Source organism: Andreesenia angusta (genome assembly GCF_001855385.1).
Classification (GTDB): domain Bacteria; phylum Bacillota; class Clostridia; order Tissierellales; family Gottschalkiaceae; genus Andreesenia; species Andreesenia angusta.
In genome coordinates, this window is the sequence record NZ_MKIE01000002.1 from 57,672 (window position 1) to 285,084 (window position 227,413).

At 44.2% G+C, this 227,413-nt stretch carries 257 protein-coding genes, 1 pseudogene and 1 other annotated feature (2 of these 259 only partly in view); of the genes and pseudogenes, 149 read left to right on the top strand and 109 right to left on the bottom strand.

Annotation, left to right across the window (positions count from 1 at the left end):
• The 12 genes from EUAN_RS02415 to EUAN_RS02470 all read left to right on the top strand — a co-directional run.
• On the top strand, positions 1-2,574 hold the 3' portion of the coding sequence (locus EUAN_RS02415; RefSeq protein ID WP_071061353.1) for a phosphoribosylformylglycinamidine synthase. The gene continues 1,191 nt to the left of window position 1, outside the view; only the last 2,574 of its 3,765 coding nucleotides appear in the window; the start codon falls outside the window, past its left edge; its stop codon occupies positions 2,572-2,574.
• Positions 2,575-2,585: 11 nt separating this feature from the next.
• Positions 2,586-3,074 carry a 5-(carboxyamino)imidazole ribonucleotide mutase gene (gene purE, locus EUAN_RS02420; protein ID WP_071061355.1) on the top strand — a complete coding sequence of 163 codons (489 nt, stop codon included), beginning with the start codon at positions 2,586-2,588 and terminating at the stop codon, positions 3,072-3,074.
• 13 nt (positions 3,075-3,087) lie between these two features.
• On the top strand, positions 3,088-3,789 hold the full coding sequence (gene purC, locus EUAN_RS02425) for a phosphoribosylaminoimidazolesuccinocarboxamide synthase (RefSeq protein WP_071061357.1): 702 nt from the start codon (positions 3,088-3,090) through the stop codon (positions 3,787-3,789).
• 14 nt (positions 3,790-3,803) lie between these two features.
• On the top strand, positions 3,804-5,222 hold the full coding sequence (gene purF, locus EUAN_RS02430; RefSeq protein ID WP_071061359.1) for an amidophosphoribosyltransferase: 1,419 nt from the start codon (positions 3,804-3,806) through the stop codon (positions 5,220-5,222).
• A complete protein-coding gene (gene purM / locus EUAN_RS02435; RefSeq protein WP_342669838.1) occupies positions 5,209-6,282 on the top strand; it encodes a phosphoribosylformylglycinamidine cyclo-ligase in 1,074 nt (357 codons plus the stop codon). The genes purF and purM overlap by 14 nt, the downstream gene beginning before the upstream one ends.
• Positions 6,270-6,881: a phosphoribosylglycinamide formyltransferase gene (purN, locus tag EUAN_RS02440; RefSeq protein ID WP_071061361.1), complete on the top strand. Its 612-nt coding sequence runs from the start codon at positions 6,270-6,272 to the stop codon at positions 6,879-6,881. The genes purM and purN overlap by 13 nt, the downstream gene beginning before the upstream one ends.
• 28 nt (positions 6,882-6,909) lie before the next feature.
• A complete protein-coding gene (purD, locus tag EUAN_RS02445) occupies positions 6,910-8,157 on the top strand; it encodes a phosphoribosylamine--glycine ligase (protein WP_071061362.1) in 1,248 nt (415 codons plus the stop codon).
• Between the two features lie 191 nt (positions 8,158-8,348).
• Positions 8,349-9,044 (top strand): DUF5058 family protein, encoded by a 696-nt coding sequence (locus EUAN_RS02450; RefSeq protein WP_071061364.1) that lies wholly within the window; start codon positions 8,349-8,351, stop codon positions 9,042-9,044.
• Between the two features lie 28 nt (positions 9,045-9,072).
• Positions 9,073-9,771: a hypothetical protein gene (locus EUAN_RS02455; RefSeq protein WP_071061366.1), complete on the top strand. Its 699-nt coding sequence runs from the start codon at positions 9,073-9,075 to the stop codon at positions 9,769-9,771.
• Between the two features lie 64 nt (positions 9,772-9,835).
• A complete protein-coding gene (locus tag EUAN_RS02460; protein ID WP_071061368.1) occupies positions 9,836-11,002 on the top strand; it encodes an amidohydrolase in 1,167 nt (388 codons plus the stop codon).
• 172 nt (positions 11,003-11,174) lie between these two features.
• Positions 11,175-12,800: a PucR family transcriptional regulator gene (locus EUAN_RS02465; protein ID WP_071061370.1), complete on the top strand. Its 1,626-nt coding sequence runs from the start codon at positions 11,175-11,177 to the stop codon at positions 12,798-12,800.
• Between the two features lie 23 nt (positions 12,801-12,823).
• The gene (locus tag EUAN_RS02470) at positions 12,824-13,234 is read left to right on the top strand and encodes a YkvA family protein (RefSeq protein WP_211266259.1); all 411 of its coding nucleotides are present in this window, start codon (positions 12,824-12,826) and stop codon (positions 13,232-13,234) included.
• On the opposite strand, the gene EUAN_RS02475 is transcribed toward EUAN_RS02470, so the two are convergent.
• Positions 13,185-14,186, bottom strand: coding sequence for a lysylphosphatidylglycerol synthase transmembrane domain-containing protein (locus EUAN_RS02475; RefSeq protein ID WP_071061374.1), 1,002 nt, complete (start codon positions 14,184-14,186; stop codon positions 13,185-13,187). The genes EUAN_RS02470 and EUAN_RS02475 overlap by 50 nt on opposite strands.
• 20 nt (positions 14,187-14,206) lie before the next feature.
• Positions 14,207-14,734, bottom strand: coding sequence for a hypothetical protein (locus tag EUAN_RS02480; protein WP_071061376.1), 528 nt, complete (start codon positions 14,732-14,734; stop codon positions 14,207-14,209).
• Between the two features lie 162 nt (positions 14,735-14,896).
• On the opposite strand from EUAN_RS02480, the gene EUAN_RS02485 reads away from it, so the two are divergent.
• The 4 genes from EUAN_RS02485 to EUAN_RS02495 all read left to right on the top strand — a co-directional run bounded on the left by EUAN_RS02485 (position 14,897) and on the right by EUAN_RS02495 (position 16,849).
• On the top strand, positions 14,897-15,571 hold the full coding sequence (locus tag EUAN_RS02485; RefSeq protein WP_211266260.1) for a CDGSH iron-sulfur domain-containing protein: 675 nt from the start codon (positions 14,897-14,899) through the stop codon (positions 15,569-15,571).
• Positions 15,572-15,596: 25 nt separating this feature from the next.
• Complete coding sequence (locus EUAN_RS12560; RefSeq protein ID WP_169817319.1) at positions 15,597-15,734, top strand: hypothetical protein; 138 nt, start codon at positions 15,597-15,599, stop codon at positions 15,732-15,734.
• 127 nt (positions 15,735-15,861) lie between these two features.
• Complete coding sequence (locus EUAN_RS02490) at positions 15,862-16,278, top strand: Fur family transcriptional regulator (protein ID WP_071061380.1); 417 nt, start codon at positions 15,862-15,864, stop codon at positions 16,276-16,278.
• 25 nt (positions 16,279-16,303) lie between these two features.
• Positions 16,304-16,849 carry an NADH peroxidase gene (locus EUAN_RS02495; protein ID WP_071061382.1) on the top strand — a complete coding sequence of 182 codons (546 nt, stop codon included), beginning with the start codon at positions 16,304-16,306 and terminating at the stop codon, positions 16,847-16,849.
• A 67-nt stretch (positions 16,850-16,916) separates the two neighbouring features.
• Here the strand turns inward: EUAN_RS02495 and EUAN_RS02500 are convergent, their stop codons facing one another.
• Positions 16,917-17,879: a BMP family protein gene (locus EUAN_RS02500; RefSeq protein WP_169817320.1), complete on the bottom strand. Its 963-nt coding sequence runs from the start codon at positions 17,877-17,879 to the stop codon at positions 16,917-16,919.
• A 178-nt stretch (positions 17,880-18,057) separates the two neighbouring features.
• Between EUAN_RS02500 and EUAN_RS02505 the strand changes: the two genes are divergently transcribed.
• The 19 genes from EUAN_RS02505 (at position 18,058) to EUAN_RS02590 (ending at position 31,778) form a co-directional block, all read left to right on the top strand.
• On the top strand, positions 18,058-18,237 hold the full coding sequence (locus EUAN_RS02505; RefSeq protein WP_071061386.1) for an SHOCT domain-containing protein: 180 nt from the start codon (positions 18,058-18,060) through the stop codon (positions 18,235-18,237).
• A 21-nt stretch (positions 18,238-18,258) separates the two neighbouring features.
• Positions 18,259-18,510 (top strand): SHOCT domain-containing protein, encoded by a 252-nt coding sequence (locus EUAN_RS02510; protein WP_071061388.1) that lies wholly within the window; start codon positions 18,259-18,261, stop codon positions 18,508-18,510.
• Between the two features lie 34 nt (positions 18,511-18,544).
• Entirely contained in the window at positions 18,545-19,231 is a 687-nt protein-coding gene (locus tag EUAN_RS02515) for a response regulator transcription factor (protein WP_071061390.1), read from the top strand.
• Positions 19,228-20,631, top strand: a complete 1,404-nt coding sequence (locus EUAN_RS02520) for a sensor histidine kinase (protein ID WP_071061392.1) — start codon at positions 19,228-19,230, stop codon at positions 20,629-20,631. Before EUAN_RS02515 ends, EUAN_RS02520 begins: the two co-directional genes overlap by 4 nt.
• Positions 20,603-20,734, top strand: coding sequence for an LDCC motif putative metal-binding protein (locus EUAN_RS12920; protein WP_281182073.1), 132 nt, complete (start codon positions 20,603-20,605; stop codon positions 20,732-20,734). Before EUAN_RS02520 ends, EUAN_RS12920 begins: the two co-directional genes overlap by 29 nt.
• A 103-nt stretch (positions 20,735-20,837) precedes the next feature.
• Positions 20,838-22,115 (top strand): signal recognition particle-docking protein FtsY, encoded by a 1,278-nt coding sequence (gene ftsY, locus EUAN_RS02525; protein ID WP_071061395.1) that lies wholly within the window; start codon positions 20,838-20,840, stop codon positions 22,113-22,115.
• 81 nt (positions 22,116-22,196) lie between these two features.
• Complete coding sequence (ylxM, locus tag EUAN_RS02530) at positions 22,197-22,559, top strand: YlxM family DNA-binding protein (RefSeq protein ID WP_084655673.1); 363 nt, start codon at positions 22,197-22,199, stop codon at positions 22,557-22,559.
• 16 nt (positions 22,560-22,575) lie between these two features.
• Positions 22,576-23,919 carry a signal recognition particle protein gene (ffh, locus tag EUAN_RS02535; protein ID WP_071061397.1) on the top strand — a complete coding sequence of 448 codons (1,344 nt, stop codon included), beginning with the start codon at positions 22,576-22,578 and terminating at the stop codon, positions 23,917-23,919.
• Positions 23,920-23,958: 39 nt separating this feature from the next.
• Positions 23,959-24,228, top strand: coding sequence for a 30S ribosomal protein S16 (gene rpsP / locus EUAN_RS02540; protein WP_071061399.1), 270 nt, complete (start codon positions 23,959-23,961; stop codon positions 24,226-24,228).
• A gap of 18 nt (positions 24,229-24,246) precedes the next feature.
• Positions 24,247-24,474 (top strand): KH domain-containing protein, encoded by a 228-nt coding sequence (locus EUAN_RS02545; RefSeq protein ID WP_071061400.1) that lies wholly within the window; start codon positions 24,247-24,249, stop codon positions 24,472-24,474.
• Between the two features lie 63 nt (positions 24,475-24,537).
• Complete coding sequence (rimM, locus tag EUAN_RS02550; protein WP_071061401.1) at positions 24,538-25,032, top strand: ribosome maturation factor RimM; 495 nt, start codon at positions 24,538-24,540, stop codon at positions 25,030-25,032.
• Positions 25,029-25,760: a tRNA (guanosine(37)-N1)-methyltransferase TrmD gene (gene trmD / locus EUAN_RS02555; protein WP_071061403.1), complete on the top strand. Its 732-nt coding sequence runs from the start codon at positions 25,029-25,031 to the stop codon at positions 25,758-25,760. Before rimM ends, trmD begins: the two co-directional genes overlap by 4 nt.
• A gap of 91 nt (positions 25,761-25,851) precedes the next feature.
• On the top strand, positions 25,852-26,193 hold the full coding sequence (gene rplS / locus EUAN_RS02560; protein WP_071061405.1) for a 50S ribosomal protein L19: 342 nt from the start codon (positions 25,852-25,854) through the stop codon (positions 26,191-26,193).
• 74 nt (positions 26,194-26,267) lie between these two features.
• Positions 26,268-27,125, top strand: coding sequence for a ribosome biogenesis GTPase YlqF (gene ylqF, locus EUAN_RS02565; protein WP_071062103.1), 858 nt, complete (start codon positions 26,268-26,270; stop codon positions 27,123-27,125).
• Between the two features lie 4 nt (positions 27,126-27,129).
• Complete coding sequence (locus EUAN_RS02570) at positions 27,130-27,744, top strand: ribonuclease HII (protein ID WP_071062105.1); 615 nt, start codon at positions 27,130-27,132, stop codon at positions 27,742-27,744.
• Positions 27,745-27,771: 27 nt separating this feature from the next.
• Positions 27,772-29,352: a DEAD/DEAH box helicase gene (locus tag EUAN_RS02575; protein WP_071061407.1), complete on the top strand. Its 1,581-nt coding sequence runs from the start codon at positions 27,772-27,774 to the stop codon at positions 29,350-29,352.
• A 109-nt stretch (positions 29,353-29,461) separates the two neighbouring features.
• On the top strand, positions 29,462-31,144 hold the full coding sequence (locus EUAN_RS02580; protein WP_071061409.1) for a hypothetical protein: 1,683 nt from the start codon (positions 29,462-29,464) through the stop codon (positions 31,142-31,144).
• 5 nt (positions 31,145-31,149) lie between these two features.
• A complete protein-coding gene (locus tag EUAN_RS02585; RefSeq protein ID WP_071061411.1) occupies positions 31,150-31,431 on the top strand; it encodes an EscU/YscU/HrcU family type III secretion system export apparatus switch protein in 282 nt (93 codons plus the stop codon).
• Positions 31,425-31,778, top strand: coding sequence for a YraN family protein (locus EUAN_RS02590; protein WP_071061412.1), 354 nt, complete (start codon positions 31,425-31,427; stop codon positions 31,776-31,778). Before EUAN_RS02585 ends, EUAN_RS02590 begins: the two co-directional genes overlap by 7 nt.
• A gap of 35 nt (positions 31,779-31,813) precedes the next feature.
• On the opposite strand, the gene EUAN_RS02595 is transcribed toward EUAN_RS02590, so the two are convergent.
• Positions 31,814-32,329, bottom strand: a complete 516-nt coding sequence (locus tag EUAN_RS02595; protein WP_071061414.1) for a peptidylprolyl isomerase — start codon at positions 32,327-32,329, stop codon at positions 31,814-31,816.
• A gap of 66 nt (positions 32,330-32,395) precedes the next feature.
• On the bottom strand, positions 32,396-32,548 hold the full coding sequence (locus tag EUAN_RS12150) for a CDIF630_02480 family spore surface protein (protein ID WP_084655674.1): 153 nt from the start codon (positions 32,546-32,548) through the stop codon (positions 32,396-32,398).
• 124 nt (positions 32,549-32,672) lie between these two features.
• Between EUAN_RS12150 and EUAN_RS02600 the strand changes: the two genes are divergently transcribed.
• The 64 genes and pseudogenes from EUAN_RS02600 (at position 32,673) to pnp (ending at position 93,480) form a co-directional block, all read left to right on the top strand.
• A complete protein-coding gene (locus EUAN_RS02600; RefSeq protein WP_071061416.1) occupies positions 32,673-34,181 on the top strand; it encodes a YifB family Mg chelatase-like AAA ATPase in 1,509 nt (502 codons plus the stop codon).
• Positions 34,178-35,272, top strand: a complete 1,095-nt coding sequence (gene dprA / locus EUAN_RS02605; protein ID WP_084655675.1) for a DNA-processing protein DprA — start codon at positions 34,178-34,180, stop codon at positions 35,270-35,272. The genes EUAN_RS02600 and dprA overlap by 4 nt, the downstream gene beginning before the upstream one ends.
• Positions 35,273-35,373: 101 nt before the next feature.
• Positions 35,374-37,452, top strand: a complete 2,079-nt coding sequence (gene topA / locus EUAN_RS02610; RefSeq protein ID WP_071061419.1) for a type I DNA topoisomerase — start codon at positions 35,374-35,376, stop codon at positions 37,450-37,452.
• 247 nt (positions 37,453-37,699) lie between these two features.
• Positions 37,700-38,104, top strand: coding sequence for a flagellar basal body rod protein FlgB (gene flgB, locus EUAN_RS02615; RefSeq protein WP_071061421.1), 405 nt, complete (start codon positions 37,700-37,702; stop codon positions 38,102-38,104).
• Position 38,105: 1 nt separating this feature from the next.
• Positions 38,106-38,546, top strand: coding sequence for a flagellar basal body rod protein FlgC (flgC, locus tag EUAN_RS02620; RefSeq protein WP_071061423.1), 441 nt, complete (start codon positions 38,106-38,108; stop codon positions 38,544-38,546).
• 13 nt (positions 38,547-38,559) lie between these two features.
• Positions 38,560-38,868 carry a flagellar hook-basal body complex protein FliE gene (gene fliE / locus EUAN_RS02625; protein WP_211266262.1) on the top strand — a complete coding sequence of 103 codons (309 nt, stop codon included), beginning with the start codon at positions 38,560-38,562 and terminating at the stop codon, positions 38,866-38,868.
• 25 nt (positions 38,869-38,893) lie between these two features.
• Positions 38,894-40,456: a flagellar basal-body MS-ring/collar protein FliF gene (gene fliF, locus EUAN_RS02630; protein WP_071061425.1), complete on the top strand. Its 1,563-nt coding sequence runs from the start codon at positions 38,894-38,896 to the stop codon at positions 40,454-40,456.
• 10 nt (positions 40,457-40,466) lie between these two features.
• Entirely contained in the window at positions 40,467-41,477 is a 1,011-nt protein-coding gene (gene fliG, locus EUAN_RS02635; protein ID WP_071061427.1) for a flagellar motor switch protein FliG, read from the top strand.
• Positions 41,470-42,237 (top strand): FliH/SctL family protein, encoded by a 768-nt coding sequence (locus tag EUAN_RS02640; protein WP_071061429.1) that lies wholly within the window; start codon positions 41,470-41,472, stop codon positions 42,235-42,237. Before fliG ends, EUAN_RS02640 begins: the two co-directional genes overlap by 8 nt.
• A gap of 3 nt (positions 42,238-42,240) precedes the next feature.
• Entirely contained in the window at positions 42,241-43,554 is a 1,314-nt protein-coding gene (fliI, locus tag EUAN_RS02645) for a flagellar protein export ATPase FliI (RefSeq protein WP_071061431.1), read from the top strand.
• A gap of 21 nt (positions 43,555-43,575) precedes the next feature.
• Entirely contained in the window at positions 43,576-44,028 is a 453-nt protein-coding gene (gene fliJ / locus EUAN_RS02650) for a flagellar export protein FliJ (RefSeq protein ID WP_169817321.1), read from the top strand.
• A gap of 1 nt (position 44,029) precedes the next feature.
• A complete protein-coding gene (locus tag EUAN_RS02655) occupies positions 44,030-45,280 on the top strand; it encodes a hypothetical protein (protein WP_071061434.1) in 1,251 nt (416 codons plus the stop codon).
• 110 nt (positions 45,281-45,390) lie between these two features.
• Positions 45,391-46,052 (top strand): annotated as a pseudogene (locus EUAN_RS02660) (IS607 family transposase).
• Positions 45,991-47,169 (top strand): RNA-guided endonuclease InsQ/TnpB family protein, encoded by a 1,179-nt coding sequence (locus tag EUAN_RS02665; protein ID WP_071061438.1) that lies wholly within the window; start codon positions 45,991-45,993, stop codon positions 47,167-47,169. Before EUAN_RS02660 ends, EUAN_RS02665 begins: the two are co-directional and overlap by 62 nt.
• A 168-nt stretch (positions 47,170-47,337) precedes the next feature.
• Positions 47,338-48,789, top strand: a complete 1,452-nt coding sequence (locus EUAN_RS02670) for a flagellar hook-length control protein FliK (protein ID WP_071061440.1) — start codon at positions 47,338-47,340, stop codon at positions 48,787-48,789.
• A gap of 10 nt (positions 48,790-48,799) precedes the next feature.
• Entirely contained in the window at positions 48,800-49,186 is a 387-nt protein-coding gene (locus EUAN_RS02675) for a flagellar hook capping FlgD N-terminal domain-containing protein (protein WP_084655677.1), read from the top strand.
• The gene (locus tag EUAN_RS02680; RefSeq protein WP_071061442.1) at positions 49,176-49,556 is read left to right on the top strand and encodes a TIGR02530 family flagellar biosynthesis protein; all 381 of its coding nucleotides are present in this window, start codon (positions 49,176-49,178) and stop codon (positions 49,554-49,556) included. The genes EUAN_RS02675 and EUAN_RS02680 overlap by 11 nt, the downstream gene beginning before the upstream one ends.
• A 71-nt stretch (positions 49,557-49,627) precedes the next feature.
• Positions 49,628-50,989, top strand: a complete 1,362-nt coding sequence (locus EUAN_RS02685; protein WP_071061444.1) for a flagellar hook protein FlgE — start codon at positions 49,628-49,630, stop codon at positions 50,987-50,989.
• A 57-nt stretch (positions 50,990-51,046) separates the two neighbouring features.
• Positions 51,047-51,241 (top strand): flagellar FlbD family protein, encoded by a 195-nt coding sequence (locus tag EUAN_RS02690; RefSeq protein WP_071061446.1) that lies wholly within the window; start codon positions 51,047-51,049, stop codon positions 51,239-51,241.
• Positions 51,242-51,262: 21 nt separating this feature from the next.
• A complete protein-coding gene (locus tag EUAN_RS02695) occupies positions 51,263-52,042 on the top strand; it encodes a motility protein A (protein WP_071061447.1) in 780 nt (259 codons plus the stop codon).
• A 2-nt stretch (positions 52,043-52,044) separates the two neighbouring features.
• Positions 52,045-52,779: a flagellar motor protein MotB gene (locus EUAN_RS02700; RefSeq protein WP_071061449.1), complete on the top strand. Its 735-nt coding sequence runs from the start codon at positions 52,045-52,047 to the stop codon at positions 52,777-52,779.
• Positions 52,780-52,797: 18 nt separating this feature from the next.
• A complete protein-coding gene (locus EUAN_RS02705; RefSeq protein WP_071061450.1) occupies positions 52,798-53,226 on the top strand; it encodes a flagellar basal body-associated FliL family protein in 429 nt (142 codons plus the stop codon).
• Between the two features lie 13 nt (positions 53,227-53,239).
• Positions 53,240-54,235 carry a flagellar motor switch protein FliM gene (gene fliM, locus EUAN_RS02710; RefSeq protein ID WP_071061452.1) on the top strand — a complete coding sequence of 332 codons (996 nt, stop codon included), beginning with the start codon at positions 53,240-53,242 and terminating at the stop codon, positions 54,233-54,235.
• Positions 54,228-55,439 carry a flagellar motor switch phosphatase FliY gene (fliY, locus tag EUAN_RS02715; protein WP_071061454.1) on the top strand — a complete coding sequence of 404 codons (1,212 nt, stop codon included), beginning with the start codon at positions 54,228-54,230 and terminating at the stop codon, positions 55,437-55,439. Before fliM ends, fliY begins: the two co-directional genes overlap by 8 nt.
• A gap of 28 nt (positions 55,440-55,467) precedes the next feature.
• A complete protein-coding gene (locus EUAN_RS02720; RefSeq protein ID WP_071061456.1) occupies positions 55,468-55,830 on the top strand; it encodes a response regulator in 363 nt (120 codons plus the stop codon).
• A 7-nt stretch (positions 55,831-55,837) separates the two neighbouring features.
• The gene (locus EUAN_RS02725; protein WP_071061458.1) at positions 55,838-56,323 is read left to right on the top strand and encodes a FliO/MopB family protein; all 486 of its coding nucleotides are present in this window, start codon (positions 55,838-55,840) and stop codon (positions 56,321-56,323) included.
• Positions 56,313-57,098 carry a flagellar type III secretion system pore protein FliP gene (gene fliP / locus EUAN_RS02730; protein WP_245674428.1) on the top strand — a complete coding sequence of 262 codons (786 nt, stop codon included), beginning with the start codon at positions 56,313-56,315 and terminating at the stop codon, positions 57,096-57,098. The genes EUAN_RS02725 and fliP overlap by 11 nt, the downstream gene beginning before the upstream one ends.
• A 13-nt stretch (positions 57,099-57,111) precedes the next feature.
• Positions 57,112-57,381: a flagellar biosynthesis protein FliQ gene (fliQ, locus tag EUAN_RS02735; protein ID WP_071061461.1), complete on the top strand. Its 270-nt coding sequence runs from the start codon at positions 57,112-57,114 to the stop codon at positions 57,379-57,381.
• 7 nt (positions 57,382-57,388) lie between these two features.
• On the top strand, positions 57,389-58,174 hold the full coding sequence (gene fliR / locus EUAN_RS02740) for a flagellar biosynthetic protein FliR (protein ID WP_071061463.1): 786 nt from the start codon (positions 57,389-57,391) through the stop codon (positions 58,172-58,174).
• Between the two features lie 8 nt (positions 58,175-58,182).
• Positions 58,183-59,283 carry a flagellar biosynthesis protein FlhB gene (flhB, locus tag EUAN_RS02745; RefSeq protein ID WP_084655707.1) on the top strand — a complete coding sequence of 367 codons (1,101 nt, stop codon included), beginning with the start codon at positions 58,183-58,185 and terminating at the stop codon, positions 59,281-59,283.
• A complete protein-coding gene (gene flhA / locus EUAN_RS02750) occupies positions 59,280-61,313 on the top strand; it encodes a flagellar biosynthesis protein FlhA (protein ID WP_071061471.1) in 2,034 nt (677 codons plus the stop codon). Before flhB ends, flhA begins: the two co-directional genes overlap by 4 nt.
• Positions 61,313-62,491 (top strand): flagellar biosynthesis GTPase FlhF, encoded by a 1,179-nt coding sequence (gene flhF, locus EUAN_RS02755; RefSeq protein ID WP_071061473.1) that lies wholly within the window; start codon positions 61,313-61,315, stop codon positions 62,489-62,491. The genes flhA and flhF overlap by 1 nt, the downstream gene beginning before the upstream one ends.
• The gene (locus EUAN_RS02760) at positions 62,484-63,269 is read left to right on the top strand and encodes a nucleotide-binding protein (protein WP_071061474.1); all 786 of its coding nucleotides are present in this window, start codon (positions 62,484-62,486) and stop codon (positions 63,267-63,269) included. The genes flhF and EUAN_RS02760 overlap by 8 nt, the downstream gene beginning before the upstream one ends.
• Before the next feature lie 35 nt (positions 63,270-63,304).
• The gene (locus EUAN_RS02765) at positions 63,305-65,365 is read left to right on the top strand and encodes a chemotaxis protein CheA (protein ID WP_071061476.1); all 2,061 of its coding nucleotides are present in this window, start codon (positions 63,305-63,307) and stop codon (positions 65,363-65,365) included.
• 12 nt (positions 65,366-65,377) lie between these two features.
• Positions 65,378-65,866, top strand: a complete 489-nt coding sequence (locus EUAN_RS02770; protein WP_245674429.1) for a chemotaxis protein CheW — start codon at positions 65,378-65,380, stop codon at positions 65,864-65,866.
• Between the two features lie 12 nt (positions 65,867-65,878).
• On the top strand, positions 65,879-66,493 hold the full coding sequence (locus EUAN_RS02775; protein WP_071061477.1) for a chemotaxis protein CheC: 615 nt from the start codon (positions 65,879-65,881) through the stop codon (positions 66,491-66,493).
• Positions 66,493-66,975, top strand: coding sequence for a chemotaxis protein CheD (locus EUAN_RS02780; protein WP_071061479.1), 483 nt, complete (start codon positions 66,493-66,495; stop codon positions 66,973-66,975). Before EUAN_RS02775 ends, EUAN_RS02780 begins: the two co-directional genes overlap by 1 nt.
• A 36-nt stretch (positions 66,976-67,011) precedes the next feature.
• Positions 67,012-67,752, top strand: a complete 741-nt coding sequence (locus tag EUAN_RS02785) for a FliA/WhiG family RNA polymerase sigma factor (protein ID WP_071061481.1) — start codon at positions 67,012-67,014, stop codon at positions 67,750-67,752.
• Positions 67,753-67,775: 23 nt separating this feature from the next.
• Entirely contained in the window at positions 67,776-69,572 is a 1,797-nt protein-coding gene (locus EUAN_RS02790; protein ID WP_071061483.1) for a flagellar assembly protein A, read from the top strand.
• Between the two features lie 11 nt (positions 69,573-69,583).
• Complete coding sequence (locus EUAN_RS02795) at positions 69,584-69,931, top strand: hypothetical protein (RefSeq protein WP_071061485.1); 348 nt, start codon at positions 69,584-69,586, stop codon at positions 69,929-69,931.
• Between the two features lie 10 nt (positions 69,932-69,941).
• Positions 69,942-70,328: a DUF6115 domain-containing protein gene (locus EUAN_RS02800; protein ID WP_071061487.1), complete on the top strand. Its 387-nt coding sequence runs from the start codon at positions 69,942-69,944 to the stop codon at positions 70,326-70,328.
• Positions 70,329-70,466: 138 nt separating this feature from the next.
• Positions 70,467-71,186, top strand: a complete 720-nt coding sequence (gene rpsB, locus EUAN_RS02805) for a 30S ribosomal protein S2 (protein WP_071061489.1) — start codon at positions 70,467-70,469, stop codon at positions 71,184-71,186.
• Between the two features lie 108 nt (positions 71,187-71,294).
• Positions 71,295-71,942 carry a translation elongation factor Ts gene (gene tsf / locus EUAN_RS02810; protein ID WP_071061491.1) on the top strand — a complete coding sequence of 216 codons (648 nt, stop codon included), beginning with the start codon at positions 71,295-71,297 and terminating at the stop codon, positions 71,940-71,942.
• An 82-nt stretch (positions 71,943-72,024) separates the two neighbouring features.
• Positions 72,025-72,741, top strand: coding sequence for a UMP kinase (gene pyrH / locus EUAN_RS02815; RefSeq protein WP_071061493.1), 717 nt, complete (start codon positions 72,025-72,027; stop codon positions 72,739-72,741).
• Positions 72,742-72,743: 2 nt separating this feature from the next.
• Positions 72,744-73,301, top strand: coding sequence for a ribosome recycling factor (gene frr / locus EUAN_RS02820; protein ID WP_071061495.1), 558 nt, complete (start codon positions 72,744-72,746; stop codon positions 73,299-73,301).
• A 1-nt stretch (position 73,302) separates the two neighbouring features.
• A complete protein-coding gene (locus EUAN_RS02825) occupies positions 73,303-73,500 on the top strand; it encodes a hypothetical protein (protein ID WP_071061497.1) in 198 nt (65 codons plus the stop codon).
• Between the two features lie 48 nt (positions 73,501-73,548).
• Positions 73,549-74,277 carry an undecaprenyl pyrophosphate synthase gene (locus EUAN_RS02830; RefSeq protein ID WP_245674430.1) on the top strand — a complete coding sequence of 243 codons (729 nt, stop codon included), beginning with the start codon at positions 73,549-73,551 and terminating at the stop codon, positions 74,275-74,277.
• Positions 74,278-74,281: 4 nt separating this feature from the next.
• Positions 74,282-75,058, top strand: a complete 777-nt coding sequence (locus EUAN_RS02835; RefSeq protein WP_071061501.1) for a phosphatidate cytidylyltransferase — start codon at positions 74,282-74,284, stop codon at positions 75,056-75,058.
• 85 nt (positions 75,059-75,143) lie between these two features.
• Entirely contained in the window at positions 75,144-76,295 is a 1,152-nt protein-coding gene (locus EUAN_RS02840) for a 1-deoxy-D-xylulose-5-phosphate reductoisomerase (RefSeq protein ID WP_071061503.1), read from the top strand.
• An 11-nt stretch (positions 76,296-76,306) separates the two neighbouring features.
• Complete coding sequence (gene rseP / locus EUAN_RS02845) at positions 76,307-77,314, top strand: RIP metalloprotease RseP (RefSeq protein WP_071061505.1); 1,008 nt, start codon at positions 76,307-76,309, stop codon at positions 77,312-77,314.
• 12 nt (positions 77,315-77,326) lie between these two features.
• Positions 77,327-78,373 carry a flavodoxin-dependent (E)-4-hydroxy-3-methylbut-2-enyl-diphosphate synthase gene (gene ispG / locus EUAN_RS02850; protein WP_071061507.1) on the top strand — a complete coding sequence of 349 codons (1,047 nt, stop codon included), beginning with the start codon at positions 77,327-77,329 and terminating at the stop codon, positions 78,371-78,373.
• A gap of 18 nt (positions 78,374-78,391) precedes the next feature.
• Positions 78,392-79,069 (top strand): MgtC/SapB family protein, encoded by a 678-nt coding sequence (locus EUAN_RS02855; protein WP_071061509.1) that lies wholly within the window; start codon positions 78,392-78,394, stop codon positions 79,067-79,069.
• A gap of 8 nt (positions 79,070-79,077) precedes the next feature.
• Positions 79,078-83,400: a PolC-type DNA polymerase III gene (locus tag EUAN_RS02860; protein ID WP_071061511.1), complete on the top strand. Its 4,323-nt coding sequence runs from the start codon at positions 79,078-79,080 to the stop codon at positions 83,398-83,400.
• A 123-nt stretch (positions 83,401-83,523) separates the two neighbouring features.
• Entirely contained in the window at positions 83,524-83,988 is a 465-nt protein-coding gene (gene rimP, locus EUAN_RS02865; protein WP_071061513.1) for a ribosome maturation factor RimP, read from the top strand.
• A 20-nt stretch (positions 83,989-84,008) separates the two neighbouring features.
• On the top strand, positions 84,009-85,106 hold the full coding sequence (nusA, locus tag EUAN_RS02870) for a transcription termination factor NusA (protein ID WP_071061515.1): 1,098 nt from the start codon (positions 84,009-84,011) through the stop codon (positions 85,104-85,106).
• Positions 85,107-85,120: 14 nt separating this feature from the next.
• Positions 85,121-85,390, top strand: a complete 270-nt coding sequence (rnpM, locus tag EUAN_RS02875; protein ID WP_071061517.1) for an RNase P modulator RnpM — start codon at positions 85,121-85,123, stop codon at positions 85,388-85,390.
• Positions 85,380-85,685, top strand: coding sequence for a L7Ae/L30e/S12e/Gadd45 family ribosomal protein (locus EUAN_RS02880; protein WP_169817322.1), 306 nt, complete (start codon positions 85,380-85,382; stop codon positions 85,683-85,685). Before rnpM ends, EUAN_RS02880 begins: the two co-directional genes overlap by 11 nt.
• 30 nt (positions 85,686-85,715) lie before the next feature.
• A complete protein-coding gene (gene infB / locus EUAN_RS02885) occupies positions 85,716-87,779 on the top strand; it encodes a translation initiation factor IF-2 (protein ID WP_071061521.1) in 2,064 nt (687 codons plus the stop codon).
• A gap of 16 nt (positions 87,780-87,795) precedes the next feature.
• A complete protein-coding gene (gene rbfA, locus EUAN_RS02890; RefSeq protein ID WP_071061523.1) occupies positions 87,796-88,143 on the top strand; it encodes a 30S ribosome-binding factor RbfA in 348 nt (115 codons plus the stop codon).
• Between the two features lie 21 nt (positions 88,144-88,164).
• On the top strand, positions 88,165-89,118 hold the full coding sequence (locus EUAN_RS02895; RefSeq protein WP_169817323.1) for a DHH family phosphoesterase: 954 nt from the start codon (positions 88,165-88,167) through the stop codon (positions 89,116-89,118).
• A 1-nt stretch (position 89,119) separates the two neighbouring features.
• Complete coding sequence (gene truB / locus EUAN_RS02900) at positions 89,120-90,016, top strand: tRNA pseudouridine(55) synthase TruB (protein ID WP_071061527.1); 897 nt, start codon at positions 89,120-89,122, stop codon at positions 90,014-90,016.
• 5 nt (positions 90,017-90,021) lie between these two features.
• On the top strand, positions 90,022-90,930 hold the full coding sequence (locus EUAN_RS02905) for a bifunctional riboflavin kinase/FAD synthetase (protein WP_071061529.1): 909 nt from the start codon (positions 90,022-90,024) through the stop codon (positions 90,928-90,930).
• Positions 90,931-91,050: 120 nt separating this feature from the next.
• The gene (rpsO, locus tag EUAN_RS02910; protein WP_071061531.1) at positions 91,051-91,320 is read left to right on the top strand and encodes a 30S ribosomal protein S15; all 270 of its coding nucleotides are present in this window, start codon (positions 91,051-91,053) and stop codon (positions 91,318-91,320) included.
• 60 nt (positions 91,321-91,380) lie between these two features.
• Positions 91,381-93,480 carry a polyribonucleotide nucleotidyltransferase gene (pnp, locus tag EUAN_RS02915; RefSeq protein WP_071061533.1) on the top strand — a complete coding sequence of 700 codons (2,100 nt, stop codon included), beginning with the start codon at positions 91,381-91,383 and terminating at the stop codon, positions 93,478-93,480.
• A gap of 60 nt (positions 93,481-93,540) precedes the next feature.
• Here pnp and EUAN_RS02920 read toward each other — a convergent pair whose 3' ends face one another.
• Positions 93,541-94,680: a THUMP domain-containing class I SAM-dependent RNA methyltransferase gene (locus tag EUAN_RS02920; protein WP_071061535.1), complete on the bottom strand. Its 1,140-nt coding sequence runs from the start codon at positions 94,678-94,680 to the stop codon at positions 93,541-93,543.
• Between the two features lie 115 nt (positions 94,681-94,795).
• On the opposite strand from EUAN_RS02920, the gene EUAN_RS02925 reads away from it, so the two are divergent.
• The 12 genes from EUAN_RS02925 (at position 94,796) to EUAN_RS02980 (ending at position 107,908) form a co-directional block, all read left to right on the top strand.
• Positions 94,796-97,012 carry a DNA translocase FtsK gene (locus tag EUAN_RS02925; protein ID WP_425388409.1) on the top strand — a complete coding sequence of 739 codons (2,217 nt, stop codon included), beginning with the start codon at positions 94,796-94,798 and terminating at the stop codon, positions 97,010-97,012.
• 27 nt (positions 97,013-97,039) lie between these two features.
• Entirely contained in the window at positions 97,040-98,377 is a 1,338-nt protein-coding gene (gene rimO, locus EUAN_RS02930) for a 30S ribosomal protein S12 methylthiotransferase RimO (RefSeq protein WP_071061537.1), read from the top strand.
• A complete protein-coding gene (gene pgsA, locus EUAN_RS02935; RefSeq protein ID WP_071061540.1) occupies positions 98,364-98,903 on the top strand; it encodes a CDP-diacylglycerol--glycerol-3-phosphate 3-phosphatidyltransferase in 540 nt (179 codons plus the stop codon). Before rimO ends, pgsA begins: the two co-directional genes overlap by 14 nt.
• A 20-nt stretch (positions 98,904-98,923) precedes the next feature.
• Positions 98,924-100,159, top strand: a complete 1,236-nt coding sequence (locus tag EUAN_RS02940; protein ID WP_071061542.1) for a competence/damage-inducible protein A — start codon at positions 98,924-98,926, stop codon at positions 100,157-100,159.
• Positions 100,160-100,262: 103 nt separating this feature from the next.
• Positions 100,263-101,339, top strand: coding sequence for a recombinase RecA (gene recA / locus EUAN_RS02945; protein WP_211266264.1), 1,077 nt, complete (start codon positions 100,263-100,265; stop codon positions 101,337-101,339).
• Between the two features lie 131 nt (positions 101,340-101,470).
• Positions 101,471-103,012 carry a ribonuclease Y gene (gene rny / locus EUAN_RS02950; protein ID WP_071061547.1) on the top strand — a complete coding sequence of 514 codons (1,542 nt, stop codon included), beginning with the start codon at positions 101,471-101,473 and terminating at the stop codon, positions 103,010-103,012.
• 149 nt (positions 103,013-103,161) lie between these two features.
• The gene (locus tag EUAN_RS02955) at positions 103,162-103,422 is read left to right on the top strand and encodes a stage V sporulation protein S (RefSeq protein ID WP_071061549.1); all 261 of its coding nucleotides are present in this window, start codon (positions 103,162-103,164) and stop codon (positions 103,420-103,422) included.
• Positions 103,423-103,561: 139 nt separating this feature from the next.
• Complete coding sequence (locus EUAN_RS02960) at positions 103,562-104,410, top strand: PHP domain-containing protein (RefSeq protein ID WP_071061551.1); 849 nt, start codon at positions 103,562-103,564, stop codon at positions 104,408-104,410.
• Entirely contained in the window at positions 104,403-104,780 is a 378-nt protein-coding gene (locus EUAN_RS02965) for a PadR family transcriptional regulator (protein WP_071061553.1), read from the top strand. Before EUAN_RS02960 ends, EUAN_RS02965 begins: the two co-directional genes overlap by 8 nt.
• An 18-nt stretch (positions 104,781-104,798) precedes the next feature.
• Complete coding sequence (locus tag EUAN_RS02970; protein WP_071061555.1) at positions 104,799-105,989, top strand: pyridoxal phosphate-dependent aminotransferase; 1,191 nt, start codon at positions 104,799-104,801, stop codon at positions 105,987-105,989.
• Positions 105,990-106,010: 21 nt separating this feature from the next.
• A complete protein-coding gene (gene purB, locus EUAN_RS02975) occupies positions 106,011-107,444 on the top strand; it encodes an adenylosuccinate lyase (RefSeq protein WP_211266265.1) in 1,434 nt (477 codons plus the stop codon).
• A gap of 20 nt (positions 107,445-107,464) precedes the next feature.
• Complete coding sequence (locus EUAN_RS02980; protein ID WP_071061560.1) at positions 107,465-107,908, top strand: S-ribosylhomocysteine lyase; 444 nt, start codon at positions 107,465-107,467, stop codon at positions 107,906-107,908.
• 51 nt (positions 107,909-107,959) lie between these two features.
• Here the strand turns inward: EUAN_RS02980 and EUAN_RS02985 are convergent, their stop codons facing one another.
• Entirely contained in the window at positions 107,960-108,652 is a 693-nt protein-coding gene (locus EUAN_RS02985) for a 5'-methylthioadenosine/adenosylhomocysteine nucleosidase (protein ID WP_071061563.1), read from the bottom strand.
• 182 nt (positions 108,653-108,834) lie between these two features.
• On the opposite strand from EUAN_RS02985, the gene EUAN_RS02990 reads away from it, so the two are divergent.
• From EUAN_RS02990 to EUAN_RS03025, 8 genes are all read left to right on the top strand, one after another.
• Positions 108,835-110,412 (top strand): phytoene desaturase family protein, encoded by a 1,578-nt coding sequence (locus EUAN_RS02990; protein ID WP_071061566.1) that lies wholly within the window; start codon positions 108,835-108,837, stop codon positions 110,410-110,412.
• Between the two features lie 13 nt (positions 110,413-110,425).
• Positions 110,426-111,535, top strand: a complete 1,110-nt coding sequence (locus tag EUAN_RS02995; RefSeq protein WP_071061567.1) for a glycosyltransferase family 2 protein — start codon at positions 110,426-110,428, stop codon at positions 111,533-111,535.
• Between the two features lie 4 nt (positions 111,536-111,539).
• Positions 111,540-112,046: a glycosyl-4,4'-diaponeurosporenoate acyltransferase CrtO family protein gene (locus tag EUAN_RS03000; RefSeq protein WP_071061569.1), complete on the top strand. Its 507-nt coding sequence runs from the start codon at positions 111,540-111,542 to the stop codon at positions 112,044-112,046.
• An 18-nt stretch (positions 112,047-112,064) separates the two neighbouring features.
• Entirely contained in the window at positions 112,065-112,763 is a 699-nt protein-coding gene (locus EUAN_RS03005; protein WP_071061571.1) for an alpha/beta fold hydrolase, read from the top strand.
• Between the two features lie 197 nt (positions 112,764-112,960).
• Positions 112,961-113,254 carry a hypothetical protein gene (locus tag EUAN_RS03010; RefSeq protein ID WP_071061573.1) on the top strand — a complete coding sequence of 98 codons (294 nt, stop codon included), beginning with the start codon at positions 112,961-112,963 and terminating at the stop codon, positions 113,252-113,254.
• Positions 113,255-113,271: 17 nt separating this feature from the next.
• A complete protein-coding gene (locus EUAN_RS03015) occupies positions 113,272-114,033 on the top strand; it encodes a putative ABC transporter permease (protein WP_071061575.1) in 762 nt (253 codons plus the stop codon).
• Positions 114,034-114,051: 18 nt separating this feature from the next.
• Positions 114,052-115,131 carry an amidohydrolase family protein gene (locus EUAN_RS03020; protein ID WP_071061578.1) on the top strand — a complete coding sequence of 360 codons (1,080 nt, stop codon included), beginning with the start codon at positions 114,052-114,054 and terminating at the stop codon, positions 115,129-115,131.
• 64 nt (positions 115,132-115,195) lie between these two features.
• Positions 115,196-115,540: a hypothetical protein gene (locus EUAN_RS03025; RefSeq protein WP_211266266.1), complete on the top strand. Its 345-nt coding sequence runs from the start codon at positions 115,196-115,198 to the stop codon at positions 115,538-115,540.
• A gap of 194 nt (positions 115,541-115,734) precedes the next feature.
• Here the strand turns inward: EUAN_RS03025 and EUAN_RS03030 are convergent, their stop codons facing one another.
• Positions 115,735-116,229, bottom strand: coding sequence for a dihydrofolate reductase (locus tag EUAN_RS03030; RefSeq protein ID WP_071061579.1), 495 nt, complete (start codon positions 116,227-116,229; stop codon positions 115,735-115,737).
• A gap of 65 nt (positions 116,230-116,294) precedes the next feature.
• Positions 116,295-117,704 (bottom strand): L,D-transpeptidase family protein, encoded by a 1,410-nt coding sequence (locus tag EUAN_RS03035; protein WP_084655684.1) that lies wholly within the window; start codon positions 117,702-117,704, stop codon positions 116,295-116,297.
• A gap of 167 nt (positions 117,705-117,871) precedes the next feature.
• On the opposite strand from EUAN_RS03035, the gene rnhC reads away from it, so the two are divergent.
• The 14 genes from rnhC (at position 117,872) to EUAN_RS03105 (ending at position 129,026) form a co-directional block, all read left to right on the top strand.
• A complete protein-coding gene (rnhC, locus tag EUAN_RS03040) occupies positions 117,872-118,807 on the top strand; it encodes a ribonuclease HIII (RefSeq protein WP_084655685.1) in 936 nt (311 codons plus the stop codon).
• Positions 118,808-118,820: 13 nt separating this feature from the next.
• Positions 118,821-119,891, top strand: a complete 1,071-nt coding sequence (locus tag EUAN_RS03045) for a ComEC/Rec2 family competence protein (RefSeq protein WP_071061581.1) — start codon at positions 118,821-118,823, stop codon at positions 119,889-119,891.
• A gap of 10 nt (positions 119,892-119,901) precedes the next feature.
• Complete coding sequence (locus tag EUAN_RS03050) at positions 119,902-120,108, top strand: DUF3006 domain-containing protein (protein ID WP_071061583.1); 207 nt, start codon at positions 119,902-119,904, stop codon at positions 120,106-120,108.
• 105 nt (positions 120,109-120,213) lie between these two features.
• Positions 120,214-120,993: a transporter substrate-binding domain-containing protein gene (locus tag EUAN_RS03055; RefSeq protein WP_071061586.1), complete on the top strand. Its 780-nt coding sequence runs from the start codon at positions 120,214-120,216 to the stop codon at positions 120,991-120,993.
• 56 nt (positions 120,994-121,049) lie between these two features.
• Positions 121,050-121,694, top strand: coding sequence for an amino acid ABC transporter permease (locus EUAN_RS03060; RefSeq protein ID WP_071061589.1), 645 nt, complete (start codon positions 121,050-121,052; stop codon positions 121,692-121,694).
• On the top strand, positions 121,678-122,403 hold the full coding sequence (locus EUAN_RS03065; protein WP_071061592.1) for an amino acid ABC transporter ATP-binding protein: 726 nt from the start codon (positions 121,678-121,680) through the stop codon (positions 122,401-122,403). The genes EUAN_RS03060 and EUAN_RS03065 overlap by 17 nt, the downstream gene beginning before the upstream one ends.
• Before the next feature lie 51 nt (positions 122,404-122,454).
• Positions 122,455-122,706, top strand: a binding site (T-box leader).
• A gap of 46 nt (positions 122,707-122,752) precedes the next feature.
• On the top strand, positions 122,753-123,763 hold the full coding sequence (gene asnA / locus EUAN_RS03070) for an aspartate--ammonia ligase (RefSeq protein WP_071061594.1): 1,011 nt from the start codon (positions 122,753-122,755) through the stop codon (positions 123,761-123,763).
• A 15-nt stretch (positions 123,764-123,778) separates the two neighbouring features.
• Positions 123,779-124,228 carry an endolytic transglycosylase MltG gene (locus EUAN_RS03075; RefSeq protein ID WP_071061597.1) on the top strand — a complete coding sequence of 150 codons (450 nt, stop codon included), beginning with the start codon at positions 123,779-123,781 and terminating at the stop codon, positions 124,226-124,228.
• Positions 124,218-124,904 (top strand): TIGR01906 family membrane protein, encoded by a 687-nt coding sequence (locus tag EUAN_RS03080; protein WP_071061600.1) that lies wholly within the window; start codon positions 124,218-124,220, stop codon positions 124,902-124,904. The genes EUAN_RS03075 and EUAN_RS03080 overlap by 11 nt, the downstream gene beginning before the upstream one ends.
• A gap of 60 nt (positions 124,905-124,964) precedes the next feature.
• Complete coding sequence (locus EUAN_RS03085) at positions 124,965-125,549, top strand: flavodoxin family protein (RefSeq protein ID WP_071061602.1); 585 nt, start codon at positions 124,965-124,967, stop codon at positions 125,547-125,549.
• Positions 125,550-125,592: 43 nt separating this feature from the next.
• Positions 125,593-126,165 (top strand): phosphate propanoyltransferase, encoded by a 573-nt coding sequence (gene pduL, locus EUAN_RS03090; protein ID WP_071061604.1) that lies wholly within the window; start codon positions 125,593-125,595, stop codon positions 126,163-126,165.
• A gap of 13 nt (positions 126,166-126,178) precedes the next feature.
• The gene (deoC, locus tag EUAN_RS03095; RefSeq protein ID WP_071061606.1) at positions 126,179-126,856 is read left to right on the top strand and encodes a deoxyribose-phosphate aldolase; all 678 of its coding nucleotides are present in this window, start codon (positions 126,179-126,181) and stop codon (positions 126,854-126,856) included.
• A 107-nt stretch (positions 126,857-126,963) separates the two neighbouring features.
• Positions 126,964-127,884, top strand: coding sequence for a chemotaxis protein (locus EUAN_RS03100; RefSeq protein ID WP_071061609.1), 921 nt, complete (start codon positions 126,964-126,966; stop codon positions 127,882-127,884).
• Between the two features lie 188 nt (positions 127,885-128,072).
• Complete coding sequence (locus EUAN_RS03105) at positions 128,073-129,026, top strand: tyrosine recombinase XerC (protein ID WP_071062121.1); 954 nt, start codon at positions 128,073-128,075, stop codon at positions 129,024-129,026.
• A 27-nt stretch (positions 129,027-129,053) separates the two neighbouring features.
• On the opposite strand, the gene EUAN_RS03110 is transcribed toward EUAN_RS03105, so the two are convergent.
• From EUAN_RS03110 to EUAN_RS03120, 3 genes are all read right to left on the bottom strand, one after another.
• A complete protein-coding gene (locus tag EUAN_RS03110) occupies positions 129,054-129,536 on the bottom strand; it encodes an immunoglobulin domain-containing protein (protein WP_071061611.1) in 483 nt (160 codons plus the stop codon).
• 13 nt (positions 129,537-129,549) lie between these two features.
• Positions 129,550-129,837, bottom strand: a complete 288-nt coding sequence (locus EUAN_RS03115) for a hypothetical protein (RefSeq protein ID WP_071061613.1) — start codon at positions 129,835-129,837, stop codon at positions 129,550-129,552.
• 147 nt (positions 129,838-129,984) lie between these two features.
• The gene (locus EUAN_RS03120) at positions 129,985-131,964 is read right to left on the bottom strand and encodes an elongation factor G (RefSeq protein WP_071061616.1); all 1,980 of its coding nucleotides are present in this window, start codon (positions 131,962-131,964) and stop codon (positions 129,985-129,987) included.
• A 165-nt stretch (positions 131,965-132,129) separates the two neighbouring features.
• Between EUAN_RS03120 and EUAN_RS03125 the strand changes: the two genes are divergently transcribed.
• Complete coding sequence (locus EUAN_RS03125) at positions 132,130-133,155, top strand: 3-deoxy-7-phosphoheptulonate synthase (protein WP_071061618.1); 1,026 nt, start codon at positions 132,130-132,132, stop codon at positions 133,153-133,155.
• Positions 133,156-133,227: 72 nt separating this feature from the next.
• Here the strand turns inward: EUAN_RS03125 and lexA are convergent, their stop codons facing one another.
• From lexA to mutS, 6 genes are all read right to left on the bottom strand, one after another.
• A complete protein-coding gene (lexA, locus tag EUAN_RS03130) occupies positions 133,228-133,845 on the bottom strand; it encodes a transcriptional repressor LexA (protein WP_071061621.1) in 618 nt (205 codons plus the stop codon).
• 71 nt (positions 133,846-133,916) lie between these two features.
• Entirely contained in the window at positions 133,917-135,215 is a 1,299-nt protein-coding gene (locus tag EUAN_RS03135; RefSeq protein ID WP_071061623.1) for a methionine gamma-lyase family protein, read from the bottom strand.
• Positions 135,216-135,234: 19 nt separating this feature from the next.
• Positions 135,235-135,453, bottom strand: a complete 219-nt coding sequence (gene hfq, locus EUAN_RS03140; RefSeq protein ID WP_071061626.1) for an RNA chaperone Hfq — start codon at positions 135,451-135,453, stop codon at positions 135,235-135,237.
• 2 nt (positions 135,454-135,455) lie between these two features.
• Positions 135,456-136,397: a tRNA (adenosine(37)-N6)-dimethylallyltransferase MiaA gene (gene miaA / locus EUAN_RS03145; RefSeq protein WP_071061627.1), complete on the bottom strand. Its 942-nt coding sequence runs from the start codon at positions 136,395-136,397 to the stop codon at positions 135,456-135,458.
• 11 nt (positions 136,398-136,408) lie between these two features.
• Positions 136,409-138,232 carry a DNA mismatch repair endonuclease MutL gene (gene mutL / locus EUAN_RS03150; RefSeq protein WP_071061630.1) on the bottom strand — a complete coding sequence of 608 codons (1,824 nt, stop codon included), beginning with the start codon at positions 138,230-138,232 and terminating at the stop codon, positions 136,409-136,411.
• Between the two features lie 4 nt (positions 138,233-138,236).
• Complete coding sequence (gene mutS / locus EUAN_RS03155) at positions 138,237-140,912, bottom strand: DNA mismatch repair protein MutS (protein WP_097678046.1); 2,676 nt, start codon at positions 140,910-140,912, stop codon at positions 138,237-138,239.
• A 223-nt stretch (positions 140,913-141,135) separates the two neighbouring features.
• Between mutS and EUAN_RS03160 the strand changes: the two genes are divergently transcribed.
• On the top strand, positions 141,136-142,002 hold the full coding sequence (locus EUAN_RS03160) for a pirin family protein (protein WP_245674432.1): 867 nt from the start codon (positions 141,136-141,138) through the stop codon (positions 142,000-142,002).
• Here the strand turns inward: EUAN_RS03160 and EUAN_RS03165 are convergent.
• The 5 genes from EUAN_RS03165 to EUAN_RS03185 all read right to left on the bottom strand — a co-directional run bounded on the left by EUAN_RS03165 (position 141,989) and on the right by EUAN_RS03185 (position 148,013).
• Entirely contained in the window at positions 141,989-142,912 is a 924-nt protein-coding gene (locus tag EUAN_RS03165) for an ROK family protein (RefSeq protein WP_071061634.1), read from the bottom strand. The genes EUAN_RS03160 and EUAN_RS03165 overlap by 14 nt on opposite strands.
• A gap of 4 nt (positions 142,913-142,916) precedes the next feature.
• Positions 142,917-144,398 (bottom strand): 4-alpha-glucanotransferase, encoded by a 1,482-nt coding sequence (gene malQ, locus EUAN_RS03170; RefSeq protein WP_071061636.1) that lies wholly within the window; start codon positions 144,396-144,398, stop codon positions 142,917-142,919.
• Positions 144,399-144,491: 93 nt separating this feature from the next.
• Positions 144,492-145,679, bottom strand: coding sequence for an anaerobic nitric oxide reductase flavorubredoxin (locus EUAN_RS03175; protein ID WP_071061639.1), 1,188 nt, complete (start codon positions 145,677-145,679; stop codon positions 144,492-144,494).
• An 85-nt stretch (positions 145,680-145,764) separates the two neighbouring features.
• Positions 145,765-146,598, bottom strand: coding sequence for a DUF188 domain-containing protein (locus EUAN_RS03180; protein WP_071061641.1), 834 nt, complete (start codon positions 146,596-146,598; stop codon positions 145,765-145,767).
• A gap of 143 nt (positions 146,599-146,741) precedes the next feature.
• Positions 146,742-148,013 (bottom strand): DEAD/DEAH box helicase, encoded by a 1,272-nt coding sequence (locus EUAN_RS03185; protein ID WP_071061643.1) that lies wholly within the window; start codon positions 148,011-148,013, stop codon positions 146,742-146,744.
• Positions 148,014-148,292: 279 nt separating this feature from the next.
• On the opposite strand from EUAN_RS03185, the gene EUAN_RS03190 reads away from it, so the two are divergent.
• From EUAN_RS03190 to EUAN_RS12755, 4 genes are read left to right on the top strand one after another with little or no spacing between them, the layout of a single operon-like run.
• Positions 148,293-149,234 carry a putative selenate ABC transporter substrate-binding protein gene (locus EUAN_RS03190; protein ID WP_245674433.1) on the top strand — a complete coding sequence of 314 codons (942 nt, stop codon included), beginning with the start codon at positions 148,293-148,295 and terminating at the stop codon, positions 149,232-149,234.
• 7 nt (positions 149,235-149,241) lie between these two features.
• Positions 149,242-149,985: a phosphonate ABC transporter ATP-binding protein gene (locus tag EUAN_RS03195; protein ID WP_071061645.1), complete on the top strand. Its 744-nt coding sequence runs from the start codon at positions 149,242-149,244 to the stop codon at positions 149,983-149,985.
• A complete protein-coding gene (locus tag EUAN_RS12750; protein ID WP_071061648.1) occupies positions 149,985-150,746 on the top strand; it encodes a PhnE/PtxC family ABC transporter permease in 762 nt (253 codons plus the stop codon). Before EUAN_RS03195 ends, EUAN_RS12750 begins: the two co-directional genes overlap by 1 nt.
• Positions 150,746-151,579 carry a PhnE/PtxC family ABC transporter permease gene (locus tag EUAN_RS12755; protein WP_071061651.1) on the top strand — a complete coding sequence of 278 codons (834 nt, stop codon included), beginning with the start codon at positions 150,746-150,748 and terminating at the stop codon, positions 151,577-151,579. The genes EUAN_RS12750 and EUAN_RS12755 overlap by 1 nt, the downstream gene beginning before the upstream one ends.
• A gap of 110 nt (positions 151,580-151,689) precedes the next feature.
• Here EUAN_RS12755 and EUAN_RS12925 read toward each other — a convergent pair whose 3' ends face one another.
• The 12 genes from EUAN_RS12925 to EUAN_RS03260 form a co-directional block, all read right to left on the bottom strand.
• Positions 151,690-151,824: a hypothetical protein gene (locus tag EUAN_RS12925; RefSeq protein ID WP_281182075.1), complete on the bottom strand. Its 135-nt coding sequence runs from the start codon at positions 151,822-151,824 to the stop codon at positions 151,690-151,692.
• 105 nt (positions 151,825-151,929) lie between these two features.
• Complete coding sequence (locus EUAN_RS03210; protein WP_342669839.1) at positions 151,930-153,795, bottom strand: ASKHA domain-containing protein; 1,866 nt, start codon at positions 153,793-153,795, stop codon at positions 151,930-151,932.
• A complete protein-coding gene (locus EUAN_RS03215) occupies positions 153,723-154,739 on the bottom strand; it encodes a uroporphyrinogen decarboxylase family protein (RefSeq protein ID WP_071061657.1) in 1,017 nt (338 codons plus the stop codon). The genes EUAN_RS03210 and EUAN_RS03215 overlap by 73 nt, the downstream gene beginning before the upstream one ends.
• A gap of 15 nt (positions 154,740-154,754) precedes the next feature.
• Positions 154,755-155,411: a corrinoid protein gene (locus EUAN_RS03220; protein WP_071061659.1), complete on the bottom strand. Its 657-nt coding sequence runs from the start codon at positions 155,409-155,411 to the stop codon at positions 154,755-154,757.
• A gap of 29 nt (positions 155,412-155,440) precedes the next feature.
• Positions 155,441-156,511, bottom strand: a complete 1,071-nt coding sequence (locus EUAN_RS03225) for a uroporphyrinogen decarboxylase family protein (RefSeq protein WP_071061662.1) — start codon at positions 156,509-156,511, stop codon at positions 155,441-155,443.
• A gap of 62 nt (positions 156,512-156,573) precedes the next feature.
• On the bottom strand, positions 156,574-157,443 hold the full coding sequence (locus EUAN_RS03230; RefSeq protein ID WP_071061664.1) for a uroporphyrinogen decarboxylase family protein: 870 nt from the start codon (positions 157,441-157,443) through the stop codon (positions 156,574-156,576).
• Between the two features lie 16 nt (positions 157,444-157,459).
• Positions 157,460-158,371, bottom strand: coding sequence for a GTP-binding protein (locus EUAN_RS03235; RefSeq protein ID WP_071061666.1), 912 nt, complete (start codon positions 158,369-158,371; stop codon positions 157,460-157,462).
• 121 nt (positions 158,372-158,492) lie between these two features.
• Positions 158,493-159,425 carry an ABC transporter substrate-binding protein gene (locus EUAN_RS03240; RefSeq protein ID WP_071061668.1) on the bottom strand — a complete coding sequence of 311 codons (933 nt, stop codon included), beginning with the start codon at positions 159,423-159,425 and terminating at the stop codon, positions 158,493-158,495.
• A 16-nt stretch (positions 159,426-159,441) separates the two neighbouring features.
• Positions 159,442-160,068: an ABC transporter permease gene (locus EUAN_RS03245; RefSeq protein WP_071061671.1), complete on the bottom strand. Its 627-nt coding sequence runs from the start codon at positions 160,066-160,068 to the stop codon at positions 159,442-159,444.
• Between the two features lie 4 nt (positions 160,069-160,072).
• The gene (locus EUAN_RS03250) at positions 160,073-161,038 is read right to left on the bottom strand and encodes an ABC transporter ATP-binding protein (RefSeq protein ID WP_071061674.1); all 966 of its coding nucleotides are present in this window, start codon (positions 161,036-161,038) and stop codon (positions 160,073-160,075) included.
• Positions 161,039-161,047: 9 nt separating this feature from the next.
• On the bottom strand, positions 161,048-161,680 hold the full coding sequence (locus tag EUAN_RS03255) for an ABC transporter permease (RefSeq protein WP_071061676.1): 633 nt from the start codon (positions 161,678-161,680) through the stop codon (positions 161,048-161,050).
• Positions 161,681-161,693: 13 nt separating this feature from the next.
• The gene (locus EUAN_RS03260) at positions 161,694-162,467 is read right to left on the bottom strand and encodes a DUF169 domain-containing protein (RefSeq protein WP_211266267.1); all 774 of its coding nucleotides are present in this window, start codon (positions 162,465-162,467) and stop codon (positions 161,694-161,696) included.
• Positions 162,468-162,708: 241 nt separating this feature from the next.
• Between EUAN_RS03260 and EUAN_RS03265 the strand changes: the two genes are divergently transcribed.
• The 3 genes from EUAN_RS03265 to EUAN_RS03275 all read left to right on the top strand — a co-directional run bounded on the left by EUAN_RS03265 (position 162,709) and on the right by EUAN_RS03275 (position 166,880).
• The gene (locus tag EUAN_RS03265) at positions 162,709-163,767 is read left to right on the top strand and encodes a uroporphyrinogen decarboxylase family protein (RefSeq protein ID WP_071061682.1); all 1,059 of its coding nucleotides are present in this window, start codon (positions 162,709-162,711) and stop codon (positions 163,765-163,767) included.
• 222 nt (positions 163,768-163,989) lie between these two features.
• A complete protein-coding gene (locus EUAN_RS03270; protein ID WP_071061684.1) occupies positions 163,990-165,594 on the top strand; it encodes an NAD(P)/FAD-dependent oxidoreductase in 1,605 nt (534 codons plus the stop codon).
• On the top strand, positions 165,591-166,880 hold the full coding sequence (locus EUAN_RS03275; protein WP_071061686.1) for a chloride channel protein: 1,290 nt from the start codon (positions 165,591-165,593) through the stop codon (positions 166,878-166,880). The genes EUAN_RS03270 and EUAN_RS03275 overlap by 4 nt, the downstream gene beginning before the upstream one ends.
• 14 nt (positions 166,881-166,894) lie before the next feature.
• Here the strand turns inward: EUAN_RS03275 and EUAN_RS03280 are convergent, their stop codons facing one another.
• From EUAN_RS03280 to EUAN_RS12585, 55 genes are all read right to left on the bottom strand, one after another.
• Entirely contained in the window at positions 166,895-167,560 is a 666-nt protein-coding gene (locus EUAN_RS03280; protein WP_071061690.1) for a P-II family nitrogen regulator, read from the bottom strand.
• Complete coding sequence (locus EUAN_RS03285) at positions 167,553-168,995, bottom strand: DUF1538 domain-containing protein (protein WP_211266268.1); 1,443 nt, start codon at positions 168,993-168,995, stop codon at positions 167,553-167,555. The genes EUAN_RS03280 and EUAN_RS03285 overlap by 8 nt, the downstream gene beginning before the upstream one ends.
• 76 nt (positions 168,996-169,071) lie before the next feature.
• The gene (locus tag EUAN_RS03290; RefSeq protein WP_071061696.1) at positions 169,072-169,383 is read right to left on the bottom strand and encodes a YlbF/YmcA family competence regulator; all 312 of its coding nucleotides are present in this window, start codon (positions 169,381-169,383) and stop codon (positions 169,072-169,074) included.
• Between the two features lies 1 nt (position 169,384).
• Entirely contained in the window at positions 169,385-170,803 is a 1,419-nt protein-coding gene (gene miaB / locus EUAN_RS03295) for a tRNA (N6-isopentenyl adenosine(37)-C2)-methylthiotransferase MiaB (RefSeq protein ID WP_071061698.1), read from the bottom strand.
• A gap of 139 nt (positions 170,804-170,942) precedes the next feature.
• Positions 170,943-171,782 carry an N-acetylmuramoyl-L-alanine amidase family protein gene (locus tag EUAN_RS03300; protein WP_071061700.1) on the bottom strand — a complete coding sequence of 280 codons (840 nt, stop codon included), beginning with the start codon at positions 171,780-171,782 and terminating at the stop codon, positions 170,943-170,945.
• A gap of 13 nt (positions 171,783-171,795) precedes the next feature.
• On the bottom strand, positions 171,796-171,993 hold the full coding sequence (locus EUAN_RS03305) for a holin (RefSeq protein ID WP_071061702.1): 198 nt from the start codon (positions 171,991-171,993) through the stop codon (positions 171,796-171,798).
• On the bottom strand, positions 171,983-172,333 hold the full coding sequence (locus EUAN_RS03310) for a hypothetical protein (protein WP_071061704.1): 351 nt from the start codon (positions 172,331-172,333) through the stop codon (positions 171,983-171,985). The genes EUAN_RS03305 and EUAN_RS03310 overlap by 11 nt, the downstream gene beginning before the upstream one ends.
• Before the next feature lie 12 nt (positions 172,334-172,345).
• A complete protein-coding gene (locus EUAN_RS03315) occupies positions 172,346-173,293 on the bottom strand; it encodes a hypothetical protein (protein WP_071061705.1) in 948 nt (315 codons plus the stop codon).
• Complete coding sequence (locus EUAN_RS03320) at positions 173,286-173,489, bottom strand: hypothetical protein (protein WP_071061707.1); 204 nt, start codon at positions 173,487-173,489, stop codon at positions 173,286-173,288. Before EUAN_RS03320 ends, EUAN_RS03315 begins: the two co-directional genes overlap by 8 nt.
• Positions 173,479-173,619 carry an XkdX family protein gene (locus EUAN_RS12160; protein ID WP_084655689.1) on the bottom strand — a complete coding sequence of 47 codons (141 nt, stop codon included), beginning with the start codon at positions 173,617-173,619 and terminating at the stop codon, positions 173,479-173,481. Before EUAN_RS12160 ends, EUAN_RS03320 begins: the two co-directional genes overlap by 11 nt.
• Position 173,620: 1 nt before the next feature.
• A complete protein-coding gene (locus EUAN_RS12565; RefSeq protein ID WP_169817325.1) occupies positions 173,621-173,797 on the bottom strand; it encodes a hypothetical protein in 177 nt (58 codons plus the stop codon).
• 13 nt (positions 173,798-173,810) lie between these two features.
• The gene (locus tag EUAN_RS03325; RefSeq protein WP_071061709.1) at positions 173,811-175,142 is read right to left on the bottom strand and encodes a DUF6273 domain-containing protein; all 1,332 of its coding nucleotides are present in this window, start codon (positions 175,140-175,142) and stop codon (positions 173,811-173,813) included.
• Positions 175,143-175,144: 2 nt separating this feature from the next.
• On the bottom strand, positions 175,145-176,401 hold the full coding sequence (locus EUAN_RS03330; protein WP_169817326.1) for a reverse transcriptase/maturase family protein: 1,257 nt from the start codon (positions 176,399-176,401) through the stop codon (positions 175,145-175,147).
• A complete protein-coding gene (locus EUAN_RS13115) occupies positions 176,373-176,489 on the bottom strand; it encodes a DUF6273 domain-containing protein (RefSeq protein ID WP_483756997.1) in 117 nt (38 codons plus the stop codon). The genes EUAN_RS03330 and EUAN_RS13115 overlap by 29 nt, the downstream gene beginning before the upstream one ends.
• Positions 176,490-176,498: 9 nt before the next feature.
• On the bottom strand, positions 176,499-176,849 hold the full coding sequence (locus EUAN_RS03335) for a four helix bundle protein (RefSeq protein WP_071061711.1): 351 nt from the start codon (positions 176,847-176,849) through the stop codon (positions 176,499-176,501).
• 1 nt (position 176,850) lies between these two features.
• Entirely contained in the window at positions 176,851-177,834 is a 984-nt protein-coding gene (locus EUAN_RS03340) for a phage tail-collar fiber domain-containing protein (protein ID WP_071061713.1), read from the bottom strand.
• A 12-nt stretch (positions 177,835-177,846) separates the two neighbouring features.
• Positions 177,847-178,449 (bottom strand): putative phage tail protein, encoded by a 603-nt coding sequence (locus EUAN_RS03345; protein WP_071061715.1) that lies wholly within the window; start codon positions 178,447-178,449, stop codon positions 177,847-177,849.
• The gene (locus EUAN_RS03350; RefSeq protein ID WP_071061717.1) at positions 178,439-179,539 is read right to left on the bottom strand and encodes a baseplate J/gp47 family protein; all 1,101 of its coding nucleotides are present in this window, start codon (positions 179,537-179,539) and stop codon (positions 178,439-178,441) included. Before EUAN_RS03350 ends, EUAN_RS03345 begins: the two co-directional genes overlap by 11 nt.
• Positions 179,540-179,986, bottom strand: a complete 447-nt coding sequence (locus tag EUAN_RS03355) for a DUF2634 domain-containing protein (RefSeq protein WP_071061719.1) — start codon at positions 179,984-179,986, stop codon at positions 179,540-179,542. It abuts the gene before it with no gap.
• Positions 179,987-180,373 (bottom strand): DUF2577 family protein, encoded by a 387-nt coding sequence (locus tag EUAN_RS03360; RefSeq protein ID WP_245674440.1) that lies wholly within the window; start codon positions 180,371-180,373, stop codon positions 179,987-179,989.
• A 10-nt stretch (positions 180,374-180,383) separates the two neighbouring features.
• Complete coding sequence (locus tag EUAN_RS03365) at positions 180,384-181,382, bottom strand: XkdQ/YqbQ family protein (RefSeq protein WP_071061722.1); 999 nt, start codon at positions 181,380-181,382, stop codon at positions 180,384-180,386.
• Positions 181,382-181,852, bottom strand: coding sequence for a hypothetical protein (locus EUAN_RS03370; RefSeq protein WP_084655691.1), 471 nt, complete (start codon positions 181,850-181,852; stop codon positions 181,382-181,384). The genes EUAN_RS03365 and EUAN_RS03370 overlap by 1 nt, the downstream gene beginning before the upstream one ends.
• Before the next feature lie 60 nt (positions 181,853-181,912).
• Positions 181,913-184,450 (bottom strand): phage tail tape measure protein, encoded by a 2,538-nt coding sequence (locus EUAN_RS03375; protein WP_071061724.1) that lies wholly within the window; start codon positions 184,448-184,450, stop codon positions 181,913-181,915.
• Between the two features lie 8 nt (positions 184,451-184,458).
• The gene (locus EUAN_RS12570) at positions 184,459-184,605 is read right to left on the bottom strand and encodes a hypothetical protein (RefSeq protein WP_169817327.1); all 147 of its coding nucleotides are present in this window, start codon (positions 184,603-184,605) and stop codon (positions 184,459-184,461) included.
• 20 nt (positions 184,606-184,625) lie between these two features.
• A complete protein-coding gene (locus EUAN_RS03380) occupies positions 184,626-185,027 on the bottom strand; it encodes a hypothetical protein (RefSeq protein WP_071061725.1) in 402 nt (133 codons plus the stop codon).
• Positions 185,028-185,116: 89 nt separating this feature from the next.
• A complete protein-coding gene (locus EUAN_RS03385) occupies positions 185,117-185,536 on the bottom strand; it encodes a phage tail tube protein (RefSeq protein WP_071061727.1) in 420 nt (139 codons plus the stop codon).
• A gap of 16 nt (positions 185,537-185,552) precedes the next feature.
• Positions 185,553-186,674 carry a phage tail sheath C-terminal domain-containing protein gene (locus EUAN_RS03390; RefSeq protein ID WP_071061729.1) on the bottom strand — a complete coding sequence of 374 codons (1,122 nt, stop codon included), beginning with the start codon at positions 186,672-186,674 and terminating at the stop codon, positions 185,553-185,555.
• A gap of 16 nt (positions 186,675-186,690) precedes the next feature.
• On the bottom strand, positions 186,691-187,164 hold the full coding sequence (locus EUAN_RS03395; protein WP_169817328.1) for a phage tail terminator family protein: 474 nt from the start codon (positions 187,162-187,164) through the stop codon (positions 186,691-186,693).
• Positions 187,130-187,558, bottom strand: coding sequence for an HK97 gp10 family phage protein (locus EUAN_RS03400; protein WP_071061733.1), 429 nt, complete (start codon positions 187,556-187,558; stop codon positions 187,130-187,132). The genes EUAN_RS03395 and EUAN_RS03400 overlap by 35 nt, the downstream gene beginning before the upstream one ends.
• 10 nt (positions 187,559-187,568) lie before the next feature.
• Complete coding sequence (locus EUAN_RS03405) at positions 187,569-187,898, bottom strand: head-tail adaptor protein (protein WP_071061735.1); 330 nt, start codon at positions 187,896-187,898, stop codon at positions 187,569-187,571.
• 11 nt (positions 187,899-187,909) lie between these two features.
• On the bottom strand, positions 187,910-188,197 hold the full coding sequence (locus EUAN_RS03410) for a head-tail connector protein (RefSeq protein WP_071061736.1): 288 nt from the start codon (positions 188,195-188,197) through the stop codon (positions 187,910-187,912).
• Between the two features lie 3 nt (positions 188,198-188,200).
• Positions 188,201-188,350 carry a hypothetical protein gene (locus EUAN_RS12575; RefSeq protein WP_169817329.1) on the bottom strand — a complete coding sequence of 50 codons (150 nt, stop codon included), beginning with the start codon at positions 188,348-188,350 and terminating at the stop codon, positions 188,201-188,203.
• 21 nt (positions 188,351-188,371) lie between these two features.
• Positions 188,372-189,529, bottom strand: a complete 1,158-nt coding sequence (locus EUAN_RS03415; protein WP_071061738.1) for a phage major capsid protein — start codon at positions 189,527-189,529, stop codon at positions 188,372-188,374.
• 1 nt (position 189,530) lies between these two features.
• A complete protein-coding gene (locus EUAN_RS03420; protein WP_071061739.1) occupies positions 189,531-190,259 on the bottom strand; it encodes an HK97 family phage prohead protease in 729 nt (242 codons plus the stop codon).
• Entirely contained in the window at positions 190,222-191,481 is a 1,260-nt protein-coding gene (locus EUAN_RS03425) for a phage portal protein (protein ID WP_211266269.1), read from the bottom strand. Before EUAN_RS03425 ends, EUAN_RS03420 begins: the two co-directional genes overlap by 38 nt.
• 12 nt (positions 191,482-191,493) lie before the next feature.
• Entirely contained in the window at positions 191,494-193,176 is a 1,683-nt protein-coding gene (locus tag EUAN_RS03430) for a terminase large subunit (RefSeq protein ID WP_071061741.1), read from the bottom strand.
• Complete coding sequence (locus EUAN_RS03435; protein WP_071061743.1) at positions 193,173-193,628, bottom strand: P27 family phage terminase small subunit; 456 nt, start codon at positions 193,626-193,628, stop codon at positions 193,173-193,175. Before EUAN_RS03435 ends, EUAN_RS03430 begins: the two co-directional genes overlap by 4 nt.
• 133 nt (positions 193,629-193,761) lie before the next feature.
• Positions 193,762-194,151, bottom strand: coding sequence for an HNH endonuclease (locus EUAN_RS03440; RefSeq protein WP_071061745.1), 390 nt, complete (start codon positions 194,149-194,151; stop codon positions 193,762-193,764).
• A gap of 164 nt (positions 194,152-194,315) precedes the next feature.
• The gene (locus tag EUAN_RS03445) at positions 194,316-194,732 is read right to left on the bottom strand and encodes a hypothetical protein (protein WP_071061747.1); all 417 of its coding nucleotides are present in this window, start codon (positions 194,730-194,732) and stop codon (positions 194,316-194,318) included.
• On the bottom strand, positions 194,722-195,759 hold the full coding sequence (locus EUAN_RS03450; RefSeq protein WP_071061749.1) for a ParB/RepB/Spo0J family partition protein: 1,038 nt from the start codon (positions 195,757-195,759) through the stop codon (positions 194,722-194,724). The genes EUAN_RS03445 and EUAN_RS03450 overlap by 11 nt, the downstream gene beginning before the upstream one ends.
• A 44-nt stretch (positions 195,760-195,803) precedes the next feature.
• Complete coding sequence (locus EUAN_RS03455) at positions 195,804-196,568, bottom strand: ParA family protein (RefSeq protein ID WP_071061751.1); 765 nt, start codon at positions 196,566-196,568, stop codon at positions 195,804-195,806.
• Positions 196,565-196,831 carry a hypothetical protein gene (locus tag EUAN_RS03460; protein WP_071061754.1) on the bottom strand — a complete coding sequence of 89 codons (267 nt, stop codon included), beginning with the start codon at positions 196,829-196,831 and terminating at the stop codon, positions 196,565-196,567. The genes EUAN_RS03455 and EUAN_RS03460 overlap by 4 nt, the downstream gene beginning before the upstream one ends.
• 12 nt (positions 196,832-196,843) lie before the next feature.
• Positions 196,844-197,071, bottom strand: coding sequence for a hypothetical protein (locus tag EUAN_RS03465; RefSeq protein WP_071061756.1), 228 nt, complete (start codon positions 197,069-197,071; stop codon positions 196,844-196,846).
• 18 nt (positions 197,072-197,089) lie between these two features.
• Positions 197,090-197,419 (bottom strand): nucleoside triphosphate pyrophosphohydrolase family protein, encoded by a 330-nt coding sequence (locus EUAN_RS03470; protein WP_071061758.1) that lies wholly within the window; start codon positions 197,417-197,419, stop codon positions 197,090-197,092.
• Positions 197,419-197,721 carry a hypothetical protein gene (locus EUAN_RS03475; RefSeq protein WP_071061760.1) on the bottom strand — a complete coding sequence of 101 codons (303 nt, stop codon included), beginning with the start codon at positions 197,719-197,721 and terminating at the stop codon, positions 197,419-197,421. Before EUAN_RS03475 ends, EUAN_RS03470 begins: the two co-directional genes overlap by 1 nt.
• A 1-nt stretch (position 197,722) precedes the next feature.
• Positions 197,723-198,283 carry a YopX family protein gene (locus EUAN_RS03480; protein ID WP_071061762.1) on the bottom strand — a complete coding sequence of 187 codons (561 nt, stop codon included), beginning with the start codon at positions 198,281-198,283 and terminating at the stop codon, positions 197,723-197,725.
• A gap of 90 nt (positions 198,284-198,373) precedes the next feature.
• The gene (locus EUAN_RS03485; RefSeq protein WP_071061763.1) at positions 198,374-198,616 is read right to left on the bottom strand and encodes a hypothetical protein; all 243 of its coding nucleotides are present in this window, start codon (positions 198,614-198,616) and stop codon (positions 198,374-198,376) included.
• Positions 198,617-198,618: 2 nt separating this feature from the next.
• The gene (locus EUAN_RS03490) at positions 198,619-198,969 is read right to left on the bottom strand and encodes a hypothetical protein (protein ID WP_071061765.1); all 351 of its coding nucleotides are present in this window, start codon (positions 198,967-198,969) and stop codon (positions 198,619-198,621) included.
• A 66-nt stretch (positions 198,970-199,035) separates the two neighbouring features.
• Entirely contained in the window at positions 199,036-199,338 is a 303-nt protein-coding gene (locus EUAN_RS03495) for a hypothetical protein (protein WP_071061767.1), read from the bottom strand.
• Between the two features lie 12 nt (positions 199,339-199,350).
• A complete protein-coding gene (locus EUAN_RS03500) occupies positions 199,351-199,848 on the bottom strand; it encodes a Holliday junction resolvase RecU (protein ID WP_071061769.1) in 498 nt (165 codons plus the stop codon).
• Complete coding sequence (locus EUAN_RS03505; RefSeq protein WP_071061771.1) at positions 199,845-200,027, bottom strand: hypothetical protein; 183 nt, start codon at positions 200,025-200,027, stop codon at positions 199,845-199,847. Before EUAN_RS03505 ends, EUAN_RS03500 begins: the two co-directional genes overlap by 4 nt.
• Positions 200,028-200,040: 13 nt before the next feature.
• Entirely contained in the window at positions 200,041-201,000 is a 960-nt protein-coding gene (locus tag EUAN_RS03510) for a helix-turn-helix domain-containing protein (RefSeq protein ID WP_071061773.1), read from the bottom strand.
• A gap of 15 nt (positions 201,001-201,015) precedes the next feature.
• Positions 201,016-201,768, bottom strand: a complete 753-nt coding sequence (locus EUAN_RS03515; protein WP_071061775.1) for a rolling circle replication-associated protein — start codon at positions 201,766-201,768, stop codon at positions 201,016-201,018.
• Positions 201,769-202,150: 382 nt separating this feature from the next.
• Positions 202,151-202,306, bottom strand: coding sequence for a hypothetical protein (locus EUAN_RS12580; protein WP_169817330.1), 156 nt, complete (start codon positions 202,304-202,306; stop codon positions 202,151-202,153).
• 15 nt (positions 202,307-202,321) lie between these two features.
• Positions 202,322-202,480, bottom strand: a complete 159-nt coding sequence (locus EUAN_RS12585) for a hypothetical protein (protein WP_169817331.1) — start codon at positions 202,478-202,480, stop codon at positions 202,322-202,324.
• A 140-nt stretch (positions 202,481-202,620) separates the two neighbouring features.
• Between EUAN_RS12585 and EUAN_RS03520 the strand changes: the two genes are divergently transcribed.
• Positions 202,621-203,118, top strand: a complete 498-nt coding sequence (locus EUAN_RS03520; RefSeq protein WP_211266270.1) for a helix-turn-helix domain-containing protein — start codon at positions 202,621-202,623, stop codon at positions 203,116-203,118.
• Positions 203,119-203,183: 65 nt separating this feature from the next.
• On the opposite strand, the gene EUAN_RS03525 is transcribed toward EUAN_RS03520, so the two are convergent.
• Positions 203,184-203,852, bottom strand: coding sequence for an Rv1352/Rv1906c domain-containing protein (locus EUAN_RS03525; protein ID WP_071061777.1), 669 nt, complete (start codon positions 203,850-203,852; stop codon positions 203,184-203,186).
• Positions 203,853-204,093: 241 nt separating this feature from the next.
• Between EUAN_RS03525 and EUAN_RS03530 the strand changes: the two genes are divergently transcribed.
• Positions 204,094-205,791, top strand: a complete 1,698-nt coding sequence (locus tag EUAN_RS03530) for a recombinase family protein (RefSeq protein ID WP_071061779.1) — start codon at positions 204,094-204,096, stop codon at positions 205,789-205,791.
• A 62-nt stretch (positions 205,792-205,853) separates the two neighbouring features.
• Here the strand turns inward: EUAN_RS03530 and EUAN_RS12590 are convergent, their stop codons facing one another.
• The gene (locus EUAN_RS12590) at positions 205,854-206,000 is read right to left on the bottom strand and encodes a hypothetical protein (RefSeq protein WP_169817332.1); all 147 of its coding nucleotides are present in this window, start codon (positions 205,998-206,000) and stop codon (positions 205,854-205,856) included.
• Positions 206,001-206,163: 163 nt separating this feature from the next.
• On the opposite strand from EUAN_RS12590, the gene EUAN_RS03535 reads away from it, so the two are divergent.
• Genes EUAN_RS03535 through EUAN_RS03545 form a run of 3 tightly spaced genes read left to right on the top strand, consistent with a single transcriptional unit; the run spans position 206,164 to position 207,654 of the window.
• Complete coding sequence (locus EUAN_RS03535) at positions 206,164-206,550, top strand: hypothetical protein (protein WP_071061781.1); 387 nt, start codon at positions 206,164-206,166, stop codon at positions 206,548-206,550.
• 24 nt (positions 206,551-206,574) lie between these two features.
• On the top strand, positions 206,575-207,111 hold the full coding sequence (locus tag EUAN_RS03540; RefSeq protein ID WP_071061782.1) for a dihydrofolate reductase family protein: 537 nt from the start codon (positions 206,575-206,577) through the stop codon (positions 207,109-207,111).
• A gap of 54 nt (positions 207,112-207,165) precedes the next feature.
• Positions 207,166-207,654 carry a hypothetical protein gene (locus tag EUAN_RS03545; RefSeq protein WP_071061784.1) on the top strand — a complete coding sequence of 163 codons (489 nt, stop codon included), beginning with the start codon at positions 207,166-207,168 and terminating at the stop codon, positions 207,652-207,654.
• Between the two features lie 77 nt (positions 207,655-207,731).
• On the opposite strand, the gene EUAN_RS03550 is transcribed toward EUAN_RS03545, so the two are convergent.
• From EUAN_RS03550 to EUAN_RS03575, 6 genes are all read right to left on the bottom strand, one after another.
• The gene (locus EUAN_RS03550) at positions 207,732-208,589 is read right to left on the bottom strand and encodes a 2-oxoacid:ferredoxin oxidoreductase subunit beta (protein ID WP_071061786.1); all 858 of its coding nucleotides are present in this window, start codon (positions 208,587-208,589) and stop codon (positions 207,732-207,734) included.
• The gene (locus tag EUAN_RS03555; RefSeq protein WP_071061788.1) at positions 208,589-210,271 is read right to left on the bottom strand and encodes a 2-oxoacid:acceptor oxidoreductase subunit alpha; all 1,683 of its coding nucleotides are present in this window, start codon (positions 210,269-210,271) and stop codon (positions 208,589-208,591) included. The genes EUAN_RS03550 and EUAN_RS03555 overlap by 1 nt, the downstream gene beginning before the upstream one ends.
• Before the next feature lie 146 nt (positions 210,272-210,417).
• Complete coding sequence (gene katG / locus EUAN_RS03560; protein ID WP_071061790.1) at positions 210,418-212,616, bottom strand: catalase/peroxidase HPI; 2,199 nt, start codon at positions 212,614-212,616, stop codon at positions 210,418-210,420.
• A gap of 63 nt (positions 212,617-212,679) precedes the next feature.
• Positions 212,680-214,656 carry a transketolase gene (tkt, locus tag EUAN_RS03565; RefSeq protein ID WP_211266271.1) on the bottom strand — a complete coding sequence of 659 codons (1,977 nt, stop codon included), beginning with the start codon at positions 214,654-214,656 and terminating at the stop codon, positions 212,680-212,682.
• A gap of 121 nt (positions 214,657-214,777) precedes the next feature.
• On the bottom strand, positions 214,778-215,092 hold the full coding sequence (locus tag EUAN_RS03570; protein WP_071061793.1) for a hypothetical protein: 315 nt from the start codon (positions 215,090-215,092) through the stop codon (positions 214,778-214,780).
• A gap of 19 nt (positions 215,093-215,111) precedes the next feature.
• Entirely contained in the window at positions 215,112-215,444 is a 333-nt protein-coding gene (locus EUAN_RS03575; protein WP_071061795.1) for a hypothetical protein, read from the bottom strand.
• Positions 215,445-215,636: 192 nt separating this feature from the next.
• On the opposite strand from EUAN_RS03575, the gene EUAN_RS03580 reads away from it, so the two are divergent.
• Complete coding sequence (locus EUAN_RS03580) at positions 215,637-215,882, top strand: hypothetical protein (RefSeq protein ID WP_071061798.1); 246 nt, start codon at positions 215,637-215,639, stop codon at positions 215,880-215,882.
• A gap of 64 nt (positions 215,883-215,946) precedes the next feature.
• Positions 215,947-217,140 carry a pyridoxal phosphate-dependent aminotransferase gene (locus EUAN_RS03585; protein ID WP_071061801.1) on the top strand — a complete coding sequence of 398 codons (1,194 nt, stop codon included), beginning with the start codon at positions 215,947-215,949 and terminating at the stop codon, positions 217,138-217,140.
• 139 nt (positions 217,141-217,279) lie between these two features.
• On the opposite strand, the gene EUAN_RS03590 is transcribed toward EUAN_RS03585, so the two are convergent.
• From EUAN_RS03590 to EUAN_RS03640, 11 genes are all read right to left on the bottom strand, one after another.
• The gene (locus tag EUAN_RS03590; RefSeq protein ID WP_071061803.1) at positions 217,280-217,501 is read right to left on the bottom strand and encodes a YdbC family protein; all 222 of its coding nucleotides are present in this window, start codon (positions 217,499-217,501) and stop codon (positions 217,280-217,282) included.
• An 11-nt stretch (positions 217,502-217,512) separates the two neighbouring features.
• Positions 217,513-218,949, bottom strand: a complete 1,437-nt coding sequence (gene pdxR, locus EUAN_RS03595) for a MocR-like pyridoxine biosynthesis transcription factor PdxR (protein WP_071061806.1) — start codon at positions 218,947-218,949, stop codon at positions 217,513-217,515.
• Between the two features lie 21 nt (positions 218,950-218,970).
• Positions 218,971-219,975, bottom strand: a complete 1,005-nt coding sequence (locus EUAN_RS03600; RefSeq protein ID WP_071061808.1) for a M42 family metallopeptidase — start codon at positions 219,973-219,975, stop codon at positions 218,971-218,973.
• Positions 219,965-220,951, bottom strand: a complete 987-nt coding sequence (locus EUAN_RS03605) for a M42 family metallopeptidase (protein ID WP_071061810.1) — start codon at positions 220,949-220,951, stop codon at positions 219,965-219,967. Before EUAN_RS03605 ends, EUAN_RS03600 begins: the two co-directional genes overlap by 11 nt.
• On the bottom strand, positions 220,942-221,856 hold the full coding sequence (locus tag EUAN_RS03610) for a zinc-binding metallopeptidase family protein (protein WP_425388412.1): 915 nt from the start codon (positions 221,854-221,856) through the stop codon (positions 220,942-220,944). Before EUAN_RS03610 ends, EUAN_RS03605 begins: the two co-directional genes overlap by 10 nt.
• Before the next feature lie 195 nt (positions 221,857-222,051).
• On the bottom strand, positions 222,052-222,825 hold the full coding sequence (locus tag EUAN_RS03615) for a CheR family methyltransferase (RefSeq protein ID WP_071061814.1): 774 nt from the start codon (positions 222,823-222,825) through the stop codon (positions 222,052-222,054).
• Positions 222,826-222,841: 16 nt separating this feature from the next.
• Complete coding sequence (locus tag EUAN_RS03620; RefSeq protein ID WP_245674434.1) at positions 222,842-224,875, bottom strand: bifunctional 4-hydroxy-3-methylbut-2-enyl diphosphate reductase/30S ribosomal protein S1; 2,034 nt, start codon at positions 224,873-224,875, stop codon at positions 222,842-222,844.
• Positions 224,875-225,453, bottom strand: a complete 579-nt coding sequence (locus EUAN_RS03625) for a lysophospholipid acyltransferase family protein (RefSeq protein WP_071061818.1) — start codon at positions 225,451-225,453, stop codon at positions 224,875-224,877. The genes EUAN_RS03620 and EUAN_RS03625 overlap by 1 nt, the downstream gene beginning before the upstream one ends.
• Position 225,454: 1 nt before the next feature.
• Positions 225,455-226,105 carry a (d)CMP kinase gene (cmk, locus tag EUAN_RS03630; RefSeq protein ID WP_071061820.1) on the bottom strand — a complete coding sequence of 217 codons (651 nt, stop codon included), beginning with the start codon at positions 226,103-226,105 and terminating at the stop codon, positions 225,455-225,457.
• 17 nt (positions 226,106-226,122) lie between these two features.
• The gene (locus EUAN_RS03635) at positions 226,123-227,343 is read right to left on the bottom strand and encodes a BaiN/RdsA family NAD(P)/FAD-dependent oxidoreductase (protein WP_071061823.1); all 1,221 of its coding nucleotides are present in this window, start codon (positions 227,341-227,343) and stop codon (positions 226,123-226,125) included.
• Positions 227,344-227,352: 9 nt separating this feature from the next.
• Positions 227,353-227,413, bottom strand: the 3' end of a protein-coding gene (locus EUAN_RS03640) for a histidine phosphatase family protein (RefSeq protein ID WP_071061825.1). 548 nt of this gene lie beyond the right edge of the window; 61 of the gene's 609 nt are visible here — the last part of the coding sequence; the start codon falls outside the window, past its right edge; the stop codon is at positions 227,353-227,355.

Here is a 227,413-nt window from a genome sequence, read left to right on the forward strand (position 1 = left end):
TCCTATGGAAACCAGATAGGACTTGCCACAGGAAAGGTTTCGGAGGTGTACGACTCCGGATTTGTAGCCAAGAGGATGGAGATAGGAGCCGTTATAGCGGCAGCTCCAAGAGAGAATGTCCTGAGGCTAGATCCAAAAGCGGGAGACGTGGTGCTTCTAGTCGGAGGGGCGACAGGAAGAGATGGATGTGGAGGCGCGACAGGCTCGTCCAAGCAGCATACTGAGGAGTCCATTTCATCCTCCGGAGCAGAGGTTCAAAAGGGGAACGCCCCAGAGGAGAGAAAGATACAGAGGCTTTTCAGGATGCCTGAGGCGGCCAAGATGATAAAGAAGTGCAACGACTTTGGAGCCGGAGGGGTTTCTGTGGCAATAGGGGAGCTTGCACCTAGCATAGATATATATTTAAACAAGGTTCCAAAAAAGTACGACGGACTAGACGGCACCGAGATAGCCATAAGCGAGTCGCAAGAGCGTATGGCCGTAGTTGTGGAGTCTGAAGATGTGGAAGAGTTTAGGAGGCTTGCACGTCTTGAGAATCTAGAGGCGGTGCATGTGGCGGATATAACAGACACGGGAAGGCTCAGGATGGACTGGAACGGAGAGTGGATACTCGACATAGAGAGGGGTTTTCTAGACAGCAACGGAGCTAAAAAGGAGTCAAGAGCGAGAATAGAGTCGCCAGAAGAAAGTGGGTACTTTAAGCTGAATATGGACAGCACCAAGAGTTTAAAAGAACTTTGGCTTGAAAATTTAAGTGATCTAAACGTGGCCGACCAAAAGGGTCTTACGGAGATGTTCGACAGCAGCGTTGGAGCTTCGAGCGTGCTGATGCCGTACGGCGGTCTCTACGAGGACACTCCCACGGAGGGGATGGCGGCAAAGCTTCCCGTACTATACGGGGACACCAGCACGGCGACAATTATGGCCCACGGATACAATCCGAATATAGGGAGGTGGAGCCCTTTCCATGGAGGACTGTACTCAGTGCTGGAGTCGTTGGCCAAAATTGTCTCTATGGGCGGAAGCCACAAGAAGGCCAGGCTGACGCTTCAGGAGTACTTTGAGAAGCTAGGTGACGACCCTGAAAGATGGGGCAAGCCAGTGGCAAGCCTTCTGGGAGCGCTTCAGGCGCAGAAGATGCTGAGAATTCCTGCGATAGGCGGAAAAGACAGCATGTCGGGGACATTCGAGAATTTGAGCGTTCCTCCTACTCTTGTGTCTTTTGCGGTGGCAGTCGCAGATGTGAAAGATATAATCTCGCCAGAGCTCAAGCGAATAGACAGCAAGCTGGTGTTTCTGAAAGTGGATGTAGACGGAAGTCACATTCCGGACTTAAGTTCGGTAGACAGGACATACACTAAAGTGACAGAGCTAATAAGAGGCGGAAAGATAATCTCGGCCCATACAGTTGGGCACGGAGGAATAGCTGCCGCAGTCTCCAAGATGGCCTTTGGAAACAGAGTGGGAGTCAGAATAGAGGATGAAAACAGTGTTGAAGAGCTTTTCTATCCGTACTACGGAGGGATAGTGGCAGAGGTCGCAAGAGACTTTGACATAGATAGCGAGCTTCAAGGCTTGAATTTCAAAAAGATAGGAGATACATGTGGTGAGAGGGAGATATCCTTTAAGGGAGAGAGCATTTCACTCTCTGAAGCACTGGAGTCTTGGAGAGAGCCACTAAAGCAGGTTTTCCCCTACGAAAGCGGTGAAAGAGAGAAGGCCACGGAGGTCTGCTACGACAGAGGACCTTCCAGATTCTCCGCCACCATAAAGACTGCAAAGCCCAAAGTGCTGGTGCCATGCTTTCCGGGTACAAACTCGGAATACGACACCGCCAGGGCCTTTATGGAAGCGGGTGGAGATGCGGAGATATTCGTATTCAGGAACCTAAGCCCAAGAGACATAGAACAGTCTGTAGAGCAGTTGGCCAAGAAGATAAGCGAGTCCCAGATAATTGCAATCCCTGGGGGATTTAGCGCAGGGGACGAGCCGGACGGCTCCGGGAAGTTTATAGCCACTGTCTTCAGAAACGAAATTATAGCGGAGAGCGTCATGGAGCTTTTAAACCGCAGGGACGGGCTTATGCTGGGAATCTGCAATGGGTTCCAGGCGCTTGTGAAGCTTGGGCTTTTGCCTTACGGCGAGATAAGAGAGCTGGAGCAGAACAGCCCTACGCTTACCTTTAACGGGATAGGAAAGCATGTGGCCAAGATGGCCAGGACAAAAGTCGTCTCTAATCTGTCGACTTGGATGGCGCTAGAGGAAGTCGGAAGGGCCCATAGCATAGCCATATCGCATGGCGAAGGCAGGTTTGTGGCCGACGGCGACGTGCTTGAAACTCTGGTGTCAAACGGGCAGATAGCCACCCAGTATGTAGACGAAGAGGGGAATGTATGTAGCGGGAATTGCAACCCGAACGGCTCTAAGATGGCTATAGAGGGAATCACAAGCCCAGACGGAAGGGTGTTTGGAAAGATGGGGCATAGCGAAAGGTACAGCAGGAATGCTTTCAAGAATATAATCGGCAACAAGGAGCAGAGGATATTTGAAGCTGGAATAAAATACTTTAAATAGGCGGTGTAAATATGAAGATAGCTATTGTAATGGGAAGCGACTCGGATTTCGGGATAGTTAAAAAAGGGAGCGAGATACTCAAGCGTTTCGGGGTGGATGTGCATTTAAGGGTAATTTCGGCACATAGAACTCCTCACAAGGCGATTGAGTTTGCAGAGAATGCAGAAAAAGAGGGCTACGAGATAATAATAGGGGCTGCTGGAAAGGCTGCGCATCTTCCAGGTGTGCTGGCGGGGGTGACGTTGCTGCCTGTGATAGGGCTTCCTATAAAGTCTTCCACCATGGACGGGCTGGATTCGCTTCTGTCCATAGTGCAGATGCCAAAGGGAGTGCCTGTCGCCACTGTTGCAATAGACGGCGCTGAAAATGCGGCGCTGCTTGCAGTGGAGATGCTCTCGATAAAGTACTGTGAATTGAGAGCCAAGCTAAAGGAGTACAGGGCCGAGATGGCGTTAGAGGTGGAGAAGAAGGACAAGGCTATTCAAGATATAAATAGATAATGGGGGGATTAAATTGAAAATACTAGAAATGCTCTACGAGGGAAAGGCTAAGAAAGTTTACAAGACAGAGGATCCTAAGAAATATCTGGTGGAGTACAAAGACGACGCCACAGCTTTTAACGGGGCGAAGAAGGGGACCATCTCGCAGAAGGGGATTATAAACAACAAGATGTCCTCTCTGCTCTTTAAGATGCTGGAGGAAAAAGGCATAAAGAACCACTTTGAAGGGCTTGTAAGCGACAGGGAGATGCTTGTAAAGGCCGTGGAGATACTGCCTATAGAGGTGATAATGAGAAACGTGGCAGCAGGCTCACTTTCCAAGAAGCTGGGAATAGAAGAGGGCACTGCTTTAAAGACTCCTATACTGGAGTTCTGCTACAAAGACGATTCCCTTGGGGACCCTATGATAAACGACTACCATATAGCGGCTATGGAGCTTGCAAGCGAAGAGCAACTTGAAACTATAAAGGGATATGCATTTAAGATAAACGAAATGCTCCAAGAGTTTTTTAAGGAAAAAGGAATAAAACTTATAGACTTCAAGCTGGAGTTCGGGCTATACGAAGGGGAAGTTATACTTGCAGACGAGATATCACCTGATACATGCAGGCTTTGGGACATGAGCACAGGCGAGAAGCTGGACAAGGACAGGTTCAGAAACGACCTTGGAGGAATAGAGGAGTCTTACAACGAAGTTCTAAAGAGAATACAGTGATCGGAGGGATGGCGATGCATCGAAATTCGGATTGGGACAAGCTAAGCGAAGAGTGCGGAATCTTTGGCATCTACGGTGCAGGATACGAGAACATATCAAGCTCCATATACTACGGCCTTACAGCATTGCAGCACAGAGGGCAGGAGAGCGCGGGAATAGCGGCCGAGAGAGACGGCAAGATGAGGTTTCACAAGAAGATGGGGCTTGTGAGAGAGGTCTTCGACGAAAGCATACTGGATAAGATGGAAGGCGATGTGGCCATAGGACATGTGAGATACTCCACAAGCGGCGAAAGCTACGAGATAAACGCCCAGCCGCTTGTAGTGAACTACAGGAAGCAGTCGATTGCGCTGGCGCATAACGGCAATCTGATAAACGCCAAGTCACTGAGAGAGGAGCTTGAGGAGAAGGGCTCGATATTTCAGACTTCCACAGACAGCGAGGTCATAGCCTACCTTATGGCCAGAAACTACAGGATGGGCTTGAAGGAGGCGGTCAAAGCGACAGCTGGACAGATAGAGGGCGCTTTCGCTCTTCTGATAATCTGCGAAGGGAAGCTTATAGGTGTGAGGGACCCGAACGGGCTAAGACCGCTCTCTGTAGGAGTTATGGAAGGCGGGGAGTATGTGCTGTCATCGGAGAGCTGCGCATTCGACCTTGTAGGGGCGAGATTCCTGAGGGATGTGTTACCAGGCGAGATGGTCATAATAGATGAAAACGGACTGGAGTCAGTCGTATACGACAAGAGAGATACAAAGTCCCTCTGCTCTTTTGAATTTGTCTACTTTGCAAGGCCTGACAGCGTCATAGACGGAAAGAGCGTCTATATGAGCAGGATAGAAGCAGGGAGAATACTTGCAAAAGAGCATCCGGCAGTGGCGGACATAGTAATGGCTGTTCCAGACTCGGGCTCGGTCGCGGCGCTAGGGTACTCCCAGGAGTCAGGCATACCCTATGCCCAGGGGCTTATAAAGAACAAATACCTTGGAAGGACCTTTATACAGCCGAATCAAAAGCTGAGAGAGCAAGCTGTAAAGCTCAAGCTGAGCGTAGTGAAAGAAGTGGTGAAGGGCAGGAGCGTGGTGCTTGTAGACGACTCGATAGTGAGGGGGACTACGAGCGCCAGGATAGTGGCGATGCTGAAAGACGCCGGAGCCAGAGAGATTCACTTCAGGGTGAGTTCTCCGCCGGTGACCCACTCTTGCTACTTCGGCATAGACACTCCAGACGAGAGACAGCTAGTGGGAGCCGTACACAGCTTGGAGAGCGTGAAAGAGATTATAGGGGTAGATAGCCTTGGATATATAAGTCCAGGTGGGCTTATGGAGTCCATAGGTATGGACAGAAGCGGCCTCTGCGGGGCATGCTTCTCTGGAAACTACCCTATGGAGGTTCCGAGCTCAGGGGGGGAATTCCTGTTTGAAAAAAACTAGAGAGAGGGGTGGCTTTATGGTAAAGGAAAAGCTTAGCTACAGAGATTCCGGCGTGGATATAGAAGAAGGTGCTAGAGCGGTCGAGATGATGAAATCTCATGTGAAGTCGACTTACAGCGAGGACGTGCTTTGCGACATAGGCGGGTTCGGAGGGCTTTTCAGCCTGAACCTCAAGGGGATAGAAAACCCTGTGCTTGTCTCTGGGACAGACGGAGTCGGGACAAAGCTCAAGCTGGCCTTTATGGCGGAAAAGCACGACACGGTGGGCATAGACCTTGTGGGAATGTGTGTAAACGACATACTCTGCCAGGGCGCTAGGCCGCTTTTCTTTTTAGACTATCTGGCTACAGGCAAGCTTGAAGCTGGTAAGGTTTCGGAGATAGTTGGCGGAATAGCAGATGGATGCAACCAGGCAGGCATGGCTCTTATAGGCGGAGAGACAGCGGAGATGCCAGGGTTCTATACTGAAGGGGAGTACGACTTGGCTGGGTTCGCCGTTGGAATAGTGGACAGAGACAAGATAGTTGACGGAAGGGATATAGTTGACGGAGACGTGCTGATAGGGCTGCCTTCAAGCGGGATACACAGCAACGGCTACTCTCTTGTGAGAGAGATATTTTTAAACAGAGGCAACTGCGACTTAAACGAATACAGTGAAAGTCTCGGCGGGACACTTGGGGAAGTGCTGCTTAGGCCTACTAGGATCTACGTAAAACCTGTTTTAGATGTGCTGGATAAGTTTAAAGTCAAGGGGATGGTGCATGTTACAGGGGGAGGATTTTACGAAAACATCCCGAGAGTGCTGCCGGAAAACATGGGAGCAGAGATAACACTTGGAAGCTGGGATGTGCCTGAGATATTCGGTGAAGTGAAGAGAATGGGGAATATAAACGAAGACGAGATGTACAGGACTTTCAACATGGGAATAGGCTATATACTGTTTGTGGAGCCTGGCATAAAGAAGGCCGTAATAGAAAGCCTTGAGGATATGGGGGAGTGTTCGTACGAGATAGGGAAAGTAAGAGCGGGAATAGACGGGGTGAAGTTATGTCAGGGCTAAGGATAGCTGTGATGGCCTCGGGAAACGGCAGCAATCTTCAGGCACTTATAGATGCAGGGAAAAGCGGAAATCTAGGTGGTTGCGTAGAGCTCGTTATATCAGGCTCTATAGAATCACACGCACTCCTGAGGGCTGAGAAAAGCGACATAGACTCACTCTATGTCAGAAGCATGGTAAGAGACGGAGGAACGGTACTAGAGGAGCTTAAAAAGAAAAAGATAGGACTTGTAGTGCTGGCGGGGTATATGGACATCCTTGGGAGTGATTTTGTGGAGGCATACAGGGGCAGGATTATAAATATACATCCGTCCTTGATACCTAGTTTTTCGGGGATGGGATATTACGGACAGAAAGTTCATAGCGCTGTGATTGAAAGGGGAGTCAAGCTGACGGGAGCTACAGTCCACTTTGTGGACGAAGGGGCAGATACAGGACCCATAATAATTCAAAAGCCTGTGACAGTTGAGGATAAAGACACCCCAGAGACTATAGGAAAAAAGGTGCTAGAAGTCGAACACGAGATAATAGTGGAGGCGGTGAGACTTTACTGCAAAGGAAAACTGGACTTGTCAAAGGGAAGAGTGGAAATACTCAGCTGATAGAAAGCGTAGAGAGGAAGTGGTTGATTTGAAACTGCTAGTAGTGGGAAGTGGGGCGAGAGAGCATGCCTTGGTCTGGAAATTGTCTAGGAGCGCTCACGTGGAGAGCATATACTGCGCTCCGGGAAACCCAGGCATAGCCGAGATTGCGGAGACAGTGGACATAGAGGCTACTGACATAGATGGGCTTTTAAACTTTGCCAAGGCAAGAGAGATAGATCTTGTCGTTGTAGGGCCGGAGCAGCCCCTTGTGATGGGAATTTCAGACCGCTTTAAGTCAGAGGGGATAAAACTGTTCGGGCCGGACAAGAGATGCAGCAGGCTAGAGGGTAGCAAGACTTTTTCAAAAGCTTTTATGAAAAAATACGGAGTGCCTACTGCAAGATATGAGGAATACAATAACTTGGAAGAGGCCATATTTGGGCTTAAGAATTTCGACCTTCCCGTAGTGATAAAAGCTGACGGGCTGGCCGCTGGCAAAGGCGTAGTTGTAGCCGAGAACAGGCAGAAGGCCGCAGAAGCACTTAGAGATATGATGGAGAGCGGAAGGTTCGGGTATGCTGGCAAAAGCGTAGTAGTGGAGGAGTTTCTAGATGGGGTGGAAGCTTCTCTGCTCTGCTTTGTGGACGGCTCAACCATAGTGACTATGGAAAGCGCCAGAGACTACAAAAAAGCTTTTGATGGAGACACTGGACCCAATACAGGCGGTATGGGAGCATGCTCTCCAAACTCTGCATACGAAGGAGATGTTGCAAAGTCTGTGGAGGAAAAAGTGCTTAAGCCAATAGTCGAAGGACTTATTGCTGAAAATATGGACTACAGAGGAGTGCTCTTCATAGGGCTTATGATATGCAAGGGCGGACCAAAGGTGCTTGAGTTCAACGTCAGGTTTGGAGACCCCGAAACCCAGGCTCTGATGCCTAGACTAGAAACAGATCTTGTAGAGGTACTAGACGCAGTAGTCGAAGGCAAGTTAAAAGAGATAGATCTAGAGTGGTCGGAGAAATGCACAGCATGTATTGTGCTTTCATCAGATGGATACCCAGAGCTATACGAGACAGGCAAAGAGATAACGGGGCTTAAAGATGTCGAAGATACGCTTGTGTTTCAAGGCGGGACGAAGCTTGAAGACGGCAAGCTTCTGACCAACGGAGGCCGCGTGCTGAGCGTTGTATCTTGCGGAGATACGATTGAAGATGCAAGAAGAAGCGCATACAAAGGTGCAGAGAAGATAAAATTCGAGGGGAAAAGACATAGAGGTGACATAGGACTATAGATACTATACAGTATACAAAAAACAGGCCGAGAGAGCTAATTCTCTCGGTTCTTTGATTGGGAAAATGTTTTCATAGGGAAGGCCCAATTAGAAAAGTTTTCACATTGTACGGGGATAAGTGCAATGGTAATATTAAATTAATCAATAGATATATCTAGAAATTAACAAACAATTTAGAGGAGGAAATAAAAATGGATTACATGCAGATGGCAAACAGTATTCCCATGTGGATAGCGTCAGGACTGGCAGTGTTTTTGGTAGTGATTCAAGCAGCACTATTTGTAAAAAAGTCATACAACACAGGTAAAGAAATGGGGATTACAGAACATCAGATGAAGTCGGCAATGAGAAGCAGCTTTATAACTTCGATAGGGCCTTCGCTAGTCATACTGACAGGAGTTCTAGCCCTTCTAGTTACAGTTGGAGGCCCGATGGCCTGGATGAGACTTTCGTTTATAGGCTCTGTTATGTTCGAGCTTATGGCAGTTGGAGCAGGGACAGAGGCGGTTGGAGTTAAGCTTGGAGTTGATCCAGTTACAAATGTGGCGTTCGCAAGCGCAGTTTGGACTATGATACTTGGATCTATAGGATGGATAGTTGTGGCAACTCTCGGAGCGGACAAGATGGACAAGCTTCAAAGCAAAGTGTCTAGTAAGGACCCAGGGATAATAAAGGCTATATCCATAGCTGCAATGCTTGGAGCTTTCGGATCTATGGTTTCGGGACACCTTATAGCGATGAACAGAAACACAGTGGCGGCACTGGCAGGTGGACTTATAATGGCGGTTGTAACAATGTTCTCGGAAAAAGATGGATTCAAGTGGCTAAAGGAATGGGGATTTGCAGTAGCTCTCTTCGGAGGAATGCTTGTGGCGGCACTTGTTTAATAGATTTAAAAATGAGGAGGAAAATAAAATGAGCAACAGAGACGTATATAGCAAAGAATACCTGCCTTATATAATAAGATGGGGCAAGATACTGGGACTTTTGGCGATACTGCTTTCTTTTGGACCGGCGATAGTGCTTGCAGTTGGATATGGAGTGATGCCTCCAGTGAGCGCCATGGTGACAGGTTTTGTGACAATGGCCTCGGCAGTCGGCGTAATGTGGTTTATAGAGCCGGTTTCTTACTTCCCTATAATAGGTGTAGCTGGAACTTACATGGCTTTTATATCTGGAAACATATCCAACCTTAGAATTCCGGCTGCGGCGATAGCCCAGAAGACTGCCGGAGTAGAGCCAGGAACAGACGAGGGAAGTATAATATCCACTCTTGGAATGGGAGTGTCGGTGATAATAAACATAATCATACTTGCAGTGGGAGTTTTTGCAGGAGCTGCACTACTTGAGAATCTTCCAAAGGGAGCAGTTGATGCTCTGAATTATCTTCTACCGTCACTTTTCGGGGCGATATTCGTGCAGTTTGCGCTTATGAAGAAAAAGATAGCGCCATTTGCACTGGCAATAGCACTAGCGCTCTCACTTGCGCTTAACGCAGGGGTGTTCAGCTTCCTGCCAGGAATACCTAGCTATATAGTTACTTTGGGATCTGTATTTGGAACTATAGCCATAGGTGTAAGTTTCTATAAAAAAGAGAAACAAATCAAGTCTTAAATCAGGCTGCCAAGAGGCCCTGTTTGACGGCTGATAAAAATGATAATCAAAAGGAGTGCTTGTAATGTCTAATATGCTTGAAAAAGCGAAACAAATAGAGGAATATGTAATCAGCTTCAGAAGGGACCTTCACAGACACCCTGAGCTGAGCAACAAGGAATTCAGGACCCAAGAGAGAATAATGGAAGAGCTTGACAAGCTAGGAGTACCTTACGAAAAAGTGGGAACAACTTCGCTTATAGCCAATATAAAGGGTGGTAAGCCAGGCAAAACAGTAGCTCTGAGGGGAGATATGGATGCCCTCCCTATAATAGAAGAGACGGAGATAGACTTCAAGTCCGAAAACCAAGGGGTGATGCACGGATGCGGACACGATGCCCACGCTGCGATGCTTCTAGGGGCTGCCAAGCTTCTTTCAGAGATGAAGGACGAATTAGCTGGAGAAGTGAGACTGTTTTTCCAAGAGGGAGAGGAGAATTTCTCTGGAGCCAAGATGATAATAGAAGCAGGAGGAATGGAAGGCGTGGACGCTTGCTTTGGAATGCACCTTATGCCAGGGCTTGAGACAGGATATGTGGACATAACCCCAGGTTACAGGATGGCGGGCTGTGACAATATGTACGTCAGGTTTGAGGGCGTTTCAGGACATGGTTCGGCTCCACACCTTGCAAAGGATACAATCCATCCGGCGTCAACTTTCGTTACAGACCTTCAGGGGATAGTGGCGAAAAACGTAGATGCAAGACACCCTATAGTTATTTCGGTAGGGAAGTTCGACGGAGGAACCAGGGCTAATGTAGTCGCTAAGTACACGCAGCTAGATATCTCTATGAGGTCATTCACTCCGGAGTCAAGGGAAGCGGCAATAGAGGGAATAAAGAGACATGCCAAGGCAATAGCTGAGGCCTATGAAATAAAGTCGGAAGTCATTCTAGAGGAAAGCGCAATAAGCCTTTACAATGACGAAGAAATAGTGGAGATTGCAAGCCAGAGCGCTATTGAAGTGTTTGGCGAAGGCAAAAATATAGCCTTAGACAAGTTTATGGGTTCTGAGGACATGGCCTACTACTTTGAGCATGCCAAAGGAGCGTATGCAATGCTTGGCTACAGAAACGAGTCAAAAGAGGCCATATACTATCCGCACCACGAGAAGTACAAGATAGACGAAGACGCGCTGAAGTATGGAACGGCACTTCATGTACAGTTTGCAATAGATTTTTTAAGTAGATAAAATTGTCCCCAATAGTTTGTTCAGAGAGAAAGTTTTCCCAGAGCAGGCCGCTTGCCGAAATATACAAGCCCTGCTTCACGGAAGACTTCTTTTTGTTCGCAGACAGACATAGATAAAGAGCTTATCTTTATGATATTATATAGAAATAGACTAAATGTAGAGGTGACAGACGATGGGGATAACAGTTCGGGAGATGCTTGAACTTGAATATTTTAAAGACTTCAAAGTAATAGCAGGGCATAGAGGTATAGACAGGCAGATACAAGGTGTGGCCGTGCTAGATGCACCTGACGGCTTCAAATGGACCAAAGGCAAGGAGCTTGTAATATCTTCAGGGTATATATTCAGTCAGCAGCCTGAGACACTTGAAAAGTACGCATTGGAAGGTCCGATAGACAGAATAGCAGGACTTGGAATAAAAGTTGACAGGTACATGAAGGAAATTCCCAAAGTCGTAATAGAGGCTTTTGAGAAAAAAGGAACTCCGCTTATATGGATACCTAATGAACCAGCATGGATGGATGTAGTAAATCAGCTGAATGTACTTGTGATGAACAATAGTATAAAGAGGTTTAAAATAGGGGCTATAAACCCAATGAACTACTCTAACTTGACTTACGAGTCGAGGAAGATAGACAAGATACTTTCACATATAGAGGACGAGATGGGATTTCCGGCCATGGTCTACGACTTGACTTCAGACAAGCACTATTACAGCTCGTCTAGATTCAACGAAATTTCAGAGGGCATAGAGACAAGCGAATTCTGGAGTCCAGGGCTTGAACACACTGTAGAGGTGCTCTGCGACAACTTGAACATAGTCAGGTACAAAGTCAAGAGCGAGAGCTACAGTCAGCCTTACAGCTGGATAACAGTTCCAATAACAGTAGGGGATGAGAAAAAAGCCTACTTTGTAATAGTAGAGGCTGACGACACAATGGACTACTTTGACCAGTTTGTGCTCAGAATAGGTTTTCTGCTGCTACAGTCGCTCTACGAGCAGATGCTTGTAGCCCAGAGCATAAAGGACCTAGGAGTAGAGAAGTTTGTTTCGGATATAATCTCTAAGAACTTAGAAGGCGAGGAGCAGATATCCAAAAGAGCGGCGGAAGTAGGGTTAGATACCAGCAAAGAGAGCATTATAGTGGCGGTAAGGCAAAGAGGTGGCGATGTAAATCTCTCTAGCTACAGAGACGAAATTCAGTCTGTGGCAGTGAATACAATCAGAAAAATAGGGGGAAGAGCAGTGATTACGCTAGATGGCGTCTGTGTGCTCATATTCCCTCTAGATGAGAAGTCCACAGCGGAAAAGGGGCTAGAGCAGATATTTAACGGCTTAGAGGAGTTCGAGTCGAGATTTAAAAAGAAAGAAGCAAGTGCCGACTTTGTATTCGGGGTTTCAGATATACCGGACAGGATCACGAATATAAGAAGAAACTACGAGCGTGCAGTGCAGTCTGTCAAGATGGGATGCATAATATACCCAGACAGAAAGCGGATAAGCTACTCTGAGCTAGGGCTGTTTGCTTGGATGGACGTAAAAGAGGACGAGCTAGATATAATGCTCAAAAGCATAGACAGGCTTATAGAATCGGATACAGACGGAGAACTTCTAGACACGCTCAGAGTGTATTTAGAGTGCCAGATGAACTACAGCTTGACTTCCAAGAAGATATTTGTGCATATAAATACAGTCAGAAAGAGAGTGGCCAGAATAAGTGAGCTTATAAGTTTCGACTTAGATGAGCCCACAAATAGGCTTAAGCTTGAAATGGTACTTAAGTTTTTACAGAGGTGATTTGTATGGAAGGAGACTTCGAGATGGAAGAGTTGAGGAAGAGTGAAGAATACGTCAGAGGTGGCATATGGAGCAAGTTGAAGAGAACGGCTTCCAAGGTTCCATTTGTAGCCGATGCTGTAGCGCTCTATTTCTGTGCGCTAGATACAAAGACGCCTATTCATGCGAAAGTCACGGCACTTTCGGCACTTGCTTACTTTATAACGCCTGTGGATGGAGTGATGGACGCTGTACCATTGCTTGGGTATGGAGATGACGCCGGAGCCATAGCGCTTGCACTGTCTGCACTTGGAAAGCATATCACAGATGAGCATAGGCAAAAAACCGAAGAATGGCTCAGCGGAGCGGAGCTGAAAAAAGCGCAGACTCTAAGTCTGCGCTTTTTTACTCTGTGGAAGACCCCGGCCTCACTCCGATTTTCCTTAAACCGATGAATATGAATCCGACTAGAAATGGGAATATCCAGCTTGAAAACCTATATGTTATAAATGCAGAGCCCACTACTCCAATGTCAGCCACCTTTCCAAACAGCAGGAAAAAAGTAAACTCCAAAGGGCCAACGCCGGACGGGGCCGGTATGACCCCGGCAAGCATATTGCACATGGCCATAAGGGCGATCAAGCTCCAGACGCTTAAGCTGCTCGATCTATATAAGATCATAGCGGGGATTAGATACCAGCAAGTCAGCTTGAACACGTTGGAAGTCAGCAGGATTACAAGCCTTTTTCTATCCTTCAGCAGAAGTGAGCCCGCCTCTTGAAGTGTGGCTATGCTTTTCTTGGCCTCGTCTATCTTGGCGCCATGCTTTTCGAACTTTGCTGCAATACTGTCTAAAAATAGAATCAAAAGGCTTGCAAGCTTTTTTGAAGTGCTGGCCGAAATCAGGAATGTAGCCACCAAGGCTGTTAAGAGGGTTCCTACGGCTATAAACTTGGCATAGGGCTTGATTGCGGAGCTTAAGCTCTCGGAGAATGCAATAAAGGAAACAGCTCCGTAGACAGCTATCGTTATCTTCTGGAAGGCGTACTGCACCAGCCCAACGCCAGTGGCCTTGGAAGCAGGGACTCCGCTTTTGCTGAGGTAGTATACTTCGGAAATACCTGTACCTGTACCGAGAGTGGTAAATCTGTAGAAGGCGCAGTAGTACGCGCACTCTAGTCCTTGTCTGTAGCTGAAGCTGGGCACGTATTTATTGGCCAGAGACTGTATTATCTTGCCCTCAAAGACAAAGAAGCCTGTTCCCAGCGCCAAGCTTATCAAAAGCGCACTAAAAGGCAGTTTTTTAATCTCGTCCAGTATATTTTCAAGTACGTCCCAGTAGTAGACTGATGCAAAGAGGAAAAGGGCTACAAGAAGAGGCCATTTTATTTTTCTCAAGATTTTCATCGCGCTTCATCTCCCGTAAATTATTGCTGGTCTTCAGAGCCCTTTCTGATCACTCTGTACTCGCCTGTATCGGTGTTTAGATCGTATATGTTGAAGTTGGTGTCCAAGTCAAAGCCTTCGCAGTGAGAGGCGAAGTTTATGGACGCTGATCCCTCTGCGCCACTGACTATTCTGTGAAAAACATGGCGCGGCCATACAAGAATAGCTCCTCCGTCGTAGAGCAGTTTGCCGTTTAGATGGATCACGTGGGGAGTGATTTTAAAGCACTCGACTTTACCGTGCGCCACACTGTAGAGCTCTATAAACCTAGTTCCAAACAGCACCATAAGGTGATCCTCTTGGTAGAGGTGCATATACCAAGGCCGGTCCACAGTGCCCACAGAACTGGGTGAATGGGCGGAGCCTTGGTGCAGCACACGGTCTATGGCGTCTATGCCAGGAATTACTTCCATGGGGAATGCGTCGAACAGGACTCCTGGGGTCTTTCTGAAGATATCCAGACTGTATACTCTGTAGAGCCCAGGTACTTCAGCTATTAAGTTGCTCATAAAAAACACTCCTTTCAAATGGTGACTTCTATATATAATACCCTGTTTGACTATGTGTAATCTAAGGCTCTGACTTTGGGACGCAGTGCAAAAGAAGCTGACTTTCCGACGCAAAAAGTGGTATACTGAAATCATGTAAAAGTTAAGTTGTGGAGGGATTTCATGTCTGAAAAAACTATAAAAATACTCAAAAATGGACCGTACATAGTGTCGGGAGATATACCTATTTCAGAGAGGATAATAACACCGGTCGGAAAGGGATATGTGCTTAAAGATGGACAGAAGTTCAAAGCAGGTGCAGTTTACAGCCTTTGCAGATGTGGGAATTCTAAAAATGCCCCGTACTGCGATGGGTCCCATGGGGACTTCGACGGAGAAGAGACCGCTTCCAGGGAGAAATTCAAGGAAAGGGTGGACTTGTGCGAAGGCCAGGAGATAGACATGCTAGACGACCATAGGTGCGCACTAGCTAGGTTCTGCCACAGGGACACGGGCAGCGCCTGGGAGCTTGTAAAAAAGTCAGACGACCCGGAACTTAAGGAAGAGGCTATAAAAGCCGCTGTAGAGTGCCCAGCGGGGAGGCTTGTTGTATTCGACAAGCAGGGAAACGAGATAGAGCCTGACTATAGCCCGGAAATAGAGGTGCTTCAAGATCCAGAGAAGGGAGTCAGCGGACCGCTTGCCATAAAGGGAAATATCCCTGTTGTGTCGTCTGATGGACACGTATACGAAATCAGAAACAGGGTGACGCTATGCAGATGTGGCAGCTCTAAAAACAAGCCTTTCTGCGATGGAAGACATATAAGAGCCAAGTTCAAGGACGGACTTATAGATTAATGACTGCCGGAAAGGGGATATGTACATGGAAAAGATAGTGCTTATAAGCGATGGAAGACTTGAAGAAGTTAACGGCTTGCTAGAGGAAGGATGGAGCGTCAAGATTATAGAGTCCACTAGCAGCGAAGGCTACAGGTCGGCATATGTAGTGCTTGAAAAGTAAATTTAAAGCGAAAACCAGAGAAATCTGGTTTTTATTTATTTTTTGTATTGACAATATTCTAAAAAGGTATATAATATTAATTGTAATCATTACAAAAGTGAACTGATTACATAAAGGAGACGAGAAGATGGAAAGCATAAAAGATTATTTGAGTTCAAATAATATAAGGCCATCCTATCCTAGACTTAAGATCTTTGAGTATTTAGACTCAAAGAGAAATCACCCTACAGTAGACGAAATATATACAGCACTGCACCGAGAAATCCCTACTCTTTCAAAGACTACAGTTTACAACACACTGAAACTCTTTGTGTCAGAGGGAATAGCTAGAGTCATAACGATAGAAGATGGAGAGGCGAGATATGATTCCGACATGTCTGTACATGGACATTTCAAATGCACATCTTGTGGAGATATCTACGACTTTTCAGTAGATATTCCTGATAAAAGAGTAAAGGGGCTTGAAAACTTCGAAGTGGAGGGCAGAGAGTTCTACTATTTTGGGAAATGCAGCAATTGCCTACAATTAAATAAAAATAAATAATATAGATTTGAAAGGAGAATGCATTATGACTAAATTTGTATGTAAAGTATGCGGTTATGTTCACGAAGGAGACTCAGCACCAGAGGAGTGTCCAATCTGTAAAGTTGGAGCAGATCAGTTTGACGTTTCAAGCGGAGACGAAGGGTTTGCAGATGAGCATGTAATAGGGATAGCTAAAGATGTAGACGAGAGAATCCTAGAGGGACTTAGACAGAACTTCGTGGGAGAGTGTACAGAAGTTGGAATGTACCTTGCCATGAGCAGACAGGCAGACAGAGAAGGATACCCTGAGGTTGCAGACGCTTTCAGAAGATATGCGCTAGAGGAAGCAGATCACGCAGCGAGATTTGCTGAGCTTCTAGGAGAGGTGGTTACAAACTCTACTAAGAAGAACCTTCAACTTAGAGCAGATGCGGAGCACGGAGCATGTGCAGGAAAGAAAGAACTTGCTACGCTTGCAAAGCAGCTTAACCTAGACGCTGTTCACGACACAGTACACGAGATGGCTAAAGACGAAGCTAGACACGGAGCAGGATTTAGAGGACTTCTGAACAGACATTTCGGAGCATAGAGTTGAATATAGAAAGCCCCCTGATTGCTTAAAAGAGCAACTCAGGGGGCTTTTGCATTGAAGTGGATTACTTGAGCTCTCCAGTAGATAAGTCGAACTCTTTACCACCGTATTCCTTTGGAACATCGATTCCGCCTTCTACAAAGAGCTTGGTGAAATCAGTTATCTTTTCTTTAACGCCTTCAGGCACGTTGACTCCCATGCTGAGTCTTACGACTTCAGGATGGTCCAGCCCAATCTCTACAGTGTCGTTTGCCTTCCACTTGTTGAAGTTCAGGTCACTTGCGGCCTTGAAAAGCGCCACGCTTGAGTCTGCTACGGCTGAAGCTATAAAGCTGTCGTCTTCAAGAGTCCAGTCGTACACATTTCCTATATTGTAGACCTTTTTTTCAGAAGACTTGACTGCATCTACAACTCCAGACCTTCCTGAGTTCAGCACAGAGTAGATGATGTCGGCTCCATGCTCTATTATTGACTCAGCAGCACTCTTGTTTATTTCAGGATCGTCCAGATTGCCAGTAAAGCAGCTTAAAAGCTCGGCATCTGGATTGACAGCTTTCAACCCATCGTAGAAAGCGGCTCTTTCAAGTAAAAGTGACTTAGGCCTTACTCCGGCTATATGCCCGATTTTGTTGGATTTTGTCATAAGCCCTGCCAAGGCGCCTGCAAGCCAAGTGGAGTCTTGCTGCCTCACTAAGTAGCTAGACACGTTTGAGCTCTTCACATGACCTTGGATTACAGTGAACTTTATATTGGGGAATTCGATAGATACGCTCTCCACAGGGACATCGCACTGTCCACCGTGGGCTATTATCATGTCAGGGTTTTCGCTGGCAAGTTCTCTAAGCGCATTTGCAAGGGCGTTGTCATCGGCTGTCTCTGTCACTCCAGATATATACTTCACTTCGATAGGGAGCATCTCGGCTATCTTCATATACCCGTTGTACCCGGCTTGCATAAAACCTTTGTCAGATATATTTCCAGGAATTAGAACAGATATTTTTAATTTTTGTTTTTCAGAATTATTCATCGTCTTCGTCATCTCCTTGTTGAAATAATTGATTTTCATATAGTAGGTTATACCCTGTTAAAGCAAAGTGTATTCAACAAGATTTATTTTCCGAGCTTTAATTGTTCTGTGGTCATAATTGTGCCACAGTTTAGGAACACAATATAGTTGTAGAGGTACATAATGTGGAGGTGAGATTATGATGTTCATACTGGCTATAGGAATAGCAGGCTTGATATACTACGTTTTTAGAGAAAACAGCAGAGGGGAATACAGGGGAGATAAGAAAAGCCCTGAAGAGATACTGCGAGAAAAGCTTGCAAGAGGAGAGATAGACGAAGAGACATATGAAAGGCGCATGGAGATTATCAAAAAATAGAGTTTGAAAGGAGTGGAGATCATGATGCTTAATCGTTTTGGAAGAGGAGGATTCGGAGACTATGGATGCCCGTTTGTAGATTCATTTGGCAGAGGAGGGTACTTCATGATGGCTGGAGTCGTGGTGCTCGTCATAGCCTTGGTGGCAGTACTCGTCTTGCTGGACAGGAGAAGGAAGCTAGAAGACAATGCTTTGGAGATACTCAAAGAGCGCCTTGCAAATGGAGAGATAAACGAAGAAGAGTATGAGAGAAAAAGAAAACTACTGAAGTAAGATATGGTATAATTCAAAAAAAGGAGGCGAGGAGATGGCTTTTGAAGTCTTGGTGGTGGAAGATCAAAAGGATATAAGCGGTATAGTCGAAAAGTATTTAGAAAAATCAGGCTATATCGTAACTGTAGCTGAAAATGGATTCAAAGCGCTGGAGATATTTGGAGAAAAGCCGTTTCGGCTCGTCATACTGGATGTCATGATGCCGGGTATAGATGGATTTGAGGTTTTATCGGAACTGCGAAAATTTTCTAATATACCGGTTCTAATGCTAACTGCAAAAGAGAGTGAAGTAGACAGGATAAAGGGATTTGACCTGGGGGCTGACGACTACGTTGTAAAGCCTTTCAGCCCTAGGGAACTTGTAAGACGTGTAGACGCCATAATCAGAAGGACATATGGGCAAAACGAAGAAAAACGCTTGAAAGCAGGGGAGATAGAGATATACCTAGACAGCATGAGGGCTTTCATAGGCGGCAAAGAGATAGAACTGACTACAGCCGAGTTCAGCATACTATTCGTCTTTATGGAGAATGAAAACGTAGTGCTTTCAAGAGAGCAGATAATACAGAAATCATTTGGGCATAGCTATGAAGGCATGGACAGAAATATAGACAGCTATATAAAGCGGCTTAGACAGAAAATTGAGGACAATCCAAGGAGCCCTGAGTACATAGTCACAAAGTATGGGGCAGGATATCTCTTCAGGAGAAAAGAGGTATGAAGATCAGGAAGATATGGCTTTTGGCACTGGCTGCCACTGCAAGTGTTTCGGTGGGCATAAACGTATTCGTACTGGGATCTCTTACAGAGCGGTACTTTTCAGACTACCTATCTGAAAGCTACAAGGAGCATACGGAGCAGATAGCCGACTACACTAGGCAGGCCTTGCTGAGTGACGAGATATCCTACAGCAAGATGTCGATAGAGCTAGAGACACATTTGGACGACCCTATAACCAGAATCAAGGTGTATAGCCCAGAGGGAGAGCTACTTGTGGATGTCAAAGACGACTACCATCTAGACATGGGCGTGGGAAGTCATATGATGGACAGGATGATGGAAAAATTTCAAGAGAAAGTGGATAGCTACTACATAAAGCAAGGTGACGAAATAGTAGGGATAGTGAACGTGACAAAGTATAGCTCGGAGGAAAACAGCATAGTAGCTGCCAGGTTCAAGTCCTCTCTTTTCCGGAACAGCCTCTTGTCAGCGGCTATATCTGGATGTGCATCTTTAGCGCTTGGGCTTGCGATAAGCAGAAAGATGAGCACAGAGCTGAAAGATACAGAAGAGCTGGCTGAAAGCATACAGCTTGGAGAATTCGGAAGTGCTACGAAGTCTTATATAGACGAGGTGGATAGCATTAGAAGAATACTTGCGGAACTAGGCATAAGGCTTAAGCTTAGGCAGAAGAGCAGAAAAGAGCTTATAGATCAGCTTGTTCATCAGGCTAGGACACCTCTGACTGTGCTGAAGTCGCATCTGGAGGCTATAGAGGACGGAGTGGTCCCCCCAGATGAAGAGGAGATTAGGATTTGTCAAAACCAGATAGAGAATCTGACTGCAATAATATCCAATATAAGTAGAATGATAGATGCAAGCAAGGAGACGGCAGAGGTTGAAGTTGAGGAGTTTGAAGTCGGAGATATGCTTAGGCAGATAGTTACAGGCCTTAGGGCTCAGTTTGAAAAGAAGAGGATATCGCTTGAGCTGGAGAGTTCAGACCAGATTTTAGCCAGAACCGATAAATACAAAGTCAGCCAGGCCATATACAACATAATGACTAACGCATATAAATATACAGAGCCAGAGGGGAAAGTGACTGTAAGCTATTCGACTGGCGAAGGCATGTTCAAAGTTGAGATAGAGGACACCGGAATAGGCATAGAGTCAGGAGATCTGGAAAAAGTGTTTGAGCCTTACTACAGAAGTGGTGTAGTCCAGGGAATGGGTGGAGAGGGAATTGGCCTTCACATTGCGAGAGAAAACTTAAATCTAGTGGGCGGAAGCATCTGGGTAGAGTCGAAGTTTGGCGAAGGGAGCAAGTTCACGGTATCGGTTCCTTTGGAGATCGGGTTCGGAGGTGATATATATGATGAAAAGACTATCAGAGAAATTTAAAAAGTTTCTAGACACAATAGCTGCTCAGAACGAGACAGTATATGGAAGCTCAAAGATGGACTGCTGTGAGCTCAACAAGAGCTCGAAGAGATCAATCAAGTGAGGCCGCTTACGCAAGCGGTCTTTTTAAATGCGAATTTTTTTCAAAACACCTCAGTTTCGTGGTAGAATGTATACTGTAAATACATAGAATGGGAGGGTTTGCTTTGTTTAAAAAACTGTTTGGATTTGGTAAAAAGAAAGAGGAGATAGAGCAGCTAGTCGAGGAAGGCAAGAAGGAAATAGAGGAAAGCGCCGAGAAGACTGCCGAAGAGATCTCTGAAAAGACCGAGGTGCTGAGAGAAGAGATCGAAAGAGAGGTAGAAGAGGCCGAGAAGAGAATCGAGCATTTAGACGAATATGCAAAGGCCCAGATTGAGACTAGCGAGAAACTTGAGGAGATTGGACACGAGATAGAGGAAGAGCTAGAAGAGCTGGAGAGCGAAGTCGAAACCGAGCTGCACGAGATAGAGGAGAAGCTTGCCGAAGACGTGGAGCTAGAGGAGACGGAAGAAGAGATAGAAGCCCCTAAGGGGATTTTCGGAAGGCTTAAGGCCGGACTTTTAAAGACTAGAAGAGGCATAACAGAGAAGATAGACGGGGTACTGAAGTCCTACAGAAAGATAGACGAGGAGCTGTTCGAAGACCTGGAGGAAGTGCTTATAATGGCCGACATTGGCGTAGACACAAGCCTCAAGATAATAGAGAATGTAAAAGACAAGGTGAGAGAGAGAAAGATAACGGAAGTAGACGACATAAAAGGCCTTATAAAAGAAGAGATGAAATCGATACTGAAAGGCGGAGAAAACAGCAAGCTCGACTTTTCCAAATCGCCTAGCATAGTGCTAGTGGTAGGGGTGAACGGCGCTGGAAAGACGACTACTATAGGAAAGCTTTCTTCAAGGCTTAAAAACGAAGGCAAGAAAGTGCTTATAGCGGCAGGCGACACTTTCAGGGCTGCGGCCATAGAGCAGCTACAGGAGTGGTCAAACAGGTCTGGAGTAGACATAATAGCCCACAGCGAAGGAGCTGACCCTGCGGCTGTTATATTCGACGGCATACAGTCTGCAAAAGCCAAAGGCATAGACGTGTTGATATGTGACACGGCTGGAAGGCTTCACAACAAGGTCAACCTTATGAACGAGCTAAACAAGATATTCAGGATTGTGGAGAGGGAGTTCCCGGAGGCTAAGAAAGAGGTGCTGCTTGTGGTGGATGCCACTACGGGACAGAACGCAGTCCAGCAGGCCAAGGTGTTCAAAGAGGCTTGCGACATAACGGGCATAGTGCTCACTAAGCTTGACGGAACTGCAAAAGGTGGAGTTGTGCTTGCTGTGCAGTCCGAGATAAACGTGCCAGTAAAGCTCGTAGGCGTGGGAGAGAAGCTTGAAGACCTTCAGGACTTCGACCCTGACGAGTTTGTAGACGCCATATTCGAGGGCTAAAATTATAGTTGACAAAGAGCCTCAAACGATGTAGAATAACAACTGTCAAGTAAATAACTTTACAGATGAGAGTTGATAAAATTGTTTGAAAAGATGGTTGAAATCGGAGATTTGTTTGACTTTTACGGCAATCTCTTAAGCGACAAGCAGAGAACAGTGACAGAGCTTTACTACGTGCAGGACTTCTCGCTCAGCGAGATAGGGGAAAACCTGGGGATAAGCAGACAGGGAGCGCACGACACTCTTAAGAGGGCCGAAGCTAATCTGTACGGCTACGAAGAGCGACTTGGGCTTGTAGAGAAGTTTGAGCTAAACAAGACAAGGCTTAAAAAAATAGTCGAGCTTATAGACTCCATAGAGGCTAAAACTGAAAGCCTCGACATAGAGGGAATAAAATCAGACATTGGTTCTGTAAAAGAGATATACTCAGATATACTAGATTAGGCCAGGAGGGATACGAATGGTATTTGAAGGATTGGCTAGCAAGCTTCAGGACACTCTCGACAAGCTGAAAAGCAAGGGGAGGCTGACTGAAAAAGACGTAGACACAGCCATGAGAGAAGTTAAAATGGCCCTTCTTGAAGCGGACGTAAACTTCAGAGTCGTAAAAGACTTTATAAAGAAAGTAAAAGAGAGAGCCATAGGCCAGGATGTAATGGGAAGCCTTACGCCTGCGCAACAGGTTATAAAGATAGTGAATGAAGAGCTGACAGAGCTTATGGGAAAAGAGGAGAGCAAGATAAACTTCGCCTCTAGCCCGCCGACTGTAATCATGATGTGCGGACTCCAGGGAGCTGGAAAGACCACTACTTCCGGAAAACTGGGAGGGCTTTTCAAGAAGAAAGGCAAGAGGCCGCTTCTTGTGGCATGTGATGTGTACAGACCTGCCGCCATAAAGCAGCTTGAGGTGGTTGGAGAGAAGCTTGACATACCGGTCTTCAGCATGGGGGACAAGGTGGACCCTGTAAACATAGCCAAGGCTGGTGTAGAGCATGGAAAGAAGAACGGCAACGACCTTATAATAATAGACACAGCCGGAAGACTTCACATAGATGACGAGCTTATGGACGAGCTTGGAAATATAAAGTCAGAAGTTCAGCCTCAGGAGATACTGCTTGTGGTGGACTCGATGACTGGGCAGGACGCAGTTTCCGTGGCAGAGACTTTCGATGAGAAGCTAGACGTAAACGGCGTAGTGCTTACAAAGCTTGATGGAGACGCCAGAGGTGGTGCTGCTCTTTCTATAAAGGCTGTAACAGGCAAGCCTATAAAGTTCATAGGTATGGGCGAGAAGCTGGACCAGCTGGAGGTCTTCTATCCAGAGAGGATGTCTTCAAGGATACTTGGCATGGGAGACGTGCTGAGCCTTATAGAGAAGGCGCAGGAGACTTTCGACGCGGACAAGGCCAAAGAGCTTGAGCAGAAAATAAAGTCTCAGGAGTTCGACTTTGAGGACTTCTTAGGACAGCTTCAGCAGATGAAGAACATGGGGCCGCTTACAGACCTCTTGGGGATGATTCCAGGCATGAACTCCAAGCAGATGAAGAATCTCAATGTAGACGAGAGAGAATTCGTAAAGATAGAGGCTATAATCCAGTCTATGACAAGAAAGGAAAGGCAGAATCCTGACCTTATAGACGGAAGCAGGAGAAAGCGTATAGCCAAGGGAAGTGGAAGCAATATTCAGGATGTGAACAAGCTTCTAAAGCAGTTCAAGGAAACCAAGAAGATGATGAAGAAGTTTGGGGATCTTGAGAAGACTATGAAGAAAAAAGGGAAGCTGGGCCTTCCGTTTTTCAAATAAATAAAACAAATAAAGAGGATTTTCAGAGGAGGAAATTAAATGTCAGTAAAGATAAGATTAACAAGAATGGGTCAAAAGAAGAAGCCTTATTACAGAATAGTTGTAGCGGATTCTCGTTCGCCAAGAGACGGTAGAATAATAGAGGCTATAGGAAGCTACAACCCAGTTTCAGAGCCAAAAGAGTTCAAGATAGAAGCAGACAAGGCTGTAAAGTGGATGCTTACAGGAGCGAAGCCTACAGACACTGTAAACAAGCTTTTCAAAGACAATGGAGTTCTTGAGCAGTTCGAAGCAGCTAAAAAAGCGTAACTTCTAGGAGTGAATAATATGGGTGAATTAGTCAGTATGTTGGCAAAGTCCCTAGTGGACAATCCTGATCAAGTCGAGGTTAAGACTGTAGAGGATGGCCAGTCTGTAAAGATAGAACTGAAAGTTGCCCCAGATGACATGGGAAAAGTCATAGGAAAGCAAGGCAAGATTGCTAAGGCCATCAGGACGGTAGTCAAGGCCGCTGCGATAAAAGAGAACAAGAAAGTCACAGTAGATATAGTTTAGGAAAAGGGATTAGTTTAGCTAGTCCTTTTTCTAATTAAGGCGAAATATTAGCGAGGTATATATATGGAATACTTACAAGTTGGAAAGATATCGAATGTTCATGGCTTGAATGGAGAAGTCAAGGTTATACCGCTTACGGACGATATAAAGCGATTCGGAGAGCTTGAGGGAGTATATATGGGAATGGACAAGGACTATTTTGAAATAGATAAAGTCAGCTACCAGAAGGGTCAGGCGATTATAAAGTTCAAGGGGATATCCAGCCTTGTAGAGGCTGAAGACAAGATAAACTCATTTTTATGGGTCAAGACAGAAGAGGCCAAAAGGCCGGAAGGGGCCTACTTCCTCTTCGAGATAATAGGGCTTGAAGTCTACGATGTCTCCGGAAACTACGTGGGCAAGGTGAAAGACGTGCTCCAGCCGGGTGCAAACGACGTCTATGTTGTGAAAAACGGCGAGAGCGAATACCTCATCCCTGGAATAAAAGAGATAGTCGTAAACATAGACCTTGATGAAAAGAAGATGACTATAGACCCTCTAGAGGGCATGATAGAATGAAAATAGACATACTCACCCTTTTTCCGAATATGTTTCCGCCTGTGCTGAACGAGAGTATAATAGGTAGGGCGTGCGAAAACAACATAGTGGAGCTAAACTATGTGGACATAAGGGACTTTTCGAACAACAAGCACAACAAGGTGGACGACTACTCCTACGGCGGAGGGATGGGCATGCTGATGAAGCCGGAGCCCATATACGACGCCATAGAGAGTGTAAAGACTGAGAATGCGAGGGTTATATACCTGAGCCCCAAGGGAAGAGTCTACAATCAGCAGCTTGCACTGGAGCTTTCAAAGGAAGATCATCTTGTGCTCCTCTGCGGACACTACGAGGGCATAGACAGCAGGATAGTAGAACACTATGTGACAGACGAAATCTCCATAGGGGATTATGTGCTCACGGGCGGAGAGCTTGGAGCCATGGTGGTGGCCGACTCTGTAGTCAGACTTCTGCCAGGCGTGCTGAGCGACGAAGAGTCATTTGTCATAGAGTCCCACTACGACGGGCTGCTGGAGTACCCTCAGTATACAAGGCCCAGGGAGTTTAGAGGTCACGAGGTCCCTGAGGTGCTTCTCTCCGGGAACCATAAGAAGATAGAGGAGTGGAGACATTACGAATCGCTCAAGATCACTTACTCAAACAGGCCGGACATGATAGAAGGCAGAGAGCTTTCGAAAACTGAAAAAAAGATGCTGGAAAACATAAAAAAAGAATTGAAAAAGTAAAACAGAGATGATATAATATTAAAGGCAAGACGGACGGTCCTCTGTCGGGAAAACCCGGCAAGAACGGCTATGAAGAAGGGAGGGGAAACCCATGGATATAATCAAAATGCTAGAGCAAGAGCAAATGAGATCAGAACTTACACCTTTCAACGTAGGAGACACTGTAAAGGTTCACTACAGAGTTGTAGAGGGTACTAGAGAGAGAATTCAGATATTCGAAGGAACTGTACTTAAAAAGCAGAATGGCGGATTGAGAAGCACTTTCACTGTAAGAAGAATAGCTTCAGGAGTTGGAGTTGAGAGAACTTTCTCGCTACACTCTCCAAAGATAGAGAAGCTTGAAGTAGTAAGAAAAGGTAAGGTAAGAAGAGCTAAGCTTAACTACCTAAGAGACAGAGTAGGAAAAGCAGCCAAAGTTAAAGAGAAGATGTAATCTATAGGGACTGTGCGCAACAGTCCCTATATTTGTATGGAAGCTAGAGAGGAAGAAGAGATTTGGTAAAAGATATGGATCACATAAACTGGTATCCTGGTCATATGAAAAAGACCAAGGACCTCTTGAGGGACAGTTTAAAGCTTATAGATATAGTGGTAGAGCTTCTGGACTCGAGGATTCCAAGAAGCAGCAAGAATCCAGATATAGACACGATCATAAACAACAAGCCAAAGCTGGTGCTTATGAACAAGTCCGACCTCGGGAACGAAGAGGGGAATAGAATCTGGAAAAAACATCTAGAGAATGAAAATACAAAGGTTATGTTTGTAAATGCGCACAGTCCGAAAGATGGGGCTCGTATAACCAAGGAGATCCAGAGCATCCTCAAAGACAAGATAGAGGAGCGAAAGGCCAAAGGCATAAAGAACGTAACAGTGAGGGCCATGATAGTTGGAATCCCCAATGTGGGGAAGTCCACGCTTATAAACTCGCTTTCGGGACGTAAAGGCGCCAAAACTGGAAACAGGCCTGGAGTCACAAAGGGAAAGCAGTGGATAAAGCTCAAGGGCAATATAGAGCTATTGGACACGCCAGGTATACTCTGGCCTAAGTTTGAAGACCAGGAAGTGGCAATGAACCTTGGGTTCACTGGAGCTATAAAAGACGAGGTGCTGGACATAGAGACACTGGCCTTGAGACTTATAGAGAGACTTATCTCTATAGACTCTGCGGTGCTTGAAGACAGATATGGGATTGAAATCTCAGAAGGTCAGTCGCCGCTTGGTGTCATGGACACAATAGCCCTTGCAAGAGGTGCTGTTGCAAGAAACAAGGAAATCGACTACACTAGGGTTGCAAACATGGTGCTAGACGAATTTAGAAAAGGCGTGCTTGGGAGGATAACTCTTGAGCTTCCAGAGAGGGAGTGATGCCTTGAGAGAACTGGAATCAAAGCTGAGAAGTGAGGGCTATAGATATATAGCCTGCGTAGATGAAGTGGGAAGAGGCTGCCTTGCAGGTGATGTGGTAGCCGCTGCTGTGATAATGCCAGAAGATGGCTTTATAGAAGGTGTAAAGGATTCAAAGAAGCTTTCTCCTAAAAAGAGAGAACAGCTATACTCTGAAATACTCAAAACTGCAATAGGCGTTGGGATAGGAAGAATCGACGCAGACACCATAGACGAAATCAATATAAGGCAAGCTACGCTTATGGCCATGAAGATGGCTGTAGAGAACATAGTAGACAGAGAGGGAAGCATAATAACCCCTGAGTATATACTTGTAGACGCCGAGACTATAGATACCGACATACCACAGCAGGCCATAATAAAAGGAGATGCAACTGTTTACGGAATAGCTGCAGCTTCCATAGTAGGTAAAGTCTACAGAGATAGGCTCTGCGAAGAGTGGGGGAAGCTCTACCCTGAGTACCGATTTGAGAAGCATAAAGCTTACGGTACGAAAGAACATAGAGAGCTTATACAAGAACATGGTGCCAGCGAGATTCACAGAAAGAGCTTTTTGAAAAAAATTTTGGGAGTAGAGTAGAGCGTTTTATTTTAAGGAGGAAACTAAATGGAAAAAGTTAAATTTACGGAACTAGGATTAGGTGAAGAAGTACTAAGAGCGATAGAGGATATGGGATTTGAAAACCCTTCAGATATACAGAGAGATGCTATACCTGTGCTTATGGAAGGTCACGACCTTATAGGACAGGCCCAGACGGGAACTGGAAAGACGCTTGCGTTTGGAGCGCCTATACTAAGCGGAATGGAAAAGACTAGAGGGCAGATAAAAGCTATAATGCTTACGCCTACTAGAGAGCTTGCAATACAGGTAAGCGAAGAGCTTAAGAGAATCTCCAAGTACAAGGGAATCAAGACAACTGCTGTATACGGTGGTAGCTCTATACAGGACCAGATAAGAGCTATAAAGTCTAATACAGACATAGTTGTCGGAACTCCAGGAAGAGTGCTTGACCTTATAAGAAGAAGAGTCATAAGACTTGAAAATATAGAGTATCTAGTGCTTGACGAGGCCGACGAGATGCTGAACATGGGATTCCTAGACGATATAGAGGAGATAGTTAGAAACTGTAACGAAGACAGACAGACTCTTCTTTTCTCGGCTACAATGCCAGACAGAATAAAGGCGCTAGCTAGAAACTACATGAAGCCAGACCTTAAGCATGTCAAGATAGCTAAGAAGTCTATAACTACTGCGTCTGTTGAGCAGTTCTACTTTGAGACAAAGGCTAGAAACAGATTCGAGACGCTTTGTAGGATACTTGACTTCTATGCGCCTACTTCGTCTATAATCTTCTGCAATACAAAGAAGGAAGTTGACGAAATAGTTGCGAATCTTCAGAAAAAAGGCTACAGCGTAGAGGGAATGCACGGAGATATGACTCAGGGATTCAGGATGAGAACTCTTGAGAACTTCAGAGAGGGAACTATAAAAGTACTTGTGGCTACAGACGTAGCGGCAAGGGGAATAGACGTAAGCCACGTAACTCACGTTATAAACTACGGACTTCCTTTCGAGACAGACTCTTATGTGCATAGAATAGGAAGAACTGGAAGAGCGAACAGAGAGGGAACTGCCTACACTATAGTGACTTCAAAGGACAAGCCTAAGCTAAAGCAGATCCAGAGAGTGCTTAAGTGTGTCATAGACAGAAAAGACATACCTAAGATAGAGGAGATATTCAAGGCCAAGAGCGAGCTTGTAATAAAGACTATAAGAGAAGAACTGGACAAGAAAGAGTACGAAGGATTTATAGAGATGGCCAAAGAGCTTACAGAGACAGACAGCGCTCTTGACATAATAGCTGTTCTCTTAAGCATGAAGTACAAAGAAGAGACGAGCTACGAGATGGACGACGACAGCATAGAGGGAACTGACTACATGAAGTCGGAGGAAGCTAGAATCTTTATAAACATAGGGAAGAAAGACGGAATCACCAAGAGAAAGCTGATAAGCTTCCTAGTGGATGAAGGGCATATGAAAGAGAACGCCATAAAGAACATAACTATACTGGACAAATTCTCTTTCTTCAACCTGAAGTCGAAAGATGTGGAGAGACTGTTCAAGAGATGCCAAGGCAGAAAGTTCTGCAAGAGAGCTGTGAATATGGAGATAGCTAAAGGTAAGTAAAGAACAGAATATAGAAGAAAAAAATCAATAAAAGCAATTTTATTGATTTTTTTTTATGTCTTAAGGGATGGATAGAAGAGTTCGATAATAGTCTTAGGTGGTGATTAGCTTGAGAATTAATATACCTATGGTCAGGAGCAACGAGTTTTCTGACCGAAACATGTTTGCGAAGCTGAAGCCAGGAGACAAGATAAGGGGCAAGGTGCTTGAAATAAAGGGTGACCTTGTGAGGCTGGAGCTGAGAAGCGGAGAAGTGGTGTACGGAAAGTCAGAGATTCCGCTTGATTTTTCCAATGAAAAGTTTATGAGTTTTATAGTTAAAGAGATGGGAGACAATATCCTGAGCCTTGTGCCGGACTACGACAGCATAGAGCTAAACGACAACTACACCATAAAGAACGAGCGCCTTATAATGAACAAGGTATTAGAGTTCCTGGGCCTTGAAAAAAGCGACGAGAATATAGAGCTTGTAAAGAACATGGTCAAGTTCAATATGCCTCTGGACTCTGACACGGTGCAGGAGAGCCTTAAATACATGGACAAGATCATATCTCTTCTGAATATAGAGCCGAGCGAGGATGCGTATGTGCTGAGCAAGAACATAGACCATATGAAGGAGGACCTTGCGAACTTCTTTAAGCTTCCAAAGGATGAGGCCGAGGCGAAGGCTCCGAGCGCTTCGGCAGAGGCTGGAGATTTTGAAGAACTTGAGTTCAAGGAGATAAACTACAGCAGAGACAAGCTGGCCTTGTCCTCAAAAGCTGAAGAGACAGCAGTAGGAAAGGAAGCTTCAAAAGGAGATGCGGCCTTGAAAGGGACAGTAGTTCAAGAGGGCGCAGATATCCCTGAGAAAGCCAATATTGAAAGGCTTAAAAGCCTAATAGACGCATTGGACAGGGACATAAAGCAGAAGATAGAGGGCGGTTCTCCGGAGCTGGAGGTGGCGGAAAAAGAAAGGCTTCAGATGGAAAAATCGCTCTACAAGAACGTCACAGATGAAGTGAAATCCGAGCTTCAAAAGCTCTTTCCAGAGGGCAAGCTCACGGAAAAAGACATACAGAAGCTAGTCTTTCTGAACAGGGCTGAAGTCAAGGTATCGATAGAGAACCTTAAAAGCCTTGAGAGTATTTTAAAGGGCGAGAGCATATCGGGCGAACTTGAAAGCATCTTGGAGTCTGCCGTATCGGAGAAGCTCATACTGCCAGAGGACAAGCTAAAGCTTCAGAATATGGCTGAAAAGATAGTCTCAAAGCTTGGAGAGAAGGACATAGAAACCATAAAGGAGTACAAGGAGAATATAAACGAGATATTGAAAGAGGTTTCAGAAAAGCTTTCCCAAGAAAGTCCCAAAAGCGAGCAACTGTCTAAACAGATTGGGAGCCTTGGGGAAAAGCTGGACATGTACAACAAGATAAATGAGAAGTCCATGTTTATGTTCATCCCTCTGAACGTGGAGAGAGACGAAGTGAAAGACAAGCTCTACTTTATGAGCAAACGAAGACACGGTGCTCAGTCGGAAACGATAAGGGCCTATATATCGCTTCAGACCGAGAATTTAGACAGGGTCAGCGCTGTATGCGACTACAAGTACGGGAGGCTGGACATTTCATTTAGGGTGGGAAAAGAGAAGGTAGAGCTTTTTTCCAGCACAAAAGACGTGCTTAAAACGGCGCTTTCTTCAGTTGGCTATTCAGACGTAAATATAAATATAAAAGAGGACATACAGGAAGACATCTTGGATATGATGTCTGACGAGAGCAGCATAAACTATATGATAAATGTAAAGGTGTGATTGTCTTGGCGTTAGAGAAGAACGAAGCGGAAAAGCTGGCGGTGGCCCTCAAGTACGACAAGGAGTCTGGGGAGGCTCCTAAAGTCGTGGCGAAAGGCCGCGGAGAAGTGGCGAAGAACATAGTCGAAAAAGGCAAGGAGTCTGGGGTGGAGTCTATAGAAAACCCCATTTTGGCAAAGGACCTTATGATGCTCGAACTCCAGGAAGAGATACCGGAAGCGCTGTACCAGGCGGTTGCAGAGGTCATGGCATATATATACAGACTGGACTCGGAGTCAAAATGGTAGATAGGAAAGCTATAGGAGACATAGGAGAACAGCTGGCTGTGGAGCACCTAGAAAAGCGGGGACATAAGATAAGAAACAGAAACTACAGAAACAGAACTGGAGAGATAGACGTAGTCAGTTCATACGGCGTGTATATAGTCTTTACGGAGGTGAAAGCAAGATCTGGCCTTATATACGGAAGGCCTGGCGAGTCTGTAGACTATAGAAAGATTAAGAAGATAAGGCGAGTTGCTGAGGGCTATCTTCAGCGCAAGAACATATGGGATTTACAGCCTAGGTTTGACGTAATAGAGGTGCTGTTTAAAGGCGGAGAAACTGAGATAAACCATATAGAGAATGCATTCTAATATAAAAAAATCATAGTCCGAAGACTATGATTTTTTTAGTACTTTTCTACCTCTTCAACTTCGTAGCCGTTTAGCTCTACAGTTACAGACTCCATAATTACATCTTCAAGAGGCTTGTCTGCAGGGTCTGTCTTGGAGTCAGCTATGCTGTCCACGACTTCAAGCCCTTCCACTATCTTTCCGAAGGCTGCATACATGCCGTCTAGATGTGGAGAGTCCTTGTGCATAAGGAAGAACTGGCTTCCACCAGAGTTTGGATCCATAGCTCTGGCCATAGATATAACTCCTCTTTCGTGCTTAAGCTCGTTCTTCACTCCGTTTGACTTAAACTCGCCTCTGATCGAGTATCCAGGTCCGCCTATCCCTATTCCCTCAGGGCAACCTCCCTGTATCATAAATCCCTTAATGACTCTGTGAAAAGTTAGACCGTTGTAGAATCCTTCGCTCACTAGGTTTATAAAGTTGCTAGCTGACTGAGGTGCGTACTCAGGCATAAGCTCTATCACTATATTGCCTTTGTCTTTGACTTTCATCGTAACTACTGGGTTCATATAAAATACCTCCATATCATCTTTTATAGACCTCTATTATACCATAGCCAGCGAATTGGAATTGTACTATTTTTTGTTTTCTTCAACCCAGTCTTTTGCCACCTCTACATTCTCCTCTGCTGGAATCGGCACATCGGTCTTCTCTTTTTTCTTATCTACGTCGGCCCAGGCTGCATTTCTGTTGCTCTCTTTTACTGTTTTTTTCTTGCACTTGTCCATTTTAATCCCCCCTGTAAATATTTCGTATACATAATATATCTCCCCAAAAGAGGATTTTAAACAAAAAACTTAAATATTTATAGTAGAGAAGCAAAATAAAAATAAAGAGAAGAGAGGCGGTTTTATGCTTTCAAAGGTAAGGACATGTGTGCTTAACGGCATAGAAGGTGTAGATGTGGAGGTGGAGACCGATATATCGATTGGGCTTCCGAACTTCAACATAGTGGGGCTTGCCGACACGTCTATAAGAGAGTCTAAAGACAGGGTGAGGGCGGCCATAAAAAACAGCGGCTATCAGTTCCCTATAAGCAGGATAACTACGAATTTAGCGCCGGCCAACGTCAGGAAAGAGGGGTCGCATCTAGACCTTCCCATAGCTCTCGGGATAATGAAGTCGACTGGGGAGATTCGAGGGGAGATTTCGGAAATGGCTTTTATAGGGGAACTGTCGCTAGACGGGAAATTGAAGCGGATAGACGGGGCGCTTCCTGCCGTGCTCTACCTTAAGAAGTCTGGAGTCAGGAGAGTGGTAGTACCGGAGGAAAACAAAAGAGAAGCTGGGGTGGTCAGGGGAATCGAAGTCATAGCCCCAGAGAGTCTAGGAGAGCTTGTGGGGTATTTAAACGGAGAGAGTGACATAGATCCCTATACCTGCGAATTAGCTCGGCCAAGGAGCTTGTTAGGGCTTGACTACAGCGAAGTAAAGGGCCAGCTTGCGGCCAAGAGAGCTATAGAGATAGCTGCTGCCGGATTCCACAATATGATCATGATAGGGCCTAGGGGGTCTGGAAAGACAATGCTTGCAAAGCGCATACCTTCAATTATGCCGGAGCCCACTTTTGAGGAGTGTCTTGAGATGACAAATATATACAGCGTTTCAGGCTTGCTGGGTGAGAGTTGCTTGATATCTGAAAGGCCTTTTCGGTCTCCACATCACACCGTGTCTTCCGCTGCGCTATCTGGGGGAGGGATAAATCCAAAGCCTGGAGAGCTGTCTCTTGCCCACAAGGGAGTGCTCTTTTTAGACGAACTTCCGGAATTCAAGAAGCCTTCCATAGAAGTGCTGAGGCAGCCTCTAGAGGACAGAGAGATAAATATCTCAAGGGTGAACGGAAAGACCAAGTATCCCTGCGACATAATGCTTGTAGCGGCCATGAATCCCTGCCCTTGTGGAAACTATGGCACCACGAAAAACTGTAGCTGTTCGCAGTTTCAGGTGGACCGGTATATATCGAGAATAAGCGGGCCGGTGTTAGACAGGCTGGACATCCATGTAGAAGTCGGAAGGCTTGAGTACGAAGAGCTAGAGGGAGAGATGGTGTCTGAAAGCTCGGAAAGAATCAAGAAAAGAGTTGAAAGAGCCAGAGAAATCCAAAAAGAGAGACAGGGAGAAGGCGTATACAACTCGCGCTTTTCGACAGATCAGGTGAAAAGATACTGCGCGCTTGACTCCGAGACCAAGAAGATAATGAAAGAAGCGTTTAAGGCCATGGGACTTAGCGCAAGGTCCTACGACAAGATAATAAAGATCTCAAGGACGATTGCGGATCTGGCAGAGGAAGAAAATATAAAGAGGGACCATGTGCTGGAAGCTGTGCAGTACAGAAGTCTGGAGAGGAAGTACTGGAGATGAAGGAAAGGGATATACTTATATGGCTTAACGGGCTTGCTGGGATAAACAACAGGTATATGGAGAAGCTGGACTCTGAAATTGAGGACATTACCTCTCTCTGGCATATGGACAGGGCAGAGGTGGAGGCGATAGAGGGGATAGGGAAGACTCTGAAGCGCAGCATGGCGAGTTGCCGAGACATCGAGAGCTACAGAGAGATGCTTGAAAACACGAAAAAGCAGGGGATAGATATACTGACTATAAGAGATGTGGGATATCCGAAAAGCCTCAGGGAGATTCCGGATGCGCCCAGGGTCCTGTATATAAAAGGAGAGCTCAAGCCTGAAGATGAACTGGCCATCTCTGTAGTCGGGCCTAGAAAGGCCAGCCAGTACGGACTTTGGGCGGCAGAGACACTCGCCAGAGAGCTCTCTGTTCGAGGCATAACGGTGGTAAGCGGAATGGCTCTAGGAGTAGATGCGGCTGCACATATGGCCGCACTGGACAGTGGAGGGAGGACTGTGGCGGTGCTTGGAACGGGGGTGGACGTAGTATATCCTTCCAAGAACAGGCATCTGTACGAGAGGATAATCCAAAACGGCGCTGTAATATCTGAGTTTCCGCCTGGAACTAAGGGGCTTCCCTACAGGTTTCCGCAGAGAAACAGGATAGTCAGCGGGCTTTCTGTGGGGACTATAATAGTAGAGGCTGGGGAGAAGAGTGGGACGCTGACCACCGCCCAGCACTGCCTAGACCAGGGCAGAGAGGTGTTCGCAGTTCCAGGGAATATAAACAGCGTCTACAGCAAAGGCACAAATTCTCTGATACAGGACGGGGCCAAGCTTGTGATGGATATAGACGATATCCTTTCAGAGGTTAAGGATCTTGAGGGTTTAAGTCTTGGAGTCAGAGCAGAAGAGATGGAGTCGTTGAGCTCTCTAGAAAAAAGAGTCCTGGGTGTCATGGTAGAGCCTATGGGAGCGGAACTCATTTCGATTGCACTTGGGGAACCGCTACCCGATGTAATGGGAATACTGACTGTGCTTGAAATAAAAGGAAAAGTAAAGCGCTGGAAAGGAGGCGTATTCTGCAGAGTGAAAATAATTTCTTAAAACAGTAGTAATTAGTGTGAATTTATGTTAAGTTTTAAAAGAAACGGTTTGAGACGCAGCAATGCTTTAAACTCCGTATACAAAAAGATGGAGGTGGTTGTATGGCCAAGTCTTTAGTTATAGTAGAGTCTCCAGCTAAGGCAAAGACCATATCCAAGTTTCTAGGGCGTAACTACAAAGTTAAGGCCTCGGTGGGACACGTTAGGGATCTCCCGAAGAGCAAGCTTGGAATTGACATAGAGGAAAACTTCGAGCCAAACTATATAACTATAAGGGGGAAAGGCCCTGTTATAAAGGAGCTTAAGTCGGAGGCCAAGAAGGCTGATAAAGTGTATTTGGCTACTGACCCCGACAGAGAGGGAGAAGCCATTTCGTGGCATCTTTCATATATACTCGGTCTAGATGAAGACAAAGACATAAGGATAGAGTTCAACGAGATAACGAAAGACGCTGTAAAAAACGCAATAAAGAACCCCAGGAAGATAAACAGGAACTTGGTAGATGCCCAACAGGCGAGAAGGGTGCTGGACAGGCTTGTTGGATACAAGATAAGCCCGCTGCTCTGGAAAAAGGTCAAGAAGGGGCTCAGTGCCGGAAGGGTTCAGTCTATAGCTACAAAGATCATATGCGACAGGGAGAAGGAGATCGACGATTTCGACCCTAAAGAGTACTGGAGCATAGACGCTGAATTTATAAAAGACAGAAAGAAGTTCAGTGGCAGTTTTTACGGAGTAGAGGAGTCGGGCAAGGAAAAGAAGCTTGAAATTCCGAACGAAGAAGAAGCGAGCAAGATAATGGAAGTGCTGAAGCGGGAGAAGTACAATGTAAAGTCCATAAAGAAGGGAAAGCGAAAGAGAAATCCTTATGCGCCCTATACTACTAGTAGCCTCCAACAGGACGCCTCCAAGAAAATAAACTTTTCTACAAAGAAGACCATGATAGTTGCACAGCAGCTATATGAAGGGGTCGACATAAAGGGAGAGGGCAGCGTAGGACTTGTGACGTATATAAGAACCGACTCGACTAGGGTGTCTAGCGAGGCGAAAGAGAAGGTGTCTGAGTACATCCTCGAGAAATACGGTCAGGAGTACCTCGGTCAAGGAACTGTAAGCAAGAAAAGCAAAGGCGGACAGGACGCCCACGAAGCAATAAGGCCTACATATGTAGACAAGGACCCAGAGACTATAAAGGAATCGCTGAGTAAAGAGCAGTACAAGCTCTACAAGATGATATGGGACAGGTTTGTGGCAAGCCAGATGACTCCGGCTGAATTCGAGACTTTGAACATATCTATAAAGGCAGGAGACTACATCTTCAGGGCCAGCGGATCAAGGATCCTGTTTGACGGATTCCTAAAGCTCTACAAGCTAGACGACACAAAAGACGTCATATTGCCAGAGCTTGAGGAAGGGGAGGAGCTGAAGCTTCAAAAGCTAGACCCGAAGCAGCACTTCACACAGCCTCCGCCTAGGTACTCTGAGGCCACACTTGTAAAGACGCTAGAGGAGCTTGGGATAGGAAGACCGAGTACGTATGCGCCGACTATAAGCACCATACTCGCTAGAGGGTATGTGGCACTTGAGAAAAAGGCATTTATGCCTACAGAGCTAGGTCTCATAGTGACAGAGCTGCTAGAGCAGTACTTCAAGGACATACTCGACCAGGAGTTCACAGCCAATCTAGAGGGCAATCTTGACAAGATAGAGCTGGGAGAGAAGGATTGGAAAGACATAGTCTCTGATTTCTATGGAAGCTTCAGGAAAGAGCTTGAAATAGCGGAAGAAGAGATGAAAAACGTAGAGATAAAGGATGAAGTTACAGACATAATCTGCGAGAAATGCGGAAGGAACATGGTGATAAAGATGGGAAGGTACGGAAAATTTCTGGCCTGCCCTGGATACCCGGAATGTCAAAATGCGAAACCGCTTATTTCAGATATAGGGATAGAATGCCCTAAGTGCGAAGACGGCAAGATAGCCGAGAGAAGGAGCAAGAAAGGCAGGGTATTCTACGGATGCACAAACTACCCTGAATGCGATTTCGTCTCTTGGGACAAGCCTATAGATAGAAAATGCCCTGAATGCGGAGAGATACTTCTGGAAAAGGCGACCAAGAAAAAGAAAAAAATAATCTGTAGCAACTCTGAATGTAATTATTCGGAAGAGCATAGCCTGGACTAGTCAAGGCAAATAAACTCAGGATATGTTTGCATAAATATCCTGAGTTTATTCAATAAAGAGACTATATGGCAAGGATTAAAAGGACAATAGTCCCAATTAATGGGTGGATTGAATGAAAAAAAATGAAACTCTTCTCAAATATATAAAAATAGATTAATATATAAGGTGTGGGTTTATAATTAATAGTACATAAAAGCTTTTTATAGCTATTTTTTGGGCAAATAATGAAAGCGGGAGGAAGCGTGGAATGAATATATATGGGAATGCAGACTTGCTGACAGCGGCGATGAACGGGTCTATGTTGAAGGAAAAGGCTCTCAGTCAAAACTTGGCAAACATAAATACGCCTGACTACAAGAGGAAAGACGTGAAATTCCAGACAGAACTGAGCCGAGCGGTCTTTGGAGATGGAAAGCTTGAGCTAGCTGCGACAGATGAAAATCACATAACTAGAAGCGGAGGGCTTTCAAGCTACAATCCGAAGATAGAGAGCATGAGCAATATTTCAGCTAGAAGAGACGGAAATGGAACCACTGTAGACGTCGAGATGGCTGAAAAGGCTAAGAATGCCATAATTTACAATGCCCTAGTTGGGCAGGTTTCAAGAAAATTCAATTCTCTCAAATCGGTTATAGCAGAAGGAGCGAAGTAAAATGAGCATATTCAGTTCTATAAATATAAGTGCATCTGGACTCAACTCTGAGAGGACCAGGATGGATACGATATCTAAAAACATAGCTAATGCCAACACTACAAGGACAAGCGCAGGTACGCCTTACAGAAGGCAGCTGGCTGTGTTCCAGGAGGATGGAGATGTGTCTTTCGACTCTATTCTCTCTAAAGCCAAGGAGAGCACGGAATCAAGCGGAGGGGTTAAGATTACGGGGATAGTTGAAGACCAAAGCGAGTTCAAACTAGTCTACGACCCGGGTCACCCTGACGCCAGAGAAGACGGCTACGTGGAGATGCCAAACGTAGATATAGTCAGAGAGATGGTAGACATGATAACTGCCACAAGGGCGTATGAAGCGAATCTTACATCTATAAACACGGCCAAGAGCATGGCCATGAAAGCCATAGACATAGGAAAGTAGAAAGCGGGGATAAATGATGAATATAAACGGAATCAGCAGTATATCGGGAAACGAGATGTTCAAAATAGATAAAGCAGGGTTTGAAGAGGCGCAAGAAAGCGAAGTCTCATTCCAGGACTTTCTAAAGCAGTCTATAAAGGAAGTGAACGAACTTCAAGTAGATGCAGAGAACAAGAACATAATGCTTGCAACTGGTAAAATAGAGAATATACACGATGTCACCATAGCTTCGGAAAAAGCGAAAGTGGCGTTAGACCTTACTCTAGCTGTCAGAACCAAAGTAGTTGACGCCTACAGAGAAATAATGAGAATGCAAGTATAGACAAAGCTAGAGGTGAGGTGATTCGGTGGGTGATTTAATAGAGAAAATAAAAAATCAGCTGAATAGCTTTTGGAGCGGGACAGAAAAAAAGAGAAAAGTACTTATAATATCGGGACTGGCTGTGATTTTGATAGCCATTTCCTCGGCTATATTCTTCCTCACTAGGACTGAATATGTGGTTTTATATGATAATCTGTCTCTAAAAGAAGCCGGAGCTATTACAGCAAGTTTAGACGAGCAGGGGATCCTCTGGAAAGAGGGCAAAGACGGCACGGAGCTATCGGTTCCGGCCAATATGAAAGACAAGGCCAAGATAAACTTGGCGGTGGAAGGACTTCCAGAGGAAAGGTATGATTTCGATCAGGCTTTTCAGGACATGGACTGGACAACTACGGAGTATGACAAGAAGCAGAAACTGAAGTATGCGCTTGAAAACTCGCTTTCAAAGGACATAGCTTCTATGGACGGGATAGAGAAGGCCGAGGTCAGGCTGACTATTCCAGAGGAGAGCGGGTATGTAATAAAGAACGATAGCAAGCCTACAGGCTCTGTATACCTGACTATAGACAAGAAGTCGGGCATAAAGGCCGATGCCATAAGCGGAATACAGCATCTAGTGGCGAATGCGGTCAACGGCATGAACGCCATGGACGTATCTATAGTTGGAAACGACGGACAGCTCTTGAGCGAGCAGAGCAAGGACGGCGAGTCGGTGGACATGTCGGACCAGGTAACTGCGCAGCAAGCTATACAGGAGAAGCTGGACAATAGCATAAGGGGCTTCCTAGAGAACGCTTTCGGACGTGGCAAAGTAGACGTCAGGACAAGCGTGAAGATGAACTTCGACTCGGAAGTTGAAAATATAACTGAGTACGAATCTCCTTTCGAAGGCGGAGAAGAAGGTATAGCCAGAAGCGTAGAGGAGATGGAAGAAAACTCCAGCAATACGACTGAAGGAGAGGTTCCAGGAGTGGAGCCAAACGCCGAAGACCAGCCTGCAGATTTTGTAGAGGTGGAAGGCCAGAATCAGGAGTACAGCAAAAATGAAAAAGTCACAAACTACGAGATAAACGAAAGAAACAGGCAGATAAAGAAAGAGCCGGGCCAGATTGAGTCGGTGACGGTGGCTGTGCTTATAGATGAAAAGACTATAGGCGACGGGCTTACAGACGACAAGCGAGAGGAGATTTCAAACCTCATCTATGCAGCTACAGGCATAAAGACAGAGCAGGTTGAAGTTAGCGCTATGGCCTTTGGAGACTCTTCAGAGGGCGAAGAATCAGCTGAGGAAGAGGCAGCAGGCGTGCCTATATGGGTGTTTGCGCTTATAGGAGCAGGGGTGCTTGCAATAGGCCTTATAGCTTTCATTCTCTACAGAAGAAAGAAGAAGAGAGAAGAGGAGCTTGCGCTTGAAGAGGCCAAGAGGCTTGAGCTTGAAGCCATGGTCGATGAAACTATGGAGTACATGGAAGACGACATAGAGTTTGGAGTAGAGAAGTCAAGGCAGAAAGATCAGATTGCCAAGTTCATAGATCAGAAGCCGGAGATAATAGCCCAGCTTTTAAGAACTTGGATAAACGAAGAATAGAGGTGGAACAATGCCTGTAAAAACAGAGGAACTTAGTGGAAAAGAGAAGACAGCAGTCCTGCTCATAACGCTTGGGTCGCAGAAGTCTGCGGAGATATTCAAGCACTTGAGCGAGGAGGAAATAGAAGAGCTGACACTTGAGATAGCGAATATGAGGATGGTTTCGCCGGAAGTGAAAGAAGAGGTTCTAAACGAGTTCTACGAGATATGCATGGCTCAAGAGTATATATCAGAGGGCGGGGTAGGATACGCCAGAGACATACTCGAGCAGGCTGTGGGTGGAGACAAGGCCATAGACATAATAAACAAGCTTACAGCGTCCCTCCAGGTGAGGCCGTTTGAGTTTGCAAGAAAAGTGGACCCGAACCAGCTGCTGAACTACATGCAGGGAGAGCATCCGCAGACTATAGCGCTGGTGCTTTCCTACCTGAGCTCGTCTCAGTCGGCCCAGATACTCTCTAAGCTTTCGCCGGACAAGCAGTCTGAAGTGGCTAGAAGGATAGCCAAGATGGACAGGACTTCGCCGGAGGTTATAAAGGAAGTCGAGAGCATCTTGGAGAACAAGTTCTCTAATCTCGTTTCGCAGGACTACACAAGTGCCGGCGGAATAGACGCAGTTGTAGAGATACTGAATGCAATAGACAGGGGAACAGAGAAGTTCATAATGGAAGAGCTAGAGGACTCGGATGCAGAGCTGAGCGAAGAGATCAAGAAGAGAATGTTTGTGTTCGAGGACATAATAAACCTGGACACAAGGTCTATACAGAGGTTTATAAGAGAGATAGACAACGCTCTCTGGTCGGTAGCGCTGAAAGGAGCCTCCGACGATGTGAAGGAAGCCATATTCGGGAATATGTCGAAGCGTCTAGTGGAGATGATAAAAGAGGATATGGAGTTTGCCGGGCCTGTTAGAGTCAAGGACATAGAAGAGGCTCAACAGAAAGTTGTAAATGTGATAAGAAAGCTAGAGGAAGAAGGAGAGATCGTTACCCCTAGGGGAGGAGATGAGATGATTGTCTAAGATTATCAGATCTTCTGACGTTATAACCATAAACGACTACAGCAGTCATTACAGAAAGGCCGACTCCATAGTCGAAAAGTCTATGGAGGAAGCTGAAGCCATAATAAGAGACGCAAACGAACAGAGTATAGAGATTCTAGAGAAGGCCAAAACAGAGGCCGAGAATCTCGTTTCGAATGCTGTCTCTGAGGCTGAAAGAGCTGCCGCAGAGATGTTTGAGTCGAGCAGAGAGAGAGGCTATGCAGAGGGCCACAGCGAAGGCTACGAAAAAGGCTATGCAGAGGGCCACAGTGAAGGCTATGAAAAATCCTACACAGAAACCACGGAGAGCAGGAAGGCCATACTGGATGAAGCAAACGAAATAAAGAAGAGCTACCTAGAGGAGAGAACCCGCAGCTTGGAAGCGCTGGAGCCGGAGATTGTAAAGCTTGTAAAAGAAGTGTGCGAAAAAGTGATAAACAGCGAGATGGAGCGGGAAGACTACATGGTGGACTTGATACTCAAAGGGATCGCGAGCTTAAGCGAAAAAGACAACCTTATAATAAGGGTCTCCAAAGAGGACTATAAAAACGTGATGGACTTTAAACCCGAAATACTGTCTAGAGGAAGCCTGATAGAGGACATAGACATAAAGCTAGACAGCAATCTGCAAAAGGGCGACTGTGTGATAGAGTCGGCTCAGGGGAACGTAAACTCGAGCATATCCCTGCAGATAGAGGAAATGAAAAAGATTCTAGATGACTTGCTTTTAGGAGAGTAGAATATGAGTGAAATAAACCTGGGCAAATATATAGAGAGAGTAAGGGAGTCAGAGTTCATAAAGTACAGCGGAAAGATAACGAAGGTTACGGGGCTCACCATAGAGTCTAAGGGCCCTCTTTCCAGCATAGGAGAGCTTTGCTACATATACCCCTTTGACAACTCGGAACCTATAACAGGAGAGGTCGTAGGGTTCAAAGATGAAAAAATACTGCTTATGCCGTTTGGAGATATGGACGGAATAGGCCCTGGAAGCACTGTGATAGCCAGCGGTCACTCGCTGAGAGTAGGAGTGGGAGAGGAGCTTCTAGGCAGAGTTATAGATGGCCTTGGAAAGCCGATAGACAACAAAGGTCCAATAAAGACAGAAAAATACTATCCTGTTTCCAACACACCGCCTAATCCGCTGAAGAGAAAGAAGATAAGGGAAGTGCTTCCGCTTGGGGTGAAGGCCATAGACGGGCTTTTGACTTGCGGAAAGGGCCAGAGGATAGGTATATTCGCAGGAAGTGGTGTTGGGAAGAGTACTTTGATGGGTATGATAGCCAGAAACGCCGAATCCGACATAAACGTGATAGGGCTTATAGGAGAGAGGGGCAGAGAGGTAAGGGAATTCATAGAGAACGACCTCAAGGAAGAAGGACTTGCCAGGTCGGTGCTCGTGGTGGCGACTTCCGACCAGCCTGCACTTGTAAGGATGAAGGCGGCCATGCTGACTACAGCCATAGCTGAGTATTTCAGAGACAAGGGAAATAACGTTACCATGCTTATGGACTCCCTCACAAGGTTTGCCATGGCTCAAAGGGAGATAGGCCTTGCGATAGGCGAGCCGCCAGTCAGTAGGGGGTTTACGCCGTCTGTATTCGCACTTTTTCCCAAGCTGCTTGAAAGGGCAGGGGCATCCGACATAGGGACTATAACTGCACTCTACACGGTGCTTGTAGACGGAGACGATATGAACGAGCCTATAACAGACACCGTAAGGGGTATACTGGACGGGCACATAGTGCTTTCGAGAAAGCTCGCAAGCCAGAACCACTACCCTGCAATAGATGTGCTTCAGAGCGTCAGCAGGGTTATGACTAACATATGTGAAAAAGACCATGTAGACAGGTCTAACAGGATAAAAGACCTTATGGCTACCTACAGAGAGTCGGAAGACCTTATAAACATAGGGGCGTATAGAAAAGGCACCAATAAGAAGATAGACAGCGCGGTGGAAAAGCACGAGAGTATAGAGTCTTTCGTGACCCAGGGCATGCACGAGAAGTATTCGTTTGAAGAGATAAAGTCGCATATGGAGTCGCTTTTAGAATAAGAGATCGAGGGAGTGGAGGCTTTGGCTAAATTCAAGTTTGGTCTTCAGAGAGTACTCGAGATAAAGGAAAAATTTGAAGACGAGAAAAAGAACAGCTACGCCGAACAAAAGAAGAAGCTTGAAGAGGAAAACCTGAAGCTAGAGAAGCTCAAGGTGGACATGGAGCAAATAAGGACTGAGAGAAATTCTGCAAGCGGAGAGAGCATGAAGATCAGAGAGCTTTCATACTACGGCAACTACATCCGGGGGCTGAGCAGCATGATTGAAGTTCAAAACACCAGAGTAGAGGAAAAAGAGCAGACGGTGGAGTCTGCAAGAGAAGAGCTTCTGGAAGCTACGAAAGACAGGAGAATACTTGAGAACCTGAAGCTCAGAAGCTTGGAGCAGTACAAGTATGAATTAAAGCAAGAGGAAGACAAGCTGACAGACCAGTTTGTAAGCTACAGCAGCTCGAAAAAGACCAGGGAGGATTAGAATGAGTGAAACAAACATAAGTGAAGAAGTAGTAGAAAAAAAATCTAGAAAACCAAAAGTCCTTGGAATAATAGCTGTGCTGCTGATCAGCATTTTAGTAGTTACATACCTCGTAAGCGACACTTTCAAGGGGATAGTGGACGGTGTGCTAGAGGACATACCTGTTATAGGCGGGATAATAGCCGGACAGCCTACCGAGGAAGAACTGGACAAAAGGGAAGACGAGATAGCGAAGTACTATGTGGAAGATCTTGACCCTAAATCGGCAGCTGAGAAGCTGTACATAGTAAAGGGCGAGGACATGGCCCTCTACAGCAGGCTGCTGAGGAGAATGGACCAGATATCAGCCCAGAAGACAGACAAGGTGCTAGACGAGATAAGAAATATAGAGATAAGAAGCGACTTCTTGACAGATATATACAAAGAGGTCCAGGATGAAAAGTCGGTGGCAGTTCAGGACAAGGCCAAGGAGCTTGAGTCCATGAGCGTAAGGGCTGCCGTGGACAGCATAATGGACGGGTCAAGCTACTCTGAGGGAGAGATAGAGAAGACGTTTCTCTACATGAACGACACAGCTTCGGCAGAGATACTCTACTACCTTGACGGAGGCACTAGGAGCGACATACTATACAAGCTTTCAGACTTGGACATGGGCAGGAAAAAGCAGTTAGACAAGCTGATAGAACAGAAGACTGCAGAAGAGTCCGAAAAAGACGAGAAAGCAGGGTCGCTTGCGAATATCCACACGGTGGGAAATCCGAAAGAGTCCGCACTTGTGCTTGGGACAGATGAAGAGATAGATATAAACATACTGGCTAGGACTTTCATGATGATGTCTGAAAAAGCATCTGCCGAGATACTCGTAAACGTAAAAGATCAGGAGTTTCTAGACAGGCTCTATGCAGAGATAGAGCTAGAGGAAAGTCTACGCGGCACGGACCAGTCGGTGCTCGTGCTTATAAGCGAAATAAGGGCCTACCTTATGGAGTACGAGGAGAAGCTAGGAAAGCTTGTGAAGGTGTACCAGAGGATGAACACCCAGCTTGCAGCCGACTCGATACTGGAGCTGCTGGCCAATGAGAATGAGCTTACAGTTCTTCAGATAAGAGAGCAGGACGGCTACTCGCTTTCAGACTATATAGTGGCTGTAGACATAATGAAGAGGATGAGAGATGCCAATCTGAAAGACATATTCGAGAACATGGAAGCCACAGATGTATCTAGGATAACCAGAATTCTCTCGGAAGAGTAGAGTTTTAGTTATATATGTTGTAAAATAATGTGACAGGAGGTTTCTTTAGTTACTAAAAATATAGACAAAAGTGTTTTAATGTGTCATCTTATACCCAAGAGGTGATGATAATGCAAAGAAAACACACTACAGACTATAAACCAAAAGATTTTGCAGAACTACTCAATGTGTCGGTAAAGACGCTTCAAAGATGGGATAGGGAAGGGATTCTTGTAGCAAAAAGGACACCTACAAACAGAAGGTACTACACATACAATCAGTACCTTGAATATAAAGGTATAAATGAAAACAAACAGGATAAACAAAACGTAGTCTATACTAGGGTCTCTACTAACAATCAGACAGATGACCTTAAAAATCAAGCAGAATTTCTTCTAAACTACACAGCTTCTAAAGGTATGATTATAGACGAGATAATTAAAGATGTCGGCAGAGGGTTAAACTATAATCGAAAACATTGGAACAAGCTTATAAATGACTGCATGGAGAACAAAATAGATACTATAGTAGTTTCTCACAAAGACAGGTTTATAAGATTTGGGTTTGAATGGTTCGAAAGATTTCTTAGAAAGTTCGGTGTAAGATAATAGTTGTCAACAACGAACTGTTGTCTCCACAAGAAGAATTGGTTCAAGATATCACATCCATACTGCACGTCTTTAGTTGTAGAATATACGGTCTAAGAAAGTACAAGAAGAAGGTGAAAGAAGATGAAGAAATCAATAAGAGCTTACAAGACAGAAATATATCCCACAGAAAGTCAGAAAGTTAAAATCCACAAGACTATAGGAGTATGCAGATTCATATATAACTTCTATATATCTGAAAATGAAAAGTCTTATAAAGAAGAAAAAGGCTTTATATCAGGCTACGACTTTTCTAAGTGGATAAATAACAACTATGTTCCAAACAATCCAGATATGGCTTGGATAAAAGAAATGTCTTCAAAAGCAGTTAAACAGTCAATAATGAATTGCGAAAGAGCATACAAACGTTTTTTCAAAGGTGAATCTAGGTATCCTAGATTTAAAAAGAAGAAAAAACAAAATGTAAAAGCGTATTTTCCGAAGAATAATAAAAGCGACTTGACCGTAGAAAGGCATAGGATAAAAATACCTACGCTTGGATGGACAAGGCTGAAAGAAAAAGCATTTATTCCGGTAGGCGCAACTGTAAAAAGCTGCACAGTTAGCCAAAAATCAAACCGATACTTCATATCGGTGCTTGTAGAAGAACAGGAACATCAAAAACTTGAAGATTTCAACGAAGGCATAGCTATAGACTTAGGGCTTAAGGAATTTGCAGTTATGAGTAATGGCGAAAGAAAAAAGAATATCAATAAAACAAGCAAAATAAAGAAGCTTGAAAAGAAGTTAAAGAGGGAGCAGAGGAAGCTTTCTAGAAAATTTGAAGCATTAAAAATACGAAAAAAGAAAGGTGGTGAATCTGCTACTCGAAACAATATAGTAAAACAGACAATAGTGGTGCAGAAGCTTCACATGCGACTTGCAAATATAAGGACAAACTATATAAACCATATAGTAGATGACATACTAAAGCGAAAACCAAGCTTTGTAGCTGTAGAAGACCTTAACGTAAGAGGTATGATGAAGAATCGACACTTAGCTAAGGCAGTGGCGAATCAGAAGTTTTATGAGTTTAGGACAAAACTAACATATAAAGCCATAGTTAGCGGAATAGAAGTCAGGATAGTTGATAGATGGTATCCTAGCTCCAAGACTTGCAGTGAATGTGGCTTTATAAAAAAAGATTTGAAACTGAAAGACAGGACTTTTATTTGCGAATGTGGTGCAAAGATAGACAGAGATCTAAATGCCGCATATAACTTAGCTAAGACCGATAAGTATAAGATAGCTAAACTTAAATAGCACTTATACATGTACCGATGGCTAGTCGGGAATTAAAGACTGTGGAGAGCTATACAAACTGTAGTAGACAGCTTTTGAACAAAAGCGTCGAGAGCGGGGTTCTTTGAAGCAGTAACAGTCTCGGCATAGATAAACACAATTGTCTATGTTTTGAGTAGCAGGTGTAAAATGAATATAGCTAATATGATGTTTCAAAACAATGTACAGCCGGCCAGCCCCAAAAGCCAAAAGCTCAAGCAATCAGGCACAAGCTCTTTTGAGTCGCTGCTCTCTAAGGTTGGTGAAGGCAAAGCTCAGACAGAGCCTAAAAGCGAAGCACCTAAGTCTTCAGGGCAGTCGGAGAACGTAGGGCAGAAAAATCCGGAGCTGAAAGAGACAGTGAAGGAGTCGCCTGGTGAAAGAGGAGAAAGCAGCAACTCGGGAAGCCAGAACGTCAAGACTGAAAAGACTGAGAAGAGCCTCTCTGAAAAGCTAGAGGAGCTTGAAGCCGCCATAGCCAGCGGAGACAGCCAGAAAGTGGAATCCATCTTTGCAGAGCTTATAGCGTTTCTTGGGCTGGAGCTTTCAGGCGAGATTCAAATTGCAGACCCAGTGGAGCTGAAACAGCAGGTGGAAGAGCTGATGGCAAAGCTTGAGCAGCTGATTTCAAGCGGAGAAGGGAAGCTCACCAAGCTAGATCTAGAGAATATATCCTCAGGGCTTGAAGTGGTAAAAGAGCTGATAGCTCCCCTAAAAGAAGGTCACGAGCATATATTCAAAGAGCTAAGCGCAAAGCTTGAGGACTTAAGCACAAAGCTTGAGCAGAAAGTAGGACTAGAAGCGCCAGAGGTTATTGCTGAAGAAACAGCAGAAACTCCGGAAGCGCCAAAGACTTCTGAAGCAAGTGACAGCAAACACGAAGACAAAGCCGCAAAAGTGCCAGAGGAAGACGGCGCAGAGCAACATGAGCTTGTAGCTAAGTCAGAAGATGCGGTAAAGCTTGAGACAAAATCGGTGGACCTCGATACCAGCGCCAAGGCGGTGGAAAGTGTGCCAAAGGAGATACTTCCAAAGGAAATAATTCCAAAGGATATTTCCACAAAGCTGGAGTTTGAAAAAGTGGTGATAAACCAGAATATGAAACTCGAGATGAACCACAACATGCATACGGTCATAAACAAAGAGGTGACTGTGGAGCAGAACTACCTTAACATGGACAAGCTGGACATAATAAAGCAGATAAGCGCCAAGATGAAGTTAAACGGCGGAGACACCATGAACGAGATCAAGATGAAGCTGACACCGGAGTCTCTAGGAGAGCTGACCATAAAGGTCACACTTGAAAGAGGGATTATCTCTGCAAGGGCTATAGTTGAAAACCCTTATGTGAAGCAGGTAATGGAGTCCAATATGGCTGAGCTTAAGCAGAACCTCAAGTCTCAGGGTATAAACTTCGACCAGATAGACGTATTCGTGGGAGAGGACCCAGATGAAAGGCGTCAAACAGGAGAGAGCTATCAGGACCAGAACAGAAAGAAGAAGAGAGCTCTAGGGGGTATAGAAGAGCTTGATCTAGAGGAAGCAGGCAGAATAATTGGAGAGGACATACTGTCTTCAGAGAGAGTAGACACGATAATTTAGGAGGGATACGATGGACGGAGTAAACAACAACACAGCGACCCAATCAACTACACAGGCCGCGCAGAGCACTGCCAATAAGAGCGGCACGATAACAGGAAACAATTCGGCGCTTGGAAAAGACGCATTTCTTCAGCTCCTAGTGGCACAGCTTCAGAATCAGGACCCGCTAAGCCCTATGGAGGACAAGGACTTTATAGCCCAGATGGCGCAGTTCTCGTCGCTAGAGCAGATGCAGGACTTGAACAAGAATATGCAGGTGTCGCAGCTGGAGATAGTGCTTGCACTTAACGAGCTTATAGAGAAGTTCGACGCCAGCCAGAAGCAGATGAACGAGACGCTTGAGTCGATAAAGGAGTCGCTGAGCGCTGGAAACGCTGCAAAGGCATATGGTGAATAAAGTGAACAGAGTGGATCTGCAGAGAGTCGACATGCAGAGCATCAGAAGAGCGCAGGGGAGACTCAAGCAGGAAGCGCCGAAATCGTGCTTCGACGAGATGCTCAAGGAGGCAAGCACCGGTATAAAGTTTTCAAAGCATGCAGAATCCAGGCTAAAGAGCAGAGACGTGCAGCTTGACCAAAGTCAGATTCAGAGGATGGAGCAGGCACTTGAAAAGGCCGAGGCAAAAGGTGTAAGAGACACTCTGCTTATTATGGACAATATGGCTTTTATAGCCAACACCAAGAGCAGGACGATAATAACCACAGTTCCTAAGGAGAGTATGGAAGAGAACATATTCACCAATATAGATGGGGCTGTGATAATATAGGCTGGACCTTACAGAGGAGGCTTATTGCGCTGGAACGACAGAAGGCGTGAAAAACAAGAGGAGGCTACAATATGTTAAGAGCTATGTACACAGGTGTGTCGGGACTTAGGACGCATCAGTCAAAGATGGACGTAATAGGAAACAATATAGCGAATGTAAACACAGTGGGATACAAGAGAAGCACGGCTACTTTCAAGGAGCTGTTCACCCAGACGCTTCAGGGGGCTTCAGGGGCTCAGGGAGGGCTTGCCGGAACAAACCCACAGCAGGTAGGGCTTGGAGTTACACAGGGAGCGACAACTGTTATACACACCCAGGGAGCTGCTCAGACTACAGACAACCCGCTTGACGCCATGATAGACGGAAACTCGTTCTTTATGGTTTCAAACGACCCAGGATTTTTGAACCGCTTCTACACAAGGGCTGGAAACTTCCAGATAGACGAGCAGGGAACGCTTGCAACTCCAGATGGATATAAGGTGCTTGGATACAAGATGAACGACGATGGCACAGTTTCACAGGAGCCTGGAGAGCTTATAGTAAATAAGGCAGATACTATGGAGCCTACAACTACTAAGAATATAGATTTATTAGGGAATCTTAATTCGAATATGGCTATGGTTGATGGGACTGGTAAACTATTGGACGCAGAGGCCAGGACGAGATATATGGACACTAGAATATATGATTCACTTGGAAATAGCTATACTGTTAAATTAAAGGTTTTTAGAGATGCAATTCAATCAGGTACTCCAGGAGCTTACACTGGCTATAGTAATCCTAGTTGGAAGTTGAGTCTTGATTCTATAAAAGATGCAAACGGTCAAGCTTTATCAGCTCCTGCTACTCCAGCACTAGATCCAGTTTCTGTTGCGCTTACTTTTGGAGTTGATGGAAATTTTACTGGAGTGGATACAGCGAATTTGAAGATAACGGGGGCGACAGATAAGGCTTTTGGAACAAAAGATCCAGCAACTGGGCTATACGATGGTACTATAAAAATCGACCTCTCCAAAATCACCCAATACGGCACCGACTTTACCATAGAGGCCAAAAGAAAAGACGGTAATACAGCTGGAAGTGTGGACTCTTTCGCCATAAACAACAAGGGAGAGCTTGTGGCTAGGTACACCAATGGAGAGCCAAAGGTGCTGGGGATACTGGCGCTTGCCAAGTTCGAAAACAACGCAGGGCTTGAGAAGGTAGGCGGAAACCTCTACCAGGACAGCAGAAACTCAGGAGACCCTGTGCTTGGAAGGGCAGGCCAGCAGGGCTACGGAACTATTTCAAACGGAAGGCTAGAGATGTCCAACGTGGACCTTTCCTACGAGTTTACAGAGATGATAACTACACAGAGAGGATTCCAGGCCAACTCCAGGATAATCTCTACAAGTGACGAGATACTCCAAGAGCTTGTAAACCTTAAGAGATAGCAGTAGATAAAGCCTCCCCGCGTACATGCGGGGAGGCAAAATAAAGGAGCGATTCAGATGATAAGAGTCAACAGGCTAAACGGAGAGGAATTCATGGTAAACTGCGAGCTTATAGAGTTTATAGAGGAGACGCCGGATGTGGTTATAACACTTACTACAGGTAAGAAGATAGTCGTGCAGTCCACGATAGACGAGATAGTAAAAAAGATAATAGAGTACAAAAACAGCATTTACATATATAGCGTTAAATAGATATGAAAAAGAGGTGTAGAAATGGATATAACAACGTTAATGGGCATCGTCCTCGGAGCAGGACTTATAATCTGGGGAATAGTTACATCTGGAGACTTGGGAAACTATGTCGACGTTGCATCGATAATTCTAGTTATCGGTGGAACGATAACAGCAGTACTGGCGTCTTATCCTATGGAGAAACTCAAGAAGACTCTAACAATAACTAAAATAGCATTTCAAAACAGGAGTCACTCTCCTACAAACATAATGAAGGAGATAATAGAGCTTTCATCTGTAGCTAGAAGAGATGGACTGCTGGCGCTTGAAGAAGCAGGAAATAAGGCAGAAGACGAATTTCTGAAAAAAGGCATAATGCTTATAGTCGACGGGACAGACCCCGAGCTTGTAAGGAACATAATGGAGACAGAGCTAACTTTCCTAGAGGAAAGACATGCAGACGGTAGAGGCCTTTTCGATTCGATAGCTACATTTGCGCCTGCTTTCGGAATGATAGGTACGCTAATAGGACTTATAAACATGCTTCAAGGACTGGACGACCCAAGTACAGTAGGTCCCCAGATGTCAGTTGCACTTATAACCACTTTCTATGGCTCGGTGCTTGCGAATGCCTTTGGCATGCCGATATCCGCCAAGCTCAAGGTGAAGAGCAAGCAGGAAATACTTATGAAAGAGCTGATTGTGGAGGGGCTGCTTTCAATACAGGCTGGAGAGAACCCTAGAATAATAGAGGAGAAGCTGAAGACTTTCATACCTCCAGAGCTTAGAAGTGAAATGGGCAATTCAGGAGAAGGAGAATAGATATGGCCAGAAAGAAAAAAGAGCAAGAGGCCCCAGGCGGTGCTCCTGAGTGGATGACTACCTACAGTGACCTTGTGACTCTTCTTTTATGCTTCTTCGTACTGCTGTTTGCTATGTCAGCCGTGGACGCCCAGAAGTTCAAGTCCGTGATGCAGTCCTTCCAGGGAGGAACTGGAGTCATGCCGGGGACGGGAACTATAGAGGAAAACGGGACGAGCACAGGGGGCGAAGATCCTCTAGTCACAGAGGAGATAAACCTATCTGAACTCAAGTCTTCCATAGACGAATACAGCGAAGGTGAAGGGTTATCAGACAAGCTGCTGACTCAGATAGACGAGAGAGGGCTTATAATAAGGATGGTGGACACTGTGTTTTTCGAATCGGGGAGCGCAGACATAAAGCCGGAGACAGCGAGTCTGCTTGACTATGTGACAGACATACTCATAAGAGAAGAGTTTGCAGATAAGCACATAAAAATAGAGGGGCATACCGACTCAGACCCTGTATCGGGAAATGGAAAGTACCCTACGAACTGGGAGCTCTCAGCTGCCAGAGCTACAAGTGTACTCAGGTACCTCGTAGAACAGAAAGGGATAGACGGCACAAGAGTGTCTTCGGCGGGATATGGATATTTTAGGCCGATAGCTCCTAACGATACCCCTGAGAACAAGTCCAAAAACAGAAGAGTCGACCTTGTGATACTCAGGACGAGCGAAGAAGACTTAGAGCCGAATTAATAGGGAGGGTAGCAGAATATGAACAAGAAGATAGGTGTCATAATAGGGGTTGTAGTTGTACTTGCCGTTGCGCTTGTACTTGGGGTTTTCTTTGGAATGAAGTACGCTGGAAACGGAGAGAAAGGCGGAGAGGTAGATATACTCTCTGAAACTATAACGCAGATAGAAGTAGGGGAGATGTACTCTAATCTTTCGGAGAGCAAGAAAATAGCCAAGATGAACATAACAATAGCTGTAAACGATCCAGAGCTTCAAACGCTTATGGAGAGCAGAATGTCTGTAATAAAAGACGAGATAAACAAAGCTGTAAGAGGCAAGACAGAAGAGGATGTAGTTGGAGTGAATGGACAGGTGAATTTAAAAGCGGAGCTGCTTAAGAAACTGAAAGAAATTTTCAAGACAGAAGATATAGTAGACATATACTTCAATGAATTTATAGTACAGTAAGGAGGGAGGTATATTGACGGAAATTTTATCGCAAAACGAGATAGACGCCCTGCTTAATGCCTTAAGCTCCGGAGAAGTAGATGTCAAGGAGATGCAGGAAGAGGAAGAGCGGGTAAGGATAAGGGAGTACGACTTCAAGAATCCGCAGAAAATTGCAAAAGACCAGCTAAAGACATTGGAGATCATTCATGAGAAGTTTGCGAGGCTGCTTCAGACATTTCTGTCGGGATACCTTAGGACTACATCCAAGTCGGCTGTAGAGACTGTGGACCAGTATGCATACAGCGAGTACGGGAACGCCATATCCAATCCCTCCTTTTTGAGCATAGTCAACTTTGAGCCCTTGGGAGGGCAGATAGTGGTTGACATATCTCCTAACCTGGCGTTTGTCATGATAGACAGGCTTCTAGGAGGCACTGGAGAGAACCCAGATGAAGTCAGGGGCTTCACAGAGATAGAGCTGCTGCTCTTGAAGAGGGTTATGAAAAAAGTAGTGGAGATAGTTGCAGAGGCATGGGAAGACGTCATATTCCTGACACCTAGGCTCGAGAAGATAGAGACGAACTCGCAGTTCGCGCAGATAGTTTCTCCGAACGAGACTGTCACTCTTATAACTCTCAGTCTGACTGTCGGGGAGGCGGAAGGCTTTATAAACATATGTATTCCCCATATGGTGTTGGAGCCGGTTTTGAACAAGCTGAGCACTAAACTCTGGTTTTCGCTTACAAGCAGGCCGGTGACGGAAGAGGACAGAGATACGATAAAGCAAAAGATAGAGAACACTAAAGTGCCTGTAATAGCAGAACTAGGTAGAACCGTTCTGAATGTAGGAGAGATACTTAGCCTTAGGCGAGGGGATGTCTTTGCCTTGGACGATACAGCAGACAGCGAACTTAAGATAAAGGTAGGTCCTTACACTAAGTTCCATGGGAAGGCTGGAAAGTCTAAAAAAAGATTAGCTGTAAAAATCACTAAAGCGTATAAGGACGGTGAGGAAATAGATGAATGATAACAACCTAATGAGCCAGGATGAAATAAATGCACTGCTGAGCGGAATAAACACAGACGACGGTGGAAGCTCTGAAGATACAGGCAAGGGCGAGTCGCTGCTTTTAAACGACATGGAAAAAGACGCTCTTGGCGAAGTCGGAAACATAAGCATGGGAACTGCTGCTACAACTCTTTTCACGCTGCTAGGACAGAAGGTAAACATAACTACGCCCAAGGTGGAGATAACGACTCTATCCAAGCTGGGAGACAAGTACCCTGTTCCGTTTGTGGCAGTGGACGTAAAGTACAAGGTGGGGCTGGAAGGCTCCAACATACTGGTCTTAAGAGCCAGGGACGTAAAGATAATAGCCAGCTTGATGATGGGCGGCGACGGACACGACATAGACGAGGAAAGCCCGGTCTCAGAGATAGACCTAAGCGCCATCTCCGAGGCCATGAACCAGATGGTGGGGTCAGGGGCCACATCGCTCTCAGAGATGTTTGGAAAGACGATAGACATAGATCCGCCTAGGGCATTTCAGATAAACTTAGACGACGAGTCACTGGGAGACCTTTTTGAAACCGCCGAAGACCAGCTTGTGAAGGTCTCGTTCAGAATGGTGGTAGGGGATTTAATAGACAGCGAGATAATGCAGCTGCTTCCTATAGAATTTGCAAGAGAGATAGTCTCGAGGCTTCTAGGTTCAGCCACAGGCGAGGCGGAAGCTCCTGTAGAGGAGACACCGGTACAAGCAGAGCCTGAAATACCTGCTCCAGAACCTGTAGTAGAACAGGCAAAGCCAGAGCCTAGACAAGCGCCTGCTCCTGAGCCAGTTCAAAAAACTGTAGAAAAAAGAGAGCCTAGAAGGTATAATGAAGAAATAGAGAGGCCTTCAAGGAGAGAGCCTGTTACTGTAAAGACTTTGGACTTTGAAGAGTTTGAACCTGAAGAAGAATATGTATACCATGAAAGCATAGACCTAGTGAACGAAATACCTGTAGAGGTGAGCGTGGAACTTGGAAGGACTATGAGAACCATAGGAGAGATACTCGACTACGGTCCTGGAACTATAATAGAGCTGGAGAAGCTCTTGGGAGAGCCGCTTGACATATACGCAAACGGCAAGATGATAGCTAAAGGAGAAGTCGTGGTAATAGAAGACAATTTTGGAGTCAGGGTAACTGAAATAGTTCATCCGTCGAAGAGAATAAAAAACAGATAATTTTCACTGATGAGGAGGAATAGAAAAAATGTCAAACAGTATACTTGTAGTAGACGATGCAGCTTTTATGAGAATGATGATCAAGGAGATCCTTACTAAGAATGGGTTTGATGTAGTTGGGGAAGCGGAAAACGGAGCTAAGGCTGTGGAGAAGTACAAAGAACTTAATCCAGACCTAGTTATAATGGACATAACTATGCCAGAGATGGATGGCATACAGGCAGTAAAAGCCATAAAAGAGGTGGATGGAAACGCGAAAGTGGTTATGTGCTCTGCGATGGGACAGCAGGCCATGGTAATAGAGGCCATACAGGCCGGAGCTAGAGACTTCATAGTAAAGCCTTTCCAGGCAGACAGAGTTGTTGAAGCCATAAAAAAAGTACTAGGGTAAGCTAGTGATGAAGAACAGACTCACTCTCATTTTTAGCTCGATTCTGATGGCGGCCTTCAGTACAAATATTGTATATGGATATGCAGACGTTGAGAGTTCAAATGACGGAGTATCTTTTTTTTCGAGCCTTATGAAATTCATAGGGTTCTTGGTCATATTTGGAGTCATAATATTCTTGGCGTACTACACGACTAGGCTGATAGCCAGCAAGTCGAATCAAGGTATGAGAAGTGAAAACATGGAGGTACTGGACTTTATGAGTCTGGGAACTGCAAGCAAGATAATGATGGTAAAGGTGGAGAGGTATGTATATGTGCTCGCTGTAAGCGGAAACAACATAACCTCAATAGACAGGCTGGAGTATGACGATCTCGACATAGAGGAGAGAAACTTTTACGCAGGTGACTTCGACCAGCAGCTCAAGAAGCTCATAAACTCTGAAAAGCTTTCAGAGCTGAGAGATAAATTTTCGAAAAAAAGAGATGATAGATAGCATGACAGATAAAAAAAGAAAAAGCTCAATTCTCAGAACAGCGCTTGTTGCGATGGCTATACTGCTATTGGCCAGCTCCGTAAACGCCGAAGCAGACCTATCTATCTTCGGGAACAACATAAGCATATCAAGCGAAGAAGACCCAACCGGCATGGTTGCCAGCATACAGATAGTCATACTCTTGACTATACTGACCTTGGCGCCTTCCATAATAATAATGATGACTTCCTTCACAAGGACTATAATAGTGCTTTCCTTTACTAGGAACGCACTTGGAACACAGCAGATGCCTCCGAACCAAGTGCTGGTGGGGCTTGCTATATTCCTTACGCTTTTCATAATGGCACCCGTATTTTCAGAGGTGAACACAGAATCTATACAGCCCTATGTAAAGGGCGAAATCACTCAGGAAGTGGCCATAGAAAAGGGGCTTGTGCCTATAAGGGAGTTTATGTTCAAGCAGACCAGAGAGAAGGACATGGCACTGTTTTTAAAGGCAGCTGACAAAGGTGCAGTGGAGAGCTTAGAAGAGATACCTACTACGGCACTGGTGCCAGCATTTGTGATATCTGAAATAAAGACGGCATTCCAGATAGGGTTCATCATCTACGTTCCCTTCCTCGTCATAGACATGATAGTGGCGTCTACACTTATGTCAATGGGTATGATGATGCTGCCGCCGGTTATGATCTCTCTTCCTTTCAAGATACTGCTGTTTATACTTGTAGACGGCTGGCATCTTGTGATGGGACAGCTTATAACCAGCTTTAACTAAAGGAGATGTAGAGATGACTCAAGGGGATGTACTTTTTATAGCCAAGGACGCTCTTATGCTTATACTTATAACATCTGCCCCAATGCTTGGAATAGCCCTGGTGGTGGGAATAACCATAAGTATATTTCAGTCTGTTACCCAGATACAGGAGGCCACACTGGCATTTGTGCCGAAAATAGTGGCCGTATTTGTAACTATGCTGATTTTTGGCCCGTGGATGCTCAAGATGATAACAGAGTTCACTCAAAATCTATTTCAGAGCATGAATAACTTTATAGGATGAGGCCGTGATGGAGACAAACATACTAGAGATACTTTCTCTTAAGTATCAGGCATTAATACTTATATTTTTAAGGGTTACAGGGCTTTTCATACTGTCGCCTGTATTCAGCAGAAATGGGATTCCGAATACACTGCGTATAGGCTTCTCGGTCCTGCTCTCCATAACGCTTGTGGGCGTAATAGATATACCTGATTCGCTCATAGAGACCAAGCCGTTTCTGATGCTGGCCATGGCGGAAGTGCTTATAGGGCTTATGATAGGGCTTATAAGCTACCTTTACTTCAACATATTCTTCTTGGCGGGGCAGATAATAGACTTCAACATAGGGTTCAGTATGGTGAGCGTATTTGACCCTCAGAGTAATACGCAGGTTCCCATCATGGGAAGCTTCTACAATCTGCTGGCGACGACTATATTCCTCACTCTAAACGGGGACCACATACTGATAGAGGGGCTTTTGAACTCGTACGACATGGTAAAGATAGGAAGCAGTCCGTTTCACCAGGAGCTGCTGACGCAGTATACCGACATAATGGGCAAGATGTTCATATGGGCCTTCAAGATAAGCGCACCTGTGATGATAGCCATATTTTTGGCAGACGTATTCTTGGGGATACTGGCAAAGACTATGCCTCAGATGAACGTGTTCATAGTCGGAATGCCTCTGAAGATATTCGTAGGGCTTGCGATCATAATCATAACGCTTCCGATGTTCGGAGGGGCTCTCTACAGGGTATTTGACCTCATAAAGACCGATATGAACTATATGTTTGAGATAATGGGAAGCGGGTGATGCAGGATATGGATATGTACTTGAAGCTGGACCTCCAGCTCTTTTCGCAGGAGAAGACAGAGGAAGCCACACCCAAGAAAAAGAGCGAAGCGAGAAAAGAGGGCCAGATCCCTCAGAGCAAGGAGATTGGGCTTGCCGCTGCTATAATAGCAACTTTTGCAGGGCTTAGAGTATTTGGAAAGTGGATGCTCGACAATATAATGGGATTCACGATAAATACCATAAAGAACCACAGCCTTAATCCTGAGATTTTCAACCAGGAGGGGATAGTCAGCCTTGCTATGAGCAGCCTTATGACGCTTGGGTTGGTGGTTGCACCGGTGGCGATCATATCGATGGCCATAGGGCTTGTGACTTCCTACCTCCAGGTGGGAGTCCTTTTTACTACCAAGACACTTGCCTGGAAGCTCAGCAGGCTAAACCCCATAGAGGGTTTCAAGAGGATGTTCTCCAAGCGTTCAGTCGTGGAGCTTATAAAGTCACTTTTCAAGATAGGAGTGCTTGGCTACATAGTCTACTCTTATATACTGGATGAAATTCCAAATATTCTAACCTCTGTAGAACTCGAGATAGGCCAGCTGGCTGCATATCTCGGAGATCTTGTGTTTGCGATAGCCATGAGGATAGGGCTTGCGCTCTTTATAATGGCTGCAATAGACTATTTCTACCAGAGGTACGACCACAACAAGAAATTGATGATGAGCAAGCAGGAGATAAAAGAGGAGCACAAGCAGTCAGACGGTAATCCTCAGATAAAGTCCAAGATAAAGGAAAAGCAGAGGCAGATGGCCATGCAGAGGATGATGCAGGAGATCCCTTCTGCAGATGTAATAATAACAAACCCCACGCACTACGCCGTAGGGATAAAATACGACAAAGATCTATACGACGCACCTTACATAATAGCTAAAGGACAGGACAATCTGGCTCAGAAGATAAAGGAAATAGCGAAAGAGCATAAAATCCCTGTAGTGGAGAACAAGCCACTGGCCAGGAGCCTTTACGCTAACGCTGAAATCGGACAGATGATACCGGAAGAGCTTTTCCAGTCCGTGGCAGAGGTGCTCGCTTACGTTTATAGTTTGAATAAAAAAGGAGTAAGGCGATGAAATTCGGAGATGTAGGTGTAGCTGTTGCCATAATAGCTATAATAATAATAATAATAATACCGGTTCCGCTGATCATGCTAGATGCGCTGCTGAGCGTGAACATAGCGCTTGCGCTCTTGATACTGCTTATATCTATGTATACAAAAGATGCGCTTCAGTTCTCCATATTTCCTTCACTGCTCCTGATAACCACGCTTTTCAGGCTGGCGCTCAATATATCTACTACAAGGTATATACTGAGCGACGGATACGCTGGACAGGTTATAGAGGCATTTGGAAACTTCGTTGTCAGGGGGAATATATTTGTAGGACTTGTTATCTTCCTGATCATAGTGCTTATAAACTTCATGGTAATCACAAAGGGAGCTGAGAGGGTTGCCGAGGTTGCTGCTAGATTTACTCTAGACGCTATGCCTGGAAAGCAGATGGCGATAGACGCCGACCTTAACTCAGGACTTATAACTGAAGTAGAGGCCAAACAGAGAAGAAAAGACGTTCAGAGCTACTCGGACTTTTACGGGGCGATGGACGGAGCTACCAAGTTCGTAAAGGGAGACGCAATAGCCGGAATCATAATCACGATAATAAATATAACAGCTGGAATAGGGACAGGAGTCATAATGAGAGGATTGCCTGCCGGAGAAGCAGCTGGGCTTTATGTGCTGCTGACTGTAGGCGACGGGCTTGTAAGCCAGATACCGACGCTTCTGATTTCGACGGCGACGGGACTTATAGTTACTAGAGCGGCTTCGGAGTCTAACCTTGGAGGAGACCTACTAGGGCAGCTCTTCGGAAATAACCCTACTATCATGTTCATAGTAGGAGGATTCCTACTTATGCTTGGACTGGCTACTCCGCTGCCAGTATTACCTTACGTCATGCTGGCTGGAATGTTTTTCTTTATAGGATTCACCATGAAAAACGCCACTCAGAAGTCTATGGAGGAAGAGCAGGAAATAGCTGACATAGAAGAGGTAGAGGAGATCAAGAAGCCTGAAAATGTAATGAACCTATTAAAAGTCGAGGACATAGAGCTGGAGTTCGGGTACGGTGTAATCCCGCTTGCAGACGTAAGCCAGGGAGGAGACTTGCTAGACAGGATAGTCATGATAAGGCGTCAGCTGGCTCTGGAGCTTGGAGTTGTAGTTCCAATGGTCAGGCTTAGAGACAATATACAGCTGAATCCTAACGAATACATCATAAAGATAAAAGGTGTTGAGGTCTCTAGGGCAGAGCTTCTCTTTGACCACCTTATGGCTATGAACCCTGGAATGGCTGACGACTCGCTAAAGGGCATAGACACAAGAGAGCCGGCATTCGGTCTTCCGGCAAAGTGGATACTGGAGCAGGACAGGGAGAAGGCAGAGATACTGGGCTACACAGTTGTAGACCCGCCTTCCGTTATCTCAACCCATCTGACTGAAGTCATAAAGTCAAATTCAAGCAAGCTCTTGAGCAGACAGGATGTGAAAGCGCTAGTGGACAACATAAGGGAAGACAATCCAGCCCTCATAGACGAGCTTATACCTAATCAGCTGTCTATAGGAGAGGTGCAGAAAGTGCTTTCGAATCTGCTAGACGAGGGCATCTCTATAAGGGATATGGAGACTATACTTGAGACGCTTGCAGACTACTCTGTTACGACTAGAGACATAGATATGCTGACAGAGTACGCTAGACAGAGCTTGTCTAGATATATAACCAAGAAGTTTGCAGATCAGGGGGAGCTCAAGGTAATAACGCTTGACAGCCAACTAGAGCAGATGATAATGGGGTCTGTCAACAAGACAGATACAGGGTCTTATATATCGCTTGACCCTAACACAATACAGAGAATACTGGAAGATACTTTTTCTAAGGTTGAGAAACTGGCATCTGTGGGGCTTCAGCCTATAGTGCTTACGGCGCCACTGGTCAGGATCTACTTTAAGAAGCTTACAGAACAGTCATTAAAGGATTTGGTGGTCTTGTCTTACAATGAAGTGGAACCAAATGTTGAAGTTCAATCAGTAGGGACGGTGGCAATATAATGAAAGTGAGAAAGTTTGTTGGGAAAAGCACAAAAGAAGCTATGGATAAAGTCAGACGGGAGCTAGGAGACGAGGCTGTCATACTCCACACCAAGAAGAGGAAGAAGCCAGGGTTCTTGGGCATGTTTGGGAAAGAGGAAGTGGAAATACTTGCAGCCCTCGACGCCAAGGTGAAAAAGAAAGCTCCGAGTCCCAAGGCACCTGCGCCTAGAGCCGAGAGAGAGGAAATCCAGTTTGTGGAGAGGGCCAGAAGCCAAGCGACACCTCAGTACAGGGATGAGATCATTCCGCCTAAAAAGGTGGACATGGGAACGACAGATGAGCTTTCGGATATAAAGCAGTCCATAGAGTATATAGCTGAAAAGCTGAAGCTCAGGGATCTGGGCGACACGCTTTCGGAGTTCAGGGATTTCATAAAGGTAATGGTGGAAAATGGAGTCGAAGAGGAAGTGGCCAGAGACATAGTGGAAAATGTGTCAAAGCAGGTGGTGCTTGAAAACAAGACAAAAGACGAGATAAGAGAGATCGTGAGGCTGAATATAAAGTCCTACCTAGGCGAGGTATCGTCTCTTAAATACGACGGGGAAAAGAAGGTCATATTCTTCATAGGGCCTACTGGCGTCGGAAAGACGACTACACTTGCAAAGCTCGCTTCCCACTTTGTGCTGAACGAAAAGTGCAGCATAGGGCTTATAACTGCGGACACCTACAGGATAGGAGCAGTAGATCAGCTCAAGATATACGGGGAGATCTTAGACATACCTGTAAAGACCATATACGAGACAAACGAGGTTTACGAGGCTCTTTCAGGCCTTCGCGACAAGGACGTAGTCTTTATAGATACAGCGGGCAGAAGCCATAAAAACAAGCCCCAGGTGGAAGAGCTAAAAGAGCTTATAAACACTGTAAAGAGCAAGGAGATATACCTGCTGCTGAACATAGGGACAGAGATGAAGAACATAAACTCCATAATAAAGGAATACGACTTTATAGAAGACTACAGCATAATATTCACGAAAAAAGATGAGACAGACATTTTAGGCAATATACTGAACACGAGGTACTACTCCAACAAGAAGCTCTCTTATATAACGACTGGTCAGAATGTGCCTGACGACATAGAGCTCATAGACACAGATAAGATAAGCAGGATACTGGTCGGTGAAGCGGATGAGTAACGATCAAGCGGCAAACCTAAGAGAGCTTATGAACAAGACGAAGCCAGAGGAAGAGGAGAGCACAGACGGCAAGCTGTACGCCTTTGTGGGACGTGAAGGGTCGGGCAATACGACAATAGTGTCCAATATCTCAAACCTCATGGCTAAAGAGGGAAAGAAAATCATAATAATAGACTTCAACTCAGGGATTTTGACTACAGACATCTTCTTCAACGTGATTCCGAACAGGAACATGAAGGACATAATAGACGGGGACAGAAGCGAGAAAGAGATGCTTCTAAGGGCTAGAGACAACGTATATATAGTCTACGCCAACAAGGTGCTGGACCTTTCCAAAGAGGAGAAAGAGCTCTTTAGAGCAAAAGTGGATATTCTGAGGAAAGATGCAGACTTGATATTTGCAGATATAGAGGGTGTTGAAAACCTAGGCAAGCTTATGTTCTTCTTGAAAGATGCAGAGTCGATTTTTGTGACCGATACAGATTCTGAATCTATACAGGAAACTTACTACGGTATAAAATACTTGAGTACAAACATGGACTTAGACAGCGCGCGAATCATAGTCAATAAAAGCGATAGCGTAGAGTTGTCAGACAGGATAATAGACAAGCTAGGAAAGACAGCTGATAAATTTTTGGGAATTAAAGTAGAGAAAATCGGGTATATATGCAGAGAAAAAGAAGTAAAAGACTCGATGAGAAAGCAGAAACTTTTTACAGATATATATCCAGACCTTAGATCAACGTCCGAGATAGTCGCTGTAAAAGACAGGCTTTAAAATCCAGAAATCAAACTTTATGGGGGTGTAATGGTATGGATATGAATCAATATTTAGATATATTTATAGAGGAGTCGAAAGAGCATCTTCAGCATATGAATGACAAGCTATTGGAGCTTGAGAACAATTACGACGAGATAGGGCTTTTAAACGAGATATTCAGGGTGGCACATACGCTAAAGGGAATGTCTGGAACTATGGGCTTTACAAAGATAGCAAGCTTGACACACACTATGGAGAACATGCTGGATGCCATGAGGAACAGTGAAATAAAGACGACTCCAGAGATAATAGATATACTATTCAGATGCTTTGACAGTTTGGACGAGTACATAAACAACATAGTCGAGACTGGGGTAGAGGGAGAGCTTGACAGCACGGAGCTTGTAAACGAAATAGACAAGACTCTAAAAGGCGATGCGGAGCCGGAAGTTAAAGCTTCTGAGTCTTCAGGACTGCAACAGGGAGCAGAAATCGACGAATATGTAAAGCACGCAATGCAGGAATCTAAGGAAAAGGGAATGAACCCTTATAGAATAACTGTAGAGGTGAGCGAGGACTGCATGCTGAAAGCGGCAAGAGCTTTTATAGTCTTCACCACAATAGAAGAGCACGGAGAGATACTGCAATCGGACCCATCTGCTGAAGACATAGAAGATGAGAAATTTGACAACAAGTTTTCAGTGCTAGTCGTATCTGAAAAGAGCGGAGAAGAGCTACAGAAGGAAATAGCGAATATTTCGGACCTTAAGTCTGTAGCTGTAGAGAGCATAGACTTAAGCGGAACTGACAGCTCTCAAGAGACTGTAGAAGAGCTGAAAGAAGAAAAAGCCGAAGAATTGGCTGTTGAAGCAGAGCAGGCAGCTTTTGCAGAGCAAACAGATATGGCTGCCTCCCCTAAAAAAGAGGTTGAAAAGCCGGAGAAAAAAGCTGTTGCGAAAAACAACAACGCCAAAATCGGAAAGACAGTAAGGGTAGACATAGACAGACTGGACAACCTGATGAACCTGGTTTCAGAGCTTATAATAATAAAGACAAGGCTAGAAGACACTGGAAGCGCAGACAAGGGAAATATGACAGAGGCCGTAGAGTATCTGGAGAGGATAACGACCAGCCTGCACGATGCAGTTATGAAGGTTCGAATGGTGCCTATAGAGAGGGTATTCAACAGATTCCCTAGAATGGTAAGAGACCTCACCAAAGACCTAGGAAAGAACATAGATCTTAGGATGTCTGGAGAGGAAACAGAAGTTGACAGAACTATAATAGATGAAATAGGAGATCCTCTTATCCACCTTATCAGAAACTCAATAGACCACGGAATAGAGAAGCCAGAAGAAAGAAGGGCAGCCGGCAAGCCGGAGAAGGGGATAGTAGACCTTAAGGCCTACCCTGATGGAAACAGCGTTGTTATAGAGCTAGACGACGACGGAGCGGGGCTTAACCTTCCTAAGATAAAGGCCAAGGCTGTGGAGAGGGGAGTTATAACTCAGGAAGAGGCGAACACCCTTCCAAAAGAAGACGCAATAGACCTGCTGTTCAGGCCAGGGTTCAGCACAGCCGATGTCATATCAGACGTATCTGGTAGAGGGGTTGGGCTAGACGTAGTGAAGACCAAGATAGAGTCTATAAGCGGAAACATAGAGGTTAAGACAGAGGAAGGCCAAGGAAGCAAGTTCATAATAAGACTACCTCTTACGCTTGCAATAATACAGGCGCTTCTCATAAAGCTGAGCGACGAGATATATGCCATACCGCTGAGCTCCATAAGTGAGATAAGCACTATAAAGAGAGAATCGATAAGAAAAGTTCAGGAGCAAGAAGTGATACTTTTCAGAAACAAGACGCTTCCTATAATAGACCTGAGCAATGTACTCGGGCTTAGCAGAGAGCTAGAAGCGGAAGACTTGACTATAGTTATAGTCAGAAAAGGGGAGAAAGAGGCTGGGCTTATAATAGACGGGCTTATAGGACAGCAGGAGATAGTCATAAAGTCTCTTGGAAAATTCCTTCTAGACACTCCATACCTTGCAGGGGCTACAATATTAGGAAATGGTAGAATATCACTTATACTCGACGTAAATTCTCTTTTTTAAGGAGCGATAGACATGGTAAACTTGAATAACGAAGAAATGGAACAGGAAAGAAGCATAGAGGATGAAAGAAAGTACGTAGTGTTTAGACTGGAAGAAGAGTACTACGGGATAGACATAAACAATGTAAAGGGAATAGAGAAGGCACAGGACTTCACCAGAGTTCCAAATGCTAACTACTATATAAAGGGAGTAATAAACCTAAGAGGTGAAGTTGTACCTGTAATAGACCTCAGAAAGAGACTTGGATTTCATGAAAAAGAAGAAGACGGAAACTCCAGGATAATAATAGTCCAGGTTCATGATATGCAGGTAGGGCTTCTAGTGGACAGTTCTTCTGAAGTCATAACATTTGCAGAAGACGAGCTGGACAGTGCGCAGACTATGAAGGATTCGATAGCTGACGACTTTGTGAAGTATATAGGGAAGAAGAACGACAGGCTCATAATACTCATAGACCTTATGAAAGTAGTAGGATATGAAGTAGAAGAAGAGACAGTATAGGGGGCGTGAAAAGTGGTCATAGACAAGCTGAATGACGTGCTTATAGATGTTTTACAGGAAGTCGGGAATATAGGGTCGGGGAATGCAGCCACGGCCCTGTCCACTATGATAAACAAAAAAGTGGACATGAATGTACCACAGATAAAGGTACTCGAGTTCAAGGACGTGCTAGATGTGCTTGGAGACGCTGAAGAGCCTGTTGTAGGCATATACTTCGGACTGGAGGGAGACCTCGAGGGAAATATAATGTTCGTGCTTGACATGGATTCCTCTAAGAATCTGGTCAACATGCTGTTCGGAAGGATGGATGGAGGAGAGCTTGAGCTGAACGAAATGGACATGTCTGCTCTTTCAGAGGTGGGCAACATCCTCTCAGCTTCATATGCAAATTCGCTCAGTATGATGACAGGACTTGCACTGAAGGTAACAGTCCCGTCCATATGCGTAGACATGGCAGGGGCTGTAATAAGCGTTCCGGCCATACAGTTCGGAATCACAGGCGATCACGCCATATTTATAGAGACGCAGTTTTTGCAGGACGAGAACGAGATAAAGGGGGATATCTTCCTGATACCGGAAGTGGACTCTTTTGAAAAATTACTTAGGACATTAGGAGTAGATATGTAATGGAAATGATAAAAGTTGGAATGGCGGACTACAAGGCCACCAAATCACCAGGTGTCCTTATAACATTTGGGCTGGGCTCTTGCGTGGGGATAGCTCTCTATGACAAGTCCACAAAAGTGTCTGGGCTCGCACATGTGATGTTGCCTTCTAGCAAGGAAATAAAGAACAATTCCAATAAGGCTAAGTTTGCGGATACCGGAATAGACGCACTTATAGACGAGATGGTCAAGCTAGGGGCTCGCAAGAGCAACATAGTGGCCAAGATAGCAGGAGGAGCTCAGATGTTTTCGTTCTCGTCTCAGAACGACATGCTCAGGATTGGAGAGCGGAATGCAATAGCGTCTAAGGAGAAGCTTAAAGATCACAGAATCAGAATCCTTGCAGAAGACACAGGTGGGAACTTTGGAAGAACTATTGAACTAAACACTGAAACAGGGGAGCTGCAAATAAAGACTATAGGACATGGAATAAAGGTCGTTTAAAAGCTGCAGCCCATCTCCTTTGAGGAGGGTTGAGATATGAAACTCGATGAAGTTTGGATAAGATACAAGAAGACAAAAGACGAAGAACTCAAAAAAGAGCTTATAGTTGAATACCTTCCGCTTGTTAAGATAATTTCAGGGAGAATGTACAATTTCTATGGGGGGAATATAGAATATGACGACCTCTTAGGGTATGGAGTGTTTGGGCTTATAGATGCCATAGACAAGTTTGAACTTAAGCGGGACCTCAAGTTCGAGACATATGCGCAGATAAGGATAAGAGGGGCCATGATAGATAATCTCAGAAAGCTAGACTGGATTCCAAGGAGAATAAGAAAGAAAGCAAAGGACATGGAAGTCACGATAAGCAGGCTAGAGAACAAGTATGGAAGGTCCGTGACAAACGAAGAGATTGCAAAAGAGTTGGGACTGGATTTGAGGGAAGTGGAAAACACTCTTTCCGAAATATCGGTTTCATCGGTTGTGTCTCTAGAGGATACGATTTCCCAAAGGGAGGACATGAGCTTCAGCAGCGAGGAAAAGACGCCGGAGCAGGTCCTAGAGGCAACTGAAGTGAAGAAAATACTTGCTCAGAACATAGACAAGCTTAGAGAGAAGGAAAAGCTAGTTATATCGATGTACTATTTTGATGAACTCACATACAAGGAGATAGGAAGGGTTTTAGAACTTTCTGAGTCTAGAATATCTCAGATACACAGCAAAGCTATACTGAGTCTGAAGAACAGCCTGAACAAAGCTGGAGTTGACAAATACTAGAGACAGAAGTGGAGGCGTTGGGATTGGATATAAAAGAGATCGTACTAGAAGGAAAAGAAATAGATGAAATAATAGACAGAGGGCTGCTTCAGATTTCTAAGTCTAGAGAAGAAGTCGAAATAGAGGTAATTGAAAAGGAAAAGAGCTTCTTTGGCAAGGTGAAGTCATACCAAGTGAAGATAAGCTATTCTGAGCAAGCAGAAGTAGAGCAGGAAGAGGAGAGCAGCAGAGAGTCCTTGGACTCGGAGCCGTCTTTTTACATAGACTACTTGGATGACGGGGTTTATATGAGCTTTCTAGAGCAGGGGAAAAAGCTGGACCTTATGACCATATTTGAAATAATAAGCAAATATGGAATCAAAGACATCATATTTTCCGATGTAAAGAAGGGATTTTCTGAATATGGGAGCATACCGTTCAAAATAGCGCCTGCCCAAGAGAGGGAAGTGCCTGAGAACGGTTTTTTGACATATGCAAGTGCGGACAAGATGAACGGCTTCATAATACTGTTCGAGAACAGTGAAAAAAGTCCAAGCGAGATACTTGAAGAGATCAAAGAGGTGTTCAAGATAGGCGTTGACTACAGCAAGCTTGAAGAAGCTGTATCAGAAAAGATGTACAACAGGCCGGTGCTTGTAGCCGAAGGGATTAGGGCCGTGGACGGAAAAGACGGGTATGTAGACTACAAGTTCAAAACAGAGTCTATGACCAATCCGAGAGTCAAAGAGGACGGAACTGTGGACTTCAAGGAGCTTGAGCTTTTCAACAATATAGAGGCCAACACTGTGATAGCGGAGCTGATACCTCCTGAAGAGGGGGAAGACGGCAAAGACGTCTTTGGAAACGTTGTGACTTTTAAAGCAGGGAAATTCGCCAGCTTCAAATACGGAAAAAACGTAGAAGAGATAGAAGGCGGCAAACTGCTTGTATCTAGAACTGACGGGCAGATAAAGCTAGAAGACGGAAAGATAAATATATACGAGGTGTACGAAGTCAGAGGTAATGTAGACAACTCTGTAGGGAATATAGACTTCAAGGGAAGCGTCAAGATAAAGGGAAATATACTCACTGGGTTCACCGTAAAGTGCAAGGGCGATCTCGAAGTGGAAGGTGTAATAGAGAGCGCAAATGTAGAGAGCGAAGGGAACATATTTATAAAGAAGGGCATACTCGGAAGCGACAGATGCGAGGTCAAGGCGAAGGGGAATATCTACTCTAGGTACATAGAGAGCGCCTATGTGTTTTCTGAAAAGCTGGTTGAGTCAGAGATGATGCTCCACAGCGAGATAGTGAGCAGAGGAGATGTAATTGCAAGCGGCAAGAAAGGCGTTATAATGGGCGGAAGGACAAGGGCCAAGAACGAAGTCAGAGCCAAGAGCATAGGTACGGTCATGGCGACGCCAACTTTTATAGAGGTAGGGGTGGACCCGTATATAAAGCAAGAGACCGACTTGCTGAAGAAAGGCATAGACAGCTTAGAGGCTGATATATACAAGCTTGAACAGGTGATATCACATCTCAAGGGAAGTTACGACAGGGGCATACTAGACGAGAAAAAGAGAGGTATGTATCTAAGCGCCATAGATACAAAGATAGATCTGGAAAAGAGGCTAGAAGAAGCCGTAGCCATGGCGGACAGAAATAACTATGAAAAGCAGGTCATAAGGGGAAGAGTTGTATTCGAGGACATTATACACCCAGGCGTCAGGATAACTATTGGCACAAGCATATACCAAATCGACGAAGACATAGCCCACAGCACAATATACAAAGACCAATTCGACGGTGAGATAAAGATAGGACCTTTTATAGATAAATAGGAGGGATCGGGATGGGACTTAGTCCAATAGACATGAAAGGGTTTATACCGAAGACCCAGGAGCTTTCCGAGGCTGAAAATCAAAGAAATATAAGAGACAAGAGCCAGCTTGTAGTACAGCAGAGCGAACAGGAAAAGAAAGTGGAGCGAGATATAAGGCAGGTCAACGACTCTGAAAATGCAGAGAAGGCCAGGATTCGCAAAGAGCCGGATGGAAAGCCGGGCAGTCGTGGAGACGGCGAAGAGAAATGCGAAGACGGAGCTCAAAAAGCACCTGAGAAAAATAGCCTCGAAGGCTTGAACGTTTCAGTCAAGAGCGATAGAATATCGGTTGGAAGAAAAATAGATATGAAAGTGTAGGTGAGGTATTTTGGACACTCTTTTCTTGATCATAGGGGCGGTTCTCGTTTTGATCTCGGTAATACTGATCGCCAAAGCAAAGTCCGGAAGCTCTGAGGCTGAGACTTTTGAGCAGGTTTTGAGAGAGGACATGGACTTAGAGCTAGATGTGGACTTAGACGATGAAGAGCTTAGGTTTATAGACGAGATTGCGGAGAGCGAATACGAAGTTGAGTATGAAGAAGAAGCAGAGGAGACTCCTGTAAAGCCCGAGCTTGAAAGGGGAACTCTTGACCACAGGGACACAGTTGCCATAATGTACAAGGCCGGGATTTCACCAAACGAGATAGCCAAGAAGCTCGAGATGGGAAAGCGGGAAGTAGAGATAATACTAAAAGTGAAGGGTCTTGTGAAATAATTTATTGATTATATAATTGCGCTATGTTATACTACTTAAGGTGAAACTACACACACTCTTTAATTCTCGAGGAGGTGCCGAAAGGTTCCTTGAGGAGAGGATGAGGGTGGAGGAAAAACAAATGGAGGTGCTGTTAAAATGGCAGTAATATCAATGAAAGGCCTACTAGAGGCAGGAGTACACTTTGGACACCAAACTAGAAGATGGAACCCAAAGATGGCAGAGTATATTTTTACAGAGAGAAACGGAATCTATATAATAGATCTTCAGAAGACTGTTGTAAAAGTAGAAGAAGCTTATAATTTCGTAAGAGATGCAGTTCTTGACGGAGGAGAAGTTCTTTTCGTAGGAACTAAGAAGCAAGCTCAAGAGTCTATCGAAAACGAAGCAAAGAGATGTGGAATGCACTTCGTTAACCAAAGATGGCTTGGAGGAATGCTTACAAACTACAACACTATAAAGAAGAGAATAGACAGACTAGAAGAGCTTAACAAGATGGAAGAAGACGGAACTTTCGACGTACTTCCAAAGAAAGAAGTTATAAAGCTTAAGCACGAGAGAGACAAGCTTGAGAAATTCCTAGGCGGAATAAAGGAAATGAAGGGCGTACCTCAAGTTATGTTCGTTGTAGACCCTAGAAAAGAGAAGATAGCTGTAAGAGAAGCTAAAATACTTGGAATACCAGTTGTAGGAGTTGTAGACACTAACTGTGATCCAGACGAAGTAGATCTTGTAATTCCAGGAAACGACGACGCTATAAGAGCCGTTAAGCTTCTAACTGAGACAATAGCTAATGCTGTTCTAGAAGGAAAGCAGAGCGTTGAAGAAGAAGTAGAAGAAGAGCAAATACAAGAGTAAGTAAATTCGGGTAAGGGGCTGTAGGGAATATTCCCTTGCTACTCTTACCCTTTTATTTAGTTTAAAGATCAGTTAAAATAAAGATAAAGACTACTAGGAGGAATTAGAATGGCAATATCATCTGCTTTAATCAAAGAACTAAGAGAAGTATCGGGAGCTGGAATGCTTGACTGTAAAAAAGCTCTAGACGAGACTAACGGAGATATAGAAAAAGCAATAGACCTACTTAGAGAAAAAGGACTTTCTCAAGCGGCTAAGAAGTCTGGAAGAATAGCTTCTGAGGGAGTTGTAGAGGCTTACATCCACGGTGGAAGAATAGGAGTTATAGTTGAAGTCAACACAGAGACTGACTTCGTAGCTAAGAACGAAGACTTCAGAGCTTTCGTAAAAGACGTGGCTATGCAGATAGCTGCTGCAAACCCTAAGTATGTTTCAAGAGAAGAAGTTCAGCAAGACGATATAGAGAGAGAAAGAGAAGTTCTTACTCAACAAGCTCTAAACGAAGGAAAGCCAGCTAACATAGTGGAGAAAATGGTAGAGGGAAGAATAGACAAGTTCTACAAAGAGATATGCCTTCTAGAGCAGCCTTTCATAAAGGATCCAGACACTACTGTAGAAAAGCTTCTAGCTGAGAAGATAGCTAAGATAGGAGAAAATATCAAGATAAGAAGATTCACTAGATACGAAGTTGGTGAAGGAATAGAGAAAAAAGAAGAGAACTTTGCTGAAGAAGTTGCAAAGCAAATGAACGCTTAGTTATAGCACTGTGAATGGAGGGCATTTTTATGTTCTCCATTTTAATAGATAGGTCAATAAAAAAATCACAGGAGTTGTTTTCATGGATAAACCTAAATTTAAGAGAGTAATACTGAAGTTAAGTGGGGAAGCATTAGCGGGGGATAAAGGATTTGGAATAGACGAAGAGACGGTAGACAATATAGCGAAAGAGATATCTAAAATAGGCGAGATGGATGTTCAGGTAGCTATAGTAGTAGGGGGAGGAAATTTCTGGAGAGGAAGAAGTGCTCAGAGAATGGACAGAGCTACATCTGACTACATAGGGATGCTAGGAACTACTATAAATGCACTTGCGCTTCAAGACGCACTTGAAAACATAGGAGTGGACACTAGAGTGCAGACTGCGATAGGGATGCAGGAAGTGGCGGAGCCTTATATAAGGAGAAAAGCCATAAGACATCTGCAAAAAGGCAGAGTTGTTATATTTGCCGCAGGATCTGGAAATCCTTACTTCTCTACAGATACCACTGCCGCGCTTAGAGCCGCTGAGATAGAGGCTGAAGTGATACTTCTAGCGAAAAAAGGAGTGGACGGAGTTTACGATTCAGATCCAAAGATAAATCCTTCTGCAAAAAAATTCGAAAGTTTGAGATATATAGACATATTGAACAGAGGACTTGGTATAATGGACTCTACAGCTACATCTCTATGTATGGACAACAGCATACCACTGATAGTATTCGGCATAGACGATCCTGAAAACATAGTGAGAGTTGTGACTGGAGAACAAATAGGAACAGATGTCAAGGGGGTTTAAATATGAACTTAGAGATACATCAAAACACAGAAGATAAAATGAGCAAGACTATATCGGCTTACAAAGAAGAGTTAGGCAGCATAAGAGCTGGAAGGGCGAACCCTTCACTGCTAGACAGAATATCTATAGACTACTATGGAGCGATTACGCCGCTTAACCAGCTGGCGAACGTATCTGCACCAGAGCCTAGACTGCTTGTGATACAGCCTTATGATGCAAGCACTATAGCTGCAATCGAGAAGGTAATACAGGCTTCAGACCTAGGGCTTAACCCGTCAAACGACGGAAAGATAATAAGGCTTGCCATCCCTCAGCTTACAGAGGAGAGAAGGAAAGAGCTTATAAAGGTTGTAAAGAAAGCGGCTGAAAATGCCAAGGTAGTCATCAGAAACCAGAGAAGAGATGCAAACGACGCCATAAAGAAGATGCTCAAAGACGGAGAGCTTACTGAGGACGATGTGAAGGCTGCAGAAGCCAAAGTCCAGGAGATAACAGACAAGAAAGTGTCTGAAATAGATAAGCTAACTGAAGAAAAAGAGAAGGAACTTCTAGAGGTGTAGTTTGAGACTTCATGGATTTGACGTGCTTGGGTTCCGCCTAGATGAAGGGCTTGAAGTTATCGGCGGGAGTACGCCCAAGGATATTAAAATAGTGGAAACATTCTCTCCAAAGCATAGGGAAGAAAACTCTGGAGAGCCCAGAATACTGAGGGTTTTGGAGAGTGATAAAAGCATAGAATTGACTGTAGGTTACTTTTAACCCCTTCCTCCAGAAGGGGTTCTTTTATTTCAACAGGAGGTGGGTGTTTTGGCAAAACCCTCTATAAAGATAGACACGGAAAAACTGCCCGAGCATATAGCTATTATAATGGATGGAAACGGAAGATGGGCAAAAAAGAGGTTTCTTCCCAGGACAGCGGGGCATAAAGTAGGAGTTGAAAGGGTCAGAGACGCTATAAAGGCAGTTGATGAACTTGGGATAAAATACCTCACGCTTTACGCTTTTTCGACTGAAAACTGGAAGAGGCCACAAGATGAAGTCCAAATGCTTATGAAGCTCTTGGCAGAATACCTGAAGAAAGAGCTAGACGAGCTTCATAGAAACGGAGTCAGAATAAGAGTGTTGGGGAGCCTGGATGAAATACCTGAGAAGGTGAGAACTGAAATCCTGAATTCCATGGAGAAGACAAAAGACAACGACAATATAGTCTTGAACATAGCTCTTAACTACGGGTCGAGGCAGGAGATTGTACGCGGCATAAGAGAGTTCGCAAGTGAGGTGCTAGAGGGAAAGAGAGATTTAGACAGCCTCGACGAAGAGAGCTTTAAGGACTACCTCTACACTGGAAGCCAGCCGGACCCTGATATGGTTATAAGGACAAGTGGGGAAGAGAGGATAAGCAATTTTCTGCTCTACCAGATAGCTTATAGCGAACTTATTTTCACAGACACGCTCTGGCCCGACTTCAAGAAAGAGAATCTGCACGAGGCCATAGCAGAGTTCCAAAAAAGAAAAAGAAGATTTGGAGGAATTTAACGCTATGAAGACTAGGATAATTTCAGGACTTATTGGATTGGCAATACTGCTTGTGGTGCTTTATAGCGGAGGAATGGTTTTCAAAGGCACAATACTGGCAATCACGCTTGTGGGGCTCTATGAGTACCACAGGGCGATTGAAGGCTTAAAAGACAAGTACATAGTGTCGTATATGAACTATTTGTTCGCGATTGCACTTTTCTTCAAAGATATACTTGGGATGGAGGATTATCTGGGGGAGATTCTCTTTCTCTACGCCATAGCTGTAGCTATGCATATGGTTCTCAAAAGAGACACTACGCTTAAAGACGTCAGCTACTCTATGTTCGGGGGGATATACGTGGCTTTCTTCCTTTCGCATCTATACAGCTTCGAGGGGAGCATGCTGATATGGCTTATATTCATAGTGGCGTGGATGACAGACACTTTTGCGTATTTCACAGGCATGTTTTTCGGAAAGCACAAGCTCTGCCCTCACCTAAGCCCTAAAAAGACAGTGGAAGGAGCTTTAGGCGGAGTAGTAGGAGCTGCAGTATCGGCTGTCGTGTTTTCGCTGTACTTTAAGGTAAACGGGGTGTTCCTCATAGGGATTATGGCTGTATTCGGCTCGGTAATCTCGCAGGTAGGAGACCTTACGGCCTCTAGGATAAAGAGGATAGCGGGGATAAAGGACTACGGAAATCTCATGCCGGGCCACGGCGGGGTGCTAGATAGGTTTGACAGCATAATATTCGCATCACCCTTCATATACTACAGCTTGAAGCTCTTTGGGCTTATGTAGGCTATTTGTAAGAACTTATAAATTGATTATATAAAGTAGATGGGTTATGATTGTATTAAATACAGTTTTCATTGGGAGTGAGAATTTGAAAAAGATAAGCATACTCGGATCTACAGGCTCTATAGGAACACAGTCGCTTGACGTAGTTAGAAATAACCCTGGATTTAAAGTTGAGGGGCTTTCTACAAACAGCAGTATAGACAAGCTCTATGAGCAGATTGAAGAGTTCGGGCCTCGCCACGTATCAGTTGGAACAGAGGAGGCGAAGTACGAGCTTTTGAGAAAGCTAAAAGACGGCGGGATTAAAGATGTGGAAGTCTACTCCGGAGAGTCAGGGCTGCTTGAGATAGCACGCGACGAAAGCGAGATACTTATAACTTCGGTTGTGGGTATGGTTGGACTTCTACCTACGCTCGCCGCGATAGAAAAAGGCAAAAAGATAGCACTTGCAAATAAGGAGACGCTTGTCACAGCAGGGGAAATAGTTATGAAGGCCGCAGAGGAAAAGGGGTCTGAAATAATACCGGTGGACAGCGAACACTCCGCTATATTCCAGTGCCTAAACGGCGAGAGAAGGTCCGAGGTGGAGCGCATAATACTCACGGCTTCAGGGGGGCCTTTCAGGGGCAGAAAGCTAGATGAGCTCAAAAACATAAGTGTGAGAGAAGCGCTTAATCACCCTAACTGGAGCATGGGGTCCAAGATAAGTATAGACTCGGCCACACTTATGAACAAGGGACTTGAGATGATAGAGGCTAAATGGCTTTTCGACATAGATATGGAATATGTATGCCCTATAGTGCATCCTCAGAGCATAATACACTCTATGGTGGAGTTCGTAGATGGTAGCATAATGGCACATATGGGGACTCCAGACATGAGGATACCAATACAGTATGCGCTGACATATCCATATAGAGCCAGGAACAATGTGGAGAAACTGGATTTCTTGAAGCTGAAATCGCTCACTTTCGAAGAGCCGGACAGAGACACTTTCAAGGCTATAAGGCTTGCAGTGGATTCGGCAAATGTAGGAGGCACTATGCCTTCTGTGCTGAACGCGGCAAACGAAGTGGCTGTGGAACTTTTTCTGAAAGAGAAGATAGGGTTTCTGGATATAGCTGACAGCGTGGAAGCGGCAATGGAAGCCCACACTGTGAAGAGCAAGCCGTCTTTAGAGGATATACTAGAAGCGGATAGATGGACAAGGGAGTTTGTAGTCTCTAGACGTATTTAAGGGGTGAATATATGCAGACAGCATTGGCGACAATATTTGTATTTTGTCTTGTAGTGGTGGTACATGAATTCGGGCATTTTGCAGTTGCAAAGTTGTCAGACGTAAAGGTGAATGAGTTTTCGGTGGGAATGGGACCGAGGATTTTTGGAAAGAAGTTCGGAGAAACAGAGTACTCTCTTAGATTGATTCCGATAGGCGGATTTGTCAAGATGGAGGGTGAGGACGAGGACTCCGAAGACGGCAGAAGCTTCAACAAGAAAAGCGTAAAAGCCAGAATGGCCATAATACTGGCAGGGGCAATTATGAACTTCGTGCTTGCCTTTGTGGTTTTCGGGATATACTTCTACGGGGTGGGAAGCCCTACCACAGAGATATCTGAAGTTTCAAGCGGTTCACCAGCATACGAAGCGGGGCTTGCTCCTGGAGACAGGATCACAGAGATAGACGGCATAGCCATAGACTCCTGGGGAGACGTGAGCGAGACTATAGGAAAGCTTGGAGAGAAGGAGCTAAACGTTGAGGTTGAAAGAGGGGATGCCGTCGAGTCGTTCAAGATGACTCCGGAGCTTAATGCAGATGAAAACAGACTGCTGATAGGCATATCGCCTGAGATGGAGAGCTCGATAGGCGACTCCCTCTCTATGTCTGGAAAGACGCTAGTAGAAGTCATAGGGCTTATGTTCGATTTCATAGGCAGGCTCTTTACAGGGGGAGTTGGAACAGACGATGTCTCAGGGCCGGTAGGAATAATCTATATAGTTGGAGAAGCGGCTAAGACAGGCTTCCTATACGTGTTCTATATAGCTGGATTGATAAGTGTGAACCTGGGCTTTTTCAATTTACTGCCTATACCGGCTCTGGACGGAAGCAGATTTATGTTTCTGCTCTTGGAAGCTCTGAGAGGCAAGCCTATAGATCCAGAGAAGGAAGGCAGAGTCCACATAGTTGGGTTTCTGCTGCTTATGATGTTTACGGTGTTTATAACGTATAAGGATATAATAAAATACAATCTATTTTAAGTAGGTGAAGATATGAGAAGAGAGAGCAGGCGCATATACTGTGGTGACGTTCCGATAGGTGGCGGATCGCAGGTTACAGTTCAATCTATGACAAATACAGATACAAGAGACGTTGAAGCTACAGTGTCTCAGATAAAGGCCATGGAAGCTGAAGGGTGTGACATAGTAAGGCTGGCTGTGCTGGATATGGATGCGGCCCGTGCCATAGGTGAAATCAAGAAATCCGTGAGTATACCGCTTATAGCTGATATACATTTCGACTACAGACTTGCGATAGAGTCGGTCGAAAGCGGTGTAGATGGGCTTAGGATAAACCCTGGCAACATAGGTGGCAGAGATAGGGTTGAAAAAGTGGTAGAAGTTTGCAGAGAGAGAAATATCCCAATCAGGATAGGGGTGAACTCTGGCTCAATAAGGCAGGACATACTGGACAGATTCGGGGGCGTAAACGAAGACTCCCTTGTCTACAGCGCTATGGAGCATGTGAAGATACTAGAAGAGCTGGACTACAGGAATATAAAGCTCTCTCTGAAAACCACAGACGTGGACTTAACTTTCAGGGCCTACAAGAAGATAGCGAAGATGGTGGACTATCCGCTTCACCTTGGCATAACAGAGGCTGGGACTGTCTGGGCTGGAACTATAAAGTCGGCTGTCGGAATAGGGGCGATGCTCCTAGAGGGCATAGGTGACACCTTGAGGGTTTCGCTGACAGGAGACCCTGTAGAGGAGATAAGAGTAGGAAAGCAGATACTCAGGACAGTAGGGCTTTTAAAGGACAGGATAGAGATAGTCTCGTGTCCGACTTGTGGCAGGACCCAGATAGACCTTATAAAGCTGGCAAACGAAGTAGAAAAGAGAATCTCACATATAGAGAAGCCTATAAAGCTGGCCATAATGGGATGTGTTGTAAATGGCCCTGGGGAAGCCAAGGAGGCCGACATAGGGATTGCTGGCGGAAAAGGCGAGGGGCTCATATTCAAAAAAGGCAAGATAGTCAAAAAAGTCAGAGAAGAAGACCTTTTAGAAGAGCTGATAAAAGAAATAGAGAATATGTAATGAGGAGTAGGTGATCTTATGCTGAGCACAGAAAGCATAGTATTCAAGTTGATACTCTCTATAATACTTTCTGGGGCGATAGGCATAGAGAGAGAGTCCCTCAGAAGACCTGCGGGGCTCAGAACCCACATACTCGTATGTGTAGGGTCTACGCTTGTGATGCTCACATCGCTCTATCTCTTTGAGATATTCAAGGACACGGCCAACATGCAGCCAGACAGGTTAGGGGCCCAGGTCATAAGCGGGATAGGATTTTTGGGAGCTGGAACTATAATAAGGGACGGAAACAATGTAAAAGGACTCACTACAGCTGCTGGACTTTGGGCCGTAGCCTGCATAGGACTCGCCGTGGGGGCGGGTTTCTATGTAGGGGCCATTGCAAGTTCGCTGCTTGTGCTTTTCACCCTTATAGCCTTTGGCAGAATAGAGAAATACCTTGGGGATGACAAGTATATAGAGATAGAGATAGTTTCTAAAAACAGGGCCGGGCAGATAGGCATAATCTCCAACAAGATAGGGGCCATGGGGATCAAGATAGTGAAGATAGACTCATATGCTGGCGAAGATGAAGAGGAGCTTGTAGTCATAGAGATACTTATGAGCGTGAACAGGGATTTGAACAGGACGCTCAACAGAAAGCTCCTTGTAAAGGAACTTTCGAAGCTTCCTGGGATTGTAAGCGTAAAGGAAAGGTAGTGAATTAGATGGCTTCGTCGATTAGATATGTCAGAGATTTAAAAGAAACAGTAGGTCTTGACGGAATAAGCGAGGATATTCTGGAAGTTGAGATAGAAAGCGTCAATATACACAAAGAGAGCAAAACACTTAGGGTTAAACTAAACTCTGGAAAACTGGTTTTAGACGAGGACTTAGATCGCTTGACCTCTGCACTTAAGAGGAAGCTGTCTAAGTTCGATTTTTTGAGTGCAGAGATAAGCTATGACTTTCCGCTAGAAGATCACTTTGAAGGCTACATAAAAAACCTATGCAGCCTTATAAAGGCGGAGATTCCGTCTAGTTGCGGATGGATAGAGGGACTTGTGATATCGCTCTGTGGGAGTAAGATTACTCTTAAGACTCCTAACGAGCTGGCTATAGCCAGGATGAAATTGGCGGAGATATCGTGCAAGATAAAGGAGAAGGTGCAGTCGGAGTTTGGAATAGATGTTCTAGTCGAATTTGGCAAAGTAGATCAGGAAGAGAATCCGGAAGACTACAACAAGAGGAAAGAGGCGGAAGAGCAGAGCATCTTGGAGCGCATATCTAGAGGGATAGACGCTTCTCCAAAGTCTGAGAAGCAGTCGTCTGCGACAGGGGAAACTGGGAAAAAGTCAGGATTCACACAAGCTGACAACAGAAAGAAGAGCAGGGCGCTTGTAAAGAAGATAAGCGGAGAGAGGACAGCCATCTCGGATATAAATATACACTCTGGAGCTGTAATTACAGAGGGAGAGGTCTTCGACCTTGAAAAAAAAGAGATAAAGGGAAACAAGAAGATATATATATTCAACCTCACCGACTTCAAGAGTTCTGTAAACATGAAGATGTTTGTAAGCGAAAGTCAAGAAGAAGAGGTCGGCAGCGTGATATCTAACGGGAACTACATAAGAGTTCAGGGAGATGCCATGTACGACACTTTTTCAAGACAGCTTTCTGTGATGCTCAAGAGCGCAGAGAAGCTGGCGAGAGCTGTCAGAAAAGACGAGTCCACCGAGAAGAGGGTGGAGCTTCACTGCCACACCAAGATGAGCTCTATGGACGGAGTGGCCAGCGCTTCATCTCTTGTAAAGCGGGCTATAGAGTGGGGGCATAAGGCGATAGCCATAACAGACCACGGAGTCGTACAGGGCTTCCCGGAGGCCATGTACGAGAGCGGCGGAAAGGACATAAAGGTGATATACGGGCTGGAAGGATACCTTGTAGACGATGGAAAAGGCGTAGTGGAAAGCCCAGGGAATAGAAATCTAAATACAGACTATGTGGTGTTCGACATAGAGACAACTGGCTTCTCCCCTAGAAACGACAGCATAATAGAGATAGGGGCTGTCAAGATAGAGCAGGGGAACGTGGTGTCGGAGTTCAGCGAGCTGATAGATCCAAAGCGTTCGCTCCCAGACAAGATAGTGGAGCTTACAGGTATAACAGACCAGATGCTAGCTGGCAAGATGGAAATAGATCAGGTGCTTCCGAAGTTTCTGGAGTTCGCTGGAGACTCGGTGCTGGTGGCGCACAACGCCCAGTTTGACATGTCTTTTATAAGGACAAAGGCCAGGGAGCTGCTCGGTGCAGAGGTCAAAAACACTGTACTGGACACGCTTTCGCTTGCAAGGGCAGTATATCCAAGGCTCAAAAACCACAAGCTGAACACAGTGGCAAAGCATGTAGGAGCTTCGCTTGAAAACCACCACAGGGCTGTAGACGACTCAAGGGCTACAGCGCAGATACTTCTCAAGCTTCTGGAGCCTGCCACGGAGTCAGGAGTCGAAACGCTAGAAGGTCTGAACGAGTATTCGCTTAAGCACAGGGACCTGAGGAAAGAGCGGAGTAACCACATAATAATCTATGCAAAAGACTATACGGGGCTAAAGAACCTCTACAAGATAGTCTCATCATCCCATATGGACCACTTCTACAGAAAGCCCAGGATACCGAGGTCTACACTGTGCAAGTTCAGGGAAGGGCTGATACTCGGGACTGCCTGCGAGAGCGGTGAGCTCTACGGGGCGATACTCAAGAACAGGCCGGAAGAAGAGATAGAGAGGATAGTAGATTTCTACGACTTCCTGGAGATACAGCCCATAGGGAACAATATGTTCCTAGCTAGAAACGGAGACGTTTCCGGCGAAGAGGAGCTTATGGACATAAACAGAAAGATAGTGGAGCTTGGAGAGAAATCTGGAAAGCTTGTTGTGGCAACTGGGGACGTACACTTCCTGGAGCCTGAAGACGAGGTCTACAGGAGGATACTCATGGCGGGGCAAGGGTTCTCAGATGCGGACGACCAGGCTCCGCTCTACTTCAGGACGACCGAGGAGATGATGGCCGAGTTTGAATACCTTGGCCCCGAAAAGTGCAAAGAGGTTGTGGTGGAAAACACCAACAGGTTAGCCGACATGGTGGAGGACTTAAAGCCAATACCGGATGGCACTTATCCACCAGAGATAGAAGGAGCGGACGAGGAGCTCCGGGAGATGAACTACAAGAAGGCCATAGGCATATACGGAGATCCTCTGCCGGAGATCGTAAAAGACAGGCTGGACCGAGAGCTGAACTCCATAATAAGCAACGGCTACGCCGTGCTCTATATAATCTCGCAGAAGCTGGTTACAAAGTCGCTCAGGGACGGATACCTTGTAGGCTCTAGGGGGTCTGTAGGGTCCTCACTTGTGGCCACCATGAGCGACATAACAGAGGTAAACCCTCTTCCGCCGCACTATATATGCACAGAGTGCAAGTACAGCGAATTCGTCTTGGACGGGTCTGTAGGATCAGGAGTGGACTTAGAGGACAAGACCTGCCCAAAATGCGGTATAGAGCTAGTGAAAGAGGGACACGATATACCTTTCGAGGTGTTTCTAGGCTTCGAAGGAGACAAAGAGCCTGATATAGACCTGAACTTCGCAGGAGAGTATCAGCCTGTAGCCCACAAGTACACAGAGGAGCTTTTCGGAAGAGGCTATGTATTCAGGGCAGGTACAATAGGCACCGTGGCCGAGAAGACGGCCTACGGCTTTGTCAGAAAGTACTACGAATCCAAGGGCGAAGATGTGTCTGGAGCAGAGATAAGCAGGCTTGTGAAAGGGTGTACCGGAATAAAGAGGACTTCGGGACAGCACCCAGGGGGAGTAATGGTAGTGCCGTCCTACAAAGACGTGTTCGACTTCACGCCTATACAGTACCCGGCAGACGACGACAGCTCCGGAGTCGTGACTACGCATTTCGACTACAACGCCATAAGCGGAAGAATACTGAAGCTCGACATACTGGGGCACGACGTGCCGAGTATTATAAGGATGCTAGAGGACATAACAGGGGTAAAGCCCGAGAAGGCCCCTCTAGATGACCCAGAGACAAAAAAGCTGTTTCTGAGCACGGAGTCGCTGGGGGTGGAGCCCGAGGAGATAAAGTCAGAGGTTGGAACTCTTGGAATACCGGAGTTCGGAACCAAGTTCGTAAGACAGATGCTAGTTGATACAAGGCCCACCACCTTCTCGGAGCTAGTCAGGATAAGTGGACTTTCGCACGGGACAGACGTTTGGATAAACAATGCGCACGAGCTCGTAAAGGCTGGGATAGCGAAGCTGAACGAAGTCATATGTACAAGAGACGATATAATGAACTACCTTATATACAGCGGACTAGACAAGAAGAAGTCCTTTAAGATGATGGAGAAGGTCAGGAAGGGAAAAGGGCTTACAGACGAGGAAGAGGCATACATGAGGGAGAACAACGTGCCGGAGTGGTATATAGAGTCTTGCCAGAAGATAAAGTACATGTTCCCCAAGGCCCATGCGGTTGCCTACGTTATGATGTCTTTCAGGATAGCCTATTTCAAGGTGCATTACCCAGAGGCTTTCTATGCCACCTACTTTACTACCAAGGCGGCAGACTTCGACGCAGAGCTTATACTCAAGGGAAGAGAAGTGGTAGAGCAGAAGATATCGGAGCTTGAGAAGCTTGGGCTTGAAAAGTCTGCAAAGGAGAAGAACCTGCTCACAGTGCTTGAAGTTGCGCTTGAAATGTACGCAAGGGGATTCACATTCGAAAGGGTCAACTTGTACAAGTCGGATAGCGACAAGTTCACCCTTGGAGAAAAGGGAATACTTCCACCGCTTAAATCGCTAGAGGGTGTAGGCGAGAATGCGGCTAGGAGCATAGTGAAAGAGAGATCAGACGGAGACTTTATCTCAATAGAGGACATGGTGATTCGGGCGAAAGTCAGCAAGACGGTGGTGGAAGCGCTGAGGCTTCATGGCTGTCTAGACGGAATGCCTGAGACAAACCAGCTAAATCTTTTTACTATTTGATTTTTATAGGAAACTGTGATACACTTATACTGATAAAATACATCTGGAGTTTGAAAGGAGTGGGAAAAGTTATACCCACTCTTAATTTATTTTATACAGCAAATTTTATCGGGAGGTGTTTTTATGAAAAGAGCAGATATAGAAAAACTGGTCGAGTCGATGTCGAACGAGATAGCAGAAGACCTGGGATTCGAAATAGTGGATGTGGAGTATGTTAAAGAAGGAGCAGATATGTACCTCAAGGTCTACATAGACAAGCCAGGAGGGATAAACATAGACGACTGTCAGCTTTTCAGCCAAAAGCTAAATCCAATTCTAGACGAGAAGGACCCTATAAAAGAGTACTACTTCTTAGAGGTTTCATCTCCAGGGCTAAACAGGCCGCTTAAAAAAGACAAGGACTTTGAGAGAAGCATAGGAAGCCAGGTTGAAATAGGACTATACGCTCCGATAGACGGCTCGAAGAGCTACTCGGGAGTGCTTTTAGAGTACGATGGTGATATGATAGTTATAGAGGACGAAAGTTCAAACAGAGTTGAAATAGAGAGAAAAGCCATAGCCAAGATAAACTTGACTGTGGAGTTTTAATTCAAGGAGGAAAAACAATAATGAATGCCGAATTTATAGAGGCTCTTCAGGAAATTGAAAAAGACAAGGGCATATCTAAGGATATTATATTCGATGCGCTAGAGGCAGCGCTTATATCGGGATACAAGAAGAACTTCGGGTCTTCTCAAAACGTGGAGGTACTGATAGACAGAGTTACAGGCGAGGTAAGGGTGTTTGCCAAAAAGGAAGTGTCAGAAGAGGTATACGACGACCTTCTAGAGATAAGCCTTGAAGAGGCAAAGGAAATAGACCCTTCTTTTGAACTAGGAGATATCGTACAGATAGAGATAACACCTAGAAACTTTGGAAGAATAGCTGCCCAGACTTCGAAGCAGGTGGTTACTCAGAAGATAAAGGAAGCCGAGAGAGAGATAATATACGGTGAGTATATAGACAGGGAAAACGAAATACTGACTGGAATAGTTCAAAGGGCAGGCTCAGCGAGCACGCTTATAGACCTTGGAAAGCTGGAGGGTTCGCTTTCTGTGACAGAGCAGATACCAGGGGAAAGCTTCCAGCAGGGAGACAGAATCAAGGTGTTTGTGGTGGAAGTCAAGAAGACTTCAAAAGGGCCGCAGATACTTCTCTCAAGGACTCACCCAGGTCTTGTAAAGAGGCTTTTCGAGCTAGAGGTGCCTGAGATACAGGACGGAACTGTGGAGATATTCAGCATATCGAGAGAAGCAGGGTCTAGAACTAAGATAGCTGTCTACTCTAACGACCCGGAAGTAGATCCAGTAGGAGCTTGCGTAGGCTTCAAGGGCAACAGGGTAAGGGCAATAGTAGACGAGCTAAACGGAGAGAAGATAGATATAATAGTATGGGATAAAGATCCGGCTGTATTTATAGAGAACAGCTTAAGCCCATCTAAGGTGCTGAAGGTAAGTGTAAACGAGGACCAGAAATCTGCGCTAGTAGTGGTTCCGGACTACCAGCTTTCGCTGGCTATAGGTAAAGAGGGGCAGAACGCAAGACTGGCAGCCAAGCTTACAGGATGGAAAATAGACATAAAGAGTGAAACACAGTATATAGGCGAAGGCGGCAGTAAAGATGAGCTAAACTATTCTAAGTCCGATGAGATGGATTCGATTCTTTAGGGAAGGTGAAGTCTGTGAAAACAAAGAAGATACCACTTAGAAGATGTGTTGGGTGCAATGAAAGCAAGCCCAAGAAAGAGCTAGTAAGGATAGTTAAAAGCAAGGAAGGCGAAATAGCAGTAGACCTTACAGGAAAGGCAAACGGAAGAGGCGCTTATATATGCAGAGACTCAGAATGCTTGAAAAAGGCGATGAAAAGCAAGCGTGTAGAAAGAGCTCTAGAGACTCAGATTCCTGACGAAGTATACGACAGACTCTTAGAGGAGATTGAAAGTGAAAAGTAAATTTCTAGCCCTTTTAGGGCTTGGCAAAAGAGCGGGATATTTGACTACAGGAGAGACAGGATGCGAACTGAATCTTAAAAAGATGAAGTCGAGTCTTATAGTAGTCGCTGGCGACGCTTCTGAAAACACAAAAAAGAAGTTTGGGAATATGTGCAATAGCAGGGGAGTGGAAATGCTCATTGTCTCTACAAAGGAAGAGCTAGGACAGATTCTGGGAAAAGGCATAGTGGCGGTGATCTCTGTAAATGACGGTGAATTTGGAAAAGCCTTAGTTCAAAAGCTGAACGATAAATAGTCGCCTGAAAAATATGGAGGTGTTATTTTTATGAAAATTAGGGTATATGAATTAGCCAAGGACTTAGGTCTTACATCTAAGGACCTTATAGAAAAGCTTAAGGAACTTGATATAAAAGTGGGAAACCACATGAGCACGCTTGACGAAGAGACGGTGGAAATACTAAAAGAGCTCTTTACCGGAGCAGCAGAGGGAATCGAACAGGCTAAAGAGGCTCAAGTGGAAGAGAAATCAGAGCCTGAGAATCAAGTAGAAGACAAAAAAGAAATTAAAAGAAAAGAGGATACTATGGAGAAAACCGATAATATAGACCAAGAAGTTGAAAACAAAAGCGATCTACCAGTTATAAAGATTGGGGAGTCAGTACAGGTAAAAGAGCTGGCAGAAAAGCTAGGAGTACAGGTATCAGACGTAATAACTAAGCTTATAGGTCTTGGTGTTATGGCTACACTGAACCAGGAGATAGACTATGACACTGCCAGCATAATAGCAGCAGAGTACGAGTACGCTGTAGAGGGAGAAGTATCAGACATAGAGAATATGGAAGAGCTTCTAGAGCAGACTTACAACTATGTAGATGATGAAGCAGACCTAAAGTCTAGACCTCCTGTAGTAACTGTTATGGGACACGTAGACCACGGTAAGACTTCACTTCTGGATGCGATCAGAAACACAAACGTAACAAACAAGGAAGCAGGAGGGATAACTCAGCATATAGGAGCTTCAACTGTAAAAATAAACAACGAGAAGATAGTTTTCCTGGATACTCCAGGTCACGAGGCGTTTACTTCTATGAGAGCCAGGGGAGCGCAGATAACAGACGTAGCTATACTTGTAGTTGCAGCAGATGACGGGGTAATGCCTCAGACAGTGGAAGCTATAAACCACTCGAAGGCTGCAGGAGTGCCTATAATAGTTGCAGTAAACAAGATAGACAAGCCGGCTGCAAACCCAGACAAGGTTAAGCAGGAGCTTACAGAGTATGGACTTGTTCCAGAGGACTGGGGTGGAGACACTATATTCGTAAACGTATCTGCCAAGACTGGTGAAGGAATAGAGGACATATTGGAGATGATACTTCTAGTTGCTGAAGTGCAGGAGCTTAAGGCCAACCCGAACAGAAGAGCAGTCGGAACTATAATAGAGGCGAAGCTGGACAAGGGAAGAGGAGCTGTAGCTACAGTGCTTGTGCAGAAAGGAACGCTTTCAGTAGGAGATGCCATCATCACAGGTAAGACTTACGGTCGTGTAAGAGCCATGATAGACGACAAGGGCAAGAAGATAAAGAAGGCAGGCCCTTCTACTCCTGTAGAGATAATAGGTCTTTCTGAAGTGCCAGAGTCTGGAGACAGAATGTACATGGTGGAAGACGACAAGAAGGCCAGATATCTTGGAGAGAAGATGAAAGGCAAGCACAGAGACGCCAAGATGAAAGAAGGACAGAAAGTATCTCTAGACAACCTTTTCGACACTATCCAGGACGGACAGGTAAAAGAGCTTAACATAATCGTGAAGGCTGACGTTAGGGGAACTATAGAGGCCATAAAGCAGTCGCTTCTTAAGCTGAGCAATGAAGAAGTAAGGGTAAACCCTATACACGGTGGAGTAGGAGCTATAACTGAAAGTGATATAATGCTGGCTTCTGCATCGAACGCCATAGTAATAGGCTTCAACGTAAGACCTACAAACAACGCCATGGAGATTGCAAGCAGCGAGGAAGTGGACGTTAGAACTTACAGGGTAATATACAACGCCATAGAGGACATAAAGGCCGCTATAGATGGTATGCTAGAGCCTGAGTATAAAGAGGTCTTCCAGGGAAGAGCCGAAGTAAGAGAGATATTCAAGATACCTGGTGGAGTGGCAGCTGGAATCTATGTTCAGACTGGAAAGATCACTAGGGCTTCTCAGATCAGAATACTGAGAGATAATATAGTTATATACGAAGGCGAGCTGTCTTCACTTAGAAGATTTAAAGACGATGTAAAAGAGCTTGCAGTCAACTACGAAGGTGGACTTGCGATAGAAGGATTTAAGGATATGAAAGAAGGCGACGTAGTAGAGGCCTTCATTATGGAAGAAATAAAAAGATAGGAATAGAGGTGCTACTATGAGCAGCAGAAGGCTTAGCAGAATGGGAGAAGAAATCAAAAAGCTTGTAAGCAATTTGATAATGAACGAGGTTAAAGATCCCAGAGTATCTCCTATGACTAGCGTTATACAGGTCGAGGTGACAAGGGATCTAAGGTACGCCAAGATATATATAAGCGTTATGGGTACTGAAAAAGAGAAGCAGGATACTCTAGCAGGCCTTAACTCTTCAAAAGGGTTTATCCGAAAGGAAATAGGGCAGAAGATAAATATGAGGTATACTCCAGAGCCTATATTTGAGCTAGACAGTTCCATAGACCATGGAATCAGAATCTCAGAGATGCTGAGAGATATAAATAAAGAGTAGGGTGATTGAATGGACTCTATTATGAGAGAAAAAATTGAAGAGTTAAAAGCCCTTGTTGAAAAGAGCGAAGTCATATATATAAGCTCTCATGTAAGGCCGGACGGAGACAGCATAGGGTCTCTGCTCGGGCTGGGCAAGGGGCTTCTAAAGCAGTATCCTGAAAAAAAGATAATGCTCAGGCTAAAAGACGAAGTTCCAAGTTACTTGGGCTTTCTAGATGTATCTCTTGTAAAGCAGACTGACGTTTACGAGGAGAAAGGAATCCTTCTGGCGCTGGACTGCGGAGACAAGAGCAGAATTGGAATAGACGGGCTTGAGAATATAGAGACGCTGGTGAACATAGACCACCATATGACAAACCCGAATTTCGGCGACTTGAACATAGTGCTGAGCGACGCTTCTTCAACTTCGGAGATAGTGTACGACATACTTCACGGGCTTGGAGTTGAAATAGACCCTGAGATTGCAGAGCCCATATACACAGGGATAAGCATGGACAGCGGAAGTTTTAAATACCAGAGCACGGGAGCCAGGACCCATGAGATAGCGGCGGAGCTTATAAGAACTGGGTTTGACAAAGAAAAGGTAGTCAGAAAGCTCTATCAGAGCAACACGCTCAGCGAGATGCTGCTTATAAAAGAGAGCATGGAGAGGATAGAGTTTTTAAGAGACAACAGCATAGCCATGCTCCTTATAACAGAGGAGATACTCGAAAATTCAGGCATGGACATAAAAGAAGTGGACTCGATAGTGGAGATAATACGCGACATCGACACAGTGGAGCTTGTATTCGTCTTGAAGCCATTTGAGGACAAGACCAAGGTCAGCATAAGATCCAAGGAGAAGTACGATTCTTCAGAGATTGCTCAGAATTTCGGCGGCGGCGGACATATGCGGGCTGCAGGGTGCAAGATAGACGGGGATATGCAGCAGGCCAGAAAGCTTATCCTAGAAGCTATTGGCGAGGGTGTTTAACATGGCTGACGGGATACTTAACATACTTAAACCGCCAGGCATGACTTCTCACGATGTGGTGAGCTTTGTGAGAAGGACATTCGGGATGAAGAAAGTCGGCCACACAGGCACGCTTGACCCTGGGGCCGCAGGAGTGCTCCCTGTATGCCTTGGAAAAGCCACCAGAGTTGCAGAGTACTTCAACGACCCGGAGGTGACCAAGAGCTACAGAGGAGAGCTTTCGCTAGGAGCCAGGACAGACACTCAGGACAGCTATGGAGAAGTGGTAGAGGAAAGAGAGTTTTCTAACTTCACAGAAGAGGATTTGAGAAGAGTAGTCCAGGACTTTACTGGAAAGATAGAGCAAATCCCCCCTATGTACTCAGCCAAAAAGCAAGACGGCAAGAAACTCTACCAGCTGGCAAGAGCTGGCATAGAGGTAGAGCGAAAGAGCAGAGAGATAGAGATATACTCGCTTGAACTGGTTAAGAACAAGGATAATAGAGAGATACTCTTCGACGTGGAGTGTTCAAGTGGAACGTACGTTCGAACTCTTTGTGAAGACATGGCATGCGAGCTAGGGAACCTGGGACATATGTCATTTCTGCTTAGAACTAGAGTGGGCGCGTACAGCATCGAAGACGCCTATACGCTAGAGGAGATAGAGAACACTGTGTCGAGAGGAGAAGCTTCTAGCATACTGCTCTCTTTGGAGACAGCCCTTTCACACTATAGCGTGCTAGAACTCGACGGAGCATACTTTGAAAAGATCCTAAACGGTGTGAAGATAAGAGTAGAGGGCGAATACGAGCCTTCGAAAAGATACAAAGTGTACTGCAAGGGAGCTTTTATCGGAGTTGGTCATGTGGAAAGAGAGACTGGAAATCTAAAAATGGAAAAGGTACTTTTTCAAAGGTGAAGCCTATGAGAATAATAGAAGATGGAAAAAGAACAGAGCGCAGCACTGCAGTGGCTCTTGGCAACTTTGACGGCATACATCTGGGCCATATAGAGCTTTTGAAAGCTTGCAGGAATGCGGCTGAGTCAAGAGGGCTTGAATTTGCCATACTCACTTTCGACAAGAAGCTTACAGAGCTAAAGCAAGGTGGCAACTTGTCGTGCCTTACAAGCAGAACACAGAAGGAAGCGGTGTTCAAGGAGCTTGGAGTAGAACTGCTCTACATAGTGGAGTTTGACGAAAAGCTGAAGAGTATGGAGCCGGAGCTTTTTATGGAGAAGATACTGAGAGAAAAGCTGAACGCTTCAGAGGTCTTTGTGGGATTCAACTTCAGGTTTGGCAGAAACGCCAGCGGAGACTCCGCGCTTCTGCTTGAAAAAGGAGAACGCTATGGATTCAAGACCAATATAGTGGCGCCGGTTCAGAAGAGCGGGGAGGTAATAAGCAGCTCCGCCATAAGGGAGTATATAAGGTCTGGAGATATAGAAAAGGCCAATAGTCTCCTCGGAAGGCCGTACGAGATAAGGGGAAAGGTAGTTAGAGGGAAGGGCAGAGGAAAGGTGATGGGCTTTGCCACCGCCAATCTGAAGCCTGAAATAGAGTACCTGCCGCCTAAGTACGGCGTCTACAAGACAGAGACAAAGTGGCGAGGAAAGAGCTACAGCAGCCTTACAAACGTAGGCAGAAACCCGACGTTTGGAGATATCTCCTTCAGCATAGAGACGCATATACTGGGCTTTGAAGAGGATATATATGAGGAAGTCATAGAGGTCAGCTTTGTGAAGTTCATAAGAGAAGAGGTCAAATTCTCTACAGTTGAAAATCTCATAAGCCAGGTGAAGTCCGATATAGCAGAGGTGGAAAGGCAAGATTGACAGTTTACAAAGCGCTGTCTCTGTGATAAACTTTAAAGGTAAGAGTCCTTATTCTAAGTACGATGTGTCCTCAGCTTCATACTTGGATTGAGGTGTAAAAAATACAGAGGAGGAAATATAATGAACTTAAGTAAAGAAGAAAAAATGCAAATCATCAGTGAGTACAAGACTAAAGAGGGAGATACTGGATCGCCAGAGGTACAGATAGCTATACTTACTCACAGAATAAACAAGCTAAATGATCACCTTAAAGAGCATAAGAAAGATCATCACTCAAGAAGAGGTCTACTTAAGATGGTTGGACAGAGAAGAAATCTTCAAAGATATCTACAGAACAAAGACTTAGTTAGATATCGTGCATTGATAGAAAAACTAGGCTTAAGACGTTAATTGGAGCGGGGGAATCCCGCTCTATTAATTTATACGAAGTTATAATGAAGGAGGAACAATATGGAAAAGAATTTCAAATACAGCTTGGCCGGAAGAGAACTTTCTGTAAACATAGGTAAACTAGCGGAGCAAGCCAATGGAGCTTGCCTTCTTAGATATGGGGATACTTCGGTTCTAGTTACTGCCGTAGCGTCGAAAGAGCCAAAGGAAGGGATAGACTTCTTTCCACTAAGTGTCGACTATGAAGAGAAGCTTTACTCGGTAGGAAAGATACCAGGAGGATTCATAAAGAGAGAGGGAAGACCTAGCGAAAAGGCTATACTTACATCTAGACTTATAGACAGACCTATAAGACCTCTATTCCCTAAAGACTACAGAAACGACGTTCAGATAATAGCTACAGCGCTTTCTGTAGATCAAGACTGCACTCCTGATATAGTAGCTATGATCGGATCTTCTATAGCGCTGTCTATATCAGACATACCTTTCAAGGGACCTACAGCTGCAGTTGCAGTTGGGCTTGTAGACGGAGAGCTTGTGGTAAACCCTGACTCTAAGCAGAGAGAGAAGACGGACCTAAACCTTGTAGTTGCAGGAACTGCAGAGGCGGTTATGATGGTTGAGGCAGGAGCGAACGAGCTTCCAGAGGAGCTTATGCTAGAGGCGATACTAAAGGCTCATGACGAGATAAAGAGCATATGCGGCTTTATAGACGAAATAGTTTCAGAAGTAGGGCTTGAAAAATCAGAGTACACTTCAAAGGCTCCGAACGAGGAAATGGCTGCAGAAGTGCTAGAGTACTCTAGAGAAAAGCTTGTAGAAGCTGTTCAGACTGTGGACAAGCAGGAGAGAGAAGCCAACATAGCTAAAGTCAAAGAAGAAGCTGTGCTTCACTTTGAAGAGAAATACCCTGACAGCATAAAGGACATAAAGGAAGTGCTTCAAGGAGTGGTGAAGTCTGAAGTCAGAAGACTTATACTTGAAGAAGGTGTAAGACCTGACGGAAGAGAGCTAGACGAAATAAGGAAGATAACTTCAGAAGTTGGACTTCTGCCTAGGACTCATGGATCGGGACTGTTCACTAGAGGACAGACTCAGGTGCTGACTGTGGCGACTCTTGGAGCTGCAAGCGACGTTCAGATAATAGATGGACTTGGAGACGACGAGTCGAAGAGATATATGCACCACTACAACTTCCCACCTTATTCTGTTGGAGAGGCTAGATTCCTAAGAGGACCTGGAAGAAGAGAGATCGGACACGGAGCCCTTGCTGAGAGAGCACTTGAGCCTGTGATACCTTCTGAAGAGGAGTTCCCTTACACTATAAGACTTGTATCAGAAGTTCTAAGCTCTAATGGATCTTCATCTCAGGCCAGCGTATGTGGATCTACACTAGCCCTTCTAGATGCAGGAGTGCCTATAAAGTCTCCAGTAGCTGGAGTTGCAATGGGACTTATGAAAGAAGGCGACAGAGTAGCCATACTTACAGATATACAGGGAATGGAAGACTTCCTTGGAGATATGGACTTCAAAGTTGCAGGGACGCCTGACGGTATAACTGCAATACAGATGGACATAAAGATAGCTGGAATAGACAGAGCCATACTTGAAGAGGCGCTTGCAAAAGCCAAGAAGGGAAGATTCTTCATACTCGACAAGATGAACGAGACTATCTCAAGCCCTAGACCGGAGCTTTCAGACTACGCACCTAGAATATTCAAGATGCAGGTAAACCCTGACAAGATAAGGGATATAATCGGGCCTGGAGGAAAAGTAATAAACAAGATAATAGACGCTACAGGAGCGAAGATAGATATAGATGACAGCGGAAGCGTGACTATAGCTGCAGACAACGGCGAAGCCGGAGAGCAAGTTATGCAGATGATAGCCGACATAGTCAAAGAAATAGAAGTTGGAGAGATATACCTTGGAAAAGTGACTAGAATAGTTTCATTCGGAGCTTTTGTAGACATATTCAACGGAAGAGAAGGATTGCTTCATATCTCCAACATAGCTAAAGAGAGAATCAACAAAGTTGAAGACGTGCTGGCTATAGGAGACGAAGTGCTTGTAAAAGTAATAGAGATAGACAAGCAGGGCAGAATAAATATCTCTAGAAAAGTGCTTTTAGAGGACGAAAAAGAAAAAAGCGATAAATAGCAAAAAAAGAAAAAAGGAAAATTCATCTCTGAATTTCCTTTTATTTTTTTATCTAATTATCTAAGAATTTGAAGGCGGTTTTTTACCGTAGTACTGGTAGTAGTCTACTTTTATAGTTCCGTTGTAGAGCTTTCGCTTCTTGTCGGCTTTTTTGCCGTAGTACTTTTCGAAGTGCTCGAAAGAAGTTATTACATACTTAGACCAATCGTCTAAATCCTTGAAGATGGCTCCCATATGCGTGTATAGACGCTTTATTTCACTGCTGTAGCTAAGCCTCTCTCCGTAAGGAGGGTTGCATATAAGCACGCCGTACGGCTCCTTTACACTTATGTTGTAGAAGTTCTGCACACTGAACTCTATGCAGTCGTCTACTCCGGCCTCTATGGCGTTTTCCTTGGCAATTCTGATAGACTCGGGGTCTATATCGTAGGCCTCTATCTTGATTTCAGAAGTCTGGTCGATGGCTTTGAGAGCCCTGACTCTCTCCTCTTTCCATATTTCCTTGCCTATGATGTCCCAGCCCTCTGAGGCGAAATGCCTGTTGAGTCCAGGGGCTATATTCCGCCCTATCATGGCAGCCTCTATAGGGATGGTTCCGGAGCCGCAGAAAGGGTCTAGCAGGAATCTGTCCTTGTCCCAGTAGCTTAAGATGACCATGGCAGCGGCTAGAGTCTCTTTTATAGGAGCCTCTGATGCCTTGGCTCTGTAGCCTCTCTTGTGAAGTCCAGCGCCAGAGGTATCTATTGTAAGAGTGGCTATATCTTTAAGAAGCGAGACCTGTATCTTGTAGTCGGCCCCCGTCTCTTTAAACCACTCTACATTGTATTTTTCTGCAAGCTTGTTTACGACGGCTTTCTTGACTATGGCCTGACAGTCCGAGATGCTGAATAGCTTCGACTTTACAGATTTGCCGTCCACAGTGAACTTTCCGTCTTCAGGAATCCAGTCGCCCCAAGGTAGAGCTTTTGTCTGCTCGAAGAGCTCTTCGAAAGAGAGCGCCTTAAACTCTCCCATCTTCAGAAGTACTCTGTCGGCAGTTCTGAGGTGAAGATTTGCTATGGCTATTCCCCTTATGTCGCTTTCAAAGGTGACTTTTCCATTTTCGACTGAAACTATATCGAAGCCTAGGTCTAGTATCTCTGACTTCAGTACACTCTCAAGCCCGAAGGCCGAAGTTGCTATTAGTTCTATTTTTTTCATACGTTCACTCCTCTATTATTTGCACAAGTCTCGCTAATTATAACAAATAAACGGTATATTCATCTAGAGTAATTTAGATAATAGTTATATAATATTCAGTATAAAGGTAAATGAGGTGAAACACTTGGTTCAAAGAAAAAAGACAAGAAAGAGCAACGCACCAAAGAGAGGGGGTGCAAAAGACAAGACAAGACAAGAGATATACATAGGAGCTGGGATACTTTTCATAGTCATAATGATAATAAGCCTCCATACAGATTCAGCCGGGATAATAGGGGAGATGTTAAAAGCGGCAACGCTTTCGCTTTTCGGGATAGGGGGTTATGTGTTTCCATACTTCCTGATAACGATAGCGCTTTTCTATTTTCTGAAAAAAGACGAGTTCAAGAAGAACTGCATAGCGCTTTCGGTTATCTACGTGTCAGTGCTTGGAATAATGGATATAATGCTTTTTCAGTACAGAGGCGATATGAGAGGACTTGTAGAGGTAGTTAAATCCGCTTCAGAGATAGGTAGGACCGGATTTGGAGGAGGAGTGGCGGGAGCTGTAGTGTCTTTCATAGGCAGAAAGCTTCTAGGCCCAACAGGCACAGTCTTCTTGCAGCTGTTTATGATAGCTGGAGCAGTGCTTGTAGTGAGCAATAGGAACTTAAGCAGCGTCATAAGGAGCTTCTTTCTCTTTGTAAGAGGTGTATATGCAAGGTCTAGACATGTTATAAAAGATTTAAGTGAAAGCCCGAAGTCGCCTTCAAGTAAAGCCGGAGCGACTGCGAAGGTGAAGAGGCCAGCACCTGAGATCACAGAAAGAGAGCTCAGGATACTAGACCACAACAAGGCTGAGAAGATGGAAAGAAGCGAAGCTTCAAAGGTCGAAGAATCAAGGCCTGAGCCTGAAAAAGAAAAGCTTGAAATAGATACAGTTGCAGGCGGAGAGAGAGCACCGTACAAGTATCCCCACTTAGGCTTCTTGAGCGAGAAAGAGGAGCAAAAAAACGACGAGAAGTCGGTTGTGAGAGAGAATGCAGAAAAGCTGGTGGAGACGCTTTCCAACTTCGGAATAGAGGCCAGAGTAGACCAGGTCAGCATAGGGCCATCCATAACGAAGTACGAGCTTCAGATAGCAGCAGGGGTGAAAGTCAGCAGGATACTCAGCCTTTCAAACGACTTGGCCTTGAGCCTTGCATCTTCAGACATAAGGATAGAGGCCCCTATACCGGGTAAGTCAGCCATAGGGATAGAAGTTCCAAACAAGTACAAGACCGGGGTGAAGCTTAGGGAAATACTCTCCTCTAAGGAGTTTCTGGATTCAGACAGCGCCGTGCCTATAGCGCTTGGAAAGAGCGTAGAAGGTGAGTCTATAGTTGCGAGCATAGAGAAGATGCCCCACCTGCTAATAGCAGGAGCCACAGGTTCGGGCAAAAGCGTTTGCATAAACACCATAATAACGAGTATACTATATAAATCAAGTCCCGAAGAGGTGAGGCTCATACTTGTCGACCCTAAGGTCGTAGAGCTCAGCATATACAACGGGATACCGCATCTGCTTATACCTGTTGTGACAGACGCCAAGAAGGCATCTGGAGCCCTAAACTGGGCAGTTCAGGAGATGAACAGGAGGTACGAGCTTTTCGCAGAGAACAGTGTCAGGGATATCACAGGGTACAACAAGAAGCTGACTGATAAAAAGCTGCCCAAGATAGTTATGATAATAGACGAGCTAGCAGACCTTATGATGGTCTCTTCTTCAGATGTGGAAGACCTCATATGCAGGATAGCCCAGATGGCGAGGGCGGCTGGAATACACCTTATACTCGCTACACAGAGGCCGTCTGTAGATGTAATAACAGGGACTATAAAGGCCAATATACCATCCAGGATTTCGTTTGCAGTGTCTTCACAGACTGATTCCAGGACTATACTGGACATGGGCGGAGCAGAGAAGCTGCTGGGAAGAGGAGACATGCTCTACTACCCTGTAGGGGCTTCAAAGCCGCTCAGGGTGCAAGGAGCCTTTATAGACGACGAAGAGGTGGAACGCATAGTCGGATTTGTAAAGTCCAGCTCGGAACTCGAGTACGAGGAAAAGCTGATGGAAGAGGTGGACAGAGAGATAGATATGAGCGGAGACTGCGACGAACTGCTCCCGAAGGCCATAGAGATAGTGGTTGCGGACGGGCAGGCTTCTATATCCCTCTTGCAGAGAAGGCTCAAGATAGGATATGCAAGGGCTGCCAGGATAGTGGACCAGATGGAGGAACGTGGTATAATAGGTGGATACGAGGGAAGCAAGCCTAGAAAAGTGCTTGTAGAGCCGGAAGAACTAGAGGACTAATTAAATAAAGCTGAAAGGAAGAAGAATATGACGTATAAAATTTCAATGGTTTCACTTGGATGTTCCAAGAACCTCATAGATTCAGAACAGATGATAGGAGTGCTTAAAGGCAAAGACTACGAAGTCACGGAAGATCACAGCGAGGCGGACATAATAGTTGTGAACACATGCGGATTTATAGACAAGGCCAAAGAGGAGTCTATAGACACTATACTAGAGGCGGCAGAGCAGAAAGTGCATGGAAAATGCAAATGCCTTATAGTGGCGGGTTGCTTAAGTGAGAGGTATAGGGAAGAGCTTTTGGACGAGATTCCGGAGGTGGATGGAGTATTAGGCACTGGCAATATAGTTGAGATAGCTGAGATAGTGGAGAAGTCGCTTGCAGGAGAGAGGGTCTCCAAGTTCGGTGACGTGGATGCAGACTACTTTGAAGACTCTAAGAGGGTCATAAGCACGCCGTCACACTCTGCATATATCAAGATATCGGAAGGCTGCGACAATCTCTGCACCTACTGTATAATTCCGAAGTTAAGGGGAAAGTACAGAAGCAGAAAAATAGAGTCAATACTCGATGAGGCGAGAGAGCTTGCAGAGTCTGGCACAAAAGAGCTGATACTCATAGCCCAGGACACAAGCAAGTATGGGATGGACCTCTACGGCGAGTACAGGCTTCCAGAGCTCTTGGACGAGCTTCAGAAGCTAGAGGGGATAGAGTGGATAAGGATACTCTATATATACCCAGAGACTTTCACAGATGAGCTTGTAGACGCCATAGCCAGAAACAGCAAAGTTGCAAAGTATGTGGACATACCTATACAGCATATAAACGACAGAGTGCTGAAGTTGATGAACAGAAAGACAGACAAGAGTTCAATAACCGCTCTTGTGGAGAAGCTCCGCAGCAAAGTCGAGGGCATAGTCATAAGGACTACGCTTATAGTGGGATTCCCAGGAGAGGGAGAGGACGAGTTTAGAGAGCTGAAAGACTACGTAGAGGAGATGAAGTTCGACAGACTGGGCGTATTCGCCTACTCTCAGGAAGAGGATACCCCAGCAGCCAAGATGAAAGACCAGGTAGACGAAGAAGTCAAAGAGCAGAGGCAGCTTGAAGTCATGAAAGTACAGAAGGACATATCCGAGGAAAAGAGCAGGTCCAATATAGGAAGGAAATTCAGAGTACTTGTAGAAGAGAAGGTAGAGGACGGAGTATACCTGGGCAGGACTTATATGGACAGTCCTGAAATAGACGGGCTTTTATACGTGCATTCAGATAGAGAACTTGAAATAGGAGAATTCCAAACAGTCATAGTAAAAGACGCGCTAGAATACGATTTGATAGGAGATGTTGCAGATGAACTTAGCTAACAAACTGACACTGCTCAGGATATTCCTGGTGCCTGTGTTCATGTTCTTTCTCTTGGTGCAAATGCCATATGGAGAGTACTTGTCGGTTGCGATATTTATACTGGCTGCTTTAACAGACAGTTTAGACGGGTATATAGCTAGAAACAGAAACCAGGTAACCAAGTTCGGGAAGTTTATGGACCCTCTAGCGGACAAGCTTCTGGTCACTGCGGCCCTTATCTCGCTTGTGGAGATGGGGAAGCTTTCAGCTTGGGTCACGTTTCTTATAGTCGCTAGAGAGTTTGCCATAACTGGACTAAGGGTGCTTGCGGCGTCCGAGAACATAACTATAGCGGCCAGCTGGTGGGGGAAGGTCAAGACCATAACCCAGATGATAGCCATAGTTGTACTGCTGCTCGACAACTTCCCGTTTAGCTACTTGGGGTTCCCGTTTGACAGCATAATGGTGGGAGCAGCAGTTGTATTTACTATAATTTCAGGCGCTGACTATCTTTATAAAAACAGATCTGTATTTATGAACATGTAGATACTTTGGGGGGAATGGAAATGAAAGCTGAAATAGTGAGCGTAGGGACTGAGCTGACATCGGGAGACAGTTTAAACACTAATTCCAAGTATATAGCGTCACTGCTCTTTGAGCTTGGGATAGACGTGAGTCTTCACATATCCGTAAAAGACGACGTAGAGCTCTTAAAATCTGTGGCGAGAGATTCCATAGGCAGGTCAGACGTCATAATATTTACAGGCGGGCTTGGTCCTACAGAGGACGACTTTACAAAAGAGGTTGTGGCAGACGTAGTCTCTAGAAAGCTTGTGCTGGACGAAAAGGTGCTCAGGGAGATAGAGGAGTACTTCCAGAAAAGGGATATAGTTATGAGCGAAAACAACGTCAAACAGGCATACGTAGTAGAGGACAGCATAGCACTTAGAAACCGTGTAGGCACAGCTCCTGGATACATGTTCAAGCACAGCGGAAAAATAGTCGTACTGCTTCCAGGACCTCCTTCAGAGATGAAGTCCATGTTTGAGCTAGAGGTCATGCCTATACTCAAGATGGAGAACAGCTCCGAGATATATACAAGAGTCATAAAATGCATAGGCATAGGGGAATCCCAGCTAGAGCAGAGCATAAAACATGTCATAGACGAGTCGGAAGACGTCTATATAGCGACATATGCAAAGGTTGGGGAAGTCAAGATAAAGCTTATCTCAGGAAAGCAGAAAGCGCTGGAGAGAGCTTTTAAAAAGGTAGTTAAATTAGCCGAGCAGAATATATTCGCACTTTCCGACATAAGCATAGAGGAAGCCATATCGGACAATTTGAAGTCGAGCAAGCTGAAGATAGGATTCTGCGAATCCTGCACAGGAGGACTTGTGACAAGCAAGCTGACAGAGCTAGACGGGGCCTCAGAGATACTGGATAGAAGCGTCATAACCTACAGCAACAAATCCAAGATGGCAGAGGCCGATGTGAAATACAGCACAATAGAGAAGCACGGAGCTGTAAGCGAGGAAGTGGCGCTTGAGATGGCGGAGGGGCTTTTCAGAAAGTCTGACATAGATATAGCCGTATCTATAACTGGAATAGCAGGGCCTGGCGGCGGAAGCGAGGAAAAGCCTGTAGGGCTTGTGTATATAGCCATATGCACAAAGAACCATAAAAAGGCCAAGCGAAATATATTTGCAGGAGATAGGAAGTCTATACAGAGAAGAGCCGCGAAAGAGGCATACAACATGATAAGGGAGTACCTCATAGAGAGAGATATGTTCAAGGTGTTCTAACTTGCGGTTGACTGAAGCTGTAATTTGAGATATAATCATTATAGAACAGATGTTCGATATAACAAAAAACACAAAAGGTGGTGAACCCTTAACAGGGAACATTATGATAGAGAAGAAAAAAGCGTTGGACATGGCACTTTCACAGATAGAGAAGCAGTTTGGTAAAGGTTCGATAATGAAGCTAGGAGAGGACTCAAAGCTGAACATAGAAGCTGTCTCCACAGGCTGCCTTGATCTGGATATAGCACTTGGAATAGGAGGTCTTCCAAAGGGAAGAATAATAGAGGTTTACGGACCTGAGTCTTCAGGAAAGACTACTGTTGCGCTTCATTCCATAGCAGAAGTACAGAAGCTCGGCGGGATAGCGGCCTTTATAGATGCTGAGCATGCGCTCGACCCTGCCTACGCCAGAAAGCTTGGAGTTGACACGGAAAACCTGATAGTCTCGCAGCCGGACACTGGAGAACAGGGCCTTGAAATAGCAGAGGCGCTTGTACGAAGCGGAGCTGTGGACATAATAGTTGTAGACTCGGTTGCGGCGCTTGTGCCTAAGGCCGAGATAGAGGGGGATATGGGAGACAGCCATATGGGCCTTCAGGCAAGGCTTATGTCACAAGCTCTTAGAAAGCTGGCAGGAGCTATAAAGAAATCCAATACTATAGCTATCTTTATAAACCAGCTTAGAGAGAAGATAGGGGTTATGTTCGGAAATCCTGAGACCACAACTGGAGGTAGGGCGCTTAAGTTCTACGCGTCTGTAAGGCTTGACGTGCGAAGGATTGAGACTCTAAAGCAAGGCGACGAGATGATAGGTAACAGGACAAGGGTGAAAGTCGTAAAAAACAAGGTGGCACCGCCTTTCAAGCAGGCAGAGTTCGACATAATGTACGGCGAGGGCATCTCTAAGTACGGAAGCCTTGTAGACGTTGGAGTTAACGACGGCATAGTGGACAAGGCTGGATCTTGGTTCAGCTACGGAGATATAAGGCTTGGACAGGGTAGAGAGAATGCCAAGGAATTCTTGAGAGAGAACCCAGAAGTGGCAGAAGAAATAGAGCGCAGAATCAGAGAAAAACACGGGCTTATGGGCAATATAGGTTACGGAGAAGTCAAAAATGAAAAGAAGCCTTCAGAAGAGAAGAAAAGCCAAGATGGCTCAGAGGAAAAAAAAGGAGACTAGCAGACGCTAGTCTTTTTCTGTTAGCTTGACATTCAAATTGAAAAGTAATAGAATTATTTTAGGTAAGTAGAATTATAACAAGGCAAATGACAAATATGAAACTTGAAAACTAAATAGGGAGGTGCATTGTCATATCTACAGGAATAACTATAATCATAGCAATAGCTGGAGCAGGAGTAGGAGCTATCATAGGATATATAGTCAGAAAGACCATAGGCGAAGGTAAAATAGGAAGCGCTGAAGAGGTTGCGGCTAAATTGATAGATGATTCCAAGAAAGAAGCGGAGACGCTTAAAAAAGAGTCGCTGCTGGAGGCTAAAGAGGAGATCCACAAGCTAAGAGCAGAGGTTGACAAGGAGAACAAAGAGAGAAGATCAGAGATCCAGAAACTGGAGAGAAGGCTTCAAAACAAAGAAGAGAGCATCGACAAGAAGGGCGAGGCCATAGAAAAGAAAGATGAATATCTCTCAAGGAGAATTAAAGAACTAGAGACAAAAGAGGAAGCTGTAAGCGAAGCCCTAGAGGCTAGAAAGCTGGAGCTTGAGAAAGTCTCTGGACTTACTTCCGAAGAGGCCAAGAACATACTCTTAGACGAGGTCAAGAGGGACATAGCTCAGGAGACTGCGCTTATGATCAAAGAGAAGGAGTCTCAGGCTAAAGAGGAAGCTGACAAGAAGGCCAGAGAGATAATAACCTATGCGATACAGAAATGCGCTGCAGACCATGTGGCGGAGACAACTGTATCGGTTGTATCACTTCCTAATGACGAGATGAAGGGAAGGATAATAGGTAGGGAAGGTAGAAATATAAGGACACTTGAGACACTAACAGGGATAGACCTTATAATAGACGACACTCCGGAAGCTGTAATACTATCAGGATTCGACCCTATAAGAAGAGAAGTGGCTAGAATAGCACTTGAGAAGCTGATTGTAGACGGCAGAATACACCCTGCAAGGATAGAGGAGATGGTGGAGAAAGCCAAGAAAGAAGTGGAAAACTACATCAGAGAGCAGGGAGAGCAGGCCGCATTCGAAACCGGAATACATGGCCTTCACTCAGAGATAATAAGGCTGCTAGGAAGACTGACCTACAGGACAAGTTATGGACAGAATATCCTAAAGCACTCTATAGAGGTATCGCATCTTGCTGGACTTATGGCGGCAGAACTTGGGGCAGACGTGAGGATAGCCAAGAGAGCAGGTCTTCTTCATGACCTAGGAAAAGCTGTAGACCACGAGATGGAAGGTCCGCACGTAGACATCGGTGTGGACTTGGCGAAGAGGTACAGGGAGTCTAAAGAGGTAATACACGGCATAGAGGCGCATCACGGAGATGTGGAACCTCAAACTGTAGAGGCCGTGCTGGTGCAGGCTGCGGATGCCATATCAGCTGCAAGACCTGGAGCTAGAAGAGAGACGCTAGAGGCCTATATAAAGAGGCTTGAAAAGCTAGAGGAGATAGCGAACTCATTTGAGGGAGTGGAAAAGTCGTTTGCTATACAGGCAGGAAGAGAAGTCAGGATAATGGTTAAACCTGAAATTGTAAACGACAGCCAGACTGTAGCCACAGCCAGGGAAATCGTGAAGCGTATAGAAAACGAACTTGAGTACCCAGGGCAGATAAAAGTGAATCTCATAAGAGAGACAAGGGCAGTGGAGTACGCAAAGTAGGCGTGAAATTGAAAGCAAAGAGAAGACAGAAGTCTTCTCTTTTTTTATTTGTATTTAAGAGTGTGTTTTAAATAAAAAAAGGGTATAAAGCTCCTAAGAAGGGTATATAACAATTAATCGAAACAACAAATGTTAAAGGAGGACTTACAATGGACGTTTTAAAAGTATCGGCAAAATCCAATCCAAATTCTGTAGCAGGAGCGCTAGCAGGTGTACTTAGAGAGAAAGGGGCAGCGGAAATACAGGCTGTAGGTGCTGGAGCGCTGAACCAGGCTGTAAAGGCGGTTGCCATAGCCAGAGGTTTTGTAGCCCCAAGTGGAGTTGACCTTATATGCATACCGGCTTTTACGGATATAGAGATAGACGGAGAGGAAAGGACAGCTATAAAGCTTATAGTTGAGCCTAGATAAGTAGAGAGATACAGCTTTTACCTGCCAGCACGGCAGGTTTTTTATTTTTTTGTATAAAAAATGAACTTACTTGCATTTTAATTAGAATAGTCTATTTAAGATGCACTCATTTGTGATAAAATATAGTTGGGTGATTTATATGTATAAAGCAGATTTGCACATCCATACGACTAGCTCCGACGGACTATTGAGTCCTTCAGAGGTTGTGGACTGGGCAGTTAGAAAAGGGATAAATGCAGTTGCCGTAACCGACCACGACACGGTGGACGGGATAGAGGAGGCTCTAAGAGCTGGAGAAGAAGCTGGAATAGAAGTCATACCTGGAATAGAGCTCAGCTGCACCTACAGAGGCGAGGAGATACACGTGCTGGGGTATTTTATAGACTGGGAAAATGGGCCTCTCGTAGAGAAGCTAAAAGAGCTTAAAGAGGCCAGAGACAGCAGGGGTCATAAGATGGTGGAGAAGCTCATAGAGTACGGCTTGGACATCACAGTGGAAGCAGTGATGGAGAAAGTCGGGGAAGGATCTTTCGGGAGACCCCATATAGCCAGGACCATGGTGGACAGAGGCATAGTGGGGTCAGTTGAAGATGCATTCAACTTCTACCTTGTAAAGGGAAAGCCGGGCTATGTGGAGAGGTACAAGCTCACAGTTGAAGAGGGCATATCGCTTATAAAGAGCGCCAATGGAGTGGCAGTTATGGCCCATCCGGGAATAGTCTCGAAAAAAGGCTACCCCAAAGAGATACTCAGATACGGCTTCGACGGAATAGAGGTTGTCCACTCCTCACACAGCGAGGATACAGTCGATGAATACGAAAAGCTGGCTCTGAAGATGAAGCTTATAGCTACGGGAGGCTCTGACTGCCATGGAGTGATGAAAGGCGGGATTCCAATGATTGGAGACTATACCGCTAGCATTGAAGCTGTAGAGAGGCTGAAAGAGGCCAGAGCAAAAAGAGAAATGGAGGCGAATGCGAATGGCTAAGAGTCAGGAGAGGAACAGGCAGTTCCCAAGCAAGATAAGCACCACTTCTTTCGTAAAGCTCTATATAATGCATCTTTTGAACGAAAGGCCGCACTATGGAAATGAAATAATAGACGAGATAAGAGTAAGGTTGAATGGAAAGTGGGAGCCTAGTCCAGGCATGATATATCCGCTTTTAAGGGAATTCGAGTCGGAAGGCTATATAAGCGGATGGTGGCAAGAGCCGGACAAGAGGTCCATAAGACACTACAAGCTCACACCTGAAGGGTATGAACACTACAAGAAAATAAAGCTGTTGTACAAGAGCAATATAGAGGACTCTCTAGTCATGCTCAGGAGTATTATGGCGGATATATATAAAGAAAAGTAGATATGAGGAGGAATAAAAATGAAATACAATCTATCTAAAAAGGCGCTTGGCATATCGCCTTCACTTACACTGGAGATAACAGCCAAGGCACAAGAGCTCAAGCGTCAGGGAGTGGACATAATAGGATTTGGAGCAGGAGAGCCAGACTACAACACTCCAGAGAATATATCTTGCGAGGCCATAAAGGCCATAAAAGAAGGGCAGACTAGGTACACTGCGACTTCAGGTATTCCTGAGCTTAAAGCTGCTATATGCAGAAAGCTCTTAGAGGACAACAGCCTCTCGTATGAGCCTAAGAACATACTTGTGTCTAACGGGGCAAAGCACTCTCTATTCAACGCTTTCTCGGCTATACTGAACCCTGGAGACGAGGTAATAGTGCCGGTTCCTTACTGGGTGAGCTACCCTGAGTTTGTAAAGCTGGCTGACGGAGTACCTGTATTCCTAGAGACAAAAGAGTCGAATGGATTCAAGTACGACATAGAGGAGCTGAAAAAGGCAATAACTCCAAAGACAAAAGCGATAATACTGAACAGCCCTAGCAATCCGACTGGAGCCGTATATGACGCAGAAGATCTAGCGGCCATAGCGAAGCTCGCGGTAGAAAAAGGAATTTTCGTGGTCTCAGACGAGATATACGAAAAGCTGATATACGAGGGAGAACATAGGAGCATAGCTTCATTTGGAGACGATATAAAGGACCTTACAATAGTCATAAACGGCATGAGCAAGGCATACGCCATGACAGGATGGAGAATAGGTTATGCTGCGGCACATGAGGACATAATAAAGGTCATGACAAACGTACAGAGCCATGCCACTTCCAATCCTAACTCTATAGCGCAGTATGCAAGTGTAGAGGCTTTAAACGGAAGCCAAGACGAGATAGAGAAGATGAGACAGAGTTTCGAGCAGAGAAGAAACTACATGGTGGAGAAGATAAACAGCATAGAAGGGCTTTCATGCATAGCGCCTAAAGGAGCTTTCTATATAATGGCCAATATCTCTGCGCTTAAAGGGAAGACTGTAGATGGGATGAAGCTTGAGACTTCTCTAGACGTGGCTGCATTGTTCTTGGAAAAGGCCAATGTGGCCATAGTTCCAGGAGTGGCTTTCGGGGCGGATGACTTTATAAGGCTGTCTTACGCAACTTCACTGGAGAACATAGAGGAGGGGCTTAAGAGGATAGAAGTGGTGTTGAAAAAATAAAACTGCACAGGGGGAGTGGTAGTGTTGAAAGAATTCTATGAAAATCCGCTTATAACAAGGTATGCAAGTCGTGAGATGAGCTCTCTGTTTTCTTCAGACAAGAAGTTTGGGACTTGGAGAAGGCTTTGGATCGCTCTGGCTGAAAGCGAAAAAGAGCTAGGACTCAACATAACAGAAGAGCAGATAGCAGAGATGAAGTCTTTTCAAGATGAAATAAATTACGAGCTGGCAAGCGAAAAGGAAAGGGAGTTCAGACACGATGTAATGGCGCATATACATGCTTTTGGGGAGCAATGTCCTAGCGCCAGAGGTATAATACATCTAGGTGCAACTTCGGCGTTTGTGCAGGACAACACGGATATAATAGTCATGAAAGAGGCTCTAGAGCTTTTGGAAAAGAAGCTTGTAAACCTTATGGACAAGCTCTCGAAGTTTGCACTGGAGTACAAGTCCATGCCTACGCTTGGATTTACGCATTTTCAGGCTGCGCAGCTCACCACAGTGGGAAAGAGAGCTGCACTCTGGCTTCACGATCTCTATATGGACTACGAGATTCTTCAGAGCCTTAAGCCTAGAGTCAAGATGAGAGGTGTTAAGGGAACTACTGGAACTCAGGCTAGCTTCCTGAATCTCTTTGAAGGCGACCATGAGAAGGTAAAAGAGCTTGACAAGATAGTGGCTTCCAAGATGGGATTCGACAGTGTATACCCTGTTACAGGGCAGACATACTCCAGGAAGCTAGATTCAGATGTCCTGAACTTCTTAAGCGGAGTGGCTCAGTCTCTTCACAAGATGACGAATGACATAAGATTGCTTCAAAACTTAAAAGAAATAGAGGAGCCTTTCGAGAAGAGCCAGATAGGATCTTCGGCGATGGCCTACAAGAGGAACCCTATGAGAAGCGAGAGGATAGCTTCTCTTGCAAGGTATATAATTTCAAACACCATAAACCCTGCTATGACAGAGTCGTCCCAGTGGTTCGAGAGGACGCTTGACGACTCGGCGAACAGAAGGATAGTGCTTCCACAGTCGTTCCTGGCATGTGACGGGATACTGGACATAGCAATAAATGTCACAAGCAATATGGTCGTATACGAAAACGTCATAGCCAAACATATAGAGTCAGAGCTTCCATTTATGATAACAGAGAACATAATAATGGAGGCCGTAAAGAAAGGCGGAGACCGTCAGGAGCTTCACGAGACCATAAGACAGCTCTCGATGCAGGCTGGAAGGGAAGTCAAGGAGTTTGGAAGGGCGAACGACTTGGTGGAGAGAATAGTAGAAGACAAGAGCATAGCATTAGAGCGAGAGGATATAGAGAGGCTTATGAACCCTTCAGACTATATAGGAAGGGCGCCTGAGCAGGTAGAAGAGTTTATATCGGATTATATAGCGCCTATACTTGAAGAGTTCTCGGACGAGCTTGGGCTTGAGACGGAGCTTACGGTATAGGGAAGAGAGGAGAGATTTATTTGGCAAACAAGGTAGAGAGCTTTGAGCTTGACCACACTAAGGTGGTGGCGCCTTTTATAAGAAAAGTCACAGTTTACACTGGAGCAAAGGGAGATTCTTTGACCAAGTTCGACCTAAGGTTTATGCAGCCCAATCTGGAGGCCATGAACATGCCAGGGATACACACGCTAGAGCACCTTCTAGCTGTTTACCTTAGAGAAGAAGCGCTAGGAGACGAGGTAATAGACCTATCTCCTATGGGATGCAGAACAGGTTTTTATCTGACTATATGGGGAGACAGGGAGTCTTCAGAGATAGAGGAGATGCTCCTTAACTCACTGAAGAAAGTGCTCACTACAGAGGAGATTCCGGCTGCAAATGAGATCCAGTGTGGAAACTACAGAGAGCATTCGCTAGAAGAGGCGATTGAGTACGCGGAGAAGTTTTTAAACAGCTATAAATAAATAGAATCTAGGAATTCAAAAAGACACCGAAAATTTTCGGTGTCTTTTGCTTTAAAGATGGCTAAGCATATACTTGAGTATAACGCTTGAGTTTTCTACGGCTATGCCTTTGAACTTCTCGAAGTCCATATGGGCTCCGCTGTTGGCGTTGTCTGAGATAGACCTGATGACTATAAAAGGTACCTTGTTTACATGGCAGGCCTGAGCTATACTTCCACCCTCCATTTCGCAAGCTAGAGCGTTGAAAGTCGATTCAAGCCACTTTATCTTCGCCACATCGGCTATAAACTGGTCTCCTGTAGCTATCCTTCCCACAAAGCAGTTATGGCCTTCAACGTGCTTGCAGGCCGCCACAGCCGCATTTAAAAGCGACTTGTCTGACTCGAAATACCTTGTATCCATCCTAGGTATCTGACCCACTATGTCGCCGAATGCAGTGGCATCTACGTCATGTTGCACAAGTGAGTCTGCAACTACTATGTCTCCTGGAACTATGTCCACGCCCACTCCGCCGGCTACACCTATGTTTATTATCTTCTTGGCTCCAAATACAGATACGAGTATTTGGGTGCAGACAGCAGAGTTCACCTTGCCTATACCGCATACTACGGCGACTACGTCTTTGCCGTGTAGATCCCCCCTGAAAAACTTCATTCCAGCGTATACCTCTTCACTTTTAAGGTCTAGTTCCTTCAAGACTATTTCCAGTTCTTCTTCCATCGCAACTATAATTCCTAAGCTCATTAAAACATCTCCTTTAGTCAAATATATAATATTATACAACATTTCAGAGAAAAGTTCTCGAAAAACTGAGACAGAAAGATAGTATCTTAATAAATCTTATCATAAATGATAATAAAAATTACATAAATGGGTATAATAAAAACAACAATAAAAAAAACTGAAAAAAACTGAGAGGTGCGACAATGAAATACGATGTAATAGTGGTGGGAGCTGGAATCGCAGGACTGTCAAGTGCGGCGTATCTCAGCAAAGCCGGGCTTAAAGTACTATTGTGCGAAAAGGAAGAGCGAGTAGGGGGTCTTCTGAATTCGTTTGAATTCAAAGGATTCACTTTCGATGGAGGGATAAGGGCTATTGAAAACTCTGGAATAGTGTTTCCGATGCTTAAGCAGTTGGGTATAGATATGGAGTTTTTAAAGAACACAGTGTCCATAGGGATAGAGGACATCACAGTCAAGCTTGTTTCAGAGGAAAGCCTTTCAGACTACGCGGAAATCCTAATTGAAATGTTCCCAGAGAGCAGAGCAGACATAGAGAAGATTATGTCGGAAATCTCAAAGGTTATGAGGTATATGGATGTGCTTTACGGAATAGACAATCCTCTGTTTCGAGACTTGAAGTCAGACAGAGAGTATCTCTTTAAAACAGTGTTGCCATGGCTTGTCAGGTACAGGCTGAATATAAAAAAGATTTCAAAATTGAGCGACCCTATTGAAGCATACTTAAGAAAGTTTACGGACAACATGTCTCTGATCAGCATAATATCACAGCATTTCTTCAAGGAAACGCCGGCTTTCTTTGCGCTCAGCTATTTCAGCCTCTATCTGGACTACAGCTACCCAATGGGAGGGACTGGAGTTGTCTCAGAAAAGCTAGGCGAATTTATAAAGAGGGCAGGGGGGCATATATCGCTCGGGACAGAGATATCTAGAATAGACGTGGATAGAAAAACCGTTGAAACAAAGTCAGGAGAGGTACATAGCTACAGCAAGCTTATATGGGCGGCAGACTCAAAACGATTCTACTCAGCAGTCGATATAGACTCGATCCGTGATATAAGGGTCCGAAGCACAGTCAAATCTAAAAAGGAAGCTATAGCGGATAAAGGTGGAGGAGACTCGGTGCTAACGGTCTACATAACTTCAGACGTAGAGCCTGAGTACTTTGAAAAGATATGCGGAGCGCATATGTTCTACACGCCCTCTAGAAAGGGACTGAATAGCTTGGAGCATTACGAACTGAGCTCAATGGACAAAGAGGCTATTTACAGCTGGATTGAGAAATACTACAGCCTTACAACCTATGAGATCTCGTGCCCTGCCGTAAGAGACAGTGAGCTTGCGCCTAGAGGTCAGACTGGACTTATAGTCAGCACTCTTATGGACTATGGACTAGTAAAGCATATTAAAGATATTGGATTTTATGAGGACTTTAAGCGCTACAGCGAGGACTACATAGCCAAGGTTATGGCGGATACGCTTTTCCCTAAGATGAACTCAAAGATAATGGACAGGTTCTGCTCCACGCCTCTTACTATAGAGCGACTCACCGGTAACTCGGACGGCGCCATTACAGGTTGGGCTTTTACAAACCCTGAAATGCCAGCCGAAAACAGCTTCAGGGAGATAGCCAAGTCGGTAAACACCGATGTTCCAGATGTGCTTCAGGCCGGACAGTGGTCTTTCAGCCCCTCAGGGCTGCCAGTGTCCATCCTCACAGGGAAGCTTGCAGCTGATAAAGTGCTCGAGGAGCTTAAATGATGGAGGTGTGGGAATGTCTGATATAGCATTTATAATAGTAGGTATACTGATTGGAGTTATGATATTCTGGAAAAATCCAGCTCTTCCGATACTCCTAAAAGCGGATTTTAGAGTGGGCTTGTTGCAAGAAAAGATCTCTGTGATAATTCCAGCCAGAGATGAAGAAAGAAATCTAGCTTTGCTGCTAGAAGACCTGCAAGCCCAAAGCATGAATCCGTACGAAGTTATATGCGTCGACGACCAGTCTGAAGACAAAACTTCTGAGGTTGCAAAGTCATTCGGAGTAAATCTCATAGCCGTGGAGGATAAACCTGAGGGCTGGACGGGCAAGTCGTGGGCATGTCAGCTAGGAGCTGAAAAGGCCTCTGGAGATCTGCTGCTGTTCCTAGATGCAGATGTGAGACTAAGCCCCAATGCTCTTGCCAGTCTTGCGGGAGCTTATGGCAAGAAGAGATGTGCCGTTTCAGTTCAGCCGTATCACATAGTTGAAAAGCTCTACGAGCAGATGTCCCTTTTTTTCAACATAGTGGGGATTGGTGCAAACGGCATAAGCCTGCCTTTTAAGAGCAAGAGCGTAGGGCTCTTCGGACCTGTAATAATGATAAGCAGAGAGAGCTATGAAGCTGTAGGTGGACACTACTCTGTCAGGACAAGCATAACAGACGACCTTGCACTAGGTGAGGCTTTGGCCAAAAAGAATATAGAGTATACGCTTTTTTTAGGCGGAGAAGCTATGGCCCTTAGAATGTATGGAGGCGGCATCAACCATCTTGTAGAGGGGTGGAGCAAGAACTACGCTACAGGCGCCATAAAGACGTCTCCAATTATGCTTTTATTGTTGATAATATGGATAGGCACTTATATATCTGTACCTTTAAAGTTATTGAACTCAGCGATAAAACTTGACTTAGGACATACGGCGGTATACTCTGCCATGTACACTGTATTGGCGTTTCAGCTTCTCAGGGTATCAAGGCGAATAGGCAGTTTCAAGAAGTGGGCATCACTTATATATCCCGTGCCACTTGCGGCTTTTCTAGCTATTTTTTCAATTTCAACTTTCAAGAAAATATTTCTGGGAAAGACCGAATGGAAGGGAAGAAAAATAAATCTAAGGCGGTAATGATATGCAGATATTCTATCTTTCAAGGCAAGCTACGATTGCGCTGTTTTTTATACTATGGGCTCTACTCCAATACATGGCCTCTTTTATATGTCGCAAGATGAGCGACAGTCACTTTCAGTATGATCGCTCTATATACAAAACGAGAGGGTGGGAAGATCACGGGAGAGTATATGAGCGAATTACAAAGGTTCACAAGTGGAAGCGATTTTTGCCAGATGGAGCTTCGATTGGGAAGTCCGGGTTTAAAAAGAAGCATATGACATCTTTTTCAAGCGATTATCTTGAACGATATTTAGTGGAGTCGTGCCGGGCTGAGCTCACCCACTGGCTTGCGATACCTCCATTCTGGGTATTCGGACTATTTGCCCCGCCAAAGGTGATTGTCTACATGTTTTTATACGCTTTGGCTGTCAACGTTCCATGCATAATTGCGCAGAGGTACAATAGGCCCAGAATGGCCAGGATGCTAAAAAAACAAACAGAAAAACTAAGTAAACAGAATAGCTAGAACGAAGGGGATAAGAAAATGGGGAAAGCAAGCAAAAAATTCAAGAAGTTTTTCAAAATCGGTGTAGGAATGTTTTTGCTGCTGGTTTTAGGCTTTTTTATATATGCTTCCGATTACTATGAAACTGATGAGGATGCTGTTGAAATTATTAGCAATAATAAAAATATAAGAAGAGAAGATAAATTGACTATCTTCTCTTCTGATGAGCCAAGCGATAAAGCGCTGATATTTTATCCCGGAGCCAAGGTTGAGCATACTGCGTATGCACCTATACTGTCTAAGCTAAGCGAAGAAGGAATAACTTGTGTTTTGGTTGAAATGCCATTTAATATGGCTATTTTCAACTATGATGCAGCAGATGAGGTATTTGAAAGAGTTCCCTATGTGGAAGATTGGTATATAGGAGGACATTCCATGGGAGGAGCTATGGCCAGTAAATATGCTTCTGAAAACAAGGATAAGGTTGAAGGATTGATTTTATTGGGTGCATATATGTATGGGAACTATCCACCAGAAAAGGCCTTGACTATTTACGGCTCTCTTAACCCAAGCGTAGGGGAAAAGATAGACTATAAAGAAAATGTGGTGATAATAGAGGGAGGAAACCATGCTCAATTTGGAAACTATGGAGAACAGAAGGGTGACTTGCCAGCAACTATAGGATGGAAAGAGCAACAAGATGTTACTGTGAGAGAGATCATGGATTTTATTAAATAAAAAAATCAATAGTTTACTTAAGTCTATACAAAAGACATTTGAATACCTATGAATACCTAGGGTATTTAAATTATCTTAATAGATATTATCATAAATGATATATTGAACTATAAAAAAACAAGACAAATCAAAAAAAGTTGAGTATATATCCCATTAGTATTATAATATATAGAAATAGACTAGAGGGGGATTGAACAATGGCAGAAGTCAATGTAGAAAGAGTGTCAAGATTGTGTGAGGAACTAAACACGCAAGTAGGCTTCAATCAAATCGACACTGATTGTCTAATCAACAACTTAAATGGATATTGCTATATAACAAGGAGCATCCCTATATTCAGAAACAACCATGTAGACGTGGTGCTAGATCTCTCTAATTCAGAGGTGTTTATAGAGACTAGAGAGGGAAATATCGTAATAGACTTTATACTGTTGAAGAGGCTAAATCAAATATACGAGCTAGTCGAAGAGTACAACGACATGCTTGAATAAGAGTTAGGAGGACTGAAATGGAATATATTCTCTGGGACAGACCCGTATATATAACTGTAATTTTAATTCTAATCTATTCATTCCTGGGCTGGGTCGGAGAAGTTCTCTATGCTTATTACAGAAGAGGTCACTTTGTAAATAGAGGTTTTTTGTACGGGCCGCTTTGTCCTATATACGGCGTATCCATAACTGCCATAGTGACGGCACTGGAACCTTTAGCGCAAAACGTCTTTATGATATTTATGGGTTCAGTTGTAATCACAACACTGGCGGAGTATATCACATCCTCTATTTTGGAGAAGTTCTTTGACTCTAAGTGGTGGGACTACTCAAATAAGAAGTTCAACTTAAAGGGAAGGATATGCCTTTCCTTTTCTCTTTTATGGGGACTAGCTGGAACAATTATGTACAAACTTGTGCATCCTAAAGTCTTGAGCATTATATACGCTCTACCAGAGAGTGCCGCCATAAACATGGCGTATATAGGTCTGGCTATTTTCACTGCTGACATGGCATTTACTCTAGTTTCCCTTGCAGGCCTTAGAAGCCATATGATGAGATTCCAGGATATAGCGCAGAGAGCTAAGAGCTTTACAGGATCTAAATTCGAAAGAATAGTCAAGATAAAGGAGTTCCTAGAGTCGTACGCAGATTTAGAGATAAAGCTGAGGTTTAACCACCGGCGTCTTTTAGAGTCTTTTCCTGACTTTAAAAAGAACAGGTTTGGCAAACTCATAAAAGAACTAAAAAATGAAATAGATAGATTCAGAGAAAATTAGAACGACAGGAGCATGAATATGTGTGAAAGAGTTTTTAAGGGCAATATAGTTTTTACAAATGAATTCGGGAAACTAGAAGTGATCGAGAGCGGCTATATAGTTGTAGCCGACAACAAGGTAGTTGGAGTATATAGCGAGCTTCCTTCGATATACAGCGATGCTAGGGTGTTTGACTATGGAGACAGACTTATAGTGCCCGGCCTGGTAACGCTTGACCTGATAGCACCAGAGTTTGGGCTGGGGCATAATCATAAAGCGGACACAAATGAGCTTTCAGATGCAACTTACGCTGAAGAGAGGTATATAGAGCTTTCAAGAGAACTTAGACGCTCAGGGATGACTAGAACCGTCTTGGAGGGCACTATCTACATGGAGTCGAATATACGACTCATGGACGTGATAGCCAAATCTGGACTTGGGGCTTTTGTCAGCAATTCCGTGTCAGACAACAATGGCGAATACGCATATAGCTTGAAAAAGTTGAAAAGCGATGCAGAAGAGCTCTTGATAATGACTTCCCGTAGATATGAAAATGTAAAGCCCATGCTCTCTGTATCTCTTTCAGAGTGCTGTTCAAAAGATTTAATAGAGCTCATACTCAGCTTGTCTCAGAGACATAACTCTAAGTTGAAGCTGAATATTTCAAGTTCCGGACTAGGTGAAATCCCAGCTGTACATTCTGAAAGAGTGCTGGTGAGTTTTGAGTCTAAGTGCAGTATGTACAATCTTAGCGAATCAAGCTTTGTATCCATATCTGAAAGGTCTGGGCTTAAACCCTCTGAGGTAAAGTCTGGAATAAGAGATGGACTCTCTTTCGGACTCTCCTCTAGTGGAACTTCCCTTTGCAGTACAATCTCTTCTCTTTTAAACCAGGGATTTGAACTAGGGGAAGTGCTTTACCTGGCCACTAAGGGAGGTGGCGCATTCTTTGGGAAAGTGGGAGCCTTCGAGGAGGGCTATGAATTTGATGCAATTGTACTAGAGGACTCCAACAGTAAAAGAAATCCCCTAGAAACGCTAGAAGCATTCCTCACATCTAGTGGAGGAGTCGTTGTTTCAGACCTCTATATGTCGGGTCAAAAATCCCTAGGTCTATAGATTTTTTACGAAACTGTTTCAAATCAATCCTGAGGGGTAAAATTCTTATAAGGTGGTGATAAAATTGGAACCAAACAATCAGTACAATGAAAACAATCAGCAATCATATCAGCCTCAGTATCAGAACTATCAAAGCAATATGGGTGGGGGCGGAGAGATGGCTCCGGTCATGTCTATGGGAGACTGGATCAAGACAATGCTCCTTCTGATAATCCCGATAGCAAACATAGTATTCCTTATAATATGGGCAACTTCAAACGACCCGAGCAACAATCCGAACAGAAAAAACTGGGCTAAGGCTCAGTTCGTAATGATGCTTATAGGAATAGCTATATGGATAGTTTTTGCAATCATATTTGCCATACTTGGAGTCGCGATGTTCCAGGAAATGGGGGGCTATTACTACTAAGGTTTCCCGCTAAAAGAGCTCGTATCGAAATTGATACGAGCTCTTTTATTTCTACTCAGTTTCTATTCAGTTCTAAATGGAGAAAACAGCTGAAAACAGTCCTAGAAAAGCAGTTGCAATCATAGTCCCTGCCATAACATACGCCAGAACCCTTTTTTTCTTTTCAGTTACTCTGTACAAGTGAAATCATCTCCTTACTTTTTCTCATAAGTGGCGAATACATGAGGATATTCGCTGCTGACATTTATTCTCTTGCCTTTCAGCTCGGTGATCTCCCATTCAGGAGATATCTCCGGAAAGTAAGCGTCTGCTTTAAACTTTCTAAATACGTGAGTTATATAGAGCTTGTCTGCATAAGGCATAAATTGAGTGTATATGGACTGTCCGCCCATTATTATCACTTCCTGCCCCGCATAATCTTCTTTGATCATATCTAGGACTTCTTCAACGCTATGCTTCACTGTGACCCCATCTATAGCTATGTCTTTCCTAGTCAAAACTACATTTGTCCTGTTGGGAAGCGGCCTTGACTTAGGCGGAAGAGAAAGATACGTGTTGTATCCCATCACAACTACCTTTCCAGAAGTAACTTCCTTGAAGTGCTTAAGGTCTTCAGGTATATGGGCAAGAAGCCTGTTTTCATATCCAATTGCTAAGTTTTCATCTACAATAACTGTCAAGCATATCATAATGAAAAACCTCCTCGATTTAGTTCGTTTTTTAAATTATACCATATAAAAGTCAGCCTATAAAATCAATGTACGATAACCGGTATACCTACCTCTACCGTGTTGTATATCTGGGAAACTATATTCATAGGTGTATTTATGCAGCCGTGAGATCCGCGTGTAAGGAATGCATCTCCACCGAAAGAGCTTTGCCAGTTGGCATCATGTATTCCGACACCTGTCCAGTCTATAGGCATCCAGTAGCTAACCGGTGTTGCGTAGTTCTCTCCTCTAAGAGTCCTGTTCCTTTCCTTTTTCCATACGTAGAAAACACCTCTAGGAGTAGCATGACCCTTGTTTGGATTTCCCGAGACTATAGCCGTCTCTATTGCAAGCTGTCCATTTTTGTAAAGCCACATGTGCTGGGCTGAAAGATCAACCTCTATATAGGTATCTCCTATATCTGTACCGTCAGAATAATAGCCTGTACCGCTTATCTTAGGCCTTCTCTCGATGTCTTGGCCTTTCAAAAACTCCTCTGTGAGAGCTTCGGCCTCTGAGTTCACAGCTATAACCCATCCGTACACTCCGCCACCTATGCTTATATTCCCCTTAAGAGTGCTGTTGAAGCTTCTCGCTTTCTCTAAAGTGCTGTATTCGCTGCTGAGCTCTGAAAGATAGGCTTTCACTAAATCTTGGTCGAGTGTAACTCCGTCCTCTAGATCATACGTCAGCCAGCTCAATATCTTCTCTTTGGGAACCTCTATCCTGTTGCCTGAGAGCGTATATGTCACATTCACATCTTTTAATTCGTTTATCCTCTCAAGCCCTGCCACAAGCCCAGGGTCATCAGACTTCAGAGCAGGCTGGATATAGCAGTCACTTATCTCTATGCTGGCATTTCCTCTCTTCAGCTCGTCCTGTATCTTGGCGTCCACCTTTTCGACATCAAGAGTATTTCCGTAGACTTCCTTCACTATTACAAATTCAGAGCCAGACAGCTCTACTCTTGCATCCTCTGAAGGCTTTCTCTCACCTTTGTTGAATTCCACTTCATTGAACTTCGCCCTGTATTTATCTTCATCAAAAGCTATTCCCTCCGGAAGCTCTTTCTTTTCGGATTTTGAGATCCTGCTCGTTATCCAAGACCATTTATTCTGACTTTCGTTCACCTCTTCTAGATAAGATGTAAAGTCACTTTCCATGCCTATTTCGCTTCCCGAGAATACAGCTACCTCTTGGTCGTTTTCCTTTACAACATAGTCTTTGCTGCCATAGATCTTTTGAAGAGCCTCGTTTGCCTCTTCTACTGTCTTTCCTGACACATCTTCCTGTCCAACAGAAGTTCCCGGTATAAACTTGTCTGAATAGCTTAGGGATATTCCTGAGTACAAACCTATCAGGAAGACCGAAGCTACACTGATTCCTATGATTGTCTTCTTCTTTTTACTGATTGTGCCATTGCCTATTGAATTTAGTCTTTCCTTTATATTCACGCTTAATCAGCTCCTATCATTTTAATTTTAAAGAATCATCAACTAAACTTCCAAATACGATTATACACCATTTCAATAAAAATGGGTAAAGAACCAAATAAAAATAGTAGTTTATGTCGTATTATGCGATATAATGTAGTCATAAGAAATTGGAGGTTTAAACATATATGTTCAAGGATAAGTTCGAATGTTACAGATACTACAAGCATTTGATAGAGAAAGTCGGCGGAGAGGCCCTCGAGTACAAAGAGATAAACTACGGCCTTCAGTTTAAAGCCAATATATGCAATCAGACTCACACCATAAGGATATATGAAAGCGCCAAGAGAGGAGTTAACCCTGATTTTTCTCAGTTAAAAGACAGTGGAATTTTAAAGCTACTGGGAGAAAAAGATTGTAAAGTGGATAAGTCAACTGGAAGCCCTAAAGCCTCGGGAAGACCCCTAGCTCTTAAATCCGACTCTGACAGCGTAGCCCTTATAGGCACCGACGAGTCTGGAAAGGGAGACTACTTTGGCCCTCTAGTCATAGCTGGCGTATACGCAGATGAAAGGATTAAGTCTATACTTAAAGAAATCGGAGTGGATGACAGCAAGAAGTTAAAAGACAGCCAGATATCTGAAATAGCTAAGCAGATAAAAGAAATCTGCATATACGACGTAGTTGCCATCGGAAACTCTAAGTACAATGAGCTTTATTCGAAGTTCAACAACCTCAACAAGCTCTTAGCCTGGGGGCACGCCCGAGTGATAGAGAACATACTTGAAAATGTAGACTGCGACACAGCTCTCTCTGATCAGTTCGGAAGCCCAGACCTTATAGAGAACGCTCTTATGGAGAAAGGCAAAAAGCTGAATCTAGAACAAAGACACAGAGCAGAGGAAAACGTAGTTGTTGCTGCGGCCAGCATACTGGCAAGGCACGAGTTTGTGGAGTGCATGGAGAAAATGTCTAAAAGCTACGGCATAGAGTTCCCAAAAGGAGCCTCTAATAAGACAATAGCCGCCGGGAATGAGTTCGCAAACAAGTACGGCATACAGAGGCTTTCCGAAGTCGCAAAACTGCATTTCAAGACTACTGAACGCATAGGCGAATTTTTCTAGAGGAGGCGAGTATATGTTCAAGCTGTTTAAAAAGAAGATGCTTTTTATTTTGGTGATCGTGCTTTCGCTCTTTGTGATTTCAGGGTGTGAAGTTCAAGATCAAAGCGTTTCCGAAGTGTCAGGCCAAGCTGGAGAGTCCTCTGGAAAACTGGCGGTCCACTTTATAGATGTAGGACAAGGTGATTCTTCGCTCATAATTTTCCCTAGTGGAGAAACATCGCTTATTGACGGAGGCGGAAGGGATGCCTCTAGCAAAGTGGTCTCTTATCTGAAAAGCCAGGGTATTGAGAAAATAGACTACATTATTGCCACTCATCCTCATGAAGATCATATAGGAGGGCTCCCCGAGGTGGTAAGAAACTTTGAGATCGGGAAGGTGTATATGCCGAGGCGCACCGCCAACACCAAGATATTTGAAGAACTGCTCTCTGTTATAAAAGACAAGGGTCTGAAAATAAGTGTTGCATCAGGAGAGCAAAGCATATTAGAAAGTGACGGAACTCTGTTTTCAATACTAGGTCCTCTATCTGATTCCTATGAGGGAACAAACAACCACTCAGTGGTCAACAAGCTTTCACATGGCAAGGTGTCGGTTCTCTTTACGGGGGATATAGAGTCTCTTGCAGAGAGTGACCTGGTCAAGCAGGGATATGACCTGAAGGCAGACGTGCTAAAAGTTCCTCACCATGGAAGTTCCAGCTCTAGCTCAGATGTGTTTCTAGACGCTGTAAATCCTTCCTATGGCGTAATCCAGCTTGGGGCGGACAACTCCTATGGTCATCCCCACAGAGAGACTATCCAGAAATACGGGGCTAGAAATATAGAGCTCTTGAGAAATGACATTTCAGGGGATATAAAGCTTGAGACGGATGGAGAAACAGTGAGGTTCTACAGCACCGATAGTCAGGAATCCAGTCAAGGCGAGAGTCAGAATAAATCAAGGATAATAGGAAACAGAAACAGCAAAGTGTACCACATAGAGGACTGTAGCGGACTTCCTAACGAGGAAAACAGAGTCTACTTTGACTCTATAGAGAAAGCAGAGCAAAGCGGCTTTAGGCCAGACTCTAGGTGCATAAGATAGGAGGGTGTTTGTGAGAGGCATAGTGGACAGGCTAGAGGGAAATGTAGCAGTAGTGGAGCTTGAAAGCGGCGAGATGGCCGAAATAGAAATTCAGGGGCTAACGGTGTCGGAAGGTGATGTAGTACATCTGGAAGATGGCAGCATAGTAGTTGACCATGAGGCTACAGCGAAACGAAAAAAGCAGATAGAGGACCTGTTTAACTCACTTTTAGAGTAGGGATTGAAACTGCATATATTACGAAATGTTAACTAAAAAATAGTTGCAATAATATACTGCTGACTGTATTCTTATTAATATATATAACAGAATGGAGGTAATCTGATGTTTAATAAAAGAATAAAGCAAATAGCTGCATTTTCTCTAGTCGCAGTGATGGGACTATTCGCTTTCACTGGTTGCGGCAGCAAAGACGATGACAAGATAGTGCTTGGAACTAGCGCTGACTATCCACCGTTTGAGTTCATGGACACAGAGCAGAACATACTTGGGTTTGACCTTATGATAGCTGAAGAAATAGCTAAGGATATGGGAAAAGAGCTAGAGGTAAAGAACATGGAGTTTAACTCTCTGCTTACTGCGCTTCAAACTGACAAGATAGATATGATTCTGTCTGGAATGAACCCAGACGAAGAGAGAAGAAAGACTGTAGACTTCTCGGAGATATACTATCTTTCAAAGCACTATGTAGTTGTGAATGCCGACAAAGCGGACAGCATAAAGAAAGAGGCTGACCTTAACGGGAAAAAGATCGGAGTACAGATAGGAACTACTCAAGAGAAGCTTGCTAGAGAGAAATTTCCAGGCTCTGAGATAGTCGCTCTTGGAAGCATACAGGACATACTGCTTCAGCTTAAGACAAATAAGCTAGATGCAGCCATAACAGAAGACGCTGTTGCAAAGAATGCAGTCAACAGCAACAAGGACCTTGTTCTTCCTGGAATAGAGTATGAAGACGAAGAGGGTGGAGTTGCAGTGGCTGTAAGAAAAGACAGTCCTGAGCTTGTAGAGCAGATAAACAAGACTATAAAAAGACTTCAAGACGAAAACAAAATAGAGGAGTTTTTCGACGAGGCTGTTAGGCTTTCATCGGAAAATGAATAAAACTAAATAGGATAGTGGGAAACCACTGTCCTAATTTTTTGACAGGGGGGTTAAATTTGAATTTTTCTTTGATTGCAGAATACAAAGACTTTTTCATACAGGGAGTTCAGACCACTGTATTGCTTTCGATAGGAGGAGTATTTTTCGGAGTTATACTTGGGCTGTTTCTAGCTCTTATGAAATTGTCTAAGAAAAAACCATTGAAGCTTATTTCTACAGGGTATATAGAGCTTATAAGGGGAACACCTATACTTATACAGATATGGATTGTGTATGTGCTATTGGACACAACTCCTTTTTCGGCAGGTCTTATGGCTCTCTCTATAAACAGCGCGGCGTATGTGGCCGAGATAATACGTTCTGGAATAGAGTCGGTGGACTCTGGGCAGATGGAAGCCGCACGTTCGCTTGGAATGAGCAACGCTATGGCCATGAAACTGATAGTTCTTCCTCAGGCCGTCAAGAATATAATACCTGTGTTGGGCAATGAGTTTATAGCTATACTAAAGGAATCTTCTATAGTTTCTGTACTGGGAGTTACAGAGCTTATGTACAATGTAAACGTAATAAGAGGGGCTACTTTCGATGCCATAACGCCTCTTATGATGGCTTTTGTGCTTTACTTCGCCTTGACCTCTATACTCTCTAAGATGGTCAAGCTTATGGAAAGGAGACTGAAAGTAAGTGATAGTGGTAGATAAGTTAAACAAGAAATTCGGAGATTTGCATGTGCTCAAAGATGTGAGCGAGGATATAAAAAAGGGAGAAGTTGTTGTTGTAATAGGGCCTAGTGGGTCGGGGAAGAGCACTTTCTTAAGATGTCTTAACCTTCTTGAACAGCCCACTTCAGGCGACATAGTGTTTGAAGGGACTAACATCACCGGCGACAAGGTAAATATCGACAAGATAAGACAGAAGATGGGGATGGTTTTCCAGCAGTTCAATTTGTTCCCGCATAAAACAGTGCTTGAGAACATAACACTGGCTCCAATAAAATTAAAAGGACTTAGCAAAGAGGAAGCCGACAAGATAGCTTTCAAGCTGCTTAAGCGAATAGGGCTTGAGGATAAGGCAGATGTATACCCTAACAATCTATCAGGAGGGCAGAAGCAGAGGATAGCTATAGCTAGAGCACTTGCCATGTCTCCAGATGTAATGCTGTTTGACGAGCCGACTTCGGCTCTTGACCCGGAGATGGTGGGGGAAGTTTTAGAGGTAATGAAGGACCTAGCCAAAGAGGGAATGACCATGGTGGTAGTTACACATGAGATGGGCTTTGCCAAAGAAGTTGGAGACAGAGTCCTGTTTATGGACAACGGAATGATAATAGAGGAAGGCAATCCTAAAGAGCTATTTGAAAACCCAAAGCACGAGAGGACCAAGTCCTTTCTGGCCAAAGTTCTAGTGTAGTCTATTGACTATCTCGAATATGTAATGTATAATTTATTCAGAATATGAATAGTAAAAGCTTTGAGCGGAACAGTAGAGACGTTTAAATTCATCCAAGAGAGTCGGCAACTGGTGTGAGTCCGATATGAAATGCGTTTTGAAGAACGTCCGGGAGCTTCTGTCCTGAAAGTCTGAGATCAGTAGGGGCGGACGGAGCCAGACCGTTATAACTTGGACAGTATCGAGATGTTGCTCTGTACTGGTTTAAGTTGAGCTTGAAGCTAACTAAGGTGGTACCGCGAAAATAGACCTTTCGTCCTTAACAGAGGATGGAAGGTTTTTTTGTACTAAAATACAAGGAGGAACGGATATGAGCAAATTTACAATACCTGAAAACTACAAGTCTAGGCTAGATGTGATAGAAACAGAGGTGGCCATAAAGAATATAAAGGACTATTTCGAGAGAGAGCTGGCAGTAGCTTTAAAGCTAACAAGGGTTTCAGCGCCCCTTTTTGTAAGAACTAACTCAGGCCTGAACGACAATCTAAATGGAGTTGAAAAGCCAGTTTCCTTTAAATTAAAAAACGACAACGATGCCCAGATAGAGATAGTCCACTCTCTTGCCAAGTGGAAGAGACTTGCCCTTGAGAAGTATGGCTTCAAAGCTCCAAATGGAATATACACAGATATGAACGCCATAAGGGCGGATGAGGAGTTTGACAATACACACTCTATCTACGTAGACCAGTGGGACTGGGAAAAAGTCATAACTGCGGAAGACAGGACACTAGACTACCTCAAGAGCATAGTCGAAGACATATATGAAGTGTTCCTTAAGACCGAGGACTTTATATACAGCATATACAGTGAGTATGACAAGTTCCTTCCAAAGGAGATCTTCTTCATAACTTCACAGGAACTAGAGGACAGATATCCTTCTCTCACACCTGACGAGAGGGAGAACGAGCTTGCAAAAGAAAAGGGAGCTATCTTCATAATGCAGATAGGGAAGACTTTGCTCTCTGGAGAAAAGCACGACGGTAGAGCGCCTGACTACGATGACTGGGAGCTGAATGGAGACCTGATACTCTGGAATCCTGTACTTGGAAGAGCGCTTGAACTATCCTCTATGGGAATAAGGGTCGACTCTGAATCTCTTAAAAGACAGCTTGCGCTTTCTGGATGTGAAGACAGACTGGAGCTTGAATACCATAGACTTCTGTCCGAAGACAAGCTTCCGCTCACTATAGGTGGAGGGATAGGGCAGTCTAGGATATGCATGTTCTTCCTTCAAAAAGCCCACATAGGGGAAGTCCAAGCTTCTGTTTGGCCGAAAGAAATGATTGAAGTATGTGAATCCAGCAATATTCATCTACTTTAAAAGAGGTGAGTGAATATGAAAAAGATAAATATTTACTTTATGCTTCTTGGAGTTGGGATAGGCGCTTTGATATCAGGGCTGGCTCTTAAGATGTATCCTGTTCCTAAAGTGGAGATAACCGATCAAGAGGTGATTGAGAGAGCTAAGGACCTAGGTATGGTTGGGATGAAAGAGCATATAGAGAAAAGCTCGGCCCAGAAAGAGTCGGAAGCCGAAGCGGTAGATGAGCAGCCACTGCCTATTGAAGCTAGTATAGCTGTGACCCAAGGGGAGGGCAGCGAAGCAGTGGCTGACAAGCTCTTAAGCGCAAAGCTTATAGAGGATAAGAATGACTTTGTCTTGTTTGTGTCTGAAAAAAAGGCTGGAAGAAGCTTCAGGCAAGGCACTTATACTATAAAGTCAGGCTCTAGCTATGATGAAATTCTAAGCATACTTACAAAAGGTGTTTACCGATATGATCAATAGCGTTTTCAAATCAAAAGCAGCCTTGATATTTTGTAAAACTATATTTGCAGTGGCGCTACCTATAGCGCTGCTGCTCTCTACAGTCAGCTATGTATCCTCTAATCTAGATTTCTATAGGGACAGGTTCAGAGAAAACAAGATCTCAGACACAACAGGGCTCAGTGAACAAGCGCTTTTGAGCGTCTCTGAGGAAATAGTCAAATACTTACAAGGAGAGCGAGACAACTTCGATATAACACTTGAAGATGGAATTGAACTGTTTGGAGAGCGTGAAAAACTTCATATGGAAGATGTCAGGGTCCTCTTTGACGTGGGAATCATTGTCAGGAATTTATCTATGTTGTTGTCTATTCTCGCTTTTTTATGTATACTGTATGTGGATAGACGTGAAGCTGGGAACGCACTTGTAGTTTCATTCTGCTTTACTCTGCTCGTCATAGTTACGCTAGGAATGTTCATAGCTTTGGACTTCGAAAAGACTTTCACCGTTTTCCACCTTATGCTGTTTGACAACGACCTCTGGCTTCTAGATCCTAGAACCGATCTTCTCATTAAGATGTTGCCGCTAGACTTCTTTTACAAGATGGCCTACAGGATACTGGTTCTGTTCGGGATAGAGGTTTCCGCTGTGCTGGGACTTGGCCTCTTGGGCAGGAGATTGTTTAAATCGAGCTGATTGTTTTTCTCCGCAGAGGGTAATATTAATATATAGTTGCTTTTAAAAGGAGGAATTCACATGAAAAAAGTAATAGCTTTGATGGCAAGCCCAAACAAGGGAAAGAACACGGATACTCTGGTAGATAAGTTCCTAGAGGGGATTTCAGATTCTGGAGAAAAAGTTGAGATAAAGAAATATGTCATAAGGGATATGAACATAGGATTTTGCATAGGGTGCAATTACTGCGAAAAAACAGGGAACTGCTTCCAGGACGACGATATGAACGAGCTCTATGAAGCTTTTGATTCAAGCGATGGAATCATACTGGGAAGCCCTATTTACTTTGGCGGAATAACTACTTATGGAAAGCTAATGATAGATAGATGCCAGATATACTGGTCTAGTAAGTATGTACTTGGGGAGTCTTCGATAGATAGAGGCAAGAAGAGATTTGGAGCCTTCATATCTACAGTTGGAGCTCCGGAGAAATACTCTAATTTCACAGGAAGCCAGCAAGTCGCATCTGTTTTCTTTAAGTCCATCAACACCGAGCAAAATCAGGCTATTTATGTAGCTAACACAGATGAGCAGAAGACGTGGGAAAACGCAGAACTTCTAGAAGATGTCTATCAAAAGGGAAAGGCTTTCTTTGAAGGCTTTTAGATAAGTACTGTTTTAAAATACACTTAAGGATAGGGGTTTTTTTATGAAAAATAAGTTACCGATAGCGCTTTCAAACAGACATGTGCACTTAAGCGAGAGTGACCTGGAGAAGCTTTTTGGCGGAGGACATTCCCTCTGCGAACTGAAAAGTCTTTCTCAGCCTGGACAATTTGCATGTGAAGAAAAGGTGGACTTGGTTGGACCGAGGGGAACTATACCAGGAGTTAGAGTTCTAGGTCCAACTAGAGACATTACTCAAGTGGAGATATCTTTCGCAGATGCCAGAAAACTCGGTGTAGACGCTCCTGTGAAAGAATCTGGCGATATAGAGGGCTCTCCTGGCCTTAAACTTGTGGGTCCGAACGGAGAAGTGGATATGGAGCAAGGTGCTATAGTGGCCGCAAGGCATATACACTTCAGCGATAAGGATGCTGAGGAATTCGGCGTTTCGGACGGCGAGAAAGTCAAGATCAAAACAAGCGGCGACAGATCTCTTGTGTTTGAAAATGTGACTGTGAGGGTTTCTCCGAAGTACTCTCTAGAGATGCACGTGGATCTAGAGGAGGGGAATGCTGCAGGAGTATCTAATGGAGATCTGGTAGAGATAATACGATAGGGGGCTTACTGATATGAAAAATCTAGCAAGCTATATAGACCACACTATACTGAAGGCCGATGCGAGCATGAAAGAAATAGACAAGGTCTGTGACGAAGCATTGGAGCATGGATTCGCCTCTGTATGTGTGAATCCGTATTACGTCAGACATGTCTCTGGCAGGCTAAGCGGAGAGGTGAAGACCACTTCAGTCATAGGCTTCCCACTGGGAGCTAATAGGAGTGAAGTCAAAGCGCTGGAAGCTAGCTTGGCGATAGAGGATGGTGCAGACGAGCTTGACATGGTCATGAATATATGTGCTCTTAAAAACAAGGACTACGATATTGTGCAAAGCGATATCATGAGTGTAGTAAATGTATCGAAAGGAAAAGCTATACTTAAGGTGATAATAGAGACATCGCTTTTGAACGAAGAGGAAAAAGTCAAAGCTTGCGAGATATGCAGAGACTGCTATGTGGACTTTGTAAAGACTTCAACTGGATTTAGTACAGGGGGAGCCACTGTGGCAGATGTGGCTTTGATGAAGAACATAGTCGGAGACGGTATAGGTGTCAAGGCTTCTGGAGGAGTAAGAGACAGTGAGACAGCTTTGAAAATGATAGATGCAGGAGCTACTAGGATAGGGGCAAGCGCCTCTGTAGACATAGTAAGCGGAAGCATCTCTAAAGATGAACCGGAAAGTAAATACTAGCGATTTACTTTCCGGTTTTTTTATTTGATTCAAAAAAACTGGGTATAAGTACTAGGCTATATAAATTAACTTTAAAGGAGGAGCCGGAAATTTCGGCGCTTGAAAATATGGAAGACAAAAAAGGAATACTACTTGAAACAGGTACTGGAGAAATGGAGATACTGGAGTTTACTGTTAAAGACTCCCACTACGCCATAAACGTCATAAAGGTTAAGGAGATACTGGAGGTTGAGTCTTTCAGCAAAGTGCCTAAGTCGGATCCTGCTGTGCTCGGCATGGCCCTTATAAGGGGCGAGGTCATACCCCTTATAGACATGAGCGTTGTGCTAGAGGATGAGTTCAAGGACAGAAGCCAGAAGTTCAAGATACTGCTATGCGAATTCAATCACCTTAAGGTGGGATTCGTGGTGGACCAGGTGCTGGGGATACACCGTATTGGATGGGATGCCATAAAGAAGCCTACCTACGTAAACGATGTGAACAGCTCCCTTGTGATAGGGAATATAACGTTCAACGAAAGGATATTGATGCTTTTAGACTTCGAAAAAATCGTTACAGACATATCTCCGTCTACTGGAATAAATGCCGAGAGGATAGGTCAGATAGCCCCAAAGGACAGAAGCAAGGTCAAGCTGGTACTGTCGGACGACTCGACACTTATAAGGCAGCTGCTTAGAGATGTGCTGACCGAAGCTGGCTTTGTCAACATGAGATTCTTTGACGACGGAAAACAGGCTCTCGATCACTTGTCAAATCTTGCAAGTCAAAAAGGAGAGTCTTTTATGGATGATGTGGATATACTTATCACAGATATCGAGATGCCTCAGATGGATGGCCACACTCTCACTAGAAAGGTCAAAGAAGACCCTATACTCAGAAAGCTTCCTGTCATAATATTCTCTTCTCTTATAACTGACGATCTCAAGCACAAAGGCGACTCCGTTCAGGCCGACGCTCAGATGAGCAAGCCTGAAGTTGGAAAGCTGGTGGAGCTTATAGACGGATTTGTAAGACATAAGTATAGATAAAGTAGTGCAGAAAAGACAAGTCTCTGGAGATGATTGAAAAAAGCTCCTAGAGGCTTGTCTTTTTAAGATATAACCTTTGAAAACCAGTTAAAAAATGCGGAACTGAGTTATACAAAATGTATATTTTGTATAACTGGTGGCGAAACAGAGAGGAGTTGTGGTATTATATGTATAAGGAAGGTGATTCTATGAACGAATACGATATACCGCTTGTGCTCGAAGACTTTTTAAACTACATAGAGACTATAAAGGGCAAGTCGGAAAATACAGCTAAGGAGTACCTCTTCGACCTTCGTACCTTTATGAAGTTCCTGAAGATAAGATACCGCCTGGTGGACAAGAGCACTCCTTTTGACGAAATAACGATATGGGATATAAGTGAAGAGTTTTTCCAAAAAGTTAGACTCGAAGACCTTCACGCCTTTATCTCCTACGTGGATAAAGAGCGGCACAACAAGAACTACACCAAGGCCAGGAAGGTCGCTTCCATACGCTCTTTCTTTAGGTATTTGCATTCCAAGCGGAGGATTATAAGCGAGAACCCAGCTATAGAGCTAGAGTCTCCGAAGACAGGAACCAGGCACCCGGTCTACCTCACACTTGAGGAATCCCAGAGGCTCTTAGACTCTGTCGAGGGTAACAACAGCGAAAGAGACTACGCAATACTCACCCTCTTCCTCAACTGCGGCCTCCGTCTTTCGGAGCTTGTAAGCATAGATATAGACAAGATAAAAGGCGACATACTCACCGTAAGGGGAAAAGGCGACAAGGAGCGCACCATCTACTTGAACGAAGCCTGCTTAAGGGCCATAGAACTCTATATGGCAGTCCGCCCTATCGAGGACCTGAAAGACCCCAAGGCGCTATTCATAAGCAGACACAGGTCCAGGCTCAGCAACAAGACGGTTCAGCACCTAGTTAAAAAACAACTAAAAAAAGCCGGGCTCGACGAAGATAAATACTCCACGCACAAGCTCAGACATACAGCTGCAACTCTTATGTACAAATACGGAAACGTAGACATCCGGGCCCTTCAGCAGATACTCGGGCACGAAAATGTATCTACAACTCAAATCTACACCCACTTAGACGATGATAGGCTAAGGAAAGCAGTAAACAGTAACCCTCTATCCAAAAGATAGAGGGTTACTTTACATAATATTATTATGTTATATGAACTTCTCACTTCCATTTAAGACCCATTTATTTTTCTTAAGGTCAAGCGATTTTATATCGTTTTCTAGACCGAAGTAGCACGGAAGCTTGAAATCTTTTCCGCCAGCTCTTTCAAAAGCCTCTGCGAACCAATTCGATACAAGCTCAATTTCCTCATGCTCTATCTCTGGATGATTCGAGAAAATCTCCTGAAGGTCAAGGTCTTCGTCCACTTTGAATATTCCCGTCTTCTCCATAACCTTTTCGCTTCCGGCAAAACAGCTTTCACCGTATCCGCTGTAGACTTCCTCTCCGTTTATGTCCATGCAGTATACCATTATGTCGGTTCCATCCACTGTGTCTACAAGCACAAAATCCACGATGTCCACTTCCGGGCTGAATCTAAGCTCAAGCACCTCTTCAAGCTCTAGCTTAAGAGAAGTTCTCTTGCGTCCCAAATTATCCTCTATGTTTTTCAGATATCTTTCCTTGCTCAAAATCCTGCCCCCTTTAAAATTCTCCGCCTTCTATGGCCTTCACAGTAAGCCTGTCGGCTATATTGTAGTTGTCTTTTTCCACCACTATTCTTTCGAAAAAGTCGTATATGCTGTTCAGCTTTTCCTGAAGCTCCGAGTCCAGTTCGAATTCAGACATCATTTCATCGAACGCCCCCTTGTGAGCCCCCTTGTATATGTGAATAGGCATCTGGTCGTACTCTGAAGCTGTCATGTCAAGCCTGTAGTGGCACTCTAGCCTGAACTTCTGTATATACTTCAACATCAAGTCTTTATTAGTCATTTTATCCTCTCCTTGTAATAGTCTTAATTATAATGTAGCAAATAACGCTTATATTTTCAATATAAACAATACACAATGCACATAATAATATTATGTAAACTTAACTTTTCAAGCAGAGCTGGTCCAATAAGACCAGCTCCGTTCATTTTACTTTTTAGCACTCATTATTTCTTCAGCCATCTTTTCAGGAACTTCTTGGTACCTCAGATGGGACATCTCTAAATGACCTCTTCCATTTGCAAGTGTTCTCAGGTCTATGGAGTACTCCACGGCTTCTGACTGTGGTATTTCGGCCAGTATAAGCTGCAGCTTGCTGTCCTCAATAGGTTCTATTCCAAGCACCTGCCCTCTCTTTTTGCTCACATCGCCCATTACATCACCGGTTGAATCCTCTGGAACGTAGAGTTTTACAGACATCACAGGCTCTAATAGCTTAGCTCCAGCTTCTTTCAAGGCCTCTTTAAACGCCTGGTTGGCCGCAAGCCTGAAAGCCATTTCAGATGAGTCCACATTGTGGTAAGATCCATCGTAGAGCTTGGCCTTTATATTTATAACAGGATATCCTCCCAGCACTCCATTCCCCATAGAGTCTATAACACCCTGCTCTACAGATGGGATGTACTGTTTAGGGATGGCTCCGCCAGTTATCTCCGCTTCAAACTCAAACTGCTTGTCGGAAGGACCGAATATCATCTTTACATCCCCGTACTGCCCATGCCCTCCTGACTGCTTCTTATGCTTGTAGTGGATGTCTGCCGAGCCCGATATAGTCTCTTTGTACGGTATATCTAGCTTCTTCCTGCTTACGCTTATTCCGAACTGCTCTGAAAGTTTCTTTACGACAGAGTCAAGGTGCATCTCGCCTTGAACTCCTAGTACAAGCTGTCCTGTTTCGCTGCTTCTCTCCCAGGAAAGTGAAGGATTTTCTTCTGAAAGCCTTCTAAGCCCTTCGCTGATCTTGTCCTCGTCAAACTGAGATTTTGGCTCTATAGCCGCGAATAGCTGGGCCTTAGGAAATTCAAGCTTAGAAACCGGCTGAGCGTTCTTATCTGATGATATAGTGTCTCCAGTCTTCAGCGAGTCGCATTTCACCAGTGCAACTATATCACCTTCTCCCGCTCCCTCTATGTCTGAAAGAACATCTTGCGCATAAGTCATGACGCTTCCGCATTTCTCTTTATCACCTGTCCTTGCATTGTAGAATTCAGACCCCTTGGATAACTCGCCACTTTCGATCTTCACAAGCGATATTTTCTCCTGGAACTTGTCTGAATAAGTCTTGAAAACGTGTCCGCTGAATACGTCGCTTCCAGAAGAGACGCTCTCGACAGGTGACGGGAAGTAGTCCTTGGCAAGCCACATAAGCGTATGCACTCCGATATTCTTAAGAGACGCGCCGCAGAGCACAGGTATTACCTCGCCAGATATGACTGCATTCCGAAGACCCATGTGTACCTCGTCTCTGCTGAAGCTCTCTCCAGAAAAGTACTTTTCAAGCAGCGACTCGTCTGTTTCCGCCACAGACTCCATCAGCATCTCTTTTACGCTACTTATCTCATCGCCCATGTCGGCTGGAACCTCAACGGTGTAGCATCTACCTTCAGTAGGGTTGTACTCCCTCGCAAAGTCCTCCACCACATTGACATATCCCTTGAACTCTTCTTCACTGCCTATAGGCACGTGGAAAGGAGCTATCTTCTTGCCGTACCTCTCTCTAAGCTGGGAGAGAATCTTGTAGTAGTCGGCCTTCTCTGAGTCTATCTTGTTTACGAATATTATCTTAGGTATATTGTACTTATCTGTAAGCTCTAGGGCCCTGTCTGTTCCAGCCTCTATCTCGGAAGTCCCATCTACTATAACCACAGCTCCCGAAGACACCGACACTCCTGCCATGGCCTCCCCGTAGAAGTCAAGGTATCCCGGAGTATCTATGAAATTGTATTTGTGGTCCTTCCACTCCACAGAAAAGAGATTTATATCTGAAGTTATACTCGGAACGTTTTCCATATTCAGCTTTCCGCCTTTTCCTGAATTGTACAGTATCGCCTGGCAAAGCCTGCTCTTTCCTGATCCGCTGTGTCCGAGTAACGCTATATTTCTAATTTCACTGCTTTCGTATTTTCTCATCGTTTTGCCCCCTTGTAAGTGTTTAATACCTTTTTACCCACTAAAATTATGTAAAAACATCTCTCTCGAAAGTTTATAGCTCTGTATAGAGTTGATTTTTTAGACTAAAACCATTATAATTGTAGAAACGCAATACAGTTATTTTATGAAACGGGGGGTATAATTATGAGTTTTAAGTATATCAATAGAGTTCCTACACCAGAAGAGATTAAAGAAGCCACTCCTCTAAGTGAAAGTCTGCTTAAGGTGAAAGCCGAAAGAGACAAGATGATAAGAGACGTGTTCGAAGGCAAGAGCGACAAGTTTTTGCTTATAATAGGGCCTTGCTCTGCCGATAGAGAAGACGCGCTTTATGACTATGTCACAAGGCTTGCAAAGCTTCAAGAAGAGGTTAAAGACAAGATTATAATGGTTCCACGTATATACACAAACAAGCCTAGAACTACAGGCGAGGGATACAAGGGCATGATGCACCAGCCTAATCTCTCTGAAAAGCCGAATATCTCAGAGGGAATAAAGTCAATAAGGAGACTTCATATAAAGGCCATCCAGGAGTCTGGCCTTACAGCTGCCGACGAGATGCTCTACTCGGAGAACTATCCGTATGTAGAGGACCTGCTTTCTTACGTGGCCATAGGAGCTAGATCTGTAGAGAACCAGCAGCACAGGCTGACTGTAAGCGGAATGGATATACCGGGCGGAATGAAAAACCCTACTAGTGGCGACATCTCTGTTATGTTCAACTCCATAAAAGCGGCTCACATATCTCATACTTTCATCTACAATGGATGTGAGGTTGAGACTTCAGGAAATCCTCTAGCTCACGGAATCCTGAGAGGCTCTGTAAACCGCCATGGAGACTGCATACCTAATTACCACTACGAAGACCTTTCAGCAGTTGCAGAAGAGTATGCCAAGAGAGGCTATGTAAACCCAGCTATAATAGTGGATACAAACCACTCCAACTCCATGAAGAAGTACTCGGAGCAGCCTAGGATTGCAAAAGAGGTCATCTTCAGCAAAAACTACTCTAAAGACCTCAAGTCGCTTATAAAGGGACTTATGATAGAGAGCTATTTAGAAGAGGGTAGACAGGAGAACCAGGACATATACGGAAAGTCCATAACTGACCCTTGCCTAGGGTGGAAAGACTCAGAGAGACTCGTATACGATATAGCGGAGTCCCTGTAGTCTAAAGCACCAAATCAAGCGAATAGCTATAAAACACAAAGAGACAGGGAAATTAACCTGTCTCTTTGTGTTTTATATTTTTCTGAAAAGTCCAACCACTTTCCCGACTATAGTGACTTCTTTTGCCAGTATCGGGGCCATGTAGTCATTTTCAGGCTGAAGCCTTATATGGTCTTTCTCTTTGAAAAACCTTTTTACGGTGGCTTCGCTGCCTAAGAGCGCTACAACTATGTCTCCACTTTCGGCTGAGCTCTGGTGCTTCACAAGTATAAAGTCCTTGTCGTATATGCCGGCATTTATCATGCTGTCACCTTTGACCTTCAGCATAAAAGACTCTCCTTTAGGTACAAAGTCCACTGGCATAGGGAATACATCCTCTATATTTTCCGTGGCCAGCAGCGGCTCTCCTGCTGCCACCCTTCCAAGCACCGGTATGTCGATAGTCTCTTTCTTGTAGACAAAGCCTTCGTTTCCAGAGTCCATCACCTCTATGGTGCGAGGCTTAGAGGCATCTCTCTTTATATATCCCAATCCCTCCAGTTTCTCCAGATGAGAGTGAACTGTAGAGGTGGACTTTAGCCCAACCGCCACACATATCTCTCTTACAGAAGGTGGATAGCCCTTCTTGGATATCTCGCTCTTTATAAATTCAAGTATTGCGCTCTGCTTTGCAGAGAGGTCATCATACATAGTAAACCCTCCTATTCACGGATCGTTTTAACAATTATACCACAGAGAAACCTCCACATCAAACATATGTTCTAGTCTAGCTCCACCAGATTGTTTACATAGAGATTGTTCAGACTCTTCATTATGCCGAGTTTGCAGTGCTCGTAGGTAAGTCCCCCCTGGTAGTAGGCGTAGAAAGGCTCTCTTACAGGCCCGTCGGCGCTCAGCTCTATAGAGGAACCCTGCACAAACGCTCCTGCAGCCATTATGACCTCAGACTCGTAGCCAGGCATCTCCCCTGGTATAGGTGCGAAGTAGGAGTCCACAGGCGAGGCCGACTGTATCCCTTGACAGAACTTTACAAGCCTCTCCTCAGACCTGAACTCTATCCCCTGGATTATGTCGCTTCTCTTGTCTCCAAGCTTCGGAACAGTCTTGAATCCCAGTGATTCATATATAGAGGCCAAGAGAAGAGAGCCTTTAAGGGACTCAGTGACTATATGTGGAGCCAAGAAAAGCCCCTGAAGCACATTTCTGGTCATTCCGAAAGTGAGCCCGCATTCCTTCCCTATTCCAGGGGCTGTGGCCCTGTTGGCCACATACTCTATCAGCTCGGAAGTTCCAACTATATATCCTCCCGTGAGGGCTAGGCCTCCTCCTGGGTTCTTTATAAGAGACCCTGCCATTATATCTGCGCCGTGTTCGCTGGGCTCGGTGATCTCCATAAACTCACCGTAGCAATTGTCCACCATGCAGATTATATCTGGATTTATGGATTTAACCACAGCCATAGCCTCCGCAAGTTCCTCTACGGTAAAGGCATTCCTGTCGCTGTAGCCTGTAGACCTCTGAAGAGCCACCATCTTGGTGTCGCTTGAAACAAACTCCGGTATCCTCTTTAGGTCTATCTTCTTTTTCTCTGTAAGCTCCAGCTCCTTGTACTTCACCCCATAGTCTATAAGGGTCCCCTTCATGCCGCCTTTCGACCCTATCACTTTTTGGAGAGTGTCGTATGGGGCTCCCGTTATGTAGACAAGCTCATCTCCCGGAAACAGTATCCCTGAAAGCACCAGGTTTATGGCATGCGTGCCCGAAGCTATAGTGGGCCTCACAAGGGCATCTTCTGTCCTAAATATATTGGAGTAGACTTCCTCCACCTTCTCTCTGCCCACGTCGTCATAGCCATATCCTGTTGTCCATGAAAAGTGTGTGGAGTTCAGCTTGGCTCGCTGCATTCCCTCTATCACCTTGTATTGGTTGAACTCCTTTAGAGAGTCTATTTCCTTGAAAAACTTGCTCTCCACTATCTCTTGATGCTTCAGCACATATTCCACAACCGATTGATCTATGTCGAAGCCTTCGCTTAGTATTTTAGCTGTATCATTTATCATTTAAATTGCTGCCACCTTCCTATATAAATTCCACCGGGGAACTTGGATGTATTGTGAGAATCGCATGCTTGTAGACTATCTGTTGCTTGCCTTCGTTTTCCAGAAGTATTACATAGCTGTCGAAACCCTTCACATTCCCTTTAAGCTGATATCCATTAGAGAGATATACCGTTATAGGTGTATTCTCTTTTCTAACCTTGTTTAAAAAAGCATCTTGAAGATTTATAGACTGTTTCATTTTTAGCCCTCCCGCAGTTTTTTGTCGCAGATAGATATGGCTTCCCTTTTAAGTTCCTCTAGAGATTCGTAATCGTCTACCTGCATCCACACTATCCTCTTGTCGCGCCTAAACCAGGTCAGCTGGCGTTTGGCAAATCTCCTTGAGTTTCTCTTTAAAATCTCCACCATCTCGTCGTAGGTAGTAACTCCTCTTAGATATTCTACGACCTCCTTGTAGCCTATGGCCTTCATAGAGGTCATATCTGAATTATACCCATTTTCAAGCAGAGACTTCACCTCTTCCACAAGGCCATTTTCAAGCATTATATCGACCCTCTCGTTTATCCTCTCGTAGAGATGGCTTCTCTCCATATCTAGCCCTATAAACACTAGGTTGAACTCGTCGTTTTCTTCCCTGAAATTGGTATAGCTTTTAGACATAGGCTCCCCGGTGAGCTCGTACACCTCTAGCGCCCTGACTATGCGCTTTGTATCATTTAGATTCAGTCTTTCGGCGGTCTCAGGGTCCACCTCTTTGAGCTTTTCGTATATATATTCATTTCCGAACTCTTCGGCGCAGTCCATGTACTTCTTTCTGACCTCCATGTCGGAGCCAGAGTCTGCGAAGTCCAGCTTGTATACTATGGAGTTCACATAGAGCCCCGTTCCTCCTACTATAAGCGGTAGCTTCTCCCTTGAGTATACATCTCCCAAGCAGGCGTAAGTCATCTCCTTGAAATCTGAGACTGAAAACTCCTCGTCCGGAGCCACTACGTCCAGCAGATAGTGCGGAATGCTTTTCATCTCGTCAGCTTTTATCTTGGCAGTCCCTATGTCCATGCCTCTGTATATCTGCATTGAATCGGCAGAGATGATTTCTCCGCCGTAATGCTCCGCCAGCTCCACAGAAAGGGAAGTTTTTCCCACAGCCGTTGGACCCACTATCACCAATAAATTTTTCAAACAAATACCTCCTAGCTTCTCTTAAACTTTCGCTCTATTTCCGACTTTGTGAGCTTTATAACCGTAGGTCTTCCGTGAGGGCATGTCAGCGGATTCTCACATCTGCCAAGTTCCTCTATCAGTTTCTCTATCTCTATATGCTTCATGCTGTCGCCAGCTTTTACAGCCGAGGTGCAGGCGAGCTTCATCACCTTTTCCAGCTTCAGCTCGTACCCGCTCTTTACGCCAAACTCCAAACTGTCCAGTATGTCCAGAAACAAGTCCTTGAAGTCAGGAACTCCGAATAGAAGCGGAACGCCTCTAAGGGCTACTGTGTTCTGTCCAAACTCCTCAAAGTCAAAGCCAAGCTTGAGTAGAGTGTCTCTGTACTCTGAAAGCTTTTCCATGTCGGAGTGGCTCAAACTTATAGGCTCAAGCGCCATAGTCTCCTGCATATCCACTCTGCCCTCTAGAAGCTCCCTCTTCAGCTTTTCGTACATTATCCTCTCATGCGCCGCATGCTGGTCTATTATAAGGAACTCTCCGGCCACTCTGTCTTCGCACAGAATATAGGTGTTGAATACAACACCTTTTACCTCAAGTGTAGGAAGCTTGGCTTGTTCCTGTTTCGGGGAAGGCTTTGCCCTGTATGGCGCAGGACCGCTCTCACTTACAGCTTCGTTACTTTTCTTCGCTTTCAAAGGCTTTTCTAAGAGTTTCTCAGGTTTTTCGCTGTGCGCTTGATAGAATAGCTCAGGATCCAAGAGACTTGGCTGAGTCTCCTCTCTCTTTTCAAGCAGCTTGACAGCCCTGGGTTTCACTGCCTTAGGTGGCTCGACTTCGCCTAGAGAGGTCTCTAAAATCTCTGTCTCAGAGTCCAGTGCTTTTCTCACAGCTTCCTCCACCCAGATAAGTATCTCCGATTCTGCCAGAAACCTTATCTCTGTCTTGGCCGGATGTATGTTCACATCTATCTCTCTCGGGTCCAGTTCTATAAAAAGCACCAGCACAGGATATCTGTTTGAAGGTATCACGCCCTTATATGCAGACTCCACTTTCCTTGAGAGCAGCAGATGCTTTACACTCCGTCCGTTTACGAATATATACTGCTGAGACCTGTTCCCCCTTGAAAAAGCTGGCTTGGATATAAAGCCAGAGAGTTTAAAGCTCTTTTTCTCGAACTCAAGCGGTATTGTAGAGTCCGAAAACTCCTTTCCCAGAAGGCTGTAAGCCGTTTTTTCCAAACTGCCCTTTCCAGGAGTCTTGAGCACAAGTGCCCCGTCTTTTATAAACTTAAAGGATATGGACGGGTTGCTGAGTGAAAGCCTATATATAAGGTCTGAAATAGCTCCGCTCTCGGACGAGTCGGACTTCAGGAACTTCTTTCTGACCGGTATATTGTAGAAAAGATTTCTGACTATAATGGTCGTTCCGTTTGCAGCGCCCACTTCCGACTCCTCTTTCACCTCTCCCGAGTAGAGAAGCAGCCTCTGTCCTATTTCGGAGTCCCTGGTCTTGCTGATAACTTCCAGCTGGGATACCGAGGCTATGCTCGCAAGAGCCTCGCCTCTAAACCCAAGCGTGACTATGTTCTGAAGGTCTTCCACCTGTGAAATCTTGCTTGTGGAGTGCCTTAAAAAGGCGGCTCTTATGTCGCCTGATTCTATACCGCTCCCGTTGTCAGTAACCCGTATATACGACTTTCCGCCGTTCTTTATCTCCACAGTTATATTGGTGGAGAGCGCGTCCACCGAATTCTCCACCAGCTCCTTGACTATGGAGTAGGGTCTTTCCACGACCTCTCCTGCGGCTATCTTGTTTATGGTGCTGTCGTCTAATACTCGTATCTTGCTCAAATGATCATCCCTTTATCTTGACGCTCTTTTTCCAGAGCGAATGGAGTATGTTTATGGAGTCTAGAGGGCTCATATTCATTATGTCGAGCCCCACTATTTCTGCCACTATCTCTTCGTATGCTGAATCTTCTTTTTCGCTTTGCACTACGCTGGCTGAGTAGGACATCCCACTTTCACGGATAGTCCTACTTTCTTCTCTGCTTTCTTCCGAGAAGATGCTTAGCTGGGAAGGCGATTTCTTGTTTAGGTCGTTCTCCTCTAGATTCCTAAGTATCTCGGCCGCCCTAGCTATTACTTCAGGCCTTACCCCCGCAAGCTTTGCTACCTCTATTCCGTAGCTTCTGTCGGCTCCGCCCCGCTCTATCTTTCTGAGAAACACTATGTCCTCTCCCGGCTTCTCTTCAACTGCAACCCTGTAGTTCTTGACTCCCTCTAGAACCTCCTCAAGCTCCGTCAGCTCGTGGTAGTGCGTGGCAAATAGTGTCTTGGCGCCTAGATTGCTCTTCCCGCTTATATACTCGACTACAGACCAAGCTATGCTCAGTCCGTCGTAAGTGCTAGTGCCTCTTCCTATCTCGTCTAGCACTATGAGGCTCTTTTCCGTGGCGTTGTTTAAGATATTGGCCACCTCGCTCATCTCCACCATGAAAGTGCTCTGCCCTTCCGACAGATCGTCCGAAGCCCCTATCCGTGTAAATATTCTGTCCGCTAAAGAGATTTTAGCGGAGTCGGCCGGCACAAAGGAGCCTATTTGGGCCATAAGCGTTATAAGCGCCACCTGCCTCATATAGGTGGACTTTCCCGACATATTCGGCCCGGTTATTATCATCATCCTGTCGCTTTCTCCGTTCATATAGGTGTCGTTGGATATAAATCTGCCCTCAGCCACCATCTTCTCGACTACGGGATGTCTTCCGTTTTCTATATAGAGCGAACCGTCCTCTAGTATCTCAGGCCTTACGTAGTTGTTCAGGTAGGCCGCTTTGGCGAAGGAGTTTAGCACGTCTATCTTGCTGATGCTCCTGGCAGTGCTCTGTATCCTCTGGGAGTTCTCCTTCAGCTTCTCCCTTATCTCTCCGAATATCTCATATTCCAGCTCCACCATCCTGTCCTCGGAGCCAAGTATCTTGTTTTCAATCTCCTTTAGCTCCTCGGTTATATATCTCTCTGCATTTGCAAGCGTCTGCTTTCTTATATAGTCGCTAGGGGCCTTATCTATATTGGACTTGGAAAGCTCTATAAAGTAGCCAAACACCTTGTTGTACTTTATCTTCAGATTCTTTATCCCCGTTCTGGCACGCTCCCTCTCCTCTATCCTGGAGAGATAGGACTTTCCGTTAAGGGCTATGTCTCTAAGCTCCTTAAGCTCCGGGCTGTAGTTCTCCTTTATGATATTGCCCTCTTTTATGCCTATAGGGGGCTCATCTTCTATTGCGCTGTCCACAAGTTCATAGAGGTCCCAGAGAATGTCCATGCCCTCTCCCATCTGCCTGAGTTCCTGGCTTTCCGAATCTTCAAGCGATTTCACTATATGGGGAAGCTGGGAGATCGAGTGCTTTAAGGATATAAGATCTCTTGCGTTGCAGTTTCCGTACACAAGCTTGCCTACAAGGCGCTCCATATCGTATATCTGCTTAAGCTTTTCATCTAGCTGATCCATCATAGTAATGTCTTCAGTCAAAGACTCGACTACAGCACTTCGCCTCTCTATCTCGTACTTGTCCAGCAGCGGAGACTCTATCCAGCTCTTTATAAGCCTACCGCCCATGGCAGTCGCTGTCTTATCGAGCACGCTTAAGAGAGAGCCTTTTTTAGACTTTCCCCTTATGGTCTCCAAAAGCTCCAAATTCCGCCTTGTGCTCATATCAAGCATCATGTAGTTTTCCACGATATACACGTTTACGCTCGATATATGGTCTAGCGACTGCTTCTGAGTCACCTTGAGATACTCTAGCAGCGCTCCTAGCGATATGGCTGCAAAGCTGCTCGTATCCATCCCAATGCCTGAAAGGGAATGAACTTTGAACTGTGAGATTATATTCGAGATACAGAGCTCCTTTTCAAAGTACCATTCCTCCAGAGTCCTGACTTCGTCAAATCTTGACTGGAGCTCCCCGCAGAAGTCGCTATCGCCGCCTGTGTTCACAAGAAGCTCGCTTGGAGCTATCTTCCCTATTTCGTCTATGCATTTTGAGATCGACTCTGGGCCTGATCCCAATATCTCCGTAGTATAGCTGTCTCCCGTGGTTATGTCCACATAGCTTATTCCGATCCCTTTCTTCCCTACATAGAGCGAGGCCAGGTAGTTGTTGCTCTTTTCGTCCAACTTGTCCATATCTGTTATGGTGCCCGAGGTTATTATTCTGACTACGTCTCTTTTGACTATTCCCTTCGCCTTCGAGGGGTCTTCCACCTGTTCGCATATGGCCACCTTGTATCCTTTTTCAACAAGCCTAGCTATATATCCGTCCGCCGAGTGGTGCGGGACTCCGCACATCGGGGCCTTCTCTTCTAGTCCGCAGTCTCTTCCCGTAAGGGTGATCTCCAGCTCCCTAGAGGCCGTAAGCGCATCTTCAAAAAACATCTCATAAAAGTCTCCCAACCTGAAAAAGAGGATACAGTCGCTGTATCTCTCTTTGAGGTCCGTATATTGCTCCATCATAGGTGTAAGTTTCGCCAAGAATATCTCCTCCAGTTCTTTATAGTTAATATTTTACCACAAAAAAAGGAGACCGCAAACGATGTCTCAAAAGTTAACTACTCTTCCGCCGGGAAGTAGTTAACTTTTGAGGTTATTTAAACAAAAAAGTCATGAGAGTGTTTCTCATAACTTTTAACTTTATTTCTTGACAGTCATAAGTTTGGGGTATAAATAGAGCAAAAGAAAATAGGAGGCGATTGTTTTGTACAGAGTAGTAGAAGAAACCATAGATGCAGTGCTTACAAGAGAGGGCGCAGGTGTAATGCTTAAGAGGGCGTTCGGATACCACCATATACCGAAGCTGGACCCTTTCCTTATGTTCGACTTTTTTAACTCCAAGAATCCTGAAGACTATTTAGACGGGTTCCCTTGGCATCCACATAGGGGGATAGAGACTGTAACCTACCTTATATCTGGAGAGATAGAGCATCAGGACTCCCTTAAAAACTCCGGTGTCATAGGGCCTGGGGACTGCCAATGGATGAGCGCCGGAAGCGGGATTCTCCACCAGGAGATGCCCATAGCTTCGGAGCATATGTTCGGCTTTCAGCTTTGGGTCAACCTTCCAAAGGCCAAGAAGATGACAGAGCCAAAGTACAGGGACATTTCAAGAGGAGAGATTCCTGTTGTGGAAGAGGACGGAAAGGTAGTCAAGGTGATAGGGGGACAGTACAAGACACATCATGGCGGTGCCAAAGATGTGGTAGGCTCTCCTACTCTGCTTCATGTGATTCTAGAGGAGGATGCACTTTTTGAGCTTGAAACCCCGAATACAAATAAAGTAGCCCTATTTGTGATGTCAGGGGAAGGTATTTTCGAGCCAGAGGGAAGTGTAGTGGATGCGAAAGAAACAACTATTATATACTCATCCGGCGAGAAGGTAAGAGTGGCGGCAAAAAACGGCCCCCTAGAGTTTGTATATCTCTCTGGAGAGCCGCTTAACGAGCCTATAGCTTGGGGCGGACCTATCGTCATGAACACAGAGGAAGAGCTTAGAACAGCAAGGGAAGAGCTAAGCAACGGAATGTTTATAAAAAGGGCAAGCGACAGCCTCTTTATGAAGAAATAGCATCTCTTCCAAGAAGCGCCGCTCCCAGCACTCCGGCTTTTTCGCCAAGCCTTGAAAGCTCTATTACAGGTGGAGGTATTTCCTTAAAATACCTCCACTCCATTACATACTCTTTAAGCTTTTCGAGGTATATATCTCCGCTCAAGGAGAGCCCTCCACCAAGCACTATCTTCTCCGGGTCTATGGTGGCGATTACGTTGACTATACCTATGGCAAGGTATCTTGTAAACCGATCTACAGCCTGCACTCCTATTTCATCCCCTTGTGTGCAGAGGTCGAAGACTTCTCTTGCAGAACCAACTCTGAAGGACTGATTCTGCTCCATAAATACCTTGTTTGTATATTTTACAAGTGCTGTTCCCGATGCAAAAGTCTCAAGACAGCCAACTCTTCCGCAGCCACAGGTGTAGAAATTATCCCCTACAGTCATATGCCCTAGCTCCGAGGCAGCCCCATTAGCACCCTCGTATATGTGACTGTCTCTTATAATTCCACCTCCCAGGCCTGTGCCGAGCGTCATAAGTACGCTGTTTGGTGAGTGTTTCATGGCTCCCAGCTTGAATTCGCCGTATCCCGCTGAACTTGCGTCATTGTACAAGCTGACATTTGAACCGAATTTTTCAGCCAAGATTCTTCCAAACGCTATGTCCTTCCAGTCCAAGTTGGTGCAGGCTATCACTCTGTCTCTGTTTTTAGACACTATCCCTGGAACACCTATACCTATGCTCTCAATCTTATCTCTCCCTAGGACAAAAAGCCCTCGCTCAACTGCTCTGCAAATATCGAGCTCTATCTTTTCGGGGTCGTAGCTTCTATCTGTATCTATCTTTTCGTAGAAGAGGACTTCATCCGACTCTCCAAGTATCGCAACTCCAACCGTAGTGCCTCCTATATCTATCCCTGCGTACATACATTTACCTCCCGTAAATTCTGCAAAGCTCCAAAAGCTTCTCTGAAATTTCGTCCTTAATATCTTCCCTCTTCAACCGCCAGCTCCAGTTTCCGCTCTTGCTTGACGGCGTATTCATCCTGCACTCGCTTCCCTGCTCAAGTATGTCTTGAAACTGGACTATGCACAGGCTTGAAACCGAGCTGTAAGCCGCCCTTATAATCTCCCAGACAAGCTTCTCGTCGTCTTGTTCATTTAAATAATCTTTTACTTTTGAAAGACTTTGCTCGTCTAGCTTTGAAAGCCATCCCCTGACCGTGTCGTTGTCATGCGTCCCTGGGTATACAACGCTGTTATTCTCAAAGTTGTAAGGAAGATATGGGTTGTCCTTGTTTCCATCGAACGCAAACTGGAGTATCGCCATGCCCATATAGCCTGTATCGTACTTTAGCTTGTAGACTTCAGGCGTCAGAAAGCCCAGGTCTTCGGCTATTATCTCAAGCCCCTGAAGCTCTTCTTTTAGGCTTTCAAAGAACTGCATCCCTGGACCCTTCACCCAGCTTCCTTCAACGGCAGTTTCGTTTCCGCTGTTCACGACCCAGTATGACTCAAAGCCTCTGAAATGGTCAAGCCTCAGTCCGTCGAATATGTGCTTGCTCTGAGATATCCTGGATTTCCACCAGCTGTAATCCGTCTCCTCTAGGTATTCCCAGTCGTAGACGGGGTTTCCCCAGAGCTGTCCTTGAGGGGAGAAGTAGTCCGGCGGAACTCCGCTTAGAAGTATTGGGGAGTAGTCTTCATCAAGGCAGAATACTTCGGGATTGGCCCAGACATCTGCGCTGTCTCTGCCTACATAGATTGGCAGATCTCCAATTATATTTATCCCCTGCTTGTTTGCGTAATCTTTGAGATTTCTCCACTGGAAGAAGAAAAGGTACTGCAAGAAGCTCCAGTATTCAAGTTCCACAGAAAGCTCCTGTCTAAGCGCCTCTAGTGTTTCCACCTCTCTCTTTGCAACCTCTCTTGGCCACTCGTAATATGGCTTTTGATCGTACTTGTACTTAAGCGCCATGTAGAGGGAGTAGTCCTCCAGCCAGTCTGAATTTTCCAGCTTAAACTCTTCAAACTCGACTCTGTCTATCAAGTCGATTTTTTTATAGGCTTTTCTGAGCAGAGAGAATCTCTCTTTGAAAAGCTTCGAGTAGTCTACAGTGCCTTCCGGCTCTGAATCTTTAGCTTGCACCAGGTCCTTGCCGTCTAGGAGACCGTCTTCTACAAGGTAGTCAAGGTCTATGAAGTATGGATTCCCGGCAAATGAAGATATGACCTGGTACGGAGAGTCACCGTATCCCGTAGGTCCTAGAGGAAGCACCTGCCAGTAAGTCTGTCCCGCTGACTTCAGAAAATCTACAAACCTATACGACTCTTCCCCGAAAGTCCCTATCCCATATGGGCTGGGAAGAGAGCTTATATGAAGCAGTATTCCCGCTGCTCTTCTTTTTTTCATATCATCACCCCTTTCAATATATATATCCACTTTTCGCAGCGTTACTTGATTTAAACAAAAAAGAAAGAGCCTAAGCTCTTTCCTCTAATCCCTCTATGCATTTGCAAGCTTTTTGCCAAACTCTACAGCGTCCTTCAGCATGTCCTGGTCTGGGCTCCAAAGCATCCTTATCCCCTCATCCACTACTTCTAGACCGGCGTTTTCAAGCATTTCGTTTACCGCTTTCGTAGCTTCACCGCTCCAACCATAGCATCCGAACGAAGCCGCCTTCTTTTTCTTGAGCTTAAGCTCCTTCATAAAGTAAACGAAGGCTGCTACTGTTCTAAGTGCGCCGTTGTTTATAGTAGGAGATCCGACTGCAACTAGCTTGGACTTAAAAACTTCAAGCATCACATCGTTATGGTCGCTCTTGGCTAGGTTGAAAAGTTTGACTTCGACCTCAGGGTCCGCAAGCTCAATCCCCTCAGCTATTTTTTCAGCCATTCTCTTTGTTCCGTTCCACATTGTGTCATAGACTATTGTGATCTGATTTTCCTGGTAGTCATTCGCCCAAGACGAGTATTTCTCGACTATCTGCATAGGATTATCTCGCCATATCACACCGTGGCTTGTGGCTATTATATCTATAGTCAGACCTAGCCCTATGATTTCGTCTAGCTTTTTTCTAAGCATGGCGCTGAAAGGCGTGAGTATATTGGCATAATATTTCATGGCCTCTCTGTTTAAGTCGCACGGGTCTGCCAAGTCGTTGAAAAGCCCTTCATGGGCATAATGCTGTCCGAATGCGTCGTTGCTAAACAGGATATTGTCTCCCGTCATATAGGTGGCCATGCTGTCCGGCCAGTGAAGCATCGGCATCTCCACAAACACAAGCTCTTTTCCGTTCCCTATGTCCAGCTTGTCTCCAGTTTTAACCACTTTGAAGTTCCAATCCTGATGGTAATGACCCTTTATAGACTTGACCGCATTGGCAGTGCAGTATATAGGTGTGTCGGGTATGTGCTTCATAAGCGCAGGCAGACCTCCACTGTGGTCTATCTCCCCATGGTTTGCAACGATATAGTCTATCTTTTTAAGGTCTATTTCCGAAGTCAGGTTTTCCACAAATTCCTCTCCAAAATGAGCCCATACAGTGTCTACAAGCACAGTCTTCTCTTCTTCTATAAGATAGGCGTTGTAAGAAGTCCCGTTATAAGTCGAAAGCTCATCGCCGTGGATAGATCTAAGCTCCCAGTCTATTTTGCCAACCCAGTTCACATTGTTTTTCACAAGTTTTTTCATCTCATTTACCTCCCTTTTAAAGTATACCCTTTGAACATATTATACCCTTCATACGTCTATTTTCCTGTGATTTGAATCATAAAACCTATTTAAACTCCTCTATTGTTTGGGCAAGCAGCGCTTTGGCCCCTTCTATTATTCCAGGGTAGTTTTTGGATATTACACCATCTTCAATGGCCCTATCCTTTTCTCCAGGTATGCTGAAGTCATACCCAAGTATCTCTTTACATCTCAGACTCCCGTATTTTTCCTTGAATTTACCTTGAAATGAAGTCACTGCTTCCTTCACACTTTGACTTTCTCCTCCAGAGTACATAAGCCCAAGCACCATTACGGCCCCCGAAACCGCTCCGCAAAGCTCTCCACTGCACGCCCCGCTTCCAAAGCCTGCACCTATACTTGTAGCTCTTTCTTCGTCTAGGCCGGCGTCTTTTGCAAACGACAGTATGACCTTCTGACAGCAATTAAGATGATTTTCCACTGATAATCTTTGAAGCACTACACGCAGCGAGCTTTCAAAATCCCTGTCCTTCGAGCTATCCCGCTTTTTCGACTTAGAGGCGTACACACCTCTGCTTCTCAGTTCTTTGTTTATATGCCTGCTAGAAAGCATCCCCTCTATATTGGAGTCGTCTATTAAAAGTCCGTTCTGGTTTAAAACAGTTGCTTTTTTCCCAATACACATTGCGGCAAGCCCATTGTCCTGGGTCACAACTATATCTCCTTTCGAAATGCGGTTTGCTATATAGAAGTCGGCACTGTCGCTTGAATTGTCTACGGTCACCACCTCAGCATAGTCGTCGCTTATCAAATGCGAGTAATTCTTCACAAGCGTAACAGGGACTTGAAACTCCTTAGCCAAGTCCACTGCTATCTTCACAACAGGACATCCATCTGAGTCCACAAATATTCTGACCAAATACCACACCTCCATTTATTCTTGAAAAACATGACTGATTAACAGTATACCCTATTTGCATATCTTTATTAATAAAAAAAGACTACTTAAATGCCCAGTCAAGGTCATCTAAATAGTCTGCTGTGTGAACAGTCTTTTATATCCTACTTTTTATTGTAGCTGCTGGACTTTCCAGCTCCGCTTTTTCTTCTGCCTGAATTCTTCGAGCCCCATACTCTGCTTGAACCCGTTTTGCTTATATTCTTAGGCTTTTTCGGCTTGTCCTCTACGTATGTCTCCACTAGAGGGTACATATGATCTACAACCACCGGTATGTTCTTGTTTGTAAGCTTTTCAATGCTTTTAAGCAGAGGCTTCTCCTCTTGATTACAGAACGAAATAGCTATGCCTGAATTGTTCGCCCTTCCAGTACGCCCTATCCTGTGGACATAAGTCTCTGGAACTTCAGGAAGGTCGAAGTTTATGACATGTGAAAGCTCTGTTATATCTATTCCACGCGCGGCTATGTCCGTCGCAACAAGTATTCTGGTCTTTCTCGACTTGAAGTTGTTAAGGGCCATCTGCCTTGCATTCTGGGACTTGTTTCCGTGTATGGCCTGCGCCCTAAGTCCCGACTTTTCAAGCGACTTCACTATCTTGTCCGCCCCGTGCTTTGTCCTTGAAAACACAAGTGCCGAGTCGATAGACTTGTCTTTCAGAAGGCTTGTCAGAAGCTTTATCTTGTTTCCCTTGTCCACAAAGTAGACTTCCTGATCTATGATCTCCACTGTAGAAGATACAGGTGTCACAACCACCTTGACTGGATTTTTCAGTATCGAACTTGAAAGCTTCTCTATTTCAGCAGGCATAGTGGCTGAAAAGAATATAGTCTGTCTGTCGTTCGGTATATATGTGATTATCTTTCTTACATCTCTCAGCATCCCCATGTCCAGCATCTGGTCCGCCTCGTCCAGCACGAAATGCTTTATATGCTTTATGCTTACGATCTTTTGATTTATAAGGTCTAGCAGCCTTCCCGGAGTCGCAACTAGTATGTCGACTCCCTTCTCTAGCTCTCTTCTCTGGGGGTTCTGAGGCACCCCTCCATATATAACGGCTGTTTTAAGCCCTGTATTTCTTCCGTATGCCACAAAGCTGTCTCTTATCTGTATGGCAAGCTCTCTTGTAGGCGCAACCACTAGCGATTTTATCTGCTTTCTTCCCGGTGTAGACCTTTGCTCGAACGAAAGGCTCTGAAGTATGGGAATCGCAAATGCGGCAGTCTTCCCTGTTCCTGTCTGGGCGCAACCTAGCAAATCATGCCCTTCTAGCAGTGATGGTATGGCTTGAGCCTGTATAGGCGTGGCTTTAGTATAACCTTCAGTTTTTAAAGCCCTCTGAATCGGCTCAATTAAATTTAGTTTTTCAAATAACAATATCATTTCTCCTTTTACAATCAAAAAATAGCACACCAAAATCGGTATGCTATAAACATTGAATTCGCGTTTTTAGAATATCTAATCTATATCTCTATTATAGACGCTAAAGGGAAATTGTGCAAGTTATCTAGACTTCAGTTTGAGACCGCAGTTTAAATTATTTTTTTCGATCCATTTGATATTCTTTATAGATTTTCTCTATTTTACAATCCCCATAGGTTTACTATACAATTGCATGGGATTTATTATGAATATACTTTTTAGGAGGAATTGACTATGAAAAGAATCAAAAAGTTACTGTCACTGCTGCTTAGCTTGACGCTTGTGTTCTCACTTGCTGCTTGTGGCAGCTCTAGCGACTCAGGCGATGCCGAAAAAGCAGATAAAAAAACTTCAGAAAGCTCTGAAGCAGTTCTAAAGATAGGTGCCATACCTGATCAATCTGCTGAAGAGCTGAATGAGAATATGGGCAAGATGGCAGAGTATCTAAGTGAAAAAACAGGACTGAAGGTTGAGTACGTGCCTTCTCAGGACTATGCAGCGCTTGTAACTGCATTTGAAAGAGGAGAGATGCACCTTGCTTGGTTTGGAGGGCTTACAGGGGTTCAGGCTATGAACGTTGTGTCTGGCGCTGAAGCCATAGCGCAGAGGCCTATGGATGCTCAGTTCCACTCTGTATTCATAGCTCAAAAAGGTCTAGATATAGCGGGACTAGAGGATCTTAAAGGTAAGAGCTTTACTTTCGGAAGCGAGAGTTCCACATCTGGTCACCTTATGCCTAGGTATTTCCTAGGAGAAGCCGGAATAAACCCTGATGCGGACTTTGACGGAGAGCCTAATTTCTCTGGATCTCACGACAAGACTTACGCTCTTGTAGAATCTGGGGCTTTTCAAGCCGGAGCTCTAAACGAGTCTGTATGGAAAAAAGCTGTTGAAGAAGGAAAGGTAGATACTTCTAAAGTGGATGTATTCTACACAACTCCAGACTACTTTGACTACAACTGGACTATAAACAGCGAAGAAGTTCTAAGCGAGCAATTTGGTGAGGGAACAAAAGAGAAAGTCGCGGATGTGCTCTTGAATATGGGAGCTGACTCGGAAAATGAGACTGCTAAAGCTGTTCTTGCATTCTTCCAGACAGACAGTTTTATAGAGACTGCAAACGAGAACTACAGTATGATAGAGAAAATAGCCAAAGAGCTTGGCATGGTAAAGTAGGTGTATTATGAGTAGAGAAGTTTTAAGAATAGAAAATATATCTAAAAACTACGGGAAGATAGAGACTCTATCTTCCCTTTCTCTCGTTGTAGAGAGAGGCGAGATGGTTGCCCTTATAGGTCCAAGCGGATCTGGAAAGTCAACTCTTCTCAACTTGATAGGTCATTTGATTGCAGCGGACAGCGGCAATATATATGTGGAAGGAAAGTCTATAGATGAGTTCAACAACAGGGCTCTCGCTAAAAAAATAGGTATGGTCAGACAAAATCTCGACCTAGTTCCTCAGCTCTCTGTAATAAACAATGTCCTAGCTGGAAAACTTTCAGACTGGAGCTTCATAAAGTCGCTTGTTTCACTCGTATTTCCGATGGAAAAAGAGCTAGCGCTTTCCGCCCTTAGGAAGGTCGGCATAGAGGACAAGTACACTCAGCAGACTTCTAAGCTTTCCGGTGGAGAGCAGCAGAGAGTGGCCCTTGCAAGGCTACTTGTGCAGAATCCCGATATAGTGCTCGCCGACGAGCCAGTGTCCTCTCTAGATCCTGCAAGGGCTGAAGATGTGCTTTCTCTGATGTCCTCTATAGCCCGCGAAGAAAACAAGACACTCGTAGCCAGTATACACTCTGTGGAGTATGCCAGAAAGTTCTTTACAAGAGTGGTTGGGCTTAGAAACGGTCGTATTGAATTCGATATGCCCACAGAGAAGCTTACAGAGAGAGAGCTTCAAATACTCTACAGTCTAGAGGTGGGATAATGAAGAAGCTATATCTTACAATCGGAATAGCATTTGCAGTAATCTTAAGCATTCTCTCTGTAGACAATTCCTCAGGGATAATGCATAGCGGTGGCGTTGTGATGCTAAAGAGCATAGCACTGTCTTTTCTATCTCCCGAAATCTCCGTAGAGATATTGAAAACAGCGTTAGATGCAACCCTGACCACTGTGGTCTACGCTTTCGCTGGGATGTCAATATCCATCGTCTTGGGACTTGTATTCGGAGTCATAAGCTCAGAGGCGATTTTTCAGAGCAAATTGAGGCCAGTATCCAAACTATTCAGAGCGATTCTGGGCTTTATGAGGGCCATACACGAACTGATATGGGCATGGTTTTTTGTGGCCTCTATAGGTCTATCCCCCCTTTCCGGAGTGTTCGCCTTGGCCATTCCATACGGCGGAACTCTAGGCAGGATATACTCGGATATGCTGGACGATGTGCCTAAAGCTCCTGTCTCAAACCTCAATTCCGGCGGAGGCTCTAGACTTCAAGTGCTGTTTTATGGGTACTTGCCTAGTGCTTCATCCAGCATGATAAGCTACACTATGTACAGGCTTGAATGCGCCATAAGGTCGTCTGCAATACTGAGCTTCGTCGGGCTTGGAGGAATCGGTTATCAGATACAGATGGCTCTCCACGACCTGAACTTCAGCAGAGCCTGGACCTATGTATTTGTGCTGGTACTTGTAGTCACAGCTCTAGACGCATGGAGCAATTCCATAAGAAAGAGGCTGATATAATGAAGAGAAAATTTAACTTTGTCAATATATCTATATTAGCGGTGCTGCTTGTATTTGCATACTCCTGGTATTATGTGGTGGAAGTAGACGGTGTCAGCTTTTCAGAGCTCTTCTCAGAGAAAAACCTTGAGCATTCAAGGAAGTTCATAGACGGACTCATGGGGATAGGCGAAGAGCTCCCTGCTTTTAGAGATCCTGAAAGCATAAAAAACGTAGCATCCCTCACCTACGAAACGCTTATGATGAGCATACTCTCTATAGCCATAGCCTCCGTAGGTATGCTTATGACAGTGGTTTACGGGGCTAGAAACATCTCGGATGGAACGCTTTTAAAGCAGAGGCATTGGTATGCCAAACCGCTTTTTTTCGCCATAAGGCTCTTGTATATAGTAACCAGAGCCGTTCCAGAGCTTATCTGGGCCATGATAGTTGTATTTATATTCAAGCCCGGGATAATTCCAGGGGCGATTGCCCTTGCCGTTCACAACTTCGGAATAGTCGGGAAGCTGTGTTCAGAGGTAATCGAAAACATAGAGAAAGGCCCAGTCAAGAGCCTTTACTCCTCTGGAGCCAGTAATTCACAGATGCTGATATACGGAGTATTCCCAATGGTGCTGCCTAAGTTTATGACCTATATAGTCTACAGGTGGGAGGTCATAATCAGGAGCACTCTAGTTGTAGGCTTTATAGGGGCCGGAGGTCTTGGAAGGCAGTTCAAGCTCAGCATGAGCTACTTTAACTACTCCGAGATAACGCTTATAATGGCAGCCTACCTTCTGCTTGTGTTTATGGCGGATATGTTGTCCAGACTTTTCAGGAATCTGTCGAGCTGATATAAACTGATGTCTAGCGACATAGACCCGACTCCTTCTTTTATGATAAGCTTGTATTAGAAGAACAGGTGCTTAAATAGAGTTATGAGATTGCATTCGGAGAAAAGCCTCTAGTTCACAGATCCATAGTGATTGGAAGTGGCCCCGCAGGGCTTTTCTGCGCTCTTTCCCTCGCTTAAAACAGCTACTGCTTGAAAGAGGCTGTGACGTGCGCCCCAGAGATTGAGTATTCCTCTAAGCCGCATATAGTCACAGCCATCTTTATAGACTTAGAATATCTAATCTATATCTCTTATTAAGTATGCTATCTTTGAAAATTAAGCAAGTTATCTATTTAGGTCTGTTTCATCCTAAAATAGGAGGCAGTCCGCAAATAGTCGTTCATACCCTTCAGAAGCCCCTAGCTCCATATACTCCATTTTGCCTGCTATCTCTTCTATCTCTTTTCTGGACTCAGCAGACATCAGAGAAATATATGCACCTGTCTTAGAGGAGTTGCCCACGTAGTATATCTTGTCTCTGACTTCTTCTGGCAAGATTCCCGTTCCTACTAAACTTTCTGCTGGAAGATGGGCTCCGAACTGGCCTGCTATCATGACTCTATCTAAGCTGCCCATATCTATGCCCGCCTTATTCAGTAAAGCATAGAACCCTGACAGTATAGCTCCTTTAGCCAGCTGAACTTGACGTACATCTGACTGGGTGACGAGTATTCTCTCTGGGCCTTCTTTCAATACAAACTCTCTTTTTGTCCCATTTAGCTGAATCATGTCGTACCGATAGTCTGATTCATCTAGTTTCTCTTTTTTGATAAAAGCCCCATTCTTCTTTACTATTCCAGTGCGAATTAGCTCTTTCACTACAGCGAGTATCCCACTTCCACAAAGACCTGCCGCTTCTTCGTTTCCTATAACTTCTGTTTCAATCCCATTTTCCCCTATCTTTACATCTTCTATGGCCCCTTCTGAGGCCCTCATCCCAAAACTTATGTTCATTCCCTCTAAAGCAGGCCCGGCAGCGCACGAGCAGGACATAAGCTTTCCGTCGTTTGAGAGAACTATTTCACCGTTAGTCCCTATATCTATAAATAAGGTATTCCCACTGGCTTTATGGAGCTCGCATACATATGCTCCTGCCACTATGTCTGCGCCTATATAAGAAGAAACAGACGGAAGACAGTAAAGCCTTGCCCTACTGTTAGCTACTATGCCTATGTCCGAAGCCCTTATATTTTTAGACTTTACGAACAGTGGAGCATACGGTGACTTTCCGATTGAAGTGGCATCGACTCCTAGAAGAAAGTGCATCATAGTGCAGTTAGCTGCAACTGCTATTTCATATATACTTTCCTGGTCTACACCCGACTCCCCACAAAGTTCTTTTACCATTTCATTTATGGCTGAGACAATTTCATATTGGAGCTTTGCTCTAGAGTCCTTTGGATTTTCCAAGGCATAAGTAATTCTAGTCAGAACGTCTAACCCAAACTTTCTTTGAGGGTTTATCATAGATGCCGTTGCAACCTCTTTACCCGTTTTCATATCCACTAGAGTGGCCACCGCTGTCGTCGTTCCAATGTCAATCGCTATACCGCAAAGCGACTCTATCGTATCTCCTTTTTCAATTCCAAGCAAATGGTCTCCGTTAAATATAGCTGTAGCTGTTCCATCTATGTCCTTTACTTCCTCTATCACCTGAAGCTCAACTTCCTCGACACCCAATGCACCTATGATTGAGTCTTCTAAAGAAATCTGATTATCAAGCGTAGGTTTATCTATTTTAAAAGCTATTTTTTTTATCGAAGGATCATATTTAAACTCAGGTACATATCCTGTCGAAAGTATCCTGTGCTTTCTCTCTTTCTGCAAAACTTCAACCTCAATATCTCCCTCAGGCGACACAAGACATGCCATCCTTATACCTTCTTTGATCTCTTCTTCTTTCAAGAGCTTCATCTCTGTCTCGGACATCTCTGGCAAGCTTTCTCCTGACAGCTTCACCTTGCATTTTCCACAGGATCCCTTTCCATTGCATGGATTATCTATAAAGATATCATTTTCCAGCAAAATTTCCAGCAGATTTTTTGAAGGGGAGTAATCTAAAGCTTTATTTTGATTTTTGATATAGATTTTAGACATAAGCTCTATATCCCCTTTTCCAGCGATCCTAGCATAGCCCTTACATTCCCTATCGGAGACTTCATTCCCAGTCCGCATGCCGGTGATATTATATCCGAACCGTCACCGACACACTTAAGCGTCAATGCTTCTATCTTGCTTGGCTCTCCAAATTCAAGTGCATATGTGCTCACATTCCCCATTATCAGCCTATCTGCTAGATTTTTCTTTGCTTCTCCTATCCCAACTATCGAGTCAAAGCTGAGAACGTCACTCCTTATCTTGTTCACTTCTCTATATACGTTTTTCATCTGTCCACAGATATGAACTATTGTACCTCTGTTTTGCTTTTTCACCTGATCAGTTATTCTGTTTATATATTCAACTGCAAACTCCTCAAACAGCTTAGGCCCAAGGATTTCCCCTGTACCGCTCGGATCCGAAATTGCAATCACGTCTGCCCCGGCTTCTATCTGCTTGTTCGCAAAGTCAATCAATCTATCGGTTACAAAGCCCATAAATTCATGAGCTTTAGCGTTGTTCTTGCGAAGATCCTTATAGAACACGACAGGCTCCATTACCGAACTAGCTGTGCTGATAGGCCCTGTTATATTGCCCACTATGGGAACTTCACTGTTTTTTTCCTTCAAAAGCCTTATGGCTTCTATAGTAGCAGACATCCTTCTAGCTTCAGACTGAAATTTCAAAATTTCGTCCCAGTCTTTTACAGACTCTATGGCGTACTCAACTACATGAGGTTCATATATATCTGTTCCCATATCCACTTTTGCTCCTAAGCTCTCTGCCTCTACCGTCATGCAAAATGGAACTCCGTAGTTTTCAAAGCATCTCTTTTCGTATACTGCCGTCGCTAAATCTGCCATCATCTGTCCATCCATATGGGCTTCTGGAAATTTCACACCTATCTCTTCCATTATGTCAAGTATAACCATGTTCATCATGCCACCTGGACATATGCACGGTGGCCTATCCGTATTCTCTTTACTTAAAACCTTTTCTAGCCTCTCTTTCGGCGATAACATCGCTTCCACCTCTTTCTATGCTATTTTCAACAGACTTTTGATCAACTTTACTGCCTCTACAGCATTGTATGAATAGCCGTCAGCCCCTATCGTATCTGCAAACTTTTTAGATATAGGCCCTCCACCTATGATCACTTTTACGTCGTCTCTTATTCCCTCTTCTTTTAACATCTCTATAACCTTTTCCATTCCGCCCATAGTAGTTGTCATAAGCGTAGACATACATACGAAAGAAGCATCCACTTCTTTTGCTTTTTTCACAAAATCGACTAGCGGAACGTCTCTTCCCAAGTCGAACATCTCGAATCCTGCCGTCTCTAGCATGATTTTCACCAGATTTTTCCCGATATCGTGTGTATCTCCCTCTACTACTCCTATTACGCCTTTGTACTTCACTTTCTCCGTCTCACTTCCCGGAAGGTGTGGCCTCAATATGTTCAGACCTTCATACATTGCATCTGAACAAAGCAGTATATCTGTTACAAAGTACTCCTCTTCTTCATACAGTTGACTTGCTCTATTCATTCCATCTACAAGTCCATCCATAATTCCATCAAAAGCTGGATATCCCGCATCTAAATATTCTCTGCTTGTTTCTATTACATCATCTTCTTCCATTTCCACTACGCCTTCTGACAGTCTCTTTAGCAGTTCTTCTTTTTTATTTGACATATTTGTCCCTCCCGTTATGTTTTAATCTTTTATATGAAATTTTCTGGATTCAGCGGCCACTTGCCATATTTTCTAGCCGAAGCCATAAACTGGTCTATATTTTCTAGCGGAACATTTCCTGAAATATCACATCCCGATGCCAGCACATATCCGCTTGGGCTGTCGTAGGCTTTCTGAATACAACTTTTCACAGCCTTGTCCACATCATTCCTGTCCCCTAGGTACATTATTTCTACAGGATCTACATTGCCAAGTATTGGAACTCTATCCCCTACAGCTTCTTTTGTATAAGATAGATCCACCTTGTTATCTATACTTAGAAGGTCGCACCCAGAGTCAACCATATCTCCTACTATTGCAGTCGTATCACCACATATATGGTAGCATACGGTACCATTTACTTCGTGTATGTCTTTCATAAGGTCTATCGTATACGGCTGTACAAATTCGAGATATTGCTTTCTATGAAGGATCGTTCCGGAAGCTATCGGATCACAGAGCAGTATTATAGCTCCTTCCTTTATAAACTCCCTGTATATCATCTTTAGTCCCTCGTTGCAAAAGTCAATCAACTTATGTAGCTTTTCAGGATTCTTTCTAGTGGCTCTTAGGAGGTTTTCCGTCTTGTAGATACTTGCAGCGGCAGTAAATGGTCCTGATATCAAAACCCCAGTCGGGACCTCTTTACCTATTTTGTCTATAAGTATCTTTGTAGCTTCTAAGTGTAACTGAAACTGCTTATCGTTTTTCAGCTCTAGCCTAGACATATCTAACTGATCAACATCATCTATATTTTCCAGCACATGCTTCATTATTGCAGGTACAGCATCTTCAGGATCGCTCATTTTGCTTCCTAAAGCCGCTCCCACCCCATGCAGTCCATACTCTGTAACAGCTAAGTCATTTCCAAACCTTTTGTAGCAGTCTATCTGAGCTTTTGCCTCGTTTAAGGCCGTGCTTCTTTTCTCCTTGTGAGTCATTCCTGAAACCAGCCCTGACATAGAGCAAACTACTGGCATAGCAAGTATCCTATCCATAGGCTGTCCCGTCATAAATGCTGTCAATCTTTCGTTTGGTGTCATAAGATCATCTCTGTGCATTCTACCATCTCCTTTTTAAGTCGTTTCGACTGAAATCCTAATATAGATTCTCCTTTTAATATCTAAAGAAGCTGTACTGTCTTTATAATTCCATTTTTCAATTCAAACCCTCTGTTTTTAATGCACATCTGCCCCGCAAACTTTGCCTTGCCAGATATGCTCATACAGGCTTTAGAGTATCTCATTGAACCGCCTAGATCTATATCTTTCCATCTGGCTTTCCCTGTCCCTATTAAGGCAAAAGAGGTCTTTGGGCATAGCGTCACTAGAGAGTCATCGTCTAGAGTAACTTCGAACTCTTTCAGCAGAGGATAAGTAAACATATCCACCGTCTGCTCTAAGAGCTTAGGTCCTAAAATATTCAGTCCCCCGACTGAATCTCCGTAGCTTATGATTTTTATTCCCGACTTTTGGGCTTCTTCTACAAACCTCAGAATCTCATTCTTAAGCTTATTAAATACCTGCTCTGCCAATTCAGGACTTTTTCTGAAAGACCTAAACACCTGCCTTGGATCAGCCAGTACGTTCAGTATAGTAAATGGTCCAGATACATAGAGTATCACCTGTTCTCCCTCTCTTCGCAAAAAGTTTCCCGCCTTAAGCACCTCTGCAATACGCCCTCTCGAATAGTCTATATCCGGTAGCTCCAAAACCTCTTCCATAGAGCTACAGAGGTAGTCTTTGGCTCTAGGCCCTATGTTCTCATCTCCTAAGTTTATAATGCCTCCCATGGCTTCTCCTTCTAGAGTGTGGCAGAATGGGAGTTCGCAAAAATCTGATTTCTCATATTTCTTCAGCTCTAAAGAAAGTCTAGCAATGCTTTCCCACTCCCTATGAGCTTCAGGAAACTTCAATCCTGTTCGCTGAGCTACTTCACTATTTACCCCTGCTGAATTGTCGTAGCTACATTTGAAGTCTACAATTTTATTCATATGCTCCCCCTTTGTTTTATTCAAACAACTTAGACATTTTTTCTCTATTTAAATCCTGTCCTATGACGACAGCTTTGCTCTCTTCACATATCCCGACGTAGCTCCAAGAGCTGCTATACTGGGAAAAGTTGAAATTCACGTATTTTCCTCTATCGGTGGTCAGAATTCCTTTAGCTCTTAAAACATGTCCATATTCTTTACTTTTTAGAGAGATCAGTAGCTCCTCTATTTCTTCTTCAGAAAAACTTTTAGTGTTCCTAGCTGAATAAGTTTCAAACGTCCTATTGGCTGGATTCGATTTTTCTGTCTCTTCTAGAGCATAGCCTTCACTTTCAGCCGAATCTATTGAGTATAGTATTTCTCCACCTTCTATCCGATACCAGTTCTCTTTGAAAATCAAGGCCTTTTCGTTATATGACTTTATCCTTGAAACTACACTTTCTACTTTCTCGTCATCTCCTTCTTCGAAGTGACTAAGCAAAATAACGTTTGCATTTTCTATTTGATCTAAAAAGAATCCTCCAAAATCTGAAATATAGTCTTCGAATCCCTTCACATCCACTATAGTTATCAGTCGTTTTAGACTTATATCAGCTTTTGAGCTTTTAGAGACTATGTCGCATATCTTGATGATATCTGAAAGACTAGCTACTCCAGATGGCTCAATCAGTATATAGTCTAGGCTGTAGCTTGATACTAGTTCTTCTAGTGTCTTTTTGAAGTCATGTACTACACTACAGCATATGCAGCCCGCGTAGATTTCCCTGACTGGAAGCTCATCTCCAAACATATCGCCGTCTATCCCTATATCTCCAAACTCGTTTTCAATCAAGGCTCCTTTGCCCTGCATCCCAGAAATAACTTTTTTCAAGAAAGTGGTCTTTCCTGCTCCTAGAAAGCCCGAAACCACGGTTATATCTATACTCAAGCTACCCCTCCTTTTAAAGTACTCCTACTAGTTAAATTGTATTTTAATGATATTTAAAGCCTTATATACATTTGCATTTCCCGCAGTATATAAGGCTTGTTTTTCGTCTATCTTTTAAAACCTATTTTATAAGTCCATTGTCCGCTAAGAACTTTCTAGCAACTTCGTCAACTGTTTTCTTTTCTATATCTACTTGAGAGTTCAGATCCATCATAGTCTTGGTGTCTATTTTAGATATAAGTTCGTCCATTACTTCTGGCAACTCTGGATACAGCTCTATTATTTCACTTCTAAATACCGGAGTTCCATAGTATACCGGGAATATGTCTTTATCGTCTTCAAGTACTACAAGATCATTGGCTTCAATCATTCCATCAGTAGTAAATCCAACAGTAAAGTCTCCTTCTCCATTTATCAGCGCGTTATAGAACATTCCCAGTTCCAACAACACCTTGTCTTTTTCAGGAACTTCAAATCCATACGCATCGTTTAATTTAGGCATTCCGTCAGCCCTCTCAAAATACTCTGGATTCGCTATGAATTTCAGCTCTTTCCCTTCATTGTAGGCTTTGGCTAAGTCTGAAATAGTCTTTATATTGTTCTTATCTGCTATATCTGACGTAGTTACAAAGCAGTAAGTGTTGTTCAGTGTTGAATGGTTGAGCCAAGAGATTTTATTCTCCTTCATATCCCATTCTTTCACCTCTTCATACACTTTTTCAGGATCTTGATCCGTAAGCTCTTTTTTCATAAACTCCATATAAGCAGTGCCTGTAAATTCCCAGTACGTATCAACTTCTCCGCTCGTAAGGGCATTTCTTATGATTCCCTGTCCTGACATCCCCGTCTCGTCTTTTACCTCGTATCCTTTTTCCTTCAGATACTCCACTGTCATTTTGCCTAAGAGAAGATTCTCTGTATAGTCCTTTGAACTTACAACTATTTCTTTCTTATCAGAGCTTTCTCCTCCATTTCCACAACCTACAGCAGATATCGCTGTAGACATAATCACAGTAGCTGCCAAAACCCTTCTGAATATTTTTCCTATTTTCATATAATTCCTCCTAAAATTAATAAGTAAATTTATTTTTAACTTTGTCTAAAGCTCTATCTAGACAAATAGCTAAAATCGCTCCAAGCGAAGCCCCTACTAATATGTATTCGCTAGTAAATACACTCAGCCCTCTTGATATCAAAACACCTAGTCCTCCTGCACCTATGAATCCAGCTAAGGTGGCTGCACTGGTAGCGTACACTGTCGATGTTTTAACTCCATTTAAGATACTAGACATAGCAAGAGGAAGCTCTACTTCTGTCAAGACCTTCCTCTTGCTCATTCCCATTCCTCTGGCCGCCTCTATAGTACTCTTGTCGACTTCTAAAAAACCAACGATTGCTCCCCTTACGATCGGCAAAAGCGACTGGGCTACTAAAGCCACTATTGCTGGCAGAAATCCTATTCCCAAAAGCGGCATAGCCAAAGCTATAAATGCAAATGAAGGTATAGATTGAAACACACTTAGAATTCTCATTATGGTCTTTAAAACTCTGCTCTCTCTATTTCTCGTAAAGCCTATGCTTATAGGTATTCCAATCACTATGCAAGTAAATATGGTGACTGTCACAAGATAAAAATGCTGTATCAGAGGTATAATTGAATCCTTTTTAAGCGTTTCTATTATCAAACTATAGTCCATATTTTCAACCTCTGCTTTCTTCTAAATACCTGTTCAAGTCTTCAAAGGATATATTTCCTATGATTTCATTCTCATCTTTGACATTAATATCATATACGTTATTCGATATCATTTTGTCTATGACTTCAGAAGCCTTTGCATAGCAGCTTACACTGTAGTCTAGTTTCTCTTTTCTGATTTTATTTTTTGAACTTAAATATTCCACAACTTCCCTGACTTTTATAAAACTATAGCTTTTAGTTGCACCGTCTATACCTATAAATTCCCTTACAAAGTCATCGGCTGGATTCAGTATTATATTTCTAGGCTTATCGATCTGCACTATATTCTTGTCGTTGAATACCGCTATTCTATCACCCATCTTTATCGCTTCGTTGATATCGTGGGTGACAAAGCATACAGTTTTTTTAATTTTCTTTTGGATCTTGAGAAACTCATCTTGGATCGACTTTCTCACTATAGGGTCTACTGCTCCAAAAGGCTCATCCATAAGCATTATAGGCGGGTCCGCCGCAAGCGCCCTAGCTACTCCGACACGCTGCATCTGTCCCCCACTCAAGTGTTTAGGGTACTTATCCCTGTATTCTCTTGGGTCTAGCCCTACCATCTCTAAAAGCTCTTCGACTCTCGAAGCTATCTTGGCTTTATCCCATCCAAAAAGCTTAGGGACAATGGCAATATTTTCAGCCACCGTCTTATGAGGCAGTAGTCCCACTTGCTGTATTACATATCCTATCTTCATCCTAAGCTTATCTTCGTCTTTGTCTTTTATATTTTCTCCGTCTATATATATTTCTCCACTAGTCGACTCTACCATTCTATTTATCATTTTAAGTGTAGTACTCTTCCCGCAACCAGAAGGACCGATAAAGATGCATATCTCTCCTTTTTCTATGCTGAGATTTAAATCTTTAATTACGTAGTCACCATTTTCATCGTATCTTTTACATATATTTTCTAACTTTATCATTTTTACACCTCAATATTCTCTAATTACTTTTTTCTCAATAAGTTCAAGTATAAAGTCAGCCAACAAAGATACCACTGAAATCAACAACGTACCTACAAGTATCATTTCTATATCCTGTCTTGCAAGTCCAGTACTTATAATTCTGCCTATGTTTTTTTCTCCTATGTAAGTTGCAATCGTGGAAATTCCTATAAGCATTACTATAGACACTCTAAATCCCGAAAAAATACTTCTCGTTGCAAGTGGAAGCTTCACTTCTATGAATATCTTCTTACTGCTCATTCCCATACCTCTTGCAGCTTCGACTACATTTTCATCTACACTGGTCAATCCAAAGTAAATACTTCTGAGGATGGGCATCATTGAGTAGAGCACCAACGCCACTAAAGCCGATTTTCTTCCTATTCCCAAAAATGGAATTGTAACCATTAGTGAAAACAGCGCTAAACTTGGAATGCAGAATATTATATTTGCAATATTGAGAACTGTTCCGGCAACCAGCGTGCTCTTGGTAATGGCTATTCCTATAGGCACCCAGACTATCGTCGAAATAATCAAGGCCAAAGCTACAAGATAGAACGTGTTCTCTGTGCACTCCACTATAAAATCCTGATTTCTTTGAAAAAACTGCACTAAATCCACAGCATTCCACCTCCTACTTCACTTTCCCTGTCGTATCCAGAAAATAGTTTTTCCCTAAAACAATATCTTGTGAAATCTCAGCCTTTTTAAGTTTATCGATTATAGCTTTTTTTCTTTTATCTGTTTCAGAGCTGTTAACCGTCTCTAGCACCCCACTGAATATCCCTCTGCACAGTTCTTCTGGAAATGCAACACCCATCTCATCATCACCCCATTTGCAGTAAAACCTCGAGTTAGAGCATAGAAACGAAGCGTTAATTTCTCTATTTATATACGGTCTTACGGTTAGTTCAGAGCACAGACCTTGATTCGCTACTGAAAACATCTTGTCAAAAGGCCCGTATGAAAATACATATCCCTGTACTATCCTCATTACGTTATATGGATCTGCGATTGCTATTACCATATCGCAATTTTCTTTAAACTCGTCTAATGGCTTTATTTTAATTCCATATATTCTGCGAGTAGCATAAAGTACACTCTTCTGGACTTCTTCTGCCACCTCTTTGCTTCTATAGAGCCCGTACGAAAAGTACTCTTCTCCATTCTGATGTCTTTCTTCAGGAATAGCTAGTCCAAGCGCTCTAGCCGATGAGAGACAGTTGAAGTTTTCATATTTCACCTTTAGTAACTTCCCTTTTGAAGCTAAGTTCACCATATAGCAGTAAGAAACTTTGCATTTCGACTCTAAGTCAACGTCTGAATCATACTCATTTTTATCCGCAAAGAACTTCACTCCCACTATATTCCTTTTGAGATTTAGAGCGCAGTTCAGCTTTTTCGTCAATTCCCTATACATTTCAGATACCTCGTCTCACTATAGTACTTTAGTTAAGTATAGCACCATATATAGATACTAGAACCATTAAATCCATTTTTAAACATTTTCTTTTTATATTTATTTTTAATAATATATTCATTTTTTCTATATTGATACATTTATGTATTTTAAGTAGTTTATATAAGCTCTCTACTAGTTTGTTTCTGATATAATATGCTTAATATATACGATAAAGCGAGGTTCAAACATGAATAAATTAAACTATACAACTAAAGATAGATTAGAAAGGCTCTACTCCGGTAAACCTATAGACAGAGTTCCCTTTATGGCACTTCCCTCGTTGTTCAGTGGAAGTTTCTCTAAACTGAGCTCCCATGAATACTTTTTAAACCCCAATACATCTTATGAGTCTCAAGTTAAAACGATAGAATATCTTGGCTCTGACGACTCCCCAGGCTTTGACTTGCCGGGCTGGATTGGATGGGATTTCGGTTCAGACCTTTATTTCTCTGAAGAAATAGGGATCAAAGTTCCATACTGTAAATCAAAGCCCGTAGAATCTTTAAGCGATGCTTATAATTTGAAAGCCCCTAACCTTGAAACTGCTCAAGGCTTTAGAAAAAGGCTGGAGTTCTATGAATTAGCTATCAGAGACGGCCACTCTGTTTCTTTACCCGCAGGATCGCCTACTGAAATACTCGCACACTTAGTAGACACTTCTCTTCTTTTAAGATGGTATGCTAAAGAAAAAGAGGCGATCCACCATATGCTCAGTGTAGTTACTGCCTACATAATGGAAATGGAGGACTTTTATATAAAGTATTTTGGGATAGAAAATTGTAGTGCCTATTCGTCATATCCTTTCGACTCCAATTCGATAATATCCCCTAGAGTATTTGAAACTATTTCTTTGCCCTATATCCTTGAAATCCACTCTCATCTGTTTGATGTAGGTGTGAAGAGCTTCTTAATTCATCTTTGTGGAAATCATAGGCTGAACCTTCCTTACTTTGAAAAGATGCATCTTCCCACCAAGTCTACTATAAGCGTAGATGAGAGCATGGACATGTCCGACATGTCCAATTTTTGGGGTCCAAATTATGTACTTATGGGAAACGTTCCGACATCACTTCTGCTCTCTGGAACTTATGAAAGTGTATATGAATACTGTAAGCAGCTATTGACTAGCTATAAGAATAGAGATGGAGGCTTTATCTTATCGCCTTCCTGTGACTTGCCTCCAGATACACCTATAGACAATCTCTTTGCAATGAAAAAAGCTGTCGAAGATTATGGAGTATTTTAGATATATATAATCTTTAAAGTCTATTCTAAACTACTTCTACTACAACTGGGCCATAAACAGCGAAGAAGTTCTAGGCAAACAGTTTGACAAGACAAGAAGGGGTTTCAAAACTCTTCAGACGACTATCCAGCTGACCCAAAACATGTCTCATTCCATGGACTGAACCCTCTTTGATATGATAAACTTATTTTATTAAGAAAATAAGAACTTGGAGATGGTACAATGTCGATAGAAATAAACGGATTAAAGCTCTCGCTAGACGAAAGCCAGGAGTCACTGCTAGGGCTTGCAGCTAAGGAGCTTAAGCTAGACATATCTGAGATTTCAGATTTCAAGATTCTAAAGGAATCAGTAGATGCCAGAAGAAGCGAAGTAAAGCTTGTCTACAAAGTCTCGGTTTCATGTAAGAACGAGAGCAATGTGCTCAAGAGGAGCAAGTCCAAGAACGCAGTATTAAAAGAGCTCGAAGTCCACAAGCTTATGTTTGGAGAAAAGCCTCTAATTCACAGGCCGGTAGTTGTAGGTAGCGGCCCTGCTGGGCTTTTCTGCGCCTTAAGGCTTGCCGAGCAAGGATACAAACCGCTGTTGCTCGAAAGAGGCCAGGACGTCCGAACCAGGTCGAAAAAAATAGGCAAGTTTTGGGAGACAGGAGAGCTAGACCCTGACACAAATGTACAGTTCGGGGAAGGAGGCGCTGGAACTTTCTCTGACGGAAAGCTGACCACCAGGATAAAGGACCATAGATGTGGCTATATACTGGAGACTTTCGTATCCCACGGAGCCCCTCCGGAGATAGAGTACTCTTCAAAGCCTCATATAGGAACAGATATACTTATAGACGTGGTGGAGAGAATCAGAAACAAGATAGTAGAGCTGGGCGGAGAAGTGCAGTTTGGAAAAAAGGTCACAGATATAGTCTCAACTGACGGAAAACTTTCAGCCGTTGTAGTCAATGAATCAGAGTCCATCCCTGCTGAAGTGGCTGTATTCGCCATAGGCCATAGCGCAAGGGACACGTATGAGATGCTCTACAGCAGAGGATTTGAAATGACCCAGAAGCCTTTTGCAGTTGGAGTAAGGGTCGAGCACAAGCAGTCCATGATAGATCAGAACCAGTACGGAAGCTATAGCCAGCACCCTAAGCTTAAATCTGCCGAGTACAAGCTCACTCACAAAGTCAGCAACGGAAGGTCCTGTTACTCATTTTGCATGTGCCCTGGGGGGACTGTAGTCGCTGCGTCTTCAGAGGAAGGTCACCTCGTGGTGAATGGTATGAGCGAACACGCCAGAGACAAGGAGAATGCAAATTCAGCGATAGTTGTATCAGTCTCGCCTGAGGATTTCAACTCAGACCATCCTCTAGCCGGAATGGAGTTTCAGAGAAGCATAGAGAAGAGTGCCTTCGAGCTGACCGGTGGAAGCTACAAAGCTCCTGTGCAGCTGCTGGGCGACTTTCTGAAAGACATGGTCTCCACTTCAATAGGTCATATAGTTCCAAGCTGTCCTAGAGGTTACGAGTTCAAAAATCTAAGAGACTGCCTTCCGGACTTTGTAACTGAGTCCATAGCTGAGAGCATGAAAGCCTTCGACAGAAAGATAAAAGGATTCGGACATGATGACGTGGTGCTTACAGGTGTAGAGACAAGAACTTCGGCGCCGGTGAGAATAGCCAGAGATTCCGATGGAGCTTCTACGGATATATCAGGGGTGTACCCTTGTGGAGAAGGTGCAGGCTATGCCGGAGGGATAGTCTCGGCTGGAGTTGACGGTGTGAAGGTGGCCGAGTCTATAATGAGCGTTTACTCTAGAGGAGCTGATTCTGAATGAAGAAATCGCTACCTTATATAGGTGGGTACCTCACAAAGTGGCTTATCGTTGCCGTAATTGCAGGGATTGGCGGTGGACTCTCATCTACTGCCCTCAAAAAATCCATAAACATAGTATCTGGCTACAGCGATGGACTACCTCTGTTCTTGGCTCCATTAGTTGGAGGAATTATAGTTTCCGCTCTATACCTCTGGGATATAAAGGCCGCAGGATTCGGAACAGATAGGTACATATCTGAAGTGAATGTGGAGTCTGGACACCTTAAAATAAAGACTTTTTTCAGCAAGCTTATGGCTACAGCCACCACTCTGGGCTTTTCCGGCAGTGGTGGAGTTGAAGGCCCTATGCTTGTAATAGGCGGGTCAATTTCCCACGCTATTTCTAAAGTACCGATACTCAGAAATTACTTTAATGAAAAGGATGGCCGTACCCTTGTAATATGTGGAGCGGCGGGAGCTATCGGAGCTATACTCCACTCTCCCCTAGGTGGAGGGATCTTCGTAGTCGAGATACTATATAATTCTTCTCTTCACTATGACGACCTTATTCCCGCCTTACTTTCATCTACTATGGGATTTTTAGTCTATAGCATCGTCTTAAACCCAAATCATTCTCCTACAATGTTCAGCCTCCCGGAGTACGATCTTAGCTTCCACAGCATGCCGTTCTTTATAATGTCGGCTATTCTGGCAGCTTTCATATCTCTCTTGTTTATGAGTATATTTGGATTTGTACAGAGAGCTTTTCTTGAAATCCCTAGGAAAAAGCTTCATCCAATAATAGGCGGAGGATTGACCGGTATTATACTTTTGTTCATACCAAAAGCGGGAGGCGTTGGAAGCGATATAATTCAGGAGATGATAGACAGCGAATTCTCCATAGCCATACTCTTGATCTTGCTGTTCGGGAAAATGTTTGCCACCTCATTTACGATAGGATCTGGAGGCAGCGGCGGTCTCGTTATCCCAGCCTTGTTTGTCGGAGCACTGTCCGGAAATATAATCGCAACTGCCCTTTCCGGAACTGACCCTAGCCTTACATCTGCCTTAGTCGTATCTGGAATGGCTGCAAGCCTCGCCGGGATAGCCAATGTGCCCATTGCGGCATCCATAATGGTAGTCGAAATGGCAGGAGTTAGCTTTGGCATACCTGCTGTAGTAGGAAGCGTTATAGGATATGCCATAGGACATAGCAGAGTTATATACGGTGTAGTGCACCCAGACCAGTCTCAGTTTAAAGAAATACATGAATGGAAGCAATATGACGTAAAAAAAGGAAGCCACTGATGGCTTCCTTTCGTCTATATTCCGCAAACCCTATCTACGCTTTGAATGAACATGATCCCCTTCCCCGGTCTGTCTATCTCAAATTTGCTTCTTATAAGTTCGCATACGTTTTGAGTCTTTTCTTTTTCGACAAGTATAAGGACTATTTCTTTTTCCTGCTCTATATCGAGTGCAAATATCTTGCTAGTCTCATGGACACCAGCTCCACGTCCATTTAATATTACAGTTTCAGAAGCGCCGGCCTCAGAAGCCAATTCTACAACATCGTTCGCGTCTCCTCTATCCACAATTACGAACATTGAATCATAATTCCCCATATTACCATCCCTTCTGCCTAGCATCTCGTTTGAATTTTTACAGTAGTGCGTTCCAACCACTCTGTCAATAGAAGTGGAGATTGCAAACCCGTTGCCCGGAGTATCTAGTTCTAGTTTCTCGCCTAAACTGTCTAAAAAGATTTCTTCATGATTGTCTTTAGACAGTATAAAGACAACTTCTTTCCGGCAGTCAGACAGCTCTAGGAACTTCAATATGGCATTTTTAGAGCTAGTTCTGCCTAGGACTACTGTGCCTCCAGTTATCCCGCTTTCCTTAGCTATTGAAATGACTTTGCTCCCCAAGCCATAGTTCACAACCACTATGTTCAAGCTATAGGATGGACATGCACCTAGATTAATCATCCAAGTCGACCTCCTTTTTTTGAGTCTTAACTTTATAGAATATTCCGAGTATTTGAAGTGTGATTATGGGCATCAGTGCCACCATCGAAATCATTCCAAACCCGTCTCTTAAAATACTGGCTGTAGAGTGATTGTTGGCTGCTCCGTTTATGAAAGCCAATATAAATGTGGCCGTCACCGGTCCAGTAGCCACTCCTCCTGCATCGAAAGCTATCCCTATAAAGAGCTTTGAAGTGAATCGCGTAAGCACTATTGCAATCGCATATCCAGGCAGCAAATAGTGCCAAAGCTGTACGTCGTTTATGATTATCCTCATTGCTGAAAGCGCTATGGCTATACCCACGCCAATTGACAAGGCGGTCAAAACAGTGACTTTTTTTACATATCCTGAAGTTATCTCCTCTATATTGTGTGTCAAAACATGAACAGCCGGCTCTGCCAGTATAGTTACAACACCTAGCACAAAGCCGATTGAAATAAAGTAGAAGCTAGAGTCTAAACCTACAAGATATCCCCCTATTTCTCTGCCAAGCCTCATAAATCCAGCGCTTACTCCTGTCAAAAACAGTATCAAACCCACAAGAGAGTAAATCAGTCCTATAGTTATCCGCTTAATATCCTGCCTAGGTACTGAAGCAGTCACGCAGACTACTATAAATATAAGTGTAAGAGGTGAAAAAACTAGAAAGCTCTCTTTAACAGCATCTTTAAAGGCATTTGCAAAAGTCGATAAAACCGAAATGTCTCTCAGTCCTTGGTCGAAAGATATGTCTGTAAACTCCTGCACATCTGTAAGTAAACTCAGTATCATCACAGAGACTATTGCACCAACAGACACTATCGCGACCAAGCCAAAATTATCCTCTCCAGACTCTTCACTGTCAGCTCTCCTAGAGGTTATGCCAAGCGACAAAGATAGTATGAACGGAACTGCCAGTATCCCCGTGGTAGATCCAGAGCTGTCAAAGGCCATAGCCAGAAACTCGGGCGGAGTGAAGAAAGCAAGCACCAGCACTATCCCATATAGAAGGTATATTATCTTTTGAAAAGACATATTGTATACAAGCCTCATAAATCCTAGTATCATAAATATGCCTATCCCCAGTGAAACTGCCACAAGTATGTCCAGGCTAGTCACAAGACCCGAAGTAGTCTCATCTATCTGATTCCCGAGTATTACAAGTCCCGGCTCTGCAATAGATATCACAAAGCCCACGACAAATGATGAAGCCACCACAATCCATAGCTTGTTTTTTTCGACTATTGCATTTCCTATGCTCTCGCCTAGTGGCGTTATGCCTATATCCACGCCTATCAAGAAAAAAGTCAAACCTATTGAAACAAAGATCGACCCCAAGGCGAACTTCAGAGCCAAATGACCCTCAACTGGCACTATGGTCAGGTTGAGTAAAGCTACAATTATAACTATTGGCAAGACGGAAAATAACACTTCTCTAAGTTTTTCGTAAAAAATATTCAAAAGGATCACACACCTTTATGGATTAAAAGTCTTATTTACTTCCGCATCCTCCGCAGGATCCACAGTCGCCTTTTTCAGCTGAATATCCTGTATAGTAAGATATTATGGTGTTTATATCTTTCATAAGCGAATTATATCTACCTTGGCATTCCATATACCGAGCTATTTTTTCATCTTTTAAAGCTTCCATTCTGTCTTTTTCCGATTTATCCATATCTCTAAACAGTCTGTAGCTGTCGATATCTTCGTGTATAGCCACCTCCGACTCCTTTAAAGCAGTATACTCTTCTGAATCGAGTATGGCCGTTCCAAGCTCCCTTGCTTTATCTAGTGCATTCGCCATACTAAGCCTCTCCTGCCAGCGAACCGTTTAGCGTCCAAGTTCTGGCTTCCTCTATCTTGACATCCACTATAGACCCTATCAAGTCTGCTGTGCCTTTGAAGTTTATCAGCTTTCCACTTCTAGTTCTTCCAGATAGAACTTCTTCGTTGTTCTTGCTCGTGCCTTCTACAAGCACCGACTCCACTTTACCAACCATCTTGAGGTTCTTCTCATAGCCAATAGGATTGAGTGTGTCTAGAAGTTCTTTAAATCTCCTGCTCTTTTCATCCTCAGGAATCTGGTCCTTCATCTCAGCCGCTGGAGTGCCCTCTCTTATGGAGTAAAGATACGTGTAGGCTGCGTCAAAGCCAACTTTTCTAACTACGTCTAAAGTGTCTTCGAACTCCTCGTAAGTCTCACCGGGGAATCCTACTATTATGTCTGTGGTTATGGCTATATCTGGGATTGCGCGCTTTATCTTGTCTACAAGCTCTAGGTACTGCTCTTTTGTGTACTTCCTGTTCATAGTCTTCAGAACCCTGTTGTTTCCAGCTTGGAAAGGCAGGTGTATATGCTCACATACACTGTCGCATTCTGCCATGGCCGATATCAGCTCATCAGAGAGATCTTTCGGATGAGAAGTCATAAACCTAACACGCTCTATTCCGGGAAGCTTGTCTATCTCTCTTAGCAGATCTGCAAAGGCAATCCTGTTTTCAAGGGTCTTGCCGTAGGAATTCACATTCTGGCCTAGCAGTGTTATCTCCTTGCAACCTTCCGATATAAGCCCCCTTATCTCCTCTAGTATGTCCTCAACCTCCCTGCTCTTCTCCCTACCTCTGGTGTACGGAACTATGCAGTATGTGCAGAAGTTGTTGCACCCGAAAGTTATATTCACAAGAGCCTTGTGATCAAACTTTCTCTTTGAAGGAACACCTTCCACTATCCTTCCGCCGTCTTCCCACACGTCCACTATCATGCCCGACTGCTGATTGTGTTTATATATATATTCCGGAAGCTTGTGTATGTTGTGAGTCCCGAATATAAGGTCCATAAAGCTGTGCTTTTCCTTTATGACCTTTCTAACCTCCTCTTGCTGCATCATGCATCCACATATCCCAAGTATTATTTCTGGATTATTCTCCTTGAGATGCTTCAAGGAGCCAACTTTTCCATATACCTTAAGCTCCGCATTTTCCCTCACAAGGCAGGTGTTTATCAATATAAGGTCGGCGTCTTCTTTTGTTTCAGTTCCCACATACCCTAAACGCTCTAGGATGGCCTCCATTTTTTCAGAGTCGTGTTCATTCATCTGGCAGCCATATGTCTCTATATAACAGCTTTTTTTCCTTTTTCCGTCAATTCTATTCAAAGCCTCTATATATACTTCTTGTCTCTCCAATTCATCTTGAGATACCGTTGTTATTTCTCTTTCACTCATTGCATTTCCTCCTAAATAGTTTCCTATATTGTTTCTAACTACTATATTATATCAGAATACTAGGTAAAGTTTAAAGCATATGCTTGACCCTAGAGTTTTTTCAAAAAAATAAAAAAGCCAGGGTTTCCCCCGGCCGGTATTACTTGCTATCTTGCTTTTTAACACTGCTCTCAATCGCTTTTCTGGTTAAGTTGTTGATTCTTATGACTTCTGCCCTTGTGCACGTATTGTTGTGGGCCGTGCTGACTATCGGTGGAACTCCATTGGCTTCCAGGAACTCGTTTAGCTCCTTGAAGTCCAAGTCTACCCAGTGTCCATCTTTTACGTCCCCTGGGTTTAGTAGTCGGGTTACCTCTCTTAGTACTTTACTTGTTAATGCCTTGTCTCTATCATCTAGTAGTTTTTCTAACTCTGCTTTAGTCATGTCTATTTCATCCTTTCCCGTTATATTAGGTTTAATATTTAAATGATTTAATATCGCAGTAGCCTGTAGCTCTGCCAGTCTTTGTTGTTCATTTGCAAGATATGCCGAGTCCCCTATATTCGAGATAAAGCCCATCTCCACAAGGACAGCCAGCATCCTAGTCTCTCTAAGTACTGCGAAGTCTCCAAATTTGACACCTCTGTCCACTGGATTTATTTTCTTTAGTTCGTCCAGTATTTCTCTAGCTAGTTTTGCGCCTTCTTTGCTTCCTGGGTAGGCGAATGCCTCTATCCCTTCAGCTAGGAAATGTGATGAGTTGCAGTGCTCAGATACGAATATATCGGCTCCCCAGTTGTTCGCCATTCTAGCTCTTTCAGACAGGGGTATGAATCTATCGTCCGTTCTTGAATACGCCACTATCACTCCATGCGATTTTAGTATCTCCCCAATCCTCAAGACTACGCTCAGCGCCACGTCTTTTTCCTTCAAACTTCTCCTACCTACAGCTCCAGGGTCATGTCCCCCGTGTCCTGCATCCAGCCAAACTTTAGCCACATCAATTCCCCCCTTAGTATTTTTTATCTTTCAACCCGCGTCCGTGGCTAGGGTTATTTACTACCCCAGCTAGTACAGCTACCGTCAGTATCCCAGTGGTCAATTCTTCATAGTTCTTGGGTAGTGCTCCTATGCCAAAAGCTTCTAGTGCCAGTGGTATTAATGCGAATACAGCTACCCACAGTCCGTAGTTCTTAAATCTATTGCTCATAGTCTTCGTCCCCCTTGTCATTTTTAAATTCCAAACCTTTTTTGCTCAACATTTTTTTAAGGTCTATTCGCAGTATTAGTCCAAGTATGGCAAATCCAAATACTCCAGATAGAAACGCAAGTGTCATTAGCTGCTTATCGTCAACGCCCTTCAGCGCATCAAATCGAGCTGTGGCACCATTTAAAAGCATAGCCCCAGTGAATGCCCCTATCGTAACTCTTGCCACGTTTACGCGCTCCTCAGAGCCAGTCAGCGTTTTATAGTAATCGTTGCCGAGGGCTCCTGTGAGAGATACCATGAATATTACCCCGAACTCAAATATGCTGTTTATGTTTATCATCGCAAAACCACCCTACTTTTTAGAGTTCGGAGACTTCTCTTGTATCACATACACTGCCAGCATGCTGACAAGCGTAACCACGAAGAGTAACACCCCCTCAATCTCTATTTTCTTTCTGTTTTCTTTAACTATGGCCAATTGGACAGCCATCTCCTTGTCTAGCCTTATATATTTACTTTTATGGCTTTCTTGTATGTGGTCGTATAGGTTGAAGCCCTGGACTACCATTAGTTTTTTAGAGTCTTGTTTTTGCCCTATAGCAGTCACATCTTCAGTTCCCATTATATCTCCATATCGGTCTATATAGCTGACGGCCAAGAACTCATAATCTTTGATTTCTTCGAGAGGCAGTTCCAGAACCTTGTCTATATCCATTTTTTTGAGTCCAACATCTTTAGATCCGGCAGGTCCTTTGAATCTCCAGAATATATTCTCCTCTCCAACTTGTAGTGCCTCAATAGCTTCTTTCGCGAGGGCCTTGTTGAAGTGCATCGATATCTCTTCGTCATAGGTCCTAGTGATGCCGTAGACGGCGCAGTCTTGAGACTTGTCGGACACTATGCCATTGGTGGAGGATACGAACATATCATTGGCATCGTTTTCGATATAGAAAAACCTGTTATCTTCATTGTGAATTATATCGTCTATAGTGGTTACGAGGATGCTGTCCTCAGTTGGGTAGCTATAGTCTTTAGAGAATTCAGAAAGATTATCTCCATACCCTGATAGCAGTCCCGATCTGATTTCTTTCGACACTCTATCCGTCTTGGTAGTCGCTTCTCTTAATAGTGACTCGTATATAGCCTTGTTCATTTCCACTCTAGCCGTTTCCGCTGCTCTCTCTATGTTATTCTCTTGCTCGAACGTGTGCTGTCTGTTCTTGTAAGAGAGATATGATATCGCCGTAAGTAGCGATATCACAACTATTACTATAGTTGCGAACTGCTTTGGTTTATTCATCTTGACCCTCCCTCGTATGAGAGCAAGCGACGCATTCGTTCTCGTCGGATCGCCCGCTTAGCTCAGATATTAAATTTTCTTTTTCTAAATTTTCTTCCAATAGCCTTCTTATTATCTTGTCTTGCTTTTGTATAACCATTTCCTTGTCGTCTATTATGTCCAGCAGTTCCAAGTAGATGTTTGTATTAAGCGACATATTTTTCACCAGTTATTTGCTCGAACTCTTCTATGCTTATATATCCTGCCTTGACAAACATTTTCACGTTCTCTACAGTGTACAGCCCCATATCATAGTACCTCTTTGCAATTCCGAACCAGACGTTCATTCTATGCCCCTCCCTTCAGTGTCATTATTTCTAAGGCTAGTGTAGCTACTTGCGTTTCAAGTTCTGCGACCCTTAGCTCTTTGTCTATTAGTTGCATTGTTAGCGAAGCTTTTTCTTCGTCGTCCACTCTTTTTTCTTCGAGTTTTTTTAAAACATCATTGTTTTTGTATTTTGCCACGCCTCGCACCTCCTTAATTTACTGTATATGCAATTTTGTCTATTTTGGCATCCTTGCCCTCAATCTCTATATCTGCAACCGTGGAATTCGGAGTATTTGCTTTGTATACCAGCTTTTCATGGTCTATACTCTGTAAATCCATAGCCACACCACCTTGTTTCGCGTTAATTTCAATTTTCTGCAACTCTTCCCCGGCAGATATGGTTATAGGCTTATCGAGTGTTATGGCATACCTCAGTACGTCGAGGGTATAGCTAATCTCGTTAGACCAGTTTTCGGCTGTGACGTCGGACCATAGCTTGACTTTTGCCTTGTAGTTTCCGGCCGCACTAGGAATCAATTTTTCGCTTTTTGCCCCAATTCCCTCTTGGATTGCTCCCGTCTTTATAAGAGAGCCTAGATTGTCGTATATGTGGAGTTGTGACTTTACCGCTGCATGCGTTCCTATCGTGCCTACTGTCCAAGTGAAATTAAGCTTATCCGTAGTTGCAAGGTTTGTAGATATTACATTAGTAAATACTACCGTATATGCCCCGTCTGCATCTGGCGTGTCAGATACCAAGATATCAGATTTCAAATTACAAAGCGGGCGCAACCCATAGTGGCCATTGCACGCAAAGTAGCTGTCCAAGGCCCCGGAAGTGCTGACATTGCGAACATTGCTGGAGTAAGCTGAGCTGGGCGAACGTAGCCACCAGTGCCAAGCAGCTCCAGTAGCAGGCTTACTTGTACTTAATGTATTTGCTACAGCTTGATTCGTTGCAGTTGCAATCCTGCTGGCATCATTTGAGAAAATAGGCAGTAGGGTTCCTTCAGCTCCTCCAGTTTCATTCGCAAGACCTACCTCCGTTACAGATGCAAGGAATACTTTGTCTACTACAGTTTCTGTGCTCCCTCCATCAGTCACTGTGTTTTTTGCAACTGTCAAAGTGGTGTCCATCATGACTCCGAGTTCGTCCGCAGAGAAACTACTCAGGAAGCCGTTTATATCGTCATATCCTGTAGCCTCACTCATTCCTGTATCATTCGGCGTTGCATCAGTAGCATGTGCGGCTGCATACCACGGCTTTCCAGCCTTGTTAAGCCACTGTCTCAGATTCGAATGTGAGTATCTATTGTTTCCGTAGCTTTTTCTATCCGCATTAGCGTTGCTAGGCTCTTTAGCGTCAAATCCTCTTAGATCTATTATTTTGTCTGTTATGAGAGTGACCGAGTTTGCCGGGTACCCTACGTGATTCTTGTCTGCAATCTTCCAGATTATATCCTCTATTGCGCTCGACTCTATGGAGTATCGCCCAAATTTTACTTTACTGCCCGTAGGCAGTGCGCTTATTAGTTGTGGCATATTTAATCCTCCTTAAATATTTCTTTATACTTTTTATCCATATCTATTCTGAGCTTATAGCAATTTCCGTGACTAGCGTGGCCGGTCCAGCTACTATAGCTCCTGTCTATCTGGTCTTTCGTAATTCTTCCGCTTTTGTATTTCTTCTTAAAGGTCTTCATCTTCCGATTCATGGCTTGCTTGCTACTGCGCCTTATCTTCCTTATGACTTTTCCACTATCGGTTAGATACGTGTGAAATCCCAGGAAGTCTAGGCCGTTTTTTACAGGAAATATTTGAGTTTTTTTATTAGTATCTAGTTTGAGTTCGCTTTTTAAATACCTCTTCATCTCTAGAAGAATTCGGTTTGCCTCTTCTTTTGAGTCGACTATAGCCATCCAGTCGTCCATATATCTTATATAGTGTTTTACCTTTAATTTTTCTTTTACAAAGTGGTCGAATGAACTCATGTAGAAATTCGCATACCATTGACTGGATTGAAAGCCGAGATTTATCCCCACCCCTTGCTCGTTGTCTATGGTTTGGTCCAGTATCCATTCTATCTTGTGCTTGGATAGTAGCGGATACATCCTGTTTTTTAGTTCTTTGTGGTCTATGGATTTAAAATACTTCGCTATGTCCCCTTTTATGAAGTATCCGCTCGTACCATTCTTCCTATAGTGCTTCCTTAGCATTTCTTCTAGCCTATCCAGGCCCTTGTGAGTTCCCTTCCCCTTTCTACAGGCGTATGTGTCGTATATTAGTCTATGGTCTAGTTCTGGCTCTAGTATGTGCTTACATAGGCACTGCTGGACTACTCTATCTCGAAACAGAGGCGCTCTTATAAGTCTCTTTTTAGGTTCGTGGACGGTAAATTCTATGCACTTCCCCATCCTATAGGTTCTGTCGCTTATTCTATCCGCCAAGAACTTAGTAGCTTCCAGGGCATGGAGCTCGTATCGTATTACGCAACTCTTGGCTCTTTTGCCTCTCCTTGTCATTCTGTATGCTTCGTATAAATTTTCGAAGCTGAAGATTTCTTTCATCTTTCCTCCTGCTCCAAATAAAAAAGTGTCCAAATTGGACACTTCCCTAAAATTGCTTTGTGGTTTTGCTTGGCGTTTGATAGCTCCGAGGTCTTTCGAACCCTTCGCATCACCCAGCTTGTATTTACCTTTCCAGGAGGGATGCTTTCTCCTTTGTCGATGATCCGCTGCTTTCAGAGTAGTTCTTAATCGGTCTGGGAAATCATCAAAGCGGGCGCAACCCATAGTTGCCATTGTACGCATTGTTGTTGTTCAAGGCCCCGGAAGTGTTGACATTGCGAACATTGTTGGAGTTAGCTGAGTTGGGCGAAACAGAAAGCACCCCATATTATTATTTAGATTTTTTAAGCCAAGCAGCAGTTAAGTGCTGGACGTCTAGTATCTTCCCAGTCCACACCTCGCACTGCTTGGAGTTTATATATTTCTGCTGAAAGCTTAACTCAACTAGAAACAATAGTGCCTTTAGCTCCGATATAGTTTCTATTTGTAGTTCAGGCCTTTCTGGTATAGGTATCTCATTTACCTTTAGTAGTCTCTGGTATATGTCCAGGACTAGATTCTGCATTCTGTTTACGAATGTGAATCTAGTCTTTTTCGGGAACCTATTAGAGCTGTCTGTCATGCAAAACGTATAATCTATAAGCTCCTTAGATTTCTTAAATATAGTCATTTCCTTCGTCATTTTACACAGCTACCTCTATCGCAGTTATAGTATAGATTTCTCCATCCTTATACAGCTTGTCTCCTATCTCCAAGCTACTAGGTACCGCCGGGGCCGTGATAGAAGGGCTTGCATTTGTATCCACTTCAGGAATTACTTTATTCCTATCCTTGTCGTATATCGCAAGCTCTATGCTGTTGAAAGCTTCGTATGTCTGGGGCTTGAATTTCAATATTTGCAGCCCTAAGAACGTTACGTCCATGTTAGATACAGTCGCCGTAGAAGTAACTGCGTCTATCCCTGTTGTATCTGTGAAGAGGTCATAGTATCCTACCCCTGTTTTGTTTAGAAATTGTATCACTTGAGCCTCTGATAGCTTCATTTTAACGTCTAGTATGTCTCTATTTGATATCTCCCCAGCTCTTTCTAGCTTTTGCATCCCCGCTTGGACCTCTCCTAGCTTGATATTTACAGTATCCTCTAGGCTTGTTGTTATAGTCGTTACATCGTTACTTATTCTGGTCTCGAAGTCTGTAAAATCCTGTTTTGTGGCATAGACTAGGGAGTCATTTATAGTCGCAGTTACACTAGTAGCGTTCCCCACTACAGTTATGAGCTCTATTTCATTTTCTACAATCACTCCCGCCGTTCCAGCAGGTATGAAGTCAGGATAGTCTCCAGCATTTGATACGGCGTATAGTATCTCAGTGGTTCCATCCATAGCATATATTCCGACCTCTCTCCAATAAAAGCCCTCTATCAGCTCTTGATTGGTGTAGGCCACTGTTATTCTGGATGTCCCGTCGCCAGGTACAGAGTGCTTCAACATTCCGGCATCCATTTCCCAGGCGAGTAAATCAGTCAATGCAGACACTTCTGTTCCTATAGGAAGTTGTCCACTTCCAAGCCCTACTCTAGTGAATGTTAACGGGGTGCCGGATTGAGCTTTTGATTGTAGCTCTCTTCCTTTGTCGGTTAGCACCAGTCCATTTGTGTAATTAGCCATAGTTCGCCTCCGTTATTTTGATTGAATTAGTATAGTCTTGCTAGACTTTCTTATGGGTAGCCCCAAATAACAGCCTCTAGCAATAGTTGTTATACCGTTATTCGGATGTATTTTCATTTCCGCCTTAGTTCTGATCGCGACCGCGCCATATAGGTGCATTCGCTTTGAAAAAAGCATCTTGAGTTTGAACCCTAAGTGTGCGGGCTTTATTTCTTCTACCGACTTGCATATATCCTCCATGTTCAAGCTTATTGAGTCTTCGTTCTTCCCCTGTATCCTTATGGCTCCATCAAAAGTCATTGTAACTTCACTTCTCGTATATGCCTCTACAGTCGCTTTTATCAGCGCGGCGCTTATCTTTCCGACGCCTCTCATTTTTGCCTTTATTATTGCCCTGCGCTCCTCTAGTGTCTTCCGTGGTCGTACCGGCAATGCTAATTCCTTTTCATAGAGTTCTAGTGCCCACGTTGCAGTGTCTATTGCGAACTGTTTTTTTATATTCTCAAATTCACTCTCAAGAATTGCGAACTCTTCTCCAGTAGCGCCGAAAAGTTCTTTCATTATTTCTGAATTTCTTTCGTACTTGGGTAGATGTGACAGTAGTCTATTCTGCAATCGTAACGCCTCCTAGCACCGCTACCTCTTCGTTTCCTATAGCTATGTTTTCAGTCCCTGAGTTGATTTTAAGCCCTCTGTAATCAAGAACACCTTGTACATTTAGTATTGCAGCTCCGATTTGAGCATATGAAGCTATATTGCTCTTGAATGCTATGCTCTTCAAGTAATCAGATATGTTCCGCTCGATGTCGTCTTTTATGGACTCTATGGTTCGAACTCCATCTTTAGTTACCGTTACGTCTATGTCTATTTGCTTAGGAGCTGCACTTATCACTGTGCAGAATGCGCCGACCGGTGCCTCTCCCTCTCCTTGCCCCCAGGTGCTCCACGTATCACTTAGTGGGTCATGTTCGCCTTTCGGGTCTATATAGTCTTGAACTTGCTTTATTAGATCCGCTCCTGCTGGATGTTTCAGGCTGTCTATTATTATCACTTTCACAGTGTTATTCCCGGCCCACAGAGATACAACTTTCGCATCTCCTACTCCTACGAATTCCTTTGCCCAGTTCATGTAATGATATTTATTTCCACTAGTAGCTGGGGTTCTTCTTCTTTCGTAGTGCCTTTCTAAGAGTTCTTTGTCTGGTTCCGCATCGTAGCCGTTCGTTACAGGCTCTAAGTTTATAACTCCAGCCAGTCCATTAACCGTGATAGGAAAGTATCTTATGGATCCCACCGGAATGTTTCCTTCACTTCCCAACACTTCACATTCAACTTTGACTTTAGCGACCCCTAGATCATTTAGAATGACTTCTTCTGTGGATTTGAAGGTCACGATATCGCTACTTACGGCCGTTCCTATAGGCACTGTCGTTCCCGGCTGACCACTTATATCTACGATTGTGCTCGCATGTGTCGCTGGCTTTCTGATCGTTCCGGTCTCTTGATAGACTCGCTTCTCCAGGTCTACACCTGACAAATTCTCTATGTCAAAGCCTTTTTTTAACTCCTCTATGTCTAGGCCTTTTTTTTCGAATTCTATAGCTGTCACCTTTGTGGAGTCATAGAAAAACGATCCTTTGCTCTTGTCGTATTCGTCGCTTATCCCCTCTAGCATTCTTTTTTGAATGGTGTCTCTGTCCTCCATTTATACTTTCACCTCCTGACTAAAGCTCTCTTCTCCGTCTAAAACAACCCGGAAATTTATCCTCGCAGTGGTTCTCTCCATAGTAACTTTAAAATTCTCTATGGCAACTATGGATGGATGTTCTAGCAAGGACTCTGTTATCTGTCTTTTGATCTCAGACTCTACATAATATTGGGGTAGTTTTCTCCCCAATAGTTGCTTTATGCCTATGCCGTATTCCGACTCTCTATCGTCCTGTTTATAGATTTCATATTTGAACTTCTCTGTCCTTATTTGTTTTTCTATCCAAATCTTTATAGCGTCTTTTCCTTCTACCTTTATCAATTTCCCATCTTTGACTACAAAGTCTCCTTTATCGAAGTCGTATAGAAAATTGATACCTATGTTCACTTCAGCTTCTTTAGTACTTGTATCCAGCACGCTGTCCAAGTTCTCTGTAGGAAACATCTATTCACCAACTCTCTTAACTTTATCTATTATGAAAAACACCTGTTCTCTTTCAGCTGGACAAAGCAGCACTTCATCTCCTGGGGCAAGGCTCAGGAAGGTCGTTAATTTAGCGCTCTCACTATCAATTATATTTATGTTTACCAGTTGCCCCGCTCCTGCCGGGGTGCTTACTGTCCCTATGTTAGTTCCTGCCGTCAGAGTTGTCCCGTATTCTTTTATAGATGCGCCATGAGTTATATATAGGTGCCTCTTATCCAGAATCACATCCCCATTTAGTATAGATATTTTTAAGGGGCTGGAAGCGACTACGGTGCCTATCACATTCCCGATTCTCGCTTCGTTGTCCCTCTCTTTGAAATGTTTTGCCATTCTTACTCCCCACATTTCTCCCACATCAAGTCACCTTCTCTATTGATAAGTTCATAGTGTGTATGCCTTTTTTATAACTATGAGAGCAATCCAGTATAAAGTATTTCCCCGACAGTCCAAATTTAGGGTAGTCTAGCTCTATGCTCCTTGCGCTCCTAACCTTGTCGTCACCTAGTAGAGTGACTGATATCTTTTGTTCTACCTTGTTCATCTCTTTCAATCTATTTCTGGCGATGTTTCCAGCTTGGGCTATGTTTTTTTCATCTACGCTTTCCGCATGTTGCAGCAGTCCGTATTTTGAAATACTATTCTTGTCTTCTACTCCAGCTATTACTTTGAAGCTCTTCTCGTCCCCGCTTGTTATTATGACCTTATTTCTCATATCCTCTATGCTTTCTTGCATTGATATGTCTCCTCCTATTGTATTCGCAACAGGAAAAGCGCCCAAATTCGTAGCCGGCTTATATTTGCCTTCCACTGTCAGGTCGTAGTACCTCTCCACATGTAAAAAACCTCTTCTGACTTCCGTTCTATAGCGTGTGCCACGCTCGGCGGATGCCAAGTCTAGCAAATCTTTTATTATGTCTGATATTGTCGCATCTTTGTATATTTTAGTTGCTACAGTAGGTATTTTAGTTAGGTTTCCTAGCGGTATCCCAAACTTTTGGCATAACTGTTTTATTGCTGCATCTACTCTGGTCTTATTTATTTGAGTTGTGGTCTTGGACTTATTTAGATAAAAAGCATAGTCAAGGGCCTTTATGGATTTCCCGTATCTACTAGTATCTAGGTTCACTACTATACCTCTAAATACCTCTTCCCCATTGTTGGATAGCATTATTTTATCTCCAACTTTCGCAAGATTATAGTTTGCAATAAATCTGTCGTCTACATTCCTAATAACTTCGCAGCTAAACTCCATACCCAATGTATCTACGCTATCTTTCCAAGAAAAGTCTCCAACAGTGGACGTTATGTCGTAGGTGGTGCCACCTTTAGTTAAGTGTACTTTGTAATTATCCATCAACTCACCTTAACCTTCACAAACCTATATTCGCTGAAAGAAAGACTGTACTTAATGTCCCCGTTCCTCATTACTGAAAAGTCGAACGCGTCTATTAGTACCGCCATATTGAACCACTCTCTCCCATCTGGTCTGCTTACGTATATCCTGAAAGGGTATTTTTTACTCCTCCAACGATTTATAAAGTCTACATACGCAAATCCATCGGATACGCTTCCAATCTTAAGCCAGCTGTATTCTCTACATGGGAAAATAGAGCTTACATTGAATGTCCGTAGCCCTTCGTCCCCTATTAGGTTCATAGTTCCATTATTTATAGTTTCGAAGGTCGTGTTGTCTTGGGGCTTGCTTACGTTTATCTCCGGCACTACTGGAAACACCATGACTTCCTGGTTGTTATTTACGCTCAAGATTATATTGGCCTGGCTACGTTTTCTATTTTCTGCTTCTTCGTATTCAACCTGCTTCATAGCACGCCTCCTTAAATCTTAAATAAGAAAGTGTCCAAATTGGACACTTTTCATTAGTCTTTAAATATTCGCAAGAGCTAGGCTTATGCTTCTTTCTATTTCACTTCCTACTTCATCAATGAATTCACGTCTGCCTATTAGTGTGTCTACCTTCACTGTTATGTTTATTTTCTTATCCCCGGTATCAGATTTCTTTTCCGGGCCTCCTATGATTCTATTCGTCTGCTCCAATAGCATTCTGGATCTAGCGTTACGCTTCAAAGGTATAGCCATTTCCGGCCCAGCCTCTCCAAATACGGAAGGTCCGGTCGCTATACCACCTTTCGCAAACATAGGAACCTTCCCTACAGTCCCTATATTTACCCCAGGAACTTTATTAGCCGTCTTAATCGCGCCGTTTACTTTCCCTATAAAGCCATTCACCATGCCTATCCCTGTATTGAGTATAGACCTTATGGTAGACAGTATCCCGTTGAATATCCCTGAAATGGTCGACTTTACTCCATTGAATACATTGCTTATCGAGCTTGCCATGGCGCTAAATCCACTAGATACAGCGCTCTTTATTGCGTTTATTGCGTTGCTTATTGCACTTTTTATGTTGTTCCATATGCTCACTATGGTGGACCATATGCTTGAGAGTATGCTCGATATTGTACTATATATAGATGTAAAGGCGCTGCTTATCGCTCCCCAGATGGCCGTCACTATTCCAGTCCAGAAAGCCAGTATGGAGTTCCAAATGGTCATTATTGTAGTCCATATAGTCGTGAGTACACTCGTTATCGTAGTCCATATCGTCGTGAATGCGTTGCTTATAACTCCCCAGATAGCCGTCAGAACTCCTATGTAGAAGTTCAGTATATTTGTCCATATCGTTGATATTATGGTCCAAATAGCCGTCAGCACGCCCGATATAGTCGTCCATATAGACGTAAACACTCCGCTTATAGTATTCCATATAGTGCTAAGCACTATTATTATTACAGCTAGTATCCCTTTGAATACAGCCTCTATTACTGTCTTGACTAGAGTCCATGCCGTTGTCAGGAAGCTTATTATAGGGCCTACCACCGACATGACTGTGCTTGATATGGCGTTCCAGGCATTAGATGCAGCTGTCTTGATTACTTCCCATGCTTTTAGCAATACAACCTTCACTTTGTCCCAGTTTTTATATATCAGTATAGCCATCATTCCTACAGGTCCAATTACAACAGCCAGCATACCTTTCACAGCGGCTCCTACTGCTGTTTTGATACCTTCCCATATAGTAGATGCTATCGACTTTATGCCGTCCCATATGCCCGAAAGTGTTTCTTTTACAGCGTTCCACTTTTCAGATGTAGCAGACTTTATGCCGTCCCACTTCTCTTTTATGGTGCTGAATAGTTCGTCTGCTTTTGCTTTTATTTTATCCCAGTTCTTGTAGAGCACTATCCCTATAGCTACTACTGCCCCTATAGCTATCGCCACCCAGAATAATGGATTGGCGAGCAAGGCGCTATTCAGTAACCACTGTAGTGTTGTCTGTGTCTTTGTTGCGGCACTCCAAATCTTAAAGGCGCCCTGTATTTTAGACATTACAGAGAAAGCAGCCATCGCGGATGCCACTCCAGCTACAGCTGGAAGCAATATGTTCATATTGTCTTTAACCATCATCACAGCATCTTTCAACTTTCCGAATACCTCTACAGCTATATCTACTCCGCTTTTTATTTTTTCAGATATTCTGTCTATGGTGCCGTCTTCCTGCCATCTAGTTAGGGTTTCGCCTACAGACTTTATCTTTCCTTTAAGGGTCTCCATTAAGGAGCCTTGCCTTATGGTTCCGTCGCTGGTTATCCCAACTATCTGGGCTAGAGCGGACTTAGTTACGCCGGTCACTGTTGACCATAGTCCTCTAGTGGTATTGCTAAGGGCATCCATTCCACCAGAATATCTTTCCTGCATTATGGACATTAGAGCTTCGTTAAATTTCTCCTGATCGGTTATCTGCCCTTTTGCATTTATAACCTCCTGGTCTCTAAACATTTCATTCGCCTTTTTAGCTATCTGAGCTTTAGTTATTCCGAATTCTTTAAGACGCTCAAGTTCGCCAGTTTGGGCATCTATCATCGCTTCGACAGCTTGATCCACCGGTTTATTGGTGGCGGCCGCCATATCTCCAATCATAGGCAAATACTTTTTGGCACTCATGCCCATCATTTCAAGCTTGGACGCTCCTTCTACGAGAGGGCCGGCCTCGAAGGGAGTTTTGTTCGCCATATTTACTGCCCACTTCATTATGTCTCCAGCTTTTTTAGAGTCTTTTGTAGCAGTCTCTAGTTGGACCCGATAACCTTCCAAATCCATAGCTTCAGTGAGCCCTGTTTTTATGGCCGCTCCTGCTGCAAGCCCTCCAAATGCCAAGCTCACTTTCTTTACTTTGGATGCGACGTCTCCCACAGTCTTTCCTATGCCTTTTCCCCAGTCCTTTATCTGGTTACGAGACCTCTTCATTTCTCTAGTCACATCTTTAACGCTATCTCTAGCTTTTTTCATAGGTGCGGATAGTTTATCTTTTAGGGACAGTATTACTCCTATAGTCTTACTCATTTATTCACCTACTTTCCGCCAAACATTTTCTCGTAGCGTTCGTTTTCTTCCTCTATGGAGTGGTTCATGGCCTCGAAGTAGAAATATTTCTCCACATATGGAAGGTTTATAAGCTTTTCGAGCGAATGCCCCCTCTGTAGATAGTAGGCATACATGTTTAACTCACCATCTTCTCTTATCCCTTTTTTATATCAGCTTCTATTTTATCGAGGCCGTAGAACGTGTTCGCAATCTCCACTATGTCCTTCATTTCGTTCATTTGCTCCTCTAGTATGGCGCTCGGAAGGTCCGTAGGCTCTTTTACTCCGTATATCTCCATCGCTTCTTTAGTATCCTCTCTGAACATAGGACACACCTCGAATATGAGTTTGTTCATTGAGTCAAGGCCTTCTACAGCATCCCCCTCGTCCTCCATATCTTCTACCAGGCTCATGAATTTCTTCAGAGGAATTTTTCTGACCTCTATAGATGTTCCTAGAACTTCAGAGTCGTAGTATTTTACACTTAACTTATCCATTTCACCTTGTTTTTTTCTCGCTATTATTTCAGCTAAAGTAGCTTTTGTTTTCTTAGACATATTATGTCCTCCTTTTCTAAAATCATCAAAAAAACAACGCCCCAGAATGCTTTCTAAGGCGTTTATTTTCATCTATCCATGCTATAGGTCTATTGAAGTTTCTCCACTTTCCCAGCCTTGAATGGCATCTCCATCTCTACGACGCTTTTTTCTTCCCACTGTTGGAGCATTAGCTCGTCGAAAGTTATGTCCGATATCTTTATCCTTTGTGTTTTTCCGCTTTTCGCATTAAACGCTTTTCCAACTATGCTTACATCCGGTATTCTGCCCTGTGAATATTCTTCAAACAGCAAGTCCATGGCCATATTATAGTTGTTGTCAGACTTCCTATAGCTGAACGACCCTTCGAACGCATACCCTAGAAGCACCCTGTCCGTAGAAAGTCCATTCGGAACATCTTCCCACTCCATCGTCATTTTAACCTCGAAGCTCTTTACCTTGTCCCATTCCTGGTCGTTTACCCACAACTTTCCGTTGCTTCCATTCCAGTATTGATTTCCTCTACTCATTTATAGGCCTCCTCTCTTACATATCTATTTCTAATGCGAAGTCTTCCATGGCATTCAGTATTTTCACATTACCTTTTAGGAATACATCTGTGCCGACTGTCATTTGCATAACTTTGTTGTCATCCCAAGTCGCCACTTCCTCTGCTCCATACTTAGGTATATTAGCCAACCTCTGCTTCTCTATAGATATTCCCACTTTATTTTCAAAGTTAGGGTCTAGCAGAGACTCATTTTCTAGGGTCTCGAAGTAGGCGTTTATGGCTCCTATAAGTAGCATTTGATTGTCTAGGTGGTTTTTATATTTCCCTTTGTAGAACCTTTTCCAAGTAGTGAATATGTCGGAGAACATTAGGTCCATAACTTCCACTATCAGCGTGAACTTCATGTCGTCAGTTATTCCTTCTCCTGTTGTAACGAGACTGTTTACCCCTCTAGCTACTCTGACTTCTCCCTCATCATTATGCAGAACAAGTTCCCCAGCATTAACTGCTGCTTCTAAATTTGCGGGTTCCTTTACGCTCTTGAACTTCTGAAGTGGTTTCGCTATGACACTCATATTTAGCGATAGGCCTGCATAGAGGCCTAGTAGGAACGGTATTGCTTCTTTTCCCGATACCTCTACAGCAGATCCGTTTACCTCCACCTTTTCATTCGTTAAGTTGTGTATGTGCATATCGTCAGATGTAGTCGCTTTATAGACTATCGTCTTGTACCTCTTTTTATCGTTCTTGACTGAACTTTTCACAAAGCTTACTATTGCGTCTGTTTCAGATTGATTGGCCCCGGCCATCGCTATCCAGCAGTTCATAGGCACTTGTCCCTTTATTGCAGTCAATAATTCCGCCAATAGCCCGTCCATAGTTTCAGGATTTACGGCCGTTGCATTCATTCTCGCAACTACTATTTCTTTCGGAGTTCCCTCTAGGCAGTCTTTTATATATCCTAGATTTTCAGCCGTGTACTTTGCACTTTCAGATGTAGTCAAGTCAGCTGCACTTGTGTATCTCGCAAATGTGAATGTCTTGTCTGTATCGTCTTTCACTATCAATACAGCAGTCCCTTTGCTCCCTCTCTGTACCGCACTTACTCCGAGACCTTTGAATAGTATGTCTATCTTAGGCAGTCCTATATCGGCCATTTAATCATCCCTTTCTCTAAATATTGTCTATTTCTATATCTTCTATGTTCGGAGTATCGTCTACTCTGTCATAGTTCTCTGAAATCATTACATCAAAGCTACACTGTAGCACCTTGTCTACTATTTCAAGCTCTAGCTCATCTATCTCTATGGCTGTTTCCGCATCTATACTAATGACTCCGTCTTGGATGAATATTTCATTCAAGTCGTCTTCCATATTCAAAATTTCAACTTTGTTCTTGTCTTTTTCTTTAGGAAAGTAGTATATCCTGACCGTAAAGTCTCTATCCAGCGCCTCCCTCATGAAGTCCGTCGACTTCATGTCGTCAAACTCAATAAAAAAAGAAGGCCTATCGAAACCTTCCGTAATGTCTGTGCTGGATATTTTTATGTTCGGAAACTTTGCTTTGAGCTTGCCCACTATAGCTCTATGAATATCTGAATATTTGACCATATCAGTACCCCATTCCATGCTTGTCCAGTAATTCATCTATGAAGTCCTGGATGTCTTTTTCAAATTCTCCTTCAAAGTTCTTTTTTGATTTTTCCAAGAACCTTTTCCCTGGTTTGAAGCCTTTTTCTTGCCCATCTCTACCGACTATTCGATGGCCATTGTTAAGTAGGTGTGCGTGCGGTGCCTTGCTGTACCCTCTTATACATAGACTTCCATTGAACTTATATATCTTCCCTCGCTTGAAGCCCTTTATGAAGTTTCCTGTCTTTTTCCCTATCCCCGCCGACTTAGCTTGTTTCTTATTCTCTCTATTCAGCTTGGAGCCTTCTTTTCTCAGAAATGCCTTGGCATGTTTGCCTTTCTCAAATTCTTGGGCCGCATCCAGCAAGTCATTTTCAAACTCGCTCAATTCTCTGAAGTCAAAATCCATATAATCACCCTTACTCTGTCTTTAGCCTTACCTGTATGTCTAGAAACTCGCCTCTTTTATAGTCAAAGTCAAAGTACAGAACCTCATAAATTTGACCTCTATACTCCATCTTGTACGTATTGTCTATATCCGGCAGCGATTGTGCCCTAACTCTTATTCTGTGGGTACTCTCTGCGTATTCAGTTTCAGATTGGCCATATCCCAGCTTGTTTCCTTTGGGCACTATCTGTCCCCAGACATATTTAAGAGGAGCGTATACATACTCCTCTTCCATAAGCTCGTTTTGCAAAAGTTGTTTGGTATGCACCTGAATTTTGTTTCTTAAATCCCCCGGATCCATTTGAAAGCCCCCTATAGTAGATTGACAGAATAACTTCCAAGTATCCTGTCTAGTACTAGATTTATTTTCCCGTTGCTTACGTCCGTGGCCATTCTGTTGCCATACATGTCATTCGCTAAGACCATTAGGGCTATTGAGGTATCTTCTCTTTCATCTAGCGCCAAGTTATCTAGGCCTGTATAGGCTCGTATGTGCGACTTGGCTCCATCGAGGATTGCCTGTAGCAGTATATCATCGTCGTCATAGTCTATTTTAGCGTAGTCTTTTACGGTAGCTACCGTAACCTCGCTGAACTTCATGTTCTACGCCTTGCCCTTTGCAGCTACCTTTATCTCTTCTGCAAATCCAGCGTTCACTAGGTCTTCTGCCATTTCCTTATCTTCTACGTTCAGCTCTTGCCCCGCCGTCATAGTCACCTTTCCAGCGAAGCTCTTAAGTGCTTTGATTTTCATAGTTTTTCGCCTCCTCTATTTTTATACTGCTGGACACTTAGCCACAGCATACGCTTCAGCGTTCACTGGCTTTCCGTCGAAGAATAGGAAGCCAAGAACTCCTACAGCTCCTTGAGTGCTGAATAGTTCTCTTAGCATTTGTATCGATTGAGTAGGTTTTATGTTCGCTATATACGAACTCGCCAAGTCTCCAAATAGTATCGGTTTGGCGCTTACCCCCAAATTATCAACATATTCAGATACTACTATAGGCTTTCCGAGCAATAGCCCTACGTATTCTTTTGTCATGTCCGGTTGGAATATATACTGTCCATCTGCATCTTTCAGTTTTCTTAGAGCTGCAAGCGTCCCTCTATTCATTAGCCATATAGCATTTTTCATATATGGTGCCTTTATGGAGTGGTATATATCTATTATCTCGTCAGCTGTTATCGCCGTTTTACTAGCTAGGTTGACGGCCACCCCACTAGTTACCAACCCAGTAGGCTGACCTGTTCCAGTCCCTTTTATGATGGCCTGCTCTGCCTTTTCCGCGAAGCTTCTAGATATCTGGTCTACTACCTCTCCAGTTATATCAAATGAGGCTTCGTTTATAAGCTCTATTGATATTTTTGTTAAGGCCCCTAATTTGTGATGCCCTATTTCTATAAGATCATAGCTTCCATCAGTAGCTGTAACCTCCGCAAGCTCATTGGTCCATCCGGCAGTTGCTTTTCCAGTTTCGATTATTTGCTGATACTTTCCAGTGCTGTTTATCCTCTTTATCTTATTGAACAGGTCCGATGTCTCCGTGACTTTCTTTATTATGTCCTTAGAGAGCTCTGTCGGTATTATGTTTCCATCGGCTGTAGTGTCCATCTCTCCAACGGCCCTAGTTTCCCCTCTTATGAAATCTGCGAATACTGCATCTGCACTTCTCTTTTCTCCCTTGTTGGCTTTCCCGCCTTCTCCGAGTTGTCTCTGTTCTTCCTGGGCCTCTAGAGTCTGGTCTATTCTTGCTATCTCCGACTTTATCTCTTTGTATCTAGTGCTCTCTTTCTGGTCGAACGACCTCTTCTCTGTTTTGGTTTTCTCCACCATGCTCTCCATCTCTTCTATAAGGCTGTTTCTAGTTTCCAAGACTTCCGGCATCGCTCTAGTCTCTAGCTCTATGTTTTTAAGTGCTATTTCTCTTTTCATTTTATGACCACCTTTCTTTTAGCTCTCTGATTTCTTCTTCATATTCTGAATATTCTTTTTCCCTGTCCTCTTCGCTTCCCTCGTACTCTTCTTTCTTAACCACGTGGTCGTGGCCGCACTCGCAGTCTTCAGTAGGCTCTTTTTCTCTTTCTGCTCCACAGCTTTCGCAAACATACTCTTCTTCCGTCTGCTCTTCTTGCTTTGTCGCTTCACTGTTGTCTTCTATAGTGGCCTCGAACTCTTCGCTTCTGGTTTCGGTCATTATATCTCTTCCTCTGGCCTCTATGGATGTAGCCATATATGCCGGAGTTTTGTCGAGTATCGATACCTCTTCGAGCTCCAGCTCTCTTACGTTTCTTCTTTGCAATCCTTCCGGCGTGTCTTCCCAATCATCTTTAAGTGCCCTGAAGCCGAAAGACCAACCTCTAAGCTCTCCATTTTTGGCTTTATCTATTATTTCCTCGTCTGTTACTGTCGCTGTTGCACGTAGGCCTACATTATCTTCTCTGAGCTTGAGGTTTCCCTCTTTTATGGAGCCGAGCTTGCGATTTTTGTCATGGTTAAACAGCAGATTGACATCGTCAGCATTATCTAAGGCTCTTTGAAATGTCCTTGGGGCAACCCTTTCTATGAACTTCCCTTTTGGAGACGGTAGCTCTCTACTGTCCCGGTCTGTTACATTTACATATCCATCAAGAATTACTTGATTGTTTCTCACCTCTATTCGCATCTTCTTCACCTCCTTTCCCATCGCTTTTCTCTATCGAGTTTGTTTTATTGGTATTAGGAGTATATATCTCCTTTGTTTTCGGATTGTAGAGAACATCCTGAAGCCCTAGCTTTATGAAGTCTAGATTTAGTGGCGCAAGGTCTTCCCTGTACCTAACTTCATCTATCTGCATAATCCCATTTTTGACGGCCAACTCGTATGCCTTATACCTTTTCTCCATATCGCCTTTCAGCAGGTCTTTCGTGTCAAACGCAAAATAAAAAGACTTCTTTTCACTAGGCAAAAGCAAGTCTTTGTTGAGCGCAGTCTCTATGGCTTTCAGTATGGGCAGTATCGCTGTTTTTATGAAATTATTGTATTCCTGTTCCGTGGCCTTGCCCTCCAGGAGAGCCACCGGCACGTTGAACAGTTTGCATATTTCAGCAGAGTTGGTCTTTTTGTTCTCGTTCAGCTGCATTTCCACGCTGGTATTGCTCGCTTCTTGGAAGTCCAGCCCTTGATTTAGAACCATAACATTATCTTCATTGTTTCCGTATAGGTTTTTCCATGCAGCTTTAAGCTGGTCCATGGCCTTTTGTTCAAGTCTGGACTGCGACTTCAGGAAGCCTTTCTTGTTTCCGCCAGTCTTGACCAGTACGTTTTCGAACACTAGGGCATTGTAGGCAACTGACAGTATCATGTTGTTTTCTTCAATCACACCTTTACCAGTTACCCCGTTTTTGGTTTTTCTCGTTACCTTTACGAACTCGAAATCTCTGTACCTGATTCCATTTACGAAAATATCGTAGTCCTTGAATATCGGATCCGGACTCTCATTTACGCTTATATAGTCGCTGTCGACCCTATGTATCGACTTAACTTTATTTCTAGAGCGATTTATATAGGCGTATCCATTTCCGTTAAGCAGGTAGTCCTCCACTATGGCTTTCTTGAATTGAAAGCCGTCTAGCATGTCGCCTGTTTCATCATTCAGTAGGGCCACCCTGTGGTCTTCTGTCGAGTGAACAGAGTCTCCCGTGTCCGTATATAAAGTTATTGGAAGAGTGGCTACAGTGTTCGCTATAAGCTCTACGCACGATGCTACAGACGGAATATTCATGGCTTGGCTTTTGGTTATGTCGCTTCCAGTGCCGCCGAATTTCAGCACTAGCTCCTCTAGTGTCATTCTGGTCTCTGTTTTATCTCTTCCTACGAGAGTTCCCAGCCGTTTAAATATCCCCAAATTATCACCTCCTTAAAAAACCTGGACAGACCAGTCCATGTCCGGCGCAAGGAATGTCTCTAGATTAAGCAGGTATACGGCATTTATTAAGCTGACCACCATATCCACTTTCCCTTGAGACTTCTTCTTGTTCACGTACATATTTTTATTCGTGTCCTCTGTGATTTTTGCATTCTGAAAGTTCACCTCTAAAAGCTTGTTCTCTGTGTACTTGAAGCTTCTACTCAGTATTTTTTCTTGCAACAACTTTGTGGCCGGATGCAGTACCGACGAATGCTGCTTAACTTCCACAGTCTTCATTCCGGCGCTCTCCAATTTTTGAGCCGTAGACATACAGTTGAATCTATCGTAGGCCACGCCCTTGACGAATACTCCTAGCTCGTCTTCTATGGACAGAATCACGTTCTCTATGAAACCATAGTCTACTACCATGTCCCCGCAAGGGTAGCATGTCTCTTTCCTTATGTGATACTTGTAGTCTTCTTTCTCCATTCTCGACTTCTCTTCTATGCGATCCGCCGGGATGAATGCAACCGCAGTAGCTATTATCTCTCCTTCGACCTCTGTCGCTATGGCCAGCGAACAGTTGTCGGTCGTGATTGCAAGGTCTAGCCCAAGCCATACGTTGCGGCCAGTCCAGTCAAATTCATCTATCTTGCATTTTCTAAGGTCCTCTAGTCTTATGAATTCCTCTCCACTATTGGACGGCATAAAGTGGTTCATGTGCTTAGTCAGGAACTCTTCCCTCTCCATGGGTTTTTCTAGAGCGGCTTTTCTACTGTCCCTTATCTCGTTGTAGTTTTCCTCTATCCTAAGTGGGTTCGCCTGGTACAGTCCAGTGTCGTCCCATAGATGCTCTTTCTCTGCATAGTACAATAGGGCGAACATCCTCTCGTCTTCCACCAGCTCGTTGAAAACCTTTTTCACATATTCCAGTTCTTCGAGCATTATCGACTTGTCTTCAGCATAGGCTGTTGTCAGCTTAAACCTCAATGGATTTTTGACCGAAAGCTGTCCAGACTTCATGGCGTTTATATTCTTGTAGTCCTTGAACGCCCCGCACTCGTCAGCTATGAATGCCGACGGTCTTATAGCATTGTTTCTACTGGCATCCGCAGTCCTCGCTTGATAGTAGCTTTTAGTCAGATTGCAGATTATCTTCCCACTTAAAGTAGTGGAGGTTTTGAAGTGCTTTCCTATAGCTGGACTGGCCTGTATTATTTGCATCATGGCTTTTTTTACTTCCCCGGCCAGTTCTCTGTCTAGGCATATACTGTAGAACTCACTGTGGTCGTCCTCTGTAAGCATAAGAATTATAAATATTAGAGCGCATATAAATGTCTTCGCATTTTTTCTAGGAATGAACAGCAGTACGTCCCTGTACCTGAACTTTTCAGGATCTTCTTTAAATCTCCACCCGAAAACGTTGCATAAGAAAAAGGCCTGGAAGTCTGCCAGGCCATCAAGTACGCTTATCCCTACTACTCCAAGTCCGGTTGCGAAGTTTAGAAGCTTTAGTATGCCCTCTATAACTCCCAGCTGGTCCTCGTCCAAGTAGAATGGGTAGTCTTTATTCTTTTGTTTTCCCAAGTCTTTCAGGAACCACTTGCACTGCTTCCTAACTTCTTTAGGCGCAACTTCCTCTCCTCCGATTACTCTATTGGCATACAGCTTCGCCTTTTCTAATAATGTCATTTACGTAGCACCTCCAATAGTGGGTCCTCTTGCTCCTGTTTCGCTTGCAAGTTTATGTTCCCCAGCTTTGCTCTACTCTGTGGAGACAGTCCAAGCTCATTGCAAGTCCTGAAGAAAGTCTTTGTGTAGTAGTCGTTGGCAAGCCTCAAGTCCTTGTCTTTCATCAAGTTGGGTCTTTCATTTATCTGCCTCTCTATGTCCAGCATTCTGTCAATCGACACGCTACACTTTGCCAGCACGTACACGTCTAAGTTTCCAAGGACTTCACTCGCCTTCAGTTCCCCCACTATGTAATTAAATATTTTTTTCTGATTGTTGTTTAGCATCCCTCTGGGCGGTACGATTTTGTCAGCCTGCCCTCTTAGGTTTTTTTCAGTTTCCTGTCTAGCCTCTATCTCTTCTTTTGTAAGGTTCTTGACCATTACTGCAACCGGTTTGCTGGGCCTTGCCATATCGCCTCACCTCCAGATTTCATTTCGGGAATTTTTTTAAATCAGTTGAGGGGGTGCGGTGTTCTCTAGACCCGTTGAAAACACTGGGGTACAGCCGGGGGTGTAAACGTTGCAATTACTGGCTTGTAGCCCTCTATTTATGGTATTTTTTATATATTTCCTCTACCATATCTATGAGCTCTTCCCTCTCTATCTCTCCGCGCTCCGCCATGCTGTGATGAGTACTGCATAGACAGATGAGGTTCGTATCCTCTAGTCTCTTGTCCCAGTCCTCTATCATCGGTACTATGTGATGCACCTCTATGTCTGTGTAGTTGTACCTAAGCTCTGTGCCCTTCATATCTCTTAGGCATGCCTGGCATAGATACTTGTCTCTATCGTTTATCTGCTTCCTCTTCTTCTGCCACGTTCTGCTCCACCTGAACTTGTCTATGTAAGTAGTCTTCTTCTCTCTCGCTGGCTTCTTGGCGCATACCTCTCCGCGTTCGTGAAGACCCCCACAGTATTTGCAGCTTATAAGCATATAATCACCCCTGTAATCTAGGTATGTAAAAAGCCCCAAGGTTTTTGACCCTGGAGCTTCACTTGGAAGAACTCGGCTTTCAACAAGAGATATACTATACTAACAGTGCTCGAATTCCATGTTACCATTGTAACATGCTAAAATAGTACAATTCGTACAATTTATTACTTTATTAAAAATCTTTTTAGTTTTATTCTTGCCAGCTCTTCGCTTGGATATCCGTACACTTCATGCGATACCTCTCTCCACTTCAGGCCATCTATGTATCTAAGCTCTAATATCTGTCTTATACCACTGTCCTCTACAGTCTCTATGAATGCCTCTATCTCTTCCACCTCTAGCTCTAGCTCTCTTTTCCTTTTAATCAGCCTGTCTTTCAGGTCCATCATTCTTCTATGACTTCTGTTATCTCTGCCTGTAATCTTTAAGCTCCGCCTTGTGTATGGAAATGTGTCCATGGAAGCCTGCACCACATCCGATACAGACTCCTTGCTTTGCTTTTCCAGCTTCTCTATTTTCCTTTCCAGCATCTTTACTTCTCTAGTCTTTTCTCTGAATTGTTCTAGCCTTTTAGCATCCATGTTTCTCCCCCTTGCGATATACAGTCTTCTTTCTTAGGTTGCTCGCTATATTAAGTTCCACCATCGACATCATGGCGACATCTTTCCCCATAATACTTCCATATACCCACACTTCATCCGCCAAGCTTATGAGTTCTATACATAGAGCCCTGTATGCCTCCTCAGCTTCAATTCCCTTTACTCCGTAGAGTATAGACTGGGCATTGAGAGGTATATGTCCTTCCTTCACTACCTCTTCTACATAGCTGGCCATCTTAAATCTTTTCCCCTCCGAGCTGCAAACATATATCTTCTTTTGCTTTTCCTCTTTAGGCTCCTCTAGTTTGCTGTCCTCTTTGATTTGCTTTACGTCCTTTATAGAGATGCTTCCCTTGTCTTTGTACTCTTCATAGGCTTCTTTCTGCTTTTCTTCCGGCAATCCCGATAGTTCATAGGCAGTGGATGCGTTTACTTTTTCAGCTTGGAACTCCTCCTTGAAATCATCGCTAAGATTTTTGTCTATGCTGTCCATCCGAGCCACTTGAGTTGGAGATACATCCAGCGCATCCGCTATCATTTCTCTCATTCTTCCTGGAAGCTTTACCCCGTCTTTTTTAAGTCCAGCGAGCAGTTCTTTCAATCTCGTTGCCTGCTTCATCTTCTCGTAATCACTAAGCTCTCTAGTCGTAGAGTTGGCGACTATGAGCTGTAGCTCTGTCCACTTGTCCTCCGTTTGGTCTTCCACCTTGCAAGGCACTTTCCTTAGCTCTATATGCCCTTCGCTTACCAGCTCTGTTATGGCCTTTAGTCTACGGTGTCCGCTTATTAGAGTGTACTTGCCTTCTTCCGTTCTTTGCACTACCAAGTTCTGCTGAAGGCCAAACATCTCTATACTGGCCTTCAGCTCCTCTATGTCGCTTGTGTCATAGAAGTTTCTTTCGTCTGGAGCTATGTCCTCTATGTCTATGTCCTTTATCCTAAAGCCTTCTTTCTCCACTTCTTTTTTCGAGCTTTCGCTTAACAAGTCCGTCAGATTGAATTTCGCCATTTCTACCCCTCCTTAAATGTGTCCAAATTGGACACATTTTATATTTAGCTTTCTTCTAATATTTCTTTCACTAATTCCAAATAATCTTTCGTAGCAGTGCAGTTCTTTGCGTATTCTAGCAGTGGCTTCTGAGCAAACGTGCTTTCGTCAACCTTTACTGTCTTTCTTATTTTCGAATCAAGCATAGGGTAGTCCGGCTGAGCTCTGATCCATTCGTCTCCTTGAGTATTCACATTATTTTTCTGGTACATCGTGAGAAAGCATGCCTGTAGCTTTATATTCGGGTTAATCTCTCTTACGTTCTCTATCTGCTCCACTAGAAGGTCTAGGCCATCGAACGCAAACTTATCCACCTTTATGGGTATCAGTACGTCGTCAGATGTTACAAGTGCATTTATGACCGATATATTTATGTCTGGAGCATTGTCTATTATGCAGTAGTCGTATACATCTTCTATCTGGTATAGTGCTTTTGACAGTCTCGTCTGCTGCGGTCTGGACATATCTAGCATCACATCCAGATTCGCTTTCAAGAGAGCCATTGTCGCCGGTATTATATCTAGGTTTTCGTACTTCGTTTTATATATGGCTTCGCTTATCTTTATGTCTTTTTCGGTCAGGATGTCGGCCATGCTTTTGTATATATTTTCCCCACAAGCTCCAAAGAACTTCGATGTGTTCCCCTGCTTGTCGTTGTCTATAATCAGCACTTTCTTTCCGTGTACCGTAGCCAGTATATGCGCTATGTTTACAGAGGAGATGGTCTTGGCCACCCCTCCCTTCAAGTTTATTATCGATATGGTTTTCATTGTTGGCCCTCCTTTTGGACTGCATCTATGTCTATGCGTTTGTAGAATTCCTGGTTGTGGAAGTATAGTGGCGTGCTAAAGCTGACCCCTTGATCCAATCCACCTATTCGTATTGCTCCAAGACCATGGAAGCCCTTCTCGAACTTGTAAATAAACCTCCCCGCCCTATAGTAGTCTTCTTGTTTCTTCACATACAGCTTTTTAGATAGCTCTCTGTCCGCCAGCATGCAAAGCGCCTCTCTTTTATCTATCTTTACTAGCATCTATATTCCCTCCTATTTGTGAATCTTTCCTGTTTCCCTGTCTTTTATGACTACTCTTTCTCCCAGTTCCATGCCTCTGCTTTTAAGTATGTTCTTTATTTCCATAACGGTATCGTGCACTTGCTTTTCCCTTGCGTGCTCTCTCACCTTGCACATGGCTTTCTCTGTCCTAGTTTCTTTCTCTATCACAGTGGCTACTACAGGGTCGTAGTATCCAGATCCATTCACCCAATACCTCATGTTTATTATCCCCCTTCCCTATTCTCTATTAATGCTCCTCTCCGCGTCGAATCCTTCTGGGTATCTCTTCATAAGCTTTATGATGTTTCTTTCACAGACCTCTTGCAGCGATATCCCCATGACGTTGCATAGGTTCGCTATGTAGAACATGACGTCTCCCATTTCCTCTAGTACTTTCTCTGTATCTAGGTCATGTTCCTGGTGAAAATGCTTTTTGAATAAATCTGCGACCTCTCCACTCTCTCCCTGAATTCCCATCAGCATATGGGATACCATCTGCTCAAAGTCTTTCCCTTTGTCATTAAGAGTCCTTTTGGCTCTTTCTTGATAGTCTAAAAAGCAATTCATTATTTCTTCACCCCTCTCTTGTTGTGTAGTTTCTTTCTGTTGAGCACTCTCTTTCTATGTTTCTTTATCCCTTTTATTTTCTTAACTGCCCTTTTGACTTTTCTTTTATCAGCTTCCGTCATGCCCTCCCAGCTTGGAGTCACGGTTGCAGTTCCCGTTATTCTAAATCCTCTGCTCCATCTAATCCGTCTGCTCTCTCTAGTCTTAGGCTCTATGTTCGTGGTGCTAATCTCTTTGACTTCCACTCCCTCAATCTCTTCGCCATTTATATATACTTTTGCATTCCCGTATATGTCGGTCATTTTATTTTCTCCTCTCCTTTACGTCTCCGCATTTTTCACAAACTCTTTGACCGCATGCCGCTATCACTTTTCCGTTGCATTTTTCGCAACATCGTCTCTCTTCTACCTCTTCCTTCCCCGACTCCATATGCAATAATTCAGGATTATCGTTAATATTTCCAATTACCGTAACATCGTACTTCGCACTAGGTGTTCCACTGAATACAAATCCCTTTTCTCTTAGCTCTTCCGGGAATGAGTCGTCTAAATCATATGACTTGCAGCCCCATCCAGATATTGCTCCATTCCAAGCTATCTCGTAAACTCCTGTGATGCCCAGAAAATCTTTCCCCATTATGATGTCTCCATCGAACACTCTCGCCCCTTCTTTGTCTCTAAGGCCTGTATATTGACCTATCGTTTCCGGATGGACCTTTATCATCCTCTGATTGCGTTTAATTAGATACTCAGTCTCGTCTGCGGTGACTTTGTTTTGTATGAGGTCTCCATATACCCACTCTTCATCTTCAGGCGACCACCCTTCCCCAGCCATCATTTTTCCTCTAAAAAGTATCTCTCTCATTACGCTTCCTCCCTTTTCTCTAGTCCAATTCTCCAAACTGTTACCGCTATAGCCACTACTATTATTCCCGTAAGTACTTTCAATGCCATCCTATTCCTCCTCTATATCCTTTATGGCTTCCAAGAGCCTTGTCTGTCTTTTCTCTCCAAACCCAAACTCTTTATTCAGTGCGTGGAGCATGATTTTCACCCCCCATTCAAAACCAGCTTCATGCCCCGCATTAAAAGCCGTTCCCACTTCCTTGCCTATGATTCCATCAAACTCAGTCACAGTAAGATTTTTTACTTTTTTCTTAGGCTTTTTTGCCATTCGTCTTCTCTCGGATCTGTTCAAGCTTACTCCTCCTCGTCCACTTCAATGTAGGCAAGCACCGTCTGAGCCGTATGTATTATCTCTGTCCTGCTGGCATCGAATTTGTCGCCCCAGCCTTTTAGTATCCGCCTTACGTCTTCTAGCATAGTGTTTGCATCCAGTTTCCTTTTAGACTTGCCTTTTGCTTCTTTATCGTCGAGCCAGTTCAGGCAGTCCTCTAGTCTTTCAAAGTCCTCTGTCCACGCATCGCCGGTAGTGTTGTCTATTCCGACATACGTTCCGCTTTGCTCTATCGTGTAGAAAGCTCCAAGTGGTTTTCTGCTGTCTATTATTTTAAGTGCTATGTCATTGGTGATAAGATTATGCTCTTTCATGCCTCTGTAGCCTCCCCTGTTCGCCTGTATTGAATTTTAATACCCCTAACTATATCTTAGGTCATGTTATATATAAATCACTCGTTTTTCGCCTGATACGAGGTCGACTTTTAAGAAAGCCTCTCTATATCCATTTCTGTCCTGAAAGAGATAGTAATTCGGGTACTCACCTACGAACTTTCCAATCCAGTAGACCCTTCCTTTCTTCCCTTTCTTTTTCTTTGAATTCTCCACCCTGCACTCTACAGACATTTTGACCGCGGACTTTCGCCGCATGAATGCCTCATGCTCCTCCATGAACTCACGTCGTTCTCTCTCGACGATATCCTCCACGTAGACCACCTTGTCGAAGTCGTCCCAAGTATACACACAACCACCTCCTTACTCTAGAAATCTTATTACCCCGCCTGTAAAGGCCACCCTGTAGTCTTCGAGATCAATCAAGGTCATATGCTTCCTGCCGTATATGGACTTCATCTGCGTCCACGTGTCCCAAGGCACTTTGTAAAACGCCCTCAACTGGACAGACACCAGTACAAAGCATTCAGCTCCAAGCGAGCTATATCTAGTTAGTGACTCAGCCTGTGCCTCCGTCACTCTGCTTTGAGCTATCCTGTCTCCATCTGTGTGCTTTGCCTCGAACACTACAGCCCTTCCCCCACCGATTACTCCCTTGTAGTCTGGCTGGGCTCTCTTTTCGAATACCGCTGTAAATCTACCTTGCTTCGAGCTGCTTATAACTTTCATGGGTTCAGGGGTCTTCTCTATCACCGCCACGCTTTCTCGCTCGTACCATTTGCAGGTCGAGTCTATATACATCTCGAACAGCTCCCCTATAGCTCTGCTCTGTTTGCCTCTGATTCTGTTTATGTCTTTCACTTTTTACATACCTCCAATCTGACTCTCGTTGAACGCTTGAATCCCCCAAGCGGAGAAGCGAACTCCGGCACGTTGGTTGCGTCCACCTCTACAAAGCTACATTCGGCAGCCAATAGCTGTAATAGCCTGTCTAGTTCTTCATCTTCGTTTTTTGTACATGTTATTTTAACCTCTAGCACTTCATCACCCCTCTTAACTGTTCTTCGCTCTTATCAGAGCCTCTAGCTCGTCATTTGAGTATTTGCTGGCTCTGCTCTCGAAGTTGTGGAAGCTTGTCTTCTTAGCAATAGAGTCTGTAGCAACTAGAGGAGCGTAGTCTTTCGGCTCTTCCCAGTCCTCTTCTATGGCTTTTAGCATATAGCCCATAAGGTTTCTGTATCCTGTCTTCTTAGCTATCTGGTACTTGGCCCTTATGAGTTCCATATCTCCTCTAGCAGCTTTTAATATTCTCTTTGCCTCTGCGTAGCTTATTTTTTTATCTAGAACACACACAATGTTTTGAATTTGGTCTTTGTCCTCTAGGGAGTCTTTTGACTCTACGGTTTCTTCAGGCTCCATAGTGTGTGTTGTAGTATCTGTTGTAGTCTCTGTAGTAATCTCTGGTATTGCATTTTCGTTTTGTATGGTTGGAATTTCTGTTTTATGTGGTTTGATTTTCTGATTCATGCTGTTGCATTTTTCGTTTTCTTCACTTGCTTTTTCTATTTCGGAAATTGCAGAAAATGCACCATCTAGCGAATATCCCTCCAAGGCATATCCAAGCTTTAAAAGCTCTATCTGAATCTTCACTATGTCCACTCTATATTGCTTGGTTCTGTCCCATTTAAGATTGGGATTAGTCCTCTCTGAAAGATATCCAGCTCCTACAAGTTTCTTTATTTGAGTCCTCATATTGCTTGGAGATAGGCCCATCATGGTTTCCTCTGCAAGTTCTTCCGCAGTTTTGTATATCCATCCATTTTGAAGGTCCATTTCTATTTCTCTTCCCTCTTTATCGTATCTGGCTTTTTCTTCAGCTATAAACTTGTCATAATCTCTCACTCTCTCGCTCCAGTAAATCATCTGGTTGAGTATAATCGCCAGTTTGAAATCTCCAGTAAGCGCTACCAGCTCCTCTTTTACTACGGCTCTTTTCAGCTTTGTGCTCTCCATCTCTTCCACTCTCCTCTAGTCTTTAAGTCTCCGCATCCGTATATACATATAGCGACCATCTGTGTACTCATTAACCGATACCTTGCAGTCGTTCAAGATATAGCCAGGATAGAGTGCAGAAAACATCCCTCTGTCTTCTGGATACTTAGATATATCCTCCACTTTTCTCTTGCTGTACTTGAAGTCATTTACCTTCACTTTAGGCTGCTTCAGGTTTCTTGACTGTGTCCACCTCTTATTGCCTTTCGGGTCCTTAGAGATATATCTGGCCAAGCCCTCGTATCCGTACTCGTCCGCTTTAAGTCTGTCTGCATTGGCTCTTCCTTTGCCCCACAGCTCCTCTATCTTGTCTCTGTCTATGCCACCATTCATTATTATGTGATGATGTATCCTCACGCCCTTGTCTTTCCCTTCAGGCTCTTTGTATTCGACTACCGCTATGTACTTCAGTTCTTCCAGTCCCTCTTTTGCTATGTAGTGCTTCACTCTTCTCAGGTAGTTCGCCACGTCTTTTCTGGCTTCCTTTTCGCTTCCTGGAAGGTTCTCTCTGTCATAAGTCAGATGCACCGCCATGTCCCTGTTGCTGAAGTTAGCGTTTATGAGTCTGACTAGATGCTTTCTGGCATTCTTGTCATTCAGTCTTTGCTGTTTAGGTACAGTCAGTTTCTCTTTCTTCGCCCTGCTCTGTTTTCTTTCCCATGTCTTTATAGGATATATTTCTACTTCCAGTATGTCCCCTGAATAAATCTTCTTTTCCCTGTAAGGCATATCTTTTCCCTTTCTAAGTTCCTTGTCGTCGTTAAGATAATACCTATTACAAGTCTGTATTACGTGACTAGCACGTATTTTTTTGATACAATATGTAATAGGGTTGTTTTGGACTAAGAAATAGTGTTAGTCCTACCGGTTAAAGACTATGTCTATTACGTTGCTGTTCCCGACCAAAGGTTGCAGCGTATAGGTGTAGTCTTTTTTTATTTGCCGTATCTGCATAGAGTAGTGTCTTTAAGCATGTGCTCGCAGTTACCTAGACAATGACTCATGCAGATCGGCTTCTTTTCTTTCGGGCATATCACCCACGACCTTGTTTCCGATGATGATTTTCCGCATATCGGGCAAGTTTGCAGCACTCCAATGCCTGCCACCTCCTCTAGTCACTTTTTATCGGAGCGGTCATACATGATATGTCCAGTATTGGTAGCTTTGCTATCGCTTCGTCCAGCTCCTCCATAGTGTAGATTCCGTAGTCCTCATTTAGCACCTTCCAGTTGTGTTCAACTCTCTTTTTGATTTCTTCCCTGGTCATATTTTTCGCCCTCCTCTATACGAGTTCCAGTTTTGATTTCACATACAGTATTCCTTGCTTGAATCCTTGCATGTATGTCAGCATCGAGTGTTTCTGTCCGTCTGTCATGCCCGAAAGTATGCCTACTAGGAAGTCTGCATCTTCTCGCTCTTTTTCGTTTAACATCATTTTCATTTTCATTCCCTCCTCTTTATTGCTTTGTTTCTTTGAGACAATTATATAACTCTTTGAGACTTTAGTCAATCGTTTTGCAATATATTTTGTTGCAAAGAGACATTCTAAGTTATATACTCTTTGTAGGGAGGTGATTACTTATGAACTTGGGAGTTATAGGAGAGCGACTTAAATTTTTAAGAAAGCATCTTGGATTGAATCAAGAGCTTTTCGGAGACAAGATTAACTTATCCAGATCTCATGTTGCTTCTCTTGAGAAGGGAGTCAGGAGCTTGACAGATAGGACTATATCCGATATATGCAGAGAGTTTGGAGTTAATGAAGATTGGCTTCGTACTGGGGAAGGCTCTATGTTCGAGGAGTCCAAGTCTATTTCATTGGATGCCTATATTCAAAGAAAGGGACTCACGGATTTGGAAGTGGATATAATAAAGGCTTACTTGGATATCCCGCAGGAGATAAGAAGGGATGTTGCGAATAAAATCAAGGAGGCCGTTTTGTCCAATCCGTCAATTAGCGACCCTATAGACGAGGAGCTTGAAAGCTACAGATTGGAGCTTGAGGCCAAGAAAAAAGGGACAACATCATCAGCTTCAGAGAGTACAAAAGATCCAAAAGGCAACGGGAACACCGCTTGACCAAGGAACGATAGACATAAAAAAACAGACCATCTCCCGCCCAAAGGAAATGGTCTGTATCTCTATTATTGCTCCACTTTTATAGAAGCTCCGTTTTGAAGTTTAACGTATGTGCCTTCTGTTAGAGTCTGATATATCTCAGTAGTCAAGTTGGCATTTGATATTATATTCATCATCGAATGTCTGCTGTCTGGAGTTATTTCTATATATCCTAGAGCGGCTGCACCCGGGTCTACTTTGTATTCTCCGGCAGGTATGTCAATGCCTACTCTGAACATGCCATCTTTGTATACGCCGTCTTTTGGAGTAAGTTCGTCAGTCACTTCAGCTATAGGTATGGCTTTCGCGCCTTGGAGCTTGAAATATTCGCCGTCTTGCACTGTGATTATTGAAGTTTTTGCGAAGTTGTCGTTTCCGACTATGGATTCAAGGTTTCCGGTGCTGTCCGCTGCAACTTCTAAGTATCCAGCGCCCGAAGCTATAAGTACGTATTCTCCAGCAGGTAGTTCTTCTCCGACTTTATACATGCCTGCTTTATACTCTGTTTTTTCTGGTTCTTTTGCTTCAGGTTCCTTGTTTTCAGCAGGCTTTTCACTGTCTGCGGACTCGGTAGCTGTTCCGCTGTCTGCTGTTTTAGATGTATCATCTCCGCCAGTTAGTGCAGCAACTACAACTATGATTGCTATCACTATAAACCACCAACGCTTATAAAATGGTTTCTTAGGTTTATTCATTTTAATTCTCCTCTCAATTGTATAAATATTAGGGCTATTTTTATTATACCTAAATTTTGGGGAGTTTAACACCCATTCTCTTTTTTAGGTTTGTTTTTTCTGTAATACAAAGAAAAACCACCCCATAAATTAAATGAAGTGGTTCTTCGCCCTATATAAAAATACATTAAAGAAGAGAATTTCGCTACTCAATCATTATATCACTTTCTAATAGAAATATACAACAAAGGAGGCATATTGTGTGAAAAATAAAAAAGCTGCTTTATACGTCCGCGTCTCTACAAGTTACCAGATAGACAAGGACTCTCTCCCTTTTCAGAAAGAAGAGCTTTCCAACTACTCTAAGTATGCGCTTGGAATAGATGATTTTGAGATATTCGAGGACGCAGGGTATTCGGCCAAAAATACAGCTAGGCCAGCATATCAAGATATGATGCGCCGGATAAGAGACGGGGAGTTTACCCATATGATAGTCTGGAAGATAGATAGGATATCCAGGAATCTAAGGGATTTTACAGAGATGTATGACGAACTAAAAGACTACGGTGTCACTTTTGTTAGCAAAAACGAGCAGTTCGATACCTCCAGCGCAATGGGCGAAGCTATGGTTCAGATTATACTTGTATTTGCGCAGCTAGAGAGAAAGCTTACCGCTGAAAGGGTATTCTCGATAATGATGAACAGGGCCGAAAAAGGCCTGTGGAATGGAGCAAAATCTCCATTCGGGTATGTTTGGAGTGAAGAAGATAAATATCCTGTGCCTTGTGAGAAAGAAGGGCCGGTGATTAAGAAGATTTTTGATATGTATTCCAAGAAGCAAAGCGCCCTGGAAGTCAGTCGCTATTTAAACAATAATGGGATTGATACCAAGCGAGGTGGCAGATGGACCTCTAAAACCATAGTGGATATAATCAGATCACCTTTCTATAAAGGCACTCTGAGGTACAACTACAGGCAAGGTGGCCGTGGCAAGAAAAAGCCCGAGGATGAATGGATAGTTATAAACCATAATCACAAGCCTCTAGTTTCAGGAGACCTGTGGCAAGTATGCAATGACATAATGGACAAAAATTCAGCGAATATTTCAGCAGCCTCTAGAAGAAAGGATCATGTGCATGTGTTTAGCGGACTGCTTAAATGTGCTAAATGCAGAGCGTCTTTTTCTGCCGGAATGGACAGGCCTAGAGCAGACGGTTTTCGCCCCTCTGTCTATCGTTGCAGAACTAAGAGTGTAGATAAGCTTTGCGACGCATCCAACCCCGGTGAGGTTAGTTTCGGCCCATTTGTAATAAGCTACCTAAGTAACTTTATCAAGGCCAAAAGTAAGCTTTCAGCGTCCGACAGCCCTCTAGATTTACAGGACATGTTGCTAGATGGAGTGCCATTCAAGGACGTCGATAGTATTGATAGGCAGTCGATAGAAATCACTTACAAGGCCATATTGCAGATAGACTACATCGACGAGATAAAGCTCCATCCAGATGCGCAGTCTGACGACGAAGAAGATTTTGCAATGAATAGGCTTAAGTCTGAAAGGGCTAAGCTTGAAAGAGCACTTAGCAGGTGGCGTGATCTTTTTCTGTTCTCTGAAGACAGTATATCCGAAAAAGACTTTCTGATTAAAAAGCTAGATATGGAGTCCAAGATGGATGAAATAGATAAGAAGCTCGAAAACATGCTTCCAAAAGAAGAGGATAGGGGCATGGGAGATATTTCTTTTTTGAAAAAGTCCGCTCAACTGTTATTCGTAAAGAAGCTATTGGATGAAGGTACGTCAATAGAATATGGCTTCGATTATAAAAAGCTCCTTTCCGAAGTTGGAAAAGAGCCTGTAAAGGAGTTTGTCAATGCAACAGTAAAAGAGATAGCTATTCTAGATGGTGTTGTGAGCTCCATCACTTTTGCGAATGGCCTAGTTCATAAGTTCAAGTACAAATAGTCGTGACCTGGTAGGGTCAAGCTCGGTAAAGCTTGATTTTATCAGGTTTTTTAAATCAGACTTTAAGAAACCACTGGACAACCGTAGGTTTCTATATAACAGAGTTTTTTTCTTCCAGCTTTCTCGTTAATTTCTTTAACAGCTTTAATATATACTTCTTGTCTCTCCAGCTCTTCTTGAGATGTAGGGACATTGACTCTTTCACCCATTGTATTTCCTCCTCTATTTCTATTAACCTTTATATTATATCAAAATACTCGTAGTATGTTAAAGTAGAATTGGAATTATGCTCGCAAGATTAAGCCTTATTATAAGTTGAGAACCTCTAAAATCTGGGTATCATAATTATAATATAGTAATGAGGTGAATTTTATGAGTATAAAAAAGCAAGAAAGAGGAAAATTGATTACAAGGATAAGGATTAGGATTGCAATTGCCATTATTATCATACTTGCATCTATAGCGCTTTATCCAGTTTTATTTCAAGAGGGGAATCCTCTACCCATTTTGAAAGGAATTACAGCTTTAAATATCAAGAAAAGTGAGATTGTGCAAATATCTGACGAGCCTAGAACTTATCTAACTAAAACAGAAGAGGGCGTATCTCCTGTAACAGAGCTGATGGAAAGAGAAGGCTGGAAACTTGACGAACAGCTAGGAGCAGGGTATATTTTCTCAAAGGACAATAGTGAGTTAATTGTTGAGAGCACTCAATATACCGGAAAGTATACAATATGGAAGCTTGAGATAGAAGACTGATTTACAAATGAGGAGGACAATTTAATGAGCAGAGACATAGTACTCTATATTGCATCTAGCCTAGATGGATATATAGCCCGAGTCAATGGCGCAGTCGACTGGTTAAACGAAAGTGAGGGAAGCCCTGGTGTTGAAAGCAGCTATGACGCTTTTTACAGTACAGTCGACACTGTCATAATGGGTAGAAACACGTACAATCAGATTACACGAGAACTTTCTCCTGGATACTGGGTATATGAAGGAAAGAAATGCTACGTAGCAACAAGAGAAAATCTTAAACCAGATGGATTGGTAGAGTTTATATCGGATGATATTGTCGAATTCGCTAAAGAGCTTAAAGGTCAAGATGGAAGTGATATCTGGCTTGTCGGAGGTAGCAAACTAGTCGATCAGTTTGTCAAACAAAACCTCATAGATAAGTATATCGTCACAATAATCCCTACGATACTAGGTGAAGGAATCCCTCTTTTCGTCAAAGGGAATCCCGAAATCAAGCTTAAACTTACAAATGTGGTGGAGTTTGACGGCATGGTGGAGCTCACTTATGTTAAAAAGATTTAGGTTTTCCAACCTATAAAAGGGTATAAAATAGCTATCTCGAAAGGAGTGTTTAAAATGAAAAGAGGAAAGAGTATAGTACTTGGCCTTTCAGTCTCGATGGCGCTGCTCTTTAGCGCTTGCAATTCAGAAGATAGTAAGAGTCAAGATACTACAGTCAACGAGAAAGTAGAAGATACTTCAAAACAAGAAGACAACTCGTCTAATCAAGAGTCGGACTCTAGCAAGCCAACTGCTCCAGAAGCAGTTTCGCTTCCTGAAGGGTTCCCGTCGGAAGAGTTTCCTTTAATGGACGGTGCTGTGATTACGGAGTCCAGGCTTCACGACGACGGCGACATGACCGTTGCATTCTCCACGGCGAAAAGCACAGAGGAAGTCAAGAGCTTCTATAGAGATGTAATGCAGTCAGCTAGCGATGTCTCCACTGAGGATGACGACTACTTTATAAAGGGCAAAAAATCTGGTTGGGAGACTAAGATTAAAGTCTCCCCTGATCAAGGTGATGCCAGCAAGTCAAACGTAGTCATGGATCTAGAAAAAGAATAATATCACGGATTTAAATTGGAACCCAAAAAAGAATGCAGCTAAAGACTGCATTCTTTGCTTTTTCTATGGAATCAAACTCAATAGAATTCATCCATCAAGGGTACTGCACTTTTGGGGTCCAGCTTCTTCCTGACAAGTGGCTCCCTTTCTGATATATACTCAACAGATTCCATATAAGTAGGCTTTTCATTTACATAGAATATCCCTATAGGTATCCGCTCTCCAAACTCCTGAGCTCTTCTGAAAGCTTCAACTTTGTCGCTGACATCATGGTCTCTTTCTAAATGATACACCCTGTCTTTGTACCACTTAAATGTGTTTACCTTGTTGAATACCACACAGGGCTGGAGTATATCCACAAGGGCATAACCACTATGTCTGATGGCTGACTTCATAGTCTCCACCATATGCTCCTGATCCCCCACAAAGGTCCTAGCCACAAAGCTACAGTCCAAGCTTATTCCAAGTGCAATTGGATTGAAAGGCTCTAGCTGTACACCTTCAGTCTGAATCCCTGTTATATGCCCCTTCCCAGTTGTAGGCGAAGCCTGCCCTTTTGTAAGGCCGTAAATCTGGTTGTCATGGACGAAATGCGTCAAATCCAGATTTCTCCTTATGTTGTGGATAAGATGATTTCCTCCTTCCCCGTAGGAGTCCCCATCTCCTGTGTGAATTATCACAGTCAAGTCGCTGTTGGCGATCTTAGCTCCTGCAGCTGGAGGAACTGCCCTTCCGTGAAGGCCGTTAAATCCATTTGTATTTATATAATGTGGAAGCTTTGCCGCCTGCCCTATACCTGAGGCAATCAGCACCTCATGCGGCTCTTTTTCAAGTTCAAAGAGGGCTCTCTTTATTCCCTCAAGCAAGGCGTGGTTTCCGCAGCCTGGGCACCATGCTTTTTCTTCTGAACACTCAAAAGGATTAAGTATGTCCATTATAAAACCTCCTTTACACCAGACACAATTTCTTCAAGAGATATCTGCCTGCCATCGTATTTGAGTATGGAGTTTGTACACTTTATTCCAGTTTCTTGGCGAATAAGCTTGGCTAGCTGTCCAGTGTAGTTCTGCTCTACATTGATTATCTGTTTAGCTCCTTCTGCCATCTGCTCCAATTTTTTTATTGGAAGAGGCCAGAGGTCTCCGAAGCTTAAAGCCCCTATAGACAAATCTTCCCGCTTCAGTATCTCCACTGCCTCTTTCAAAGTTCCGAATGTAGATCCCCATCCAAGCAGCAGGATTTCCGGCGATTCATCTCCTAGACATTCAGGCTCCTCTAGCTCGCTTTCAAGCATACGGAGCTTGCCCATCCTCTTGTCCATCATACTGACCCTGATTTCTGCAGATTCAGTTATATTCCCATGCTCGTTGTGCTCGTCGCTGTCGGCCAGCACTGTTTTCCCCGGGATGAAGCCAGGCAGAATACGTGGAGATATATGGCCTCCGCTTAGCTCATACCTGTTGTAGACGTCAGCGTCCAAGCCCGACTCTATATATCTGTCTATAGACACCTTCCCGAAGTCGTAAGGCTCTATCGTTTGGTTTGCGTCAGCCAGATATTGATCGTTCAGCAGAATTACGAGCATCTGGTACTTTTCAGCGAGATTGAACGCTCTAGCTGTCTTGTAGAAGGCTTCCTCGGCATTTCGAATTACTGTGACCATTCTGGGTATCTCGCCATGCGAAGCCGTAAGAATGAAGCTGAGATCGCTCTGCTCTGTCCTGGTGGGAAATCCCGTAGCCGGACCCGGTCTCTGCACGTTCACTACGACAAGTGGTGTCTCTGTCATGCCCGCCAGCCCTAGCGACTCTGTCATAAGCGAAAAGCCTCCGCCAGAAGTCCCAGTCATAGCCCTTACTCCTGCAAACGAGGCTCCAAGCGCCATATTTATTGCTGCAATCTCATCTTCTGCTTGCTCCACCAAAATGCCGGCTCGCTTTTGATTCTCAGCCAGGAAGTTCATTATGCTAGTCGACGGGGTCATCGGATAGGCGCTGTAGAAAGTAAGCCCTGCAGCCAACGCTCCCAGAGCTATCCCCTGATTGGAGTTTATCAAGATTCTCTTCCCAATGTCACGTGGCTTCTCGACTGGGACAGCGGGAACCTCTAGCTTGAATCCAGCTTCAAGTGCTCTTTGATTGAGTTCAAGAATATCTTTCTTGAAAACCTCGGTGAGAAGTTCTTTGGCGATTCCTAGATCCAAATCAAATGCTTTGGCCAACGATCCAAAGAAAAGCGTATTTAGCACTCTCGCGTTTCCAAGATTGCTCGCAGACTCTTTCATTGGCAAAAACACCATGTTCGCCGAGACATCAGGTGTGTTCTCCCTCAAGCTCTCGTCTAGGAATATGAGACCGTTTTCCTTGAGGCGGAATCTATGCTCTTTTACTGTAGTTTCGTCGAAGGCGACAATAAAGTCCAGAGCGTCTTTGTGACTGTAAATCTCCTTTGTTCCAAACCGAATTTTGGTGAAATTATGTCCCCCTCTGATTCTAGACATATAGTCTTTGTTAGAGAAAAGATAGTAGTTGTTTCTCTGCAGAGATTTTTCGAGCAGGAATCCCAGAGTTTCAATTCCCTGTCCCGCCGAGCCTCCAATAAGCAAGTTATAGTCCAATGTTAAGCTCCCCTTCCCTTTGAATTTCTGCTTCAAGTACCTATATTGTGATTTCTACCCTATACACTGTCTTGTAAGCGCAAATATAAAAGAAGGGACTCTGGATATTTAACCAGAAGTCCCTCTTCTATATCTACATGTCTCTTCTATTTTTTAACGTCGAATCTGTCGGCGTCCATAATCTTGTTCCAAGCCTTGACAAAATCACTTGCAAACTTGTCTTTTGCGGTGTCGCTTCCATAAACTTCCGCCAGAGCTCTAAGCTCTGAGTTTGAGCCGAATATAAGGTCTACCCTTGTTCCCGTCCACTTCAGTTCCCCTGACTTTCTGTCATATCCCTCGAAAATATCTCTCTCTTCAGATACAGGTTTCCATTCAGTTCCCATGTCCAAGAGGTTTACGAAGAAGTCGTTTGTAAGGCTTCCAGGGTTGTCTGTAAGCACTCCATGCTTCTCTCCGTTGTAATTGGCGCCCAATACTCTCATGCCTCCCAAGAGAACTGTCATCTCTGGAGCTGTAAGTCCAAGCAACTGTGCCTTGTCCAGCAGTAACTCTTCTGTAGGAACCGAGTATTTCGCCTTGGTGTAGTTCCTGAAACCGTCTGCCTTCGGTTCAAGCACAGAGAATGAATCCACATCAGTCTGCTCTTGAAGCGCATCTGTACGCCCAGGAGTGAATGGAACTGTCACCTCAGCTCCAGCTTTAGCTGCTGCTTTCTCTATTCCAACAGCTCCTCCAAGCACTATAAGATCGGCAATGGAAACTCTCACATTCCCCGACTTAGCGCTGTTGAACTCTTGCTGTATAGCTTCCAGCTTCTCAAGCACTGACTTAAGCTTGGAAGGCTGGTTTACTTCCCAGTTTGCCTGCGGCTCTAGCCTTATTCTAGCTCCGTTGGCTCCGCCACGCTTATCCGAGCCTCTGAAAGTAGATGCCGATGACCAAGCTGTATATACAAGCTCTGAAACAGACAGCCCCGATTCAGATATCTTGGACTTAAGCTCCTCTACATCACTCTGGCTTACAGTTTCATAGTCTGCCGCTGGAACAGGATCCTGCCATATAAGGTCTTCATTCGGCACCTCTGGCCCTAAATATCTAGAGCGTGGCCCCATATCTCTATGTGTAAGTTTAAACCATGCTCTTGCAAATGCGTCTTCGAACTCTTCAGGATTCTCCAAAAATCGCTTCGATATCTTGGCGTATGCAGGGTCCATTCTAAGCGCAAGGTCAGCTGTAGTCATCATAGGCGCATGAGTCTTAGATGGGTCGTGAGCGTCCGGCACAAGCTTCGAAGCCTCCGGATCAGTCGGTATCCACTGCCAAGCCCCAGCTGGGCTCTTTACAAGGTCCCAGTCATATTTAAAAAGTGTCTCTAGATAGCTGTGGTCCCATTTGGTTGGAGTAGGTGTCCACGCACCCTCAATGCCGCTTGTAATGGTGTCTCCCGCTTTTCCACTTCCAAGACTGTTCTTCCAGCCTAGCCCCATGTTCTCTATAGGTGCAGCCTCAGGCTCTGGACCTACGTGGTCTGCACTTCCAGCCCCATGTGTCTTCCCGAAAGTATGCCCTCCGGCTATAAGTGCCACTGTCTCTTCATCGTTCATCGCCATACGAGCAAAGGTCTCTCTTATGTCTTTGGCCGACCCAAGTGCGCTTGGCTGTCCATCTGGACCCTCTGGGTTTACGTATATAAGCCCCATCTGCACAGCGGCTAGCGGATTCTCAAGCTCTCTGTCTCCCGAGTACCTCTTGTCTCCCAGCCACTCGCTCTCAGTTCCCCAGTATATATCCTCTTCAGGTTCCCATATATCTTCACGACCGCCCGCAAACCCGAAAGTCTCGAATCCCATCGACTCAAGAGCGCAGTTTCCTGCAAGTATCATAAGGTCTGCCCATGAAATCGCATCTCCATACTTCTTCTTTATAGGCCAAAGCAGACGACGTGCCTTGTCCAAGTTTCCGTTGTCAGGCCAGCTGTTGAGCGGCGCGAATCTCTGAGATCCAGATCCTGCTCCCCCACGTCCATCCCCTATACGGTAAGTCCCGGCACTATGCCATGCCATCCTTATAAAAAGACCGCCGTAGTGACCGTAGTCCGCAGGCCACCAGTCCTGTGAGTCTGTCATCAAGTCATATAGATCTCTCTTTACAGCTTCCAAATCAAGCTTTTCAAATTCCTCTGCATAGTTGAAGTCCTCCCCCATTGGGTTTGTCTTTTCAGACTGTTGGCTGAGTATCTTTAAATTCAATCTATTTGGCCACCAGTCGCGATTTGTAGTTCCACCACCAGCAGTTGAATGTCTTGTCATTCCAGTAACTGGACATTTCCCGTTTCCACTCATATCTATCTCCCCCTGTAATTCGATTTTAAATACTTGTACTAGTTATACCCGAAGAGTATTTTTTTACTCTAATATTTTTATCGCTTCCTTGACCACTCGTTCCACTGTCAACTCGAATTCTTCAAAAAGCTGATCCCCAGGAGCTGAAGCTCCAAATCTATCTATACCTATGGCCACACCTTTCGGGCCTATATATCTGTACCAAGGCATAGTGGCCCCAGCTTCAACTGAAATTCGGATGTCCAAATCACTTGGCAGCACTGACTCCTTGTACTCAGGGCTTTGGGCTTCAAATACCTCCATGCTAGGCATAGACACCACTCTGACTCCAATACCTCTTTTGCACAGCTCCACCGCAGCGTCGTATGCAAGCGACACTTCCGACCCGGATGATATTATTATTATATCCACTTTATCTCCAAAGTCTTTCAGCACATAGCCACCTTTCAGAGCGTCTTTTCCGGTCTCTTCTAGGTTTCTGACAGTCTGCCTTGTGAGGGCGAGCGCTGTCGGCCCGTCTTTTCTCTCAAGCGCATAGGCCCAGGAAGCCGCCACCTCCTTAGCATCGCAAGGCCTGAATACAACTGCATTAGGCGTAGCTCTCAGCATAGAGAGCTGCTCTATAGGCTGATGTGTAGGACCGTCTTCTCCAACTCCTATGCTGTCATGTGTCAGCACATATATGACCTGCTTGTTCATAATTGCAGAAAGCCTGAATGCTGGCTTCAAGTAGTCGCTGAATATCAGGAAAGTGGCGCAATATGGCACAAGCCCCCCATGAAGTGCTATCCCGTTTGAAACCGATGCCATGGCATGCTCTCTCACCCCAAAGTGTATATTGCTCCCGCCGTAGTCTTCCTTCGAGAAAGAGCTGTAGCTTTTCATGACGGTCTTGTTTGAAGGAGCAAGGTCTGCAGACCCTCCGAACAGCTGCGGCATCTTCTCTGCGATTCTGTTTAAAACTACCTCCGAAGACTGCCTTGTGGCCATGTCTTTTTCGAAGCTGTAGAACTCCTCTGAGTTTAAGTATCCCTTGGGAATCTCTGCATTTATAAAGGCTTCGAACTTAGCCGCAAGCTCTGGGTTCTCTTTCTTGTATAGCTTGTACTCCTTGTTCCAATCGCTTTCTTCGGCTTTTTTCTCTGCCAGTATGCTCTGCATATGGGATTTTACCTTCTCTGGCACGACAAACTCCTCGCCATGCTCCCAGCCTAGGTTTGACTTCAAACCAGCCACATTCTCTTCTCCCAACGGCTCCCCATGGGCCGAAGCCTGTCCCTCTTTCGCCGACCCGTATCCTATGCGTGTCTTTATCTCTATAAAAGAAGGCTTCTCTGTGTTCGACTTCGCATTTAATATGGCTTCCTCTATCACGTCCAAGTCGTTTCCATCTTCCACAAATTGAACATCCCATCCAAGCGCCTCGTACCTTGGGCCTACATCTTCCCTGAAGGCTAAGTCTGTGTCGCCCTCTATGGATATGTTGTTGGAATCATACAGCACTATCAGCTTTGAAAGTCCAAGTGTGCCCGCAAGGGAAGACGCCTCGTTTGTAATACCCTCCATCATGCACCCATCCCCCACTATTGCATAAGTGTAGTGGTCTACTATCTTCCTCTCTTCAGTGTTGAAAAGGGACGCAAGGTGTGCTTCAGCCATGGCCATACCAACTGCATTTGCAAGTCCCTGGCCTAGTGGCCCTGTAGTAGTCTCGACTCCCACGGTATGTCCATACTCCGGATGCCCCGGGGTCTGACTTCCCAGCTGTCTGAAGTTTTTTATCTCCTCCATGCTTAAGTCGTAACCGAACATATGCAGAAGCGAGTACAAGAGCATCGATCCATGCCCTGCCGAGAGCACAAATCTGTCTCTGTTGATCCAGTTTGGATTCTCTGGATTGTGCTTCATTATCCTGCTCCAGAGAGTGTAAGCCATTGGAGCCGCTCCAAGTGGAAGACCTGGATGCCCAGAATTGGCTTTTTGCACAGCCTCTGCTGAAAGAACTCTTATGGTGTTTACTGCTAGTCTATCTATGTTCAAAATAATCCCTCCTGTTTTCTTAGAATTAGATATACATTACATACCCTGAATCATAGCCCTTTAATACGTTTATTGCCTAAAGAAAAAAAGAGCCGGAGAAGTTCTCCAGCTCGTGACTAATCTAGCCTGTTATCTTGTATATATATTTTTTCAGTGCAACTATAGTCCCTTGGTCAGTAAGGGTGTAGACTTTCTTTCCTAGTTTAAAAAACTCGATATCCTCTAGAGTTAAGGCGCTGTAGTCTAGTGAAGAAGCTAGTTCTTCTTCACTGCCACTGTGTGACTCAAGCAAGTTGGAATCTACGCTAGTCTTGAATCCGTTGCCTTCGCTGTCTAGTATGAAGAAGTGGACTGTATTCCCTTCCTCTTTTTCAAATACTACTGTTCCGTTTTTTATCTTCTTGAAAGCATCCTTAACCTTTTCAGTATTCTCCATGTCAATACTGCCCCTTTCTTTACTTCAGCCAGTCTAGCTCGTAAGTGTTCGTAAACTTATCTATATACTCCTTGGCTTTCTCTTCAGAATTCTCTTCTACCCAGTGGACAATTATCTTGTCTCTGTTCTCATATGCATTTATAGCTATTGTGTCTCCCTCTAGGTGAAGTCCGCTGTATAGATCTATAAACTTCTCTCTAAGGCCATTTTCGGCAATACCTATATATTTCTTTTCTTGGCCGATCTCTATTATATAGAATCCCTTTAGTTTAGGGGCTTTTTCCACCGCTTCTGCTAGTGGAGCGCTTCCCGCTGTCTTTTTTTCATTTTTAAAGTAGTCAAATATTCTCATAGTATATAATTCCTCCTCTTGTGTCTCTATAGTAAATTATTATACCCATAAAATTAATATTAATTCTATTTTTTTTAATAATCCCGGTATATTTCCTCTTTTTTCTTTTAATGAAGCTTACTACACTAGTCTATTTTATGATTTTGTAGTATTATAGTTAATATGATTATCATGCAAGGAGTGGTTTTTTAAATGGAAAGAGAGAAAGATATAGAAGTTAAAGTTGACATAGACTCCGTAGAATACCAGAACTTTTCTAAAGCGCTAGACATAGTCAACAATCAGATTGTGGCCCTAAATGAAGAGCTGGCCAAGACTACAGATGTCAAAACAATGAATGAGCTTGGCGCCATACTCAAAGGCCTATTAGAAGATAGAAAGCATATTTGCAGAGAAGACGAGGCCACTATAGCTAGAGTCTTAAATTCAAATGCCTAGACATTTCTGGAGTCAATAGTTTTGAGTCAAAGGTAAATTTATTTGAAAAGGGGAATTTATTGATATGAAATTTTCTAACAGAATAAAGTCTGTTCAAGAATCTCCTATACGAAAGTTAGTTCCGATAGCTGATCGAGCAGAGAAAAACGGGAAAAAGGTGTACTACCTGAATATTGGGCAACCTGATATCGAAACACCTAGAGAATTTTTTGAGGCAGTTAATAATTTCGACAGAAAAGTGCTTGAGTACAGTTCGTCTCACGGACTTCCTCAGCTTTTAAAGGCCTTTTCCGAATACTATAGCAGTAAGAGTATCGACTTTACTCCTGAAGACATAATAGTGACTAACGGAGGTAGCGAGGCACTGCTGTTTTCACTCATGGTTCTTTGCGACCATGGCGATGAAGTTATAATCCCGGAGCCTTTCTATGCGAACTACAGTAGCTTTACAAGTTCGCTCGGCATAAAAGTATCCCCTTTTATAACTAAAGCAGAGGACGGATTCCATCTTCCTTCTATTGAAGCCATAGCTTCTCTTGTAAACGACAAGACCAAGGCATTGCTTATCTCAAATCCAGGCAACCCTACAGGCACTGTCTATACAAAAGAGGAAGTCAGGATGCTTGCCGACATTGCGAAAGAGCATGACCTTTTTATAATCGCCGACGAGGTGTACAGGGAATTTATCTACACTGAGACTGAATTTCTGAGCTTTGCGCATCTAGCAGATGTCGAAGACAGGGTCGTGATAGTGGACAGTATTTCAAAGAGGTTCAGCTCTTGCGGAGCTAGGATAGGATGCGTTGCCTCTAAGAACAGCGAGTTCATATTCGAGTTCTTGAAGCTCTGCCAGTCTAGGCTCTGTGTCTCTACTATAAACCAGGTTGGAGCGGCTGCGCTAAGCAGAGTCTCTCACGAATATATAGAGAAGGCAACCGTGGAGTACCACAAAAGAAGAGATATACTCTACTCTGCGCTCAGCAGCATGGAAGGCGTTGTATGCAGAGAACCTGAAGGGGCTTTCTATATAATAGCCAAACTTCCGGTTGAAAACTCAGAGGAGTTTGTAGTATGGCTCTTAGAGGAGTTCGATGTAGACGGCGAAACTGTGTTTTTGGCGCCGGCTGAAGGCTTCTATGAAACAGAAGGATCTGGGCTTGACGAGGTCAGAATCTCCTACGTGCTTGAGTCTGAGTCGCTTAAAAAAGCCATGAACGTTCTAAAGAAAGGCCTCGAGTCTTATCCTAAGAGAAAATAGATTTTTTAAAAGGGCATGAGTACTCATGCCCTTTTTTTGTTTTTATATTTTTGATTTTATTATCATTTATGATAAGATTTATTTTGAGTATTGTGTGTTGAACGTTATACAAAATAAAAGAAGCCTTTCGGCTTCTCTTCTATATATCCAGTTTGTTCAGTATGTCTCTGAGCGCTTTCGCCTCTTCAGCTGTAAGGGTAAGTCCCTTCCCCATCTTCTCGTGGCCTGGAGCCCAGTCCCTTAAGTCGTATTTGGCCGGCCTGTCATTCCAGCTAACCAAGTTCAGCTCTCTGCTCCATCCCTTGCTGTTCTCTGAAATCGAGCCCAGCTCTTCGCATATTTCGTACTTTATATCAGCCATCTCTTCACCTCCTACAAGAATCTATTGTACTGCTCGGCTGTCAGCTTAGATTTGCTTCCCGCCTTGAAAAACTCTTTCATCCCTTCAGTAAGCCTCTCCATAAAAGGCCTTATGTCCTCTGAGTCTATAGATGTCACACTGAGCCTGAAGCACTCGCTGTCTTCTCCGTTCAAGTCAAATACCATGGCCGGAGCTATAGATATATTTCTCTCCAAGAGATAGTCATAAAGCTCGTTTGAAGACTGTCCAGACGGAAGCTTGAACCAGAAATTGAGCCCTCCTTCTGGAAGAATATATTCTATCTCCTCCGGCATAAGCTCCTCTACCGCCTTTACCATTATCCTGTACCTTAGATCGTATACCTTGTTTATCCGCTTTATATTTTCATCCCAGTTCCCATTTCTCATATATGCGTCAAATGCCCGCTGTATAAGCCCTGGTGTAGATATGTCCGAGATATGCTTGGCCGAAAGTATGCCAGAGTACAGCTCAGACGGAACTACCATAAAAGCTATCCTGAGCCCAGGCATAAATAGCTTGGAAAAGCTCTTTATATATATCACTCTGTCCGCCTTGTCCATAGACTTCAGCGTCCTGTTCTGGCGGTTGTTGAAGTGAAGGTCGCTCAGGTAGTCGTCCTCTATTATATAGAAGCCATATTCCGAAGCGAGCTCTAGGAGCTTTTCCTTCTTCTTCTCAGAGTAAGAATAGCCTGTAGGGTTCTGAAAGTTAGGCATTATATATATAAACTTGGGCCTGAAGCTCTTCAGCTTGTTCTCAAGCTCTACCACGTCTATTCCATCGCTCTCTATCGGTATGCCTATGGCCCTAGCTCCCCTCGAGTTGAAAACGCCTATAGCACCAGTATAGGTAGGCGACTCTGTAAAGACTATATCTCCGTAGTCCACCATGGCCTTTGAAATTATATCTATGCCCTGCTGCGCTCCAGAGATTATCTGTATATTGTCTATACCTGTGCCTATGCCCAGCTTCTCCAGATAAGATACAAGAGACTTTCTAAGAGGTGTATAGCCCTTGCTTTCCTGGTATATAAAGGCATTGGCCTTGTCTCTGTCTAGCACCTCGTCTATTGCAGCTTTTATCTCCTCTACAGGAAACAGATTAGGAGTAGGGGCTGTGCTTCCAAAGTTTGCGATTCCGCTCGGCTCAAGCTCTTCCTCTGACTTCTCGACTTTATCCAGCTTCTTTACAAAAGAGCCGCTTCCCACCTTCTTGTATATAAAGCCGTCAGCCTCTAGCTGGTTGTAGGCCGTGACCACAGTCACATTATTCACCTCCAGCTTTTCGGCCAGCTTCCTTATGGTAGGTAGCTTCGTATCCGGGGGAAGCTCCCCATTCAGTATAAGCTCTTTTATTTCGTTGTAAAGCTGGTGGTATAGAAACTCTCCAGAATCCTTGTCTAGAGCTATCTTGTCTAATTTGCCCATTTTCTCGCCCCTTTCGAAACTCTAGCCTAAAAACTCCAAACTGTCTCCAAGTATCTTCACAAGCAGGTCTATACAGTGCTCCACGTCTGACTTGTAGATCGTCTCTGTAGGGGAGTGTACAAATCTAGTTGGAACAGAGATTACGCCTGTTGGAACTCCGCTCTTGGAAAGATGGATCGCCCCCGAGTCGGTGGCCCCGAACTCAAGTATCTCAAGCTGATAGTCTATGTCGTTCACCTTGGCCATATCCACCATGTAGTTTTTAACTCTAGGGTCTACAACTATCCCTCTATCCTTGAGCTTTATCGCCGCTCCCTTTCCAAGTCCTACGGCCAGTCTGCCATCTTCCGGGGTATCTCCGCTTCCAGTGATGTCAAGCGCCAGCCCGAACTCCGGCTCTATGGCATATGCAGCTGTTGTAGCTCCTCTAAGCCCGAGCTCCTCTTGTACTGTGAAAACCATATATATGTCGTTTTCGCTTTCTTTCAGCCTCTTTAGAGCCTCTATGCCCATATAGCATCCTATCCTGTTGTCTAGAGCGCCCGAGATTATCCTCTTCTCATCTTCGTGATAGTCGGATACATATACAGCGGAATCGCCTATCTCGACTGCTTTCTCAGCTTCCTCTTTTCCATCTGCCCCTATATCTATAAACAGATCCTCTAGCTTCAGCTTGTCTGTCTTTGCCTTCCCGTTCTTGTCTATAACACCCACAGTGCCGTTCTTGAAGACGACCCTTTGGTTAAGAGACAACACAGGGTCTATCCCGCCTATATTGGTGAACCTCAGGAAACCTTCATCCTCTATCTTTGTAACCATTACGCCTATCTGGTCCATATGGGCGGCAACCATTATGCGCTTTCCGCCTCCAACTTTTCTGCATATCAAGTTCCCCATGCTGTCTCTGCTGATCTCGTCTACATGGTCTTTCAGCTCTTCTTCTATGATGCCTGCTATCTCCGATTCGTCCCCTGACGGAGAGTATGCATTCACCAGTCTTTTCATAAGTTCAGTATTAAAGCTCAATATCTTTACCTCCTATCATGGCTATAGTCTTTTCCAAAAGTTTTGCTGTGTTTCTGTAGTCCTCCATGTCCATAAAGCTCACAGGTGTCTTCATGTACTTGCATGGAATGCCTATCTTCATCGCCTTGTTTCCGCCTCTAGCTGTCTGGACTCTAGCTCCGTCGGAGAAGATATGGTCCATTCCAGATATCTGTACAGGTATGGACTCCGCTTTTGCAAGCTCCAGTATGCGCCTTGAGAAGCTTAAGTCGAACATAGTCCTGAGCTCCTTTATGCTCACAACAGGACCTTTTCCAAGCTCCGAGTCCGATCCGTCCAGGATTATGGTGTATTCAGGATCTAGCTTGTAGACTGCCGGACCTCCTCCGAATATCCCGACTTCTCTCATAACAGTGAACACTCCATAAAACGAGTATTCCGTCTTTTGCTTTAAAAGCTCTACAAGCAAACTACAGGCCGCTCTTCCCTCCAGCGCCTTCCCCTTTACGAGGCTTTTCCCATACTCTCTAAACGCGCTATCTATGGCCACATAGTCTCCTATGCACACATGCTTTTCAGCTTCTTCCTTTTTTGAAGCTCCGATGTCTATATAGAGCTGGCTCACCTTCAAAGCTGTCTTTCTTTCGCTGCTGTCTTGTAGGTGTATAGGCTTAGCCCCAATTACTCCCTTTACAGCTTTTTCTCCAATTGAGGCCGCCTTTGACACCAGCATCCTTGTGTCGAAATTCCCAGCCGGCGTGAACTTGATCAGCCCGTCCGACGTTATCTTGGTCACCATAAGTCCAACCTCGTCCATAGGAGCGACAACGGCTATCTGTGATATGTCTGAAACGCCCTTCTTTCTGACTATCAGATTTCCTATGCTGTCAGTGTACATCTCGTCTACAAAGCCTTCAAGCTCGGCTTTTATCTGGTCTCTTACCTTCTTCTCTTGGCCGGAAACTCCATGGGTCTCCGAAAGTCTCTTTAACAACATGTCAATTCCTCCAGTTCGCTTTCGCATATTTCTGCTATAAACCTCGCAAGAAGCCTGCCCGAACTCTCCACGTCGTTCATATTCACAACCTCTATAGATGTATGCATATATCTAAGCGGGACAGCCAATAGCAGTGTAGGTATGCCGGCTTTTGTTATCTGTATAGACCTTGCATCCGTCCCTGTCTGGCCTGGGCTCACCTCTATCTGGTATGGGATATTGTGCTTTTTCGCAATCTCTATCATCTTCTCTCTTAGCCCTCTGTGCATATTCCCGCCTATAGTTATCCCGGAGCCTTTTCCCATCTCTATTGTCTCCTCGTCCGAAAGATCAGAAGTATGCCCGAAGGTCACGTCTACAGCTATTCCTATCTCAGGATCTATTTCATATGCGCTTGTAACTGCCCCTCTTGTTCCAACCTCCTCCTGCACAGACCCTACAAAGTAGACGTCTAGCTGATGGTTGTACTTCAAAAGCTCCGAGCCACACTCTAGGAGCACTCCAACGCAAGCCCTGTCGTCCATGGCCTTTCCGCTTATATGGTTTCCCTCAAGCGTTAGAAGCTCCCTGTCCACAGTGGCGGTAGTTCCTATTTCCACCATGGAAAGTGCCTCTTCTTTGCTCTTGGTCCCTATGTCTATTCTAAGGTCTTCTATAGGTATAGCTTTAGACCTGTCCTGCTCTTCTAAGCTGAACTTCTCCGGAACTATTACACCGTTTAACTTTCTCTCTCCATGCAGCACTACGTCCTGATAGAGCAGCGTCCTTGGGTCGAATCCCCCTATGGTGCTAAACTGTAGTAGTCCGTTCTTGTCGGCGTTGCTGACCATAAAGCCTATCTCATCTATATGGGCCATCAGCATTACCTTCTTGCCTGAACCGTTTCCTCGCTTTACTCCGACCACACTTCCCAGCTTGTCTATATAAGTCTCTTCGCAAAACTCCTTGAAGTAGCCCTCTGTAATCCCGGCTATATCCGATTCATATCCCGAAACTCCAGCTGAATTACTCAGCTTTTCTATCTTTTCTTTTAAATTCAATTCCTGTTCACCTCTCCAATTCAGCTTAATAAAAGCCCATCTGAAAAGATGGGCTTTTTTCTAGTTTGTCTTCTCGTAGAAGAACATCTTTGAAGATTTAAAATTATACCTTTCAGGCATTATTATCTGCTCTGTACTTCCAACAAAGAGCACTCCGTTCTTCACAAGAGCGTTGTTGAAGTTCTTGTATATATTGTCTTTAGCTTCTTCTGTAAAGTATATAAGCACATTCCTGCAGAGTATAAGGTCGCAATTGCTAGGATACCTGTCTTTAAGCAAATTCATCTGCTTGAAGTCCACGCATCGCTTTACCTCGTCCTTTACCTTGTAGGAGTTTCCAATCTTCTCAAAGTAATTGCTCTGAAATTCCTTTGGAAGGCTCTTAAGGCTCTTCTCAGAGTAAACACCCATCTTGGCCTTTTCGATGGCCCCCATGTCTATATCTGTAGCCATTACTTTTATGTCTTTCAAGTTGTAGAACTTGCTTAAAAGCATGACAAGAGAATATGGCTCCTCTCCTGTAGAGGAAGCACTGCTCCAAACTGTCAGCTTTCTAGATTTCTTCATAAGCTCTGGAATTATATCCTTTTCAAGCGTATTCCACTGTATAGGATTTCTGTAAAACTCGGATACGTTTATAGTGAGGTAATTTATAAACTCGTTAAACAGCTCCTTGTCTTTCTTTATAGCGGCGAAATAGTCGTCGAAGCTCTTGTATCTATTTCTGCTTATAAGCGACTCGATTCTCCTCTTCATCTGCTTTTCCTTGTAGCAAGAGAGGTCCAGCCCTATAAGGGAAAGTACATCTTTTTTAAACTTTTCATAATCACCCATGTCTGCTTCCCCTGCCCTACTTTAGTTTTTCTAGATCCACAAGGTCTCCTATAGTGAACTCTGTATCCTCGTTGTACTGCGAAAGGTCGATTTTTTCTTCTCTAGGCTGTGAAGACTTCTCTTTTGTCTCAGGCTTCTTTCCTTCAACCTCTTTTATGCTTAGCTCTATCCTTCTGTTTTCAAGGTCCATGCTCAGCACTTTCACCTTTACAACTTGGTCTACGCTCAATACGTCTGAAGGCTTGGCTATGTTCTCGTAGGCTATCTGCGAGATATGAACCAGTCCTTCCACACCTTCTATCACCTCTACAAAAGCTCCGAAAGGCATCAGTTTCTTGACGCTACCCTCTATTATATCTCCAACTTTGACTGCATCTGATACTTGGTCCCATGGTTGCGGCTTAAGCTGCTTCATTCCAAGCGATATTCTGTTGGCATCCCTGTCTACAGACTGTATTACAACCTTTACAGACTCGCCTTCCGAAACTACAGCCTTAGGGTCGTTCACTCTTGTCCAGGCCATGTCCGATACATGCAGAAGACCTGTAACGCCTTCTCCAAGATCTATAAAAGCTCCATAGCCCATGACCTTGTCAACCACTCCTGTAACCACTTGTCCTTCGTTTATAGTGCTCCATACATCGTCTCTCTTGGCCTTTACATTCTCTTCCTCTACCTGCTTGCTTGAAAGCACAAGCCTGTTCTTTCTTGAGTCTAGGTCTATTATTCTGGCGTTAAGCTCTGCATCCCTGTACTCGCTAAGGTCTTTTACGAACTTGACAGAAACCTGTGAAAGCGGTATGAACCCTCTTATTCCAAGCACGTCAACTACAAGCCCGTTGTCCTTAACTTCTGTCACTTTTACAGAGATTATATTCTTATTTTCATAAAGTGCTTCTACATCTTTCCAGCTGCTCTTCATAGCTGCTCTCTTCTTGGACAGCACTACGTTTCCGTCTCCGTCATTTGTATTTACAACCATGACTGTTATCTTATCGCCTTCTTTTACCTCTGCTTTAAGGTCCACATCTAAGTCATTAGAGTACTCTTCTTTAGATATTATTCCGTCAGCCATATAACCTATATTGACTATGACTTCGCTTGAAGTCACCATTATTACTTCTCCCTCTATTATGTCCCCTCTTCTGATGCTTACAAAGCTCTCCTCTAGGGCTCTTTCCATTTCACTCTTGTCATTTATATTGTTCATCTTATTAAAAACCTCCTCTATAATCCAGTCTGGAGTAGATGCTCCTGCAGTTATTCCAACTAGATCATATTTTTCAAATTTTTCTGTGTCTATTTCATCAGCTGTCTCTATAAAAAACACGTTTTCACAGTATTTTTCACTTATTTCAACCAGCTTTCTGGTGTTTGAACTGTTTTTTCCGCCTATCACTATCATGGCATCGGCTCTCTTGGCTAGGTCTACGCAGGAATCCTGCCTCTCTCTGGTGGCGCTGCAGATCGTATTGTAGATCTCGGCCGCCTTGGACTTTTTAGCTATGGCCTCAGAGAGCTGTTCAAACAACTCATTTCGCATCGTGGTCTGGGCGACTATGCATACCTCGTCTAGCTCCGGTAGTTTTGAGACGTCTTCCAGGCTTCCAATTATATACGCCTCGCCTCCACACCATCCGTTTATGCCTTTGACCTCAGGATGCGATGCATCTCCTATTATTATAACCTTTTTTCCGGCTTTAAAACAGCTTTCGGCCTTTTTTTGAACTTTTCTCACAAACGGGCACGTGCAGTCTACGACATCTATGTCGCTCTTCCTAGCTCGCTCGTATATCTCAAGGGGAACTCCGTGAGACCTTATCACAAGGCTGCCCTTGGCTTCTTCAGGCTCTTGCACTACGCTAAGGCCCTTCTTGTCAAGCACATCTACCACCTGCTGATTGTGTATAAGAGGGCCCAAAGACGAGACTACCGACTTCTCCTCTATCACGCTCATAGTGGTATCTATCGCCTTTTTCACTCCAAAGCAGAACCCCGAGTTCTTGGCTATTTCAACTTTCAAGCTATCACCATCCATTTGTCCAGCCATCAGAGGCTGTATATTTTCACAAGTATTTCCCGACTGAGCTCCACATAGTCTTCTGTCTCCAGTTTTTTGCCGTAGTACTGCTCGAAGCTAAACGGCTTTCCCACAGTTATCTTGAGCGGCTTTCTGAACTCGTACTCGGATTCTATGTGCACAGGTATTATAGGGGACTTAGACTTGATGCTTATCATACTTATTCCCGCTTTAGCCTTGCTTAAATCCATTTTTTCTGTCCTGGTCCCCTCGGGGAACATGGCGAAGAGCTCGCCTTTTTTCAGAAACCTTATTGCGTTCTTTATGGCGCTTACATCAGCGGACTCTCTCGCTACAGGAAAAGCCCCGAGCAGCTGCAGCAGTTTTCCAAGGAATATGTTCTTTTCAAAGAGCTCTTTCTTGGCCATAAAGAAGAGCTGCCTCTTGGTCACAAGCCCAAGCGCCACAGGGTCTAGCTGGGTCTTGTGGTTTGAGCATATTATATAGTTGCCCTCTAGCGGCACATTTTCCTTGCCAATCACTGTCACCTTGAACATTATGTTCATATACGCCTTGGTGGCAAGCCTCGCTATATTGTAAAAGCCCATGCTATTTTTTCCCGCCTCTCACTCTGCCTACTATGAAATCCACCACTTCTTCTATGTCCATGTCGGTTGTGTCCACTTCAACTGCATCTTCAGCCTTTACAAGAGGCGATATTTCCCTGTTCATATCTATCTCGTCTCTCTTCTCTATATCTCTTTTTATCTCTTCGTAGCTCTGGGAGCTCTTGTCCTCTTCGTACCTTCTCCTAGCTCGCTCCTCTACAGATGCATTCAAGTAAAATTTGTACTCGGCATCAGAAAGCACAGTGGTACCTATGTCTCGCCCGTCCATTATCACAGACTTGCTATTGGCTATCTCCCTCTGCTTGGAAACCAGTATCTCCCTTATCTCTCCTATCTTGGCCACAGATGAAACGTTTTGATTTACTTCAGAGCTTCTTATCTCCTCGTCTACGACTCTTTCGTCCATGTAGATATGGTTCTCCCTGAAGTCTATGTCCGTGTCCTTTAAAAGCTCCACCACACTCTGGCTGTCTGATATATCTGTGCCTGTGCTTAAGGCTTTAAGCGTAACAGCCCTGTACATGGCCCCTGTGTCTATATACTCAAGTCCTAGCTTCTGGGCTACTATCTTGGATATGGTGCTCTTCCCGGCACCGGCTGGTCCATCTATAGCTATAGAATATTTCTCCATATATTGCTCTGTCTCCTTTATGAATTTATTCCCGCCAAGTACCCTGTGGAATAGGCTACCTGGAGATTGTATCCTCCTGTCAAGGCGTCCACGTCTATGGTCTCTCCTGCAAAGAAAAGTCCCGGCACAAGCTTGGACTCCATAGTGGAAGGGTCTATCTCGTCTGTAGAGATGCCTCCCGATGTGACTATGGCCTCGTCTATAGGCCTGAACTTCTTGAACTTAAGCCTGAAGTCCTTTATAAGCTCGACAAGCGCCTTGCGTTCTTCTTTGCTTATCTGATTTACAAACTTCTCGCCGTCTATATTAGACAGTTTCACCACAACAGGTATGAGCTTGCTCGGGAACAGATCCCCTAGCGAGTTCTTGAACTGCTTTTTGGAGTATTTCTCGAAGTCCTTTATTATCCTGCTCTCAAGCTGCTTGTGGTCAAGCGCTGGCTTCAGGTCTATTGATATCTCTATGTGCTTGTCTATATGGCGGTTTATATAGTTACTCATGCTGAGCACCATAGGCCCCGATACGCCGTAGTGGGTGAATATCATCTCCCCGAAGTCCTCGTATATCTTCTGCTTTCCGGCATAGGCTTTCAGGCTCACATTTTTAAGGGAAAGTCCTTGAAGCTCTCCTATCCAGTTTTCCGAAACTTCGCACGGCACAAGCGCAGGCTTTATCGCCACCACCGTATGTCCTAGAGATTTTGCAAACCTGTAGCCGTCACCTGTAGAGCCTGTAGAGCTGTAGGATTTTCCGCCTGTCGCAATCACTACAGAGTCGAACTCCTCTTCAATTCCGTTCGAGACAAGCGCAAATCTCTCTCCGCATTTTTCCAAGCTAGATACAGGACTTTCCAGGCGCACTTCCACTCCCTTTGAATCCAGGAATTTCTTAAGCGCCTTTATCACGTCACTTGACTTGTCGCTCTCGGGAAAAACCCTGTTTCCTCGCTCCACCTTGGTGGCCACGCCATAGGACTCTATTAAATTCACTATGTCGTCGTTGGTGAAGGAGTAGAATCCGCTGTACATAAAGCTCTTGTTCACAGCTATGTTCTCTATAAGCTCCTCTATAGGGGCTGCATTCGTTATATTGCATCTGCCTTTTCCAGTTATAAACAGCTTCTTGCCCAATTTTTCGTTTTTCTCAAACAGCACCACGCTGTTTCCGGAAGCGGCGCTGTTTCCTGCGGCTATTATACCTGCAGGGCCCCCTCCTATCACTGCAACTCTTCTGCCCATAAAATTCTCCTATCTTGAAAGATGAGCTGTGTCGTTAAAATATCTCATCACTGTATTGTAGTCTCCAAAC

Bases quoted from the DNA above. Each gene is read 5' to 3' on its own strand.
- purE (WP_071061355.1), top strand. From the start codon at position 2,586: ATGAAGATAGCTATTGTAATGGGAAGCGACTCGGATTTCGGGATAGTT.
- purF (WP_071061359.1), top strand. From the start codon at position 3,804: ATGCATCGAAATTCGGATTGGGACAAGCTAAGCGAAGAGTGCGGAATC.
- purN (WP_071061361.1), top strand. From the start codon at position 6,270: ATGTCAGGGCTAAGGATAGCTGTGATGGCCTCGGGAAACGGCAGCAAT.
- EUAN_RS02450 (WP_071061364.1), top strand. From the start codon at position 8,349: ATGGATTACATGCAGATGGCAAACAGTATTCCCATGTGGATAGCGTCA.
- EUAN_RS02455 (WP_071061366.1), top strand. From the start codon at position 9,073: ATGAGCAACAGAGACGTATATAGCAAAGAATACCTGCCTTATATAATA.
- EUAN_RS02460 (WP_071061368.1), top strand. From the start codon at position 9,836: ATGTCTAATATGCTTGAAAAAGCGAAACAAATAGAGGAATATGTAATC.
- EUAN_RS02465 (WP_071061370.1), top strand. From the start codon at position 11,175: ATGGGGATAACAGTTCGGGAGATGCTTGAACTTGAATATTTTAAAGAC.
- EUAN_RS02470 (WP_211266259.1), top strand. From the start codon at position 12,824: ATGGAAGAGTTGAGGAAGAGTGAAGAATACGTCAGAGGTGGCATATGG.
- EUAN_RS02475 (WP_071061374.1), bottom strand. From the start codon at position 14,186: ATGAAAATCTTGAGAAAAATAAAATGGCCTCTTCTTGTAGCCCTTTTC.
- EUAN_RS02480 (WP_071061376.1), bottom strand. From the start codon at position 14,734: ATGAGCAACTTAATAGCTGAAGTACCTGGGCTCTACAGAGTATACAGT.
- EUAN_RS02485 (WP_211266260.1), top strand. From the start codon at position 14,897: ATGTCTGAAAAAACTATAAAAATACTCAAAAATGGACCGTACATAGTG.
- EUAN_RS12560 (WP_169817319.1), top strand. From the start codon at position 15,597: ATGGAAAAGATAGTGCTTATAAGCGATGGAAGACTTGAAGAAGTTAAC.
- EUAN_RS02490 (WP_071061380.1), top strand. From the start codon at position 15,862: ATGGAAAGCATAAAAGATTATTTGAGTTCAAATAATATAAGGCCATCC.
- EUAN_RS02495 (WP_071061382.1), top strand. From the start codon at position 16,304: ATGACTAAATTTGTATGTAAAGTATGCGGTTATGTTCACGAAGGAGAC.
- EUAN_RS02500 (WP_169817320.1), bottom strand. From the start codon at position 17,879: ATGAATAATTCTGAAAAACAAAAATTAAAAATATCTGTTCTAATTCCT.
- EUAN_RS02505 (WP_071061386.1), top strand. From the start codon at position 18,058: ATGATGTTCATACTGGCTATAGGAATAGCAGGCTTGATATACTACGTT.
- EUAN_RS02510 (WP_071061388.1), top strand. From the start codon at position 18,259: ATGATGCTTAATCGTTTTGGAAGAGGAGGATTCGGAGACTATGGATGC.
- EUAN_RS02515 (WP_071061390.1), top strand. From the start codon at position 18,545: ATGGCTTTTGAAGTCTTGGTGGTGGAAGATCAAAAGGATATAAGCGGT.
- EUAN_RS02520 (WP_071061392.1), top strand. From the start codon at position 19,228: ATGAAGATCAGGAAGATATGGCTTTTGGCACTGGCTGCCACTGCAAGT.
- EUAN_RS12920 (WP_281182073.1), top strand. From the start codon at position 20,603: ATGATGAAAAGACTATCAGAGAAATTTAAAAAGTTTCTAGACACAATA.
- ffh (WP_071061397.1), top strand. From the start codon at position 22,576: ATGGTATTTGAAGGATTGGCTAGCAAGCTTCAGGACACTCTCGACAAG.
- rpsP (WP_071061399.1), top strand. From the start codon at position 23,959: ATGTCAGTAAAGATAAGATTAACAAGAATGGGTCAAAAGAAGAAGCCT.
- EUAN_RS02545 (WP_071061400.1), top strand. From the start codon at position 24,247: ATGGGTGAATTAGTCAGTATGTTGGCAAAGTCCCTAGTGGACAATCCT.
- rimM (WP_071061401.1), top strand. From the start codon at position 24,538: ATGGAATACTTACAAGTTGGAAAGATATCGAATGTTCATGGCTTGAAT.
- trmD (WP_071061403.1), top strand. From the start codon at position 25,029: ATGAAAATAGACATACTCACCCTTTTTCCGAATATGTTTCCGCCTGTG.
- rplS (WP_071061405.1), top strand. From the start codon at position 25,852: ATGGATATAATCAAAATGCTAGAGCAAGAGCAAATGAGATCAGAACTT.
- ylqF (WP_071062103.1), top strand. From the start codon at position 26,268: ATGGATCACATAAACTGGTATCCTGGTCATATGAAAAAGACCAAGGAC.
- EUAN_RS02575 (WP_071061407.1), top strand. From the start codon at position 27,772: ATGGAAAAAGTTAAATTTACGGAACTAGGATTAGGTGAAGAAGTACTA.
- EUAN_RS02590 (WP_071061412.1), top strand. From the start codon at position 31,425: ATGGTAGATAGGAAAGCTATAGGAGACATAGGAGAACAGCTGGCTGTG.
- EUAN_RS02595 (WP_071061414.1), bottom strand. From the start codon at position 32,329: ATGAACCCAGTAGTTACGATGAAAGTCAAAGACAAAGGCAATATAGTG.
- EUAN_RS12150 (WP_084655674.1), bottom strand. From the start codon at position 32,548: ATGGACAAGTGCAAGAAAAAAACAGTAAAAGAGAGCAACAGAAATGCA.
- EUAN_RS02600 (WP_071061416.1), top strand. From the start codon at position 32,673: ATGCTTTCAAAGGTAAGGACATGTGTGCTTAACGGCATAGAAGGTGTA.
- dprA (WP_084655675.1), top strand. From the start codon at position 34,178: ATGAAGGAAAGGGATATACTTATATGGCTTAACGGGCTTGCTGGGATA.
- topA (WP_071061419.1), top strand. From the start codon at position 35,374: ATGGCCAAGTCTTTAGTTATAGTAGAGTCTCCAGCTAAGGCAAAGACC.
- flgB (WP_071061421.1), top strand. From the start codon at position 37,700: ATGAATATATATGGGAATGCAGACTTGCTGACAGCGGCGATGAACGGG.
- flgC (WP_071061423.1), top strand. From the start codon at position 38,106: ATGAGCATATTCAGTTCTATAAATATAAGTGCATCTGGACTCAACTCT.
- fliE (WP_211266262.1), top strand. From the start codon at position 38,560: ATGATGAATATAAACGGAATCAGCAGTATATCGGGAAACGAGATGTTC.
- fliG (WP_071061427.1), top strand. From the start codon at position 40,467: ATGCCTGTAAAAACAGAGGAACTTAGTGGAAAAGAGAAGACAGCAGTC.
- fliI (WP_071061431.1), top strand. From the start codon at position 42,241: ATGAGTGAAATAAACCTGGGCAAATATATAGAGAGAGTAAGGGAGTCA.
- EUAN_RS02655 (WP_071061434.1), top strand. From the start codon at position 44,030: ATGAGTGAAACAAACATAAGTGAAGAAGTAGTAGAAAAAAAATCTAGA.
- EUAN_RS02665 (WP_071061438.1), top strand. From the start codon at position 45,991: ATGAAGAAATCAATAAGAGCTTACAAGACAGAAATATATCCCACAGAA.
- EUAN_RS02670 (WP_071061440.1), top strand. From the start codon at position 47,338: ATGAATATAGCTAATATGATGTTTCAAAACAATGTACAGCCGGCCAGC.
- EUAN_RS02675 (WP_084655677.1), top strand. From the start codon at position 48,800: ATGGACGGAGTAAACAACAACACAGCGACCCAATCAACTACACAGGCC.
- EUAN_RS02680 (WP_071061442.1), top strand. From the start codon at position 49,176: ATGGTGAATAAAGTGAACAGAGTGGATCTGCAGAGAGTCGACATGCAG.
- EUAN_RS02685 (WP_071061444.1), top strand. From the start codon at position 49,628: ATGTTAAGAGCTATGTACACAGGTGTGTCGGGACTTAGGACGCATCAG.
- EUAN_RS02690 (WP_071061446.1), top strand. From the start codon at position 51,047: ATGATAAGAGTCAACAGGCTAAACGGAGAGGAATTCATGGTAAACTGC.
- EUAN_RS02695 (WP_071061447.1), top strand. From the start codon at position 51,263: ATGGATATAACAACGTTAATGGGCATCGTCCTCGGAGCAGGACTTATA.
- EUAN_RS02700 (WP_071061449.1), top strand. From the start codon at position 52,045: ATGGCCAGAAAGAAAAAAGAGCAAGAGGCCCCAGGCGGTGCTCCTGAG.
- EUAN_RS02705 (WP_071061450.1), top strand. From the start codon at position 52,798: ATGAACAAGAAGATAGGTGTCATAATAGGGGTTGTAGTTGTACTTGCC.
- fliY (WP_071061454.1), top strand. From the start codon at position 54,228: ATGAATGATAACAACCTAATGAGCCAGGATGAAATAAATGCACTGCTG.
- EUAN_RS02720 (WP_071061456.1), top strand. From the start codon at position 55,468: ATGTCAAACAGTATACTTGTAGTAGACGATGCAGCTTTTATGAGAATG.
- EUAN_RS02725 (WP_071061458.1), top strand. From the start codon at position 55,838: ATGAAGAACAGACTCACTCTCATTTTTAGCTCGATTCTGATGGCGGCC.
- fliP (WP_245674428.1), top strand. From the start codon at position 56,313: ATGATAGATAGCATGACAGATAAAAAAAGAAAAAGCTCAATTCTCAGA.
- fliQ (WP_071061461.1), top strand. From the start codon at position 57,112: ATGACTCAAGGGGATGTACTTTTTATAGCCAAGGACGCTCTTATGCTT.
- fliR (WP_071061463.1), top strand. From the start codon at position 57,389: ATGGAGACAAACATACTAGAGATACTTTCTCTTAAGTATCAGGCATTA.
- flhB (WP_084655707.1), top strand. From the start codon at position 58,183: ATGGATATGTACTTGAAGCTGGACCTCCAGCTCTTTTCGCAGGAGAAG.
- flhA (WP_071061471.1), top strand. From the start codon at position 59,280: ATGAAATTCGGAGATGTAGGTGTAGCTGTTGCCATAATAGCTATAATA.
- flhF (WP_071061473.1), top strand. From the start codon at position 61,313: ATGAAAGTGAGAAAGTTTGTTGGGAAAAGCACAAAAGAAGCTATGGAT.
- EUAN_RS02760 (WP_071061474.1), top strand. From the start codon at position 62,484: ATGAGTAACGATCAAGCGGCAAACCTAAGAGAGCTTATGAACAAGACG.
- EUAN_RS02765 (WP_071061476.1), top strand. From the start codon at position 63,305: ATGGATATGAATCAATATTTAGATATATTTATAGAGGAGTCGAAAGAG.
- EUAN_RS02770 (WP_245674429.1), top strand. From the start codon at position 65,378: ATGGTAAACTTGAATAACGAAGAAATGGAACAGGAAAGAAGCATAGAG.
- EUAN_RS02780 (WP_071061479.1), top strand. From the start codon at position 66,493: ATGGAAATGATAAAAGTTGGAATGGCGGACTACAAGGCCACCAAATCA.
- EUAN_RS02785 (WP_071061481.1), top strand. From the start codon at position 67,012: ATGAAACTCGATGAAGTTTGGATAAGATACAAGAAGACAAAAGACGAA.
- EUAN_RS02795 (WP_071061485.1), top strand. From the start codon at position 69,584: ATGGGACTTAGTCCAATAGACATGAAAGGGTTTATACCGAAGACCCAG.
- rpsB (WP_071061489.1), top strand. From the start codon at position 70,467: ATGGCAGTAATATCAATGAAAGGCCTACTAGAGGCAGGAGTACACTTT.
- tsf (WP_071061491.1), top strand. From the start codon at position 71,295: ATGGCAATATCATCTGCTTTAATCAAAGAACTAAGAGAAGTATCGGGA.
- pyrH (WP_071061493.1), top strand. From the start codon at position 72,025: ATGGATAAACCTAAATTTAAGAGAGTAATACTGAAGTTAAGTGGGGAA.
- frr (WP_071061495.1), top strand. From the start codon at position 72,744: ATGAACTTAGAGATACATCAAAACACAGAAGATAAAATGAGCAAGACT.
- EUAN_RS02835 (WP_071061501.1), top strand. From the start codon at position 74,282: ATGAAGACTAGGATAATTTCAGGACTTATTGGATTGGCAATACTGCTT.
- rseP (WP_071061505.1), top strand. From the start codon at position 76,307: ATGCAGACAGCATTGGCGACAATATTTGTATTTTGTCTTGTAGTGGTG.
- ispG (WP_071061507.1), top strand. From the start codon at position 77,327: ATGAGAAGAGAGAGCAGGCGCATATACTGTGGTGACGTTCCGATAGGT.
- EUAN_RS02855 (WP_071061509.1), top strand. From the start codon at position 78,392: ATGCTGAGCACAGAAAGCATAGTATTCAAGTTGATACTCTCTATAATA.
- EUAN_RS02860 (WP_071061511.1), top strand. From the start codon at position 79,078: ATGGCTTCGTCGATTAGATATGTCAGAGATTTAAAAGAAACAGTAGGT.
- rimP (WP_071061513.1), top strand. From the start codon at position 83,524: ATGAAAAGAGCAGATATAGAAAAACTGGTCGAGTCGATGTCGAACGAG.
- nusA (WP_071061515.1), top strand. From the start codon at position 84,009: ATGAATGCCGAATTTATAGAGGCTCTTCAGGAAATTGAAAAAGACAAG.
- infB (WP_071061521.1), top strand. From the start codon at position 85,716: ATGAAAATTAGGGTATATGAATTAGCCAAGGACTTAGGTCTTACATCT.
- rbfA (WP_071061523.1), top strand. From the start codon at position 87,796: ATGAGCAGCAGAAGGCTTAGCAGAATGGGAGAAGAAATCAAAAAGCTT.
- EUAN_RS02895 (WP_169817323.1), top strand. From the start codon at position 88,165: ATGAGAGAAAAAATTGAAGAGTTAAAAGCCCTTGTTGAAAAGAGCGAA.
- truB (WP_071061527.1), top strand. From the start codon at position 89,120: ATGGCTGACGGGATACTTAACATACTTAAACCGCCAGGCATGACTTCT.
- EUAN_RS02905 (WP_071061529.1), top strand. From the start codon at position 90,022: ATGAGAATAATAGAAGATGGAAAAAGAACAGAGCGCAGCACTGCAGTG.
- rpsO (WP_071061531.1), top strand. From the start codon at position 91,051: ATGAACTTAAGTAAAGAAGAAAAAATGCAAATCATCAGTGAGTACAAG.
- pnp (WP_071061533.1), top strand. From the start codon at position 91,381: ATGGAAAAGAATTTCAAATACAGCTTGGCCGGAAGAGAACTTTCTGTA.
- EUAN_RS02920 (WP_071061535.1), bottom strand. From the start codon at position 94,680: ATGAAAAAAATAGAACTAATAGCAACTTCGGCCTTCGGGCTTGAGAGT.
- rimO (WP_071061537.1), top strand. From the start codon at position 97,040: ATGACGTATAAAATTTCAATGGTTTCACTTGGATGTTCCAAGAACCTC.
- pgsA (WP_071061540.1), top strand. From the start codon at position 98,364: ATGAACTTAGCTAACAAACTGACACTGCTCAGGATATTCCTGGTGCCT.
- EUAN_RS02940 (WP_071061542.1), top strand. From the start codon at position 98,924: ATGAAAGCTGAAATAGTGAGCGTAGGGACTGAGCTGACATCGGGAGAC.
- recA (WP_211266264.1), top strand. From the start codon at position 100,263: ATGATAGAGAAGAAAAAAGCGTTGGACATGGCACTTTCACAGATAGAG.
- EUAN_RS02955 (WP_071061549.1), top strand. From the start codon at position 103,162: ATGGACGTTTTAAAAGTATCGGCAAAATCCAATCCAAATTCTGTAGCA.
- EUAN_RS02960 (WP_071061551.1), top strand. From the start codon at position 103,562: ATGTATAAAGCAGATTTGCACATCCATACGACTAGCTCCGACGGACTA.
- EUAN_RS02965 (WP_071061553.1), top strand. From the start codon at position 104,403: ATGGCTAAGAGTCAGGAGAGGAACAGGCAGTTCCCAAGCAAGATAAGC.
- EUAN_RS02970 (WP_071061555.1), top strand. From the start codon at position 104,799: ATGAAATACAATCTATCTAAAAAGGCGCTTGGCATATCGCCTTCACTT.
- EUAN_RS02985 (WP_071061563.1), bottom strand. From the start codon at position 108,652: ATGAGCTTAGGAATTATAGTTGCGATGGAAGAAGAACTGGAAATAGTC.
- EUAN_RS02990 (WP_071061566.1), top strand. From the start codon at position 108,835: ATGAAATACGATGTAATAGTGGTGGGAGCTGGAATCGCAGGACTGTCA.
- EUAN_RS02995 (WP_071061567.1), top strand. From the start codon at position 110,426: ATGTCTGATATAGCATTTATAATAGTAGGTATACTGATTGGAGTTATG.
- EUAN_RS03000 (WP_071061569.1), top strand. From the start codon at position 111,540: ATGCAGATATTCTATCTTTCAAGGCAAGCTACGATTGCGCTGTTTTTT.
- EUAN_RS03005 (WP_071061571.1), top strand. From the start codon at position 112,065: ATGGGGAAAGCAAGCAAAAAATTCAAGAAGTTTTTCAAAATCGGTGTA.
- EUAN_RS03010 (WP_071061573.1), top strand. From the start codon at position 112,961: ATGGCAGAAGTCAATGTAGAAAGAGTGTCAAGATTGTGTGAGGAACTA.
- EUAN_RS03015 (WP_071061575.1), top strand. From the start codon at position 113,272: ATGGAATATATTCTCTGGGACAGACCCGTATATATAACTGTAATTTTA.
- EUAN_RS03020 (WP_071061578.1), top strand. From the start codon at position 114,052: ATGTGTGAAAGAGTTTTTAAGGGCAATATAGTTTTTACAAATGAATTC.
- EUAN_RS03030 (WP_071061579.1), bottom strand. From the start codon at position 116,229: ATGATATGCTTGACAGTTATTGTAGATGAAAACTTAGCAATTGGATAT.
- rnhC (WP_084655685.1), top strand. From the start codon at position 117,872: ATGTTCAAGGATAAGTTCGAATGTTACAGATACTACAAGCATTTGATA.
- EUAN_RS03045 (WP_071061581.1), top strand. From the start codon at position 118,821: ATGTTCAAGCTGTTTAAAAAGAAGATGCTTTTTATTTTGGTGATCGTG.
- EUAN_RS03055 (WP_071061586.1), top strand. From the start codon at position 120,214: ATGTTTAATAAAAGAATAAAGCAAATAGCTGCATTTTCTCTAGTCGCA.
- asnA (WP_071061594.1), top strand. From the start codon at position 122,753: ATGAGCAAATTTACAATACCTGAAAACTACAAGTCTAGGCTAGATGTG.
- EUAN_RS03075 (WP_071061597.1), top strand. From the start codon at position 123,779: ATGAAAAAGATAAATATTTACTTTATGCTTCTTGGAGTTGGGATAGGC.
- EUAN_RS03080 (WP_071061600.1), top strand. From the start codon at position 124,218: ATGATCAATAGCGTTTTCAAATCAAAAGCAGCCTTGATATTTTGTAAA.
- EUAN_RS03085 (WP_071061602.1), top strand. From the start codon at position 124,965: ATGAAAAAAGTAATAGCTTTGATGGCAAGCCCAAACAAGGGAAAGAAC.
- pduL (WP_071061604.1), top strand. From the start codon at position 125,593: ATGAAAAATAAGTTACCGATAGCGCTTTCAAACAGACATGTGCACTTA.
- deoC (WP_071061606.1), top strand. From the start codon at position 126,179: ATGAAAAATCTAGCAAGCTATATAGACCACACTATACTGAAGGCCGAT.
- EUAN_RS03100 (WP_071061609.1), top strand. From the start codon at position 126,964: ATGGAAGACAAAAAAGGAATACTACTTGAAACAGGTACTGGAGAAATG.
- EUAN_RS03105 (WP_071062121.1), top strand. From the start codon at position 128,073: ATGAACGAATACGATATACCGCTTGTGCTCGAAGACTTTTTAAACTAC.
- EUAN_RS03115 (WP_071061613.1), bottom strand. From the start codon at position 129,837: ATGACTAATAAAGACTTGATGTTGAAGTATATACAGAAGTTCAGGCTA.
- EUAN_RS03120 (WP_071061616.1), bottom strand. From the start codon at position 131,964: ATGAGAAAATACGAAAGCAGTGAAATTAGAAATATAGCGTTACTCGGA.
- EUAN_RS03125 (WP_071061618.1), top strand. From the start codon at position 132,130: ATGAGTTTTAAGTATATCAATAGAGTTCCTACACCAGAAGAGATTAAA.
- lexA (WP_071061621.1), bottom strand. From the start codon at position 133,845: ATGTATGATGACCTCTCTGCAAAGCAGAGCGCAATACTTGAATTTATA.
- EUAN_RS03135 (WP_071061623.1), bottom strand. From the start codon at position 135,215: ATGATAAATGATACAGCTAAAATACTAAGCGAAGGCTTCGACATAGAT.
- hfq (WP_071061626.1), bottom strand. From the start codon at position 135,453: ATGAAACAGTCTATAAATCTTCAAGATGCTTTTTTAAACAAGGTTAGA.
- EUAN_RS03165 (WP_071061634.1), bottom strand. From the start codon at position 142,912: ATGTACGCAGGGATAGATATAGGAGGCACTACGGTTGGAGTTGCGATA.
- malQ (WP_071061636.1), bottom strand. From the start codon at position 144,398: ATGAAAAAAAGAAGAGCAGCGGGAATACTGCTTCATATAAGCTCTCTT.
- EUAN_RS03175 (WP_071061639.1), bottom strand. From the start codon at position 145,679: ATGAAAAAACTTGTGAAAAACAATGTGAACTGGGTTGGCAAAATAGAC.
- EUAN_RS03190 (WP_245674433.1), top strand. From the start codon at position 148,293: ATGAAAAGAATCAAAAAGTTACTGTCACTGCTGCTTAGCTTGACGCTT.
- EUAN_RS03195 (WP_071061645.1), top strand. From the start codon at position 149,242: ATGAGTAGAGAAGTTTTAAGAATAGAAAATATATCTAAAAACTACGGG.
- EUAN_RS12750 (WP_071061648.1), top strand. From the start codon at position 149,985: ATGAAGAAGCTATATCTTACAATCGGAATAGCATTTGCAGTAATCTTA.
- EUAN_RS12755 (WP_071061651.1), top strand. From the start codon at position 150,746: ATGAAGAGAAAATTTAACTTTGTCAATATATCTATATTAGCGGTGCTG.
- EUAN_RS12925 (WP_281182075.1), bottom strand. From the start codon at position 151,824: ATGCGGCTTAGAGGAATACTCAATCTCTGGGGCGCACGTCACAGCCTC.
- EUAN_RS03210 (WP_342669839.1), bottom strand. From the start codon at position 153,795: ATGCGGACTGGGAATGAAGTCTCCGATAGGGAATGTAAGGGCTATGCT.
- EUAN_RS03215 (WP_071061657.1), bottom strand. From the start codon at position 154,739: ATGTTATCGCCGAAAGAGAGGCTAGAAAAGGTTTTAAGTAAAGAGAAT.
- EUAN_RS03220 (WP_071061659.1), bottom strand. From the start codon at position 155,411: ATGTCAAATAAAAAAGAAGAACTGCTAAAGAGACTGTCAGAAGGCGTA.
- EUAN_RS03225 (WP_071061662.1), bottom strand. From the start codon at position 156,511: ATGCACAGAGATGATCTTATGACACCAAACGAAAGATTGACAGCATTT.
- EUAN_RS03230 (WP_071061664.1), bottom strand. From the start codon at position 157,443: ATGAATAAAATTGTAGACTTCAAATGTAGCTACGACAATTCAGCAGGG.
- EUAN_RS03240 (WP_071061668.1), bottom strand. From the start codon at position 159,425: ATGAAAATAGGAAAAATATTCAGAAGGGTTTTGGCAGCTACTGTGATT.
- EUAN_RS03245 (WP_071061671.1), bottom strand. From the start codon at position 160,068: ATGGACTATAGTTTGATAATAGAAACGCTTAAAAAGGATTCAATTATA.
- EUAN_RS03250 (WP_071061674.1), bottom strand. From the start codon at position 161,038: ATGATAAAGTTAGAAAATATATGTAAAAGATACGATGAAAATGGTGAC.
- EUAN_RS03265 (WP_071061682.1), top strand. From the start codon at position 162,709: ATGAATAAATTAAACTATACAACTAAAGATAGATTAGAAAGGCTCTAC.
- EUAN_RS03270 (WP_071061684.1), top strand. From the start codon at position 163,990: ATGTCGATAGAAATAAACGGATTAAAGCTCTCGCTAGACGAAAGCCAG.
- EUAN_RS03275 (WP_071061686.1), top strand. From the start codon at position 165,591: ATGAAGAAATCGCTACCTTATATAGGTGGGTACCTCACAAAGTGGCTT.
- EUAN_RS03280 (WP_071061690.1), bottom strand. From the start codon at position 167,560: ATGATTAATCTAGGTGCATGTCCATCCTATAGCTTGAACATAGTGGTT.
- EUAN_RS03290 (WP_071061696.1), bottom strand. From the start codon at position 169,383: ATGGCGAATGCACTAGATAAAGCAAGGGAGCTTGGAACGGCCATACTC.
- miaB (WP_071061698.1), bottom strand. From the start codon at position 170,803: ATGAGTGAAAGAGAAATAACAACGGTATCTCAAGATGAATTGGAGAGA.
- EUAN_RS03305 (WP_071061702.1), bottom strand. From the start codon at position 171,993: ATGAGCAATAGATTTAAGAACTACGGACTGTGGGTAGCTGTATTCGCA.
- EUAN_RS03310 (WP_071061704.1), bottom strand. From the start codon at position 172,333: ATGATAAACATAAACAGCATATTTGAGTTCGGGGTAATATTCATGGTA.
- EUAN_RS03315 (WP_071061705.1), bottom strand. From the start codon at position 173,293: ATGAATAAACCAAAGCAGTTCGCAACTATAGTAATAGTTGTGATATCG.
- EUAN_RS03320 (WP_071061707.1), bottom strand. From the start codon at position 173,489: ATGTCGCTTAATACAAACATCTACTTGGAACTGCTGGACATAATAGAC.
- EUAN_RS12160 (WP_084655689.1), bottom strand. From the start codon at position 173,619: ATGAACGTCTGGTTCGGAATTGCAAAGAGGTACTATGATATGGGGCTG.
- EUAN_RS03325 (WP_071061709.1), bottom strand. From the start codon at position 175,142: ATGCCACAACTAATAAGCGCACTGCCTACGGGCAGTAAAGTAAAATTT.
- EUAN_RS03330 (WP_169817326.1), bottom strand. From the start codon at position 176,401: ATGGCAACTATGGGTTGCGCCCGCTTTGATGATTTCCCAGACCGATTA.
- EUAN_RS03335 (WP_071061711.1), bottom strand. From the start codon at position 176,849: ATGACGAAGGAAATGACTATATTTAAGAAATCTAAGGAGCTTATAGAT.
- EUAN_RS03340 (WP_071061713.1), bottom strand. From the start codon at position 177,834: ATGGCTAATTACACAAATGGACTGGTGCTAACCGACAAAGGAAGAGAG.
- EUAN_RS03350 (WP_071061717.1), bottom strand. From the start codon at position 179,539: ATGGAGGACAGAGACACCATTCAAAAAAGAATGCTAGAGGGGATAAGC.
- EUAN_RS03355 (WP_071061719.1), bottom strand. From the start codon at position 179,986: ATGTTTCCTACAGAGAACTTGGACAGCGTGCTGGATACAAGTACTAAA.
- EUAN_RS03360 (WP_245674440.1), bottom strand. From the start codon at position 180,373: ATGTGGGGAGTAAGAATGGCAAAACATTTCAAAGAGAGGGACAACGAA.
- EUAN_RS03365 (WP_071061722.1), bottom strand. From the start codon at position 181,382: ATGGATAATTACAAAGTACACTTAACTAAAGGTGGCACCACCTACGAC.
- EUAN_RS03370 (WP_084655691.1), bottom strand. From the start codon at position 181,852: ATGAAGCAGGTTGAATACGAAGAAGCAGAAAATAGAAAACGTAGCCAG.
- EUAN_RS03375 (WP_071061724.1), bottom strand. From the start codon at position 184,450: ATGAGTAAGACTATAGGAGTAATACTGTCCCTAAAAGATAAACTATCC.
- EUAN_RS12570 (WP_169817327.1), bottom strand. From the start codon at position 184,605: ATGTATGCCTACTATCTACAGAGGGGGCATTCGCTCGAAAAGCTTATA.
- EUAN_RS03380 (WP_071061725.1), bottom strand. From the start codon at position 185,027: ATGTCTAAGAAAACAAAAGCTACTTTAGCTGAAATAATAGCGAGAAAA.
- EUAN_RS03385 (WP_071061727.1), bottom strand. From the start codon at position 185,536: ATGAGTAGAGGAAATCAATACTGGAATGGAAGCAACGGAAAGTTGTGG.
- EUAN_RS03390 (WP_071061729.1), bottom strand. From the start codon at position 186,674: ATGGCCGATATAGGACTGCCTAAGATAGACATACTATTCAAAGGTCTC.
- EUAN_RS03395 (WP_169817328.1), bottom strand. From the start codon at position 187,164: ATGAATTACTGGACAAGCATGGAATGGGGTACTGATATGGTCAAATAT.
- EUAN_RS03400 (WP_071061733.1), bottom strand. From the start codon at position 187,558: ATGGATTTTGACTTCAGAGAATTGAGCGAGTTTGAAAATGACTTGCTG.
- EUAN_RS03405 (WP_071061735.1), bottom strand. From the start codon at position 187,898: ATGGATCCGGGGGATTTAAGAAACAAAATTCAGGTGCATACCAAACAA.
- EUAN_RS03410 (WP_071061736.1), bottom strand. From the start codon at position 188,197: ATGAAGTTCAGCGAGGTTACGGTAGCTACCGTAAAAGACTACGCTAAA.
- EUAN_RS12575 (WP_169817329.1), bottom strand. From the start codon at position 188,350: ATGAAAATCAAAGCACTTAAGAGCTTCGCTGGAAAGGTGACTATGACG.
- EUAN_RS03415 (WP_071061738.1), bottom strand. From the start codon at position 189,529: ATGAAAAGAGAAATAGCACTTAAAAACATAGAGCTAGAGACTAGAGCG.
- EUAN_RS03420 (WP_071061739.1), bottom strand. From the start codon at position 190,259: ATGCGAATAGAGGTGAGAAACAATCAAGTAATTCTTGATGGATATGTA.
- EUAN_RS03430 (WP_071061741.1), bottom strand. From the start codon at position 193,176: ATGACATTATTAGAAAAGGCGAAGCTGTATGCCAATAGAGTAATCGGA.
- EUAN_RS03435 (WP_071061743.1), bottom strand. From the start codon at position 193,628: ATGGCAAGGCCCAGCAAACCGGTTGCAGTAATGGTCAAGAACCTTACA.
- EUAN_RS03440 (WP_071061745.1), bottom strand. From the start codon at position 194,151: ATGCTTATAAGCTGCAAATACTGTGGGGGTCTTCACGAACGCGGAGAG.
- EUAN_RS03445 (WP_071061747.1), bottom strand. From the start codon at position 194,732: ATGGATGCTAAAAGGCTAGAACAATTCAGAGAAAAGACTAGAGAAGTA.
- EUAN_RS03450 (WP_071061749.1), bottom strand. From the start codon at position 195,759: ATGGCGAAATTCAATCTGACGGACTTGTTAAGCGAAAGCTCGAAAAAA.
- EUAN_RS03455 (WP_071061751.1), bottom strand. From the start codon at position 196,568: ATGAAAACCATATCGATAATAAACTTGAAGGGAGGGGTGGCCAAGACC.
- EUAN_RS03460 (WP_071061754.1), bottom strand. From the start codon at position 196,831: ATGCTAGTAAAGATAGATAAAAGAGAGGCGCTTTGCATGCTGGCGGAC.
- EUAN_RS03465 (WP_071061756.1), bottom strand. From the start codon at position 197,071: ATGAGGTATTGGGTGAATGGATCTGGATACTACGACCCTGTAGTAGCC.
- EUAN_RS03470 (WP_071061758.1), bottom strand. From the start codon at position 197,419: ATGAATTGCTTTTTAGACTATCAAGAAAGAGCCAAAAGGACTCTTAAT.
- EUAN_RS03475 (WP_071061760.1), bottom strand. From the start codon at position 197,721: ATGACCGACATATACGGGAATGCAAAAGTATATATAAATGGCGAAGAG.
- EUAN_RS03480 (WP_071061762.1), bottom strand. From the start codon at position 198,283: ATGAGAGAGATACTTTTTAGAGGAAAAATGATGGCTGGGGAAGGGTGG.
- EUAN_RS03490 (WP_071061765.1), bottom strand. From the start codon at position 198,969: ATGAAAGAGCATAATCTTATCACCAATGACATAGCACTTAAAATAATA.
- EUAN_RS03510 (WP_071061773.1), bottom strand. From the start codon at position 201,000: ATGGAGAGCACAAAGCTGAAAAGAGCCGTAGTAAAAGAGGAGCTGGTA.
- EUAN_RS03515 (WP_071061775.1), bottom strand. From the start codon at position 201,768: ATGCCTTACAGGGAAAAGAAGATTTATTCAGGGGACATACTGGAAGTA.
- EUAN_RS12580 (WP_169817330.1), bottom strand. From the start codon at position 202,306: ATGACCAGGGAAGAAATCAAAAAGAGAGTTGAACACAACTGGAAGGTG.
- EUAN_RS12585 (WP_169817331.1), bottom strand. From the start codon at position 202,480: ATGAAAATGATGTTAAACGAAAAAGAGCGAGAAGATGCAGACTTCCTA.
- EUAN_RS03520 (WP_211266270.1), top strand. From the start codon at position 202,621: ATGAACTTGGGAGTTATAGGAGAGCGACTTAAATTTTTAAGAAAGCAT.
- EUAN_RS03525 (WP_071061777.1), bottom strand. From the start codon at position 203,852: ATGAATAAACCTAAGAAACCATTTTATAAGCGTTGGTGGTTTATAGTG.
- EUAN_RS12590 (WP_169817332.1), bottom strand. From the start codon at position 206,000: ATGGGTGAAAGAGTCAATGTCCCTACATCTCAAGAAGAGCTGGAGAGA.
- EUAN_RS03535 (WP_071061781.1), top strand. From the start codon at position 206,164: ATGAGTATAAAAAAGCAAGAAAGAGGAAAATTGATTACAAGGATAAGG.
- EUAN_RS03540 (WP_071061782.1), top strand. From the start codon at position 206,575: ATGAGCAGAGACATAGTACTCTATATTGCATCTAGCCTAGATGGATAT.
- EUAN_RS03545 (WP_071061784.1), top strand. From the start codon at position 207,166: ATGAAAAGAGGAAAGAGTATAGTACTTGGCCTTTCAGTCTCGATGGCG.
- EUAN_RS03550 (WP_071061786.1), bottom strand. From the start codon at position 208,589: ATGGACATACTTAATCCTTTTGAGTGTTCAGAAGAAAAAGCATGGTGC.
- katG (WP_071061790.1), bottom strand. From the start codon at position 212,616: ATGAGTGGAAACGGGAAATGTCCAGTTACTGGAATGACAAGACATTCA.
- EUAN_RS03570 (WP_071061793.1), bottom strand. From the start codon at position 215,092: ATGGAGAATACTGAAAAGGTTAAGGATGCTTTCAAGAAGATAAAAAAC.
- EUAN_RS03575 (WP_071061795.1), bottom strand. From the start codon at position 215,444: ATGAGAATATTTGACTACTTTAAAAATGAAAAAAAGACAGCGGGAAGC.
- EUAN_RS03580 (WP_071061798.1), top strand. From the start codon at position 215,637: ATGGAAAGAGAGAAAGATATAGAAGTTAAAGTTGACATAGACTCCGTA.
- EUAN_RS03585 (WP_071061801.1), top strand. From the start codon at position 215,947: ATGAAATTTTCTAACAGAATAAAGTCTGTTCAAGAATCTCCTATACGA.
- EUAN_RS03590 (WP_071061803.1), bottom strand. From the start codon at position 217,501: ATGGCTGATATAAAGTACGAAATATGCGAAGAGCTGGGCTCGATTTCA.
- pdxR (WP_071061806.1), bottom strand. From the start codon at position 218,949: ATGGGCAAATTAGACAAGATAGCTCTAGACAAGGATTCTGGAGAGTTT.
- EUAN_RS03605 (WP_071061810.1), bottom strand. From the start codon at position 220,951: ATGTTGTTAAAGAGACTTTCGGAGACCCATGGAGTTTCCGGCCAAGAG.
- EUAN_RS03615 (WP_071061814.1), bottom strand. From the start codon at position 222,825: ATGGGTGATTATGAAAAGTTTAAAAAAGATGTACTTTCCCTTATAGGG.
- EUAN_RS03620 (WP_245674434.1), bottom strand. From the start codon at position 224,875: ATGGCTGGACAAATGGATGGTGATAGCTTGAAAGTTGAAATAGCCAAG.
- EUAN_RS03625 (WP_071061818.1), bottom strand. From the start codon at position 225,453: ATGGGCTTTTACAATATAGCGAGGCTTGCCACCAAGGCGTATATGAAC.
- cmk (WP_071061820.1), bottom strand. From the start codon at position 226,105: ATGGAGAAATATTCTATAGCTATAGATGGACCAGCCGGTGCCGGGAAG.
- EUAN_RS03635 (WP_071061823.1), bottom strand. From the start codon at position 227,343: ATGGGCAGAAGAGTTGCAGTGATAGGAGGGGGCCCTGCAGGTATAATA.